At 66.6% G+C, this 225,014-nt stretch carries 220 protein-coding genes and 1 CRISPR repeat array (1 of these 221 running past the window's edge); of the genes, 124 read left to right on the forward strand and 96 right to left on the reverse strand.

The features are described 5' to 3' along the window. Window positions 1-10: 10 nt before the first annotated feature. A CRISPR array of direct repeats spans window positions 11-564; the repeat unit is 30 nt; unit sequence GTTTCAGACGAACCCTTGTGGGGTTGAAGC. 46 nt (window positions 565-610) lie between these two features. Next, complete coding sequence (locus E4P24_RS14805) at window positions 611-1,669, reverse strand: glycosyltransferase family 4 protein (protein WP_115803824.1); 1,059 nt, start codon at window positions 1,667-1,669, stop codon at window positions 611-613. Between the two features lie 192 nt (window positions 1,670-1,861). Beyond that, entirely contained in the window at window positions 1,862-2,941 is a 1,080-nt protein-coding gene (locus E4P24_RS14810; protein WP_115862018.1) for a DUF354 domain-containing protein, read from the reverse strand. Between the two features lie 350 nt (window positions 2,942-3,291). Here E4P24_RS14810 and E4P24_RS14815 point away from each other — a divergent pair, with 350 nt between their 5' ends. The 10 genes from E4P24_RS14815 (at window position 3,292) to E4P24_RS14860 (ending at window position 14,265) form a co-directional block, all read left to right on the forward strand. Continuing rightward, the gene (locus E4P24_RS14815; RefSeq protein WP_188148689.1) at window positions 3,292-3,879 is read left to right on the forward strand and encodes a metal-dependent hydrolase; all 588 of its coding nucleotides are present in this window, start codon (window positions 3,292-3,294) and stop codon (window positions 3,877-3,879) included. A 182-nt stretch (window positions 3,880-4,061) separates the two neighbouring features. Continuing rightward, window positions 4,062-4,637 (forward strand): acyltransferase, encoded by a 576-nt coding sequence (locus tag E4P24_RS14820; protein WP_006601032.1) that lies wholly within the window; start codon window positions 4,062-4,064, stop codon window positions 4,635-4,637. Beyond that, on the forward strand, window positions 4,634-5,737 hold the full coding sequence (locus E4P24_RS14825; RefSeq protein WP_004043138.1) for a DegT/DnrJ/EryC1/StrS aminotransferase family protein: 1,104 nt from the start codon (window positions 4,634-4,636) through the stop codon (window positions 5,735-5,737). The genes E4P24_RS14820 and E4P24_RS14825 overlap by 4 nt, the downstream gene beginning before the upstream one ends. Continuing rightward, window positions 5,734-6,819, forward strand: coding sequence for a Gfo/Idh/MocA family protein (locus tag E4P24_RS14830; protein WP_188148690.1), 1,086 nt, complete (start codon window positions 5,734-5,736; stop codon window positions 6,817-6,819). The genes E4P24_RS14825 and E4P24_RS14830 overlap by 4 nt, the downstream gene beginning before the upstream one ends. Next, on the forward strand, window positions 6,816-8,243 hold the full coding sequence (locus E4P24_RS14835; RefSeq protein ID WP_188148691.1) for a nucleotide sugar dehydrogenase: 1,428 nt from the start codon (window positions 6,816-6,818) through the stop codon (window positions 8,241-8,243). The genes E4P24_RS14830 and E4P24_RS14835 overlap by 4 nt, the downstream gene beginning before the upstream one ends. Then, on the forward strand, window positions 8,240-9,325 hold the full coding sequence (gene wecB / locus E4P24_RS14840; RefSeq protein ID WP_188148692.1) for a non-hydrolyzing UDP-N-acetylglucosamine 2-epimerase: 1,086 nt from the start codon (window positions 8,240-8,242) through the stop codon (window positions 9,323-9,325). Before E4P24_RS14835 ends, wecB begins: the two co-directional genes overlap by 4 nt. Continuing rightward, a complete protein-coding gene (locus tag E4P24_RS14845; protein ID WP_188148693.1) occupies window positions 9,318-10,367 on the forward strand; it encodes a polysaccharide deacetylase family protein in 1,050 nt (349 codons plus the stop codon). The genes wecB and E4P24_RS14845 overlap by 8 nt, the downstream gene beginning before the upstream one ends. Window positions 10,368-10,463: 96 nt before the next feature. Further along, window positions 10,464-11,780, forward strand: a complete 1,317-nt coding sequence (locus tag E4P24_RS14850; protein WP_004043143.1) for a hypothetical protein — start codon at window positions 10,464-10,466, stop codon at window positions 11,778-11,780. Window positions 11,781-12,050: 270 nt separating this feature from the next. Beyond that, window positions 12,051-13,139 carry a GNAT family N-acetyltransferase gene (locus tag E4P24_RS14855; RefSeq protein ID WP_115803816.1) on the forward strand — a complete coding sequence of 363 codons (1,089 nt, stop codon included), beginning with the start codon at window positions 12,051-12,053 and terminating at the stop codon, window positions 13,137-13,139. Between the two features lie 88 nt (window positions 13,140-13,227). After that, window positions 13,228-14,265, forward strand: a complete 1,038-nt coding sequence (locus tag E4P24_RS14860) for a GNAT family N-acetyltransferase (protein WP_188148694.1) — start codon at window positions 13,228-13,230, stop codon at window positions 14,263-14,265. A 54-nt stretch (window positions 14,266-14,319) separates the two neighbouring features. On the opposite strand, the gene E4P24_RS14865 is transcribed toward E4P24_RS14860, so the two are convergent. Next, complete coding sequence (locus E4P24_RS14865) at window positions 14,320-14,616, reverse strand: winged helix-turn-helix domain-containing protein (RefSeq protein WP_004043146.1); 297 nt, start codon at window positions 14,614-14,616, stop codon at window positions 14,320-14,322. Between the two features lie 424 nt (window positions 14,617-15,040). On the opposite strand from E4P24_RS14865, the gene surE reads away from it, so the two are divergent. Further along, window positions 15,041-15,916: a 5'/3'-nucleotidase SurE gene (surE, locus tag E4P24_RS14870; RefSeq protein WP_049914843.1), complete on the forward strand. Its 876-nt coding sequence runs from the start codon at window positions 15,041-15,043 to the stop codon at window positions 15,914-15,916. Window positions 15,917-15,943: 27 nt separating this feature from the next. Here the strand turns inward: surE and E4P24_RS14875 are convergent, their stop codons facing one another. Beyond that, a complete protein-coding gene (locus E4P24_RS14875) occupies window positions 15,944-16,348 on the reverse strand; it encodes a CBS domain-containing protein (protein ID WP_004043148.1) in 405 nt (134 codons plus the stop codon). A gap of 141 nt (window positions 16,349-16,489) precedes the next feature. Here E4P24_RS14875 and msrA point away from each other — a divergent pair, with 141 nt between their 5' ends. From msrA to E4P24_RS14890, 3 genes are all read left to right on the forward strand, one after another. Then, complete coding sequence (gene msrA / locus E4P24_RS14880; RefSeq protein WP_188148695.1) at window positions 16,490-17,023, forward strand: peptide-methionine (S)-S-oxide reductase MsrA; 534 nt, start codon at window positions 16,490-16,492, stop codon at window positions 17,021-17,023. A 721-nt stretch (window positions 17,024-17,744) separates the two neighbouring features. Next, on the forward strand, window positions 17,745-18,569 hold the full coding sequence (locus E4P24_RS14885; protein WP_115803814.1) for a ParA family protein: 825 nt from the start codon (window positions 17,745-17,747) through the stop codon (window positions 18,567-18,569). After that, window positions 18,562-19,140, forward strand: a complete 579-nt coding sequence (locus E4P24_RS14890) for a hypothetical protein (RefSeq protein WP_188148696.1) — start codon at window positions 18,562-18,564, stop codon at window positions 19,138-19,140. Before E4P24_RS14885 ends, E4P24_RS14890 begins: the two co-directional genes overlap by 8 nt. A gap of 605 nt (window positions 19,141-19,745) precedes the next feature. Here the strand turns inward: E4P24_RS14890 and E4P24_RS14895 are convergent. After that, complete coding sequence (locus E4P24_RS14895) at window positions 19,746-20,996, reverse strand: orc1/cdc6 family replication initiation protein (RefSeq protein WP_004040991.1); 1,251 nt, start codon at window positions 20,994-20,996, stop codon at window positions 19,746-19,748. Window positions 20,997-22,028: 1,032 nt separating this feature from the next. Between E4P24_RS14895 and eif1A the strand changes: the two genes are divergently transcribed. Next, on the forward strand, window positions 22,029-22,313 hold the full coding sequence (gene eif1A / locus E4P24_RS14900; protein WP_013035036.1) for a translation initiation factor eIF-1A: 285 nt from the start codon (window positions 22,029-22,031) through the stop codon (window positions 22,311-22,313). 186 nt (window positions 22,314-22,499) lie between these two features. On the opposite strand, the gene E4P24_RS14905 is transcribed toward eif1A, so the two are convergent. The 7 genes from E4P24_RS14905 to E4P24_RS14935 form a co-directional block, all read right to left on the reverse strand. After that, window positions 22,500-22,976, reverse strand: a complete 477-nt coding sequence (locus E4P24_RS14905) for a YbaK/EbsC family protein (RefSeq protein ID WP_004040989.1) — start codon at window positions 22,974-22,976, stop codon at window positions 22,500-22,502. 62 nt (window positions 22,977-23,038) lie between these two features. Continuing rightward, window positions 23,039-24,154 (reverse strand): aminotransferase class V-fold PLP-dependent enzyme, encoded by a 1,116-nt coding sequence (locus E4P24_RS14910; protein WP_004064723.1) that lies wholly within the window; start codon window positions 24,152-24,154, stop codon window positions 23,039-23,041. A 6-nt stretch (window positions 24,155-24,160) separates the two neighbouring features. After that, window positions 24,161-25,510, reverse strand: coding sequence for a M20 family metallopeptidase (locus E4P24_RS14915; RefSeq protein WP_188148697.1), 1,350 nt, complete (start codon window positions 25,508-25,510; stop codon window positions 24,161-24,163). 164 nt (window positions 25,511-25,674) lie between these two features. Beyond that, entirely contained in the window at window positions 25,675-26,115 is a 441-nt protein-coding gene (locus E4P24_RS14920; protein WP_115891612.1) for a type IV pilin, read from the reverse strand. 238 nt (window positions 26,116-26,353) lie between these two features. Further along, entirely contained in the window at window positions 26,354-26,788 is a 435-nt protein-coding gene (locus E4P24_RS14925) for a type IV pilin (protein ID WP_188148698.1), read from the reverse strand. Window positions 26,789-27,026: 238 nt separating this feature from the next. Further along, complete coding sequence (locus tag E4P24_RS14930; RefSeq protein ID WP_115803810.1) at window positions 27,027-27,458, reverse strand: type IV pilin; 432 nt, start codon at window positions 27,456-27,458, stop codon at window positions 27,027-27,029. A gap of 422 nt (window positions 27,459-27,880) precedes the next feature. Beyond that, window positions 27,881-28,249, reverse strand: coding sequence for a hypothetical protein (locus E4P24_RS14935; RefSeq protein ID WP_004040984.1), 369 nt, complete (start codon window positions 28,247-28,249; stop codon window positions 27,881-27,883). A 171-nt stretch (window positions 28,250-28,420) separates the two neighbouring features. Here E4P24_RS14935 and E4P24_RS14940 point away from each other — a divergent pair, with 171 nt between their 5' ends. After that, window positions 28,421-28,837 carry a VOC family protein gene (locus tag E4P24_RS14940; protein WP_004040983.1) on the forward strand — a complete coding sequence of 139 codons (417 nt, stop codon included), beginning with the start codon at window positions 28,421-28,423 and terminating at the stop codon, window positions 28,835-28,837. Between the two features lie 84 nt (window positions 28,838-28,921). On the opposite strand, the gene E4P24_RS14945 is transcribed toward E4P24_RS14940, so the two are convergent. Next, window positions 28,922-30,571: a PAS domain-containing sensor histidine kinase gene (locus tag E4P24_RS14945; RefSeq protein ID WP_188148699.1), complete on the reverse strand. Its 1,650-nt coding sequence runs from the start codon at window positions 30,569-30,571 to the stop codon at window positions 28,922-28,924. A 200-nt stretch (window positions 30,572-30,771) separates the two neighbouring features. Here E4P24_RS14945 and E4P24_RS14950 point away from each other — a divergent pair, with 200 nt between their 5' ends. From E4P24_RS14950 to E4P24_RS14970, 5 genes are all read left to right on the forward strand, one after another. Further along, window positions 30,772-31,836 carry an iron transporter gene (locus E4P24_RS14950; RefSeq protein ID WP_188148700.1) on the forward strand — a complete coding sequence of 355 codons (1,065 nt, stop codon included), beginning with the start codon at window positions 30,772-30,774 and terminating at the stop codon, window positions 31,834-31,836. A 113-nt stretch (window positions 31,837-31,949) separates the two neighbouring features. Further along, window positions 31,950-32,207 (forward strand): hypothetical protein, encoded by a 258-nt coding sequence (locus tag E4P24_RS14955; protein ID WP_004064732.1) that lies wholly within the window; start codon window positions 31,950-31,952, stop codon window positions 32,205-32,207. Further along, window positions 32,204-33,613 carry a hypothetical protein gene (locus E4P24_RS14960; RefSeq protein WP_188148701.1) on the forward strand — a complete coding sequence of 470 codons (1,410 nt, stop codon included), beginning with the start codon at window positions 32,204-32,206 and terminating at the stop codon, window positions 33,611-33,613. Before E4P24_RS14955 ends, E4P24_RS14960 begins: the two co-directional genes overlap by 4 nt. 95 nt (window positions 33,614-33,708) lie before the next feature. Then, entirely contained in the window at window positions 33,709-36,372 is a 2,664-nt protein-coding gene (locus E4P24_RS14965; RefSeq protein WP_188148702.1) for a heavy metal translocating P-type ATPase, read from the forward strand. A 165-nt stretch (window positions 36,373-36,537) separates the two neighbouring features. Continuing rightward, the gene (locus tag E4P24_RS14970) at window positions 36,538-37,002 is read left to right on the forward strand and encodes a high-potential iron-sulfur protein (protein ID WP_188148703.1); all 465 of its coding nucleotides are present in this window, start codon (window positions 36,538-36,540) and stop codon (window positions 37,000-37,002) included. Between the two features lie 19 nt (window positions 37,003-37,021). Here the strand turns inward: E4P24_RS14970 and E4P24_RS14975 are convergent, their stop codons facing one another. Together E4P24_RS14975 and E4P24_RS14980 are read right to left on the reverse strand one after the other, a co-directional pair. After that, window positions 37,022-37,480: a hypothetical protein gene (locus tag E4P24_RS14975; RefSeq protein WP_115803804.1), complete on the reverse strand. Its 459-nt coding sequence runs from the start codon at window positions 37,478-37,480 to the stop codon at window positions 37,022-37,024. Window positions 37,481-37,518: 38 nt separating this feature from the next. Next, window positions 37,519-38,091 (reverse strand): hypothetical protein, encoded by a 573-nt coding sequence (locus tag E4P24_RS14980; RefSeq protein WP_004064755.1) that lies wholly within the window; start codon window positions 38,089-38,091, stop codon window positions 37,519-37,521. A 110-nt stretch (window positions 38,092-38,201) separates the two neighbouring features. Here E4P24_RS14980 and E4P24_RS14985 point away from each other — a divergent pair, with 110 nt between their 5' ends. From E4P24_RS14985 to E4P24_RS15065, 17 genes are all read left to right on the forward strand, one after another. Next, the gene (locus tag E4P24_RS14985) at window positions 38,202-38,819 is read left to right on the forward strand and encodes a hypothetical protein (protein WP_115803803.1); all 618 of its coding nucleotides are present in this window, start codon (window positions 38,202-38,204) and stop codon (window positions 38,817-38,819) included. Between the two features lies 1 nt (window position 38,820). Continuing rightward, window positions 38,821-40,179: a hypothetical protein gene (locus tag E4P24_RS14990; protein ID WP_188148704.1), complete on the forward strand. Its 1,359-nt coding sequence runs from the start codon at window positions 38,821-38,823 to the stop codon at window positions 40,177-40,179. A gap of 132 nt (window positions 40,180-40,311) precedes the next feature. Next, the gene (locus E4P24_RS14995) at window positions 40,312-41,739 is read left to right on the forward strand and encodes an FAD-dependent oxidoreductase (RefSeq protein ID WP_188148705.1); all 1,428 of its coding nucleotides are present in this window, start codon (window positions 40,312-40,314) and stop codon (window positions 41,737-41,739) included. Between the two features lie 216 nt (window positions 41,740-41,955). Then, entirely contained in the window at window positions 41,956-42,879 is a 924-nt protein-coding gene (locus E4P24_RS15000) for a DMT family transporter (RefSeq protein ID WP_004064762.1), read from the forward strand. 82 nt (window positions 42,880-42,961) lie between these two features. Beyond that, complete coding sequence (locus tag E4P24_RS15005; RefSeq protein WP_006601011.1) at window positions 42,962-43,558, forward strand: TetR/AcrR family transcriptional regulator; 597 nt, start codon at window positions 42,962-42,964, stop codon at window positions 43,556-43,558. A gap of 154 nt (window positions 43,559-43,712) precedes the next feature. Continuing rightward, window positions 43,713-43,919: a cold-shock protein gene (locus E4P24_RS15010; protein WP_004040969.1), complete on the forward strand. Its 207-nt coding sequence runs from the start codon at window positions 43,713-43,715 to the stop codon at window positions 43,917-43,919. A 254-nt stretch (window positions 43,920-44,173) separates the two neighbouring features. Further along, window positions 44,174-44,848: a hypothetical protein gene (locus E4P24_RS15015; protein WP_115803800.1), complete on the forward strand. Its 675-nt coding sequence runs from the start codon at window positions 44,174-44,176 to the stop codon at window positions 44,846-44,848. A gap of 172 nt (window positions 44,849-45,020) precedes the next feature. Continuing rightward, on the forward strand, window positions 45,021-46,133 hold the full coding sequence (locus E4P24_RS15020; protein WP_188148706.1) for a metal ABC transporter substrate-binding protein: 1,113 nt from the start codon (window positions 45,021-45,023) through the stop codon (window positions 46,131-46,133). After that, on the forward strand, window positions 46,130-46,906 hold the full coding sequence (locus E4P24_RS15025) for a metal ABC transporter ATP-binding protein (protein ID WP_115803798.1): 777 nt from the start codon (window positions 46,130-46,132) through the stop codon (window positions 46,904-46,906). The genes E4P24_RS15020 and E4P24_RS15025 overlap by 4 nt, the downstream gene beginning before the upstream one ends. Next, complete coding sequence (locus E4P24_RS15030) at window positions 46,903-47,889, forward strand: metal ABC transporter permease (RefSeq protein WP_004064772.1); 987 nt, start codon at window positions 46,903-46,905, stop codon at window positions 47,887-47,889. The genes E4P24_RS15025 and E4P24_RS15030 overlap by 4 nt, the downstream gene beginning before the upstream one ends. A 299-nt stretch (window positions 47,890-48,188) precedes the next feature. Beyond that, a complete protein-coding gene (locus E4P24_RS15035; RefSeq protein ID WP_004064774.1) occupies window positions 48,189-49,232 on the forward strand; it encodes a methyl-accepting chemotaxis protein in 1,044 nt (347 codons plus the stop codon). Beyond that, window positions 49,233-49,670 (forward strand): chemotaxis protein CheW, encoded by a 438-nt coding sequence (locus tag E4P24_RS15040; RefSeq protein WP_115803796.1) that lies wholly within the window; start codon window positions 49,233-49,235, stop codon window positions 49,668-49,670. It abuts the gene before it with no gap. Between the two features lie 48 nt (window positions 49,671-49,718). After that, window positions 49,719-51,032, forward strand: a complete 1,314-nt coding sequence (locus tag E4P24_RS15045; protein ID WP_188148707.1) for an MFS transporter — start codon at window positions 49,719-49,721, stop codon at window positions 51,030-51,032. A 148-nt stretch (window positions 51,033-51,180) separates the two neighbouring features. Beyond that, entirely contained in the window at window positions 51,181-51,822 is a 642-nt protein-coding gene (locus E4P24_RS15050) for an NADPH-dependent F420 reductase (RefSeq protein WP_013035211.1), read from the forward strand. A 176-nt stretch (window positions 51,823-51,998) separates the two neighbouring features. Then, window positions 51,999-52,313, forward strand: coding sequence for a HalOD1 output domain-containing protein (locus tag E4P24_RS15055; RefSeq protein WP_004040960.1), 315 nt, complete (start codon window positions 51,999-52,001; stop codon window positions 52,311-52,313). 181 nt (window positions 52,314-52,494) lie between these two features. After that, window positions 52,495-53,820 (forward strand): phosphoglucosamine mutase, encoded by a 1,326-nt coding sequence (glmM, locus tag E4P24_RS15060; RefSeq protein ID WP_049922091.1) that lies wholly within the window; start codon window positions 52,495-52,497, stop codon window positions 53,818-53,820. Window positions 53,821-53,936: 116 nt separating this feature from the next. Then, window positions 53,937-54,548 carry a nitrous oxide reductase accessory protein NosL gene (locus E4P24_RS15065; protein ID WP_115862050.1) on the forward strand — a complete coding sequence of 204 codons (612 nt, stop codon included), beginning with the start codon at window positions 53,937-53,939 and terminating at the stop codon, window positions 54,546-54,548. A gap of 53 nt (window positions 54,549-54,601) precedes the next feature. Here the strand turns inward: E4P24_RS15065 and E4P24_RS15070 are convergent, their stop codons facing one another. Together E4P24_RS15070 and E4P24_RS15075 are read right to left on the reverse strand one after the other, a co-directional pair. Continuing rightward, a complete protein-coding gene (locus E4P24_RS15070; protein WP_004064785.1) occupies window positions 54,602-55,021 on the reverse strand; it encodes a hypothetical protein in 420 nt (139 codons plus the stop codon). Window positions 55,022-55,643: 622 nt separating this feature from the next. Further along, entirely contained in the window at window positions 55,644-55,922 is a 279-nt protein-coding gene (locus E4P24_RS15075; protein ID WP_004040955.1) for a PadR family transcriptional regulator, read from the reverse strand. Between the two features lie 347 nt (window positions 55,923-56,269). On the opposite strand from E4P24_RS15075, the gene E4P24_RS15080 reads away from it, so the two are divergent. The 5 genes from E4P24_RS15080 to E4P24_RS15100 all read left to right on the forward strand — a co-directional run bounded on the left by E4P24_RS15080 (window position 56,270) and on the right by E4P24_RS15100 (window position 62,154). Further along, window positions 56,270-56,803 (forward strand): hypothetical protein, encoded by a 534-nt coding sequence (locus E4P24_RS15080; RefSeq protein ID WP_049896204.1) that lies wholly within the window; start codon window positions 56,270-56,272, stop codon window positions 56,801-56,803. Between the two features lie 471 nt (window positions 56,804-57,274). Continuing rightward, window positions 57,275-57,925: a hypothetical protein gene (locus tag E4P24_RS15085; RefSeq protein ID WP_115803792.1), complete on the forward strand. Its 651-nt coding sequence runs from the start codon at window positions 57,275-57,277 to the stop codon at window positions 57,923-57,925. Window positions 57,926-58,398: 473 nt separating this feature from the next. Further along, window positions 58,399-59,568, forward strand: coding sequence for a sugar phosphate nucleotidyltransferase (locus E4P24_RS15090; protein WP_115862054.1), 1,170 nt, complete (start codon window positions 58,399-58,401; stop codon window positions 59,566-59,568). Continuing rightward, complete coding sequence (gene glmS, locus E4P24_RS15095) at window positions 59,568-61,385, forward strand: glutamine--fructose-6-phosphate transaminase (isomerizing) (protein ID WP_115803790.1); 1,818 nt, start codon at window positions 59,568-59,570, stop codon at window positions 61,383-61,385. The genes E4P24_RS15090 and glmS overlap by 1 nt, the downstream gene beginning before the upstream one ends. Before the next feature lie 208 nt (window positions 61,386-61,593). Continuing rightward, a complete protein-coding gene (locus E4P24_RS15100) occupies window positions 61,594-62,154 on the forward strand; it encodes a helix-turn-helix domain-containing protein (RefSeq protein WP_004064794.1) in 561 nt (186 codons plus the stop codon). 44 nt (window positions 62,155-62,198) lie between these two features. Here the strand turns inward: E4P24_RS15100 and E4P24_RS15105 are convergent, their stop codons facing one another. Continuing rightward, window positions 62,199-62,432 (reverse strand): hypothetical protein, encoded by a 234-nt coding sequence (locus tag E4P24_RS15105; protein WP_004040949.1) that lies wholly within the window; start codon window positions 62,430-62,432, stop codon window positions 62,199-62,201. 157 nt (window positions 62,433-62,589) lie between these two features. Here E4P24_RS15105 and E4P24_RS15110 point away from each other — a divergent pair, with 157 nt between their 5' ends. The 3 genes from E4P24_RS15110 (at window position 62,590) to E4P24_RS15120 (ending at window position 64,337) form a co-directional block, all read left to right on the forward strand. Beyond that, window positions 62,590-63,351, forward strand: coding sequence for a DICT sensory domain-containing protein (locus tag E4P24_RS15110; RefSeq protein WP_006601002.1), 762 nt, complete (start codon window positions 62,590-62,592; stop codon window positions 63,349-63,351). A gap of 99 nt (window positions 63,352-63,450) precedes the next feature. Continuing rightward, complete coding sequence (locus E4P24_RS15115) at window positions 63,451-63,807, forward strand: hypothetical protein (RefSeq protein WP_004040947.1); 357 nt, start codon at window positions 63,451-63,453, stop codon at window positions 63,805-63,807. Window positions 63,808-63,968: 161 nt separating this feature from the next. After that, window positions 63,969-64,337, forward strand: coding sequence for a helix-turn-helix domain-containing protein (locus E4P24_RS15120; protein ID WP_004040946.1), 369 nt, complete (start codon window positions 63,969-63,971; stop codon window positions 64,335-64,337). 18 nt (window positions 64,338-64,355) lie between these two features. Here the strand turns inward: E4P24_RS15120 and E4P24_RS15125 are convergent, their stop codons facing one another. From E4P24_RS15125 to glmU, 3 genes are all read right to left on the reverse strand, one after another. Beyond that, window positions 64,356-64,799, reverse strand: a complete 444-nt coding sequence (locus E4P24_RS15125; protein ID WP_004040945.1) for an Rrf2 family transcriptional regulator — start codon at window positions 64,797-64,799, stop codon at window positions 64,356-64,358. Between the two features lie 214 nt (window positions 64,800-65,013). Then, the gene (locus tag E4P24_RS15130; protein ID WP_115803788.1) at window positions 65,014-66,399 is read right to left on the reverse strand and encodes a response regulator; all 1,386 of its coding nucleotides are present in this window, start codon (window positions 66,397-66,399) and stop codon (window positions 65,014-65,016) included. A 102-nt stretch (window positions 66,400-66,501) separates the two neighbouring features. Further along, window positions 66,502-67,737, reverse strand: coding sequence for a bifunctional sugar-1-phosphate nucleotidylyltransferase/acetyltransferase (glmU, locus tag E4P24_RS15135; RefSeq protein ID WP_188148708.1), 1,236 nt, complete (start codon window positions 67,735-67,737; stop codon window positions 66,502-66,504). 417 nt (window positions 67,738-68,154) lie between these two features. Here glmU and E4P24_RS15140 point away from each other — a divergent pair, with 417 nt between their 5' ends. Further along, a complete protein-coding gene (locus E4P24_RS15140) occupies window positions 68,155-69,243 on the forward strand; it encodes a guanosine monophosphate reductase (protein ID WP_115803786.1) in 1,089 nt (362 codons plus the stop codon). A gap of 683 nt (window positions 69,244-69,926) precedes the next feature. Here E4P24_RS15140 and E4P24_RS15145 read toward each other — a convergent pair. The 9 genes from E4P24_RS15145 to E4P24_RS15185 all read right to left on the reverse strand — a co-directional run bounded on the left by E4P24_RS15145 (window position 69,927) and on the right by E4P24_RS15185 (window position 79,873). Further along, window positions 69,927-70,697, reverse strand: a complete 771-nt coding sequence (locus tag E4P24_RS15145; protein WP_004064807.1) for an IclR family transcriptional regulator — start codon at window positions 70,695-70,697, stop codon at window positions 69,927-69,929. Between the two features lie 69 nt (window positions 70,698-70,766). Beyond that, window positions 70,767-71,972, reverse strand: coding sequence for an MmgE/PrpD family protein (locus E4P24_RS15150; RefSeq protein WP_188148709.1), 1,206 nt, complete (start codon window positions 71,970-71,972; stop codon window positions 70,767-70,769). Between the two features lie 32 nt (window positions 71,973-72,004). After that, a complete protein-coding gene (locus tag E4P24_RS15155) occupies window positions 72,005-73,333 on the reverse strand; it encodes an MmgE/PrpD family protein (protein ID WP_004064809.1) in 1,329 nt (442 codons plus the stop codon). Between the two features lies 1 nt (window position 73,334). Next, a complete protein-coding gene (locus E4P24_RS15160) occupies window positions 73,335-74,039 on the reverse strand; it encodes an ABC transporter ATP-binding protein (protein ID WP_004040938.1) in 705 nt (234 codons plus the stop codon). Further along, window positions 74,032-74,823 carry an ABC transporter ATP-binding protein gene (locus tag E4P24_RS15165; RefSeq protein ID WP_004064810.1) on the reverse strand — a complete coding sequence of 264 codons (792 nt, stop codon included), beginning with the start codon at window positions 74,821-74,823 and terminating at the stop codon, window positions 74,032-74,034. Before E4P24_RS15165 ends, E4P24_RS15160 begins: the two co-directional genes overlap by 8 nt. Further along, window positions 74,823-75,899: a branched-chain amino acid ABC transporter permease gene (locus E4P24_RS15170; protein ID WP_008606796.1), complete on the reverse strand. Its 1,077-nt coding sequence runs from the start codon at window positions 75,897-75,899 to the stop codon at window positions 74,823-74,825. The genes E4P24_RS15165 and E4P24_RS15170 overlap by 1 nt, the downstream gene beginning before the upstream one ends. Next, window positions 75,896-76,861, reverse strand: coding sequence for a branched-chain amino acid ABC transporter permease (locus tag E4P24_RS15175; protein ID WP_006600998.1), 966 nt, complete (start codon window positions 76,859-76,861; stop codon window positions 75,896-75,898). The genes E4P24_RS15170 and E4P24_RS15175 overlap by 4 nt, the downstream gene beginning before the upstream one ends. Window positions 76,862-76,955: 94 nt before the next feature. Continuing rightward, a complete protein-coding gene (locus E4P24_RS15180) occupies window positions 76,956-78,275 on the reverse strand; it encodes an ABC transporter substrate-binding protein (RefSeq protein ID WP_115803781.1) in 1,320 nt (439 codons plus the stop codon). A gap of 164 nt (window positions 78,276-78,439) precedes the next feature. Then, window positions 78,440-79,873: an FAD-dependent oxidoreductase gene (locus E4P24_RS15185; protein WP_004064814.1), complete on the reverse strand. Its 1,434-nt coding sequence runs from the start codon at window positions 79,871-79,873 to the stop codon at window positions 78,440-78,442. A gap of 232 nt (window positions 79,874-80,105) precedes the next feature. Here E4P24_RS15185 and E4P24_RS15190 point away from each other — a divergent pair, with 232 nt between their 5' ends. The 8 genes from E4P24_RS15190 (at window position 80,106) to E4P24_RS15225 (ending at window position 87,822) form a co-directional block, all read left to right on the forward strand. Continuing rightward, the gene (locus E4P24_RS15190; RefSeq protein ID WP_188148710.1) at window positions 80,106-80,513 is read left to right on the forward strand and encodes a nuclear transport factor 2 family protein; all 408 of its coding nucleotides are present in this window, start codon (window positions 80,106-80,108) and stop codon (window positions 80,511-80,513) included. Further along, window positions 80,510-81,487 carry an LLM class flavin-dependent oxidoreductase gene (locus tag E4P24_RS15195; RefSeq protein WP_188148711.1) on the forward strand — a complete coding sequence of 326 codons (978 nt, stop codon included), beginning with the start codon at window positions 80,510-80,512 and terminating at the stop codon, window positions 81,485-81,487. The genes E4P24_RS15190 and E4P24_RS15195 overlap by 4 nt, the downstream gene beginning before the upstream one ends. A gap of 66 nt (window positions 81,488-81,553) precedes the next feature. Then, the gene (locus tag E4P24_RS15200) at window positions 81,554-82,213 is read left to right on the forward strand and encodes an isochorismatase family protein (RefSeq protein WP_115862068.1); all 660 of its coding nucleotides are present in this window, start codon (window positions 81,554-81,556) and stop codon (window positions 82,211-82,213) included. Beyond that, entirely contained in the window at window positions 82,210-83,610 is a 1,401-nt protein-coding gene (locus tag E4P24_RS15205) for a dihydroorotase family protein (RefSeq protein ID WP_188148712.1), read from the forward strand. Before E4P24_RS15200 ends, E4P24_RS15205 begins: the two co-directional genes overlap by 4 nt. Window positions 83,611-83,815: 205 nt before the next feature. Next, window positions 83,816-85,021, forward strand: a complete 1,206-nt coding sequence (locus E4P24_RS15210) for a CaiB/BaiF CoA-transferase family protein (protein WP_188148713.1) — start codon at window positions 83,816-83,818, stop codon at window positions 85,019-85,021. Then, the gene (locus E4P24_RS15215) at window positions 85,018-85,977 is read left to right on the forward strand and encodes a hydroxymethylglutaryl-CoA lyase (RefSeq protein WP_006600992.1); all 960 of its coding nucleotides are present in this window, start codon (window positions 85,018-85,020) and stop codon (window positions 85,975-85,977) included. Before E4P24_RS15210 ends, E4P24_RS15215 begins: the two co-directional genes overlap by 4 nt. 1 nt (window position 85,978) lies before the next feature. After that, on the forward strand, window positions 85,979-87,292 hold the full coding sequence (locus E4P24_RS15220) for a 3-isopropylmalate dehydratase large subunit (protein ID WP_188148714.1): 1,314 nt from the start codon (window positions 85,979-85,981) through the stop codon (window positions 87,290-87,292). Continuing rightward, complete coding sequence (locus tag E4P24_RS15225) at window positions 87,289-87,822, forward strand: 3-isopropylmalate dehydratase small subunit (RefSeq protein WP_188148715.1); 534 nt, start codon at window positions 87,289-87,291, stop codon at window positions 87,820-87,822. Before E4P24_RS15220 ends, E4P24_RS15225 begins: the two co-directional genes overlap by 4 nt. A 66-nt stretch (window positions 87,823-87,888) precedes the next feature. Here the strand turns inward: E4P24_RS15225 and E4P24_RS15230 are convergent, their stop codons facing one another. Further along, on the reverse strand, window positions 87,889-89,022 hold the full coding sequence (locus E4P24_RS15230) for an MFS transporter (RefSeq protein WP_188148890.1): 1,134 nt from the start codon (window positions 89,020-89,022) through the stop codon (window positions 87,889-87,891). Between the two features lie 369 nt (window positions 89,023-89,391). Here E4P24_RS15230 and E4P24_RS15235 point away from each other — a divergent pair, with 369 nt between their 5' ends. Then, window positions 89,392-89,793 (forward strand): VOC family protein, encoded by a 402-nt coding sequence (locus E4P24_RS15235; protein ID WP_188148891.1) that lies wholly within the window; start codon window positions 89,392-89,394, stop codon window positions 89,791-89,793. A gap of 2 nt (window positions 89,794-89,795) precedes the next feature. Here E4P24_RS15235 and E4P24_RS15240 read toward each other — a convergent pair whose 3' ends face one another. Then, window positions 89,796-90,446, reverse strand: a complete 651-nt coding sequence (locus E4P24_RS15240; protein WP_004040922.1) for a helix-turn-helix domain-containing protein — start codon at window positions 90,444-90,446, stop codon at window positions 89,796-89,798. Window positions 90,447-90,534: 88 nt separating this feature from the next. On the opposite strand from E4P24_RS15240, the gene hutU reads away from it, so the two are divergent. The 4 genes from hutU to hutH are packed head-to-tail and all read left to right on the forward strand — an operon-like array spanning window position 90,535 to window position 96,088. Beyond that, on the forward strand, window positions 90,535-92,331 hold the full coding sequence (hutU, locus tag E4P24_RS15245; protein WP_115862081.1) for a urocanate hydratase: 1,797 nt from the start codon (window positions 90,535-90,537) through the stop codon (window positions 92,329-92,331). Next, window positions 92,328-93,278 (forward strand): formimidoylglutamase, encoded by a 951-nt coding sequence (hutG, locus tag E4P24_RS15250; protein ID WP_188148716.1) that lies wholly within the window; start codon window positions 92,328-92,330, stop codon window positions 93,276-93,278. The genes hutU and hutG overlap by 4 nt, the downstream gene beginning before the upstream one ends. Then, window positions 93,271-94,509, forward strand: coding sequence for an imidazolonepropionase (gene hutI / locus E4P24_RS15255; RefSeq protein ID WP_188148717.1), 1,239 nt, complete (start codon window positions 93,271-93,273; stop codon window positions 94,507-94,509). Before hutG ends, hutI begins: the two co-directional genes overlap by 8 nt. Continuing rightward, window positions 94,502-96,088 carry a histidine ammonia-lyase gene (gene hutH / locus E4P24_RS15260; protein ID WP_115803772.1) on the forward strand — a complete coding sequence of 529 codons (1,587 nt, stop codon included), beginning with the start codon at window positions 94,502-94,504 and terminating at the stop codon, window positions 96,086-96,088. Before hutI ends, hutH begins: the two co-directional genes overlap by 8 nt. A 51-nt stretch (window positions 96,089-96,139) precedes the next feature. On the opposite strand, the gene E4P24_RS15265 is transcribed toward hutH, so the two are convergent. Then, window positions 96,140-97,375 carry an ABC transporter substrate-binding protein gene (locus E4P24_RS15265; protein ID WP_188148718.1) on the reverse strand — a complete coding sequence of 412 codons (1,236 nt, stop codon included), beginning with the start codon at window positions 97,373-97,375 and terminating at the stop codon, window positions 96,140-96,142. A gap of 94 nt (window positions 97,376-97,469) precedes the next feature. Here E4P24_RS15265 and E4P24_RS15270 point away from each other — a divergent pair, with 94 nt between their 5' ends. Further along, window positions 97,470-98,717, forward strand: a complete 1,248-nt coding sequence (locus E4P24_RS15270; protein ID WP_188148719.1) for an ABC transporter substrate-binding protein — start codon at window positions 97,470-97,472, stop codon at window positions 98,715-98,717. A 60-nt stretch (window positions 98,718-98,777) separates the two neighbouring features. On the opposite strand, the gene E4P24_RS15275 is transcribed toward E4P24_RS15270, so the two are convergent. From E4P24_RS15275 to E4P24_RS15295, 5 genes are all read right to left on the reverse strand, one after another. Further along, entirely contained in the window at window positions 98,778-98,921 is a 144-nt protein-coding gene (locus E4P24_RS15275; protein WP_188148720.1) for an HVO_A0556 family zinc finger protein, read from the reverse strand. A gap of 214 nt (window positions 98,922-99,135) precedes the next feature. Then, entirely contained in the window at window positions 99,136-99,981 is an 846-nt protein-coding gene (locus E4P24_RS15280) for a hypothetical protein (RefSeq protein WP_188148721.1), read from the reverse strand. A 105-nt stretch (window positions 99,982-100,086) separates the two neighbouring features. Next, entirely contained in the window at window positions 100,087-100,332 is a 246-nt protein-coding gene (locus tag E4P24_RS15285) for a type II toxin-antitoxin system HicA family toxin (protein WP_115862093.1), read from the reverse strand. Window position 100,333: 1 nt separating this feature from the next. Further along, complete coding sequence (locus E4P24_RS15290; protein WP_115862095.1) at window positions 100,334-100,594, reverse strand: hypothetical protein; 261 nt, start codon at window positions 100,592-100,594, stop codon at window positions 100,334-100,336. Between the two features lie 353 nt (window positions 100,595-100,947). After that, window positions 100,948-101,604: a lactate utilization protein gene (locus tag E4P24_RS15295; RefSeq protein ID WP_008572221.1), complete on the reverse strand. Its 657-nt coding sequence runs from the start codon at window positions 101,602-101,604 to the stop codon at window positions 100,948-100,950. A 423-nt stretch (window positions 101,605-102,027) separates the two neighbouring features. On the opposite strand from E4P24_RS15295, the gene E4P24_RS15300 reads away from it, so the two are divergent. Then, window positions 102,028-103,194, forward strand: a complete 1,167-nt coding sequence (locus E4P24_RS15300) for an MFS transporter (RefSeq protein WP_004040912.1) — start codon at window positions 102,028-102,030, stop codon at window positions 103,192-103,194. 28 nt (window positions 103,195-103,222) lie between these two features. On the opposite strand, the gene E4P24_RS15305 is transcribed toward E4P24_RS15300, so the two are convergent. Next, on the reverse strand, window positions 103,223-104,761 hold the full coding sequence (locus E4P24_RS15305; RefSeq protein ID WP_115803769.1) for a cobyric acid synthase: 1,539 nt from the start codon (window positions 104,759-104,761) through the stop codon (window positions 103,223-103,225). 193 nt (window positions 104,762-104,954) lie between these two features. Here E4P24_RS15305 and E4P24_RS15310 point away from each other — a divergent pair, with 193 nt between their 5' ends. The 4 genes from E4P24_RS15310 to E4P24_RS15325 all read left to right on the forward strand — a co-directional run bounded on the left by E4P24_RS15310 (window position 104,955) and on the right by E4P24_RS15325 (window position 110,740). Beyond that, window positions 104,955-106,571, forward strand: coding sequence for a long-chain-fatty-acid--CoA ligase (locus E4P24_RS15310; RefSeq protein ID WP_144858308.1), 1,617 nt, complete (start codon window positions 104,955-104,957; stop codon window positions 106,569-106,571). 122 nt (window positions 106,572-106,693) lie between these two features. After that, window positions 106,694-109,351 (forward strand): PAS domain-containing sensor histidine kinase, encoded by a 2,658-nt coding sequence (locus tag E4P24_RS15315; protein WP_115803767.1) that lies wholly within the window; start codon window positions 106,694-106,696, stop codon window positions 109,349-109,351. A gap of 168 nt (window positions 109,352-109,519) precedes the next feature. Next, window positions 109,520-110,107, forward strand: coding sequence for a nitrous oxide reductase accessory protein NosL (locus E4P24_RS15320; RefSeq protein WP_115803766.1), 588 nt, complete (start codon window positions 109,520-109,522; stop codon window positions 110,105-110,107). Window positions 110,108-110,251: 144 nt separating this feature from the next. Beyond that, entirely contained in the window at window positions 110,252-110,740 is a 489-nt protein-coding gene (locus tag E4P24_RS15325) for a DoxX family protein (protein ID WP_188148892.1), read from the forward strand. A gap of 118 nt (window positions 110,741-110,858) precedes the next feature. Here E4P24_RS15325 and E4P24_RS15330 read toward each other — a convergent pair whose 3' ends face one another. Beyond that, on the reverse strand, window positions 110,859-111,842 hold the full coding sequence (locus tag E4P24_RS15330) for a DUF1028 domain-containing protein (protein WP_115803765.1): 984 nt from the start codon (window positions 111,840-111,842) through the stop codon (window positions 110,859-110,861). Window positions 111,843-111,968: 126 nt separating this feature from the next. Here E4P24_RS15330 and E4P24_RS15335 point away from each other — a divergent pair, with 126 nt between their 5' ends. Next, complete coding sequence (locus tag E4P24_RS15335; protein WP_115861894.1) at window positions 111,969-112,724, forward strand: SDR family NAD(P)-dependent oxidoreductase; 756 nt, start codon at window positions 111,969-111,971, stop codon at window positions 112,722-112,724. Between the two features lie 40 nt (window positions 112,725-112,764). Here the strand turns inward: E4P24_RS15335 and E4P24_RS15340 are convergent, their stop codons facing one another. Together E4P24_RS15340 and E4P24_RS15345 are read right to left on the reverse strand one after the other, a co-directional pair. Next, window positions 112,765-113,364, reverse strand: a complete 600-nt coding sequence (locus E4P24_RS15340; RefSeq protein ID WP_004064378.1) for a TetR/AcrR family transcriptional regulator — start codon at window positions 113,362-113,364, stop codon at window positions 112,765-112,767. 78 nt (window positions 113,365-113,442) lie between these two features. Further along, entirely contained in the window at window positions 113,443-113,649 is a 207-nt protein-coding gene (locus E4P24_RS15345; protein ID WP_004040893.1) for a hypothetical protein, read from the reverse strand. Between the two features lie 109 nt (window positions 113,650-113,758). Here E4P24_RS15345 and E4P24_RS15350 point away from each other — a divergent pair, with 109 nt between their 5' ends. The 7 genes from E4P24_RS15350 to E4P24_RS15380 all read left to right on the forward strand — a co-directional run bounded on the left by E4P24_RS15350 (window position 113,759) and on the right by E4P24_RS15380 (window position 122,201). After that, window positions 113,759-114,190 carry a zinc ribbon domain-containing protein gene (locus E4P24_RS15350; protein WP_188148722.1) on the forward strand — a complete coding sequence of 144 codons (432 nt, stop codon included), beginning with the start codon at window positions 113,759-113,761 and terminating at the stop codon, window positions 114,188-114,190. A gap of 208 nt (window positions 114,191-114,398) precedes the next feature. Beyond that, window positions 114,399-115,670: an ABC transporter substrate-binding protein gene (locus tag E4P24_RS15355; RefSeq protein ID WP_188148723.1), complete on the forward strand. Its 1,272-nt coding sequence runs from the start codon at window positions 114,399-114,401 to the stop codon at window positions 115,668-115,670. 183 nt (window positions 115,671-115,853) lie between these two features. Continuing rightward, window positions 115,854-116,525: a response regulator gene (locus E4P24_RS15360; protein WP_115803762.1), complete on the forward strand. Its 672-nt coding sequence runs from the start codon at window positions 115,854-115,856 to the stop codon at window positions 116,523-116,525. Window positions 116,526-116,628: 103 nt separating this feature from the next. Next, on the forward strand, window positions 116,629-117,174 hold the full coding sequence (locus E4P24_RS15365) for a ribbon-helix-helix protein, CopG family (protein ID WP_004040889.1): 546 nt from the start codon (window positions 116,629-116,631) through the stop codon (window positions 117,172-117,174). A gap of 190 nt (window positions 117,175-117,364) precedes the next feature. Continuing rightward, entirely contained in the window at window positions 117,365-118,582 is a 1,218-nt protein-coding gene (locus tag E4P24_RS15370) for an Nramp family divalent metal transporter (protein WP_006600971.1), read from the forward strand. Continuing rightward, window positions 118,582-120,597 (forward strand): hydantoinase/oxoprolinase family protein, encoded by a 2,016-nt coding sequence (locus tag E4P24_RS15375; RefSeq protein WP_188148724.1) that lies wholly within the window; start codon window positions 118,582-118,584, stop codon window positions 120,595-120,597. The genes E4P24_RS15370 and E4P24_RS15375 overlap by 1 nt, the downstream gene beginning before the upstream one ends. Continuing rightward, the gene (locus E4P24_RS15380; protein WP_188148725.1) at window positions 120,594-122,201 is read left to right on the forward strand and encodes a hydantoinase B/oxoprolinase family protein; all 1,608 of its coding nucleotides are present in this window, start codon (window positions 120,594-120,596) and stop codon (window positions 122,199-122,201) included. Before E4P24_RS15375 ends, E4P24_RS15380 begins: the two co-directional genes overlap by 4 nt. A gap of 221 nt (window positions 122,202-122,422) precedes the next feature. Here E4P24_RS15380 and E4P24_RS15385 read toward each other — a convergent pair whose 3' ends face one another. Continuing rightward, the gene (locus E4P24_RS15385; protein ID WP_188148893.1) at window positions 122,423-123,673 is read right to left on the reverse strand and encodes a Xaa-Pro peptidase family protein; all 1,251 of its coding nucleotides are present in this window, start codon (window positions 123,671-123,673) and stop codon (window positions 122,423-122,425) included. 124 nt (window positions 123,674-123,797) lie between these two features. Here E4P24_RS15385 and E4P24_RS15390 point away from each other — a divergent pair, with 124 nt between their 5' ends. The 4 genes from E4P24_RS15390 (at window position 123,798) to E4P24_RS15405 (ending at window position 125,839) form a co-directional block, all read left to right on the forward strand. Continuing rightward, complete coding sequence (locus E4P24_RS15390; protein WP_049916566.1) at window positions 123,798-124,520, forward strand: EthD family reductase; 723 nt, start codon at window positions 123,798-123,800, stop codon at window positions 124,518-124,520. Between the two features lie 3 nt (window positions 124,521-124,523). Continuing rightward, on the forward strand, window positions 124,524-125,114 hold the full coding sequence (locus E4P24_RS15395) for an HD domain-containing protein (RefSeq protein ID WP_188148726.1): 591 nt from the start codon (window positions 124,524-124,526) through the stop codon (window positions 125,112-125,114). A 65-nt stretch (window positions 125,115-125,179) separates the two neighbouring features. Then, complete coding sequence (locus E4P24_RS15400) at window positions 125,180-125,551, forward strand: cupin domain-containing protein (RefSeq protein WP_006600966.1); 372 nt, start codon at window positions 125,180-125,182, stop codon at window positions 125,549-125,551. Between the two features lie 78 nt (window positions 125,552-125,629). After that, entirely contained in the window at window positions 125,630-125,839 is a 210-nt protein-coding gene (locus tag E4P24_RS15405) for a hypothetical protein (RefSeq protein WP_115803755.1), read from the forward strand. 52 nt (window positions 125,840-125,891) lie between these two features. Here the strand turns inward: E4P24_RS15405 and E4P24_RS15410 are convergent, their stop codons facing one another. From E4P24_RS15410 to E4P24_RS15420, 3 genes are all read right to left on the reverse strand, one after another. Further along, window positions 125,892-126,836 (reverse strand): NAD(P)-dependent oxidoreductase, encoded by a 945-nt coding sequence (locus E4P24_RS15410; protein ID WP_188148894.1) that lies wholly within the window; start codon window positions 126,834-126,836, stop codon window positions 125,892-125,894. A 107-nt stretch (window positions 126,837-126,943) separates the two neighbouring features. Then, the gene (locus tag E4P24_RS15415) at window positions 126,944-128,638 is read right to left on the reverse strand and encodes a thiamine pyrophosphate-binding protein (protein WP_188148727.1); all 1,695 of its coding nucleotides are present in this window, start codon (window positions 128,636-128,638) and stop codon (window positions 126,944-126,946) included. Window positions 128,639-128,642: 4 nt separating this feature from the next. After that, window positions 128,643-128,945, reverse strand: coding sequence for an EthD family reductase (locus E4P24_RS15420; protein ID WP_223174088.1), 303 nt, complete (start codon window positions 128,943-128,945; stop codon window positions 128,643-128,645). Window positions 128,946-129,106: 161 nt separating this feature from the next. On the opposite strand from E4P24_RS15420, the gene E4P24_RS15425 reads away from it, so the two are divergent. Continuing rightward, a complete protein-coding gene (locus E4P24_RS15425; RefSeq protein ID WP_004064399.1) occupies window positions 129,107-129,874 on the forward strand; it encodes an IclR family transcriptional regulator in 768 nt (255 codons plus the stop codon). Window positions 129,875-130,485: 611 nt separating this feature from the next. Here E4P24_RS15425 and E4P24_RS15430 read toward each other — a convergent pair. From E4P24_RS15430 to E4P24_RS15445, 4 genes are all read right to left on the reverse strand, one after another. Beyond that, window positions 130,486-131,367, reverse strand: coding sequence for an enoyl-CoA hydratase/isomerase family protein (locus E4P24_RS15430; RefSeq protein WP_004040876.1), 882 nt, complete (start codon window positions 131,365-131,367; stop codon window positions 130,486-130,488). Further along, window positions 131,364-132,248 (reverse strand): 3-hydroxyacyl-CoA dehydrogenase family protein, encoded by an 885-nt coding sequence (locus E4P24_RS15435; protein ID WP_115803750.1) that lies wholly within the window; start codon window positions 132,246-132,248, stop codon window positions 131,364-131,366. The genes E4P24_RS15430 and E4P24_RS15435 overlap by 4 nt, the downstream gene beginning before the upstream one ends. Window positions 132,249-132,334: 86 nt before the next feature. Continuing rightward, window positions 132,335-133,903 carry a zinc ribbon domain-containing protein gene (locus E4P24_RS15440; protein ID WP_188148728.1) on the reverse strand — a complete coding sequence of 523 codons (1,569 nt, stop codon included), beginning with the start codon at window positions 133,901-133,903 and terminating at the stop codon, window positions 132,335-132,337. Further along, complete coding sequence (locus E4P24_RS15445; protein ID WP_188148729.1) at window positions 133,900-135,063, reverse strand: thiolase domain-containing protein; 1,164 nt, start codon at window positions 135,061-135,063, stop codon at window positions 133,900-133,902. The genes E4P24_RS15440 and E4P24_RS15445 overlap by 4 nt, the downstream gene beginning before the upstream one ends. A 100-nt stretch (window positions 135,064-135,163) precedes the next feature. Between E4P24_RS15445 and paaK the strand changes: the two genes are divergently transcribed. Beyond that, window positions 135,164-136,453: a phenylacetate--CoA ligase PaaK gene (gene paaK, locus E4P24_RS15450; protein ID WP_188148730.1), complete on the forward strand. Its 1,290-nt coding sequence runs from the start codon at window positions 135,164-135,166 to the stop codon at window positions 136,451-136,453. A gap of 9 nt (window positions 136,454-136,462) precedes the next feature. Here the strand turns inward: paaK and E4P24_RS15455 are convergent, their stop codons facing one another. Beyond that, window positions 136,463-136,873: a PaaI family thioesterase gene (locus E4P24_RS15455; protein ID WP_188148731.1), complete on the reverse strand. Its 411-nt coding sequence runs from the start codon at window positions 136,871-136,873 to the stop codon at window positions 136,463-136,465. A gap of 96 nt (window positions 136,874-136,969) precedes the next feature. On the opposite strand from E4P24_RS15455, the gene E4P24_RS15460 reads away from it, so the two are divergent. Then, window positions 136,970-137,440, forward strand: coding sequence for a MaoC/PaaZ C-terminal domain-containing protein (locus E4P24_RS15460; protein ID WP_004040870.1), 471 nt, complete (start codon window positions 136,970-136,972; stop codon window positions 137,438-137,440). 22 nt (window positions 137,441-137,462) lie between these two features. Here E4P24_RS15460 and E4P24_RS15465 read toward each other — a convergent pair whose 3' ends face one another. Then, window positions 137,463-137,987, reverse strand: coding sequence for a VOC family protein (locus E4P24_RS15465; protein ID WP_115803746.1), 525 nt, complete (start codon window positions 137,985-137,987; stop codon window positions 137,463-137,465). A gap of 55 nt (window positions 137,988-138,042) precedes the next feature. On the opposite strand from E4P24_RS15465, the gene E4P24_RS15470 reads away from it, so the two are divergent. From E4P24_RS15470 to E4P24_RS15500, 7 genes are all read left to right on the forward strand, one after another. Beyond that, entirely contained in the window at window positions 138,043-139,047 is a 1,005-nt protein-coding gene (locus E4P24_RS15470; protein WP_115803745.1) for an LLM class flavin-dependent oxidoreductase, read from the forward strand. Between the two features lie 179 nt (window positions 139,048-139,226). After that, window positions 139,227-140,411, forward strand: a complete 1,185-nt coding sequence (locus E4P24_RS15475; protein ID WP_188148895.1) for an ABC transporter substrate-binding protein — start codon at window positions 139,227-139,229, stop codon at window positions 140,409-140,411. A gap of 1 nt (window position 140,412) precedes the next feature. Continuing rightward, a complete protein-coding gene (locus tag E4P24_RS15480) occupies window positions 140,413-142,413 on the forward strand; it encodes an ABC transporter permease (protein ID WP_115803744.1) in 2,001 nt (666 codons plus the stop codon). After that, on the forward strand, window positions 142,406-143,170 hold the full coding sequence (locus E4P24_RS15485) for an ABC transporter ATP-binding protein (RefSeq protein WP_004040866.1): 765 nt from the start codon (window positions 142,406-142,408) through the stop codon (window positions 143,168-143,170). The genes E4P24_RS15480 and E4P24_RS15485 overlap by 8 nt, the downstream gene beginning before the upstream one ends. Next, complete coding sequence (locus tag E4P24_RS15490; RefSeq protein ID WP_006600957.1) at window positions 143,167-143,895, forward strand: ABC transporter ATP-binding protein; 729 nt, start codon at window positions 143,167-143,169, stop codon at window positions 143,893-143,895. Before E4P24_RS15485 ends, E4P24_RS15490 begins: the two co-directional genes overlap by 4 nt. Window positions 143,896-143,974: 79 nt before the next feature. Next, window positions 143,975-144,358, forward strand: a complete 384-nt coding sequence (locus E4P24_RS15495) for a PaaI family thioesterase (RefSeq protein WP_004040864.1) — start codon at window positions 143,975-143,977, stop codon at window positions 144,356-144,358. A 68-nt stretch (window positions 144,359-144,426) separates the two neighbouring features. Beyond that, window positions 144,427-145,878, forward strand: coding sequence for an aldehyde dehydrogenase (locus E4P24_RS15500; protein WP_188148732.1), 1,452 nt, complete (start codon window positions 144,427-144,429; stop codon window positions 145,876-145,878). A gap of 162 nt (window positions 145,879-146,040) precedes the next feature. Here the strand turns inward: E4P24_RS15500 and paaE are convergent, their stop codons facing one another. Genes paaE through paaA form a run of 5 tightly spaced genes read right to left on the reverse strand, consistent with a single transcriptional unit; the run spans window position 146,041 to window position 148,739 of the window. Then, window positions 146,041-146,208, reverse strand: coding sequence for a 1,2-phenylacetyl-CoA epoxidase subunit PaaE (gene paaE / locus E4P24_RS15505; protein WP_004040862.1), 168 nt, complete (start codon window positions 146,206-146,208; stop codon window positions 146,041-146,043). Between the two features lie 3 nt (window positions 146,209-146,211). Continuing rightward, the gene (gene paaD, locus E4P24_RS15510) at window positions 146,212-146,655 is read right to left on the reverse strand and encodes a 1,2-phenylacetyl-CoA epoxidase subunit PaaD (protein WP_115803742.1); all 444 of its coding nucleotides are present in this window, start codon (window positions 146,653-146,655) and stop codon (window positions 146,212-146,214) included. After that, complete coding sequence (gene paaC, locus E4P24_RS15515) at window positions 146,648-147,466, reverse strand: 1,2-phenylacetyl-CoA epoxidase subunit PaaC (protein ID WP_115803741.1); 819 nt, start codon at window positions 147,464-147,466, stop codon at window positions 146,648-146,650. Before paaC ends, paaD begins: the two co-directional genes overlap by 8 nt. A gap of 2 nt (window positions 147,467-147,468) precedes the next feature. Continuing rightward, window positions 147,469-147,789, reverse strand: a complete 321-nt coding sequence (gene paaB / locus E4P24_RS15520) for a 1,2-phenylacetyl-CoA epoxidase subunit PaaB (protein WP_004040859.1) — start codon at window positions 147,787-147,789, stop codon at window positions 147,469-147,471. Between the two features lie 5 nt (window positions 147,790-147,794). Continuing rightward, window positions 147,795-148,739 carry a 1,2-phenylacetyl-CoA epoxidase subunit PaaA gene (gene paaA / locus E4P24_RS15525; protein ID WP_004040858.1) on the reverse strand — a complete coding sequence of 315 codons (945 nt, stop codon included), beginning with the start codon at window positions 148,737-148,739 and terminating at the stop codon, window positions 147,795-147,797. 91 nt (window positions 148,740-148,830) lie between these two features. Here paaA and E4P24_RS15530 point away from each other — a divergent pair, with 91 nt between their 5' ends. Next, a complete protein-coding gene (locus tag E4P24_RS15530) occupies window positions 148,831-149,469 on the forward strand; it encodes a helix-turn-helix domain-containing protein (RefSeq protein ID WP_115803739.1) in 639 nt (212 codons plus the stop codon). Window positions 149,470-149,549: 80 nt separating this feature from the next. Next, the gene (locus E4P24_RS15535) at window positions 149,550-150,314 is read left to right on the forward strand and encodes an enoyl-CoA hydratase/isomerase family protein (RefSeq protein ID WP_004064433.1); all 765 of its coding nucleotides are present in this window, start codon (window positions 149,550-149,552) and stop codon (window positions 150,312-150,314) included. 1 nt (window position 150,315) lies between these two features. On the opposite strand, the gene E4P24_RS15540 is transcribed toward E4P24_RS15535, so the two are convergent. From E4P24_RS15540 to E4P24_RS15550, 3 genes are all read right to left on the reverse strand, one after another. Further along, the gene (locus E4P24_RS15540) at window positions 150,316-150,801 is read right to left on the reverse strand and encodes a hypothetical protein (protein WP_188148907.1); all 486 of its coding nucleotides are present in this window, start codon (window positions 150,799-150,801) and stop codon (window positions 150,316-150,318) included. Between the two features lie 107 nt (window positions 150,802-150,908). Further along, window positions 150,909-151,781, reverse strand: a complete 873-nt coding sequence (locus E4P24_RS15545) for an amidohydrolase family protein (protein WP_188148733.1) — start codon at window positions 151,779-151,781, stop codon at window positions 150,909-150,911. Window positions 151,782-152,292: 511 nt separating this feature from the next. Further along, a complete protein-coding gene (locus tag E4P24_RS15550; RefSeq protein ID WP_008611552.1) occupies window positions 152,293-152,898 on the reverse strand; it encodes a bifunctional 2-polyprenyl-6-hydroxyphenol methylase/3-demethylubiquinol 3-O-methyltransferase UbiG in 606 nt (201 codons plus the stop codon). An 87-nt stretch (window positions 152,899-152,985) separates the two neighbouring features. On the opposite strand from E4P24_RS15550, the gene E4P24_RS15555 reads away from it, so the two are divergent. Together E4P24_RS15555 and E4P24_RS15560 are read left to right on the forward strand one after the other, a co-directional pair. Then, on the forward strand, window positions 152,986-153,387 hold the full coding sequence (locus E4P24_RS15555; protein WP_115803736.1) for a rhodanese-like domain-containing protein: 402 nt from the start codon (window positions 152,986-152,988) through the stop codon (window positions 153,385-153,387). 109 nt (window positions 153,388-153,496) lie between these two features. After that, window positions 153,497-153,964 (forward strand): peptidylprolyl isomerase, encoded by a 468-nt coding sequence (locus E4P24_RS15560; RefSeq protein WP_004064439.1) that lies wholly within the window; start codon window positions 153,497-153,499, stop codon window positions 153,962-153,964. A gap of 51 nt (window positions 153,965-154,015) precedes the next feature. Here the strand turns inward: E4P24_RS15560 and E4P24_RS15565 are convergent, their stop codons facing one another. From E4P24_RS15565 to E4P24_RS15575, 3 genes are all read right to left on the reverse strand, one after another. After that, a complete protein-coding gene (locus E4P24_RS15565; RefSeq protein WP_188148734.1) occupies window positions 154,016-154,792 on the reverse strand; it encodes a hypothetical protein in 777 nt (258 codons plus the stop codon). An 82-nt stretch (window positions 154,793-154,874) separates the two neighbouring features. Continuing rightward, on the reverse strand, window positions 154,875-156,014 hold the full coding sequence (locus tag E4P24_RS15570) for a hypothetical protein (RefSeq protein WP_115803734.1): 1,140 nt from the start codon (window positions 156,012-156,014) through the stop codon (window positions 154,875-154,877). 124 nt (window positions 156,015-156,138) lie between these two features. Next, a complete protein-coding gene (locus E4P24_RS15575) occupies window positions 156,139-156,822 on the reverse strand; it encodes a hypothetical protein (protein WP_115803733.1) in 684 nt (227 codons plus the stop codon). A gap of 126 nt (window positions 156,823-156,948) precedes the next feature. On the opposite strand from E4P24_RS15575, the gene E4P24_RS15580 reads away from it, so the two are divergent. The 8 genes from E4P24_RS15580 to E4P24_RS15615 all read left to right on the forward strand — a co-directional run bounded on the left by E4P24_RS15580 (window position 156,949) and on the right by E4P24_RS15615 (window position 165,404). Continuing rightward, on the forward strand, window positions 156,949-157,821 hold the full coding sequence (locus tag E4P24_RS15580) for a universal stress protein (RefSeq protein WP_008607220.1): 873 nt from the start codon (window positions 156,949-156,951) through the stop codon (window positions 157,819-157,821). 141 nt (window positions 157,822-157,962) lie between these two features. Next, complete coding sequence (locus E4P24_RS15585; RefSeq protein ID WP_004064449.1) at window positions 157,963-158,601, forward strand: helix-turn-helix domain-containing protein; 639 nt, start codon at window positions 157,963-157,965, stop codon at window positions 158,599-158,601. Window positions 158,602-158,863: 262 nt separating this feature from the next. Beyond that, complete coding sequence (locus tag E4P24_RS15590) at window positions 158,864-160,102, forward strand: extracellular solute-binding protein (protein ID WP_188148896.1); 1,239 nt, start codon at window positions 158,864-158,866, stop codon at window positions 160,100-160,102. After that, window positions 160,099-161,028 carry a carbohydrate ABC transporter permease gene (locus E4P24_RS15595; protein ID WP_004040846.1) on the forward strand — a complete coding sequence of 310 codons (930 nt, stop codon included), beginning with the start codon at window positions 160,099-160,101 and terminating at the stop codon, window positions 161,026-161,028. The genes E4P24_RS15590 and E4P24_RS15595 overlap by 4 nt, the downstream gene beginning before the upstream one ends. Before the next feature lies 1 nt (window position 161,029). Continuing rightward, a complete protein-coding gene (locus E4P24_RS15600) occupies window positions 161,030-161,896 on the forward strand; it encodes a carbohydrate ABC transporter permease (protein ID WP_004040845.1) in 867 nt (288 codons plus the stop codon). Continuing rightward, window positions 161,896-163,047: an ABC transporter ATP-binding protein gene (locus E4P24_RS15605; RefSeq protein WP_188148735.1), complete on the forward strand. Its 1,152-nt coding sequence runs from the start codon at window positions 161,896-161,898 to the stop codon at window positions 163,045-163,047. The genes E4P24_RS15600 and E4P24_RS15605 overlap by 1 nt, the downstream gene beginning before the upstream one ends. Then, window positions 163,044-164,312 (forward strand): CaiB/BaiF CoA-transferase family protein, encoded by a 1,269-nt coding sequence (locus E4P24_RS15610; RefSeq protein WP_188148736.1) that lies wholly within the window; start codon window positions 163,044-163,046, stop codon window positions 164,310-164,312. Before E4P24_RS15605 ends, E4P24_RS15610 begins: the two co-directional genes overlap by 4 nt. Beyond that, the gene (locus tag E4P24_RS15615; protein WP_115891600.1) at window positions 164,313-165,404 is read left to right on the forward strand and encodes a LeuA family protein; all 1,092 of its coding nucleotides are present in this window, start codon (window positions 164,313-164,315) and stop codon (window positions 165,402-165,404) included. It begins immediately after the preceding gene. A 33-nt stretch (window positions 165,405-165,437) separates the two neighbouring features. On the opposite strand, the gene E4P24_RS15620 is transcribed toward E4P24_RS15615, so the two are convergent. The 3 genes from E4P24_RS15620 to E4P24_RS15630 all read right to left on the reverse strand — a co-directional run bounded on the left by E4P24_RS15620 (window position 165,438) and on the right by E4P24_RS15630 (window position 168,792). Continuing rightward, window positions 165,438-166,157, reverse strand: coding sequence for a cob(I)yrinic acid a,c-diamide adenosyltransferase (locus E4P24_RS15620; RefSeq protein ID WP_004064463.1), 720 nt, complete (start codon window positions 166,155-166,157; stop codon window positions 165,438-165,440). A 126-nt stretch (window positions 166,158-166,283) separates the two neighbouring features. Beyond that, the gene (locus E4P24_RS15625) at window positions 166,284-167,612 is read right to left on the reverse strand and encodes a cobyrinic acid a,c-diamide synthase (RefSeq protein WP_188148737.1); all 1,329 of its coding nucleotides are present in this window, start codon (window positions 167,610-167,612) and stop codon (window positions 166,284-166,286) included. Window positions 167,613-167,781: 169 nt separating this feature from the next. Next, window positions 167,782-168,792, reverse strand: a complete 1,011-nt coding sequence (locus E4P24_RS15630; protein WP_188148738.1) for an AIR synthase family protein — start codon at window positions 168,790-168,792, stop codon at window positions 167,782-167,784. A 158-nt stretch (window positions 168,793-168,950) separates the two neighbouring features. Between E4P24_RS15630 and E4P24_RS15635 the strand changes: the two genes are divergently transcribed. Then, window positions 168,951-169,997 carry an alanine--glyoxylate aminotransferase family protein gene (locus E4P24_RS15635; RefSeq protein ID WP_188148739.1) on the forward strand — a complete coding sequence of 349 codons (1,047 nt, stop codon included), beginning with the start codon at window positions 168,951-168,953 and terminating at the stop codon, window positions 169,995-169,997. A gap of 90 nt (window positions 169,998-170,087) precedes the next feature. Then, the gene (locus E4P24_RS15640; RefSeq protein ID WP_188148740.1) at window positions 170,088-170,675 is read left to right on the forward strand and encodes a hypothetical protein; all 588 of its coding nucleotides are present in this window, start codon (window positions 170,088-170,090) and stop codon (window positions 170,673-170,675) included. A gap of 55 nt (window positions 170,676-170,730) precedes the next feature. On the opposite strand, the gene E4P24_RS15645 is transcribed toward E4P24_RS15640, so the two are convergent. The 5 genes from E4P24_RS15645 to E4P24_RS15665 form a co-directional block, all read right to left on the reverse strand. Further along, complete coding sequence (locus E4P24_RS15645; protein ID WP_188148741.1) at window positions 170,731-171,837, reverse strand: PhoU domain-containing protein; 1,107 nt, start codon at window positions 171,835-171,837, stop codon at window positions 170,731-170,733. A gap of 167 nt (window positions 171,838-172,004) precedes the next feature. Next, window positions 172,005-172,958, reverse strand: coding sequence for a phosphate ABC transporter ATP-binding protein PstB (gene pstB, locus E4P24_RS15650; RefSeq protein ID WP_004064475.1), 954 nt, complete (start codon window positions 172,956-172,958; stop codon window positions 172,005-172,007). A 2-nt stretch (window positions 172,959-172,960) separates the two neighbouring features. Beyond that, window positions 172,961-174,583, reverse strand: coding sequence for a phosphate ABC transporter permease PstA (gene pstA, locus E4P24_RS15655; protein WP_188148742.1), 1,623 nt, complete (start codon window positions 174,581-174,583; stop codon window positions 172,961-172,963). Then, a complete protein-coding gene (gene pstC, locus E4P24_RS15660; RefSeq protein WP_115803719.1) occupies window positions 174,583-175,716 on the reverse strand; it encodes a phosphate ABC transporter permease subunit PstC in 1,134 nt (377 codons plus the stop codon). The genes pstA and pstC overlap by 1 nt, the downstream gene beginning before the upstream one ends. A 62-nt stretch (window positions 175,717-175,778) precedes the next feature. Then, window positions 175,779-176,981 (reverse strand): substrate-binding domain-containing protein, encoded by a 1,203-nt coding sequence (locus tag E4P24_RS15665; protein ID WP_004064480.1) that lies wholly within the window; start codon window positions 176,979-176,981, stop codon window positions 175,779-175,781. A gap of 185 nt (window positions 176,982-177,166) precedes the next feature. Between E4P24_RS15665 and E4P24_RS15670 the strand changes: the two genes are divergently transcribed. The 3 genes from E4P24_RS15670 (at window position 177,167) to E4P24_RS15680 (ending at window position 179,279) form a co-directional block, all read left to right on the forward strand. Beyond that, the gene (locus tag E4P24_RS15670) at window positions 177,167-178,162 is read left to right on the forward strand and encodes a halo transducer protein (RefSeq protein ID WP_188148743.1); all 996 of its coding nucleotides are present in this window, start codon (window positions 177,167-177,169) and stop codon (window positions 178,160-178,162) included. Window positions 178,163-178,269: 107 nt separating this feature from the next. After that, window positions 178,270-178,872 (forward strand): superoxide dismutase, encoded by a 603-nt coding sequence (gene sod, locus E4P24_RS15675; protein ID WP_188148744.1) that lies wholly within the window; start codon window positions 178,270-178,272, stop codon window positions 178,870-178,872. 224 nt (window positions 178,873-179,096) lie between these two features. Continuing rightward, window positions 179,097-179,279 carry a hypothetical protein gene (locus E4P24_RS15680; RefSeq protein ID WP_006600938.1) on the forward strand — a complete coding sequence of 61 codons (183 nt, stop codon included), beginning with the start codon at window positions 179,097-179,099 and terminating at the stop codon, window positions 179,277-179,279. 57 nt (window positions 179,280-179,336) lie between these two features. Here E4P24_RS15680 and E4P24_RS15685 read toward each other — a convergent pair whose 3' ends face one another. Next, entirely contained in the window at window positions 179,337-180,224 is an 888-nt protein-coding gene (locus tag E4P24_RS15685; RefSeq protein WP_163488658.1) for a DMT family transporter, read from the reverse strand. Between the two features lie 171 nt (window positions 180,225-180,395). Between E4P24_RS15685 and E4P24_RS15690 the strand changes: the two genes are divergently transcribed. Continuing rightward, complete coding sequence (locus tag E4P24_RS15690; protein WP_004040826.1) at window positions 180,396-180,980, forward strand: NAD(P)/FAD-dependent oxidoreductase; 585 nt, start codon at window positions 180,396-180,398, stop codon at window positions 180,978-180,980. 138 nt (window positions 180,981-181,118) lie between these two features. Here E4P24_RS15690 and E4P24_RS15695 read toward each other — a convergent pair whose 3' ends face one another. From E4P24_RS15695 to E4P24_RS15705, 3 genes are all read right to left on the reverse strand, one after another. Next, window positions 181,119-181,823, reverse strand: a complete 705-nt coding sequence (locus E4P24_RS15695; RefSeq protein ID WP_188148745.1) for an alpha/beta hydrolase — start codon at window positions 181,821-181,823, stop codon at window positions 181,119-181,121. Further along, window positions 181,823-182,785: a ring-cleaving dioxygenase gene (locus E4P24_RS15700; protein ID WP_115803879.1), complete on the reverse strand. Its 963-nt coding sequence runs from the start codon at window positions 182,783-182,785 to the stop codon at window positions 181,823-181,825. The genes E4P24_RS15695 and E4P24_RS15700 overlap by 1 nt, the downstream gene beginning before the upstream one ends. A gap of 78 nt (window positions 182,786-182,863) precedes the next feature. Beyond that, window positions 182,864-183,616 (reverse strand): pirin family protein, encoded by a 753-nt coding sequence (locus tag E4P24_RS15705; RefSeq protein ID WP_188148746.1) that lies wholly within the window; start codon window positions 183,614-183,616, stop codon window positions 182,864-182,866. Window positions 183,617-183,826: 210 nt separating this feature from the next. Between E4P24_RS15705 and E4P24_RS15710 the strand changes: the two genes are divergently transcribed. Continuing rightward, entirely contained in the window at window positions 183,827-184,048 is a 222-nt protein-coding gene (locus E4P24_RS15710; protein WP_004040822.1) for a hypothetical protein, read from the forward strand. Window positions 184,049-184,202: 154 nt separating this feature from the next. Here E4P24_RS15710 and E4P24_RS15715 read toward each other — a convergent pair whose 3' ends face one another. Together E4P24_RS15715 and E4P24_RS15720 are read right to left on the reverse strand one after the other, a co-directional pair. Beyond that, entirely contained in the window at window positions 184,203-186,686 is a 2,484-nt protein-coding gene (locus tag E4P24_RS15715) for an RND family transporter (RefSeq protein ID WP_188148747.1), read from the reverse strand. Then, the gene (locus E4P24_RS15720) at window positions 186,686-188,074 is read right to left on the reverse strand and encodes a COG1361 S-layer family protein (protein ID WP_188148897.1); all 1,389 of its coding nucleotides are present in this window, start codon (window positions 188,072-188,074) and stop codon (window positions 186,686-186,688) included. Before E4P24_RS15720 ends, E4P24_RS15715 begins: the two co-directional genes overlap by 1 nt. 481 nt (window positions 188,075-188,555) lie before the next feature. Between E4P24_RS15720 and E4P24_RS15725 the strand changes: the two genes are divergently transcribed. Beyond that, window positions 188,556-189,188, forward strand: a complete 633-nt coding sequence (locus tag E4P24_RS15725) for a TetR/AcrR family transcriptional regulator (protein ID WP_115803876.1) — start codon at window positions 188,556-188,558, stop codon at window positions 189,186-189,188. A gap of 87 nt (window positions 189,189-189,275) precedes the next feature. On the opposite strand, the gene E4P24_RS15730 is transcribed toward E4P24_RS15725, so the two are convergent. Continuing rightward, a complete protein-coding gene (locus E4P24_RS15730) occupies window positions 189,276-189,998 on the reverse strand; it encodes a hypothetical protein (protein ID WP_188148898.1) in 723 nt (240 codons plus the stop codon). A gap of 410 nt (window positions 189,999-190,408) precedes the next feature. Here E4P24_RS15730 and E4P24_RS15735 point away from each other — a divergent pair, with 410 nt between their 5' ends. Then, complete coding sequence (locus tag E4P24_RS15735; protein WP_188148748.1) at window positions 190,409-191,059, forward strand: ribonuclease HI family protein; 651 nt, start codon at window positions 190,409-190,411, stop codon at window positions 191,057-191,059. Window positions 191,060-191,183: 124 nt separating this feature from the next. Here E4P24_RS15735 and E4P24_RS15740 read toward each other — a convergent pair whose 3' ends face one another. Next, window positions 191,184-192,002: a hypothetical protein gene (locus tag E4P24_RS15740; RefSeq protein WP_188148749.1), complete on the reverse strand. Its 819-nt coding sequence runs from the start codon at window positions 192,000-192,002 to the stop codon at window positions 191,184-191,186. A 417-nt stretch (window positions 192,003-192,419) separates the two neighbouring features. Between E4P24_RS15740 and phnD the strand changes: the two genes are divergently transcribed. The 4 genes from phnD to phnE (E4P24_RS15760) are packed head-to-tail and all read left to right on the forward strand — an operon-like array spanning window position 192,420 to window position 195,878. Next, entirely contained in the window at window positions 192,420-193,442 is a 1,023-nt protein-coding gene (gene phnD, locus E4P24_RS15745; RefSeq protein ID WP_004064519.1) for a phosphate/phosphite/phosphonate ABC transporter substrate-binding protein, read from the forward strand. Continuing rightward, entirely contained in the window at window positions 193,443-194,282 is an 840-nt protein-coding gene (phnC, locus tag E4P24_RS15750; RefSeq protein ID WP_115861948.1) for a phosphonate ABC transporter ATP-binding protein, read from the forward strand. A 1-nt stretch (window position 194,283) separates the two neighbouring features. Continuing rightward, on the forward strand, window positions 194,284-195,084 hold the full coding sequence (gene phnE / locus E4P24_RS15755; RefSeq protein ID WP_004040815.1) for a phosphonate ABC transporter, permease protein PhnE: 801 nt from the start codon (window positions 194,284-194,286) through the stop codon (window positions 195,082-195,084). Further along, window positions 195,084-195,878, forward strand: coding sequence for a phosphonate ABC transporter, permease protein PhnE (gene phnE / locus E4P24_RS15760; protein ID WP_188148750.1), 795 nt, complete (start codon window positions 195,084-195,086; stop codon window positions 195,876-195,878). The genes phnE (E4P24_RS15755) and phnE (E4P24_RS15760) overlap by 1 nt, the downstream gene beginning before the upstream one ends. Window positions 195,879-196,891: 1,013 nt before the next feature. On the opposite strand, the gene E4P24_RS15765 is transcribed toward phnE (E4P24_RS15760), so the two are convergent. Together E4P24_RS15765 and E4P24_RS15770 are read right to left on the reverse strand one after the other, a co-directional pair. Next, the gene (locus E4P24_RS15765) at window positions 196,892-197,584 is read right to left on the reverse strand and encodes a hypothetical protein (RefSeq protein ID WP_004064528.1); all 693 of its coding nucleotides are present in this window, start codon (window positions 197,582-197,584) and stop codon (window positions 196,892-196,894) included. A gap of 109 nt (window positions 197,585-197,693) precedes the next feature. After that, complete coding sequence (locus E4P24_RS15770) at window positions 197,694-198,614, reverse strand: halocin C8-like domain-containing protein (protein WP_006600928.1); 921 nt, start codon at window positions 198,612-198,614, stop codon at window positions 197,694-197,696. Between the two features lie 219 nt (window positions 198,615-198,833). Between E4P24_RS15770 and E4P24_RS15775 the strand changes: the two genes are divergently transcribed. Then, a complete protein-coding gene (locus E4P24_RS15775; protein ID WP_188148751.1) occupies window positions 198,834-199,628 on the forward strand; it encodes a winged helix-turn-helix domain-containing protein in 795 nt (264 codons plus the stop codon). 8 nt (window positions 199,629-199,636) lie between these two features. Here the strand turns inward: E4P24_RS15775 and E4P24_RS15780 are convergent, their stop codons facing one another. From E4P24_RS15780 to E4P24_RS15795, 4 genes are all read right to left on the reverse strand, one after another. Next, a complete protein-coding gene (locus E4P24_RS15780; RefSeq protein WP_004043228.1) occupies window positions 199,637-199,837 on the reverse strand; it encodes a helix-turn-helix transcriptional regulator in 201 nt (66 codons plus the stop codon). Between the two features lie 5 nt (window positions 199,838-199,842). Beyond that, complete coding sequence (locus E4P24_RS15785; RefSeq protein ID WP_223174062.1) at window positions 199,843-200,238, reverse strand: hypothetical protein; 396 nt, start codon at window positions 200,236-200,238, stop codon at window positions 199,843-199,845. Window position 200,239: 1 nt separating this feature from the next. After that, the gene (locus E4P24_RS15790; protein ID WP_049896198.1) at window positions 200,240-200,470 is read right to left on the reverse strand and encodes a hypothetical protein; all 231 of its coding nucleotides are present in this window, start codon (window positions 200,468-200,470) and stop codon (window positions 200,240-200,242) included. Between the two features lie 447 nt (window positions 200,471-200,917). Then, on the reverse strand, window positions 200,918-201,865 hold the full coding sequence (locus tag E4P24_RS15795) for a hypothetical protein (protein ID WP_188148753.1): 948 nt from the start codon (window positions 201,863-201,865) through the stop codon (window positions 200,918-200,920). A gap of 223 nt (window positions 201,866-202,088) precedes the next feature. On the opposite strand from E4P24_RS15795, the gene E4P24_RS15800 reads away from it, so the two are divergent. Both E4P24_RS15800 and E4P24_RS15805 read left to right on the forward strand, forming a co-directional pair. Next, on the forward strand, window positions 202,089-202,445 hold the full coding sequence (locus tag E4P24_RS15800; RefSeq protein ID WP_004064541.1) for a helix-turn-helix domain-containing protein: 357 nt from the start codon (window positions 202,089-202,091) through the stop codon (window positions 202,443-202,445). A gap of 1 nt (window position 202,446) precedes the next feature. After that, window positions 202,447-202,770, forward strand: a complete 324-nt coding sequence (locus E4P24_RS15805; RefSeq protein WP_004064542.1) for a hypothetical protein — start codon at window positions 202,447-202,449, stop codon at window positions 202,768-202,770. A gap of 580 nt (window positions 202,771-203,350) precedes the next feature. Here E4P24_RS15805 and E4P24_RS15810 read toward each other — a convergent pair. Together E4P24_RS15810 and E4P24_RS15815 are read right to left on the reverse strand one after the other, a co-directional pair. Next, the gene (locus tag E4P24_RS15810) at window positions 203,351-204,058 is read right to left on the reverse strand and encodes a hypothetical protein (protein WP_006600926.1); all 708 of its coding nucleotides are present in this window, start codon (window positions 204,056-204,058) and stop codon (window positions 203,351-203,353) included. A 321-nt stretch (window positions 204,059-204,379) separates the two neighbouring features. Further along, window positions 204,380-205,087: a hypothetical protein gene (locus tag E4P24_RS15815; RefSeq protein ID WP_233506110.1), complete on the reverse strand. Its 708-nt coding sequence runs from the start codon at window positions 205,085-205,087 to the stop codon at window positions 204,380-204,382. Window positions 205,088-205,194: 107 nt separating this feature from the next. Between E4P24_RS15815 and E4P24_RS15820 the strand changes: the two genes are divergently transcribed. Genes E4P24_RS15820 through E4P24_RS15830 form a run of 3 tightly spaced genes read left to right on the forward strand, consistent with a single transcriptional unit; the run spans window position 205,195 to window position 207,406 of the window. Beyond that, a complete protein-coding gene (locus E4P24_RS15820) occupies window positions 205,195-206,076 on the forward strand; it encodes an ABC transporter permease (RefSeq protein WP_013035087.1) in 882 nt (293 codons plus the stop codon). Beyond that, on the forward strand, window positions 206,073-206,828 hold the full coding sequence (locus E4P24_RS15825; RefSeq protein WP_188148754.1) for an ABC transporter ATP-binding protein: 756 nt from the start codon (window positions 206,073-206,075) through the stop codon (window positions 206,826-206,828). Before E4P24_RS15820 ends, E4P24_RS15825 begins: the two co-directional genes overlap by 4 nt. Further along, complete coding sequence (locus E4P24_RS15830; RefSeq protein WP_004043238.1) at window positions 206,825-207,406, forward strand: hypothetical protein; 582 nt, start codon at window positions 206,825-206,827, stop codon at window positions 207,404-207,406. The genes E4P24_RS15825 and E4P24_RS15830 overlap by 4 nt, the downstream gene beginning before the upstream one ends. An 855-nt stretch (window positions 207,407-208,261) precedes the next feature. Here E4P24_RS15830 and E4P24_RS15835 read toward each other — a convergent pair. Beyond that, window positions 208,262-208,537 carry a fibronectin type III domain-containing protein gene (locus E4P24_RS15835; protein ID WP_004043239.1) on the reverse strand — a complete coding sequence of 92 codons (276 nt, stop codon included), beginning with the start codon at window positions 208,535-208,537 and terminating at the stop codon, window positions 208,262-208,264. A 672-nt stretch (window positions 208,538-209,209) separates the two neighbouring features. Next, a complete protein-coding gene (locus tag E4P24_RS15840) occupies window positions 209,210-211,201 on the reverse strand; it encodes a beta-galactosidase (RefSeq protein ID WP_188148755.1) in 1,992 nt (663 codons plus the stop codon). A gap of 232 nt (window positions 211,202-211,433) precedes the next feature. Here E4P24_RS15840 and kdgK2 point away from each other — a divergent pair, with 232 nt between their 5' ends. Next, window positions 211,434-212,390, forward strand: coding sequence for a 2-dehydro-3-deoxygalactonokinase KdgK2 (kdgK2, locus tag E4P24_RS15845; protein WP_115803867.1), 957 nt, complete (start codon window positions 211,434-211,436; stop codon window positions 212,388-212,390). Between the two features lie 83 nt (window positions 212,391-212,473). Here kdgK2 and E4P24_RS15850 read toward each other — a convergent pair whose 3' ends face one another. Then, the gene (locus tag E4P24_RS15850; RefSeq protein WP_004064554.1) at window positions 212,474-213,121 is read right to left on the reverse strand and encodes a bifunctional 4-hydroxy-2-oxoglutarate aldolase/2-dehydro-3-deoxy-phosphogluconate aldolase; all 648 of its coding nucleotides are present in this window, start codon (window positions 213,119-213,121) and stop codon (window positions 212,474-212,476) included. Between the two features lie 81 nt (window positions 213,122-213,202). Continuing rightward, entirely contained in the window at window positions 213,203-214,276 is a 1,074-nt protein-coding gene (gene gfo6 / locus E4P24_RS15855) for a D-xylose 1-dehydrogenase Gfo6 (RefSeq protein WP_115891621.1), read from the reverse strand. A gap of 120 nt (window positions 214,277-214,396) precedes the next feature. Between gfo6 and dgoD the strand changes: the two genes are divergently transcribed. The 3 genes from dgoD to E4P24_RS15870 all read left to right on the forward strand — a co-directional run bounded on the left by dgoD (window position 214,397) and on the right by E4P24_RS15870 (window position 218,132). Beyond that, the gene (gene dgoD / locus E4P24_RS15860) at window positions 214,397-215,551 is read left to right on the forward strand and encodes a galactonate dehydratase (RefSeq protein WP_004064557.1); all 1,155 of its coding nucleotides are present in this window, start codon (window positions 214,397-214,399) and stop codon (window positions 215,549-215,551) included. A gap of 66 nt (window positions 215,552-215,617) precedes the next feature. Then, the gene (locus E4P24_RS15865; protein WP_004064559.1) at window positions 215,618-216,388 is read left to right on the forward strand and encodes an IclR family transcriptional regulator; all 771 of its coding nucleotides are present in this window, start codon (window positions 215,618-215,620) and stop codon (window positions 216,386-216,388) included. A gap of 1,147 nt (window positions 216,389-217,535) precedes the next feature. Next, window positions 217,536-218,132: a SprT-like domain-containing protein gene (locus tag E4P24_RS15870; protein ID WP_004043246.1), complete on the forward strand. Its 597-nt coding sequence runs from the start codon at window positions 217,536-217,538 to the stop codon at window positions 218,130-218,132. A gap of 29 nt (window positions 218,133-218,161) precedes the next feature. Here the strand turns inward: E4P24_RS15870 and E4P24_RS15875 are convergent, their stop codons facing one another. Continuing rightward, window positions 218,162-218,356, reverse strand: coding sequence for a hypothetical protein (locus E4P24_RS15875; RefSeq protein ID WP_004043247.1), 195 nt, complete (start codon window positions 218,354-218,356; stop codon window positions 218,162-218,164). A gap of 368 nt (window positions 218,357-218,724) precedes the next feature. Here E4P24_RS15875 and E4P24_RS15880 point away from each other — a divergent pair, with 368 nt between their 5' ends. Beyond that, entirely contained in the window at window positions 218,725-219,414 is a 690-nt protein-coding gene (locus E4P24_RS15880; protein WP_188148756.1) for a DUF1028 domain-containing protein, read from the forward strand. Between the two features lie 40 nt (window positions 219,415-219,454). Here the strand turns inward: E4P24_RS15880 and E4P24_RS15885 are convergent, their stop codons facing one another. The 4 genes in view from E4P24_RS15885 to E4P24_RS15900 are tightly spaced (at most 15 nt apart) and all read right to left on the reverse strand, a layout consistent with a single transcriptional unit that may run on beyond the window. Beyond that, on the reverse strand, window positions 219,455-221,608 hold the full coding sequence (locus E4P24_RS15885; protein ID WP_188148757.1) for an ABC transporter ATP-binding protein: 2,154 nt from the start codon (window positions 221,606-221,608) through the stop codon (window positions 219,455-219,457). Beyond that, the gene (locus tag E4P24_RS15890; protein ID WP_188148758.1) at window positions 221,605-222,504 is read right to left on the reverse strand and encodes an ABC transporter permease; all 900 of its coding nucleotides are present in this window, start codon (window positions 222,502-222,504) and stop codon (window positions 221,605-221,607) included. The genes E4P24_RS15885 and E4P24_RS15890 overlap by 4 nt, the downstream gene beginning before the upstream one ends. Next, complete coding sequence (locus E4P24_RS15895) at window positions 222,504-223,463, reverse strand: ABC transporter permease (protein ID WP_004064568.1); 960 nt, start codon at window positions 223,461-223,463, stop codon at window positions 222,504-222,506. Before E4P24_RS15895 ends, E4P24_RS15890 begins: the two co-directional genes overlap by 1 nt. Window positions 223,464-223,478: 15 nt before the next feature. Beyond that, window positions 223,479-225,014, reverse strand: the 3' portion of a protein-coding gene (locus E4P24_RS15900) for an ABC transporter substrate-binding protein (RefSeq protein ID WP_115803862.1). Its footprint extends 138 nt past the window's final position; 1,536 of the gene's 1,674 nt are visible here — the last part of the coding sequence; its start codon lies off the right edge, out of view; it ends in the stop codon at window positions 223,479-223,481.

Consider the following 225,014-nt stretch of genomic DNA (forward strand, 5'->3'; position numbering starts at 1 on the left):
CGCAACCACTGTTTCAGACGAACCCTTGTGGGGTTGAAGCGAAAGAAAACGGATGCCATGACTGAGACTGGATGTGTTTCAGACGAACCCTTGTGGGGTTGAAGCCAGCTCGGACAGGGGCGCTCGCGCAACCAGACCGACGGTTTCAGACGAACCCTTGTGGGGTTGAAGCGGCGAACTCATCATCCAAGAGTTCATCTCGCGGTGGTTTCAGACGAACCCTTGTGGGGTTGAAGCAACACGGTCGGCGTCTCGACGGGGGCGAAGAACCGCGTTTCAGACGAACCCTTGTGGGGTTGAAGCGCTCTCGGACGGTGTCTACACCGAGATGCTCCGGTGGTTTCAGACGAACCCTTGTGGGGTTGAAGCTGCTCGTGGTACTGAGTGACCGTGTGCCGGACGTCGGTTTCAGACGAACCCTTGTGGGGTTGAAGCTGCATCACCGCGACGTCGCCGCCGCCCTCGTAGGCGTTTCAGACGAACCCTTGTGGGGTTGAAGCGGCACCTACGACCGCCGCTACAACGACGACCCGCGTTTCAGGCGAACCCGTGTGGGATTAAATCGAAAACTCGTCGGGACGAAACCACGCGAAAGAAACAGACTCGGGCGCTACGCCGCCTCGGCGTACATCGCCACCAGCTCGTCCGCGTTCGACTGCCACGAGTAGCGCTCTTCGATGGCCGAGCGGTTCGTCCGACCCATGCGGACGGCTTCCGCGGGGTCGGAGACGAGTCGGGCGAGCGCCCGCGCCAGTTCCTCGGCGTCGCCGGGTGCGACGAGAATCCCGCGGTCGTCGGTGATGACCTCGGGGATGCTGCCGACGGGCGTGGTCACGATGGCGTTGCCGCCGGCCATGCCTTCGAGCATGGCGATTGGAAGCCCCTCGGCGTAAGTCGGGAGGACGAACACGGTTCCGCGGCTGATGAGGTCGCGTTTGTCTTCCTCGGAGAGGAAGCCGAGGTACGAGACGTTGTCGTGGGCGGCGGCGACCGCCTCGGCGCGGTCGGCGTGGGGGCCGCGGCCGCCGATGCTCACCACGAAGTCGAGGCCGGGCGTGGATTCGAGTATCTCGACGGCGTCGAGGAACTCGCGGATGCCCTTGCGGTCGATGAGGTTCGAGACGAAGACGAGGTGGACGGGGTCGGTCGGGTACGTCGGGTCGTACTCCGCGGGTTCGACGGCGTTGGCCATGACGTGGACTTTCTCCTCGCCGGCGAGTCGGGAGACGAGACCGCGCCAGTACTCCGAGAGGACGACCACGTCGTCGACGGCGTCGAAGACGAGCGACTGGAGTCGGCGGACGACCCGCGAGTCGGTGGCGAGGAAGTCGTCGAACGACGAGCCGTGGATGTGAAAGACGACGGGGACGCCCCAGACGTACTTCGAAAACAGGGCGAAGAACGCCGCGCGGTAGAACGAGTAGGTGTGCGACGAGTGGACGTGGACGATGTCCGGGCGTCGCTGGAAGGGAAACAGAGCGACCGCAATGAGCGACGAGAGGAGCATCCGCGCGGCGAGTTCGAGCCCCTCGCCCTTCGGCGCGGTGTAGCGGGTGTAGACGCGCACGTCCATGCGGTCTTCGAGGTAGCGACGCTGTTCGGTGATGTAGCGGTCGATGCCGCCGGTGCCTTTCGGGCCGACGATGAGGAGTGTTTGCTTGGGTGTCATGGGTTGAGTTTGGGGTCGCGGTCGAGGAGTCGCGGACCGAGTCACGGGACGCGACGCGGACGCGAGGTGAGGTGAGACGCGTCGAGACGGGCGCGAGCGCGCCGGTCACTGCGGGAAAATTCGGTGGTTCGGCGGTTAGTTATGGGTCGATTGAACGACCGTGGAGAGGCGAGGAACGCGCGGAGGGAGCCGCTACGCCGGGACACTGTGTCGCGTCAGCGACTCGACCGTCTCGACGGAGCCGTAGTTCAGCGCCACCTGGACGATGACCTCGGTGAGGTTGACTTTGTCCGCGAGGAACGCGTCGCGCTTGTCGGCCCAGCGGGCCTTCGCGCCGTCGTCGTCGAGGAGTTCCTCGGCGCGGGCCAGCACGTCGTCGAACGATTTGAGGTTGGAGATGAGCCCCCGCCGTTCGAGTTCGACGAAGTTGCCCATGTCGTCGTCGCCGACGAAGGAGTTCGACCGGATGGCGGGCGTCCCGAGGAGCGCCGCCTCGGTGACCATGGTCTGGGTGTCGGCGACGAGTAGGCTCGCCTCCGCGAGCACGTCGTGGACGAGCGCGGGGTGGAAGTCGAACGGGCGGGCGTCGAGGTCGCCGTCGCGGCGCTCCTCGCTCTCGTCGAGGACGAAGACGGTCGCGCGCTCGCCCAGCAGCTCGATGAGTTCGCGGCGGCGCTCGGGCGTGAAGCCGCCGTGGCCAACGTCGTGGTGCGAGCCGAACGCGTTGAACCGGACGACGACGAACGTCTCGTCGGGGTCGAGGCCGAGTTCGGCCCGGATATCGACCGAGGGCTCGTACACGTCGGGGTGGAGGTACGCCGTCTCTTTGAACCCGCGGAACTGGTAGTGGTTGTCCGCGAGGTCCTTCCCGAAAGTGTGCGGCGTCAGAATCGCCTTGGCGAACGGCCGGGAGACGACGTGGTCCAGCGAGGTCGGCTCGGAGTCGAGGAGGAGAATCACGGGCGTCCGCGAGACGGCCCCGGCGTGGGCCGCGTAGCCGCCCATTCCGAAGATGAGGTCGGGCTTGAACCGCCGCACGGCGCGGAAGATGTTGACGTAGTGGAACGGGAGCGACTTGAAAAGCGAGTACTTCGTCGTCCCGCAGGAGCCGTAAATCTCGTGCGGGAGGTCGTAGTATTCGAGGAGGTCCTTGGTACAGCCGTAGTCGCGGCCGAGGACGAGCACGTCGTGACCCATCGCCTGAAGCTCTCTGACGGCGTACTTGTAGAGGTGAACGTGCGCGGGCGTGTTGGTGAAGAACAGGTATCGCATACTCTCTGGCAGTTCCACGCGCCCCGCGAGAGTAGTTATACGGCGTCTACCCGCCGCGGGCGGTCGGAGAGACGCCGGGTCGCCGCCGCGACGACCGACCCGGGGCCGTTACGGTCGCCATAACAAAATCCGGACGAGCACTCGGGTTCCCTGACCGGGCGCTCGCGCGCCGTTTCGCCCGTTCGCGTCGACGCAGACAGGCAGTCCGCACCCCCGACGCGGACGGCATCCCCGCCCTCCAAACCGACCGCGACGCGCCCCACAAGCCAAATGTTTCAGACGCCTATTCCGACGCTCACTCCGCGACGACGAACCGCCGACGCCAACGCGACGACCCGGAGCGACCGCTGATGTTTCCGTGGGAACACGCCGCCGTCGGCTACATCCTCGTCTCGCTGTGGGCGCGAGTGACCGGCCGGCGACTCGACGGCTGGGCCGCGCTGGCGGTGCTCGTCGGAACGCAGTTCCCCGACCTCGTCGACAAGCCGCTGGCGTGGTCGTTCGGCGTCCTCCCGAGCGGTATCTCGATGGCGCACTCGATTCTCGTCTCGGTTCCGTTCTCGATTCTCGTCGTCGCCGTCGCGCGGCGCTACGGGGCGGCAACGGTCGGCGTCGCCTTCGCCCTCGGCTACCTCTCGCACATCCCCGCGGACCTGCTGTTCAACGGCTTTTTCTTCGGGAACTACGACGTGATTCGGGCGTTCCTCTGGCCGCTGTCCCACGGGAGCGAGTCGTCGATGGGCGGCTTCTTCGCCCAGACGTGGTTCTACCTGCGCCGCTTCGTCGTGTTCCTCCGCCGGCCCGAGGCGTGGGTGCTGGTCGCGTTCGAACTCGCGTTGCTCGGGAGCGCCGTCTGGCTCTGGCTCGGCGACGGCGCGCCCGGCGTGGCGCTTCTCAAGCGCTCCGTGACCGGAATCCGCCGCGGCGTTACGAAGTGACTGCGACCGGAATCCGGGCGGCAATCACTCCATAACAAAGCCCTCACCGAGACTGAATTTCGCTAAGGCAGGCAGACTCCCCGCCGACATGATATGAGATTCCAGATTTTCCAGTCAATTCGGCCGACCGCCGAGTCGACACAGACAGTCGATGGAGCGCGACCGACGCGAGGTGGACGACGATGAGCGCCGAGGTGGGCGTCGAATCCCACGTCGACGACGGCGTCACCATCGGCTACGGCGACGGCGACGACCCGGTCATCGGTGACCGGGCGCGAATCCGCGCCGGCACCATCGTCTACGACGACGTGACCATCGGCGACGACTTCGTCACCGGCCACAACGTCCTCGTCCGCGAGCACACGACCATCGGCGACGAGGTGCTCCTCGGGACCGAGACGGTCGTCGACGGCACCACGACCATCGGGTCGCGCGTGAGCATCCAGACGAACGTCTACATCCCCACCAACACCCGCATCGGCGACGACGTGTTCGTCGGTCCGGGCGTGGTGATGACGAACGACCCCTATCCGGTCCGCACCGACGCGGAGCTGGTCGGCCCGAGAATCGAGAACCACGCCTCAATCGGCGCGAACGCGACGCTCCTCCCCGGCGTGACAGTCGGGGAGGGCGCGTTCGTCGCCGCCGGCGCGCTCGTCGTGAACGACGTGCCGCCGCGCACCCTCGCCGTGGGCGTCCCCGCCGTCCACCGCGACCTGCCGGAACAACTGCGGGGAGAAAACAGGATACGACGATGAGTGCAGACCACATCTCAATCGCCGCGCCCCAGCTCGGCGCGGCGGAACGGGACCGAATCGCGGCCGTCCTCGAAAGCGGCATGATAGCCGACGGCCCCGAGGTCCGGGGCTTCGAACGGGAGTTCGCCGACTACTGCGAAGCCGACCACGGCGTCGCCACCTCCAACGGGACGACGGCGCTCCACGCCGCGCTCCACGCGCTCGGCGTCGGCCCCGGCGACCGCGTCCTGACGACGCCCTTCACGTTCATCGCCACGGCCAACGCCGTCGCCTTCGCGGGCGCTGAAGTGGGCTTCGTCGACATCGACCCGCGAACGTACAACATCGACCCCGACGCGCTCGAAGCGCGGCTCCGGGCCGGCGAGCGGGTGGACGCGGTCATCGCAGTCCACCTCTACGGCCTCCCGGCAGACATGACGCGGCTCGCGGAGCTCGCAGCGGAGTACGACTTCCTGCTCGTCGAGGACGCCGCGCAGGCTCACGGCGCGGCAGTCGAGGGACGGCGCGTCGGCTCCTTCGGCGACGCCGCGTGCTTCTCGTTCTACCCGACGAAGAACATGACCACGAGCGAGGGCGGCATGATTACGACAAACCGCGCCGACGTCGCCGAGCGCGCCGCCCGGTTCGTGGACCACGGCCGCGTCTCCGGCTACGAACACGCCGAGGTCGGCCACAACTTCCGCATGACGAGCATCGCCGCGGCCATCGGCCGGGTCCAACTCGAACGTCTCCCCGAGTTCACTCGCGCGAGACAGGCCAACGCCGCCGCGCTCACGGAGTACCTCGAAGACTCGCCGGTCACGACGCCTCACACGCCGCCGGGCCGGACTCACGTCTTCCACCAGTACACCGTCGCCTGCGACGGTATCGAGCGCGACGCCCTCAAGTCGTACCTCGACGCGAAGGGCATCGCCACGGGCGTCTACTACCCGAAGCCCGTCCACAAGCAGCCCGCCTACGAACACCTCGCGGTGTCGGCTCCGGTCGCGGAAGAAGCCGCGACACGGGTGCTCTCGTTGCCGGTCCACCCCGGACTCAGCGAGGCCGACGTGGAGCGCGTCGGGACTGCGGTCGCCAACTACGCGGAGGTGGCGAGGTGAGCCGAAAATCCGCCGGACTCCGCGCCGACGGCGGCCGAAAGCGCCCGGTCCGCGCGGGCGTCGTCGGCGTCGGGTCGATGGGAACCAACCACGCGCGGGTCTACGCGGAGCTTCGCGGCGTCGAACTGGTCGGCGTCGCCGACGCAGACGTAGACCGCGCCGCCGAAGTCGCCGCCGACTTCGGCACCGACGCGTACGGCATCGAGGAGTTGCTCGACCGCGTGGACGTGGTAACGGTCGCAGTGCCGACGCCCTATCACGCGTCGGTCGCCCGGCAGTGCATCGACGCCGGCGTCCACGCGCTCGTCGAGAAACCCTTCGTCGACGACCTCGGCGTCGGCGCGGAGTTGGCCGCGCTCGCGGAGGACCGCGGCGTCGTGCTCCAGGTCGGCCACATCGAGCGGTTCAACCCGGCCGTCCGCGCCCTCCCCGACCTCCTCGACGGCGTCGAACCCATCGCCATCACCGCGAACCGGCTCGGCCCGCCGCTGAACCGCGAGATGGGCGACGGCGTCGTCACGGACCTCATGATTCACGACATCGACGTGGTGCTCTCGCTGGTCGATGCCGAGGTCGACCGCGTCGCCGCGACCGCCACGCCCGACGAGCAGTACGCGACGGCGCAGGTGACGTTCGACAACGGCGTCATCGCCTCGCTCACGGCGAGTCGGCTTACCCAGCAGAAGACGCGGACCCTCGACATCACCGCGCGCGACCGGCTCATCCGGGTGGACTACCTGAACCAGTCGGTCCAGATTTTCCGCCAGTCGCGCCCGGACTACCTCCGGGACAACGGGGGCGTCCGCTACCGCCACGAAGTGGTGATGGAACAGCCGATGATTTCCACCGGCGAGCCGCTGAAACGCGAGTTACAGGCGTTCGTCGACGCCGCGACCGACGGCGGCCCCGTCCTCGTCTCGCCGGCCGACGGCCTGCGCGCTATCGACCTCGCCCGGCGCATCGAGGCCGACGCCGAATCGACGGTTCGGAGCGTCGAGACCGCGGAGACTGCGGAAAATGCAGAGACCGCGGAAGCCACGGAAAACGCTGAGACTACGGAACCCTCGGAGGGTCGACGATGAGCCGCGAGCACCCCGGACTGTACGGCTCCGACCGCTCGCCCGACGAACAGACGCGGGCCCTGCGCGCCGGCGAGGTCCCCGTCGCGGTGTACGGCCTCGGCAAGATGGGCCTCCCGCTGGCGGCCGTCTACGCCCGCGCGACGGGCAACGTCACCGGCGTCGATATCAGCGAGGACGTGGTCCGCGGCGTCAACGACGGCGAGTGCCACGTCGCGAAGGAACCGGGACTGCCCGAGTTAGTCGCCGAGCAGGCCGAACGCGGCGCGCTCCGGGCGACCACCGACGGCGTCGCCGCGGCCGAGGGAGCCGCGATTCACGTCATCATCGTCCCGACCCCGCTGACCGACGACCGCGAACCCGACCTCGCGGCGTTCGAGGCCGTCCTCGACAGCATCGCGCGGGGGCTCGCGCCCGGCGACCTCGTCGTCGTCGAGTGTACCGTCCCGCCGGGAACGAGCAAAGACCTCGTAATGTCGTACCTCGCGGACCGAAGCGGCCTCTCGGCCGGCGAGTTCGGCGTGGCGTTCTGCCCCGAGCGAACCTCGTCGGGCCGGGCGCTCCGCGACATCACCGAGTCGCACCCGAAAATCGTCGGCGGCGTCGACGCCGAGAGCACCCGCGTCGCGGCGCTCGTCTACGGCGAGCTTACCTCGAACGAGGTGATTCCCGTGCGCGACGCGACGACCGCAGAGGCCGTGAAGCTGTTCGAGGGCGTCTACCGCGACGTGAACATCGCGCTCGCCAACGAACTCGCGCGGCTCCGCGACGACCTCGGCATCGACGTGACCGAGGCCATCGACGCGGCCAACACCCAGCCGTACTGCGACATCCACGCGCCCGGCCCGGGCGTCGGCGGCCACTGCATCCCGTGGTACCCGTACTTCATCACGAGCCGCGTCGAGGCCGGGACGCCCCTCCTCCTGACCGCCCGCGAGGTCAACGACAGCATGCCGGCGTTCACCGCCGACAAGCTCCGCGACGAACTGGCCGCGGCGGGACGTGACATCGAAGGCGCGACCGTCGCCGTCCTCGGCGTCACCTACCGCCCCGGCGTCGCTGAGACCCGCGCGACCCCCGCCGCGGGCGTCATCGACCGACTGAACGACCTCGGCGCGACCGTCCTCGCGGTCGACCCGATGCTCTCCGACGAGGTCGTCGCGTCCTTCGGCGCGACCCCCGTCTCGCTCTCCGACCTCCCGAGCCGCGCCATCGACGCGGCCGTGGTCGTCACGCCGCACGAGGAGTTCGACGGCATCGACTGGGCCGCCTTCGACGACCTCGTCGTCGTCGACGGCCGCGGCACCCTCGGTGACATCGGCCACCGCGTGTACGAAATCGGCGGCGGACCGCGGGGCGAGTCGTCCGAGACCGAGGCCGGCCCCGAGATTGCGGCCGACTCGTCGCACGGAGGGCCGGGCCGATGAGCCGTTTCAAGGTGCTCTCGGTCGTCGGCGCGCGCCCGCAGTTCATCAAGGCGTTCCCCGTCTCCGACGCGCTCAGACGCGACCACGACGAGGTGCTCGTCCACACCGGCCAGCACTACGACGAGTCGATGTCGGGCGTGTTCTTCGACGAACTCGCCATCCCGGAACCGGACTACAACCTCGGGGTCGGCTCGGGCGGCCACGCCGCCCAGACCGCCGAGATGATGACCCGGCTGGACGCCGTCGTCTCCGACGAAGCCCCCGACGTGGTGCTCGTCTACGGCGACACCAATTCGACGCTCGCGGCGGCGCTCGTGGCCGCGAAGCGCGACCCCGCGCTGGCGCACGTCGAGGCCGGCCTGCGGAGCCACAACTGGGCGATGCCCGAGGAGGTCAACCGCGTGCTCACCGACCACTGCTCGGACCTGCTGTTCGCGCCCTCCGAGTCGGCCGCCGAGACGCTGGCGGCCGAGGGCATCCGAAACGGCGTCTCCGTCACCGGCGACGTGCAGTACGACGCCGTCCTCCGGGTCCGCGAGGCCGCCCGCGAGCGGTCGTCGATACTCGACGACCTCGACCTCCGAGACGGCGAGTACGTCCTCGCGACGGTCCACCGCGCCGCCAACACCGACGACCGCGACCGCCTCGGAGGCATCGTGGAGGGGCTGGCGTCGTCGGAACTCCCGGTCGTCTTCCCGGTCCACCCGCGGACCGAAGGGGCGCTCGAAGCCAGCGGCCTCTGGTCGCGGCTCGCAGACGCCGAGAACGTCGTCCTCGTGGAGCCGGTCGGCTACCTCGATTTCGTCCGCCTGCTCGACGGCGCGGAGCGCGTCGCCACCGACTCCGGCGGCGTCCAGAAAGAGGCGTTCTACCTCGACACCCGGTGTCTCACGCTCCGCGACGAGACCGAGTGGACAGAGACCGTCGACGCCGGCTGGAACGTCCTCGTCGGCGCGGACGCGGCCGCGATTCGGGCGGCGCTGGCCGACGACGACCCACTTCCCGAAAAGCCCTCGCTGTACGGCGACGGGAGCGCCGCCGAGCGAATCGTCGCCGCGCTCTCGGAGTACGGGGATGCGTGAGAAGACGGGAGATGCGGACGCGCGAGATGGCCCCGGCGAGACCGCCTCGGAACCGAGCGGGCCCGGCGAACCCGGCTCCGGTCCCGGCTTCGCGGTCTGTCTGACTCACGACGTGGACCGCCCGTACAAGACGTATCAGGGGCTGTACTACGCGGCGAAGTCGAACCCCGGCTACCACCTCCGGACGCTCCTCCGGCGGGAGAACCCCTACTGGCAGTTCGAGGATATCATGGCGCTCGAACGCGACCTCGGCGTCCGCTCGTCGTTCTACTTCCTCAACGAGCCGAGCCTCCTCGAAACAGGGTCGCTCTCGGACTGGCTCGAACCGAAAAACTGGGTCGAACACCTCGGCCGGTACGATCTCGACTCGGCGTCGATAGCCGACGCCGTCCGCGACCTCGACGGGGGGGGCTGGGAGGTCGGCATCCACGGCTCGTTCCGGTCGTGCGACGACTTCGACCGCCTCCGAACCGAAACGCGCGAACTCGAAGCGATACTCGGCCACGAACTCGTCGGCGGCCGCCAGCACCACCTCAAACTCGGGCCGAACACGTGGCGCTACCACCGCGAACTCGGCCTGAAGTACGACGCCAGCCCCGGGTCGAGTTCGGAACACGGCTTCCAACACGGTTACCGGCCGTTCAGACCCTTCGACGACGACTTCGTCGTCTTCCCGCTGACGCTGATGGAGGTGTCGCTTCCCGACCCCGGGTCGGCGTTCGACGAGGCGTGGGCCGAATGCGAGCGCCTGTTGGACGAGGCCGAGGCGAACGACGCCGTGATGACGGTGCTGTGGCACCCGCGGTACTTCAACGAAGACGAATTCCCCGGCTACCGCCGGCTCTACCGCCGCATCGTCGAACGGGCGCTCGACCGCGGCGCGTGGGTCGGCCCCGTCGCGGACTACTACCGCGAGTTCCTCGCCGAGCGCGATTCCAGCGACTCCGACGATGCCGGCGACGATTCGGACGGGAGGGCGACCGACAACGCGACCACCGACAACGCGACCGCCGGCGGTTCGAACTACACTCTCCCCCGGTAGAATCCGGCGTCGTCGGTCGGTATCGGCCCCATAACAAAGCCACGAGCGGGCTTCCTCTCGGACAGCCAACACCCTTCAGAGAGGCTATTCTGCACCATGAAACAACCAACGCAGTATCACCGCGACGGCGACGACGCGGCCGACACGGAGCGACTCCAGCGGTACGTCGAGGTGCTCGACGACGTGCTCGACTACGCCCGCGACCGCGACTACAAGGGCTGGGACTACGGCGACGGCATGAGCAGCAGGCTCCTGCTTTCGGTCCCCATCGACAACCGCTGGTTCAACCTCGCGGTCCAGGAGTTCATCAAGCGCTCGCCCGTCAACGTCCGCCCGCTGTTCCTCGTGGAGCAGCGCCGGAATTTCAAGGGCATCACGCTGTTCGCCATGGCGAACCGGACCCGCGCCCAGTTGGCCGAGCGGTTCGACGGCGACCGCCCGGCGGAGACGTACCGCGACGACGCGGCATCGCTGACGGAGTGGCTCGTCGAGAACCAGGCCAGGGGGTACAGCGGCTTCGCCGGCAGTCACCGCCACGTCATCCAGCACATCTCCGGTCGCAACGGCCCGCGGTCGGGGATTCCGCACTCACCGAACATCGTCTCGACGGCCTACGGCGTCAAGGCGCTCCTCGCGGGCCGGGAGTTCGACCCCGACTACCCGGACATCGCCAAGACCGCCGTGGACGTGCTGCTCGACGACCTCAACTACCGGCCGAAAGACGACGGCGCGGTCATGGACTACTACCTCTCGCACCCGAAGGACAGCTACACGCTCAACGCGCTGGCCATCGGGGCGCGGCTGTTCGTCGAGCTGTACGACCACTTCGGTGACGAGGAACTGCTCGAACGCGCCGAGAAGGTGTACGACTTCGTCGCGTCGAAGCAGACCGACCGCGGCGGGTGGTACTACCGCGAGCCCGCGAGCGCCTCGCACCTCTCGATGGATAACCACCACAACGGCTTCATCGTCGAGTGCTTCCAGCGCTACGAACAGGTCGTCGGCAGCGGTCGGTACGACGAGACGCTCGCTCGCGGCCTCGACTTCTACGCCCGCGAACTGTTCGACGAGGACGGCGCGCCCAACTTCGACGAGGAGCATCCCTACCCGCGGGACATCCACGCGACGGCGCAGGGCATCCTCGTGTTCGCCTACGCCGGCCAGTACGACCGCGCCGAGCGCGCCATCGACTGGGCGCTCGCGAACATGTACGTCCCGTCCGAGGGCCGGTTCTACTTCCGCAAACACCGCTTTTACACCAAGCGCATGACGCTCATGCGGTGGTGTCAGGCGTGGATGGCCTACGCCATCGCCGAGTACGTCGCCACCAGAATCTCCGGGGAACCGACGCACGGCTACGGCATCGACGCCGACGGTATCGAGCGCCTACGGGCGGCGGCAGAGACCCCCTGACGGCGTGTAGGCCGGCGCGAACGCCGGCTAGTCGCTTCATAACAAATCCCCGTCCTCCCGTCACAGTAGTTCGAGAATGTCTTTTCGAATGATACACGCCGACGCGACCCGACCGAATCGCGGGTCGATTTACGGAGCCGCCGAATCGGCCGGTGAATCGGCTTATTTCGGCCGGTTCGGTCGGACCGGACATCTCGAACGCGTCGCCCGGAATCGATGCTGTCGACGACAACGGACGCAGTGCGAAGACCGCCGGTCGGCCCGCAGTCTATGACCATCGAAATCGTCGAGTTCGACGAGCGCGACCGCGACGAGTGGGACACGTACGTCAGTCGGTCGAGTCAGGCGAGCCTCTTTCACCAGTACGAGGCGCTTCGGCTCCAAGCGAACTACTCGAACTCGAAGCTCCACCTGCTCGTCGGCTACAAGACCGAGGAGCCGGTCGGCCTGTTCCCCGTCTTCGAGATTCGAAAGGGGCTGGTCAAGACGGCGTTCTCGCCGCCGCCGCACATCGGCGTCCCCTACCTCGGGCCCGTGATGCTCGACGCCGGCAACATCAAGAGCCGGAAGTTCGAGCGCCGCCGAAACCAGTTCATCGACGGCTGTACCGAGTGGCTGGGCGAACACATCGGCCCGAGCTACACGCACGTCCGCGTCGGTGACTACTACACCGACATGCGGACGTTCCTGTGGGGCGGCTGCGACGTGTCGCCGAAGTACACCTACAACGTCGACCTGACCCGCGGCGAAGAGGACCTCCTCATGTCGTTCAGCCGGAGCGCCCGCCGGAACATCCGCGACGGTCGAAAGCTCGTCTCGGGTATCGAGGAGGGCGACCGCGACGACATCTGTTCGATTCTCACGCTGGTCAAGAACCGCTACGAGGAACAGGATTTGTCGTTCGACGTGCCGCCGCAGTTCGTCATGGACCTGTACGACTCGCTCCCGAAAGGCCAAGTTCGGCCCTACGTCTTCCGGTACGACGGGGCGTTCGTGAGCGGAATCGTCGTCCTCCAGTACGGGGACACGCTCTACCGCTGGCTCGGCGGCGTCCGCCCCCAGTTCGATTTCGGCATCGACGTCAACGACCTGCTGGACTGGCGCATCATGCGCGACGGCATGGACGACGGGATGCGCCGCTACGACCTCGTCGGCGCGAACAACCGCCGACTCAACCGCTACAAGAGCAAGTACAACCCCGAACTCGTCACGTTCTACCAGATAGAACACGGCGCGCTCCCGGTCAGAACCATCGCGCACCTGTACAAGAGCCGCCTCGGCCCCGGCATCGAGATGCTGTCCCGGGGAAACGGGACGAGCCTCCCGTCGCGGCTCGTCTCGGGGTTCCTCCAGCGATGACGACCCGCTCGACGAGCCGACCGACGCACCGACCGACGCGTCAACCCACGCACCGACCGACGACCACCCACCCACACGACCACGACCTATGTCACAACTCCGTATCGAACCCCTGAGCCTCGACGAGTGGGGAGCCGCGCTCCCCGCGTCGGGCACCGAAGTCTTCCACACCCCCGCGGTGCTCGCCGCCATCGACGAGCACTTCGACGGCGAAATGCACCTGTTCGGCGTCTTCAAGGGCCAAGAGCCGGTCGCGCTGTTCCCGACGTTCGTCCGCCGGAACCCCCTCGGACGGGTCGTCGTCTCGCCGCCGCCGTCGATGGCGATTCCGTACATCGGCCCGGTGATGATGCCGAACAGCCCGAAACAGAGCGCCTACGAGTCGGTGAACCGCGAGTTCGCCGACCTCGTGGTCGAGGAGCTCGGCATCCGCTCGAACCGGACGTTCGTCCGCCTGCTCTGTTCGCCGGCGTACCTCGACCCCCGCCCGTTCGAGTGGACCGGCTTCGCGGTCAAGCCCTCCTTCACCTACCGACTCGACCTCGGCGGGCGCTCGCTCGACGAGATACAGGCCCAGTTCAGCAGCAGCCTCCGCCGCGAGATTCGGCAGGCGCGCGAACTCGACATCACCATCGCGGACGAGGGACTCGACGGCGCTCGCGTCGTCTACGACGACGTGGTCTCGCGGTACGACGAGCAGGACGAACCGTTCGGGATGCCGTGGGAGTTCGTCGAGTCGCTGGTCGAGAACCTCGGCGACCGGTGCCGGGTGTACGTCGCCCGCGACCCCGACGGGGGGTATCTCAGCGGGATGATTGTCCCCTTCTCCGACGAGGTGGGCTACTTCTGGCTCGGCGGTGCGCGGGGAGAGTACGACGGCGTCAGTATCAACAGCCTGCTGCACTGGACCATCATCGAGGACATCGTCGAAGACGAGGCGCTCGCGTCGGTCACGAAGTACGACCTCGTCGGCGCGAACACGGAGCGGCTCTGCAACTACAAATCCAAGTTCGGCGGCGAACTCGTCCCGTACTACGTCGTCGAGTCGACCGGCGTCGGGATGAACCTCGCAAAGCGGACCTACCAGCTCCTGAACAAGGGGTCGGAGCGAATCGCCACGAAGTGAGTCGTCGGGGTCACACGACGCGCCGCAGCGCCCGCGAGACGCGGGCGACCGCGCTCACGCCATCTGCTGTGTTTGGATGACGTGCCAGATGTTCTCGGCGTCGTCGGTGATGCCGTACACCCGCCCTTTTCGGCGCTGTTCCGGGACGAGCAGTTCCACGAGCGAGCGGTCTCTGAGTTCCTGTAACGCCCGCGAGACGTGGGCGACCGCGCTCTCGGAGTCGGTGGCGATTTGCGTCGGCGTCGCCGGCCCCTCCGAGAGTCTATCGAGAACGGAGACGCGGTAGCGAGAGCTGATGACGAAGCCCACGTCGTCCCACGGCACGTCGTCGGTTCCACCGACGGAGCTCACGCAACGCCCACCTCGCTTAGGGCGGCGGGGCGGTCGGCGGTCGTGACAGCCAACGGGGACGGGACCGCCGACCGTGACAGAGACGAAACTACCGAAAACAGACGAGTTAACGGAACGTTAACCGCGATGTCGGCGGGTTCCCGGCGTGCCGGCCGCATCGGTTCGGTGCGCATTCGTTCGTTAGTACGAACTTAATTACATAAAGTCACCGTTTGAATTATATTCGGCTATTCCTGAGTGTCTCGAGTTTATGGATGTCACGCTGACAGGAGTTCGGTCGAGTGCCCGTCGGCGTGGAGGAGGCTCGGCGGTCGACGGCGACGCGGCGATGCAGCGGCACGGCGATGCAGGCGACGCGCGGGAGGACGCGGCCTCGGCTCAGAATCCGGAATAGCTACGGCGACCGGCGGAAATGCACGACTCGATGACCGACACCTCGTCTTCGCTTCGAATCCTCCTCACCAACGACGACGGTATCGACGCGCCCGGCATCGCCGCCATGCGCGAGGAACTCACCGCCGTCGGCGACGTGACCGTCGTCGCGCCCGCCGAGAACCAAAGCGGCGTCGGCCGCGCCCGCAACGAACACGCGGTCCGCCGCGACCACCCGTGGGGGTACGCTCTCGAAGGAACCCCCGCGGACTGCGTCGCCTACGCCCTTCGCGGCCTCGACGCCGACTTCGATATCGTCGTCTCCGGTATCAACGACGGCCCGAACGCGGGCAACTACGTCGTCGGCCGGTCGGGAACCGTCGGCGCGGGCGTCGAGGCCGCGTTCCTCGGGACGCCCGCCGTCGCCGTCTCCAGCTACCACGCCCGGGACTTCTTCTGTCACCCGCCCGAGGAGTACGACTTCTCCCGTCCCGCGCGGGTCGCCCGCGCCCTGACCGAGCGCGTCTTCGGGACCGACGTGTTCGACGAAGTCGACCTCCTGAACGTCAACGCCCCGGCGGACGTGCCGAGCCCCCGAATGCGCGTGACCCGCCCCTTCGCGGACTACGACCAGCAGGTCGACCACGACCCGGACGCCGGCGCGCTTCCGGACGGCGACCGCGAACACGACCTCGACGACGACGAGGTGTACGTCCGGTTACAGGACATTTCGTGGCCGGACTCCGTCGGCTTCGAGAACCCGTTCCCGCTCGACGACGAACACCGCGACCGCTATCCGGTCGGGAGCGACCGCCGCGCGATGGTCGACGGCGAAGTGAGCGTCTCGCCCCTCGCGGTCCACCACGGCCACGCGACGGACCCGCGGCTGGCGAGCATCGTCGAGAGCCTCTCCGAACAGGTGGAGTAGCGCGGAAGTCAGCCGGAAGCGACGACGCTACGACCGCGCCAACTGCCCGGTCTGCGAGAGGTACGCGGCGAGGTCCGACGTGGCAATCATCCCGATGACGCCCTCCTCCTCGTCGACGACGGGCATGTGGTGAAAGCCGTGTTCGGTCATCGACTCCGCGACGGAGAGGATGGAGTCCTGCGCGCCCGCGGTAATCACGTCCGTGGTCATGTACCGCTCGACGGTCGTCTGCGCTTTCGGCTGGCTCTTGGCGACGATGTCGACGAAGTCCGTCGTCGTCAGGATGCCTTCGAGCCGGTTGTCCTCGTCGACGACGATGACCGAACTGATGTTGTTGTCGAGAATCAACTGCGCCGCGTCTTCGACGAGCGTGTCTGGCGTGACCGTGTGGAGGGTCGTGGACATGAGTCTCGCGACGAATACGTCTTCCATGGTAATTGCTGACAGACAGGGCGGATAAATGTTGGCTTCGCGTACAGTTTCGTGGGGAGGTACATCGGGATGACGACCGCGGGCCCCGGCCGCGACTGCCCCCGCCGCGGGGCTTAATTCCCCGGCGACGTAACCGAGGCTATGGGAAGCACACAGACTGCGACGTTCGGCGGCGGCTGTTTCTGGTGCGTCGAAGCCGCGTTCAAGGAACTCGACGGCATCAGCGAGGTCACCTCTGGCTACGCCGGCGGCGAGACGGAAAACCCGAGCTACGAGCAGGTCTGTTCGGGAAGCACCGGCCACGCCGAGGTCGTGCAGGTCGACTACGACCCCGCGGTCGTCGGCTACGACGAACTGCTCGACGTGTTCTTCGCGGTCCACGACCCGACCCAACTCAACCGACAGGGGCCGGACGTTGGGACGCAGTACCGCTCTATCGTCCTGTTCCACGACGACGACCAAAAGCGACAGGCGTCGGCCTACATCGATGCGCTCGACGAGGAGTACGACGACGAGGTGGTCACGGAGTTAGTTCCGCTTGAGACCTTCTACGAGGCGGAGAAACACCACCAGGACTACTTCGAGAAAAACCCCAACGACGCGTACTGCCAGTTCCACGCGAGCCCGAAAGTCGAGAAAGTCCGCGAGAAGTTCGCCGACAAACTCGCCAACTGAGCCGGGTGCGGCGGCCGGTGGACACCACCATGTCCGCAGTATACTCTCGATAGCGCCGCTGAGTAATCGATTTCTGGTGAAGATGGTGACCCGTGCAACGTCGGAGGCGACGTTCGAACAGTCGAAACCGGACGGACTTCGAGCGCGGTGGAAACCGTGAGGAGAGCGCGGACAGTCGGGGCAGTCTGAACAGTCAAAGCGGTCTCGACAGTCAGAGCAGTTCAAACGGCGCGAACAGCGAAGGCAGTCGAAACCGTCCACGCGGTTCGCACCGCTCGCGAAGTCCGCACTTCCCCCGAGTTTTAGAATTCGTATACAGTCTACAAATTGTGGGAATTGTAGAATCTTCAGACAGTTTGTGCCGCGTGAGATTCGTACGCTGTGAGAACAGCAAAGAATGCGAGCGATGTCCGAGAATCGGACACGGTGAGCGAAGTAGAGACTTCTCAGGCCGGGACGGAGGCGAGTCACCGGCCGTCGATGGTCGAACGTTTACAATTTGTAGAAATTGTAAAAATTATAAAGAGTGCAGAATGTAGACGAAGTCCCAACGGTTCAAAAGTCGTGGATAAAATTATGTGGCATGCCGCGGAACGTCCGTTCGAACCTCCAGATGTCCGCACAGTCCGCAGTTCAGACGGAGTTTGCACCGCCCAAACAGCAGACACAGTGTAGACTGTGTACAATTTGTAAACATCGCGTTCCGCGGGAGGGCAGATAGGTGTCGCGAGCCGTGAGCGTCTCCCTCCAGAAGGGCGGGGTCGGAAAGACGACGATAGCCATCAACCTCGCCGACGCACTCGCCGCGCGGGGGAACGACGTGCTGTTGGTGGACCTCGACCAGCAGGGGAACGCGACCGAGGGCGTCGGGCTGAAAGACGACTACGAGTCGTCGGAGCCGAACATCGGCGACGTGCTGACCGACGACGACCCCATCGACGTGCGCGAAGTGATACGCGACCGCGAGGGCTTCGACGTGCTCCCGTCTCACGTCGACCTCGACGACATCGAAGACCGCGTTCGGAACTCGACGTTCGGCATGCTCTGGGTCCGTCGTCGAATCGTCGACCCGCTTCTCGGCGACGACTACGACTACATCGTCATCGACTCGCCGCCGAGTCTCGGCCCGCTGTCCGACGCGGCGCTCATCGGAACCGGGAACGTCGTCGTCCCGCTCCTCATGAGCGAACCGAGCGTGAGCGGCTTCGAACGGATGTTCGAACAACAGATCGGCCCGATTCGCCGCGAGGTCGACCTCGACATCCTCGCTATCGTCCCGAACGACCTCACCGGAAACAACGAGGAAAAACGAATCATCCGCGACCTCGAAGACTCGCCCTTCGAGCAGTTCATCCCGCCGTTCGCCCGCTCGGACCTGTTCGACGACCCCGACTCCAAGGGGCCGGGCATCAGACACCGAATCGCGTTCAGTCGCGCCTGGCGCGACGGGAAGACCCTCCGAGAGTACGACCCGTCGAACGACATGTTAGACCGACTCGACCGGCTCGCGGAAATCGTCGAGCACGGAGGGACCGACGATGCCTAAGGAGAACCGATTCGCCGGCCTCGGCGAGGCGATGGAATCCGAGTCAGAGTCGAGCGAGGAGGAGACGCCGAGCGAAGACGCCACCGACGCACCCGAGAAGTCGGAACCTGAACCGGAGCCCGAATCAGAATCCGAATCGAAGCCTGAATCTGAGTCAGAATCGGAAGCCACGAGCGAGAGACGGGACGACGAGACCCAGAGACACGGCGAGAGTGGTAACGGCGACAGCGAGAGTAGTGAGACCGGCGAACGCGACGACGAAAACGAGGAGACGACCGAGTCGAGCGCGGCGGAAGACGGTGCGGAACGCGCAGACGAAACAGAACAGGCGACGGAGACGGCGGGCGGCCCGGCGTTCGAGTTCGAGGCGACGACCGCAAAGAGCATCTACGTCCGAACCGCGACGCTCGACCGACTTGACGACGCCGAGTTCGAAGTCGAGTCGCTCCTCCGCCGAGAACACGACGTGCGCGACCTGACCGGCCGCGAGTTCCACGACGCGCTCGTCCGCGTCGCCGCCGAGTACCCCGAAGAAATCGTCGATGCCGTCCTCGAACGTCGCAACGAGTGACGCGTGGCAAACGAGTCCGGGGAGACCGTACGGTGATGGCGCGGAGCGGGACAAACGAGCGCTGGAAGAGACAGTAAAACCGTTCCAGACATCGGAAAAACAGCGGACAACGTGGTGTTCGAGACCCGTGGTCCGTCGACTGCCGACTGACCAGCGACAATCGACGACGAATCCGAGATAAGAGATAAGCGACTGGCGAACACCGCCGCGTCCGCTGTTGTCACAGCCCCGAGACCGCAGGTCGATTTTACACGGTGAAAACGCGACATCGAACACCAGTATGTCCGCTGTTGTGACGATGACGAGCCGCACAGAGCGTCGCTACCGGGGAGATAGCTCGTCGTGGGCGGACGGTCACACCACGATGTCCGCTGTTTCAGTAGTCGGCTAACGTTGCCGGATTACTGCGGACAGAGTGGTGTTCCGACTGGTCGGGACTGAACCGAGCGGTCGGCGCACCCGACCGAGCCACGTTTCCGCAGAGCAGGTCAACGACCAGTCGTGCCGACGCCGCCACGGGGAACTGTTCCACCGAAACCGGATGTGCCACCGAAACCGGATGCGAGGCCACACCACGATGTCCGCGGTACTGAGCGTCGACCTACCTACTGCTCGATGAAGTCGTCGAGCGTGCTCGTTTTGTCGCCGTCGAGGAAGGGTTCGACCGTCTCGTGAACGCCGACGAGTTCGATGGTGTCGCGCATGGCCGAAACGATAAGTCCGACGTCCATATCGAGGGCGTATTCGCGGTACGTCCCGCCGCGTCGACCCTCGTTTCGCTCGGTGACGGAGACGATACCGAGCATCGCGAGCTCGCTGAGGTGGTCGCGCATCCGCCGCGGGACGAGCGGGTCGCGGTTGGCGAGTTCGGTAAACCGGGTGTAGCGGGGGCGAACGTCGCGGGAGCGAATCGGCGTCTCGTCTTCCAGTTCGAGCGTCAAAAGCGAGTAGAGCACGAGGTGGCCGTGTTCGGTCAGTCCGTTGATTCCCTCCTTGATGCGGCCGCGTTCGAGGGCGCGTCGGCCACGTTTGACGTGCTCTTCTTCGATGCGGTCGGTGTCGTCGTCGCGGGCCAGGTCGCCGGCTTTCATCAACAGGTCGATAGATTGGCGGGCGTCCCCGGCGTCTTTCGCTCCGTAAGCGGCACAGAGCGGTATCACCTCGTCGGAGAGGACGCCCTCGCGGAACGCCACTTTCGCGCGCTGTTCGAGGATGGCTCGGAGGTTCTTGGCGTTGTACGCCGGGAAGTGAATCTCCTGTTCGCACAGGGAGCTTTTGACCTTCGGCGAGAGGTCGTCGCGGAACGAGAAGTCGTTGGAGATGCCGATGAGTCCGACCTTCGCCGCGTCGAGGTTCCCATTGGCCCGCGCTCGCGGAAGTTGGTAGAGAATGCTGTCGTCGTTGACGTGGTCGATTTCGTCGAGGACGATGATTATCGTCCCGCCGCAGTCGTCGAGTTCCTGCCAGAGCATCTCGTAGACGGAGCCGAGCGGGTAGCCCGTCGTGCTGATCTGGTTCGACTCCGACCGGAACTCGTTGACGAGGCGGGTCGCAATCTGATACGAACTCGTGAGTCCGTCGCAGTTCAGGAAGACGACGGTGAGGTGGATGTCGTCGTAGTGGCTCGCGTCCTCGCGGAGGTGACCGAGTAAGTACCGCGACGCGGCGGTCTTGCCGACGCCGGTCTTCCCGTAGAGGAAGATGTTGTTGGGCTGTTCGCCGTTGATAACCGGTTGCAGCGCAGCCTGGAAGGTACGGAGTTCCTCGTCACGCCCCACGAGTTCCTCGGGTTGGTAGTCCTCGCGAAGGGCGTCCCGGTCCCGATAGATCTCGGTGTCCCGCTCGAATAGGGGCATACTACCACGGTTCGACCACTTCATTGATAAAACCACCGCGTCCGGAGTGTCCGCTGTTCTCGTTCTTTATATACTTAGGCGGGAACACACCCCCTCCACTTTGTCCGCTGTTCTGGGAGACGACGGTAACCGGTGGAACAAGTGGACGGGTTTGTTTGTCTTGATATAGAGAAAGATTTATAATACTATAATTTAAACTAAGTCCGTAATACAGGCAACTATACTAGTTATATAGTAGCTGTTTGAGGACGGCTTGTTTTATTCGATCATCTATACATCTAAACTAACCTTCCCGATTGGAAATCCGTGGAAAAGAGCCGTCTCACGCCGACGGGGGGTACCGCTTCGCACCGAGAACAGCGGACAAAGTGGTGTGAGTGTTCGCCGTCTCACCAGCCGACTCGTCTTCACACCCACATTCGTCGAGAACAGCGGACAACGTGGTGTCTGTGTCAACACTCACCGAACACATCTCGACCGCTCGTCGACGCGGGTCGTCACACAATCGCGTGGTTTGTCTCGTCCGGTCGAGTCGACCGACTTCGTCGCTCGCCTTCGGTTACCGACGGAATCCGTTCTCCGTGGTTCTCTGTGACTCTACGAAGCTCCGTGAGTCGGTAAAAGCGTCTTTTTAGGAGCTGACACGACGAACAACTGCGGACATAGTGGTGTTGTAGGGGAATCGTGGATGGCCTCGTCAAATCGTGAACGACCTCGTCACCGCCTGCTCTCAGCGACGACTCAGTGTCGACTCAGTGACCACCCAACGACGAACCGGCGATGGCCGACCGCGAACATGGCCGACCGCGAACATGGCCGACCGCGAGCGAGGCCTCCAACGGAATCACCAACGAAACCTCGAACAGTGTTTGTGGGTCGTTGTCACGACGTATCTCCCTCTCTTGGCGGCCAATCTGTCGGAAAACAGCGGACAACGTGGTGTTCGAACCCCCAACCATCCAGTTTCAACGCCGTGACATTTGCTATCACGAGTATCCGATAAGTTATCCGTCTCCGTCCCCGAGCAAGAATGTGAGTGAAAATCAAGGGCGTCGAAACCTTCGAATGCCCAACGACAACGAGCTGTTCGCAGTCGTCACAGAGCACAACGGTGGCAACCACGTCCGAATCCGCTGTGAAGACGGAAAGAACCGCATGGGCCGCATCCCCGGCCGCATGAAGTACCGCACGTGGATCAACGAGGGCGACGTCGTGCTGGTCGAACCGTGGGACTGGCAGGACGAGAAAGCCAACATCGAATGGCGCTACACCGGCGAGGACGCGGACCAGCTTCGGCGCGAAGGCCACATTCAGTAATCATTTTCTCCGAAAGGAGAGTTTATCTCGCCTGACGACCAGCCGCGGCTCTACGATAATCTCGGAGTTTCTCTCCAGCGATACTCACTTCGCGTCGACCGACCAGAACAGCGGACATAGTGGTGTTGTTCTCGTCGCGGTCCGCGGCGGACCGTATCGGGTGTCCGCCTCGATTCTGCGTTCGCCTCACTCGAACACGTCGACGAACCGCGGCGCGGAAAGCGCCCGCAGGTCGTCCGGCGTGAGTTGGAACACGGCTTCGGGAGTTCCCGCAGCGGCCCAAATCCGGTCGAACGACTCGAACGTCGGGTCCGCGAGGACGGGACAGTCGGTCGCGTGGCAGGTCGGCGGTACGCCGCCGATGCTCCAACCGGTCGCCGCTTTCACTTCGGAGGGGTTGGCGCTTCGAACCGAGCCCTGTTCGGCATCGAACTCGGAGCCGAGCGAGGCTTCGTCGACGCGGTTCGCACCGCTCGTGAGGACGACGACCGTCTCGTCGCCCACGCGCATCACGATGCTCTTGACGATTTGTGCGACGTCGCAGCCGACGGCCGCAGCCGCGTCGTCGGCCGTCTTGGTTCCCTCGGGGAACTCCTCGATGGTCGCTTCGAAGCCGTGAGAATCGCGTACTTGGTCGGCAAACTTGCGTGCCGTGGGATGCATGCCCAGGGCTTCTGCGTCGGTGGATATGAACGTTTACCGCCGTGGCAGATACTGCGCTGCACTCACCACTCCCCGTCGAGTCCGTCGCGAAGCGCCGCCACGTCCGACTCGTCGTTGAAGTTGTGGAACGACGCGCGGACCGCCGTCGGTTCGGGAAGCGTCCGGACGACAACCCCCGCCGATTTGAGCCGTTCGACCGTCCCCTCCGGGTCAGGGACCTCGAAGGAGACGAGCCCCGACTCCGGGTCGTGCGGACTCAACAGCCGTCCCTCCGGGACGGTTTCGATGAACCGGCCTGCGAGGTCGCGCACGTGTTCCTCGGTTCGGTCGAGGCCGACGCGCTCGGCGATATCGATAGCCTCTCGGAGCGCGACGTGCGGCGCGGGGTTGGTGGTTCCGACCTCGAAGCGTTTCGCTCCGGGCGCGAAGTCGAGCCCGTCGGCGTTCGGCTCCGTGACGCCGCGGTAGCCGACGGCGTGGGGTTCGATGCCCTCCGCGACTTCGCGACGGACGTAGAGGAAACCCGCGCCCCACGGCCCGAGCAGCCACTTGTGGCCCGCGCCGGCGACGATGTCTGCCCCCCAGTCGTCCACGGCGACGGGGTACTGGCCGAACGACTGGACCGCGTCGACCACCGACAGCGCGCCGGCGTCGCGGGCGATGTCGGTGAGTTCGCGCACGGGGAGCCGCGTCCCGTAGTTCCACGTTAGGGCGCTGAAACAGACGAGGTCGGCGTCGCTGACGGCCTCGGCGTACTGGTCCATATCGAGCCGCCCTGCCTCGCTCTCGACGACGCGGACTTCGACCCCCTCGCGTTCGAGTCGCCGCCACGGGAGGATGCCGGCCGGGTGTTCGAGGTCGGTTCGGACGACCACGTCGCCCGGCTCCCAGTCGAGCGCGGTGGCGATGCGGTTGATGCCGTCGGTGGTGCTCTGGGTTAGTGCCACCTCCTCCGTTTCGGCACCGATGAACGCGGCCACGTCCTCGCGGACGGCCTCGTAGGCGTCGAACGCGGTCGGATACGGTCCGTCGTCGCCCGGCGACTCGTACTCGTGGTATTCGAGAAAGTCGGTCGCACGCTCCACGATGGGGCGCGGACTCGGGCCGTGCGCGCCGGTGTTGAGATACGTGACGTCGTCGAGGGCCGGAATCGTCGTTCGGAGTTCGTCGGGTGTCATAGTGCGTTATCGGGTGTCATCGGAGGTGTTCTCTCGTCGGTCGCGCCGCGAAGGAGTCGTGTCTGCTGGTGATACGCCCGTCGAATCAAACGTTCTGGTACCACTATCGAATTGCCGCAACAACTCGTCGGGGAGGCGGGCGTACACCTCGGCGTCTTCGACGAGCGCCTCGACGGTGGTGAACTCGTCGACCGCGTGCGCCGTCTCGGTCCCCAGCCCGAACTCGACGGTCGGGACGCCGGCGTTTCGCATTCGCTTCGCGTCGCCGCCGCCGGTCGCGCTCCGGCGGTACACACGCCCGCCGGTGACGCCTTCAGCGACCGAGACCACGGCGTCCGCCAGCGCGCTGTCGGGGTCTTCGAACGTCCCGACCGACCAGTCCGCGTCCGAAGTCTCGACGCCGTCGTGACCGGCGACGACCTTCCGAACGCGGTCGAGCACCGCCGCCGTCTCGACGCCCGCCGTCACGCGAATATCGAGCTTCGCCCGCGCCGCGTCGGGGACGACGTTCACCCGGTCGCCGCCCGAGAGGACGCCCAGATTGACCGACGGCCGCTCGAACAGCTCTCGCGCCGCATCCGCGCCGAATCGCGGCGCGTAGTACTCGACGGACTCGTCGACGAGCGCCCGCACCGCGGGGTCGAACTCGAATCGGTAGTCATCGAGCGTCGATTCGATGTCGCTCACGGCGCGGTAGAGCCGGTGAATCGCGTTCTCACCGAGCATCGGTCGGGAGCCGTGGGCGGCGGTCCCCGTCGCTTCGAGTTCCAACCAGATGCTTCCCCGGTCCGCGACGGTCACCGAGTGGCGGTCGCTCTCGCAGGTCGTCTCGCCGATGACGCAGGCGTCCGCGGCGAGCCCGCGCCGGTCGAGAAGCGTCGGCAGCCCCGCGCTCCCGGCGACTTCCTCGTCGCTGACGAACGCGAACACGAGGGTCGTCGACGGCACTGTGTCGGTTTCGACGTACGCGTTCGCCACCGCGAGCATCGCGGCGACCGCTCCCTTCATGTCGGTCGCGCCGCGCCCGTAGAGCCGGTTTCCCGCCCGTTCACCGAGCGGGTCGCGCGTCCACTCGCCAGCATCGAACGGGACCGTATCGAGGTGCCCCAGCAGGACGAGCGTCCGGTCTGTCGCGCCCGGGAGCGTCGCCACGAGATTCGGCTTTCTCGGGTCCGAGGTGACGCGTTCGGCCTCGATACCGAGGTCGGCAAGGAACGATTCGACCCACGACGCGAGGTCCCGCGTGTCTCCCGGCGGGTTCTGCGTGTCGTGGCCGACGAGCGTCGCCGCGAGGTCGACGACGTCCTCGCGGTGCTCGCGGAGGGAGGCGACGACGGCGGGTGGGTCGCTGGACATGGACTCTCTGTCCGGATGTACGTACTGACGACGAATAAGTTTGTGCTAAAAATACAATATTGGTGGGGCGAGATACGGGTGCCTCTGTGGGACGGGTCCGAAAGAAATCGTCACTCCGAGTGGTGGAGGGTGGGGTGGGATGGGATGCGGTGCTGATTCCGGTATCAGGCGTTGTAGGTCCACCGCTGGAGCGTCGCGGAGTTGGAGCCGGATTCGGAGGTCCAGACGACGCGGACTGTGTCGCCGTTGGCAAAGCCGTCCTCGTCAGTGTCTTGGACGACGACGGACTCACCCGCGCTGATGGTGTCTGAGCCGAGGGCCGACCACTTGTTTGCCTCGCCATCAACGGTGACGTTGATGTCGCCAGCGATGGTGACTAAATCGCCGTCAATCTGCGCGCCGCTTTCGTGCGTAATGGTCAGTTCCGTTCCGTCGTAGTCGAACGTGAAACTCGCTTGGGGAGCGGTGTCACCGACCTGGTCGCCGAGACCGAGGACGAAGGTGCCGATGACGGCCGCGAGGATGACGGTAATCGCGACCATGAGGATGACGCCGATGACCGGCGAGACTGCGCGAGACTCCGTGAACATTGTCTTGATTTGCATAGTTGTTTCTCCTAGGTGTGCCGGACGAGAGGCGACCGTTGAGAAAAATACGAATCGGTCCTCGAACGCCTGCGTTCTAACCTAACAGATTGTCTGACGTTCTCCGATGATATAAACTAGTATTGAGAAGGCGTTTCACGTCTCATGCGTGATTCGTACCAGAATCGGCTGGTGCTGTCGCTCACGGTGTAACGTTCGAAAAAATCGAGGTTCGGTTGACTGTGTCGCCGCGGACCGTTTAGTGCGTGTACGTTTGCAGGGTCGCGGAGTTGGAACCGGATTCGGAGGTCCAGACGACGCGGACTGTGTCGCCGTTGGCAAAGCCGTCCTCGTCAGTGTCTTGGACGACGACGGACTCACCCGCGCTGATGGTGTCTGAGCCGAGGGCCGACCACTTGTTTGCCTCGCCATCAACGGTGACGTTGATGTCGCCAGCGATGGTGACTAAATCGCCGTCAATCTGCGCGCCGCTTTCGTGCGTAATGGTCAGTTCCGTTCCGTCGTAGTCGAACGTGAAACTCGCTTGGGGAGCGGTGTCACCGACCTGGTCGCCGAGACCGAGGACGAAGGTGCCGATGACGGCCGCGAGGATGACGGTAATCGCGACCATGAGGATGACGCCGATGACCGGCGAGACTGCGCGAGACTCCGTGAACATTGTCTTGATTTGCATAGTTGTTTCTCCTAGGTGTGCCGGACGAGAGGCGACCGTTGAGAAAAATACGAATCGGTCCTCGAACGCCTGCGTTCTAACCTAACAGATTGTCTGACGTTCTCCGATGATATAAACTAGTATTGAGAAGGCGTTTCACGTCTCATGCGTGATTCGTACCAGAATCGGCTGGTGCTGTCGCTCACGGTGTAACGTTCGAAAAAATCGAGGTTCGGTTGACTGTGTCGCCGCGGACCGTTTAGTGCGTGTACGTTTGCAGGGTCGCGGAGTTGGAACCGGATTCGGAGGTCCAGACGAGGCGCACTTGGTCGCCGTCGTCGAGAGTTTCACCGGTGTCGAGGTCCACAACGATGGTGTCACCGGCGTTCATGCTGTCGTCGGAGCCATCATTCTTCGAGATGACTGGCGACGATAGGTCAGACGGGATGACGACGCTCAGCTCGTCGCTGGCGATGGAATCACCACTCTCGTGCGTGATCGTGATTTCCTGTGCACCGTCGTAGTCGAAGCTGAAACTCGCCTGCGGGGCGGTGTCACCGACCTGGTCACCGAGACCGAGGACGAAGGTTCCGATGACGGCCGCGAGGATGACGGTAATCGCGACCATGAGGATGACGCCGATGACCGGCGAGACTGCGCGTGATTCGCTAAGGAATTTCTTGATATCCATTGTTCTACCCAGGGCCGGCCTCTGACCCACCTCGTGCCCACCTGCACGGGACCGCGAGCGGCCACATGTTCCGGCTCCTGTTGGCCTTCCGTATGTTCCGGATATATTTAATTTCGCAGCGACTTACCGGTCTATTCGAGGGGTTAGGGCGCTCCTAACCGTCGAATTCGGGATTTAAGCCGTTCCATCCCACCTGCGTACCATCCGCAGGGGAGGTCGGTGCTGAACCGCCGACCTGACGCGCTACACACGCGAATCCGACTCTCTCGCTCGCGCGACGCACTCGCTCGAACTGTTGCGCTCCCGATTTCTGCGGACATGGTGGTGTGGGTTCGGGAGGGTGTCGGCCGCGGCGCGCGTCCCATACGCGTCGCTCACGCGACTCGAAACGCGGGGGCGGTCGAAAACGTCGGGAAAACGGCCTACTGGGAGGCGTTCCAGAACCGCGGCGTCGACTCGAAATCTATCTTCGCGTCGGAGGGCGCGCGCTCGTAGAGCGCGTCGTGGACGGCCTCGTAGGCCGCGCGCGGGCCTTCCTGTGCGAGTTTCGGGTGGTCGCGGGTGTCGAAGACGACGCGCCACGTCCCGTTCGTGAGGTGCAGTCCGAGGATATACTTCCCGCGGACGTTCACGACCAGTTGGTAGGCGTGCTGGACCGTCTCGCCGTCGCGTTCGATGTTGTAGCCGCGGACGGCGACGGCCTGCTGAATCGCCTCCTTCGTCTCGAGTTCGGCGACGAACGATTTGGGGACGGCCCGTCCGGGGAGCGACTCGACGAACGGTTCGCTCACGGTCGCACCACCTCGCGTCGCGCACCTCTCGGTTCCATCGTATCCTCTGTTGGCGGCCGAGCGGGTATATGCGATACGGTCTTCGCCGGCGCGGGTCCGGACACCGACCGACTCGCGTCGCCCCGCGTTCCGAGCGAAGCGCCTTTGAGGCTCTGCGCGCGCAGACGAACCGTGAACTCCAGCGCACACCACGTCGGTCTCACCGTCCGCGACCTCGATTCGACGCTCGAATTCTACCGCGACGCGCTCGACCTGCCGGTCGTCTCTCGCTTCGAAGTCGGCGGCGAGGAGTTCGCCACCGCCGTCTCCGTCGACGGCGCGTCGGCGCGCTTCGCCCACCTCGACGGCGGCGACGTGCGCGTCGAACTCGTCGAGTACGACCCGGTCGGCACCGACACCGACGAACCGACGCTCAACCGTCCCGGTGCGACCCACCTCGGGCTCTCGGTCGAGGACGTCGACGCCGCGGTCGCTCAACTCCCGGCCGACGCCGAGACGCTCAGCGAACCGCAGACGACCGAAACCGGCACGCGAATCGCGTTCGTCCGCGACCCCGAGGGGAACCTCGTCGAACTCCTCGACGCCTGACCCGGCCGCTTCGTTCGACGGGTTCGCCGCTCGAAACTCGCCGTTGAATTGTTCTCGAACTGCAATACTAGGGCGCTGGTGTGGTCACTCATCGGTCGAAAACCACGCCCGCGGCCGCTCCGACCCGATTGGAAGCTTCAGCGTCACGGCCGTCCCCCCGAGGGAAGACGGTTCCAACTCCATGCTCCCGCCCGCTTTCTTGACGACCCAGTGGACCAGCCACAGGCCCATCCCGGTCCCGTGTTCGAGCGGCGTCTCCTCGCCGCGCTTGATGACTCGCCACTCCTCGTCGGGGATTCCCGGCCCGTCGTCGTCGACGCGCACGACGAGTTTCGAGTCGTCGGCTTCGGTTCGGCGCACGTCGATACGGACCGTTTCGCCGCCGTGTTTGAGCGCGTTCGCGATTAGCTCGTCGAGCGCCGCGCCGACGCGGCTGTCGACTCGCGCGTAGAGCCCCGTCTCGATGTCCGTCCGCACCGCCGCCTCCGGGTACGTCGATTCGGCCCTCGACACGGCGTCTTCGACGAGCGCCGAGACGCGTCGCGGCGTTCCCTCGGATTCGAGGGCGTCCGAGACCGTCTGCGCCTTCTCGGAGAGCGACGCGAGGTCGTCCGCCGCCTCGACGATGGCCTCGGCGGCCTCGGCGAGTTCCTCGTCGGTGTCCGTGGCCTCGTTCTGGCGAATCAGCTCCGCGTAGCCCTCGATGACGTTCATCCGGTTTCGGAGGTTGTGCCGGAACATCCGGTTGAGGACGCCGAGTCGCTGTCTGGTCACCTCCGACTCGGTGACGTCGGACTGGATGGCGACGTAGCCGTCGATGTCGCCGTTGCTCTCGATGGGCGCGATGGTCTGTATCGCGGTGTAGAGCTCGCCGCTCTTCCGTCGGTCGATGATTCGCTCTTGCCACGTCTCGCCGGACTGGAGGGCGCGCCACAGTCGCTCGTAGTACGTCTCCGGCATCTCGCCCGAACTGAGTATCGACGCCGGTTCGCCGATGACCTCCGCGGCGTCGTAGCCCGTCGTCTCCTCGAACGCCGGGTTGACGTACGTAATCTCCCCGTCCGGCGTGGTGAGGTAAATCGCGTGGCCCGCCTGCTCGACGGCCTGCTCGAACTCGCGGAGGCGGCGCTCCCGCCGCTGCTGTTCTGTCACGTCGACGAAGACGCCGACGACTTCGGCCACCTCGCCGTCGGCGTCGCGGACGACCGCCGTCGAAAGCCGAAACTCGCGGAGGTCGCCGTCCGCCGGCTGTCGCTCGACTTGAACGTCCGAGAGGCCGTTTTCTGCGATGGTTCGCCGGATAATCTCCTCGCTATCCTCGCTGTCCGCGCCCGCGTCGTAGGGGAGCGGTCCGCCGAGCACCTCCTCGCGCCCCCAGCCGAACGTCTCCGTGGCGGCGTCGTTCCACCTCGTCACGCGCCCCTCCGGCGTGACCGCGATAATCGGCACCGGCGACGCGGCGACCACGGTCCGAAGCTGGTCCAGCGACGACCGAACCGACGCCTGCTGGCGCTCGATACGACGGTTCTTTCGGGAGACGAGCGCCCAGACGAACGCGGTGGAGACGGCGACGAACGCGAGTCCCTTGACGAGTTCGGCCTCGGGGGCCGGGGGCGCACCCAGCGTGGCCGACAGGAGTAGCTCGCCGCCGAGGATGCCCGCGGTCCCGAAGCCGAGATACGCCAGCGCGATGGCGCGGGCGTCGAGACCGTCGAGCGGCGAGTCGTTCATCATCCGAACGGAGCGCGAGCGAAAATATAAACGTGGTGCGGTAATCCGGGAGTTGATAACGACGGCACCACCCCTCGAAACCCGACGCGGAAGCGCAACCGACATTGCCACCGGGCCGCTAGCACGGGTGACTCCCCGCTTCCCGAGACGCACGACATCGTACCCATGCCCACCACGAGCCGGCGAGACGCCATCGAGACACCATGAAACGACGAGACGCACTCAAGACACTCGGCATCGGCGCACTCGCCGCCACCGCGGGCTGTCTCGGCGGCTTCGAACAGCAGTCGGCGTGGCGCGACCCGCCGCTCGTCGACGACCGCCCGGACGCGGTCTACCTCCCCGCCGTCACCGAAGGGATGAAGATGTACGGGAAGACGACCGCCGGCCCGTACGGCGTCGCGCTCACCTACTCGTACCCCCATCGCTTCTGGACCGCCGCCGGCTCCGACCTCGGGAAGACCGTCGTCGAGGCCGACGACTCGATTCACCTCATGGCGTCGCTGTGGGACGCCGAGACGGGGACCGTCCTCCCGCTGGACGCCGGCGTCTCAATCGAGATTCTCCGCGACGGCGACCTCGTGAGCGAGGAGGTCGCCTACCCGATGCTCTCCCAGCAGATGGGGATGCACTACGGCTCGAACTACGTCCTCGACGGTGAGGGCGACTACGAGGCCCGCGTGCACGTCGGCGGCACCTCGCTTTCCCGAACCGGCTCGTTCGCCGGCCGGTTCGAGTCGGCCGAGACGGCGACGTTCGAGTTCGCGTTCGACACGGACGACCTCTACGACGTGGAACTGCGCCGCCTCGGCGACGAGGCCGGGTCGCGCGGCGCGGTCCCGGCGATGGAGATGATGGGCGTTCCGACCGGCAAAGCCCCCGCCGTCAGCGACCTTCCCGGTCGCCACCTCGGCCGGCAGACGAGTGCCGACGCCCTGTTCGACGCCTTCGTCGTCGACGACGGCTCCCGGTTCGGCGTCGACGGCGCGTACCTCTACGTCTCGGCGCGGACGCCGCACAACGAGTTCGTCCTGCCGATGATGGGCGTTCGGGCCACGCTCGAACGCGACGGAACGACGACCCTCGACGGCGCGCGACTCGCCCGGACGCTCGACCCCGACCTCAGCTACCACTACGGCACGGGCGTCGAGGCCGTCGAATCCGGCGACGCGCTGACGCTCTCTGTGGACGTGCCGCCGCAGGTGGCCCGCCACGACGGCTACGAGACGGCGTTCATGGCGTTCGAGCCGATGCGGTTCGAGGTCTGAGGTGTCGCTTCGTCGCCGCTTCACCCCCCGTCGGGCGACCGGGGCACCCCGACGCGGACGGCGCGATGGAAACGTTCAGAAGCCAACAACCCCGAACTCTCGGTGACTCTCGGATGACCACGGACACAGACGCGACGCGCGACCGCCACACCTGCACAGCGTGCGGCGAGGCGTACCCGACCGAGCGACTACTGGTCCTCCACCGGGGTGCGAGACACCCCGACGACCTCGACGCCGAAGAAGTCGAGGCGTACCGCGAGGCGTACCACGAGGAGGAAGCGGAACTCAAGTCGTTCCGCGTCCGTGCGCTCGGCGTCATCGTGCTGCTGTACTTCGGCTTCCTCATGCTGTTCATCGTCTTCGCATCATGACCCGACTCCGACCCATCTCCCTCAGACGATTCGGTCTCGGTCTCCTGCTGGCGAGTCTTCTGTCGCTCCTCGCGGACCCGGCGGCCGCGAGCAACGCCGCGGTCGGACTCGCGGGCGCGTCGCAGGACAACCTCGCGGTCCCGCGGTGGCTCTATCTCGCCACCGGCGGCGCGACCGTCGGAGCCTCCGCGCTCCTCGCCAGTTTCGTCACCGACCGCCGATTCATCGAGCGCGTCCACCTGTGGCAGACCGGTCCCGATGCGGGCGTCTCGGACGGACTCCTGCGCGCGCTCCGAGTCGCGGGCGGCGTCCTCGGCCTCGCGGTCCTCGCGCTCGCGGTCTCCCTCGGCTACACCGGCCCGCAGGTCCCGACCGTCAACTTCGCCGTCATCGTCGTCTTCGCGGGGCTCCGCGCCGGCTACACGATGCTCTCGTATCTCGTCGCTGATACGTGGCGCGCGCTGAACCCGTGGCGGACCCTCGTCTCGGCGGTTCCGAACGGCTTCGTCTCGTACCCCGAGCGACTCGGCCGCTGGCCCGCGGTGGCGGGGATTCTCGCGCTCGTCTGGGTCGAGACCGCGACCGCCGTCACGACCCGGCCCTCGGTCCTCGCGACCGCGCTCGTCGCCTACTCGGTCGTCACGCTCGCCGGCGCGGTCGTCGTCGGCGCGGACGCGTGGTTCGACAAGGTCGACCCCGTCTCCGTCTTCCTCCAGTTCTACGGCCGGGTCGCGCCGGTTCGCCTCGACGACGACGGCGTCTCGTTCCGCCTGCCGGGGATGCGACTCGTCACCGACGACGACCTGACCGACCTCGGTGACGTGGCCGTCGCGGTCGCCCTCGTCTGGGAACTCACCTTCAGCGGTTTCGTCACGACCGAACAGGGCGCGGCGGCCGTCCGGTGGCTCGCGGGCGTCGGCCTCCCGCCGCTTTTCGTCTACGGACTGCTCTATCTCGGCGGCTTCGGGGTCTTCCTCGGCCTCTACGTCCTCGCCGCGCGGGTGACCGCCCGCCGCATCGACACCTTCGAGACGCCGCTTGACCTCGCGGTCACATTCGCGCCCTCGTTGCTCGCTATCGCCGCGGGCTACCACCTCGCGCACTACGTCGGCTTCTTCGTCTCGCTGTCACCGATGCTCGTCCACGCGCTGTCGTCGCCGCTGTCGTCGCCGGCGAACCCGGTCGTGCTCACGCTCCCCGCGTGGTTCGGCGGCCTGAACGTCGCGTTCGTCCTCCTCGGCCACCTGCTCGCGGTGTGGGTGGCGCACTCGCAGGCCTACCGAACCTTCCCCAGCAGACTGCAAGCCGTCCGGAGCCAGTTCCCCTTCGTCGCGGTGATGATTCTCTACACGATTCTCAGCCTGTGGCTCATCTCGCTGCCGACCGCGAACCCGCCGTTCCTCTGATTATTAACTAACTGGCTTCAATTTGTGAAGTTACAATATTTAACCCCCGTTTTCTAACAGGTGAATTATTAACCGCTCGCTGACTACTGCCGAGTATGAGCGAACACGACGGACGCGACCCCGGCCCCGGTGACGGGGCGGACGCGTCCACGGACCCGCCCGACGGCGACAACTGCGGGTGCGACGACGCCTGCGAGGTCGGGGGCGCGTCGGCGTCGGGAGTGCCCGGCGAGACGGAGCCCGGCGACTCGGCCGGCGAATCCGCCGGTGCGGTCCGCGCGGAATTCAGCGTCCCGGACATGGACTGCGCGTCCTGTGCGAGCAAGGTCGAAACGAGCGTCCGGAAACTCGACGGCGTCGGTGATATCGACCCGCGGGCGACGACCGGCCGACTCGTCGTCGAGTACGACCCCGACCGGACCACGCCCGACGACATCCGAGGCAACGTCGAGGGCGCGGGCTACGCCGTCGAAGACGGCCCCTCGACGCGCGAGGTGTCGTTTTCCGTCCCGGACATGGACTGCGCGTCCTGCGCCGGGAAGGTCGAACACGCGCTCCGCGGCGCGTCGGGCGTACTGTCGTACGAGACGCGACCAACCACCGGGACCGCCGTCGTCACGCTCGCGGCCGACGCGGACCTCGATGCGGTCGTCTCGGCCATCGAAGCCGCCGGGTACGAGGTCACCGGAACCGACGCCGACGAAGCCCCTGACGCCGACGCCAACGCGGCCGCCGACGGCGAGCGCGAGAGCGTCTGGCGCAGTACGCGCGCGGTGAAAACGTGGGTGAGCGGCGGCTTCCTCGCGGCGGGCATCGCCGCCGAGTACCTGTTCGGGTTGGAACTCGTCGTCGCCAGCGTCCTCGGCGTCTCGTTCACGGCCGCCGAACTGCTGTACGTCCTCGGGGCCGCGGTCGGCGGGCAGGCCATCCTCCGCAACGGCTACTACTCCGCGAAGAACCGCAGTCTCGACATCGACTTCCTGATGTCGACGGCGATTCTCAGCGCCGTGGCCGCCAGCCTCATCTCCGGACCGACGAGCCTCTACTTCGAGGCGGCGACGCTCGCGTTCCTCTTTAGCGTCTCCGAACTGCTCGAACGCTACTCGATGGACCGCACGCGCGACTCCCTCCGCGAACTGATGGACCTCTCGCCCGACGAGGCGACGGTCCTCCGCGACGGCGTCGAGACGGTCGTCCCCGTCGAGGAACTCGTCGTCGGCGACGTGGTCGCCGTCAAACCCGGCGAGAAGATTCCCGTCGACGGGACGGTGGTCGAAGGCGACAGCGCGGTCAATCAGGCCCCCATCACCGGCGAGTCCGTCCCGGTCGACAAGGCCGACGGCGACGAGGTGTTCGCGGGCACGGTCAACGAGGCGGGCTACCTCGAAGTCCGCGTCGACTCCGCCGCGGGCGACGACACCCTCTCGCGCATCGTCTCGATGGTCGAAGACGCGCAGGCCAACAAGACCGAACGCGAGCAGTTCGTCGAGCGCTTCTCGTCGTACTACACGCCCCTCATGGTCGTCGTCGCGGTCGCGGTCGCGGCGATTCCGCCCATCGCGTTCGGCCTCGACTGGGTGACGTGGTTCGTCTACGGCATCACGATGCTCGTGCTCGCCTGCCCCTGCGCGTTCGTCATCTCGACGCCCGTCTCTGTCGTCTCGGGCATCACGTCGGCCGCGAAAAACGGCGTGCTCATCAAGGGCGGCACGCACCTCGAAGCGATGGGCTCGGTCGAGGCCGTCGCCGTGGACAAGACGGGCACGCTCACGAAGGGCGAACTTACCGTCACCGACGTGGTCCCGCTCAACGGCAACTCCGAGGCGGACGTGCTGCGGTGCGCCCGCGGCCTCGAAGCCCGGAGCGAACACCCCATCGGCGAGGCCATCGTCTCCCACGCCGAGGGCACGGGCGTCGCCGCCCGCGAGGTCGACGACTTCGAGAGCGTCACCGGCAAGGGCGTCCGCGCCGACCTCGACGGCGTCCCGCACTTCGCCGGCAAACCCGGCTTCTTCGAGGAGCTCGGCTTCGACCTCGAACACGTCCACGTCACCGGCCCCGGCGAGGCGCTCTCCGCGGAGGTCCGACAGCTCTGTGACCGCCACGGCTGTCTCAACCTCGTCGAGGACACGATTCCGCGCCTCCAGTCCGAGGGCAAGACGGTCGTCGTCGTCGGGACCGAAGACGACCTCGAAGGCGTCGTCGCCGTCGCCGACGAGGTCCGGCCCGACGCCCGCGAGACGGTCGCAAAGCTCCGCGAGGCCGGCCTCTCGGTCGTCATGCTCACCGGCGACAACGAGGGGACCGCCCGCGCCATCGCCGAGCAGGTCGGCGTCGACGACTTCCGCGCGGGCCTCCTCCCGGAGGACAAAGTCGCCGCCGTCGAGGGACTGCTCGACGAGTACGGCTCGGTCGCCATGGTCGGTGACGGCATCAACGACGCCCCGGCGCTCGCCACCGCCACGGTCGGCGTCGCCATGGGCGCGGCCGGAACCGACACCGCCCTCGAAACGGCCGATATCGCCCTCATGGCCGACGACCTCTCGAAGCTCCCGTACCTCTACGAACTGTCCCACCGGGCCAACGGCGTCATCCGGCAGAACATCTGGGCGTCGCTCGCAATCAAGGCCGTCCTCGCGGTCGGCGTGCCCTTCGGCTACGTCTCGGTCGCGCTCGCGGTCCTCGCGGGCGACGCCGGGATGACGATGGGCGTGACGGGCAACGCGATGCGACTCGCCCGGATTCGGCCGGACGAGTGAGACGTGAGACGCGGGAGGCTGACCTTCTCCGAATTTTCCAGTCCGTCCTGCCCCTGTCGCGTATCCGTGCTACTTAGTGGCGTGATAGCATCAACGTGTTCGCAATTCTTGCCACGCGAGAAACGGCTGGTTCGGTTTTCTCGCCGCCACGCGTCAGAGACTGGCATGGGAGACGACGAGCGGACGCCACGCCGAGACGCGACCGACCGACCGACGCGGAGCCGAGACGCCCGCGACGCCGGCGATTCCGACCGCACCCGACGACGGTTCATCTGGCTCGCCGGGACCGCCGCGATGGCGGGATTGGCCGGCTGTTCCGGCGGCGGTGGCGGCGGGGCCGAACCGGCCGAGACGACCGCGACGACGACGCAGTCGTCGGGTTCGACCGGGGGCGTCCCCGAGGCGTACGCGACGGCCACCTCGCTCGACGGCACGCAGCGCAACCCCGACAGCCTCTCGTCGCAGGAGGCCGTCTCCTATCAGGACGAACCGAGCGAGGGCCGGCAGTGTTCGACCTGTCGGTACTACATCGAGGACAAAAACGGGGACGGCGTGGGCGCGTGCGCCATCGTCGCGGGCGAAGTCGCTCCCGAGGGCTACTGCGTCTCCTACGTCGAATACGAGGGGTAGCTCGGGGGCGGCTTCGTCGTCAGGACTCCTCGTCCGTCGGCCCGACGGCGCTCTGAATCCGACAGCGGATGGACTCCTCGACGCCGTCGCGCTCGACCGGAATCACCCACTTCTCGCCGCAGCCGAGGACTGTCACCATCTCGCCGTCCTGTCGGTGTTTCACCGAGACGAACACCTCGCCGCGCTCGGGGTCGTAGTCCACGAGTTCGACGAGCACGTCCTCGCCGGCGATGAGGAGGTTCTTCGCGCCGTCCAACTCGGTGACGTAGGACTCGGTGTTCCCGGCGGGGTCGGTGACGAACAGTTCGACGACCGGCACGTCCTCGCCGTCGGGATAGCTCGCGTCGACTTCGATTGCCCCGTCCTCGAGCCGGATGCCGTGTATCTCGACGAGCGACGCCGCGACGCCGAAGCTGTCAGCGACCTGCTGACGGAGGTCCCCCAACGGGATTCGAACCGACTCTCGAATCGTTCCCATGCCAGCCCCTACGAACGGGGGGTGTATGAGCGTGTCCGCTAGTCGTCGCCCCAGAGGGCGTCCGCGAGCCGCGACCCCGACGGGACGGCCTCGCGGAAGGCGACCGAGTCGAACGCGAGCGGCCCGTTGAGCGACAGAAAACCGAGTTCGCCTTCGGGCGCGCGGTCGAGGTTCGTCAGAAAGGCCACTTTGCGGGCGGCCTCGACGCCTTCGACGGTCGCCTCGGGGTCGACCGACTCGTACAGGGCGGCGTGTTCCCGGACGTGTTCGACGCAGCGTTTCGTCGGCGCGAACAGCAACAGCGCGTGGACGCCCGGCCCCTCGCGGCCGAGTTTCGTCCGGATGGCGTGCTCGTCGTCCTTGTAGAAGTAGCGCTCCATGCGGCGGTACTGGCGGAGTATCTCGTTCGCGCCGGTGGCGTGGCGGACGGCGGCGTCGGCCTTGAGTTCGATGAGGTAGTCCACCGGCTCGGGCGTCCGCACCCGGACGTACACGTCGGCGACGCCGCGGTTCCCGTAGTGGTCGTACGGCTCTTCGAGGTGAATCTCCACGTCGTCGAAGGCCGCCCGGAAGTGCTCGACCACCCGCGTCGCCAACTCGTCCTCGCGCATCTGTCGGTCGAGACGTGGCGACCGTCGGGGAAATGTCCCGCGGTTCGGCCGGCGGCGACCCAGTGCATCGGAAAACACATACCGCCGGCGTTCGGTTGGGGAACCGACAGATGTCCCTGCCGACCCGCAGACAGGTCCTCCGCGCCGGCGGCGCATCGCTCGTCGCCGCGCTCGCCGGATGTTCCGGCGAGGGCTCCGGTTCCAGTTCCAGTTCGGACGTGCCGTCCGGTCCCTCCCCGGACACGCTCGTTTCCGACTACGACCAGCTCCATCTTCGAAACGACGCCGAGAGCGGCATCTTCCGGGACGCCGCCCGCGACGACGAACAGACGGAGTCGTCGTATCTCGACGACTTCCTCGTCACCACCGACGAGGAACGCGGGGACGTGACCTTCGCGGCCGAACCCGACGGCGTCGACGAGGCCCGCGCGTTCATCGACGAGACGGATTTCGACGAACAGACGCTTGTCATCACCCAGCACCGCGTGGACGCCTGCCACCGGGTGAAACTGCTGTACGTCACGCACCCGCCGGACAGCGTCGTCGACCTCGACTTCTGTCGCCCGCTCCGGCCCGCGTCGGTCGAGTGCTCCGTGGACGACCGCCACGTCGTCGCCTCGCTGGTCCGACTGCCCTACTCGTCGCAGGGCGAGTCGAGCTGGGGCCACGGCGGCGGAAGCAGTTGCCGCATCCCGTCGTCGCTCCGAACCGAGACGGAGGACGCCTGAGATGTCCCGAACGCGACGCGACGTGCTCGCCTCGCTCGCCGGAGTCGGGGTCGCCGGACTCGCGGGCTGTACCGCCCTCGACGCGGGCGAATCTGACTCCGATGACCCGACGCTCGACCCGGCGGCGCTCCGGGAGGTCATGGAACTCGGGTCGCCGGCGTTCCCGGCCCGCGTCCCGGCCCCCATCGCGGAGTCGTACCTCGAACAGAGCCGCGGCCGCGCCCGCGAGCTCCTCGATTCCTGCCCCGAGACGATGTCTCCCGAGGAAGTCCCGAACGAGGGCGTCCGCAACGTCTACGCCGAAGCGTACGCAGGCGCTACCGCCGCCCTCGCCCCCTCGGACACCGACGAGTCACCCTTCGAGACGCTTCAGGGACTGCGCTACGCTCGCGGGGCCGCGGCGATGGCGAAGGGAACCTACGACGCCGCGGTCGGTGACCTCACCGAGGCCGACGTGCGCGACGAGGCCGAATCGGTCCGCGCGGATATCGAGTCGTTCCGGCTCGGTACGCGCTACCTCGGTGACGACCCCGACCGGGCGCTCGTCGTGTACGAGGCCGTCGAGAACCTCGTCGCGGGGGCGGTCCGGTCTCTCGACAACGCCGACGAGTACGGCCGCTACGCCGACAGCGCCCCGCGAGTCGGTGAACTGCTCGACGCGGTCGAGTCGGCGCGAGCGTCGCTCGACGGCGCGCGCCACGTCCGCGACCGCTATCTGGCGTCGATTGCCGACCCGATAGACTTCACCGACGCGTTCGCGTCGACCGCGTCCTCGCTCGGCGGCGTCACCGAGGACCGCCGGGCCGAGTATCCCGAGGAGAGAGGGCTCGAAGCCGTCGTCGCGGGCGAGGGGTTCGACCTCGAACAACTCGAATCCACGCCGGCCAAGGACCTGCTGGTGGAGACGTTCGTCGAAGTCGAACGCGGGCTTCGAGACGCCCGTGAGGGCCTCCGAAGCGACCGCTTCGCCACCGCGCTCGTGGGAGCCCACACCGCCGAGACGCACCGACGGGCGTTCGAGGACGCCGTCACGGCGGTCAAGCGAGGCCGGTACGAGTCGGTCGAGTCCGCGGCCGCGGTCAGGGACGCGAAACTCGGCGCGCTCGAAGCCCTCGAAGCCGCCCGCTCGGACGGGTCGAACCCGCACCTGACGCGGCGCGCGCTGGTCGATATCGCCCACATGGTCGACCGCGGAGACGGCTACTTCCGCGACGACTACTACGAGGACGGCGACCCTCGGGCCGCGCGAAACGCGCTCGCGCAGTACGCGACCACCGAGTTCGCCGCGCGCGAGACGCCCGACGTGAGCGCGTGGGTGCTCGGGACGCTCGCGGCCGAGCGCGGCGGCGTCGGCCACTGACGGGCCGGGCCTTTCGTTTTCGCCTCGTTTCCGGCCGCCGTCGCCGGCCCCTCGCCAGTCCCTGACGCGTCCGTGCGCCCCTTCCGTCCGGCCGGGGAAATTACGTGTCGGCGGGCGTACTACTCTCCTACGATGTCTGCCGAACCATTCGTCGTCGTCGGGGGCGACGCCGCCGGACTCTCCGCCGCGAGCAAGTTCGCCCGCGCCGACACCGACCGCGAGGTCGTCGTCTTCGAGAAGGGCCGCTGGGTTTCCTACGCCCACTGCGGGACGCCCTACTTCGTCAAAGGCGAGGTCGACACGCTCACCGACATGCTCTCGCTGTCGCCCGAAGCGGCCGCCGACCGCGGCATCGACCTCCGGCGCGAACACGAGGTCGTCGCCGTCGATACCGACGAGCGGGTCGTCACGGTCGAGGGCCCGGACGGGACGTTCGAACAGCCCTACGGCGACCTGCTCGTCGCCACCGGCGCGCGGGCGCTCCGAGATCCGATAGACGGCACCGACCTCGACGGCGCGTTCACGCTCCACGGACTGGACGACGCGGCGGCCATTCGGTCGTTCCTCACCGACCCGGACGAGGCCTCGGTGGCCGACCTCGGGGGCGGCGGGTTCGTCGACGAGGCGCGCGCGGCCCGCTTCGGCGCGATGGACCCGCCCGAGTCGGTCGCCATCGTCGGCGGCGGCTTCGTCGGCGTCGAGATGGCGGAGGCGTTCACCGCCCACGACCTCGACGTACATCTGTTCCAGCGCTCCGGCCACGTCCTCGGCACGTTCGGCGACGCCGTGGGCGAGCGGGTCGAGGAACATCTCGAAACCCACGGCGTCACGCTCCACCTCGGCGCGTCGGTGGAGCGACTCCGCGGCGACGACGCGGGCCGGGTCGAGGCCGTCGTCTGCGAGGACGGCGACCTCGCGGTCGACGCGGCGATGGTCGGCATCGGCCTCCGCCCCAACGTGGACCTCGTCGCGGACGCGGTCGACCTCGGTGAGACGGGCGCTATCGCGGTCGACGACTACGGGCGGACGAGTGCCGAGCGCGTCTACGCCGCGGGCGACTGCGCCGAAATCGACCACGTCGTCACCGGCGAGCCGACGTGGAACACGCTCGGTCTGCCCGCGAACCGCGCCGGGCGCGCCATCGGCCAGACCGTCGCCGGCGACCCCGACCCCATCGGAACCGTCGCGAACACTTCGGTCGTGAAGGCGTTCGACCTCGAATGCGGCCGCGCCGGCGTGACCGACTTCGACGAGGCGCGCGATGCGGGCTTCGACCCCGTCTCGGAGACCATCACCGCCGGCTCGCGGTCGGGCTACTACCCCGGCTCCGCCGAGACGACCGTCACGCTCGTCGCCGACCGCGACACCGGCAGACTGCTCGGCGGGACCATCGTCGGAGCCGACCGCGCCGCCGTCAGAATCGACACCGTGGCGACCGCGCTCGCCGCCGAGTTGACCGTCGCCGAGGTGGAGCGACTCGACCTCGGCTACGCGCCGCCGTTCAGCCCCGTCTGGGACCCGATTCTGACCGCGGCGAAGGTCCTCCGCGGCTCGCTGTAAGCTGCGAGCGGTTCGAAATTCGAACCGAACAAAACGACTATTATCGATTGTGTGGTAACGATACGCTCACGTGCTGAATATTACTGCAACCGAACGCGGGCGTCTCGAATCCGGGTCGGCGGAGACGGAACGGTCGACGCGGCTGAAACGGACGGCGGAACCGACGGAGCGGCCGAGTTCGCCGGAGCCGCGCCGCCGCCCGTCGAGCGGAGCGTGGTGTCGGTGAACGGCCGGGTCGCCGCCGGGCTGTTCGTCCTGCTGGGACTGCTCTGGGGGAGTTCGTTCGTCGCAATCGAAGTCGGCCTCGCGTACTTCCCGCCGCTCCAGTTCGCGGCGCTTCGGTTCTTCCTCGCGGGGCTCATCGTCCTCGGCTACGCCGCCGTCTCGACCGACTACTGGCGGCCGCACAGCCGGACCGACTGGACGCTCGTCGGCGTCTCCGGCGGCCTCCTCATCGGCGCGCACCACGCGTTTCTCTACCTCGGACAGGAGCACGTCCCCGGGGCGGTGGCGGCCATCGTCATCAGCCTCGGGCCGGTCCTGACCGCGCTGTTCGCGACGGGTATCCTCGGTGACCGCATCTCCCCGCTCGGCGTCCTCGGCTTCGGCTTCGGCTTTCTGGGTGTCGGCCTCGTCGCCCGACCGGACCCGAGCGCGCTCCTCTCCAGCGACGTGGTCGGCGTCGCCACCGTCCTCGTCGCCTCGGCGTGCTTCGCCCTCGGTGCCGTCCTGACGCGCCCCTTCTCCTCGGACATCCCCGCGCGGACCCTTCAGGCGTGGGCGATGCTGTTCGGGGCCGCGCTCCTGTCCGTCGCGGGCGTCGCCACCGGCGAGTCGCTCGCGACCATCGAGTGGTCCGGCGTCGCCGTCGGCTCCCTGCTCTACCTTGCCGTCGTCAGCGGCGCGGGCGCGTTCCTCATCTACTTCGAACTGCTCGGTCGCTTCGGTCCGACGCAGATAAACCTCATCGGCTACCTCGAACCCGTCTCCGCGACGCTTCTCAGTTGGGCCTTCCTCGGCCAGCTCATCGACGCCGTGACCGCGCTCGGCTTCGTCTCCATCTTCGCCGGCTTCGCGCTCATCAAGCGCCGGGCGCTCGGGGAGTTGGTCGCGGGTGCACGCGACGGGGCGGCGGAGTGAGTCCGCGGTCGCGTCCCGCGTCCCGCGTTTCACCCCCGGAGCAACGGGCACAAGTAGTCGAGCGAGCGAACACTCACTCACCATGCCCGCCGACTCCGTGCCGCCCGAGCAGAAAGCACAGATTGCGAACGCGGTCCGCGCGGCGCTCGCCGAGCACGGCTACGCTCGGCTGACGACGAAGAAGGTGGCCGCGGAGAGCGACAAGAGCGAGGCGGGACTGTACTACTACTACGACTCGAAAGACGAGATGATAGTCGCGTTCCTCGAAACCTCCGAGGACTACCTCGCGCGGAGCCTCGACGACATCGACGCCGAGGGCCCCGAAGCGCGACTGCGAGCGGTCTGCGACATCCTCCTCGTCGACGAGGGCGACGCGGCCGCCGCCGGCGTCAACATCGCCGTCATGGAACTCCTCTCGCACGCGCCGCACAACGAGACGCTCCGCGAACCCCTGCTCAGGATGGAGCGCCACACCCTCGGCGTCATCGCCGACATCGTCCGCGACGGCGTCGAACAGGGCGTCTTCCGCGAGGTCGACCCCGAAGGAACGGCCGCGTTCGTCCTCTCGGCGACCGACGGTTACACCGGCTTTGCCCTCGCGCTCGGGATGGAGGGCGTCGGGGACGACCTCCGGGCGTCGCTGTCGGCGTACATCGACTCGCTGTTGGTCGTCGCGTGAGCGCGCCCCCGACCGTCTACTTCCGCCGACCACCTTTCGGTCCGGCGCATCTCCGCCGAATCGGCCGTATGGAGTGGACGAACGCCTGTCGAAGGGTCGTGGTACCTTGACTCTCAGAAGTGTTATCCGTCGGACGACCCTCGATTTGTACGTAATGGCACACGGCAAAGTTGATTTCTTCAACGACACTGGCGGCTACGGTTTCATCTCTACTGACGACGGCGACCTCGACGACGACGAAGACGTGTTCTTCCACATGGAAGACGTCGGCGGCGACGACCTCACCGAAGGCACCGAAGTCGAGTTCGACATCGAGTCCTCGCCCAAGGGCCCCCGCGCGGCGAACGTCGTCCGGCAGTAACATCGAGACGCGACTGCCGGTCACAGCTGGCAGACGCCGACCTCGATTTTTCAGACGACTACGCCCCGAGCAGACGCGCTCGACACGACGGTTTCACCCCCGTCGCACTCCCACCCGTTTCCAAGTAAGTACTTACTCAGTAGATTTATATCGCTTCTCGAACGACTCGATTCCATGCCGAACCCGTTCAGCGTCCGCGTCCCGTCACATCGAACCCAGCATCCGCGCCCGGCCACAGCTCTCGGAGTTCCCCGATGACGCTCGTCGAGGACGCGACGCTCGGCGTCCACATCCTCGCGGGGTTCGCGGCGCTGTTCGCCGGCTTCGGCGCGATAGTCACGACGAAAGGCGGTCGTCGCCACCGGCGAGCGGGGCGGATTTACGTCGCGGGGATGACCGTCGTCGCGGTCACGTCGCTCGCGTTGTTCGCCCTCGCGCCGACCCGCGGGCGGACGTTCCTCGCGCTCGTCGCCGTGTTCAGCTACTACTTCGTCTTCTCGGGCGACCGCGTCCTCTCGCGGAAGCGCCCGACCGACGGGCCGGAACCGCTCGACTGGGTCGCGGTCGGCCTGCTCACCGCCGCCGGCGTCGGTCTCCTCGCCATGGGCGCGCTCCGGTTTCTCGCCGGTGACGGTTTCGCCGCCGTGATGCTCGTGTTCGGCGCGGCGGGCACCGGCTTCGGCGTCCGCGACCTCGTCACCTTCCGCCGCGAGCGCGCCGCGTCGCGCGAGTGGTTCTTCGAGCACATCGGCCGCATGGGCGGCGGCTACATCGCCACCGTCACCGCCTTCTCGTCGGTCAACTTCGACTTCCTCCCGACCGTCGCCGCGTGGCTCTGGCCGACCGTCGTCGGCACGCCGCTCATCGTCGCGGCCATCCGGAAGTACAGACGCGGGCCGTCTAGTGGGGCCGCCCCGACCGCGGATTGACGCCGGTCCGCGGGTGGTCGCTCGCCTCGCAGTCTGCGCATTCTCTCTTATCGACGTTCCGCTCACCACCACGAACAGCGGCGCTCACCGGCGACTCCGTCACCAGCACAAACTAATAACATAGCAATATAGAATAGCAGAACTTATTATCTCTAAGCAGTTTTCTAATAACATGCCAACGAAGACCCGACGCAGGTTCCTCGCGACAGTCGCCGGAAGCGCCGCCGTCGGCCTCGCGGGTTGTCTCGGCGGTGATGACTCGTCCGATTCGGCTGGTTCGACCGACTCACCCGCCGCCCCGGAGACGACGGCGACGGCTTCCTTTTTCGTCTTCGGGGACGTGGCGCGCCACGTCGCTGGCGACGCCGCGTCCGTCGAGACGCTCGTCCCCATCGGCCAGCACGGCCACGGCTGGGAGCCCGGCCCGGACGTGCAGGGTCGGGTGCTCGAATCCGACCTGTTCGTCCACGGAATGCCCGGTTTTCAGCCGTGGGCCGACGACATCCGCACCTCGCTCGAAGCCGACGACTCGGGTGTCTCCGAAGTCGACGCTTCCGCCGACGTGGAACTCCACGAAATCGGCGCGGACGGGCACGTCCACGACGACGAGTCACACGACGAGACGGAACACCACGAGGAGGAGACGCACGCCAACGAGACGGACCACACCAACGAGACCGAACACCACGAGGAGACCGAACACCACGACGACGAGCACGCCGAGGAGTCGGAGACGCACGACCACGGCGAACTCGACCCGCACTTCTGGCTGGACCCCACGCGGGTCGCCACCGCGACCGAGACGCTCCGCGACGCCTTCCAGTCGGTCGATGCCGCGAACGCCGACGCCTACGCCGCGAACGCCGAGTCCTACCGCGAGACGCTCTCGGAACTCGACGCCGCATTCGAAGACGGCCTCGCGGACCGCGAGCGCGACGTGCTTCTCGTCGCCGGCCACGACGCCTACGGCTACCTGGCCGACCGCTACGACCTCGACATCGTCGCGCTCACCGGCATCTCGCCCGACGAGGAGCCGTCGCCGCGGGACATCGAGCGGGCGCAGGCGACCATCGAGGAACACGGTATCCGACACGTCCTCGCCGACCCGCTGGAGTCCGACCGCGCCGCGCAGCAACTCGTCTCCGAGACGGACGCCGAAAACGTGCTCCCGCTCACGCCGCTTCCCGGCGTAATGACTGAGTGGGAGGAAAACGACTGGGGGTACGTGGACATCATGCGCGAGGTGAACCTCCCGTCGCTCCGGACGGCGCTCGGCGCGCAATGACGGCCGTCTCGCTCAGCGACGTGACCTTTTCGTACGGCGATGTCCCGGTCGTGGACGGGGTTTCGCTCGACGTGCCCGAAGGCGAGTTCCTCGGGCTCGTCGGCCCGAACGGGTCGGGAAAGAGCACGCTCCTGACGCTGATGCTCGGCCTCCAACGCCCGACCCGAGGCGAGGTGCGGCTGTTCGACCGCCCCGCCCACGAGTTCTCCGACGGCGAGCGCGTCGCCTACGTCGCACAGGACGCGACGGACGCGGCCCGCGACATGCCCGTCACCGTCCGCGAAGTCGTTCGGATGGGGCGCTACCCGCGGAACCTGTTCGGCCGCTTCTCGGCCGCCGACCGCGAGGCGGTCGCCGCGGCGCTCGACCGCGTCGATATCGCGGACCTCGCTGACCGCCGGGTCGGAGCGCTCTCCGGCGGCCAGCGCCAGCGGGTCTTCGTCGCCCGGGCGCTCGCGGCCGAAGCCGACCTGCTCGCGCTCGACGAGCCGACGGTCGCCCTCGACGCCGAGTCCCGCGAGGCGTTCTACGACCTCCTCGGCGACCTGAACGAACAGGGGATGACGGTCGTCCTCGTCGAACACGACATCGGCGTCGTCACGACCCGCGCGTCCCGAATCGCCTGTCTCAACAAGCGGCTGTACTTCCACGGCGACCCCGACGACTTCGCCGACAGCGACGCCCTCGCCGCGGCCTACGGCGCGAACCAGCGCGTGCTCGACCACGACCACGGTCACGGCCACGCCCACGCCGAACCGGAGGACGAGTCGTGACCGGCCCCGTCGCGCTCGCGGCGACCGACCTCCTCGCGGTCGAGTTCTCCGCGGCCGACTCCCTCGCGCCGCTCCTCGTGACCGACGCGCTCACGGGACTCTTCGACTGGTTCCTGACGGCGGTCGTCGGCGGCGCGTTCTCGTGGCTCGCCGGCGTCACCGGCCTCGACTTCCTCGGCTATCCCTACATGCAGCGGGCGTACCTCTCGGTGCTCTGCATCGGCGTCGTCGGCCCGCTCGTCGGGTCGTTCCTCGTCTATCGCGACCTCTCGATGGTCGGGGACACGCTCGCCCACACCGCCTTCGCGGGGGTCGCGCTCGCGCTCTTTCTCGACGCGACGCTCGGCCTCGCGGTCCCGCCGCTCTTGGGCGCGCTCGTCGTCGCGGTCGTCGCGGCGCTCGTCGTGCAGGCGCTCATCGAGTACACCGACGCCCGGAGCGACGCCGCGCTGGCGATGGTTCTGACCGGCGGCTTCGCCCTCGGGAGCGTGCTCATCTCGCTGACCGGCGGCGGCATCTCGGTCGGCATCAACCAGTATCTGTTCGGCTCGCTGGCGACCGTCTCGCGGGCCGACGTGGGCCTCCTCGTCACGATGGGGCTCGTCGTCGTCGGCTCGGTCGCGGTCGCCTACCGGCCGCTCGTCTACGTCACCTTCGACGAGACGGCCGCCCGCGCCTCGCGGCTCCACGTCCGCGCCGTCAACACGCTCCTGTCGATTCTCACCGCGTTCGTCGTCGTCAGCGCGATGCGAATCATGGGCGTCATCCTCGTCGCGGCGCTGCTCGTCATCCCCGTCGTCACCGCCTCCCGGCTCGGGCGGAGCTTCAAGCAGTCGCTCCTGTACGGCGTTCTCGCGGGCGAACTCGCCGGCCTCGCCGGCGTCACCGTCGCGTACCTCTACGGGCTCGCCGCCGGCGGCTCCATCGTCCTCGTCGCGCTCGCGGGCTTCGTCGCCGTCGCCGCCGGCCGCCGACTGGCCTGAACGCACCTCGCTTCGGCCTTCCCACCGAACCCCGGCCGCGCCGACTCCGGAGTGATTCCGGAGAGCCCGGCTGCGACTCCGGAGAGCCCCGCCGCGACGCCGACCTTGACGGCACAACTGATTTCACCACGACCCGACGATTTCCGGTTCTATCAGCGCCGGTAGTCTGGTATCCATATCGCAATATCCTGCTCGTATCTGTCCTCTCAGGCCGCCTCGAGGCAATTAGCGGCAATATGGGGTTATCTCGTTTGATACTGCTCGCGAATACTTATCACTTTACTCTCACACTCGTTCGTATGGAACTCGAGCGAAACGACCGGGAGCCGGCCGCCGGAGACGGGCCCGCCTCCCGACAGCACGACGCGTATTCCGGCCCCGGTGCCGCCGGCGCGGCGACAGACGAGGTCCTCGACGACGTGGACGACGTTGACGACGCGACCGACGAAATCGGCACGGCCGTCGCCGAACTCTCCCGCGCCTCCGAGAGCGTGGCCGTCAGCGCACAGGAGATAAGCGACCTCGCGGGCGACCAGTCGACCAACATGCAGGAGGTCGCCGGCGAGGTGTCGAACCTGAGCGCCAGCGTCGAGCAAATCGCCTCCAGCGCCGACCAGACGAAGGCGATGAGCGACCAGGCGCGCGACCTCGCCGCCGAGGGCCGAAGTTCCGCCGACAACGCCGCGGACGCGATGGAGACCGTCGACGACGTGACCACCGACGTGTACGACGAAATCACCGCCCTCCGCGCGAAAGTCGACCAGATAGACAACGTCGTGGAAGTCATCAACGACATCGCCGACCAGACGAACCTGCTCGCGCTCAACGCCTCCATCGAGGCCGCTCGCGCCGGCGAGGCGGGAGCCGGCTTCGCCGTCGTCGCCGACGAGGTCAAGAGCCTCGCCGAGCAGTCCCGCGACAGCGTCTCCGAAATCGAGGCGGTCGTCGGTGACATCCAAGAGACGACCGAGACGACCGTCGACAACATTGAAGAGGCCAACGAGGAAGTCAACGACGGCATCTCTGAGGTCGACGCGGCCGTCTCCGCGCTCCGGAACATCGACGCCGCGGTCGGCGAGGCGGCCGCCGGCGCGGAGGAGGTCGCCCGCGCGACCGACCAGCAGGCCGCGAGCACCGAGGAGGTGGCGAGCCTCGTCGACGAGACCGCCCGGGGCGCGGAGGAGGTCGCCAACGAAATCGACCAGGTCGCCGCGGCCACAGAAGAGCAGACGGCGAACATCTCGGAGGTCGCGCTCCTCGTCGACCACATCGACGACGAGGTGGACGACCTCGAAGACGAACTCGACGCGGCCGACGACGGGCGCTTCGCCCGGGGTGCGTAGATGTCGCTCACCGACGCGCCCGACGGCGCGCTCGCGGAGCCGACGCAGGTCCTCGAATTCGAACTCGGTGAAGAACGGTACTGCGTCGTCCTCGACGCCGTCACCGAAATCATCGACCGCACATCGGCGCGCTCGCTGCCGGACTCGCCGCCGCACGTCGTCGGCGCGATGGACTACCGGGGCGCGACGACGATGCTCGTCGATACGGCCTCGCTCCTCGGCGTGGGTTCGAACCCCGACGCCTCCCGCGTCGTCGTCTTCGACGCCGCCGACGAGGACGCGACCGCCTTCGGCTGGCTGGTCGACGAGGTCGACCGCGTGACGGAAATCGACCCCGAGGCCGTCGACGACGCGCCGTTCGGTGACGAACTCACCCGCGGCGTCGTCAGGACCGACGACGGCCTCGTCGTCTGGGTCGACCCGCCGGGCGACGACTGAGCCGACCGCACCGTACTTTCTTGAACGCTCCCGCGAACCACTCGGACGATGAATACGCGTCGGGACGCCGCCGTCGATAGCTTCGATTCCTTTCGGCAGTTCATCGGGCTCGAACGCGACGTGCTCGTCCTCTCGGTGGCGATGTTCGCGTTCAGTCTCTCGTTTCAGATGACCGGGCGGTACGTCCCCGAGTACCTCCGAGTGCTCGGAGCCGGCGCGACCGTCGTCGGTCTCTACGGGAGCGTCGGCAACCTCATCGGGGCGCTGTACCCGTATCCGGGGGGCGCGCTCTCCGACCGACTCGGGTCTCGCCTCTCGCTCACGCTGTTCGGCACACTCTCGTCGGCCGGCTTTCTCTTCTGGTTCGTCGCCCCGCAGGTCCCCGAGGTGACGCTCGCGGGCGTCTCGCTCGAACCGTGGCTCTGGATTTTCGTCGGCCTGTTTCTCACGCAGGCGTGGAAGTCGTTCGGCCTCGGCGCGACGTTCGCCATCGTCAAACAGAGCGTCCCGCCGGAGCGGCTGGCGATGGGGTTCGCCAGCACCGAGATTTTCCGCCGCATCGGCTTCCTCCTCGGGCCGCTCATCGCGGCCGCGCTGCTGGCGGCGACGGCGACGTTCGTCGAGGGTTTTCGGTACGTTCTCATCGTCGCCGCGGCGTTCGGCATCGTCGCCACCGTCGCCCAGCACCTCCTCTACGACGCGGGCGAGGACTCGCTGGGCAGGTCGTTCGAGGGGCTCGCACAGCTCCGCGACGACCTCCGGTCGCTCCCCGAGACGCTCCGGCCGCTCCTCGTCGCGGACACGCTCATCCGGTTCGCCAACGGGATGGTGTACGTCTTCTTCGTCATCGTCGTCACGGAGTTCCTCGAAGTCGGCTTCACCGGCTTCGGCGTCTCGCTCCGCCCGGACGCCTTCTTCGGCGTCCTCCTCGGCGTGGAGATGGTGGTCGCGCTCCTGACGAAGCTCCCCGTCTCGAAGCTCGCCGAGCGGACCGGGCTCAAGCCGGTCGTCGCCCTCGGATTTTCGGTGTACGCGATGTTCCCGGTCCTCCTCATCTTCGCGCCGGCGGACCAGTGGGTCGTCGTCGCCCTCTTTGCGTTCTCCGGGCTCCGGTTCGCCGGCCTCCCCGCGCACAAGGCGCTCATCGTCGGCCCGGCGGAGCGAAACGCCGGCGGGCGAGTGACGGGCGCGTACTACCTCGTGCGGAACACCATCGTCATCCCGAGCGCGGCGCTCGGCGGCTGGCTCTACGCGCGCGACCCGACCCTCGCGTTCTCGGTCGCGTCGCTCGTCGGCGCGGTCGGCGTGGTCTACTTCGCCCTCCGCGGCAAGGAGTTCGCGGCGTACGCGGGCGGGGCCTGACGCTCAGCCACCGGGAGCGCCCCGCGATAGAGACGGTCTGAGCCGCCGATACGGCATTTTAACGGCAGTATAACCAGTTCGGCTGGTGACCGGTCGCTCCGCCCCCGACCACACAAAGATTGAACTTCGTTAACATACATCTTTGTTCATGGATATAGGAATCCTCGGTGCTGGTCGACTCGGTGGGACGTTGGCCCAGCTTTTGGTGGAGTCGAACCACGAGGTGGCGATAGCCAACGACAGCGGAGTCGAGTCGCTCGAAGACCTCTCGGAGACGCTCGGCCCGCAACTGCGCCCGGTGGAACCGAAGCAAGCCGTTCGGTTCGGTGACGTGGTCTTTCTCGCGATTCCGTTCCGCGAGCGCGACTCGCTGCCCGACGCGGCCCGGTTCGCGGAGAAAATCGTGGTCGACGCGATGAACCCCTACACGGAGAACTTCCACGTCATCGACCTCGGCGACGACACCTCCTCGGAGCTCGTCGCGTCTCAACTCCCGGACGCGAGGCTGGTCAAGTCGTTCAACACCATCCACTGGGAGACGCTCCGAGACCTCGGCCACCCGGACCTCCCCGAATCCGAGCGCCTCGCGGTCTTCCTCGCCGGTGACGACTCGGACGCCAAAGCGCGCGTCGCCGGCCTCATCCGTGACATCGGATTCGGCCCCGTCGACGTCGGCGGTCTCGTCTCCGGCGGCGAACTGCTGGAGCCCGGCTCGGCGCTCTACAAGCGCGAAATCACGGTCGAAGAGGCGCAAGACACCGTCCAAACGCTTCGTGCCCGACAGGGCTGACCGTCGTCACTGCAAAACTATCATGGTTTTTGATTGTGTATGTTCGGCACCAGATTCCCCGCGTCGAGTACCACTCCTGTATCCGTTCGATTCCGTGACAGTCACGAATTACAACTGTTCACAAATAGCATGGATTTAAGGGTCACCGTCGCACACAGACGCCTGTTAAGGCACCCATGATGGCACAGACGAACGACTGGAAGGACTCGCGCGTGACGTACGACGAGTCGACCGGCTCATACCGGGTCGACCGCGATTCTTCCGAACTCCTCAGCACGAACGTTGTATTGAGTATTGCGGCAATCGAGGGCGTCCGCCCCACGCAGCTTCCGCCGCTCGCACGGACTATCGACCCCGACGCCCTCGAAACGGTGTTCGGCTGTTCCGAAGACGCGATTCTCTCGTTTTCTTACGCGGGCTACCGCGTGACGCTCGACGCGCTCGGTTCTATCGAAGTGGTCCCCATCGGCGACTCCCAGCCCCTCCAGTGAGGCGACTCGCCGCCTAACCGCCGACCACTCACCGCTCACTCGCCCCGACGAGTGGCGACGCGGCCCCGATTCGGTGCGCCGACCCCGCGACTCGTCCGCGTTCGCGGTAGGTGCCGCCTGACCGACCGGTCGTGACAGTAGGCGAAACATACCAAAACGTCCTGTCACCGTCTCCCACGGTATGTTCGGAACGAGTGGAATCAGAGGTCCGGTTGGCCGAACCGTGACCGCCGAACTCGCCCTTCGAATCGGCCGCGCGGTCGGCTGCGACGCCTGCACCGTCGTCGTCGGCCAGGACGCTCGGCTCAGCGGCGATGTCCTCGCTGACGCCGTGAGCGCCGGGGTCCGCGAGTGCGGCGCGAACGTGGTCCGACTCGGCGTCGCCTCGACTCCGACGGTCGCCCGCGCGGTCGGCTGGGCCGGCGCGGACGCCGGCATCGGAATCACCGCGTCCCACAACCCCGCCGCCGACAACGGCCTGAAGCTCTGGACGCCCAGCGGCCGCGCCTTCGACAAGGCCCAGACGCGCGATATCGTCCATCGACTCAACCGCGACGAGGTGTCGCTCGCCGCGTGGGACGAACACGGCGAAGAGCGCGCGTGGCCCGACGCCGCGACCCGCCACGTGAGCCACCTCGTCTCGTCGTTCGACGACCTCGACGACGTGTCCGTCGCGTTCGACCTCGGCAACGGCACGGGCCGCGTCTCGGTCGACGCGCTCTACGAACTCGGCGCGACGGTCAACACCATCGACGCCCAGCAGGACGGTCGGTTCCCCGCCCGAAAGAGCGAGCCGAACGCCGAGACGCTCACGGCGCTCCGCCGAACCGTCCCCGCGCTCGGCGCGGATGTTGGCCTCGCTCACGACGGCGACGCCGACCGACTCGTCGCGGTCGACGAGACCGGCGCGTACGTCCCCGGCGACGCGTTGCTCGCGCTGTTCGCGCGCGACGCCGTTTCCCCGGGCGACGCCGTCGCCGTCCCCGTCGATACGAGCCTCCTCGTGCAGGACGTGGTCGAGGCCGCCGGCGGGCGCGTCACCTACACCCCGGTCGGTGACGTCCACGTCGCCGAGGCGGTCGCCGAACCCGGCTACGTCTTCGGCGGCGAGCCCTCCGGCGCGTGGATTTGGCCCGACGAGACGCTCGCCCCCGACGGCCACTACGCGGCGCTCACACTCGCTGACCTCGTGGCCCGGGGCGCGCCGCTGTCCGAACAGGTCGCCGACCTCGGCGGCGCGGGGTACGCCACCCGTCGCGCGAGCCTCTCGTTCGACGACAAACACCAGGCGATGGACCGCATCGCTCGCGACATCCACGCGACCTACGACGAGGTCGACACCATCGACGGCATCCGCGTCGACACCGACGACGGCTGGTTCCTCGTCCGCGCCAGCGGGACCGAACCGCTGGTCCGCATCACGGCGGAGGCCCGCGACGAGGACGACGCCGACCGCCTGTTCGAGGACGTTCGCTCGCTCGTCGAGGGCGCGCGCATCGTCGCCTGAAGCCCTCGATTTTGTGACCCGTCCGCCTCCTCGCCCGAGGGTAGTTCAGTTCGCGCACGCGAGCGACCGTTCTCACGGTTTATGTACCGTGACGCCCGACCTCCGCGCAAGCGACGATGCATCACGACTCTCCGCCGCGCGACGGTTCGACGGGTTCGCTCACGCGCCGCGCCGCGACGAAAGCCGTCTCTCTCGGCGCGCTCGCGGCCCTCGCGGGCTGTCTCGGCGGCGGTTCGAACGCGGGGCCGACGCCCGAACCGGTCGACCTCTCGGGCGGGAAGGAAGACGACCAAGGCGGGATGGTCATCGGCCTCCACGCCGGCCCGAACGGACAGATTTTCTACCGCGACAATGCGCCCGAGGGCCACGACAACCCGGCGTGGTTCCACACCCTCAGCATGGGGCTGTTCCCGTACTACTTCGAACACCGGGAGCGGGGTTGGGAGGCGACGGCGGTGTACGTCACGGACTACTCGACGGTCGACTACGAACTCTCGACCGAGGGCGGCGACACGTTCATCTCGACGCCCACCGGCGCGGATACGTTCGGTGACGCCACCGAGATGACCTACGCCGTCGAAAGCGAGGTGCTCGGAGGAATGGGTAAAGACCTGATTCCCTTTTCGTCGGAGTCCGACGCCGACGGGTTCGTCGCCGAACACGGCGGGAAGACCGTGGTGTTCGACGACGTGACGCCCGAGTGGCTCCGCGGCTACATGCGGTCGTAGCGCCTCGCGCCGCCGCTGTCGTCGGGTGAAAACAACGAGCAGCTCGGCGGCGCTCAGAAGGAGTTGTCGGGGACGCGGACGCCGTCGACGTAGACCGACACCGCGTCGGTCGACCGGAAGTCGGTGATGTCGCCCGCGAACTGGTAGCGCCGCGAGTCGTCGCTGACGGTCCCCTCGGCGGCGGGCCCGACCGTTCCGGTCGTGCTGAGCGCGCCGTTCGACTGGAGCGGTGAGATGGACCCGCTGACCGTCACTTCGAACGACGAGACGGAGCCGGTGCCGGCGACGACGAGCGTGTGCCCGTCGCCGTCGGCCGACTCGCCTGTCTGTTCCGTCGCCGAGCCGAGCCCAGAGAAGCCCGCGAGCGCGCCGGCGGCCGAGACCGACCCGCACAGCGCGAGGTATTTGCGTCTACCGACGTCGTCGTCAGTCGTCGTCTCTGGGTCCTGCCCGGTGGACCGTTCTCTTACCATGTCTCAGGGGTTGCGGATTACACCCATAAATGTTGCGATAATTACATTAGTAGGAATACATGAATGTCTATCGATGATATTATTGGCGGTGTTACTGTTCGATTTGACGACAAGTCCTGTCGATTCGTTCGAGGGACGAAAACGCTTGACTGCGCTCTTTTATTCTCGAATTAATCCGTTTCTTATGGCTGCATTAATCCCGGATTCGGGACGCCGATTCGACTATCCGAGTTCTGATATTTTTGGCGCTCCCTGAGTGTACTAACTTCTGATACGAACACTCGGCGCGGTGCGCCGCAGTCCGCTGCCCGCGGATATCACGCCGCGCCACGCCTCGTTCTCCGCTCAGACTCCGGCCGGGTCGGCCGGGGCGGCTCGGCGTCGAGCGTCGTCGGATGCGGTCGCGCTCGGTGTGGGTTCGGTGCGGTCGGACGGAGTCAGCGCTCGGTGCGGTCGCTCGGGTCGAACCGGCGGCGAAAGGAGGAGGGGGCCAAACGAGACCGCGGGGACCGATGCGGCCACCAGCGACGAGTCGTTCTCGTCTTCGGTTTCTTCCGGGGCGAGCGTCCCACTCGCGCCCGCGGGCGTTCGAACGGACGGTTCTTCTGTCTACGAGCGTGCGCTATCCGAGGAACCCGACGCGTCGGTTTTCCCAGTCTCGGCGTTGGACGATGGACTCGCGTCCTTTCTCGGACATCTCGTAGAAGTTCGTCCGACGGTCGTGTTGTCCCTTGTTGACGTACCCCTGTTCGACGAGGGCGTCGAGGTTCGGGTAGAGCCGACCGTGATTCACCTCCCCGACGTCCTTGCTGATCATCTCTTTAATCTCCTGCCCGGACGGGCGCTCTGCGCCGGCGATCACGTACAGCAGGTCGCGCTGGAAGCCAGTCAGTTCGAACATGTAGTCTCGAATCTAAGTATCGCCGCCATCGGGTATTGTTAGCCACCTCTATACTGGACAATTGGGTTCCTTACCGCCGTTGTCGCGAGTTTGCTCCCGTTTCGGCGCGAGGTTTTTTCTCTGAATCCGCGAGGTGTGTACTCGTCTCTGAGACCGCAATTACTCCCTCTCGCTGACGGTCTGCGCCCCGATAACAATCGCGTGAAGATGAGCTTAATACGCGGGAGGGACCGACTCGGTGCCTCCCGGAAACGTCACGATAACAAAGGTTGGGTGTGGTGTAGTACGACCCAACCGGGTCGGGTCCCCCTTTCGCACCGCGTGCGGGACCACCCCCGCACACGACGATGACAACACTATCAAAAGACGAGCTATTCCGCATCCTCAGCAACTCCCGGCGGAGGCAGATTCTCTACTTCCTCCATCGGGGGGGCGAGGCGATTTCGCTGAAGGAACTCGCAGCGATGGTCGCTGCTCGAGAGAACGGAACGGCGGTCGAAGACGTGACCGACGAAGAGCGACAGCGCGTGTATATCTCGCTGTACCAGACGCATCTCCCGAAACTCGAGAGCGCCGGTCTGGTCGATTACGACGAGGAGGAGCGCTCTGTCGAACTCGTTCCGAACGTCGCCAAGCGGGGGTTCTTCTGGATGCAGCCCGGCGCGAGCGAGTCGTGGAGTCGGTACTACGCGCTGCTCGGCGCACTCAGCTGGGCGCTCATTCTCGGTCTGTGGGCGGGGCTCCCCGGATTCGCGCTCGTCTCGTGGAGCGCCGTCGCGGTGTTCGTCTCCGCGGCGCTCCTCGTGTTGGTGCTCGCGCAGTATCTCTCGGAACGGAACGGGGGAACTTCGGCCGACGCCTTCGAGGCGCTCGTGGAATAACCGCCGAATAAACCTGTCTTGTCGCGGCTCCCGAGAGGGCCGTCGCCAACCGCACACGTATTCTCAGTCGATGCTACTGCCGAACCGTCGTGCTCGTGTGACTAACTGACAGTACGAATTTATTTCCTCATCTAGAAACGACGCTCGCCAGCCAAAAACGGGATACGCGGTCGTCTTCTGGTCGGATTCTATTACTGTTGGATGTATTGAAAGTCTGAGTTGGTATAGATTGTTACAACCACTTTACTTGCAGATTTTGAGACCCTAACAGTCGGAGAAATCAGAGTGTGGGATTGTCAGACAAGTATATATCCTCGTTTAACCTATTAGTTCACTGACCCTCTGTATCTGGGGCGCGCTTGGTGGGGCGCATCCAAAGGTTGTGGTCTGTGCTAACGTCTCGCGGTCACCCCTCTCGACCGACCACGACACACGGTAGCACCCGACTACACAGTGGGGGAGGAAGGAACAATGGTTACCGATTCACTGCAAGCCGACACCGACGTTGTTGACCAGACGGCGAACGAACGACTCGCGGAGACGACTGGTGGGTCTCACGCGGCCGCAGCACAGCAGCAACAACCCGAAATCGAAGCGCTCTCGAAGGACATCGTCTTCGAGATTCTGAAGAACCAGCGCCGGCGCGACGCGCTCCGGTTCCTCAAGGAGAACGACGGCGAAGCGAAGCTCGGCGACATGGCCGAGTTCATCGCCGCGAAGGAAAACGGCATCGAGATAAAGGCGCTGTCGTCGAGCCAACGCAAGCGCGTGTACATCGGTCTGTACCAGTGCCACCTGCCGAAGATGGACTCGGCGGGCATCGTCGACTTCGAGAAGAACCGCGGTGACATCACGCTTCTCGACACCGCGAAACAGCTCGACCAGTATCTCGACGGCGACATCGTCAGCACCGACGCCGACGACGAGCAGTCGGCGTCGCTCGCCGCGTCGCCCAAGCGGAACCTCGTTATCGCCGCCGGCGTGGCCGCGACCGTCTCCGGCGGACTGCTCGGCGTCCCCGGACTCGAACAGGTCCCGGCCGCCGGCTGGGCCGTGTTGAGCACCGCGACGCTCATGGCCGTCACCGCGATGGAGTCGTACAAGGACCGCCTCGACCTCTGAGTGGGTCAGTCCTCATCGCGTCCGCGACGATACCGATTTCGAACGACTGCACCCGGATTTTACTTCGCTCCGCTTTCGAACAGCCGCGGCGCTCGGCCCGCCTCTTTCCGTTTCCCTCCCCGCTGTCTGCTCTCCTTTTTCCTCCTCCCGCCGAATCAGCTCTCCCCGGCTCCCCCACCGCTGTCAGCTCTCACCCCGCGGGTGTGATTCGCAGTCCATACCACCGACGCGGCGGCTTCGTCGCGCCGCGACACTGTCGGTGGGACACCATCCGATTAGGCGCGTCCGAACCGTCCGCCCTGCCGATTTCGGACTGTGGCCTCCGCTTGCAACAGTCTCACACGCGACCCTAACGCGAGACCGGTTCGGGGAACTCGCTGTATAACAATCCCCGTCGCGGTCCCTGTTGCTTTCATGACTCGCACACCGTCACGGTCACGTTCTGAACGCCCGTCGCTCGCGGGAGGTCACGCATGAACGGCCGTCTCACCGAGGCGGTCGTCCTCGCGGCCGGCGAGGGGCGGCGGCTCCGTCCGCTCACCACCTTCCAGCCGAAGCCGATGCTCCCGGTCGCAAACCGGCCGGTCGTCGAGTACGTCCTCGACGCGCTGTTCGAGTCGGGCATCGAGCGCGTCGTCGTCGTCGTCGGCCACCGCGCCGACCGCATCCAGTCGCACCTCTCTGCGACGTACCCCGACGCGGACATCGAGTTCGTCCACCAGGACACCCGGCTCGGAAGCGGGCATGCGCTCCTCCTCGCCGAGGAGCTCGTCACCGGCCCGTTCGTCGTCTGCAACGGCGACAACGTCGTCGACGCCGACATCGTCTTGAAGGCGCTCGAACGCTTCTCGACGACCGACTCGGTGGCGACCATCGCGGTCGCCGAGTCCGACACGCCCGAGGAGTACGGCGTCGTCGTCGAGGACAACGGTCGCATCGCCGACATCGACGAACACGCCGTCGACAGCGAGGGCTATCTCGTCAACGCGGGCGTCTACGTCTTCGACGACGCCGTCTTCGAGGCGCTCCGGCGCACCCCGCCGCACGACGGCGAGACGCGGCTTCCCGACGTGATTCACTACCTCGACGGGCACGTCACGTCCGTCCTCGTCAACGGCGGCTGGCTCGACCCCTCTCACCCGTGGGGGCTCCTCTCCGTGACCGAGACGCTCCTCGCGCGCAGACACGACGACGCGGTCGCCGCGTCGGCGCGGGTCCACGAGCGCGCGCTCCTCGGCGACCACGTCGTCGTCGGCGACGACTGCGACGTGGGGCCGGGCGCGGTCGTCAGCGGTGGCTCGTGCCTCCAGAACAACGTCTCCGTCGGCGCGAACAGCGTCATCGAGCGCTCCATTCTTTCGACCGACGCGCGGGTCGGCGCGGGCGTCGTCCTCCGCGACTCCGTCGTCGGCCCCGGCGCGACCGTCGGCGACGGCGTCGTCTCGCCCGGCGGCCGCGCCGATGTCATCCTCGAAGGCCGGCTCTACACCGACCGCCGCCTCGGGAGCATCATCGGTGACCGCGCCGAGGTCGGCGCGAACGTGACGCTCACGCCCGGGAGTCGCGTCGGTGCTGAGGCCGTCGTCGGCCCCGGCACGGTCTTACACGGCGACGTTCGCGAGCGCGTGGAGGTGACCCACTGATGTGCGGCATCACCGCCTGCATCGGCGCGGACGACTCCGTGGACTCGCTCGTCGACGGCCTCCAGCGACTGGAGTACCGCGGCTACGACTCGGCCGGTATCGCCGTCAAAAACGGCTCGGGCATCTCGCTGACGAAGCGCGTCGGCGAGGTCTCCGAACTCGTCGCGGCCGTCGAGCAGAACCCCATCGCCGGCGACTACGGCATCGGTCACACCCGCTGGGCGACCCACGGCGGCGTCACCGACGGCAACGCCCACCCGCACACCGACGAGTCGGGCCGCATCGCCGTCGTCCACAACGGCATCATCTCGAACTTCCAATCGCTCCGGAGCGACCTCGAAGCCCGCGGCCACGTCTTCAGCAGCGAGACCGACACCGAGGTCGTCCCGCACCTCATCGAGGAGAACCTCCGCGACGGCGCGACTCCCGAGGAGGCGTTCCGCGCCGCGGTCGGCAGTCTCTCGGGAAGCTACGCCCTCGCGGCCATCATCGGCGACGAGGAGGCCATCTTCGCCACTCGCTCGGGGTCGCCGCTCGTCCTCGGCGTCGGCGACGGCGAGTACTACCTCGCCAGCGACGTGCCCGCGTTCATCCAGCACACGGCGCGCGTCATCTACCTCCACGACGGCGACTTCGTCGTCACTCGCTCGGGCGGCTACGAAATCACGGACTCGGCCGGCCGCGCGGTCGACCGCCCCGTCGAACACGTCGAGTGGGACCCCGAGACGGCGACGAAGGGCGGCTACGAGCACTACATGTACAAGGAGATTCACGAACAACCCGGCGCGCTCCGGCGGACCACCCAGAGCCGGCTGAACACCCACGCCGGCGGCGTCGAACTAGAGGAGTTCCCGCCGGAGTCGTTCGCCGACGTGTCGCAGGTCCACCTCCTCGCGATGGGGACCTCGCACCACGCCGGAATGTACGCGGCGTCGCTGCTCAACTCCCGGGGCATCCCCGCCTACGCGTTCATGGCCGGCGAGTACTCGGTCATCAAGCCGCCGGTGACGACAGACACGCTCGTCGTCGCGGTCAGCCAGTCGGGGGAGACCGCAGACACCCTCGACGCCGTGCGCCGCGCCCGCGCGGCCGGCGCGCGGACCCTCGCGGTCACGAACGTCGTCGGCTCGTCGATAACCCGCGAGTGCGACGACGAACTGCTCATCCGCGCCGGCCCGGAAATCGGCGTCGCGGCTACCAAGACGTTCTCGTCGCAGGTGACGGCGCTGACGCTCCTCACCGAGCGCATCGTCGAAGACGTGACCGGCGCGAAGTCGCCCGAAGCGCGCGACCTGATGGAGGCGCTGTCGCGGCTCCCGGGCGACGTACAGGAGGTCCTCGATACCTCGATGGCCCGCGAAATCGCCATCGAGTACGAGGGCAGCGACGCGTACTTCTTCATCGGCCGCGGGGTCGCCCACCCCGTCGCCCTCGAAGGCGCGCTGAAGTTCAAGGAGATATCCTACGAGCACGCCGAGGGGTTCGCCGCCTCCGAACTCAAACACGGCCCGCTGGCGCTCGTCACGCCGCTGTCGCCGGTGTTCGCTATCTTCACGGGCCACGAGGACGAGGCGACGCTGAGCAACGTCAAGGAGGTCCAAGCTCGCGGCGCGCCCGTCATCGCCATCACGAGCGACCGCTCGGGCGAAGTGACCGAGTTCGCGGACCACGTACTCAGAATCCCGGACACGCATCCCGACATCGCCGGCGTCCTCGCCAACGTCCAGCTCCAGCTCGTCGCGTACCACGCCGCTGACCTGCTCGAACGACCCATCGACAAGCCGCGCAACCTCGCCAAGTGCGTCACCGTCGAGTGAGCCGTGAGCGAGCGGTGAGCAGGTGGTGCGGTCGTGGCGGGTCTCACCGCCGCGTTCCGACGTTTCGCACCCATTAATTCGCCGCAGTCGTTCGGTTTCGGTCCCCGACCGCTGTTTTCAGAGATTCGAGACTGTTCGTGGATAAGCGAAGCTTATCTCGATTGTAGGCACCGATTACATATTACCCGCCCGCGTCAGGTAACATGCGATGACCCGACGCGACCTCGTGGACGACGTTCTGTCGGCTTCTGACGAGCCTCCCGGCCCACTGACCGACGAGAGCGACGCCGCGGCGGCGGCCGACGAGACCGATATCACTCCGGAGTCGTCCGACGACGACCTCCTCGACGCGCTCGGAGACGACGTTTCCCGGAGCGTGCTGTTGGCGTGCAACCGCGCGCCGATGACCGCCGAGGAGCTGGCCGAGAGCTGCGAGGTCTCCGAATCGACAATCTACCGCCGGCTGGAGACGCTTTCGAGCCTCGGCTTGGTCGAACGGACTCAGCGAGTCGACGCGCCGAGCAAGACGTGTTACGAGACGGCCGTCGACGGCCTCTCGATTCACCTCGGTGACGGTCTCCGCGTCGAGGCGGGGTCGAGCAACTACGTCGTCGACGCGATGCGCACGCTTCTGGCCGCCATCGACGTCCAGCAGCTCGCGTACGACCGCGAGCAAAACAGCGTTGACGTTCGGTTTCGACTGGCTCCGACCCTGCTCGACTCGCTGGTCGAACTGTACGTCAGAGACACGAATTCGCGCGAGAAGTAGTCCGCCGGCCGCCGAGTCCGCGTCGCTCGCCGCGACGAGCGACCCTATCGCCGCCACGACCCGTCGACCTCGCCGAGGACGAGCGCGAGCGCGTCCCTCGCGCGGCCGACCGCGATGAGTTGGCGGGCGGCCGCCGCGGTGACCGGACCGATGGACTGCGAGGCTTCGAGTCCGGCGACGATGTCGGGGACCTCGGCGGCGAACCACGGGCCGTCGCCCGTCCCGCGTTCGTCGTCGACTTCCGCGGGGGTCCGAGAACGGGGCGCGTCGGAAATCATACTGAACGTACACGCTTGTGGGGCATAGTTAGGACGCTGTTCTCTCCCGGTAACGACTTCCTTCCGGGCGAGTCGACCGGTTTCGCGTCCCGACTCGCCGGTCTCGCATACCATATTATTGCAAAGAATGATAACCCGTTGTAGCGTTCTCCCGGTAATGTCTCTCAGCGAACTCATCTCCGGCGTCGCCGCCTCGGAACGAACGCTGACGGTGTTCAATCCGACGCCAGGCGTCGTCGGGCGACTCGCCGAGCATTTCGCGGATCGAAACGTCTCGGTGGTGTCTGCGAGTTCCGACGAGGGTCCGTCGAACTACGCGGTGCTGGGTACCGGCGACGAGTTCCACACGGCCGTCTCGGTCGACGACCTCCTCGCGCACCCCGAGGACGTCGAACCGGGGTTCGAACGCGACTCGTACGCGCCGATTCTCGACCACCTCGACGAGACGCTGTTTACCTCCTACGACCGGCAGCAGATGCTCAACGCCACCCGCGAAATCGAGGACCGCGCGTGGCGCGTCGGCGCGGGCGAACTCCACTCGGGCTTCCAGTCGGGCGGGAACCTCCGCCCGCAACTCGAAACCTACCGCCGCCTCGGCGGCCGCGACGACCTCTCGGTCCACGCGTACATCTACCCGAACGGCGAGGTCCCGCAGGCCGACCAGTTCCAACTCCATCTCGCGCGCTCCGACGAAATTCGGCGCTCCTGGTTCGTCGCCTACGACGGCAACGGCGTCGGTGACTACAAATGCGCGCTCGTCGCCGAGGAGACCGAACCGGGGTTCGGCTTCACCGGCTTCTGGACGTACGACCCCTCGACGGTCGACTACATCGTCAACCACCTCGTCTCGTCGTACTCGATTATCGAATCCGATGGCTCTGGCGACGACGCGGACGACGGCTGCCAGCTGACCGCTTGACTGAGTTCTCGTCGGTAGCCGAGTGCTCCACGGAACCTCGAAAATCAATTCGGAGAACTGGATGCGAATACTTAGGAGCGCCCGCTCGGAATCGGGCGTATGGTTGACGGAATTCTCCTCGACGCCTCGCACCTGAAAGGCAAAGTCAAGGGCGGTCGCGCCGGGGCCGAAATCGCCGGGATGAGCTACGTCGGCTACGAACTCGCGGTCACGGAGCGGAGCATCCACGTCTACGGCGACCACTGTAACGCCGACATCCAAGACGAGGAGTACCGCTACCTCGTCATCCCGCTCGATTCGGTCCGGGGAATCGAGTTGAAGGACCTGTCGGACCGGGGCCGCTGCGTACAGATTCACGGGCCGGACGACGGCGTGACGCTCTACTCGGAGAATCAATCGAGCCTCTCGAAGAACCTCAAGCGCGTGTTTCTCCTCCTCTCGCGGCTGCTCGCCTGAGCGACCCGGTCGGCTGGTCGGCAGCCAGCCGGTCGTCGGTCGGTGATGGGTCAGTCGGAAGCCAGCCGGCCGGTCTGTCGGTCCGGAGCCGAATCAGGTAACGTTTCGAAAGCAGGTGTACTAACCGAACTGCTAAAGAGGGTCGAAGTCGATGTGGGGATATGGCCACGGATATGACCCTCGACGACGCCCCCTGCCCCATCATCGACTCGCTGAAACAAATCGGGTCGCAGTGGCGTCTCATCGTCCTCCACGACCTCCAAGACGGTGAAAAGCGGTTCAACGAGCTGAAGCGTTCGACCGGCGCGAGCTCGCGGACGCTCTCTCGCGTCCTCGACGACTTGCAGGAACACGGCTTCGTCGACCGCCGGATGGAAGAGGATGCGCCGGTGGCGACGTACTACTCGCTGACCGACAAGGGCGTCTCGCTGTGCCCGGTGTTCGACGAGATACAGGAGTGGGCCACCGAGTGGCTCGACGCCGAGCGCGAGGAGTCGGCCGAGGGTGAGACGGTGCAGTCGACGGCCTGAACCGCGCTCCACGCCGCGCTACGCTTCGAGCGGGTCGCCGTCCGCCGTCTCGACGATTTCCGCGTGGACGTCCGCGACGGTGACCGAGTCGAGTTCGTCGAGCATCGCCTGAATCGCCGGTTCGAGCAGTTCCCCGAGCACCGGCTGGATGTGTTCGCCGACGGTGCACTCGTCGTTCGGTTCGTTCGTGTGGAAACAGAACGGCTCGGCGTCCTCCACCGCCTCGTAGATGTCGCGAAGCGTGATGGCGTCCGGCTCGTGGGCCAGCGTGAAGCCGCCGGTCGGGCCGCGCTTGGAATCGACGAGGTCCGCCTCCCGAAGCGAACACAGGAGCTGCCGGATGACCACCGGATTCGTGTTGACGCTCCACGCGAGACGGTCGGAAGACAGCCGCTCGTCGCTCCGCACCGCCAAGTTAGTCAGCACGTGCGTCGCGACGACGAATCGGCTGCTGTTCGACATACACGTTCTTTGGAGCTACGGGCATTTTAGATTTCACGGTGCTGCGCCGATTTCGCCGGATTCGTCGCGGAATCGACGTTTTTCAACCCTCATCTCGACTCGGGGACCCGATATTCGACTTCGACGACGAGAACTGACCGAATGGAGGCTTCGAATCGTCGAAGCGGAGACTCGTGGTGGTGCCGTCGGCCGGTCGCTCGGCGCGACGGCCGATTCAGCCCTCGTCTCGTCCCGGTCGCGTCTCGTCTGTGCCGTCCTCGTCGGCGCTCGTCGGGAGCGCGTCGACGTCGGTCGCTCGCATGAGCGCGATGACCACGTTGTCAGCGACCTCAGCGGCGAACCGCCGCTCGTCGCTCCGCCACCGTCGCGGCTCGCCGACGTGTTCGTGACAGACGACGCCGACGACTTCGCCGCCCGACCTGACCGTCGCGTCGAGCAGCGACGCGATGCCCTTCTGTTCGAGGTAGCCGCCCCGAAGCTCTGCGGTCGCGGGGTCGGTCCGAACGTCGTCGACGCCGAGCGACCGATTCGTCTCCAGCGCCGCGAAGTACGACGGGTAGTTCGAGGCTGTCAGCGTCGTCCCGGCGTTGTGCTCGCCCGACGACCGGTCGTACTGGTCGACACAGCGGAGCGTCTCGGCGTCGTCGAACAGCCAGACGCTCGCGCGCTCGACGTCCAACACCGTCGCCATCGTCTCGGTGATTCGCGGCAGCGCGTCCTCGAACGAGCCCGCGATGACCGTCTCGTCGGTCGCGAGGTCGATGAGCGCCCGCTGTTGGCGCTCCCGTCGCTCCCGCTCGCGGTAGGCCTCGGTCACGTCGCGGAACACGGCGACGACGCCCTCGACCGACCCGTCGTCGGTCCTGATGGGCGACATGCTGTCTTCGATGTAGCGCTCGTCGCCGTCGCTCGTCACGAGTTTCGTCCCCGCGGCGAGTTCGACCGCCCCGTCCGCGTCGGCGACGCGTCGCACCGGGTCGATGCGCTCGCCGGTCGCGCCGTCGACGAGGTGGAGCACGTCCGAAAGCTGCTCGCCGACGGCGGCCTCGGCGTCGTAGCCGGTTATCTCCTCGGCGGTCCGGTTCAGTTGGACGACCGTCCCGTCGGCGTCGGTGGCGACGACGCCCTCGGCGATGGAGTCGAGGGTGACGCGGAGATACGCCTCGCGCTCGCGGAGTCGCCGTTCCGCGCGCCGGTGTTCCGTGATGCGGACGAGCGTCTGCCGGAGGACGCCGTACTGCGCCGTCGGGTCGCCGCCCTTCTGGAGGTAGCTGTCCGCCCCGAGGTTCAGCGCCTCGATGGCGACCTCCTCGCGGCTCCGTCCGGTGAAGATGACGAAGGGAATGCCGGAGTCGCGCCCGTCGCGGAGCTCCGACAGCAGTTCGAGCCCAGACATCTCGGGCATCTGATAGTCGGAGACGACCGCGTCGAACGATTCCGATTCGAGGAGTCGCAGCGCCCGCCGCGGCGAGTCGGTCGTCTCGACCTCGATACCGTCGTCCGACGATTCGAGAAACCGCTTCGTCAGCGCCAACAGCCCCTCGTCGTCATCGACGTAGAGCACGCGTATCGCCGACGACTCCCCCTCGATTACGTCCATGCGCTGTGGCTGTTGTTCGACGGTCTGTCTGATAACTGTTTGGCAGATTAACTGTTATACGATTGTCAAGACGTATCCGACGCGTGTTCGTTCACGCCTCGCTCACTCGTCTCTTCCGTCCGTCTCGTCCGCAGCCTCTCGCTCGTCGATGCGGTCGTAGAGGACGGACTCGCCGGGTTTGACCGTGCCGCCGGTCGGGATTCTGACGCCCGCGTTCAGCGAGGCGTTGATGCCGGTTTTCACCTCGTCGCCGAGGACGACGCCGTACTTCCGGCGACCCGAGGAGACGAGTTCGCCCTTGAGCATCTGCCGGACGGCTTCGCCGTCGTGGCGGAGGTTCGCCACCTTCGTCCCCGCGCCGAAGTTCACGTCGCGGCCGAGGAGGCTGTCACCGACGTACGAGAGGTGGCCGACCGTCGCACCCTCCATCAGAACGCTGTTTTTCACCTCGACCGCGTGGCCGACCTTGGCGCGCTCGCCGACGAGCGTGCGCCCGCGGACGTAGGCGTTCGGCCCGACCGTGGCCCCGCTGCGGACGAGGACGGGTCCCTCGATGACCACGCCCGAGCGGACCGTCGCGCCTGCCTCGACGACGACCGGCCCGTCGAGTTCGGCGCGCTCGGACACGTCGCCGTCGATTCGCGGGTCGAGTTCGTCGAGTTTCCACTCGTTGGCTTCGAGGAGTTCCCACGGCCGCCCCACGTCGAGCCAGCGGTCGAAGGCGACGCCGCGCACGTCGTAGGCCTCGCAGGTCGCCGCGAGCACGTCGGTCAGTTCGAGTTCGCCCCGGTCGCTCTCGGCCACGTCGAGCCAGTCGTGGGCCTCGGCGGGGAAGACGTACGCGCCGGCGTTGACGAGGTCCGACGGCGGGTCGGCGGGCTTCTCGACGACGCCGGTGACGAAGCCCTCGTCGTCGGTGTCGAGGACGCCGTAGGAACTCGGGTCGTCGACGCGGAACGACCCGACCGCGGGCGTCCCCTCGTACAGCGTCGACAGCGACGGCACGTCGTACAGCGCGTCGCCGTTGAGCACGACGAACGCCTCGTCGGGGTCGAGATGGGGGGCCGCGGCGCGGACCGCGTCGGCCGTCCCGCGCTGTTCCGACTGGACGGCGAACTCGACGGGGACGCCCCCGCGCTCGTCACCGAAGTAGTCGCGCACGTCAGCGGCCTCGTAGCCGACGACGAGCGTGATGTCCGTCGCGCCGGCCGCGACGGCGGCGTCGGCGGTGTGCGCGACCAGCGGCCGGTCGGCCACGGGGAGCATGGGCTTGGGTCGGCGGTCCGTGAGCGGACGCATCCGGGTGCCGCGGCCGGCGGCGAGAATGACTGTCTGCATACCCTCCTAAGGGACTGCGCGGAAGAAATGTCTTCGGTCGGAGATGTACTGAGGCGGGGACCAATCGCGACGTTGTGGGTTGCCTCTGATCCACCTACCGATACCGACTCGAGGTGGCACGGCCGGTACGGCAACTATCCGTCAATATCAGCCTACCAAAACGCTTGCGAACTCCGCGCCGGATTCGAGTCCGGTAGCTCGCTCTCGCGCGGTGCGGTCGCTCGCGGACGGTTCGAACCACACGGCCCGCGAACGGCGACTGTGTTGGGGTTACGATGGGTCGGAGATTCGCACGAGCGCGGCGCCGTGTGTTAGTGAACGGACGAACGCCAGCGTGTAATAGTTTCGTTCCGCGGCGACGCGAACCGCGTTCGTCGGCGTTATGACCCTCGCACCCCTCGGCTGTGGAGGGTTACGATGGAGATTCGCACAGGACTCTCTTACGGAGACGTATTGCTGGTTCCGCAGCGCTCCCCGGTCGACAGCCGGAGCGACGTGGACCTCTCGACCAACGTGACGCCCGACTTGCGCCTCGACACGCCGCTCGTTAGCGCGGCCATGGACACCGTCACCGAAGCTGAACTCGCGGGGACGCTCTCGGGCCTCGGCGGCCTCGGCGTCGTCCACCGCTTCCTCGACGTGGACGAGCAGGCCGAACAGGTCCGCCGCGTCGCCGAGGCGGGCGGGACCGTCGCGGGCGCGGTCGGCATCAACGAGGACTACCTCGACCGGACCGAGGCGCTCCTCGACGCCGGCGCGGACGCGATTGTGATGGATATCGCCCACGGCCACATGGAGCGGTGTCTCGACGCCGTCGAACGGATTCGCGACGAGTTCGACCCCGAAATCGTCGCGGGCAACGTCGTCACGCCGGCGGCGGTCGAGGACCTCTGGGAGGCCGGCGCGGGCTGCGTGAAAGTCGGGGTCGGACCGGGGTCGCACTGCACGACCCGCGAGGTCGCGGGCGCGGGCTACCCGCAGCTCACGGCCGTCTCGGAGTGCGCCGAGCGGGCGCACGACCTCGGTATCCACGTCATGGCAGACGGGGGGATTCGGACCTCCGGCGACGCCGCGAAGGCGCTCATGGCCGGCGCGGACACCGTCATGATGGGCAGTTTCTTCGCCGGGACCGACGAGGCACCGGGCCGGGTCGTCGAGGTCGACGGCGAGACGTACAAGCGCTCCCGCGGGATGGCCTCCACGGAGGCCGCAGACGACCGCGAGGACAAACAGAGCGACGTGGACGCCGGCGAGGGCGTCGAGGCGCTCACGCCCTACAAGGGACCGGTCGAACCGCTCGTCGAGGAGTTCCTCGGCGGGATTCGCTCCGGCGTGAGCTACTGCGGCGGTCACACGCTCGCGGACGCTCGCGAGAAGGCCTCCTTCGTCCGCGTCGCGGCGAGCGCGAAGGAGCGCGAGGGCGCACACGGCGTCGTCTTCGCCGAGGGTCCCGTCGAGGTCGACGAGGAGGCCGAACGCGAGTTGCAGGCCCCGATGGCCGACTGACTCCGGCGTCGTCGCGGCCGACCCGCGACGCGATACGACGCGATAGAGCGAGGGTGAAACCGCCACGCCGGCGACCGCGCCCTCGCAGAGCGACGGCGCTCGCCTCGACACGTCGGTCGCGCCGCGCTCGTCCGATTGTCAGATTAACCGCTGTTCCCACATTCATTTTTGAAAACTGCCACGTACTTCGAGTCGATATATACTCCCGGACCGACTCGAAGCGCTCGACACTCGAACCGAAAACGGGCCGCCCCCACCGAATCACTCGTCACGACGACAACCGACTTTTCGCTCGAATACACCGCGTATAGCATCAAAAACGCATCGTTCGTCCTGTTTGCGTCGCCGCGAGTGGAACTCGCTCCCGGCCGTCGAAACGCTGACCCCGAATCGAGTTTCCTCTCCCCGCGAGAGTCGGTGACGAAAACATATCATACTCGTGTGTGTTCCAATCTTAGTGATATGTCCGCCGACGTGCTCGCTCGATTCCGGCCGTGGCGCGTGACGCCCGTATCCGTGTCACGGGTCGTGCCGAGTCGATTCGTTCACCATTACAGAGCTAACTTTGTAATTCAAATCGGACTTCGTCGGTTCGGTCCGAGCGACGCTGAGTCCGACGCGTCCGTCGTCGACTATCGCTCGCGATACGGCACAGCCGAACAGTTGTTCCTCACGGTAAGACGCTACGAGTACGTCGCGCGGATGCCGATGACGCGGGCGGCCTGCGTCACCATCTCCGGGACCTCCGTGTGGTACCACTCGCCTTTCATCCGGGTGGTCGGGCCGGAGACGCTAATCGCGCCGAGGATGGTTTCGTCGTCGGAGAGAATCGGCGCGCCGACCGCCCGCATGCCGGTGATGCGCTCTTCGTCGTTGAAGGCGTAGCCGCGCTCGCGAATCGTCGCCAACTCGGCTTCGAGGGCGTCGCGGTCGTCTATCGTCTTCGTCGTCAGGCGCGTCAGTTCGCCGTCGAGTATCTCGTTTCGACGCTCCTCGTCGCAGAACGCGAGGTAGGACTTGCCGACCGACGTGGTGTGGAGGTCGACGGTCGTGCCGATGTGCGAGTCGGTCTGGAGGCCCTGTTCGGACTTCACCTGATAGATGTAGACGCCGCGGCCGTTCTCCTCGACCATCACCTGTCCGCGCTCGCCGACGGCCTCGACGAGGTCGTCCATCTCGCCGATAGAGGCGTGGTACAGCGCGTGTCGCGTCCGGGCGTGGTCACCGAGGTCGAGGAACTTCAGGCCCAGCGCGTACTCGTCGCCCTGCCTGACGACGTACCCGAGTTCCGCGAGCGTCTTGAGGTGGTTGTGAGCCGTGCTCTTCGAGATTCCGAGGCCGTTCGCAATCTCCGACACCCCGCTCGCGTCGTGGTCTCTGATGTGTTCGACGATGCCGAACGAGGTTTTCGTAGCGCCGATTGTTCCCGCCGCGCCGTTTCCGTCCGTGTTCATAGTTATCACTAATCGAGTGCGGTAATAATTGTTACCGTCTCGTTCGGACTGAACGAACGAGTGTTCGGTTTATCGCCGCGTCAGCGCGGCGACGGTCTCGCGGACCGGGTTCGCCCCGACCGACGAGAGCGCGTCGAGCGCCGCATCCGCGGCGTCCTCACCGAGACCGAACGCGAGCAACGCGCGGTTGCGCGCGGTGAGGTCGGACTCCGACAGCGGGTCGCGGAAGTCGCCGCGGGGGTACTCGCGCTCGCCGACGTAGCGGCTCCCGTCGCGGGCGGTCACTTCGACGCGCGCGCCCCAGTCGTCGGGGAAGGCCCGCTCGAACGCCTCGTCGGCGTGGAGGTGGACGCGCTCCGAGAGCGCCTGCACGGCCTCGTCGTCGAGCGCGTCGTCGAGGAAGTCGTCGAGTTCGACGCGCCCGTCCGCGACCCAGCGGGCGAGGACGTACGGCGTCGAGAACTTCGCCGCGGTGAGCGTCTCGGGCCGCGCGTGACTCATCTCGACGCCGTTGCGGTAGGTGTACACGTCGATTCGGTCCACGTCGTCGGGTGCGAGGTCGTCCGCGCCGGCGTCCCGAAGCGCGTCGAGCGGGGCGTGGGTGTAGCGACACGACGGGTACGGCTTCTGGTAGGCCTCGGTGAGCCACCAGCCGTCGCCGAGCGAGTCGAACAGCGCGGCGAACTCGCCGTCCGCGAGGAGCGTCTCGAACGGGTCGTAGACGGCCTCCATCGCCGCGGGCGACCCGCGGAGGCCGGCGGCGGTCAGCGCCGGGCCGAGCGTCGTCCACGTCGAGTGCGGGTCGCGGACGAGCCACGGTATCGCCTCGTTCATCCGCGCCTTCATGGCGAAGATGGCGTACTCGAAGCGCGCGCAGAGCTCGTACGAGCGGACGCAGGCCTCGACGAACGTCTCGCCGTCGACGTCGTTGGCCTCGGCGACGCCGACCGCGCCCGCGACGATGCTCGCGCCCACGTGGCCGCCGCGGTTGTGGCCCTCCTCTATCTCCTGTGTTATCGCCGCCGTCGCGTTCAACAGCGCCGCCTGCGACGGGTCGACCCGGCGGTCGGTCCCGAGGACGGACGCCGGGCCGTCGGCCAGTTTCGCGTCGCGGAAGACGCCCGCGTGTTGGGGCGCGGCCGCTCCCGCGACGGTCGCCGCGAGTACGTCCGCGACGATTCGCTCGCCGTCCGCGCGCACGTCGTCGGGGAGTTCGTCGGTCAGAAAGCCGTACAGCTGTCGTTCCCAGTCTCTGACTGGCTCGTGTGAAATCATGGTTTCAGTGGTCTCAGTGAGTGTCGGGGTGCTCAGGCCCGAGTGAGGGCGCAGAGCACGCGGGGTGCGGCGGGCTCGGTCGCCGCGGTCCAGAGGCCGTCGACGCCGCCGTCACCGATGACGGGCGCGACGAGTCGGTCGAACTTCGCTCGGAGTTCCGATTCGGTGACGGGGTCGTGTTCGCCGCCCCGGGCGGCGCGCACCTCGCGGGCGTACCGCTCGCCATCGGCCGTCTCGACGGTGACGCGCGCGCCGCGCTCGTCTGGTGCGCGGGCCGCGAACTCCTCGGTGGCGACCACGTCCACGCGCCGGGCGAATCCGAGGGCGGTCTTCGTCAGCGCCTCGTCGGTGAACGCCTCCTTGCCCGTCTCGCCGGTCGTCAGCGCCGAAGCGACGGCGAAGGGAACCGAGAACTTCGCTTGCAGGGCGTTCTGGGGTGCCGGCTCCGATAACGCGGCCGCGGCGGGGTACGTCTCGACGGTGACGGCGTCGATGTCGGCCGCGCCGACGCCCGTCTCCTCGACGAGGAGCGCCACGGCGTCGAGGGCGGCGTGGGTGTAGCGGCAGGCCGCGTGGACCTTGAAGTAGCCGCGCTCGATTTCCCAGCGCTCGCCGAGGCCGTCCGCGAGGGCGCTCCGGTCGGGGCCGTCCGCGGCGACGGGTTCGAGGTGTCGGGCCACGCCGTCGTCGAGGCCGGTGAACCCCGATTCGGCTTGGTCGACCGCGAGCAGCCCCGAGAGGTTGCTCATCCCGACGTAGCCGTTTCTGACGGTCGCGCCCTCGGTGGCCGCCTCGAACCGGGTGTGCTGGGCGTAGTTCGCCGCCATGCGCATCGCGTCGAGCGTCGTCTCGGCGTCGAGGCCGCGGAGTCGGGCGACGGCCGCGGCGGTCCCGACGCCCCCCCACACGCCGTGGGGGTGGAGACCGTCCGCGAGCGGGACCACCGTCTCGGCGGCGCGGACCGCCGCCTCGTAGCCGGCCACGAACGCCGTCAGGAACTCGTCGCCGCTGCGGTAGGCCGATTCGCCGTCCGCGAGGAGCGCGGGCAGGACGTGAATCGCCGGGTGACCGGCCGCGAAGCGGTGGCCCTCGTCGAGTTCGAGAACGCTCCCGGCGGTCGCGTTGACGAACGCGGCGCGGTACGCGGTGGTCCGCTCGCCCGCGGTCCCCATGATGGTCGATTCGCCGCCGTTCTCGTCGGCCCAGCGGCGCGCCAACGCGGCGACCGCGGGGTCCGACGCGCCGCCCAGCACCGCGCCGATGGTGTCAGCGACGACGAGGGACGCGCGCTCGACGACCGACGCGGGGAGGTCGGTCCGGTCGAGGTCGGAGACGAACGACGCGAGCGCTTCGTCGGCCATCTCAGACCCCGAGGTACGCCTCGACGACGCCCTCGTCTTCGAGGAGTTGGTCGCCGTCGGCGGTCATGCTGATGCGGCCGTTCTCCATGACGTAGCCGCGGTCGGCCAGCTTGAGCGTCTGCTGGACGTTCTGTTCGACCATGAGCACCGTCATGCCCTGCGCGTGGATGTCCTCGATGACGTCGAACACCTCTTGGACGAGGTGCGGCGCGAGACCGATGGAGGGCTCGTCGAGGATGAGCAGGTCGGGTTCGCCCATGAGCGCGCGAGCGAGGGTCAGCATCTGCTGTTCCCCGCCGGACATGGTGCCGGCGCGCTGGTTTTTGCGCTCCGCGAGCCGGGGGAACAGCTCCAGCATCTCGTCGAGGTTCTCCTCGCGGTGCGCCTTCGCCTCCTCGGTCTGCGCGCCGAGAAGCAGGTTGTCGATGACGGTCATGTTGGTGAACAGGTCGCGGTTCTCCGGGACCTGCACGATGCCGCGCTCGACGATTTCGTGGGAGGCCTTCGAGTGAATCGCCTCGTCGCGGTAGGTTATCTCGCCGTGACTCGGCGAGAGGATGCCGCAGATGGTGCGCATCGTCGTGGTCTTGCCCGCGCCGTTCGAGCCGATGAGCGCGACGATTTCGCCCTCGTCGACGTGCATGTCGACGCCGTGGAGCACCTCGATGTCGTCGTAGCCGGCGCGGACGCCGCGCAGTTCAAGCATCGACGTCGAACCCCCCGATGTAGGCCTCGATGACGCGGTCGTCTTCGACCACCGTCTCCGGCGCGCCGAAGGCGATGCCCTTCCCTTGGTCAAGCACTTTCACGTAGTCCGAGATGTTCATGATGGCTTTCATGTCGTGTTCGATGACGAGCAGGCTCGTCCCGCGCTCGCGCAGTTGGCGGAACAGGTCGAGCATCTGCTGCGACTCCGACGGGGTGAGCCCCGCCATAATCTCGTCGAGAAGCAGGATTTCCGGCCGCGTCGAGACGGCGCGGGCGAGTTCGAGGCGCTTCTGTGCGCCCACGGTGAGTTCGCCCGCCTCCTCTTCGGCCTTGTCCGCGAGCCCGACGAATTCGAGGTTCTCCATGGCGATTTCGCGCGCCTCGCTCCGGCGGCGCGTGTGGATGTGCGCGCCGACCATCGCGTTTTCGACGACGGTCAGCTCCTCCAGCGGGCGCGTGATTTGGAACGTCCGCGCCAGCCCCGCCCGCGCGATTTTGTGCGCCGGGAGGCCGGAGATGACCTCGCCGTCGAGTCTGACGGTCCCGCTCGTCGGCGGGAACGCCCCGCTGATGCAGTTGAACAGCGTGGTCTTGCCCGCGCCGTTCGGCCCGATGAGGCCGATAATCTCGCCGCGGTTGACGGTCATGTCCACGTCGTCGAGCGCTTGCAGGCCGGAGAAGCGCTTGCCGACGCCCTCGACCGACAGAATCCGCTCGCCGTCGCGGTCGATGTCGGCGTCCGGGTCGTCGACGCTCTGCGCGTTCGTCTCGTCTGCCGACATCACTCGCTCACCTCCTCGTCGCCGCGGACGCGGGTCCAGAGGGCGCGCGCCTGATTCGGCCAGCTCACGACGCCGCGCGGCGAGTAGATGACGATAGCCACGAGGAACGCGCCGTAGATGATGCGGTCGAGGCCGTTGATGTCGGAGAACGTCGTCCGCGCCACCTCGCTGACGGGGGTGACGATGAACGAGCCGACGATGGGGCCCAAAAGCGTCCCCGGGCCGCCGACGACGGCGGGGAGGAGCAGTTCGACGTTCTTGAACAGCGCGAACACGGTGTCGGGGCGGATGGTGTTGAAGTACATCGACCAGTAGGCACCGCCGAGGGCGGTGAAGAAGGCGCTGACGGCGACGCCGATGAGCTTGTACCGGAAGCTCGGCACGCCGACGCTGGCGGCGGCCCGCTCGTCCTCGCGGATGGCGAAGAAGTACAGCCCGACCCACGAGTTCTTGATGATCCACGAGACGAGCGTCACGACGAGCAGGAAGCCGACGATGAGGTAGTAGTACGGCAGGTCGTTCTGGAACTGGAAGGCGACGAGGCCGTACTCCGCGCCGTAGTCACGCGGGAACGGCTTGAAGTAGCCGTTGGCCCCGCGGAGCTCCGACATGTTGGTGACGACGAAGCGGAGCAGTTCCGCGAACGCCAGCGTCGCCAGCGCGAAGTAGTGGCCTTGTAGGTTGAAGCGGAACGACAGCGCGCCGATGACGAGGCCGTACCCCGCCGCGAGCACGCCGCCGACGAGCATGCCGACCCACGGGTTCACCGCGAAATCGACGACGAGCGCCTGCGTGGCGTACGCGCCGACGCCGAAGAACGCCGCGTGCCCGAACGAGAACTGCCCGGTGTAGCCGGACATGATGTTCCACGCCTGCGCCGTGTAGGCGTAGATGACCGTGAGGATGAGCACTTTCAGGCTCAACAGCGCCGCGATTTCCATCCCGGCGACGTCGATTTCGATGAGCGTCGGGAGCGCCGCGAGCAGGCCGAACAGCGCGACGCCCTTGATGAGCGGGGCGTACCGCCGGTCGTCGAACGTCCGGTAGCGGTCGCGGACGGACTCGATTGCGCTCACGCCTCAGCACCTCCGAAGAGTCCCTCGGGCTTGACGAGGAGCGTCCCGATGAAAAGCAGGAAGATGAGCACCTGCGCGGTGGTTCCGGGGAGGTAGTAGCCGCCGAACACCTGAATCAGCCCGACGATGAGGCCGCCGACGAACGCGCCGGGGAACGAGCCGAGGCCGCCGAGGATGACGATGACGAAGGCGTTGATGAGGTACGTCTCGCCCGTGAAGGGGTCGAACCGCTGGAACAGCGCGATAGAGCCGCCGGCGACGCCGGCCAGCGCCGCGCCGATACCGAAGGTGAGGTAGTTGATGCGGCGGACGTTGATGCCGACGTAGCGCGCGCCGTCGCGGTTGTCGGCCGTGCCGCGGATTTTCCGGCCGAGGTCGGTCCGGTTCAGGAACGCCCGCACGGCGAGCATCGTTCCGAGCGCGATGACGAGCGCGTAGAACTGTCCGAGCGGGATGAACACGTCGCCGACCTGCACCGACCCGAGCGACAGTTCGACCTGCTGGGGGTCGGGCGTGAACACGATTTCGATGGCCGACTGGATGATAAAGAGGACGCCCAGCGTGGCGATGAGCTGGTTCTGCTGGGGGGCCTCGATGATGGGTTCGACCGTGAGTATGTGGACGACCACCCCGAGGGCGAACAGCACCGCGGCGGCGATGGGTATGCCGAGAAACGGGCTGATGCCGGCCGTCTCGGAGACCAACCACACCGAGTACATCCCGACGACGAGGAAGATGCCGTGGGCGAAGTTGATGACGTCCATCACGCCGAATATCATCGTCAGCCCCAGCGCCGTCAGCGCGTAGACGCCCCCGAGCAGGAGGCCGAACGCGAGCAGCTGCAGGAGGACGGGCTCCAGATTGGTGATGTCGGTCAGGAACTGTGCGAACGGGTCGATGAATCGGCCGAGGCCACCGCCCTGGAGCGGCAGCGGCGCGACCGATGTGACTAGGTGTCCCATGCGGTTTCTACGCTCGGGAATTGTTGGCAACCCCCATAAAAGGTGGCTATCTTTCGAGACGGTTCGTTGACGTGACGGCGGTCGCGGGTAGCGGTTAGACCTGCGGTTCGGCCTCCGCGTACTCCTCGGGGTAGACCACTCTGACCGAGAGGTCCTGGACCTGGTTCACCGGGCCGAGCGCGTTGACGTTCTCGCCTTGGTCGTCGAACTCGATTGCGCCCATCGCGGAGATGTGGTCCTCGTAGCTGAGCCCCATGAGCGCCTCGTTGATGTCGTCGGGGTCGACGCTGCCGGCTTCTTCGACCGCCTGGATGATGACCTCCGCCGCGGTGTAGGCCATCCCGACCGACGCCGAGAACTCTTGGTCGTAGTTGTCGCGGAACTGCGAGCGCACCTCGGCGGTCTTGTCGACCGTCGGGTTCAGCGCGTAGTTGTTGTCCAGCACGCCGTTCGCGAACTCGCCGATGTCGCTGACGGCGTCGTCGTCGGTGAACGTCGCGGACGCCGAGGCGGTCAGGTACGGCGGCCGGTAGTCCTGGTCCTGCAACGCCTGTGCGAGCAGGACGCCGCCGGCGACGTACGTCGTGGCGATGATGGTGTCGGGGTCGGCGCTCCGGAGCCGCGACACCTGCGTGTTGGCGTTCGACGCGCCGAACTCGATGGCCGTCTCCTCGACGATTTCGACGTTCTGCTCGGGGAGGAACTCGCGGAGGCTGTCCCGAATCGCCTGCCCGTAGCTGTTGTTGATGTAGAACAGCCCCGCCGTGTCGATGGTGCCGCCGCCGTCGCGGATGACCGACGGCACGAGGTCCGCGTAGTCGCTCGCCAATCGGCGCGCCGGGGGTTGGGGCCGGTAGACGTAGTTGAAGTCGCGGCCTTGCAGGATGTTGTCCGCCGCCGCGATTGAGATGACGAAGGGGACGCCCTGTCGCTCCGCGACCTGCGTCGCCGCCGTCGTCACCGGCGAGGAGTAACAGCCGGTGAGGACGTCCGCGCCCTCGCTGAGCAGTTCCTCGCTGACCTGTCCGCCGAGCTCCTGTGCGCCCTGGTTGTCGCCCTCGATGACGGTCACTTCCGCGCCGTCGAGCGATTCGATGCCGCCCTCCTCGTTTTTCCGCATCGCGGCGAGTTTGATGGCGTTGCTCATCCCGACGCCCGTCGCGGCGAGACTGCCCGAAAGCGGGTGGTTCGACCCGATGACGACCTCGTCGACGGACTGTTCGGGCGTCCCCGTCGCGGTGCCCGTCTCGCCGCCGGACCCGCCCGAGTCACCGCCGGAGTCGCCGCCCGACCCGCCGCCGTTTCCGGCGTCGTCGCTCGCACAGCCGGCCAGTGTCAGTGCCGCGACGCTCGCGCCCGTTGCTTTGAGGAAGCGTCGCCTGTTGCTCGTCGAAGACTTGAGAGTCTTACCCATGGCAATCGGTATCGAGGTTAGTGCCTACTGTAATAAATCCTCCCGTACTCGTGTTGTCACGTTCTGTGGATATTCCTGCAACGAATCGAGTACGGGTCGGCAAATTGAGTCGAAAACGAGTCGTTTCGATTGTTCTACTCCGGGGCCGTGACCCCGCCGCGGCGTCAGTCGAGCGATTCGCGGGCGTGAATGCCAGCGAGGCGGCCGTAGCCGAGCGCGGTCGTCAGCCCGTTGCCGGAGAGATAGCCGCCCGCGCCGTGACCGCTGATGCCGCAGGCGGTGCCGCCCCCGGCGTAGAGGTTCTCCACCGTGCTCCCGTCGGTTCGGAGGACGCGCCCGTGTTCGTCGACGACGAGGCCGCCCTGCGTGTGGAAGAGCGCGCCGGTGACTTTGGCCCCGTAGAAGGGCGCTTCCAGCGGGCTCGCGCCGTCGACGCGACCGACTTCGTCCGGCTCGCCCGCCGCGGCCGCCTCGTTGTAGGCGGCGACCGTCTCCGCGGCGGCCTCGCCGTCGGCACCGAGTCGCTCCGCGAGGGCCGCGACCGAGTCGGCGGTGTGGTAGGTCCCCCGCTCGATGGCGTCGTCGAAGTCCTCGAACTGCCCGCGGAGCTTCTCGAAGATGCGCTCGTCGAACAACTGAATCGCCTGCTCGCCGGGCTGTTTGAGCACCGAGATGGCGAACTCGCTGTACCCCGCGGACTCGTCGCCGAAGCGCTCGCCGTCTCGGTTCACGAGGATGCCCCCGTTCATCGTGACCGCGTAGGTCGACAGCACGCCCGTCTGGCTCGCCACCGTCGCGTGGCCCTGATAGGCGTCCATGCAGGCGAGTTCGCCGCCGAGCTCCGCGCCGAAGCGGACGCCGTCGCCGGTGTTGCCGTCAGCGCCGAAGTACAGCGCCCGCTCGACATCCGCCTCGCAGTAGTCGGTGACCATCTCGCGGTTGCCGGCGAAGCCGTCGGTGGCGAGGATGACCCGCTCGGCCTCGATGGCCTCGTCGTGGCCGAGGCCGGCGACGACGCCCCGAACCGCGCCGTCCTCCGCGACCAGTCGCTTCACGGGCGCGTTCGTCAGGAGTTCGATGTTCGGCGTCGACTCGACGCGCTCGACCAGTTCGGCGACGAGGTTCTCGCCGTTTCGGCCCTCCGGGGCGTGCATCCGGTACTCGGAGTGTTTGGGATACTTGAAGTCGTCCACGATGTGGAGCGTGATGTCCCAGTCGTCGACGAGCCAGTGGATGAGGTTCGCGCTCTCCTCGCAGAGGTACTGGACGCGCTCCTCGTCGGCCTCGTAGTCGTTTTTCTCCAAGATGTCTCGGGCCATGTCCGCGGGCGTCTCCTCGATGCCGACCTCGCGCTGGAGGCGCGTCCCCGCCGCGGGGACCATCCCCGTCGACAGCGACGTGTTGCCGCCGCACTCGGGCGCTTTCTCCAGCACCGTCACGCGAACGTCGGGGTTCTCGCTGGCCGCGAGCGCGGCGACGAGGCCGGTTCCCCCGCCGCCTGCGACGAGTACGTCCGTGTCGATGTCCCACTCGATGTCGTCGACCGAGACGACTTCGGTGACGCCGTCGCTCGGCGTCCGCCGGGCTAGTTCGTCCATGCAGTCTGCTAGGCAGACTCTATCGTAAAACTACCGCCTCCGACGGCGGTGGTGTCGCCGTTTCTCACCCCGCGTCGCCGCCGCGTCCGCCGGTTTTCTCGGTCGCGCGCGTGAGAACAATACCCTCGTCTCCTGCGGCGTTTGCCGTCGCGCCGACTCGAACAGTCAGGAACGGCAGACGGTCAGCAATCCCGGAGTGAAAAACTATGTGTGTCGAGAACACCCATACCGCATGGACTCGCCACGAGACATCGTCGAGGAGTTCTTCGACCGCATGGAAGACGACCGCAGGAACACCGTCGGCGACCTGTTCGCCGAGGACGCCGTCATCTCCCTCCCGGGAGCGACCTTCGAGGGACCGACCGCGGCCTACGACTTCCTCGCGCACCTCGAACCGCGGTACGAGTGGGCGGCGAAGGAGTTCGACCGCTGGCTAGAGGCGGGTGACACCGTCGTGAGCGTCGGGTCGCTCTACGGCGTCGCCAACGACGGTTCGGAGTTCTCCGACGTTCGCTACGTCGATATCTACGTCGTCCGCCGGGGTCTCATCGAGCGCCTCGACATCTGGAACGACCTCGCGGTCGACGGCGTCGTTCCGGTCGCGGACGCGGACGCGCCCGCGACCCCGGCGGAGGAATGAGCGACCGAACCGCGGTTCTGTTCGCGCTTCGCGACGACCCCTCGCTCGTCGTGCGCGCCGAGGAACTCGGCTACGAGTCGGCGTGGGCCGCCGAGGGACAGGGCAAGACCGCCTTCGGAAAGCTCGAACGCTGGGCCGTCCACACCGAGGAAATCGGCCTCGCGACCGGCATCGTCAACGTGTTCTCGCGGACGCCCGCGGCGCTCGCGGCGGCCGCGGCGACGCTCGACGACCACTCCGACGGGCGCGCGATTCTCGGCCTCGGCGTCGCCCACCCCGGCGTCGTCGAGGCGTTCCACGGCGTCCCCTTCGACCGCCCGCTGTCGCGCCTCCACGAGTACGTCGAACTCGTCCGGCGCTACCTCCGCGGCGACGCCGACTCCTTCGACGGGGAGTTCTTCTCGCCCGAGCGCACGAGCTTCTGGGACGCCTTCGAACCCGTCCGCGAGGAGATACCCGTCTACAACGGCGCGCTCGGCCCGGCGAACGTCCGACTCACCGGGCAGGTCGCCGACGGCTGGCTCCCGAACCTCTATCCCCGACCGCAGTTCGAGGCGGCGCTGGAATGGCTCGACACCGGGGCCGCCCGCGCCGGGCGCGACCCGAGCGACGTGGACGTGGCGATGTACGTCCTCACGGCCGTCCACGACGACCCCGACGAGGCGCGGCGGGCGGCGGCCGAACACGTCGCCTACTACCTGCGGGACGTGCCGGGCTACTACGACCGCGCGGCCGAGCAGGCCGGCTTTGCCGACGAGGTCGAGGCGGTCCGCGCCGCGCCGACGACCGAGGTCGGGGCGCGCGAACTCTCGGCGGAGTTCCTCGACCTCGTGGCGCTGGTCGGCACGCCCGACGACGTGCGGGGGCGACTCGTCGAACTCCGCGAGATGGGCGTCGACCTCCCGGTCGTCCGCGCGCCCGCCGGCGTCGACCGCGAGTGGGTCGCGCGGACGCTGGAGGTGTTCGCCCCGTAACATGACGCCGGCGGACCGTGCCGTACTTTTATGCTGGATGCCACCGCATCTCAGGCGAAGCGAGTCATGACAGACCGTATCTGGGAGGACCTGCTATCCGAACAGGATAAACAGGTCATCACGAAGGCTGGTTACGACAAGGAGGGCGCCTCGTCGTGGGAGTCCCGCGGCATGGGCGAGAACCCGATGGTTCTCGTCATCGACATGCAGCGGCTCATCGTCGGCGAGAACGCCCCCATCCTCGACGCCGTCGAGGAGTATCGCACCGCGATGGGCGACATCGCGTGGGACGCCATCGAGCACATCGACCCGTTCCTCGACTTCGCGCGGGAGCGGGGGCTTCCGGTGACGTACACGCGGGTCGTCCCGTCGAGCTACGACGACCCCGACCACCCCGACCTCGACATCGTCGACCCGGTCGCGCCCGAGGAGGGCGACACCGTCGTCGACAAATCCTACGCGTCGGCGTTCTACGGGACCGACCTGCTCTCGCGGCTCGTCCGCGGCGGCCACGACTCGGTCATCATCGTCGGCAACTCCACCAGCGGGTGCGTCCGGGCCACCGCGGTGGACGCGAAACAGAACGGCTTCAGCGTCGTCCTGCCGCAGGAGTGCATCTTCGACCGCATCGAGGCGTCGCACAAAATCGGCCTCCTCGACCTGTGGATGAAGTACGCCGAGGTGCTGGAGACCGAGTCGGTCGAGGAGTGGGTCGAGACGCTATGACCCACGACCTCGTCATCTCGAACGGCACCGTCGTCACGCCCGAACACGGCAGCTTCGCGGCCGACGTGGCGGCCGACGGCGAGACAATCTCCGCCGTCGCCGCGCCCGGCACGCTCTCGGGCGAGACGGAAATCGACGCGACGGGCAAGCACGTGCTCCCGGGCGCGATCGACCCGCACACCCACCACGGCATCTACCGCGGACTGGAGGCGGACGCCGAGTCCGAGTCTAAGTCCGACCTCGTCGGCGGCGTGACCACCATCGGGAACTACTTCCGCCGGGCGGGGGCCTACGAGGACATCATGCCGGGCTACTTCGACGAGGCGGAGCCGAACTACTACCACGATTACTTCTTCTCGCTCGGCCTGCTCTCGATGGAACACGTCGAGGAGATCCCGATCATCATCGAGGAGTTCGGCATCACGACGTTCAAGTGGTACATGAACTACAAGGACGCCGCCCGCGAGAAGTTCGGCGTCGACTGCGACATGCACGACGACTTCGGCGACGCCTTCGTGCGGAAACTCGCCGAACAGGACGTGCCGACGACGCTCGGCTACCACTCCGAGAACGTCGAAATCACGAACGCGCTCGCCGGCGGCAACGTCTACGTCACCTCCGAGTCCGACGACACCGACGCCAGCGAGGACGAGGGCTACGAGGTGATGGTCGAGGAGTTCCCCGGCTACGCCGAGACCCAGAGCATGGTCGCCGGGGCCGCGCTCGCCAAGGTTCACGGCTACGACGACCGCTTCTACGCGGTCCACATCTCCGCCGGGGAGACGGCCGACGAGCTCGCCGCGCTCCACGACGCGGGCTACGAGGCGTGGGGCGAGACGTGCATCCACTACCTCGCGCTCACCACCGAGGAGTGCGACGAGCGCATGAAGGTGAACCCGCCGGTCCGGTCGAAAGCCGACCAAGAGACGCTCTGGGAGCGCCTCGCCGACGGCACCATCTCGACTATCGGCACCGACCACTGCGCCAACCTCGCGGAGAACAAGTTCGGCGAGGGCATCCGCGACAGCCTGCTCGGGTTCCCCTCGACGCCCGTGATGCTCCCGCTCATCCTCTCGGAGGGCGTCAACGAGGGCCGCATCTCGCTCGAACGCGCCGTCGAGGTGACGAGTACCAACGCGGCGAAGGCGTTCAATCTCTACCCGAAGAAGGGGACGGTCCGGGTCGGCAGCGACGCCGACCTCGCCGTCGTCGACCTCGACGAGACGAAGACGGTCGCGCCGGAACTGTTACACAGCGTCAGCGGCTACTCCCCCTACGAGGGCCGAGCAGTCACCGGCTGGCCGACTCAGACCGTCGTGAAGGGCGAACTCGCCTACGACGACGGCGACATCGTCGGCACGAAAGGGCACGGAACCCACATCGACCGGCCGGTGTGACCCCGTCGGACGGCCGGAGCCCCCACCCGACCGGCTCGACCGACTCGACCGACCCGACCGACCCACCCCACCGACGACGCGGACTGACCGGCCACGCGGAACCGGGCACACCGACGACCGGCCGCCCGCGACCGGGCACGCGGACGCGAACACGCACCACCAGACGACCACCACACGCGACACAGAACGAGAAGACACACACGACATGACGAACGACACGAACGGACCACTCGACGGCCTCGTCGTCCTCGAAGCCGGGTCGATGATATCCGGCCCGACCGTCGGCCGCTTCATGGCCGACTTCGGGGCGACGGTCATCAAAATCGAACACCCGGCGTTCGGTGACCACATCCGCCGCTTCGGTCCACAGAAAGACGGCGTCGGCCTCTGGCACAAGTATCTCTCGCGGAACAAGCAGTCTATCACCCTGAACATCTCCACCGACGAGGGCGCGGCGGTGTTCGAGGACCTCGTGGGCGAGGCCGACCTCCTCATCGAGAACTTCCGACCCGGCACGCTCGAACGCTGGAACGTCGGCTGGGAGCGACTCTCCGAGGTCAACGACGACCTCGTGATGCTCCGGATGTCCGGCTTCGGCCAGACCGGCCCGTATTCCGAGCGCCCCGGCTTCGGGACGCTCGCGGAGGCCATGTCCGGCTTCGCCTACCTCAACGGCTTCCCCGACTCGCCCCCGTTGCTCCCGCCGACCGGCCTCGCAGACAACATCGCGGCGCTGTTCTCGACGTTCGCGGTGATGTTCGCGCTCTACCACCGCGACGTCCACGGCGGCGGCGGCCAGTACATCGACACGAGCCTCATCGAACCCATCTTCGGCCTGCTCGGGCCGCAACCGCTCCGCTACGACCAACTCGGTGAAATCGAGTCGCGGTCGGGCAACCGCTCGACCTCGTCGGCTCCGCGGAACGTCTACCGGACGGGCGACGACCGCTGGGTCGCCATCTCCGCGAGCGCGCAACCGCTCGCAGAACGGACCTTCGACGCCCTCGGCCGCCCCGACCTGAAGGACGACCCGCGGTTCGAGACCAACGAGGACCGACTGGAACACGTCGACGAACTCGACGCCATCATCCAAGACTGGATGGACGACCACAGCCGCGAGGAGGTGCTCGACGCGTTCGAGGCGGCCGACGCGACGCTCGCGCCCGTCTACAACGTCGAGGACATCCTCAACGACGAGCACTACGCGGCGCGCGAGGCGTTCCTGACGGTCGACGACCCGGACCTCGGCGAGGCGGTCGTCCAGAACGCCTTCCCGAAGTTCTCGGAGACGCCGGGGCGAGTGGACCACCTCGGACCGTCGCTCGGTGAACACAACGACGCGGTCTACCGCGACCGACTCGGCTACGACGAGTCGGTGCTTTCGGACCTCGAATCGGAGGACGTGATATGAGCCTCCTCGACTCGCTCCCCGAGCGCGTCCACGTCGTCGAGATGCTCCCGCGTGACGGGTTCCAGCGTCTCGACGAGTTCGTCCCGACCGACGAGAAAGTCGAGATAATCGATACCCTCTCGGACACCGGCGTGGACGAAATCGAGCTCTCCTCTTTCACCCACCCGAAGGCCGTCCCGACGCTTCGGGACGCCGACGAGGTGGCGACGCGAATCACCCGCCGCGACGGCGTGACCTACCGGGCACTCGTCCCCAACCTCCGGGGCATGGAGCGCGCCGTCGAGGCCGAGGTCGATAAGGTGAACGCGCTCGTCACGGTGAGCGAGACCTACACGAGCAAAAACCAGAACCGCACCCGCGAGGAGGTGCTCGCGGAGATGGACGACATCGTCGCCCTCGCCCACGACCACGGCATCGAGGTCGAAGCCGGGATGGGAACGAGCTTCTACTGCCCCTACGAGGGCGCAATCGACCCGGCGGAGACGCTCGCGGTCGTCGACAGCGTCGTCGACTCCGGCGTCGACGAGGTGACGCTGGCGACGACGATGGGCCTCGCCAACCCGGTCGAAATCACGGAGCGGTTCACGGCTGCGTTCGAGGCCCACCCCGGCCTCGACATGGGCCTGCACCTCCACGACACGAACGGGATGAGCCTCGCCAACACGCTGGCCGCGATGGCCGTCGGCGTCGACCGCTTCGACGCCTCGGTCTGCGGACTCGGCGGCGGCGTCGTCCTCCCAGGCGATATGTCCGGCGTCGGCAACACGCCGACCGAGGACCTCGTCCAGATGCTCGACCGCATGGGCGTCGGCCACGGCGTCGACTTCGGCCGCATCGAGGCGGCCGCCCACGACGTGTCCGACCGACTGGGCCTCGGCCTGACGAGTCACGTCCTCGCGGGCGGCACCGTCGAGGGCGTCCTCGACACCGTCGCGGCCGACGGGGAGGGCGACTGAGATGTCCGGCAAGACCCTCGCGGAGAAACTGCTCTCGGAGAAATCGGGCACCGACGCCCGCGCCGGCGACTACGTCGAGGCCGACGTGGACGTGGCGATGGCCCACGACATCACCGGGCCGCTCGCGTTCCAGACGTTCGACGAGGTGACGGGCGACGACGGCGAGCTGTTCGCGCCCGACCGGACCGTCTTCACCATCGACCACCACGCCCCCGCAGACGGGGTGCAGGCCGCGAACAACCACAACGCCGTCCGCGAGTTCGCGGCGAAACACGGCGCACACCAGTTCGACGTGGGCGACGGCATCTGCCACGCCGTCCTCGTCGAGGAGGGCTTCGTCGGCCCCGGCGACCTCGTCATCGGCGCGGACTCCCACTCGACGACCTACGGCGGCATCGGCGCGTTCGGGACCGGCGTCGGCTCGACCGACCTCGGGACCGCGCTCGCGACGGGCGAACTCTGGTTCCGCGTCCCGAAGACGCTCCGCTTCGAGGTCGACGGCGACCTCGGAGACGGCGTCTACGCGAAGGACCTCATCCTTCGGTTCATCGGTGACGTGGGCTTCGACGGCTGTACCTACATGGCCGCCGAGTACGCCGGGAGCACCATCGAGTCGCTCCCGATTCACGAGCGCCTCGTCCTCTCGAACATGGCCATCGAGATGGGCGGCAAGACGGGCCTCGTCGCGCCCGACGAGCGCACCGAGTCGTACCTCGAACGCCAGACCGGGAACGAAATCGACCTCGCGGACGCGTTCGTCTCCGACGAGGACGCCGACTACGAGGCGGTCCACACGTACGACGCGACCGCCCTCGCCCCGCAGGTCTCGAAGCCGTCGAACCCCGAGAACGCGGTGGACGTGACCGAGGTCGCGGGAACCGAACTCGACCAGCTGTTCGTCGGCACCTGCACGAACGGCCGGTACGAGGACATCAAGGTCGTCGCCGACATCCTCGAAGGCGAGACCATCGCCCCGAACGTCCGGCTGGTCGTCGTCCCCGCCTCGAAGGCCGTCTACCAGCACATGCTCCAGACGGGCGTCTTCCAGACGCTCACCGACGCCGGCGCGGTCATCCAGAGCGCCGGCTGCGGCCCCTGTGCGGGCTACCATCAGGGCGTCCTCGGCGACGGCGACGTCTGTCTCGCCACGGCGAACCGGAACTTCCCCGGCCGCGAGGGGTCGATGGAGTCGTCGGTCTACCTGTCGAGTCCGGCGACCGTCGGCGCGAGCGCGCTGTACGGCGAAATCACCGACCCCCGCGAGGTCGAGACGAAACGCTACGACGACACGGTGTTCGCGGAGGTGCTGCCATGACGGGAGCCTCCGACGGCGCGGACGGCGGCCGTCCCGACCCCGCCGAACCCGGTCGCGCGTGGGTGTTCGGCGACAACATCGACACCGACCAGATAACCCCGTCGCGCTTCATCGTCTCGTCGGACCCCGACGAACTCGCCAGCCACGCCTTCGAGGACCTCAGACCCGAGTTCTCCGAGTCGGTCGAGACCGGCGACTTCGTCGTCGCCGGCGAGAACTTCGGAAGCGGGTCGTCGCGGGAGCACTCGCCGCTGTCGCTCGTCGGCGCGGGCGTCTCGGCGGTCGTCGCGCAGTCGTTCGCGCGCATCTTCTTCCGCAACGCCATCAACCTCGGCCTGCCGGTGCTCATCTGCCCCGGCGCGGACGCCATCGAGGACGGCGACGAGATTCACGTCGACCTCGACGCGGGCGTCGTGACGAACCACACGCGAGACGAAACCTACGAGGCGGAGGCGCTCCCCGAGTTCCTCCAGTCGCTCGTCGAACAGGGAGGACTGAAAGCCTACACGAAGGCGAAACTCGACGGCTGAGCGGGCACTCGGCTCACGTTGTACGGCTTCCGCGCACCCGAAGCACTCGACGCACCGAACGACCGCTCACCGCTTGCGCGCGTCCCAGTAGAGCAGCCCGGCGGCGACGACGAGACAGACCGCGAGTCCCGCGAACGCGGCGACGTAGCTCGCGTAGGTGGCGACGATGCCGACGTAGGCCGGCCCCAGCGCGTTCGCGCCGAGGAACAGCGCCCGCGCGGCCCCGAGGTCGGCCCCACGGTCGGCGTCGGGCGCGTTGTCCATGATGATGGCGTCCGCGAGCGGGAACTCCGTCTTGTAGCCGGCCGCGAGCGCGACGACGGAGACGTAGATGAACGGGCGAGCCGCCACGGCCGAGAGGACGGCGAGCGCACCCGCGGCCGCGAGCATCCCGACGACGGCGATTGATTCGCGTCGGAACCGGTCGCTCAGGCCGCCGGCGACGGGCTTGATGGTGATGCCGACGGCGAAGACGATGGCGAACGTCGCGCTCGCCAACTGCTGGTCGAACCCCTTCGCCTCGATGAGGTAGGTCGGAAAGAAGTTGATGAAGCCGCCGACCATGAAGTAAAACAGCCCGAACGCGAGGAGCGTCCGGCGCTGTTCCGCGCTGGCGAAGAGGCGTCTGAGCGTCCCCGAGACGTGGAGTTCGGGCGACCCCACGGCGTAGCCGTCTCGCGACCAGAGCGCGTAGAGGACGGTGAGCCCCGCGAGGACGACGGCGACCGGCAGGAACGGCGTCCGCCACGTCGCGTACGTCAGCGCGAGGATGGCGAGCCCCGAGGAGACGAGGCCGCCGAGGTCGGTGCCGGCGGCGTAGAGGCCGAGCGCGCGGCCGCGGCGTTCGACGAACAGGTCCGACAGGAGCGCCCGCGAGGGGATGGCGAACAGCCCCTTCCCGAGTCCCGTGATAACCGCTGCGGCGACGAAGCCCGCGAGGCCGCCGGCGAGACCGAACGTGAGGAAGCCGAGGACGAGGATGGCCAGTCCGGGGACGATGAGCGTCGCCCGCGTCCACCGGTCGGAGTACTCGCCGCCGGGGTACTGGGTGACGGCGTAGACGCCCTGAAACAGCGCCAGCGCGATGCCGGCGGTCGCCTCCGTTATCTGTAACTCCTCGATAATCGTCGGCAGCAGCGGCGACAAGAGAAACCGACCCGTCTGGAGGACCGCCCACGCCAGCGACACGGTGACTAACATCCGACCCGGGTAGCCCGCAAGCAAGCGCTCGTCGGATGTCGGCTGTTGGTTCACACCTTCGGTACACCGACCTGCTACCAATGGGTTACGATTGCGGAACGCTGGTTCCGGTTGTCGGCGTCGCGGTTCCTCCGAGAGCTCGACCGACAAGTAAACAATATATAGTTTATTCAAAAACTTCTAATCGGATATTCGACATTCAGATGCGGCCACAAATAATCTCAAGCAATACAATTTTTACAAATTCTATAATTTCTAGAAATTTCACAGTTTTAAACACAGCTCGGTTTATTCCACTCCGGTTTAGGCCCTCTGACCCCGATGGCCGCCGCACAAATTTTTACCTCCGGCGGCCGCGACGGTGCGGGCATGGACGCGACGGCAATCGACCACGTGAACCTCCGAATCCCCGCCGACGGCCTCGACGCCGCGGTCGGGTTCTACCGCGACGCGCTCGGCTTCGACATCGAGAACCGCGACCTGTTCGAGTCGGGCGAAAAACCCTTCTTCTCCGTCCGGCTCACTCCGGCGAGCGTCATCCACCTCCGACCGGCCGAGAACTTCGAACCGCCGGCTGAAACCGCCTTCGACCACGTCGCTATCGAGTTCGCCCACGATATCGACGAACTCCGCGACCTCCTCGAAGCGGCGGGCGTCGAAATCGACCGCCAACTCGAACCCCTCGGTGCGACGGGCGTCGCGCCCGCGGTGTACGTCACCGACCCGTTCGGCTACACGCTGGAGCTGAAAGCCGCGCCCGACGGCGACTGAGCTTACAGCACGTACTGCGCGACCGAGTCCATCACTTTCCGCTCCGCCCGGCGCAGGTGTTCCTCGGCGGTGCGCCGGGAGACGCCCATCTCGTCGGCGATGGTCGCCGTCTCGATACCGCGCGGGAGGTCGTAGTAGCCGCCGGCGTGGGCCAGTCGGAGCGCCTCGCGCTGGCGGCCGGTGAGCGCGGGCATCGCGTCGGCGGGGGCCAAAAGCGGGCCGCTCCCGCTGGCGAACGACACCGCGCGTTTGGACTCGACGCTCACGTCGAAGCCGCTGTCCACGAGGTCGCGGAAGCACGCCGTCAGGTCGTCGGCCGAGACGGCGAGCAGACGGCACACTTTGGCCCCGCCGCGGTAGCGAAGCGGCGGCACGAGGAGGAGGCCGTGTTTCCGCACGTAGCCCTCGATGTGGTCTATCTCGTGGTCGCGGAGGCAGTCGGCGGTGACGACGACCAACTCGTCGCCGCGCTCGACCGACGCCGCCACGCCGACGGTGTCGCGGACGCGGTCGAGCACGTCGCTGCCGGCCTCGCCGCTGACGTGGAGCATGTCGCAGTGCTCGTTGCACCACAGTTCGACGCTCGCGGCGTTGCCCGCCGTCGCCGCCGCGTAGGCGCTGTCGTCTCTGATTCGGAGGCTCGCCTCGTACATACGCGGACCGTTGGTCCGGCGATAATATATAAATACCACACCGCACGGTGGGTGAATTGCTACCCGTGTCGCGCCCGAACTCTGTGGTATGCACGACCAGCAATCGTCGGCGCGCCGGGACCGACTCGGTGACCCGAGCGACGAGTGGCGCGCGTATCAGGGCGCGCCCACCGGGACGGACATCGAGTGCAAGGGGTGGCGACAGGAGGCGGCGCTCCGGATGCTCAACAACAACCTCGACCCCGAGGTGGCCGAGCGCCCCGAGGACCTCGTCGTTTACGGCGGGACCGGCCGTGCCGCCCGCTCGTGGGACGCCTACGACGCGATTCTCACCGAACTCCGCGACCTCGACGACGACGAGACGCTCCTCGTCCAGTCGGGCAAGCCGGTCGGGACGTTCCCGACCCACGAGCGCGCCCCGCGCGTCCTCATCGCCAACTCCAACCTCGTCGGCCGCTGGGACGACTGGGAGCACTTCCACGAACTGGAGGCCGAGGGCAAAATCATGTACGGCCAGATGACCGCCGGGTCGTGGGCGTACATCGGCACGCAGGGCATCATTCAGGGAACCTACGAGACGCTGGCCGAACTCGCCCGCCAGCACTACGACGCCGACCTCCGGGGGAAGCTCGTCGTGACCGGCGGTCTCGGCGGTATGAGCGGCGCACAGCCCCTCGCGGTGACGATGAACCGCGGGGTCTGTATCGCCGCCGAGGTGCAGGCCGACCGCATCGAGCGCCGGGTCGAGACGGACTACCTGATGGAGTTCGCTGACTCGCTGGACGAGGCGCTCGAAAACGCCAACGCGGCCATCGACGCGGGCGAACCTTACAGCGTCGGCGTCCAGATGAACGCCGCCGACATGCTGGAAGCACTGCTCGCGCGCGACGAGATTCCGGACGTGGTCACCGACCAGACCAGCGCCCACGACGAACTCGAAGGCTACTATCCGAGCGGCTACACCGTCGAGGAAGCCGACCGGCTCCGCGAGGACGACCCCGAAGCCTACGTCGACGCCAGCCTCGACACGATGGAGCGCCACGTCCAGGCCATCCTCGACTTGCAGGACGCGGGCGCAATCGCCTTCGAGTACGGCAACAACATCCGCGGGCAGGTCCAAGACCACCGCGGGATGACGACCGCCTTCGACTTCCCCGGCTTCGTCCCGGCGTACATCCGTCCGATGTTCTGCCGCGGGCGCGGGCCGTTCCGGTGGGCCGCGCTCTCCGGCGACCCCGCCGACATCCACCGCACCGACGAGGCGATTCGGGAACTGTTCCCCGACCACGAGTCGCTCATGCGCTGGATAGACCTCGCACAGGAGCAGGTGTCGTTTCAGGGGCTCCCCTCGCGCGTCTGCTGGCTCGGCTACGCCACCGACGACGAGGGGCTCACGGAGCGCGCCCGATTCGCCCTGAAAATCAACGACCTCGTCGCGTCGGGCGAGGTGTCCGCGCCGGTCGTCGTCACCCGCGACCACCTCGACGCCGGGTCGGTCGCCAGCCCGTACCGCGAGACCGAGGCGATGCGCGACGGCACCGACGCGGTCGCCGACTGGCCCATCCTGAACGCGCTCCTCAACACCGCCGCGGGCGCGGACATCGTGAGCGTCCACGACGGCGGCGGCGTCGGCATCGGTAACTCGCTCCACGCGAACAACCACGTCGTCCTCGACGGCTCGGACCTCGCGGCGAAGAAGGCCCGCGCCGTCTTCACGACCGACCCCGGCATGGGCGTCATCCGCCACGCCGACGCCGGCTACGAGGACGCGCTGGACGAGGCGACCCGGTCGAACGTCCGCATTCCGATGCGGGACCACGACGCGGCCGAAGACGGCGGCCACGCGACCGAGACCGGCGAATCCGCCGGCCGAGGTGACGAATGACCCGAACCGACCCGCTCGCGTGGGAGGGACCGTCGTCGGACCCGAACGACGAGCAGTTCGGCCACGTCGTCTCCCCGACCGAAATCGAGGACGCGGGCGACTTCCGCGCCGTCCTCGTGGGCGAACCGTACGACGGGGCCGTCATCGGTCGGCGCGGTGCCCGCGAGGGCCCGGCCGCGATTCGGCGCGCCCTCGCCGGCGTCAAGACCCACCACTTCGACGAGGGGCGGGTCGCCGGCGTCGCCGACCTCGGTGACCTCCCAATCGAGGCGTACAACGACGGGGACGACCCCGAGAACCACGTCGCTGACGTACAGACCGTCGTCACTGACGAGGTCGCGGCCGTCTACGAGCGCGGCGCGCTCCCGGTGTTCCTCGGCGGCGACAACTCCCTGACGGTCGGGAACGTCACGCCGCTTCTCGGCGGCGACGACTCGGTCGGCGTCGTGAGCTTCGACGCCCACCTCGACTGCCGCGACCCCGCCGACGGCCCGACGAGCGGGACGCCCTACCGCCAACTGTTCGACGCCGGACTCGACCGCCTCGCCGTGGTCGGCGCGCGCCACTTCGAGACCTCGACGGCCTACGCCGACTTCCTGCGCGAGTCGGGCGGGACCATCCTCACCGCCGACGAGGTCGGCCGCGGCCCCGTCGAGACGGCCGACTTCGCCCTCGATGCGCTGGCCGCCTGCGACCGCGTCTTCGTCAGCCTCGACGTGGACGTGCTGGACCAGACGGCCGCGCCGGGCGCGAGCGCGCCGACCCCCGGCGGCGTCACCACCCGCGAACTGTTCTCGATGCTCCGCCGCGTCGCGGCCGACCCCCGCGTCGTCGGCTTCGAGGTCGTGGAGTGCGCGCCGCCGCTGGACGACGAGGACGGCCGAACCGTCAGCGCGGCCGCCCGCGCGGTCGCCCACTTCCTCGCGGGGGTGGTGTCTCGTGAGTGACGCAGGCTCCACGGCCGGCCTCACGGTCGTCCACGACGCGGCCGAACTGGTCGTCGGCCCAGACGAGGGAACCGGCGTCGTCGTCCTCGAAGACGCCGCGTTCGCCGCGCTCGACGGCGAAGTCGTCGCCGTCGGTCCCACGGCCGAAGTGCTCGCGGACTACCCGGTCGAAGACGCCGAGACGGCCATCGACGCGACCGACAAGACGGTTCTCCCGGGCTTCGTCGACCCGCACACCCACGCGCTCTTTGCGGGCGACCGCTCCGACGAGTTCGTGGCGAAGTTGCAGGGAGCGACCTACGAGGACATTCTCGCCGACGGCGGCGGCATCCTCCGCACCGTCGACGCGGTCCGCGAGGCCTCCGACGACGAGTTGGCGACGACCCTCGCCGACCACCTCGACGCGATGCTCGCCCACGGGACGACGACGGTCGAGGTGAAGACCGGCTACGGCCTCGACACCGAGACCGAACTGCGGATGCTCTCGGCCATCGACGCGGCCGACTCGGACCACCCGGTGGACGTGATTCCGACGTTCATGGGCGCGCACGCCGTTCCGCGCGGCGCGGACGCCGAGGAGTACACCGAGTCGGTCGTCTCCGACCAACTCCCGGCAGTCGCAGCGCAGGGTATCGCCGAGTTCTGCGACGTATTCTGCGAGCGCGGCGTGTTCACCGCCGAGCAGTCCCGTCGGATTCTGGACGCGGGCCGCGACCACGGCCTCACGCCGAAGATTCACGCCGACGAGTTCGCCGCCATCGGCGGCACCGACGTGGCGGCCTCGGTCGGCGCGGCCAGCGCGGACCACCTACTCCACACCGACGACGAGGGCCGAGACACGCTCGTCGACGCCGGCGTCACGCCCGTGCTGCTCCCGGGCACGGCGTTCGGTCTCGGAGCCGACTACGCCGACGCCCGCGCCTTCCTCGACGCGGGCCACGAGGTCGCGCTCGCCACCGATTTCAACCCGAACTGCTTCGCTCGAAGCATGAGTTTCGTCGCCACTCTCGCCAGCGTCGGGATGCGAATGACGCCCCACGAGGCGATTCGGGGCGTCACGAGCGCCGCCGCGGGCGCGCTCGACCGAGACGACGGCACGGGCACGCTCCGAGCCGGAGCCCCGGCCGACGCCGTCGTCCTCGACGTGCCGACCGCGTCACATCTCTCGTATCGGTTCGACACGAACCCCGTTTCGACCGTGCTGAAATCGGGGGTGGTCGCCCGTGAGTGACCGCGCACGACTCCCCGATTCGGTCGTCCTCGACGGCGCGTCGCTGACGCCGGAAGACGTGGCGGCCGTTTCCCGCCACGACGCCCCGGTCGAACTCGCCGCCGAGTCGCGCGAGCGGATGCGCGAGTCGCGCGAGCGCGTCGAATCCGTCCTCGACTCCGGCGAACCGGTGTACGGCGTCAACACCGGCTTCGGCCACCTCGTGGAGACGCACATCGACCGCGAGGACATCGAGCGCCTCCAGACGAATCTCGTCCGGAGCCACGCCGCCGGCGCGGGCCGCGAACTCACCCGCGAGGAGGTCCGGTCGATGATGGTCAGCCGGGCTAACACGCTCGCCAAGGGCTTTTCGGGCATCCGACCCTCGGTGGTCGACCTGCTCGTCTCGATGCTCAACGAGGGCGTCCAGCCGGTCGTCCGTTCCCGCGGGAGCCTCGGCGCGAGCGGCGACCTCGCGCCCCTCGCGCACATGGCGCTCGTCCTCATCGGCGAGGGCGAAGCCCGCGTCGGCGGCGAGCGACTGCCGGGCGACGAAGCCCTGCGAGCGGTCGGTCTGGAGCCGGTGACGCTCGCCTCCAAGGAGGGCCTCGCGCTCATCAACGGGACGCAACTGACGGTCGGCCTCGCCGCGCTGTTCGTCGTCGACGCCGAGCGAACAATCGAGGCCGCCGACGCCGCGGGCGCGCTCGCGACCGAAGTCACGATGGGAACCACGGCGAACTGCGACCCCGCCATCCACGAGGTTCGTCCCCACCCCGGCCAGCAAGAGAGCGCGGCCGCGATTCGCCGCCTCACCGCCGGCTCGACCGTCCTCGAATCGCACAAGGACTGCGAGCGCGTGCAGGACGCCTACTCGATTCGCTGTCTCCCGCAGGTCCACGGCGCGGTCAGAGACGCCGTCTCGCACCTCCGCGAGGCCGTCGAGGTCGAACTCAACAGCGTCACCGACAACCCGCTCGTCTTCCCGGCGGGCGCGGTGGACGAGCGCGCGCCCGGCACCGACGTGGCCGCCGTCGTCTCCGCCGGCAACTTCCACGGCGAACCGCTGGCGCTCCGCCTCGACTACGCCGCCGGCGCGCTGACCGAACTCGCGGCCATCTCCGAGCGCCGGACCGACCGGATGCTCAACCCGGACGTACAGGAGTCGTACCTCCCGCCGTTCCTGACCGAACGCAGCGGGCTCCGCTCCGGCTACATGATTGCGCAGTACACCGCCGCGGCGCTCCTCAACGAGTGTCGGTCGCTCGGTCGCCCCTCCATCGACTCGACGCCCGTCAGCGGCGGGCAGGAAGACCACGTGAGCATGAGCGGGCAGAGCGCCCTCAACGCCCGCACGGTCGCTGAGAACGCCGCGACCATCGTCGGCGTCGAACTCCTCTGTGGGTCGCAAGCCGCCGAGTTCCTCGACGAGGGCCTCGAACTCGGGACCGGTACGGGGGCCGTCCGCGACGCGATTCGGTCCGTGGTTCCGCCGCTCGACGAGGACCGCCGCCTCGACGGCGAACTGGAGACCGCGGCCGACCTCGTCCGGTTCGGCGCGATTCGCGCGGCCATCGATGACGCCGGGCTCTCCGGCTGAGCGAGCGCGCCGAGATTGCGGCGACCGCGGTCACTGCCGGCCGCCTCCGACTCAGTGATTCCCGTTGATGACGTCGGCGACGCGCTGTCGGTCGAACAACCGCTCGTCTTCGGGAATCTCGGGGTACGGCCCGTCGCTGTACTGGGGCCACGCGCCGAAGCGGTCGGGGTAGAGCTGCTTGGCGGTCATCTCCAACTGGAACAGATTGAGTATCGGTCCCTGATAGCGGCCGGCCTGCGCGTAGACGCGCTCGTTCTTCACGGCCGAAATCTCGGCTCCGACGGGGTCGTCGCGGAGGCCCGCGCGGATGTCGGACATGCTCGTGTCCGGGTGCATCCCGCCGAGCGTGAGAATCACGTCGGGGTCGGCTTCGAGGAGCGTTTCGAAGTCGACGGTCGACCCGGACTCGACGTCGTCGCCGAACGCGCTGACCGGCTTCAGCGGGCGGGTGTGGGCGGTCAGGAATCCGGGCGTGCTCAGGTTGTAGGCGTAGATTGATTCGAGGTCGCTCGGGCCGAGAAGCACGGCAGTCGGCCGGTCGGCCTCCGCGGGGATGTCCGCCGCAATCGTCGCAAGAAGCTCCTCGTGGACCCCCGCGAGCGCCTCGTACTTCGCCTCCGCTTGGAGCACCTGTGCGACCTTGGCGAATATCTCCCAGAGGCCGTAGTACTCGTAGGCGTCGGCCCACTCGGTCGGCGGCGCTTGGTGCCGCGCGCTGAAGCTGTTGCCGAACCACGGACTGATGTTCTCCTCGATTTCGTCGAGGTCGGCCTGACTCCAACTGCCGAGCGCGGAGACGCTGGCGGGGTCGGCCAGATGCACGTCGCTGTCGAGTTCGTAGAGCCGCTCTTTCGACGGCTCCCACGACGAGTACAGGCCGGTCCAGTCGAGTTCGACGCCGGGGAGACGCGGCGTGAACTGGTTCCACAGCGCGTCGTAGTAGTCGGGGGCGTGCATCGCGTTGACGGCGTCGCCGTGGCCGAGCGCGAACGCCATCCCCGCGTGGTGGGTCAGCCGCGTGAAGATGCTCTCGGGGACGCCCTCGAACGTCACGTCGCCCATCGGGGCCATCGACACCGTGTACGAACTGCCGTCGGCCGTCGACTCCGCGGTCGCCGCGCTCGTCGCCGTCGCGTCGGCGGTCGCGGTGGTATCCGTCGCGGCCGCGTCCGTCGCCGTCGCGTCCGACTCGGACGAACCGGTACAGCCGGCGAGCAATCCGCCGGCGGCGACCGAACCGCCGTAGGTCAAGAACTTCCTGCGCGTTGGTCCGTCGCTGTCTGTCATCGTGCTTTTAGGGCGACCTAATACATATAGACGTACCGATTTAGGCACGCCGAAATTCCGAAACGGATTTATCCGTTTAGGATTGCCCAAACGCATGGATCAGGACCTCACCGACCGGGCGACGCCCACGCGCCGCGCGTGCCTCAAGGGCGGCGGCGCGCTGCTCGCGGGCGGTCTGTTAGCCGGCTGTGCCGGACAGAACGACGCGGAGTCGTCGACGGATGCGACCGAGACGGCCGCGACGACGGCCGCGACCGACGCGGAGACGGCCGCCGACGGCGACGCCGCCGGCTACACGGTGTCGATGTCGCCGGCCGGCGACGTGACGTTCGAGTCGGTCCCGGAGAATGTGATGGTGTACAACCTCGTCTACGCCGACGCCGCGGTCGCCTTCGGCCACGGCGACGCGGTGAACTCTCTCGGCTTCGACAGCGACGCCGGCGGCCGGACGCTCGACGCCTACTACGAGCGCCTCGACGGCGTCTCGTTCGACCGGAGCGACCTCGCGCAGCTCAACTCGGGGTCGGGGAGCGTCAACATCGACAAGGAACTCGTCTACGAACTCGACTCCGACCTCCACCTCGTCGACCCGGCGCTCGTGGCCAGCTTCGACGGCTGGGACCAGTCGGACGTCGAGGAGATTCGCGAGCAGGTCGCGCCGTGGTTCGGTAACGCTTACAGCCGTACCCACGCCCGGCCGCCAGAGCCGTACGCCGACGACTACCAGTACTACACGCTCTGGGAAATCGTCGAGAACGTCGGGCAGGTGTTCCGGGAGGAAGACCGCTACGCGGCGCTCGAAGCGGTCCACAGCGACCTCCTCGACACGATTCAGTCGAACCTCCCGCCCGAGTCGGAGCGACCGAGCGTCGGGGTCGTCATCTACATGGACGAGGCGTTCTATCCGACGAAAATCGACGCACCCGGCTTCGCGACCTCACACATCCGCCCGCTCGGCGTCACCGACGCGTTCGCGGCCGGCGACGTGACGTTCGAGACCTCCTACGACTTCGAGGCGATGCTCGAAATCGACCCCGACGTGCTGCTCCACAGCTACGGTATCGACTCATACTACGACGTGGCGTCGATTCGCCAGACCCTCGAAGACCACCCCGTCGGGAGCGAACTCAGCGCGGTCCGAAACGACCGCGTCTACCCCTCGGGAACCCCGGTGCAGGGGCCGATTATGAACCTGTTCCAGACCGAGATGACGGCGAAACAGCTCTATCCCGACCAGTTCGGCGCGTGGCCGGAGTACGCAGGCGGCGCGTACCCCGAGATTCCCGAGGACGAACAGCTATTCGACCGGCAACGCGTCGCCGACATCGTCACCGGCGACTGAGTCGTCCGTCTTCGCCACCGCTGACGCCGGCGGCCGACTCGCTCGACCTCGTTCGAGGACTTACCAGAGTTGGACTGCGGGCGTGCCGCAGTCGTCGCAGACGATGGCGTCGTTGTCTTTGTAGCTTCCCGTCACGAGGTCGCCGTCGCAGTAGGTGCAGTCTTCTTCGTCGAACGTGTCGAGCAGGTGTGCGGATTCGGACATACCCCACGATTCGGCTCCAGTCCCAAGAACATTTCTACGGTTCGATATATTCGCGGCCGTAACACTCACGAGAACAGCTCTGTTGAAATCCTTAGTCACGATAGTTTGTTGAGGCCGTGCTGAATACAGCGCGCGAATCGGTCACAGCGGCTTGGAGTGACCACGCCGAAACCCTACATAACACAATTACAAACCTGACGACTCTCGCCCGTTGCTACGCTATTGGTTCGGCATTCTCGTACAGGTCTCGCAAGGCGTCTGGTGTATCCTCGGGGAGTTCGACTGACCCCCATTCGATGTCGTAGACTGCCGCTGGCACGTACTCGCTGTCGATGTGAACGTTCATCCCTCGGTGGCGGACGAGTAAAAGGAACGCACTCGTGTAGTGGTCGAGGAGTTCTGTCGTTCCGTCGCCACCGCCTCGAACATCCTCGTGATAGGCTGTGAGCGAATCGAGTGCCTGCTGAACGAGTTGTTCGTCGTGGTCAAGGAACCCTTCGAGGGCATCGGCGAACGCTTGGGCGAAGTAGGTTCCAAGGTACTGGTCGTCTTTCTCCACCGAGTCACGGAGGCTTGCGAGCGCGGTTCGAGCTTGGGCTGTGTCCTCGCGCAACAAGTGAGCAAGGCCAGTGAGGTGGTAATACCGGGTCGTCATATCGGGAGAGTCGTCGAGGGACGACTCGTCGAGTTCGAGTATCTCGTCGACAGCGGCACCGACAACTCGTGGGTCAGCCGAGAGTAGCGCGTCTCGGAGCGCGTGTTCGGCACTGATTGGGAGGTTTGACCAGTAATCCCTCTCAACCATGTCTTGGTTCTGAAGGACGAGATGACACATCATAGCCTCTGCCAACGCCCCCTCAGCGAACCACTGACGTGCAGCTTGGATGTTTCCAAGCAGCAGTTCAATCGTCCCGAGGTCTCTCCCTTGGAGATGTAACCAGTTGAAACCAGACACCGGAACACGGCCTTCTTCGGACGCTCGCTTCAGGGCTCTGAATCCGGACTCTCTAGCTGAGGAGAATCTCTCAAGGCGCGCTCGGTGTTCGGTTTCGCTGAGCATTATTAGTGGGCATACTTCTCAGTCTGCCCAGATATAGATATTTGACATGAAAGCCCATTCAGTGTCCGATTTCCGCCAGCAACACCACAGCCTACACAGCGAATCCTAACAGTGGTCGTCAATCCACTCACAGAACGAGTGGAAATCGTCTGCACCGCACTGCTCCGCGATACTCCCGAGTGTGCCACGAGGAATCTCGCCGTGAAGTGGAACAGTCGGTCGTCGAACCTCGCCAGTGTCGGGGTTGACGTACTCCAGCGTGAGATGACTCCCCGTCCGTGACTTCGGCTCGTAACCGAATTTCATCAGCACCTTCGCGACTTCTCGGCCTGTAAACGTCGTCCGGCCCACGTTACCTGTCCCACGGCGGACGGCCTTCGCTTCCGATTTCGTCTTCGTCGAGACCGAGTTCGGCGGCCAGCTCGTCTTCATCGACAGGCTCGCCCTTTCCGTGGTAGGCATCGAGTGCGTCAGCGAGCATTCGCAGTGCCTCCGCGCGGTCGTCGCCGAAGGAAGCGACACCCGTCTCGATGTCCTTTGCGGTGACTCGGCCATCATCCTCGTGGATGAACTCGACGCCGCCGTTACGGTTGTCACGAGTCGTGCTGGCCATCTCTACCAGAATTGAGTCGACGTCTACAAATAAGCGTTCGGACGGTCTTTGTGTTGAACTCTGACCGGTCAGCACAACGACTCGGAGAAATGTTGCTGAACTCACCCTCTGTCTGTGTCACACGGATTCTGTCAAAGTCTAATGATTTCAACAGAGCAACGAGAACTATTCAGTTCGAGCCGGCGTTTCGCCGGCGACAGACGCGGCTCACGATGCGGGACCGCAAAACGGTGGATTCCGGGGGAATTGTGGTGGGGTGCCCGGTGTGGTGGTGGTGATGGTGATGGATTGCCCGGGCGCAGGAAGCTCCCCGGAGGAGCGTGGGAACGTGTCGAGGGAACGGCGAGTCGGACTTAGTAGCCCAGTTGCTCGCGGATGAGGACGACGGTGGTGCGGCCCTCCTCGACTTCCTGCCGGAAGATGAGCTGTTTCGCAATCATCGATTCGACGCCGTAGGCCTCCTTCGCGCGCTCGTTTTCGAGCGGGTACGCGACGGATTCGAGGCGGTCGAGCGCGTCGTCGAGCGTCGGGACGATTTTGTTGATACCGCTGACGATGACGACGTTGCTGGCGGCGAAGGGGTACGCACCGATGCGGCTCCCCGAGAGGTCCGCGGCGACGAGTTCGCCGGTTTGGGCGATGGCGTTGATGCCGCCGAGGAAGTAGTCGGCGGTCTGGGAGTCGCGGCGGGCGGCCTGTCGCTCCGCGTCGTCGTCGATGCCCCAAATCTGGTCCGGCAGGCTCTCCCACTCGTGGTCGCCCTCGCTGAGGTAGTCGTCGAACCCGATTTCTTCGAGGGTGGTCGAGTGGCCGTTCATCACGGAGACGCCGGCGGGGATGTGCGACTGCACGGCTTCGAGCGCCTCGTCGGCCGTGTCGACGACGACGACGTCGAACCCGCTCGCTTCGAGGTTCTCGACGGTCGCTTCGACGGTCTCGTCGTCGGGAAGCTGGTCGAGGTCGGCGTCGATGTCAGCGTCGTCTACGTAGTCGGATTTCTGTTGAGACATGTGTGAGTGTGGTGGTGGAGTCGATGGGTGCTCCGACGACAACGTGTAGCGCCTATCGGATGTTAAACGCTCGCTGACGGCGATGTCAGGTGGTTACGCGCGTGTCACCGGCTGGGACTGACGGCGGTGGCGTCCCGGTTTCGAAGGTGTTCGCCCGTGGCCCTTGGCGACCGTCCGAAACGACGATTACCTGCGCCGACTCCCGGACGCGTCGGTGCTGGTGCGGTCGGTGCTGGTGTGGTCGTCGCTTTTTTCGATTCGACCGAGAGCGCATACGTGTCAGAAATCGTCTCTATCGACTGCTGTGGTTCTTCTCCCGGAGAGTGTTGCCGCAGCGTTTGTGACTGGGATACCACGGTACGAGAGACACACACGTATAATATAGTCGATAGATTAATCCGTCGGCTGACGTTCCGACACGACATGGGTCTTCGTGATTTCCACCCGGCCGTTCTCGCAACGGCACTCGCAACGTTCGTCTCCTTTCTCGGCATCGGCGTCGTCGACCCGATTCTTCCGGGCATCGCCCGCGAACTGGGGGCCTCGCACTTCATGGTCGAACTCCTGTTCACGAGCTATCTGCTCGTCATGGGGCTTGCGAACCTGATTGCGGGCGCGCTCGCCACGCGAATCGGGAGCAAGCGGACGCTCCTCTTGGGTCTCGCCACCGTCGCCGTCTTCGCGGGGGCGTGCGCCCTCGTCTCCACCATCGAATCGCTCGCGGTGCTCCGCGGCTTCTGGGGGCTGGGGAACGCGCTTTTCACCACGACCGCGCTCGCCATCATCGTCGGCGTGGCCGCGAACACCAGAGGCGCGATTACGCTCTACGAGGCCGCCCTCGGCTTCGGTATCGCCTGCGGCCCGCTCCTCGGCGGCGTGCTGGGAGCGCAGTCGTGGCGGATGCCCTTCGCGGGCGCGAGCGCCCTGATGGTCGTCGCGTTCGCCCTCGTCGTCCTCACGGTCGACGAACCGGAAGCAGAGCATAGACAGGGACTCCGCGATGTGCTCGGAACGTACCGACACCCGGGCGTGCTCACGAACGCCGCCGTCGGACTGCTCTACACCTTCGGCTTCTTCACGCTCCTCGCGTACACGCCGCTCGTCCTCGGCCTCGGCGCGTTCCAAATCGGCCTCGTGTTCTTCGGCTGGGGCCTGTTTGTCGTCGTCGGCTCCGCCGTCCTCTCCTCGCGGCTGAACGGGCTGTTCGGGACGCCCGAAGTCACCGTCGGCGCGCTCGTCGCCTTCGCGGCGACGCTGTGTCTGATGTGGCTCTCGAACGGCGACACCGCAGCGCTCGCCGCGCTCGTCGTCGTCGGCGGACTCTTCTGCGGCGTCCTGAACGCGAACCTGACCACGCTGGCGATGGGCATCTCCTCGCACGGCCGGTCGGTCGCCTCGGGCGCGTTCAACAGCCTCCGATTCGTCGGCGGCGCGTTCGCGCCCATCACCGCGGGCTACCTCGGACCGCAGTACGGCGCGACGGTTCCGTTCCTGCTCGGCGCGCTCACCGTCATCGCCGGAGCGGTCGTCCTCGTGGGTCGGTTCGGGCAGTTCAGGCTCGCCGACGCCGGGTCGGCGGCCGGTCACTAATCGGCTGGCTCGTCGTCTCGACGCTCCCCTACTCTTCTAGTCCGAGCGAGTCACAGAGCGCCGCCACGTCGAGGTTGTCGGCGACGAGCGCGGCGGCGCGGTCGTAGGGGTCGCCGGCACCCGGTTCGTCGGCGTCCGCGTCGGCTCCCGCCGTCCCCGTCGTCGTCGCCGGTCGGTCGCGCCCGGCCGACTCGTAGATGGCGTCCACGAACGCGTTCCGCGGCGCGTCGTTGGCGAACAGGTCGTGGATGTACGTCCCCGCGACGCTCCCGAGCGCCGCGCCGTCGCCCGAAACGGGGGTCGCGCCGCCGACGATGCGGCTGTCGCCCATGTGTATCTCGTAGCCGTCGACGGTCCCCGTCGCGCCGGCCAACGGCCCCGCCCCGTCGAACTCGACGGAGACGGGTTCGACCCGCTTGTCGCGGGAGAATCGCGTGACTATCGGCAGGAGGCCGAGTCCTGCGACCGTCTCGTCGTCTCCCGAGCCCTCGATGTCGGCGTTTTCGATACGCTCGCCGAGCAGTTGGTAGCCGCCGCAGATGCCGACGACCGGGCCGTCGAAGCCGGCGAGTTCGTCGTCGAAGCCGGCGTCGCGGAGTTCGAGCAGGTCGTCGACCGTGTTCTTGCTTCCGGGGAGGACCACCCCGTCGACCCCGTCGAGCGTCGCGTCGAGCGGGAGGTAGGCGACCCGGACGCCCGGCGTCTCGGACAGCGGGCCGAAGTCCGTCGCGTTCGAGATGCGCGGGAGTCGCGGCACGCCGATGGTGACCGCGTGCTCGGCCGCGACGCCGTCGTCGTCGCCGACGGTGGCGCGCTCGCCTGCCGCGGGGAGCGCGAGGCTGTCCTCCTCCGGGAGGCCGGGGTCGTCGTAGGGCAGCACGCCGAGGACGGGCACGCCGGTTCGCTCCTCGATGGCGTCGACCCCCGGTTCGAGGAGGCTCGGGTCGCCGCGGAACTTCGTGATGACCGCGCCGACGACGCGGTCGCGCACGTCCTCGGGGAGGAGTTCGAGCGTCCCCAGCAGGCTGGCGAAGACGCCGCCGCGCTCGATGTCGGCCGCGAGGAGGACGTCGGCGTCGGCGAAGCGGGCGGTTTCGATGTTCGCCAAATCGCGGTCGTGGAGGTTTATCTCGGCGATGGAGCCGGCCCCCTCGGCGACGACCACGTCCGCCTCGCTCGCCAGCCGACGGTGCGATTCGACCGCCGCCTTGCGGGCGTCCTCCCAGTGGGTCGCGTAGTAGTCGCTCGCGGTGTTGAGGCCGGCCGCCCGGCCGTGGACGACCAGTTGCGACGCCCCGTCGCCGTGGGGCTTGAGCAAGACGGGGTTGTGGTCGGTCGTCGGCGCGACCCGCGCGGCACGGGCCTGCACGTACTGCGAGACGCCGATTTCCCCGAAGCCGTCGCCGTCGGCGGTCGCCACCGCTCGGGCGTTGTTGCTCATGTTCTGGGCCTTGAACGGCGCGACCGACAGGCCGCGGTCGTCGAACAGGCGACAGAGCCCGGCGGCGACGGTGCTCTTGCCAACGTGGCTCGCGGTCCCCGCGACGAGGAGGGTCGGCGTCGTCATCTGCCGGGAGTCAGGGCCGCGCGGTTCAAAGGTGTTCGTTTCGCCGTCGGCTGGGCGCGCCCCCGTCGCGTCCGGGCGGCGCGTTCGACCCCCTCAACGACGTTCCCCGTCATACTGTGGTGGTCACGTCGGCCGCGTGAAATGTTGCCGGAAGTGGTGCGTTTAGTTCACTTGCCCGCCCGGTCTATCATGAATGAAGAAACAGTTACTCGTGACGGACTTTCTCGACCGGGCCCGGACGTACTACGGCGATTACGAGGCCGTCGTCGGCGTCGACGGCGAGCGCTTCACCTACGCGGAGTTCGGTGAGCGGGTGGACAGATTTTCGGCGGCGCTGCAATCCCGCGGCGTCGAGAAAGGCGACAGAGTCGCGGTGCTCGACCCCAACACGCACTACCATCTCGAAGCGGCCTTCGGCGCGATGCAGTGCGGCGCGCTCCACGTCCCGCTGAACTACCGCCTCACGACCGATGATTACGAGTACCTGCTGTCGGATTCCGGCGCGACCGTGGTCTACGCCGACTACCAGTACGCGGGGAAAATCGAGGCCGTCCGCGACGACGTGCCCGCCGAGGTGTTCGTGACGAACGACCCCGCCGCCGTCGACGGCGACTGGCTCGACTTCGAGGCGTTCCTCGACGAGGCCGACGCCGACGACTACGAGCGCCCCGAGATGTCCGAGGACGAACTCATCACCATCAACTACACCTCGGGGACGACCGGCGACCCGAAGGGCGTCTGCCGCACCCACCGCACCGAGTCGCTCCACGCCCAACTGGTGACGATTCACCACCACATCGCGGACGACGACGTGTATCTCTGGACGCTCCCGATGTTCCACGTCAACGGCTGGGGCCACATCTACGCCGTCACCGGCCGCGGCGCGAAACACGTCTGCACCCGCGGGGTCGACGCCGAGCAGGTGTTCGACGCCATCACCGAGGAAGACGTGTCGTTCTTCTGCTGCGCGCCGACCGTGCTATCCATCCTCCGGGAGCACGCCGAGGAACACGACCCGGCGTACGCCGGCGACAACCCGGTTCGCGTGACCGCCGCCGGGAGCGCCGCCCCGAGCGCGACGATTCGCCACACCGAGTCCGAGTTCGGCTGGGAGTTCACCCAACTGTACGGCGCGACCGAGACCGGCCCGCTCATCGCCACCTCGGACGCGAACCGCCTCATCCCCGACGAGGGCGGCCTGCGCTTCTCGCTCAAACAGCGGCAGGGCGTCGCCCCGCTCGGGACCGACCTGCGCGTCGTCGACGACGACGGCGAACAGGTCCCGCGCGACGACGCCACTATCGGTGAGGTGGTCGTCCGCGGCAATCAGGTGATGGAGAAGTACTGGAACAAGCCCGACGAGACCCACGACGCGTTCAACGACCGCCTCGAAGGCTGGTACCACACCGGCGACCTCGCCGTCGTCAACGAAGACGGCATGATAGCGATTCAGGACCGCAAGAAGGACATCATCATCTCCGGCGGCGAGAACATCTCCTCGGTCGAACTGGAGGACGCGCTGTTCGACCACGACGCCGTCGGTGACGTGGCGGTTATCCCCGCGCCGTCCGAGAAATGGGGCGAGACGCCGAAGGCGTTCGTCGTCCCCGCGAACGGCGACGTGGAGAACCCCGGCGTCACCGCCGAGGAACTGACCGCGTACACCCGCGACCGCCTCGCGGGCTACAAGGCCATCCGCGAGTTCGAGTTCGTCGCGGAGATTCCCAAGACGGCGACCGGCAAGATTCAGAAGTACGAACTCCGCAAGCGCGAGTGGGACGACGAAGAGCGGATGGTCGGGCAGGGATAACTGCTGACGGCGACTCTGCGATTCGACGACCCGACGCCCGTCTCGTCCCACCGCCGTCTCCTCCGGCGGTCCGGCCGCTTCGCCCGCAAGATTATTGGCCCTCTGCATATCTCGTCTCTAACATGTTTCCCCCGAGTGCTGGGGGCACCTCCGTCGGCGCGATTCTCTACGTCGCGGCCGACGGCGTTGTCTCCGGTCCGGTCGTCTCGACGCTCCGGGACGCCTTCGAGCGCCCGGTCGAGCGCGCCGAGAGCGCCGCGGCCGCGCGCTCGGCACTCGCTGAGCGCACTGTCTCCTGTCTCGTCGCCGCCGCCGACCTCCCTGACGGTCTCGACCTCGACGCGCTCGTCACCGCCGCCGGCGACGCTCGCGTCGGGCCTCCGGTGGTCGTCTACGCCGCCGCCGGCGACGAGGCGCTCGCCGCCCGCGCCGTCTCGCTCGGTGTCGACGACTACCTGGTCCGCGACGAGACCGACGACTCCCACGCGGCCCTCGTCGAGTCGGTCCGGGGGGTCTTAGACCGGGACGCCGACGACCGCCCCGCCGAGACGCGGAGCTACCGCGTCATCGTCGAGGCGATGGAAGACGGCGCGTTCGTCCTCGACGAGGACTGCCGCGTCGAGTACGTGAACCCCCGAATCGAGGCGATAACGGGGCGCGCGTCCGAGACGCTCCGAGGCGAGCGGTTCGAGTCGCTCGTCGACGCCGGGCTGTTCCCCGCCGACGAGTACGAGCGCTACCGCGACGCCGTCTCGCGAGTCCTCTCGGAGGGCGTCACCGAACGCCTCGACGTTCGATTCGTCGACGCCGACGGCGTCTCGCGGCTGTTCGAACTCTCCCTTTCGCCGGCGGGCGACGGCGAGGCGGTGACCGGCGTCGTCGGCATCCCGCGGGACGTGACCGACCGCGAGGTCGCCACCACCCAGCGCGGCGAACTGCTCGAACGCATGACTGACGCCTTCTTCGCGCTCGACACCGACTGGCGTTTCGTCTACCTCAACGACCGCGCGCGAGACGTCTTCAACGAGGTCAGAGAGCCCGAACTCGGCGAGCGAATCTGGGACCTCGTTCCGTCGCCCGACAGCGCCGAACTGTACGAGAAGTACCACGAGGCGATGCGGACCCAAGAGTCGGTGACGTTCGAGACGTACTCCGAGCCGTACGACGGCTGGTTCGAGGTCCGCGCGTACCCCTCGCCGTCGGGGCTGTCGGTCTACTTCCGCGACGTGACGACGCGGAAGCGCTACTTGCAGGCCCTCGAATCGACCAACCAGCGCCTCGAAACGGTGTTGCAGAACCTCCCGGTCATCCTCTCGGCGTTCGACGCCGAGGGCGTGTTCACCATGTCCGAAGGGGCCGGACTGGAGTCGCTCGGCCGCGAACCCGGCGAGGTCGTCGGTCGCTCCGCGTTCGACCTCTACGACGACACACCCGCGGCCACCGACGCCATCGCCCGCGGCCTGTCGGGCGAGGCGGTCGACACCCGCATCGAGTACCGCGGCGCGGTGTACGACGCGTGGTACCGGCCCGTCTTCGACGACGGCGAGGTGTCGAAGCTCCTCGGCGTCGCCATCGACGTCACAAACCGCGCGCGACTCGAAGACGGCCTCCGGACCCTGCAAGCGGTCACGCAGGACCTCATCCTCACCGAGAGCGTCGAGGAGGTCGCGGCGCTCGCGGTCGATATCGTCCCCGAACTCGTGCCCGACGCCGCGGCCGCCGTCTGGCTCGCCGACGACCGCGGAGCCCTGTCGCCGGCCGCCTCGACCGCGGAGCAGTTCGACTCGGAGACGCCAATCGAGACCGCCCCCGGCGGCTTCGAGTCCGACGCCGTTAGCCGGGTCGACGCGGCCGACGTCGACGACCGGCTTCTCCCCCCCGAGTCGGACGGGAAGTCGGTCCTGCGCGTCCCGCTCGGGAGCCACGGCCTGCTCGTCGTTTCGACCGACGACGACGGCGCGTTCCTCGACGTCGACGAGGACCTGCTCGAACTCCTCGGTTCGACGGTCACCTCCGCGCTCTCGGGGACCGTCCGCGAACAGGAGCTTCGGAACCGCGAGGCCGACCTCGCGGCGGCCAACGAGCGGCTCGACGACTTCGTCTCCATCGTCGCCCACGACCTCCGTAACCCCCTCGCGGTCGCCACCGGCTACCTCGACCTCGGGATGGAGTCGGGCGAGCGGGCGCACCTCGAACGCGCCGCCAACGCGGTCGACCGTATGTCCGAACTGGTCGAGGAGGTCCTCGACCTCGCCCGGCAGCGGACGCCCGTCGTCGACGCCAAACCCGTCGACCTCGCGCGCGTCGTCGACCACGCGTGGCGCTTCGTCGACACCGGTGACGCGACGCTCGTCCGCGAGGAACTGTTCGTCGTCGAGGGCGACGACGGCCGCCTGCTCAGGCTCTTCGAGAACCTGTTTCGGAATGCTGTGGAACACGGCTCGACGAGCCGTCGGGATACCCCCGACGACCCCGCGGATGGCGACACGCCGCCCGACGACCCGCTCGCCGTCCGCGTCGGCGCGCTCGACGACCGCGCCGGCTTCTACGTCGCGGACAACGGCGTCGGTGTCCCCGAGACGCGCCGCGAGCAGGTCTTCGACCACGGCTACACCACGATGCCGCGGGGAACCGGCTACGGTCTCGCAATCGTCCGCGACATCGCCGATGCGCACGGCTGGTCCGTCTCGCTCACCGAGTCGGCCGAGGGCGGCGCGCGGTTCGAGTTCGTGACGCGGTCGACGGACCGAACGACGACCGATTCGGCGGGCTCCGACTGACGCACGCGCGACGCGTCGCCGGGGGCGCGGACCGCGGACCCCGTGGCGACTGTGCCGAGCCACGGCGTCCTCGACTCGGACGGAACGTGACGGGCTGACCACACGTCCGGCGCTTGGTTCGTTTTCCGCACCAATCACCATTTGAGCACCCCCCAACTAGCTTGGCGTATGTGCCACGACTGCGACCGAACCGTCGCTCGTCGAACCGTGTTGTCTGCCGTCGGTGTCGCGGGCGTCGCCGCCACCGCAGGGTGTCTGGGCGGTCTCGGAACCGACGGCGGTGGCGACGCTCCCGAGGCAGTCGCACTGACCGGCGGCGAGCAGTGCGACGCCTGCGGGATGGTCATCGACCAGCACCCCGGCCCCGCCGGGCAACTGTTCTACGCAGACCACAGCCCCGAGGGTCACGACAACCCGGCGCGGTTTTGTAGCGCCTGGGAGACGTTCTCCTACGCGCTCGACCGCGAGGACGACGGGTGGAATCGCGCCGGCGGCTACCTCACGGATTACAGCACTGTCGAGTACGACCTGTTCGACGACGGCGGCCAGACGTTCATCTCCGCGCACCTCGACGCCGACGCGTTCGCGCCGATGGACGACCTCGTCTACGTCGTCGGAACCGATGTCAACGGGTCGATGGGTCCCGACTTCGTCCCCTTTTCCGACGACGGCGACGCCGAGGCGTTCGCCGACGCGCAGGACGGAGCCGTCTACGAGCGCGCCGACATCTCGCGCGACCTCATCGCCCGGCGCTGAGTGTTAGGCGCTCTCTTTCGGTCGTTCTCGATTCCTTAGACTCGGAAATCACGACCCCTTTATATGCTCTCGGCGGCCGTTCGTTCACCTGTTAGGTGAAAGACAATGGCCGCTAACGCACAAATCGAGATGCTGGGGAACAGAATCGACTTCGACTACTCGCAGGGCGTCACGGGCTACGTGCTCGTGCTGACTCGCCTCATCACCGGCTACTGGTTCCTCCACGCCGGTGTGACGAAAATCGTCGGCGAGCCGTTCAGCGCCGCGGGCTACCTCGCGAACGCCCCCGCAGCCTCGCCGCTCCAAGGCTTCTTCGCGTGGGCCGCCGCGACCCCGTGGCTCCTCGACTTCACGAACTTCATGATTCCGTGGGGTGAGGCTCTCATCGGTCTCGGGCTCATCGTGGGTGCACTCGTCCGGCTCGCCGCCTTCTTCGGCGGCGTCCTGATGGTGTTCTTCTACCTGGGGAACGCCGACTGGAGCCACGGCGTGGTCAACGGCGACCTGTTCGGGCTGATGATGTTCGTCATCGTCGGCACGCTCGCGGCGGGCCGCATCCTCGGCCTCGACGCCATCATCGAGAAGATGGAGTTCGTCCGCCAGCGCCCCGCGCTCAAGTACCTCCTCGGCTGAGCGGGACTTCCTTCCCCCGCGCGGCCCTGTCGGTGCGCCGCGGTGACCCGCCAACGCCACCCCATCCGGCGCGCTTCGACGAATGAAACACACTCCGACCGACGAGACTGATTTTGAACTACTTCCTGTCGAGCCTGCTGAGGCCCTGCCAAATCGCCTCGATGAGCTTCGTCTCCCCGTCGAGTTCGTCCGTCGCGTCGTCTTCTCTCGCCGTCCCGCCCTCGCTTGCTGTCTCCCCGCCAGCAACGTCGTCCCAGCCGCGGGCGATGGCGTCTTCGAGGACCGCAAGCGAGTGGTTCTCGAAGTTGTTCATGCCCCGGAACGATTCGAGCGCCTCCACGGCCTCGTCGTCGAACTCGCCGCTCGGGGTTCCGTCGTAGAAGCCGAGCACCGACAGCGTTTCGAGGACCGCTTCGGCCGTCTCGCCCGACAGCGACATGGTTTCGGCGGGCGCTTCGCGCTCCAAGAGCGTGATGTCGTACAGCTTGAACACGCGTTCGAGTTCGGCTATCGGGTGGTCGTGGTCGTCGACTCGCACGTCGACCCAGCGGTCGTTGCCGCCGTCGTAGCCGCCCTCGGGCTTGGCGATATACATCGCCGCGGACTGCTCGCCGCGCTTGTCGCCGCCGGCGTCGTTGCCGGCGTGGAGCGCCGCGAGCAGACGTTCCGGGAGCCCGCCGTCGGTCGTCTCGAACGCCTCGGCCATCGCGTCCAGCGTCGCCTCGTTTTCGAGGATGTTCCCCTGAACGGTGTAGTGGTCGCCTTGGACGTCGCCGGCCACGTCGAAACACTCGTCGCCGGTGAACGCCGCAATGCTCCCGTCGGCTCCGACGACGCCGACCTGCCTGCTCGGAGCCTCGTCGTCGGCGTCGGTCAGTTCGGAAACGACTTCCTCGGCCGAGTGCCCCTCGCGCAGGAGGTCCAATCCGTCGGGGCCGTAGGCGACGTTCGCGAAGCTCTGGGTGGCGATTGCGCCGGCGTCCGCGCTGACGAACGGGACGACGGAGCCGACGCTCACGAACTTCGACTGGACGGCCACGCCGACGGCGTCCTGTTCGGGGTCGCGGGCGACGATTGAGAAGGTCGACGGTCGCGGTGTCATGGTCGGAACCGACGGACGCCGGGCGAATAAGGGTTCACCTCTCGGCGGAACGGACGGCGACGAGCGATTCTCGAACGCCGTTCTCCCACCCCATAGTTTATATATTGACAAAATATTCAACAACGTATGGCAGACCGATTAGACGGCAAGACTGCGGTCGTGACCGGCGCGAGCAGCGGTATCGGGCGGGCGAGCGCTACGCGACTCGCCGCCGAGGGTGCGAACGTGGTGCTCGGTGACATCGACGCCGAGCGCGGGCGAGAGGTCGTCTCCGAAATCGAGGCCGACGGCGGCGACGCGACGTTCGTCGCGGTCGACGTCACCGACGCCGACGACGTGCGGTCGATGGTGGAGACGGCCCGCGAGACGTACGGCGGCCTCGATATCGCGCACAACAACGCGGGCATCGAGGGCGACAACGACCCGCTTCCGGAGCAGTCGCGGGAGAGCTGGGACCGAGTGCTCGGAATCAATCTTACCGGCGTCTGGCTCGCCATGAAACACGAGCTTCCGGCGCTGATGGAGGGCGACGGCGGCGCGATTATCAACACCTCGTCAATCGCCGGACTCGCCGCCGACGGGAGCGAACCCTACGTCGCGAGCAAACACGGCGTGGTCGGATTGACGAAGTCTGCGGCCGTGCGGTACGCCGAGGAGGGCGTCCGCGTCAACGCGGTGTGTCCGGGCGTCGTCCGAACCCCGATGGTCGAGCGGTCGCTCGAAGCGAACCCCGGCGCGGTCGAGGCCATCACCGCGGAACAGCCGCTCGGACGGATGGCGGAACCGGAGGAGATTGCGAGCGCCGTCGCGTGGTTGGCCTCCGAAGACGCGTCGTTCGTCAACGGCCACGCGCTCCCCGTCGACGGCGGTAAACTGGCCTGAACCGGCGCGACCGCGACCCGGGCGGCCGACCCGGCGGCGACTACGCCGAGATGCGGTCGATGTGCGACTGGATGGCCGCTCGGAGCGGCTCGATTGACTCGTCGGGTTTGAACACCGTCAGCCGGCGGGCGCGCGTCCCAGTTAGAATCGAGAGAAACAGTTCGGCCTCGGCCTCTGGGTCGTCGACGTCGAACTCGCCCGCCTCGACGCCGCGGACGAGGATGTCCCGCAGCAGCTCCGTGAGCTCGGCGTCGACGTGGCGGTACTCCTCGCGACAGCCCTCGTCGTGCGGGGCGTTCACCCGGAGTTCGAACATGGACAGTTGGAGCCGGTAGGCCTCCTCGGAGAGCGTCTCGGGGAGGAGCGTGTCGACGAGCGTTTCGAGTTCCTCTTTGGGCGTGCGGTCCCCCCGAGGGAGGCTGTTCAGAAACTGCGCGAGGACGTAGTCGAGGAAGTCGACCAACAGCTCGTCTTTCCCGTCGTAATGGTAGTACAGGAGCGTCTTGCTGTTCTCGAACTCGTCGGCGATGTGTTGTATCGTCAGGTTGCCGTAGCCGTGTTTTTGTAGCGCCCTGTACGTCGCCTCCATGATGCGTCGCTTCGCCGGCTCCAACTCCTCGGCGCGACCGTCCTGCGTCATATCCCGGCGGTTCGCGTTCGACGGAAGTGTCGCTTTCGGGTCGTCGCGGGCGGCGGGATGACTCGCCGCCGACCGCGGTCAGAGCCGAACCAGGAAGGCCACCCAGAACAGCACCGAGAGCGACCCCGCTCCGGCTAGCAGATAGCTGTAAATGTTTTTCGTGTGTCCGTGTACTTTGTAGCCGGTGTAGACCGAGACGAACCCCGCGATAGGGAGGACGAAAAGCGAGAGCACCGCGCTCAGTCCGCCAATCGCGAGATATCTCCGCGTCGTTGTGTCGTTCATCGTGTGCCCACGACGCTGTTGAATATTAATTCAATATTTAAACTACCGGTAGCGGTACCGCGGTTCGGTGACCCGAACCGCTATACGTGGTTGAACAGAAATTCAATATATGAAACAACGCGCAGTCAAACGCCCGCTTCTCGCCGCGCTCCTCTCGTCGTTCGTCGCGGGGCTCGGACAGTTGTATCTCCGCCGTTGGAAGCGCGCGTTCGCGTGGGCTGCCGTCTTCCTCGGCGTCGGCTCTCTGAGCGGTCCCGACGCGGTTGCGATGTACTTGCAGGGCGCGGGCGACTTCTGGAGCGCCGCGCCGCTGTTCGTCGTTACCCTCCTCGCCACTCTCGACGCGTACGTGGTCGCGCGCGTCCAGAACCGCGCGTCGAAGCGGACCGAGAGCCGCGACGGCCGGGTCTGTCCGAACTGTCGCCGCGCCGCCGACCCGTCGCTTGCGTTCTGTCAGTGGTGTGCGACCGAACTCGGTTCGGTCCCCGGTTCCGGGGCCGAGGCCGACGTTGACGCCGCCGATGGGAGGACTCGAACGTGACTGACACGACCGACGCGTCCGACGAGGAAGGCCGCGAGGAACCGCTCGATACTGTCCGTCGAGACGCAGGGGAGGGAATCCGTAACGGGGAACACGCTCAATACGTCTCAACTCATTGTTAACATATCTACGACTCCTCGCTCGCGAGCGAAGTATTTAGGCGTGCCTAAAACGAAGCAGTTTTGTTTCTTTAGGCTGGCCTAAAAATATGGCAGACAACGATGACTGTCGGTCCGGGCCGACTCGCCGGGACTACGTGAAGTTCGGCGGGACGGTCCTCGGCGGGGGACTCCTCGCGGGTTGTGCGGGCGGGGGTTCCGACGCGACGACCACCACTTCTGACGCCGTCTCGACGACTGAGACGGATACCGAAGAAGCGACTGAGACGCCGGACACTGAGACGAGCGACGGGTCGTACTCGGTGTCGATGGCCCCGGTCGGTGAGGTCGAGTTCGACGCCGTGCCGGAACGCGCTCTGACCTACTACCCGGTCTCGGCCGACGCGGCGGTCGCCTTCGGCCACGGCGACGCCATCACCGGCATCGGTTACGACAAGGAGCTGTTCGGCAACACGGTCGACTACTACTACGACGCGCTCGACGGAGTGGAGTTCGAGTGGGAGGAACTCGGCCGCGTTACGCCGGCGTCGAACCCGAACGCCCTCGACAGAGAGCTGTTTTACGAACTGGACAGCGACGTGCACTTCCTCGACCCGTGTCTGCTCCGGAGTCCCTCGTTCGACTGGACCGAAGACGAGGTGGCGTCAATCGCGGCCGACGTGGGTCCGTGGTTCGGCAACTATTACAGCCGGACGAACGCCGACCCGCCCGAACCTTGCCGCGACCGCTACGAGCACTATACGCTCTGGGAGTACCTCGGCCACATCGCGGCGGTGTTCCGAGAGGAAGAGCGCTACCGGGCGTTCAGGTCCCTCCGGGACGACCTCGTCGCCCGGATACGGGCCGACCTCCCACCGGCGTCCGAGCGCCCGTCGCTCGCGGTCGTCGCCGACACCGGCGGGACGTTCTGGCCGTACGACTTTACGGGGGACGGCTACCTCTGGGCGCACCTCCGCCCGTTCGGGATGCAGAACGCGTTTGCGGCGACAGACGCCCAGACCGGGTCGGACGGTTCGTACGATTACGAGGCGATGGTCGAGACCGCGCCCGACGTGGTCCTCCGGTACTGGGGGACCGCGCTCGGAGACACCTTCCGCTCGAACCGCGACGAGGTGCTTTCGAACCCCCTCGCGGACGAGGTGCCCGCGTTCCGCGACGGCCGGTACTACCCGTCCGGCAACGGGATGCAGGGCCCGATTATGAACCTGTTCCAGTTGGAGATGACCGCCAAACAGCTCTTCCCCGAGCGGTTCGGCGCGTGGCCCGGCTACGGCGACGGCGAGTCGTACCCCGAGATTCCCGAGGCTGAACGGCTGTTCGACCGCGAGCGCGTCACCGACATCGTCGCCGGCGAGTTCTGACGGGCGGCCGAGCGAGACCCGGTCGGACTCGGTCGCGTCCAACTCGTTCGCGTCCAACTCGGTCGCCTCCGTCGCGCCGTGGTTCTCGTTATTAGATTCGAAACTGACCCGTGTTTCCCCGGTCCCTATTTATAGAGGTCGAACCTATGTGCCGCCGCGAGAGTTGCTATTCGGTTCCTACTGATGACGACCTCGGAATCCCCTCGCGTCGTCTACGCCGACGACGACGCGGCGCTCTTGGACCTCGGCGAGACGTATCTTCGAAAGCTCTCTTCGTTCGAGGTGACGACGTGCTCGGTCCCGAGGGTCGCGTTCGATATCGTTCGTGATTCCGATATCGACTGCGTGGTCAGCGACTACGACATGCCGGCGATGACCGGGGTCGAACTCCTCGAAACGGTTCGCGAGGACCACGGTTCGCTTCCCCTCATCCTCTTTACCGGCAAGGGGAGCGAGGAAGTCGCGAGCGACGCCATCTCCGCGGGCGTCACCGACTACCTCCAGAAACAGCCCTCCTCCGAGCAGTACGAACTGCTCGTCAACCGCATCGAAAACAGCGTCTCCGAACACCGGGCGACCCGCCGGGCGGAGCGCTACGAAACCGTTCTCGAAGCGCTCGGCTACCCGGTGTACGTCGTCGACGAGCGCGGCCGCTTCGAGTACGTCAACGACGCGTTCGTCGACCACGGCGGCTCCGAGGTAACGGTGACCGTCGGTCGGACCCACGACGGTTTTTACGTCGAGGACGACGGCGACGGCCTCCCCGACGACCGCTCGCCAGAGGAGTGCTTCGAAGCCGGCGTGAGCGAGCACCGCGACGGCGGACTGACCCGTCGCCGTCGTCTCAATTTCTAAAATTTTCACACATCTTGAGTAGCCGGCTGCCGTTCGTCACGCGTTCGCGACTCGCGGCGGTCATCTACACACCCTTAAGAACCCCACCGAGAGTTAGACACGCATGGTCACGAATCGCGTCACGGTGTCGCTCGACGAGGACGCTCAGTCGGCGCTCGACGGGCTCGCCGGTCGGACCGACAAGGCCCAAAGCGAACTCGTCCGCGAGGCGCTCGTCTTCTACGCGGCCAACTTCGAGGCGGCGACGACCGACGCCGGGCCGAACCTCGAAGCCTACCACCAGATGCTGTCGAGCGGCGAGCACGTCCTTCTCGACGTGGACTTCCTGCACACGTTTCTCGACTACGTGGAGGGCGACGACGGCGAGCCGGCCCCCGAGTTTCTCGACGCCATCGACCGGGTCGCGGCGTTCCACGCCCACGAGTATCGCGACCGATTCGAGTCGCTGGCTGAACTCCTCGACTGGCTGTCGTTCTGCGGCTTTCTCACGGTCCGCGCCTCCGAGGGCGACACCTTCCACGTCGTCTTTCCCACCGAGTCCGTCAAGTGGTTTATGTCGCGGTTCATCGCGCTCAGCACCGAGCAGTCCCCGTTCGATATCGAGGTCGAAGAGGGCGTCTCGAAGGTGCTTCTCACCGAGGTCCGGTGAGGGCCGCGTCCGGCGCGGACCCGACCGGACTCGGACGCTGGTTTCCGGACTCGGTTGTCGGTCCACGCCCGCCGCTAGCTTCATACTCGTTCATACTCCTTCATACGCGCTCTTCGCGCCGTACTCGGCGTTCTCAACCGGGATTTATCAACCAGAGTTTGATACGTCAATCCACCTCACAGGTAGAACCATGAACTTCATCGAACGTCTGAAATCTATCGGTCCGGGCGCGATGGTCGCCGCCGCGTTCATCGGCCCCGGAACGGTCACGACCGCGAGCGTGACGGGCGCGCGATTCGGCTACGCGCTCGTCTGGACGATTGCCTTCTCGATAGTCGCCACTATCGTGCTGCAAGAGATGAGCGCCCGACTCGGCCTCGTCTCCCGCGAGGGTCTCGGGGAGGCCCTCCGGGGGCAGTTCGACAGCCCCGCGCTGTCGGGACTGAGTATCGCCCTCGTCGTGAGCGCTATCGGCGTCGGCACGGCCGCCTACGAGACCGGAAACATCCTCGGCGGCGCGGCCGGACTGGAGGGGCTGACCGGCATCAGCGCCAACCTCTGGGGGCCCGCGATGGGTCTCGTCGCCGGCGTCCTCCTGTGGTCCGGCAAGTACAAACTCATCGAGAAAGCGCTGGTCGGCCTCGTCTCCATCATGGCCGTCTCCTTCCTCATCGACGCCATCCTCATCGGCCCTGACCTCGGCGCGCTCGCCCGCGGGTTCGTCCCGAGCGTCCCGGAGGGGTCGGCGTTCCTCATCACCGGCCTCATCGGGACGACCGTCGTCGGCTACAACCTCTTTCTCCACGCCGGGAGCGTCCAAGAGCGGTGGGCCGGCCCCGAGGAGTTGAACGAGTCGCGGGCCGACACGGTTCTGTCTATCGTCCTCGGCGGCTTCATCACCATCTCGATTCTCGTCACCGCCGCGGCGGCGTTCCCCGTCGGGACGAACATCCAGAACGTGAGCACGATGGCCGAACAGCTCGAACCGCTCGTCGGCACGCAGGCGAAGGTGTTCTTCGGCATCGGGCTGTTCGCCGCGGGCTTCACCAGCGCGACGACCGCCCCGCTGGCCGGCGCGTACGCGACGGCGGGGGCGCTCGGCTGGGACACCGACCTCCAGTCCACGAAGTTCCGCGCCGTCTGGGGCTCGATTCTACTCGTCGGCATCGTCTTCTCCGCGGTCGGATACAGCCCCGTGCAGGCCATCGTCTTCGCGCAGGTCGCCAACGGCGTCCTGCTTCCTATCGTCGCCGTCTTCCTCATCTACGTGATGAACGACCGCGACATCCTCGGGTCGTACGCCAACTCCACGCTCCAGAACGTCGTCGGCGGGCTGGTGACGCTCGTCGTCGTCTGGCTCGGCCTCCGAACGCTCTATACGGTCGCGACCGATATGGGGGTGTTCTGATGGACGCAGAAACCCGCATCGGCGTCGACGTCGGCGGCACCTTCACCGACGTGGCGCTTCTGACTCCCGAGGGCCGCCTCGTCACCGCGAAGGTCCCGAGCACGGACGACCAGAGCGTCGGCGTCGTCCGCGGCATCGAGAAGGCCTGCGACGACGCCGGCATCGACCCGGCCGAGGTCGACGCGTTCACCCACGCGATGACCGTCTCGGTCAACGCCCTCCTCGAAGACGACGGCGCGACGACCGCGCTCGTCACCACCGAGGGCTTCCGCGACGTGCTCGAAATCGGCCGACAGGCCCGCCCCGACCTCTACGACGTGACCGCGGACAAGCCCGACCCGCTCGTCCCGCGCCGCCGCCGGTTCGAGGTGACGGAGCGGGCGACCGTCGAGGGCATCCAGACCGAAGTCGACGAGTCGGAGGTCCGGGCGCTCGCAGACGACATCCGCGACGCCGGCGCGGAGAGCGTCGCCGTCTCGCTGCTGCACGCCTACCGGCACCCCGAAAACGAGCGCGTCGTCGCCGACGTGCTCCGCGAGGAACTCGACGCGCCGGTCTCCGCGTCCCACGAGGTGCTCGCCGAGTTCCGCGAGTTCGAGCGCACCTCGACCACCGCGGTCGACGCCTACGTGACGCCGGCCATCGACAGCTACCTCGGCCGCCTCGAATCGCGGGCCGCGGACCTCGGCGTCCCTGTCCCCCAGATAATGCAGGCCAACGGCGGCATCGCCCCGGCTTCGACCGTGCGCGAGCACGCCGTGACGACCACGATGTCCGGGCCGGCCGCGGGCGTCGTCGGTGCGGCGGAGACCGCGACCGACTCCGGCGGCGACCTCGCCGGCCTCGTCACCTTCGACATGGGCGGCACCTCCAGCGACGTGAGCCTCGTCCGCGACGGCGAGGTCGAGCGGACCACCGACGCCGAAATCAACGGCCGGCCCATCAAGACGCCGATGGTGGACGTGAACACCGTCGGCGCGGGGGGCGGGTCCATCGCGTGGGTCGATTCGGGCAACGCGCTCCGGGTCGGGCCGCGCTCGTCGGGCGCGAACCCCGGTCCGGCCTGCTACGGCCGCGGCGGGACCGAGCCGACCGTGACGGACGCGAACGTCGTCCTCGGCTACATCGGCGGCAGTTCCGCCCTCGGCGGCGAACTCTCGCTCGACGTGGACGCCGCCCGCGACGCGCTCTCCGGCCTCGCCGCCGACGCCGGACTGGACGACGCGCTCGCGGCCGCTCGCGGCGTCTACCGCGTCGCCAACGCCAACATGACGCGAGCGATTCGCGCCGTGACCGTCGAGCGCGGCCACGACCCGCGGCAGTTCGGCCTCGTCGCCTTCGGCGGTGCCGGGCCGATGCACGCCGCCGCGCTCGCCGAGAGCCTCGACATCGAGACCGTGGTGGTTCCGCGGGCCTGCGGCGTCCTCTCGGCGTACGGCCTGCTCGCGGCCGACCAGAAACACGACTCGGTGCGGACGCTCCGCCGACCGCTTTCCGGCCTCGACGCAGAAGCGGTCGAATCCGCCTACGCCGACCTCGAAGCCGACACGCTCGACGACGTGACCGACCCCGCCGACGCGGCGGTCCGGCGCGCCGCCGACCTCCGGTACGTCGGCCAGAGCTTCGAACTGACCGTGCCCGTCGGCGAGACGTTCGACGCCGAGGCGGTCGAAGCGCGGTTCCACGAGGCTCACGAGAGCGCCTACGGCTACCGCCTCGACGACCCGGTCGAACTCGTCAACGTCCGGGCGACCGCCGTGGTCGAACGCGACGCCCTCGACGTGACCTACCGCGGCGGCGGCGACGCCCGAAAGGACACCCGCGAGGCGTTCTTCGACGGCGCGTTCCGCGAGACGCCCGTCTACGACCGCGACGGTCTCGGCGCGGGGACGACCGTCGAGGGGCCGGCCATCCTCGAACAGCACGAGAGCACCGTCGTCGTGCCGCCGGCGTGGGGCGGGACGGTCGGGGCCGACGGGACGCTCGTCCTCACCAGCGGGGGTGACGGCGAATGAGCGACTCCGAGGTCGACCCCGTGACGCTCGAAATCATGCGCAACCAGTTCGAGAGCGTCGCCGAGGAGATGGGACAGGTGCTCATCACCTCGTCGTACTCGCCGAACATCAAGGAGCGCCGCGACTGCTCGACGGCGCTGTTCGACGCCGACGGCCGCCTCGTCGCGCAGGCCGAACACATCCCGGTCCACCTCGGCGCGATGCCCGAGGCCGTTGACACGGTCCTCGACTACGACCCGGAACCGGGCGACGTGTTCGTCCTCAACGACCCCTTCGAGGGCGGGACGCACCTGCCCGACGTGACGATGGTCTCGCCGCTCTCGGTCGACGGCGAGGTGCTCGGCTACGCCGTCTCGCGGGCGCACCACGCCGACGTGGGCGGGATGACGCCCGGCAGCATGCCCGCCGGCGCGCGCGAAATCTATCAGGAGGGGCTCAGACTCCCGCCGGTCAGACTCGTCGCCGGCGGCGAGACCAACGACGACGTGCTGTCGCTCCTCCTCGCCAACGTTCGCAACCCCGGCGAGCGCCGCGCCGACATCCGCGCGCAACTCGCGGCGAACGAGCGCGCCGAGGAGCGACTGGCCGACCTCGTCGGGGAACACGGTCGGTCCCGCGTTCTCGCGGCGTTCGACGCCGTGATGGACTACTCCCGGAACCGCGTCACCGCGGAACTGCGCGACCTGCCCGACGGCGAGTACCGCGCCCGCGACGTGCTCGAAGGCGACGGCGTGACCGACGACGACATCCCAATCGAGGTGACCGCGACGGTCAGCGGCGACACCGTCGCGTTCGACTTCGACGGCACGGCCGACCAGGTCGCCGGCAACGTCAACGCGCCGCTCGCGGTCGCCAAGAGCGCGGTGTACTTCGTCGTTCGCTGCGTCACCGACCCCGAGATACCGCCGAACCAGGGCTGTTACGACCCCATCTCGGTCGAGGTCCCCGAGGGGTCGCTCCTCAACCCCGACGCCCCCGCGGCGGTCGTCGGCGGCAACGTCGAGACCAGCCAGCGCGTGACCGACGTGGTGTTCGCGGCGCTCGCCGACGCGGCCCCCGAGCGCGTCCCCGCGCAGGGACAGGGGACGATGAACAACCTGACCATCGGCAGTCGCGCCGGCGGGTCGGACGGCTTCACCTACTACGAGACCATCGGCGGCGGCTTCGGCGGCCGCGCCGGCGGCGACGGCATGGACGGCGTGCAGGTCGGGATGACCAACACGCTCAACACGCCGGTCGAGGCGCTGGAAGCCGAGTACCCGCTTTTCGTCGAGGCGTACGGCCTCCGCGAGGGAAGCGGCGGCCGCGGCGAGTTCCGCGGCGGCCTCGGCATCGTCCGGTCGGTCACGGTCGAGGCCGACGCGACCGTCTCGCTTCTCACCGAGCGCCGGCGGGTCGCGCCCCGCGGCATCGCCGGCGGCGAGGACGGGGCGACGGGACAGAACCTCGTCGACGGCGAGGAAGTCCCGTCGAAGACGACCCGCGACGTGCCCGCGGGGACGACCGTCACTGTTCGGACCCCGGGCGGCGGCGGCTACGGCGACCCCGCTGACCGCGACGCCGACGCACGCCGCCGGGACCGCGAGGACGGCAAGACGGAGTAGCGTCGGCCGGTCTGCTGGGCGCTGGCTCGGGGACACGGGGAATCCTCGCCCGCCGTACCCAGCCGTTATAGATATTCCACACTACTGACTATTCGTTCGATATTCCGAACCGTAATCTCTCCTGACGAGCTGATGTCTGTTGAAACTGTGCTCAGACGAATGTAGAAAACAAATTTCACAAGTTTCAAAATTTGTGAACTGTTCCTCTGTCGTGTCAGAAATCAGTACTCGATAGTCGTTATCTCCTCGACGGGCCACTGGCTGAGCAGTTCGACGCCGTCGTCGCGGACGACGACCATCTCCTCGACGCGGACGCCCTGTCTCCCCGCCGGTTCCTGGGTCTCGACGGCCATCGTCATCCCCGCCTCGATTTCGATGGGATGGTCCGGCGAGAGGCCGCGCCAGATGAGCGGCACTTCGTACAGTTGGAGGCCGAGGCCGTGGGCCCAGTGGTTGGTCGTCAGCTGCCAGTGGTCGCCCGCGCCGTACCAGTCGGCGTGTTCGCCCGCCATGTCCGGGAACGCCGCCGCGATTTCGTCGGTGGTCTTCCCCGGCTCGATTTCGTCGAGGACGGCGTAGAGGTTGTCGCGGGCCGTCTCGTAGGCGTCGCGCTGTTCGTCGGTCGGCTCGCCCATCGAGAAGGTCCGGTAGTAACACGACCGGTAGCCGAGGTAGCCGACGTTGTAGAAGTCGGCGTAAACGAGATCGCCGGGGCGAATCAGCCGGTCCGTCGTGTTCGCTTGGTGCTTCGGCCACGTGTTCGGCCCCGACGTGAGGTAGCCGCCCTGCGCCATCGCGCCGTGCCGCCAGAGTTCGCGGACGGCGTCGCCCCACACCTCCGACTCCCGCGCGCCCGGTTTCGCGTTCTCGACGATGGCCTGAAAGCCCGCCTCGCAGATGGCCGCGACCTGTCGCAGACACTCGATTTCGTCCTCGGTCTTGGTCTTTCGGGCGTCCTCCATCACCGCCGCGCACTCGGCCGGCCGGGCGTCGATGCCCTTCGATTCGAAGGCGTCGAGCAGCCCCGCGTGGCCGGTGTCGATGCCCATCGCCTCGTTCGCGAGGCCGTACTCGTCGAGGGCGTCGACGACGGTCTGGGCCATCTTGTCGAGGAGAAACGACCGGGCCGAGTCGCGGCCGGACGCCCGCGGGACGTTCCCCAGTCCGGGACAGGCGTAGCGAACGTCGGTCAGCCACGGGCAGTTGTACCGCTGGTTGCTCGCGTGGTCGGCGGTGTCCCAGTGGACGACCGTGCCGTCTTCCAGAAGCAGCGAGTAGTGGTCCGCGCCCGACCCGCCGGTCATCGCCAACCCGGTCACGTACCGGATGTTCGGGTCGTCGATGAGGAGCATACTCCCGAGACCCGCATCGCGCATCCGCGAGAGGGCGCGGCCCTTCCGCTCCTCGCGCATCCGCTTTACGTCGATGCGCTGTTCCCAGTCGACGGCCATCGTCCCGCGGGTCCCGCTCATGAACCCCCGCTCGTGGAAAGGCATACGCCCACCACTCGTGACTATCACATTAATTTGTTGTAGATGGGCGTTGCGAACACACCTCATGATTTATTGTCTCATACGTGAATCGGCAGGTGTACGCATGTACAAGCACGTAGCCCTGCTTGTCCGCAAGGCGGGGATGAGTCACGACGAGTTCGTCACGTACTGGCAGGACAACCACACGCCCATCGCCCGCGACATCGAGGGCGTCGTCCGCTACCAGACGGTCCTCCCCGTCGACGCCGAGGCCTCCGAGTTCGACGGTCTCGCGGAACTCTACTTCGACGACCTCGACGCCCTCCACGACGCGCTCGGCGGCGAGGGCTCGCGCGACTACGACCCGGCGAAGGGGACGGCGAGAGAAGCGAGAGCCGACGTGGACAACTTCCTCGACGTCGAGCGACGCCCTCGAATCATCGGCGAGGAGGTCGTCGAGAAAGACGAGACCGGCGGCGACACGACGGGCCTCTACAAGCACTCGGCGTTTCTCGTCCGCAAAGACGGCATGAGCCACGACGAGTTCCTCGACCACTGGGCGAACACCCACGTCCCCCTCGCCCGCGAGATTCCCGGCGTGGTCCGGTACGCCCGCGTCGTCCCGACCGACCCCGAACGCGCCGAGTTCGACGGCGTCGCAGAACTCTACTTCGAGAGCCTCGACGCGCTCCGGGCGGGCCTCGGCCACGAGTCCTCGCGCGACTACGACCCCGACCACCCGAAGGCGAACGCGCCCCGCGAAGATGTCGACAACTTCCTCTCCATCGGTGACCGTCCGCGGTTCGTCGGCCGCGAGACGGTTCAGAAAGACGCGAGCGGGGGCTGAGCGATGTCGGACGACTACCGCGCGCAGGTCGAGGCCGCCTTCCCCGAACTCGACGACATCGAGGACGACGGCCTCCGCGACAGGGTCAGAGAAGCTTGGTGTCTCGGTCTCGCCCGCGGCGGTTGGCGCGACATCGAAGACATCCCCTACGCGTGGAACATCCACGAGGTGACGAACGTCGAGCACGTCCGCGGCGTGACCCGCATCGCCGTCCGCGCCGCCGAGGAACAGCGGGACTTCCACGGCGCGGACCCTGATTTCGACGTGGTCCGCGCGGCCTGCCTCCTCCACGACGTGGGCAAGTGCTACGAGTACGTCGACTTCGTGGACGACGACAGACTCGACGACCCCGACCCGGAGTACGCCGGCGGGGAGATTCCGCACTCGCTTTCGGGCTACGCCCTCGCCCACGAGGTCGGCTGCCCGCTCGCGGTCCAGCGCGCCATTCCCCACTTTATCGGTGAGATTCCGACCCGGACGCTCGAAGCCGAACTCGTCAAGAGCGCGAACTCGGCGTCCTCGAACGCCATCACGCAGGCCGCGATGGGAATCAGCTTACAGGAGTGGGTCGAAGAGTACTCCCAGACGCAGTAGCGCGACAGCAGTTCCCACGGCAATCGTCACCACAGCTATAATCCCGCCCTTCGTAGCTCGCGCCGATGTACGAACACGTCAACCTCGCTGACCTCGAACCGCACGACGTGGAGAGCGCCGACGCCCGAGTCAAGGCCGTCGGCTACGAGCTTCGCCCGCGGAAGATGCGCCCGTCGGTCTGGTCGTTCGACGCGGGCGGGTCGGGACCGATGCACTACCAGCGCGAACAGGAAGAGCTGTATCACGTCCTCTCCGGCGCGTTCGAACTCGCCTTCGCCGGCGACGACGGCGAGGAGACCGACGCCCTCGACCTCGAACCGGGCGACTTCGTGGTCGTCTCGCCCGACGAGGTTCGGCAACTGCGCTGCGTCGAGGCGGGCGAGGTGTTCGTCGTCGGCGCGCCGAACGCGAAGGACGACGGCGTCGTCGTGGAGTGAGCGGGCGGCTCGCCCTCCGCACTCGTCGGAAACGCGACGCGTGCCGTGTTATAAGGGAGTTCGCGACAGTTCGGTGATATGGTCATCCCCGGTTACGACCCGGACGACCTCGACGACAGACTCGAGGAACTGCTCACAGAACGCGACCTCGCGGAGTATCTCACGCCCGACGAGCGCGAGCGCTACGACTCGGGCGAGAGCCTCGTCGACCTGCTGTCGCCCGACGATATCCGCGACCTGCTGGACGGTCCCGTGACCGAGGGTGCCGACGACGCTCGGCGGCCGTGACCGGCTCCGCGGCGGCGTTTCGGCGGTCGGATTTGGCCCGTCGGGTCTCGGCTCAGACCGGCTCCAACCCGTGTCCCTTCCGAAGCACGTTGACGTAGTCGCGGAACCCGGCTTCGAGGTCGTACTCCGGGTCGTAGCCGAGGTCGGCTTGCGCCTGCGTCATGTCGAGTTCTTGGGTCCACGGGAGTTCGCCCTCGTCGGAGACCGTGAGGTCGGCGTCGGGCAGGAGTCGCCGGACCGTCTCCGCGGCCTCGCGAATCGTCGCCAACTCCCCGCGGACGTTGTAGATGCGTTGGGTGAGGTCGTCTTCGGGCGCGAACGTCGCCTTGCGGAACGCCTGCGCGATGTCGCGGACGTGTTGCCAGTCGATAACTTGGTCGCCGTAGTCGACGCTGAAGGGCTCGCCGAGCGCCGGTTTTTCGACGATGTTCGCGAGGAACGCGGACCCGCCGGTCTCGCGGTACGGGCCGTAGGCGACCGTCGGTCGGAGCGCGACGTGCGAGACGCCGAAGTCCTCGTAGTAGACTCGGGCCTGATGTTCGTTGTACTCCTTTGTCGCCCCGTAGAGCGTATCGGGGTAGACGAGGTCGGACTCGGTCACGAAGTCGCCGCCGTAGTTCGCGGGCGGGGCGTACACCGCCGCCGACGACGCCCACGCGACGCGCTCGACCTGCTCGGGGAGGGCGCGCGCGGCCTCGAAGACGTTGTTCGTCCCTTGGACGTTCACGTCGAGCGCGGCCCGCGGGTTCTCCCGCGCCGTCGTCGTCAGGAGCGCCGCGAGGTGGACGATGTGCGTCGCGCCGGTCTCTCGCACCGCCCGGAACACGTCGGTCGGGTCGGTCACGTCGCCGCGGCGTATCGTCACGTCGTCGGCGACGCCGAGTCTGTCGAGGATGCGCGGGTCGGTCGAGCGGTCGTAGGCGACCACGTCGTGGCCGGCCGCGACGAGGTCCGACGCGACGTACGAGCCGATGAAACCGGTCCCGCCCGTAACCATCACGGTCGATAATGACATGCTATCGTAGTTCTCCCTGCGCGCGAGAAAAGTGTTTCCCGAACGCGGACCACCGAGCGCGGCCGAGACGGCCGACTCGTCACCGCGCGCTATTCGTGGAGCCCCCCGACCGACGCGTAGAACGACGACTGGAGCGTCGCGGCCATGTCCTGACCGCGGTCGATGCGGGCGTCGATGACCGTCGGGAGGCTGTGCGCCTTCGCGTCGGCCAGTGCGTCACCGAGGTCGTCCGGCGTCTCGACGCGGACGCCCGTCGCGCCGAACGCCTCCGCGACCCGCGCGAAGTCCGTGTCGTGGAACTCGACGCCCGCGATGTCGTCGGGCGCGTGCTGCATCTGTCTGACCATCCCGAGGCTGGTGTCGTTGAGGACGACGAACGTCGGCGCGACGCCGTGTTCGACCGCCGTCTCGAAGCTCGTCATCGTCATGGCGAAGCCGCCGTCGCCCGCGACGCCGACGACGTGTTTGTCGGTCGCCAGCGCGGCCGACACCGCGGCGGGCGTCGCCCACCCCATGCCGCCGACGCCGCCCGAACCGTAGTACGTCTGCACGGCGGGCACCTGGAGGTAGTTGAGCAGCCAAAAGCGGTTGTTCCCCGAGTCGGCGGTGACGACGGTGTCCTCGTCGACGACGCGCTCGATTTCCTTGACGGCCCGCTGGGGGAGGATTGGCGCGGCGTCCGACCCGCACTCGGGCGCGTGGAACGACTCGCGGGCCTCCCGCGCTCGGTCTTCTGCCCAGTCGTTGTCGGTGCCGCCGGCGGCCGCGAGTTCGCGCAGCGATTCGGACGCGTCACCGATGAGCCCCACGTCGGCGGGGTAGACCCATCCGGCGTTCCGCGGGTCGATGTCGGCGTGGATAATCGTCTGCTCGCCGGGGCGGATGAAGTCGGGGGCCTGCCAGTTGGTGTCCATCGGGTTCATGCGACAGCCGACGACGAGGAGCGCGTCGGCCTCGCTGACGAGTCGGTTCGCGCCCTCGTGACCGAACGAGCCGATGACGCCGCCGGCGAGGCGGTGCGTCTCGGAGAACGTCGATTTCCCGAGGTAGGAGGTGACGACCGCGGCTTCGTAGGTCTCGGCGACCGCCGCGAGTTCGTCGTACGCGCCCGACGCGTGGACGCCGTTGCCCGAGACGATGACGGGTCGCTCGGCCGCGTCGAGCGCCTCGGCGGCGGCGGCGATGTCGCGCGCCGTCGGCGCGGCGGTCCACGTTCTGGTCTGCGTTTCGTCGTCCCAGACCGCCGGTACGGACTCGTCCGGGAACGGTTCGGTGACGGCGTCGCCGTCGAGGATGACCGCCGTCGGGCCGGGGCGACCCGCGACGGCGTGTTTGAACGCGAGTTGGAGGCTCCGAACCGTCTCGGTCGGGGTCCGCGGGAACCAGTGTTCCTTCGTCACGGCGTCGAGAATCTTCGGGAGTTCGAGGCCGCCGTAGTCGCCGCGGGACTGCTGGTAGGGCGCGAGCGTCGAGTAGTTCCCGCGCTCGGAGGCCTCGGTGATGGTGACCATCGGCGACGAGGCGAGGCGCGCTTCCATCTGTCCGATGAGGCCGAGGCTCCCTATCCACGGCCCCTGCCCGGCGAGGACGCCCGGTTCGCCCGTCAGCCGACCGTGCATCTCGGCCATGACGCTCGCCTCGCGCTCGTCGCGGGGGCGCACGAGGTCGATGTCCGACTCGGGCAGCAGGTCGAACAGTTCGATGACGCGGCCGCCGGGGTAGCCGAAGATTCGCTCGACGCCGAGCCGTTCGAGGCTCTCGACGAGTCGTTCGCTCGTGTTCATGGATTCAGGACCTGTCGAGGTGAACCGTCTCCTCGACGTAGAGCGTCGGTCCCCGTTCCATGTCGGTGAACGCCGCCGCGTCGGCGTTCACGCGCTGACCGACCTCGGAGTCGAACGCCGCCTTCAGAGCGGCCATGTCCTCGAAGTAGAGTTCGACGATACCGTCGTACTCGGACCGTTCGGGGTCGGTCGGGACGCTCGTCGCGTACTTCACGAGCCCCGGAAGCTCCCTCGCGAGGTCCGCGTGGCTCCCCCGCCACCGCTCGACGAACTCCTCGTGCGTGTAGTCGTCGTCCCGGACGAGCATATTCACCAATTTAATCATGCACGTCTGCTATCCAATCGGACGTTACTTTGCTCTATCGCTGACTCGCGGTTCGAGCGGCCGTCAGAGTCGTTCGAGGGAGTGGAACTGCCGTTCGAACTGTTCGAACAAGATTTATCACGAACGAACACCGAAGATAGGTGATGACAGACGACGAACAGCGCCGACCGGTGACGACGGCCGCCACGTCGCTCGGTATCCTCGAACAGCTCAAATCGGGGGGACCGATGGGGCCGACGGGGCTCGCCTCGGAGCTCGGATTGGCCAAGAGCACGGTCCACCGGCATCTGAAGACGCTCGAACGCGAGGGGTTCGTCGTCCCCGACGACGACGGCTACCGGGTCGGCCTTCGGCTCCTCGACTTCGGCATCTACGCGCGCGACCAGCACCAACTGTACGAGGTGGCCAAGCCGAAACTGGACGAACTCGCCGAGCAGACCGGCGAGAAAGTGTGGTGCGTCACAGAAGAGCAGGGCCGCGGGTTTCACCTCTACGGCGCGGCCGGCGCGCACTCGGTGCGGACGCCAGCGCGGGAGGGGACGCGCTCGTACCTCCACCAACTCGCCGCCGGCAAGGCCATCCTGTCGGCGTTCCCGGACGAGCGCGTCCGCGACATCGTCGACCGACACGGCCTCCCGGCGAAGACGCCGCAGACGATAACCGACCCCGACGCGCTCTTCGAGGAGCTGGCGACGATTCGCGAGCGCGGGTTCGCGCTCAATCGCGAGGAAATCGTCCCGAAACTCCACGCCGTCGGCGTCGCCGTCACCGACAACGAGGGCCGTCCCGTCGGAGCGATAAGCATCTCGGGGCCCTCGAACCGGCTTCGGGGCGACCGACTGACCGGCGACCTTGCGGACCTCCTCCTCGGCGCGGCCAACGAGGTCGAAATCAACCTCAACTTCTCCTGACCCGGTGTCTCGTCCCGCCGGCGAACCGAAGCTGCGGAACGGTTCGAACTGTTCGAACTCATTCAGCGAGTACTCTCCCGTTCGAAGCCGGAGAATCACGCTTTCGAGGAGCTGAGACGACGATTCGGTTGCGACGATTACTGTTCGAACCACTCGAACATAATGTGGTTATATTCCTATTATACTATTGTAGATTAACGCGGCGGGGCGCGAGAAATTACAGAATTACACCTGTCACGGATTGTGGCGTGGGAGACGAACCGTCCGTCTGCTGCCCTGTGGACCGGACACGTCGTCGCTGGGCTTCGTTCGCCCCGAAACCGTCGTTTATCCGTAATTCGAGATTCGGTGTTCGGTTCGGGCGCGAGCCGGCCTCGATAGCGACTGCCGACGCGGCGGCGTCGCTCGATTACGGCCTCGCGTTCGAAAGGGCGGAACGGCCGCTCCTCTGCTGCTGCGCCCCCGATTTCGGACTCGCTCGCGGGCGGGCCGCTCCCGGTGTCGTGTTCACGGCGTGAAACTAGCGCTCGTGTCTGCGCTGCGAGTTCTCGCCGGACGGTCGCGGCGGTTTCGAAGCCGTTCGAGTAGTTCGAACGGCGTGGTTGAGGAGTCTATCGCTCGCGCTCGTGCCATTCGGGTTCGCGGTCCTCGAAGAACGCGTCGATACCCTCGTCCTTGTCTGGCGACCCGAACAGTTGGGCGAACAGCTCCGCCTCGTACTCGATGCCCTGTTCGAGGTCTGTCCGCGAGGCGGCCTTGACCGCTTTCTTGGCGAACTCCAGGGCCACGGGGCTCTTCGTCGCCATCAGCTCTGCGAGTTCGTACACCCGCTCGTCGAAGGTCTCGTCGCCGTGGACCTCCTCCACGAGGCCGATGTCCGCGGCCTCCTCGGCGGAGATGAGCTCGCCCGTCAGGACGAGTCGCATGGCGTGTCCCTCGCCGACGAGACGCGCGAGTCGCTGGGTGCCGCCCCCGCCGGGCATGATGCCGAGATTGATTTCGGGTTGGCCGAGTTTCGACCGCTCGTGGGCGATGCGAACGTCGCAGGCCTGCATCAGTTCGCAGCCGCCGCCGAGGGCGTGGCCGTTCACGCGGGCGATGACCGGCTGTCGGAGGTCGTCGACGCGTTCGTACACTCGCGGTCGCTTGCTCGCCTCGCGCTGTTCGAGCATATCGCGCTCGCGGAGCTCCGTTACGTCCGCGCCGGCGACGAACGCCTTCGCCTCGTCGGAGCCGGTGAGGACGACGACGCGGGCGCTGCTCGCTTCGATGGCGTCGAGGACGCGCTTGAGTTCAGCCCGGAGCGTCGCGTTGAGCGCGTTCCGCGCGTCGGGGCGGTTCAGCGTCACGGTGACGACGCCTTCGACGCGGTCGTCGACGACGGCGTCGACCGTCTCGCACTCGGCGGCGACCGACTCGACGGTCGATTCCCCTCCGTCGGTGCGGAGGTCGTCTGTCTGCGAGTCATCGGCGCTCGGCTCGTCACCGCTCATCGGTCCATCACGTCCTCGGACGCGCCGACGATTTCGCCGTCCTCCCAGACGTAGAAGCCCTCACCGGTCTTCTTGCCGAGCTTGCCGGCGCGGACCTTTCGCTTGAGAATCTGCGGCGGGCGGAAGCGCTCGCCCAGTTCCTCGCGTAGGTATTCGAGGATGTCGAGGCGAACGTCGAGGCCGACCGCGTCTCCGAGTTCGAGCGGCCCCATCGGGTGGTTGTACCCGAGCTCCATCGCGGTGTCGACGTCCGCGGGCGACGCGACGCCCTCCTGCACCATGCGCATGGCTTCGACGCCGAGGGCGACGCCGAGCCGCGAGGAGGCGAAGCCGGGCGAGTCACCGACCTCGACGGCGGTCTTGTCGATGCCTTCGACGAACTCGGTGGCGAACGCCAGCGTCGATTCGCTCGTCTGTTCCGCGACGACGACCTCGACGAGCCCCATGATGTGGACCGGGTTGAAGAAGTGGAGTCCGAGGCCGCGCTCCGGACGTTCGAGGGCGCTCAGTATCTCGGTCACGGAGAGCGACGACGTGTTCGACGCGATGACGGCGTCGTCGTCGACGAGGGATTCGACCTCCGCGACCGTCTCGCGCTTGAGTTCCATGTCTTCGGGAACCGCCTCGACGACGAGGTCGGCGTCGGTGACGGCCGCCTCCAGAGAGGTCGTCCCCGAGAGCCGGTCGAGCGTCGCCGCCATCTCGTCGGGCGTCACCTTGTCGCGGTCGACGCCGCCCCGGAGGTTCGACTCGATGGCGTCCAGTCCGTCGTCGACGTACGCCGCTTCGATGTCACGCATCGTCACCTCGTGACCGGCCATCGCGGCCACCTGCGCGATGCCGTGACCCATGGTTCCCGCGCCGAGTACACTCACTTGCATCACCGAAAGGGGTTCGGGAACCATCATAATCGTTTGCCCTCGTTTCGGTGTCGATGACCCGGTTCTGCTCCCGCGCCCCCGACCGATTACTCCCGCCGCGCCTCGGCCGGGACGACCTTGAAGCCGTACCTGACGACGCCCTCCTGCTCGTAGATGCGGCGCGGGACGGCCTCGACGCGGTCGCCGATTGCGGGCGTTCCGGCGGGCGAGTGGACGACCTGTGCGGGCGCGCTCACGGTTCGCTCGTCGGTCTCGCCGCCCTCGCCGCCCGGCCCGTCGAAGGCGACGACGGCGACCGGGAACGACCCGGCCCGCTGCTGTTGCTCGACGAACTCCGGCGGCGCGCCCCCCTGTCCGATGGCGGTCGCGGCCTCGACGGTTCCCGTTCCGGGCAGCGTCACGTCGTCGTAGCCCGCGAGCGACCCGCAGTCGGGACACGCCCCTTCCGGCGGGAACGAGAGCGCCCCGCACTCGGCGCACTCGCCGGCGACGAGGCGGTGTCGCTGCGGAATCGTCCGCTTCCACGTCGGCACGCTGACGTACGCACCGCCGCCAGCCGGCTCCCCGCCGGTGATGGTCCCGCGCCGCCGGAGCGCCTCCGCGTACGAGAGCTCCACGTCGCCGTCGAGGACCGCCTCGACCGGGACGACGGAACTGGCGGCGGCGTTGGTGTCTGTCGCCTCTGTGCTGAGCGCGAGCGCGGTCGCCCCCGCGCCGCCGCCGTAGCCGACGAGGAGTACCGAGGTCGCGGGGGACCGGCCGCCCGACTCGTCGGCTCCCGCGTCGCCCGCGGAGTCGAGCGCCGACGCGAGTCCGAGAACCGGTCCGGCGGCCCCGGCGTCACCGGTTCGCGAGACGACGGTCCCGGCCGCGATTCGCGCCGGTTCGACGTCGAGCGCGTTGGCCGCGCGGTACGGGAGTTTCCCGTCCGGCGTGGTGAGGGCCACGGCGTCGGGGTCCAGTTCGGCCGTGTCGATGCCGAGGGCCTCGACCGCCCCGACGACCGCCCGCGTGTAGGCGTCGCGTTCGTACTGCGTGACGCCGATGGACTCCGTCTCGGCGCTCCCGAACCCTCGGAACCGCGTACCGGGTGCGGGGTCACCGAACTCGCCCACGGCGTCGACGACGAGCGGTCCGTCTTCGGCGAGGACGAGCGCGGTCGCCCCCGTCCCGGCACCGGCCGCCTCGTCGCTTTCGGGCGCTCCTCGCGGGCTGTCGGTGACGACGACGAGCCTCGGACTGCTCGCGCCGTCACCCACGTTCTGTGTCGCCTCGACCGTCGCCGCCAGCGCCACCGCGCCGGCGCGGGTACTCCCGCCGAACTGCCGGGTCGGAACCGACGGGTCGACGCCGAGGAGCGAGGCCAGCCGGACCGCGATTTCCTCCTCGTCGTTCGGCGGCGTCGTGGTCGCAAGGGCGAGGTGGTCGATGTCGCCGGCGTCAACCCCGGCCGCGCGGAGTGCGCGCCGGCCCGCCTCGGTCGCCATCGTCAGTGTGTCTTCGTCGGCGTCGGCGACGGCGACCCGGTCGACGCCCGGTGCGCCGCCGTTGTCCCACGCCTCGCGGTAGGCCGACGCGGGGAGGTACAGCCGAGGAACGTACGCGCCGACCCCGGCGATTCCGAGGGTCGTCCGAGTCGGGTCGTCGGCGCTCATAGCGCGCCCCCTTCGAGGACGTGGACGACGGCGGCACCGCCCGACCCGCCGACGTTGTGGGTGAGGCCGACGCTCGCGCCCGCGACTTGCCGGTCACCGGCCCGCCCGGTGAGTTGTTTGAACGCCTCGACGACCTGCCCCGCGCCCGTCGCGCCGATGGGGTGGCCCTTCGATTTCAGGCCGCCGGAGGGGTTGACGGGCAGGTCGCCGCCGAGTTCGGTCGCCCCCGAGTCGACCAGTTCGGGCGCGTGTCCGCGCTCGCAGAAGCCGAGGTCCTCGTACGCCAGCAGTTCGGCGATGGCGAAGCAGTCGTGGACCTCCGCGAAGTCCACGTCGTCGGGGTCGAGACCGGCCATCTCGTAGGCGGCCGCGGCGGCCCGCTCGGACGATTCGACGGCGGTGTAGCTGTCGCGCTGGAAGAGGCCGACGCGCTCGGAGGCGGCACCCACGCCCGCGACGCGGACCGCGTCGTCGCACGCGTTGGCAACGCCCTCGCTGGCGACGAGAACCGCGGCCGCGCCGTCGGAGGTCGGACAGCAGTGATAGAGATTCAGCGGGTCGGCCACGACGGGCGCGCTCCGCGCGTCGTCGAGCGAGCACTCGAAGCCGAGGTGCGCCTTCGGGTTCTTCGCGCCGTTCGCGTGGTTCTTCACCGCGACCTTCGAGAAGTGGTCCGGCGAGGCGTCGTAGGCGTCGAGGTACGCCGAGGCCATCTGGGCGTAGACGCCCGCGAACGTCGTCCCGGTGAGCCGCTCCCACTCCGTCTCGCCGCTGACGCCGAGCCAGTACTTCGCCACGTCGCCGCTCGTGTCGGTCATGACCTCGTAGCCCCCCGCGAGGGCCACGTCCGCCATCCCGCTTTTGACCGCCTGCACCGCCTGTCTGACCGCGTAGCCGCTCGCGGCGCAGGCGTTTTCGATTCGGGAACAAGGGACGCCGTGGAGGCCGACGTGCTCCGTCACGGCCGGTCCCGATAAGCCGAGTTGCCGACCGCCGACGCCCAGCGACCCGACGACGGCCTCGTCGATATCGGCCGCATCGACGCCGCCGGCGCTCCCCAGCGCCTCCTCGAACGCGGTCGCGAACAGCGACCGATAGCTCTCGTCCGGAAACGCGCCGTACTTCGATTGGCCCGCTCCGACGATGTATGCGTCTCGCATGATAGTCGATTACGTATCCCTCGCGAAATAGGTTCGCCCCGCAGTGCGGTCGGGCGACCGCATCATTTTTATCATATTCTATCATCGGGTTCAAACGTATATGGTATTCGATAGCACGGAGACCGCCTCGCGGGAGGAACTCCGCGAGGTGCAGGACGGTCGCCTGCGGGAGACGGTTCGGAACGCGTACGAGAACGTCGAGTTCTACCGCGAGACGTTCGACGCGGCCGGACTCTCGCCCGCTGACATCGAGAGCGTCGAAGACCTGTCGAAACTACCGTTCACGACGAAGGAGGACTTCCGCGACCACTACCCCACGGGGATGTTCGCGGCCGACATGGACGACGTGATTCGCGTCCACGCGTCGTCGGGCACGACCGGCAAGCCCAAAATCGTCGGCTACACCCGCGAGGACCTCGACGTGTGGAGCAAGGCCGTCGCGCGGTGTCTCGTCGCGGCCGGCGTCGGTTCGGACGACGTGGTCCAGAACGCCTACGGCTACGGTCTGTTCACCGGCGGTCTCGGCCTCCACCAGGGCGTCGAGGAACTCGGCGCGACGGTCATCCCCATCGGCGGCGGCAACACCCAAAGACAGGTGGAACTGCTCTCCGACCTCGGAAGCGACGTCATCGCGTGTACCCCGTCGTACGCGCTCTATCTCGCCGAGGTCGCAGACGACATGGGAATCGACATCCGCGACCTGCCGCTTCGGACGGTCATCTTCGGCGCGGAGCCCTGCACCGAACCGATGCGAAACGAAATCGAAGAGCGACTCGGCGTGACCGGCATCGACATCTACGGCCTCTCGGAAATCGTCGGCCCCGGCGTCTCCGTCGAGTGCGAAGCGCAGGACGGCCTGCACATCTGGGAGGACTACTTCTACCCCGAGGTGGTCGACCCGAACACGGGCGACCCCGTCGAGGAGGGCGAGGAGGGCGAACTCGTGTTGACGACCCTCGCGAAGGACGCGCTGCCTGTCCTCCGGTATCGGACGGGCGACCTGACCACGCTGGACTACGACACCTGCGAGTGCGGCCGAACCTGCGTCCGCATGGACAACATCACGGGCCGGTCGGACGACCTGATAATCGTCCGCGGCGTGAACTTCTACCCGAGCGAGGTCGAGTCGGTCGTCCTCGAGTTCGACGAAATCGCGCCGCACTACCGCATCGACCTCCGCCGCGAGGGGAGCCTCGACCGGGTCGAAATCACGGTCGAACTGGTCGAGGAGTTCGACGGGTCGCTGTCGGACCTCGAAGGGCGGATTCAAAAGCGGCTCTCGAACGTGCTCTCGTTTACGCCCGACAAACTGCACCTCGTCGAGTACGGCGACATCGCGCGCACCGAGGTCGGAAAGGTCCAGCGCGTCTACGACCACCGCGGCCAGTAACGCGCGTCGTCAGCGACCGCCGGGCTTGTAGACGCGCCCCCGAAAGGTCGCGATTCGCTCGCCGTCCCCGCCGGAGACGACGACCTCGTACTCCGCGGTCCGTCCCCCGAGGTGCGTCTCCCGGGCGACCGCGCGGAGCGTCTCGCCCACCTCGGCGGCCGCGAGGTACGAGATGTTCGTCTCCAGCGCGAACGCGGCGTCGCCGTGGCTGTTCGAGGCGGCCGCGAAGGCCGCGTCCGCGAGGCTGTACACCGCGCCCCCGTGGGGCGTCCCGTGGAAGTTCAGGTGGTCTTCGGCCACGGTCAGCGTCGTCTCCGCGTACCCGTCATCGACCTCGGCGAGGTCGATGCCGACGCGCCCGCAGTAGGGGTCGTTCGAGGCGCGCTCCCGTATCTCCGCGTAGTCGTCTTGCTCCGACATGCGACCACACGTCGTCCTGCGCTCCCCAAGTAGCCACCGACTGTCAGGAAAGATAGGTATGTAAACTACTTTATCTGATGGCGGTGACGGTGAGGTATGGCATACAGCTACGAACCGCACTACTTCGAGGACTTCGAGGAGGGCAAGGAGTTCCAGAGCGTCGGTCGCACCGTCACCGAGGCGGACTTCATGATGCACTCCGCGCTGTCGGGCGACTGGACCGAACTCCACACGAACAGCGAGTACGCGGAAGACACCCAGTTCGGCCAGCGAATCGCCCACGGGCCGATGACGTTCGTCCAGTCGACCGGCTTCGTGTACCGGTCGGGCATCGTCGAGCGCACCGCCATCGCCTTCCTCGGGATGAACTACATGGACCTGCCGAACCCGGTGTTCATCGGTGACACGCTCTCGCAGACGATGGTCGTCTCGGAGCGGAAGGACCTCGGGAGCCGCGACGACGCCGGCTTGGTCGTCCTCGAAATCGAGATGACGAAGCAGGACGGCACGGTCGTCCTCGAAGGCGACATGAAGTTCCTCATCAAGACGAAGTCGGCCGCGGAGTAAGGCGGCTCCCCGACCCGGAGACTCACGAATCTAACCGCTCGCCGCGGACGAACAACGCGTCGTCGGCCCCCTTCTCGCCGTAGTCGTCGTGGTACTCCATCAACTGAAAGAGCGCGCCGGTCGGGTTTCGCGGCGAGACGAACGCCTCGGTCCAGCCGTCTTCCACCGCGTACCCCACGACACGCTCGCCCGCGGCGTCGAGGGCGGCGACCATCGCGTCGACGTCCGACACCTCCAGCGTGACGTGGTGGAGGCCGGGGCCGTGCTCGTCGAGGAAGGTCGTCAGAAACGACTCCCCGTCGACGGGCGCGACGAGTTCGATTCTGGAGGCGTCGCCGAGGACGTAGGTCGCCCACTCGAACGAGCCGTCCGCGACCGTCTCGCGGTGGACGCGCTCGCAGCCGAGCGCGCACAGCGTCGGCTCGGCGGCCTCGACGTCCTCGACGGCGATTCCCACGTGGTCGACGCGCGCGGCCGGCGGCGCTGGCTCCGTCGCGGTCGCGGTCGCAGTCGTCGAATCCGAGGGTGCCGAGTCGTCGGGACTCATCTCCGACGAACTCGGTGTTCCTAACTATTAATAGCTAAGGTACGAACTCAGAGTCATGAAACTCGGGACGGGACTGTTCACCTGCCAGCGGCGGCCGGACGACGACCGGGCGATGGCCGACCTGTACGACGAGATGCTGACGCTCGGGCGGGAGATAGACGACGCGGGCCTCGACAGCGCGTGGGTGTCCGAACACCACTTCATGCCGGACGGCTACCTCTCGGGGACGATGCCCGCGCTCGGGGCGCTCGGGGCGGCGACCGAGTCGGTCGAACTCGGGACGTGTATCGCGCTCGCGCCGCTGTACGACCCGATTCGGCTCGCGGAGGACGCGGCGACGGTCGACCTCATCTCGGGCGGGCGAACGACGCTCGGCCTCGCAATCGGCTCGAACCCCCGCGAGTTCGACGCCTTCGGCGTTCCGCGAGACGAGCGCGTCGACCGCCTCGCCGACGCCGTCTCCCTCCTCCGCGACGCGTGGTCAGACGGCCCGATAGCGCACGAGTCGCCGTTTCACGAGGGTGCGACCGGTGTCGACGTGACGCCCAAACCGGCACACGACGTGCCCCTCATGCTCGGCGGCGCGGCCAAGCCCGCGGTTCGCCGGGCGGCCCGGACGGCGGACGCGTGGTGCGCGCCGTCGTCGCTCTCCCTCGACGGCGTGCGCAAGCGCGTCGAGGACATCCGGAGCGTCCGGGAGGCCGAGGGACTCGACGGTGAGTTCACGATATACGTCCTCCAACACGGTTTCGTCGGCGACTCGAAGGCCGAGGCGTGGGACGCGATGAGAGACGGCTACCTCTACCTCCAGCGCCGGTACGCCGAGATATTCTCCGGCGACGAGGTTCCCGAACTGTCCGACGAGCGCCGGGCGGAGCTCAAAGCACAGGCCATCTTCGGCACGCCCGACGACGTGGTCGCGGAGCTCGACCGCTACCGCGGCGCGCTCGGCGACGACATCCACTTCATCTTCCGCACCTACCACCCCGGCATCGGCACCGACCGGATGGTCGAGTCCGTCCGCCGACTCGGCGACGAGGTCCGACCGCGACTCGCCTGAGGGACCGAACCGGGGGCTCAGGGCCGAACGCGACGTTCTCGTCGTCGGCATAACGCAAACATTTAAACGTGAAGTTTTTCATGTTACATGTGAACATACACACCATGAGAGACGATTGTTCAGCGGACAGCGGCGCACGGCCGCGTCCGTCGCGGCGACGGTTCGTACAGGCGGCTGGGTTGGCGGGCGTGACCGGGCTGACGGGCGTCGCCGGCTGTCTCGGCGGCGGCGGGGGCGGCGGGTCGAACGCCATCACCTACGGGGTGATTAGCCCGATGACCGGCCCGTACGGCGGTCTCGCGGTCGGCCAGCGGAACGGGGCCGAGTTGGCGATACGGCACGTCAACGAGAACGCGGACATCGACGTGGAGATAACGGGCGTCTACGAGGACACCGAGGCGGACCCCTCGACCGGCCGGCGGAAGGCGCAGTCCGTCGTCGAACAGGACGGGGCGTCGTATCTCATGGGCGCGATATCGTCCAGCGTCGCGCTCGCGCTCAACGAGTTCGCGGCCGAAGAGGAGATTATCTACAACCCCGGCGGGGCCGCGGTTCCCATCACGGGGTCGAACTGCAACGAGTGGGTGTTCCGCGCCGAGACGAACACGGCGCAGATGGCCGAAGCCGTCTCCGACTACACCGCCGAGAACCTCGGCACCAAGGTGTGGTTCCACATCGCAGACTACGCCTACGGCGAGTCGGTGATGCAGCGCGTCGAGCGCCGCATGCGCGACGGCCACGACATCGAAGTCGTCGGCCGGAGCCGCTCGCAGCTCGGCTCGACCAACTACAACTCCTACGTCAGCCAAATCGCCAACTCCGACGCCGAGGTGGCCGTTCTCGGCATGACCGGCGGCGACCTCATCAACTTCGTCAAGCAGGCGGCGAGTCAGGGGCTCAAAGAGAGCGTGAACCTCATGTCGCCGACGATGACGTTCTCGGTCGTCCGCGGCGCGCTCGGCGAGGCCGCCTACGGCACCTACGGCGGGGTCCGCTACCTGCCGACGCTCGAAACGGGCGACAACCAGTCGTTCGTCGAGGCCTACCGGAGCGAGTACGACTCCCTGCCGGACAACTTCGCGCGGGCCGCGTACATGTCCGTTCGGATGACCGCGCGGGGCATCGCGGAGGCCGGGTCGACCGCCCCCGCGGAGCTCAAGGAGGTGCTCCCGGGCCTCGAAATGGACACGATTCTCGGGGCGAACCAGTTCCGCGACTGCGACCACCAGGCGACGAACCCGGTGTGGCCGGGCGAACTCGTCGCGCCGGACGGCGGGAGCGGTCCCGCGACCGTCGAACTCGGCGGGATGATAGCCGGGGCGGACGCGCTCCCCGACTGCGGCGAACTCGGCTGCTCGCTCTAGCATGTCGGTCGCTAGTGCCGTCGCCGAGCAGGTCCTCAACGGGCTCGTCGTCGGGATGGTGTACGTCCTGCTCGCTGCCGGGCTCTCCATCATCTTCGGCGTCATGGACGTCATCAACTTCGCCCACGGCGAGCTGTTCGCCCTCGGCGCGTACTTCGCGTTCGCCATCGCCGGCCCCCTCGGCGGCGCGGGCTTCTGGGTCGCGCTCGTCGTCGCGCCCCTCCTCGTCGGCGTCGTCGGGATGGGTATCGAGCGGCTCACCGTCAAGCGGCTGTACGGCCGCGACCCGCTGTACCACATCCTCCTGACGTTCGGACTCGTCCTCATCGTCAACGACCTCATCACGTCGGTGTGGGGCAAGTCCGCCCAGCCGTTTCCGATCCCCTCGATTCTCGACCAGCCGGTCGCGCTGTTCGGGTTCAACTACTCGCTGTACAACTACGGCATCATCGTCTTCGGGTCGGCGCTGGCGCTCGGCACGTGGCTCCTGTTGAACCGCACCCGCTTCGGGATGATAATCCGCGCCGGCTCCGAGGACCGCGAGATGGTCCGCACCCTCGGCATCGACATCGACCGCTACTACACCCTGACGTTCGGGTTCGGCGCGGCGCTCGCCGGCGTCGCCGGCATCGTCCTCGGCGCGTACCAGAACGTCAGCCCGACGATGGGAAGTTCGGTCATCATCCCGGCGTTCGTCATCGTCGTTCTCGGCGGCCTCGGGTCGTTCCGCGGGGCCGTGGTCGGCGGTCTGTTCGTCGGTCTCGTCCAGACGTTCGCCCGGACGTACGCGCCGTTCCTGGAGGGACTCATCGTCTTCCTGCTCATGATTGCCGTGCTCGTCGTCAAGCCGACGGGGCTGTTCGGCACGAGCGTCGGCGCGGGCGACCACCACGACGGCGCGCTCCTCCACGGCTCCGGCGGCGGCGTGCTGTCCGCGGCGACCCGCGCGAAACTCGGCTACGCCGGCGTCGGCGCGCTCCTCGTCGTCCCGCTTCTCGCGGAGGTGACCGGCGTCACCTACTCCGTGACGCTCCTCGAAGACATCCTCATCTGGGCGCTGTTCGCGCTCAGCCTCGACCTCGTGCTCGGCTACGCGGGCCTCGTCTCGCTCGGTCACACGCTGTTTTACGGGGTCGGCGCGTACGCCTCGGTTCTCACGCTCATGCACCTCTCGCCGTCGGTGTTCGTCGCGCTCGCCGTCGCCGTCGCCGTCTGCGCGGCCATCGCGTGGGGCGTCGGCTACCTCTCGATACGCGTGTCCGGGGTGTTCTTCGCCATGATAACTCTCGGGTTCGCGGAGCTGTTCTACAACGCCGTGTTCAAGTTCGACTTCACCGGCGGCTCCGACGGCCTGTTCGGCGTCGACGCGTTCTACGGTCTCGCCGGCCTCGGCGTCGACCCCGGCGAGTTCGCGGTCCCCCTGGGTCCGTTCGTCCTCGACGGCGGCGTCGTCCAGTACTACTTCCTCCTCGCCGTCGTGGTCGGGTCGTACCTGCTGGCCCGCCGCCTCATCCGCGCGCCGTTCGGCTCGGTGTTGCAGTCCATCCGCGAGAGCGAAGAGCGCGCCTCGTTCATCGGCTACGACGTAACCGCCTACAAGCGCCGCGCCTTCGTCGTCTCCGGCGGCCTCGCGGGGCTCGCCGGCGGGCTGTTCGCCGCCAACAACGGCTACGTCGCGCCGTCGTTCCTCCACTGGATAAACTCGGGCGAGGTCATCGTGATGACCGTCCTCGGCGGCATGGGAACGCTCTACGGGCCGATGCTCGGCGCGGGCGTCTTCGTCGCCGCGGAGGACGTGCTCTCGTCGTACATCGACCAGTGGCAGCTCGTCATCGGCGTGCTGTTCGTCCTGTTCGTCATCTTCGTGCCGCGGGGGCTCGTGTCGCTCCCGCGGACGGTGGCGGACCACCCGCTTTTCGAATCGGCCGTCGGCGGCCGGTTCCGCGACCGCGTCGGCGAACAGGCCGGCGTCACCGACCCGGAGGTAGACCGCCGTGAGTGACCCGATACTGCGGACCGAGAACCTGACGAAGGAGTTCGGAAAGCTCGTCGCCGTCGACGACGTGACCCTCGACGTGGAACGCGGCGAGTTCCGGAGCCTCATCGGCCCGAACGGGGCCGGCAAGACGACCACGTTCAACCTCCTGACCGGCGCGCTCCGGCCGACCCGCGGCACCGTGACGTTCAACGGCGAGAACGTGACCGCGCTCCCGCCGCACGAGCGCGTGCGCCGCGGCCTCGGCCGGTCGTTCCAAATCACGAACGTCTTCTCGGGGCTCACGGTCCGCGAGAACGTCCGCCTCGCCGCGCAGGCGGCCCGCGAAGGCGGCTTCACGCCGGTCGAAGCGTACCTCCGGCGAAGCGACGCCTTCGACGACGTGAACGAGCACACCGACCGCGTGCTCGACCGCTCCGGTCTCTTGGGCCGCGGCGACGAACCCGCGGACGTGCTCGCCTACGGCGACAAGCGCCGGCTCGAAATCGCCATCGTGCTCGCCACCGACCCCGACATGGTGCTTCTGGACGAGCCGACCGCCGGCATGAGCGCCGAGGAGACGCGGGCCACGATGGACCTCATCGACGAGGTGCTGTCGGACCGGACGCTCCTGCTCATCGAACACGACATCGACCTCGTGATGCGGGTGTCCGACCGCATCACGGTCCTCCACCGCGGCGAGGTACTGGCCGAGGGGACGCCCGCGGCCGTCTCGGAGGACCCGGAGGTCCGCGAGGCCTACTTCGGGGGTGTCGAGACGTGAGCGACGACCCGCTCTTGTCCGTCCGCGGACTCGTCTCGGGCTACGGGTCGACCCGCGTCCTGCAAGGCATCGACCTCGACGTGCCTCGCGGGTCGGTCGTCACGCTCATCGGGCGCAACGGCGTCGGCAAGACGACGACGCTCCGGAGCATCCTCGGGAACGTCCCGCCGTCCGAGGGGACTATCACCTTCGACGGGGCGGACATCACGACGCTGTCGCCGGAGAAGACCGCCCGCGAGGGCATCGCACTCGTCCCCGAGGAGCGCCGCGTCTTCCCCGGCCTGACCGTCTCCGAGAACGTCGAAATCGGCCGCATCGGCGGTCGTCGAGACGCCGAAAAACCGACCGTCGACGCCATCGTCGACGAGTTCGAGAACCTCGCGCGCCACCGGAACAGCCGGGGTGCGAACCTCTCGGGCGGCGAACAGCAGATGCTCGCCATCGCCCGAGCGCTCGTCTCCGCGCCGGACCTCCTGTTGCTCGACGAACCGACCGAAGGGCTCGCGCCCGCCGTCGTCAAGCAGGTCCAGCGAAAAATCGAGGAACTGAACGACGACGGCGCGACCATCCTCCTGGTCGAACAGAACGTACAGGTCGCCCTCGACGCCGCGGACTACGTCTACATCCTCGACAAGGGCCGGGTCGTCCACGAGGGCCCCGCCGACGAGGTCGCGGCCGCCGACGAGGTGCTCGACCGGTACCTCGGCGTCTCGATGGCCGACTGACGGCCCTCGGCGTCTCGTCGGCCGCCCGGCCGGGGCCGACCGACGAAACGAACTTAACGGACCTGTGCGAACTAGTGGCATGGACATCGAGGAGTTCTTCGAGAGCATGCCGTTCGCGCGGCTGTTGGGCGTCGAAGTCACCGAGGTCGCAGACGGGCACGCGGAGGGTCGCGTCGAGATGCGCGAGGAACTGTCGTGGAACGCCGACCGGGTGATGGCCCACGGCGGCGTGACGTTCACCCTCGCGGACACGGTCGGCGGCGCGGCGCTCGTCAGCGAGGTCGACCAGCCCGTCCCGACTATCGATATGCGAATCGACTATCTCAACGCGGGGACCGGTGACCTCCGCGCCGAGGCCGACGTGGTTCGACTCGGCGGCGACGTGGGAACCGTGGACGTGGACGTGTACGCGACGGACGGGAATCACGTGGCGACCGCGAGGGGAGTCTACAAAACCGGTTGAGTTCTCCGCCCGCCGCAGAGTTAGTAATCAACAATAGTTAATATTATGCGCGAAAAGGGTATTTCGTAATGGAATACAGTGGCCCGACCGGTCTCTACATCGACGGGGACTGGGTAGCCGAGGCATCGGACGAGACCATCGAGACGCGCGACCCGGCGACCGAAGCGCCGTACGCCGAGGTCGCCCGCGCGGGCGAGGCGGACGTCGACGCCGCGGTGCGGGCGGCGAACTCGGCGGGCGCTCGCGGCGGCGAGTGGGAGACCACGAGCGCGGCCGAGCGCGGCGAGAAACTGCGCGCGATGGCCGACTTCATCGAGGCGCGGAAAGACGAGATAGCGCTCGTCGAGTCCCACGATAACGGCAAGACGCCGTTCGAGGCCGGTATGGAGGTCCAGATGGTCGTCGACACCTTCCGCTACTACGCCGGGTGGACCGACAAGGTGACCGGCGAGTACAACCCCGTCCCCGGCCGGCGCGTCAACTACACGACCCGCGAACCGCTCGGCGTCACCGGACACATCGTCCCGTGGAACTACCCGTTCCAACTCGCGGGGCGCAGTCTCGCGCCGGCGCTCGCCTGCGGCAACACGGCGGTGGTAAAGCCCTCCAGTCAGACGCCGCTTTCGGCGCTCTACTACGGCCTCGCGGCCGAGGAAGCCGGTCTCCCCGACGGCGTGGTGAACGTGGTTCCCGGAAGCGGGTCCGAGGCGGGGTCGGCGCTCGCGTCGCACCCCGACGTGGCGCACGTCACCTTCACCGGCAGCACCGACGTCGGCACGGGCGTCATGGCCGACGCCGCGGCCAACGTGACCGGGGTCACGCTCGAACTCGGCGGGAAGGGCCCCAACGTCGTCTTCCCCGACGCCGACCTCGACGCCGCCGCCAAGGGCGTCCACTACGGCATCTTCATGAACGCCGGCCAGATGTGCTGGGCCGGGTCGCGCCTGCTCGTCCACGAGGAGGTGGCCGACGACCTCGTCGAGCGCATCGTCGCGCGCGCCGAGTCGACCCCGCTCGGCTCCGGCATCGACGACGACGGCCGGATGGGGCCGGTCGTCAGCGAGTCCCACCGCGAGGACGTGTTGGAGTACATTTCCCTCGGCGTCGAGGAGGGCGCGACCGTCGCCTGCGGCGGGGGCGTCCCCGAGGACAAGGACACCGGCTACTTCGTGGAGCCGACGGTTCTCACCGACGTGACGAACGACATGACCGTGGCCCGCGAGGAGATATTCGGCCCGGTCCTCGTCGTCACCGAGTTCTCGGACCGAACGGAGGCGATCGAACTCGCCAACGACTCGCCGTACGGGCTTCTCGCCGGGGTCTGGACCGAGGGGCTCTCTCGCGCCCACGGCGTCGCCGACGCGCTCGACTACGGGATGGTCAGCGTCAACGAGTACCCGGTCACGTTTCCGCAGACGCCCTTCGGCGGCACGAAACAGAGCGGTCACGGCCGCGAGCAGGGAGCCGAGGCCGTCCGCGAGTTCACACAGGCGAAGAACGTGAACCTCAACCTCGGCTGATTCGCCCGCGAATTCGGCTCGCAATTCGCTGAACGGCTCGGCCCTCTCCCCGCACTCCGCTGCACGCTCCTGCCCTCGACCCGCCGTCCCCGGAGTGACCGCCTCGGCGCTCCGCGGACGCCGTTCGAAAAAAACCGCTCTTCTCCGGTCGCTCCGCCGACGTTATTCGAACCGCTGGAACGGCTCTTGACAGTCGTTACAGAAGTGCATCGACCGGCACAGTCCCGGCCCTTTCGGGTGCTCGCGGACGGTGTTCGTGCCACCGCAGTACGGGCACTCCGCGCCCGATGTCTCGCCCGTCGTCTCGGTGCTTGGGTCGAAGCGGCGCATCGCTCACACCCCCAGCCCGAACTCGCGGAGGGCTTCGCGGCCCGCCTCGGTCACCATGTCGACGGTCCACTCCGGCGTGAACCGGAGCCGTACGGACGCCTCGTCGACGCCGGCCGCCAGAATCGCGCACTGCACGTCGTTTTCGAGGTAGTCGCGCGCCGGACAGCCGGTGTACGTCAGCGTCATCTCGACGATACCGAGCGTCTTCGTCTCGCCGTCTTCGCCCTCTCGCTCGACGACCCGAACGTCGTAGATGAGGCCGAGGTCGACGATGCTCACCGGCATCTCGGGGTCCTCGATTTCGTAGAGGGCGTCCCAGATGTCGGCTTCGACGCCCGTGGCTCCGACGCCCGTCTTCGGGAAGCCCTCGGGGACCTCGCCGTCGACGTACTCCGTGTAGCCGCAGGCGGTCGCGTCGGCCCCGTCGTCGGCGCTCACGTCAGACACGCTCCCTGCCGATTCGCGCTGGTTCGGGCGCTTCGAGCTCCTCGTACGTCCGTCGGAACTCCGCGGCCAGTTCGTCCCAGTGGTCGGTGTGGGTGCCGTCGCGGCCGCGGGCGCTCGGGCGCTCGACCTCGTCGGGTTCGGGCACGTCGAGCCCGAGCGATTCGAGGTACGGAATGACCGTCTCCAGCCACTCGATGCGGAGGTCGGCGGTGGACATCGTCCGGAAGCCGTTGTCGACGATTGCGTCCTCGTATTCGGGCTCGACGAAAAGCGAGAGTGCGTGGGGGAACAGCCGGTCGAGCGCGTCCTGCACGCGGTCGCGGCTGTCGCCCTCGGCGAGGCGGTCGAGCCAGCTCTGGGCGTTTTCGAGGTGGTAGCGCTCCTCGCTCAGCACCTTGCCGACGCGGTCGGAGAGCGGCGCGTAGCTGGTGTCGACGAGCGCGTCGAGGCGCAGGCGCTCGGCGGCGTCGTAGAGGTAGCTCCGAAGGACCACGTCGGCCCAGTCGCCCTCCGCGAACGGGAGTTCGACCAGCGTGGCGTGTCTGAACTCGTCGGCGGGGCGCTCCCAGATGAGTTCCGCCTCGGTGTGGCCGAGTTCTTCGAGCAGGTCGTACCACAGGCGGGCGTGGCCGAATTCGTCCTGTGCGACGTTCGCCAACGCGAGGTCGGACTCCAGCGTCGGCGCGTAAATCTGCCACTCGATGAGGCGCTCGCCGTGGACGTACTCGTCGTCCGCGAGGCGGAACAGCAGCTCTTCGAGCGCGGCGCGCTGTTCGGCGTCGAGGTCTTCGGGATTGAGGGCGTCGGGCATGGTTAGCTGTCCGCCTCGAGCGATTTCTCCACGTCGGCCTGCTCGGCCTCGCTTTCGGCGACTTCCGGCGCGGCCGGTTCGATGTCCGTGTACGAGGTGGCCCAGCGGTAGGTCTTGTCGGTCGTCCCGCCGAAGCTCGTCTCGTCGGCGTCGATTTCACCGATTTCGTCGTGCGGAACGACCCACAGGCTGTGGGTCTTCATCCGTCGGCCGTGCTGGACGGCCGCGAACTGGAGCGCCAACTCGCGGTCCGGCGCGTGGACGTTGCCGCAGTGTTTGTGGTACGCTCCCGGTTTGTCCTGTCTGAACACTTCCCAAATCATGGTTCTCAGTCCGCCGCCTGCGGGGTTTCGGCCCCCGACGCGCCCTCCCAACTGTGCATCGATTCGCGCACCCACTCGACCGCCGCCTGCGCCTTTGCGCGGGAGTTAATCTGCTCGTGGCTCCCGTCCGAGGCGTTCTTGGCGATGGTCCAGAACTCGTCCCAGTTCAGGTCGTCCTCGTTGACGTGGTAGGTGTCGAGTTCCTCGTCGTACTCGATGCGCGGGTACTCGGGGACGACGAGGCCGTACTTCTCCGCTTTCGGGACGTAGGTGTCGAGGAAGGTGTCGCGAAGTTCGTCGTTGGACTTCGTCTTCAGGCCGACCTCCTGCGCGAAGTCGTTGTGGACGGACTTGTCGTTGGTCGGGCCGAAGAACTGGATGATGCGCGGCCACCACGTCTCGAAGGCGGCCTGCGTCTTCTCTTGGGTCGCCTTCGACCCGTTCATCAACTCGGAGAGGATGGATTCGCCGTGTTTGACGTGGAAGCCCTCCTCGAAGCACACTTTGTCCATCGCGTGGGCGTACGGCGTCCACGACGTGTTCTTGAGCGTCGCCTGCCGGTGCATGGCCGCGCCGTCGACGAAGAACGCTATCATCGGCACCTCGTGCCACGACTCCATCGGGTAGTGGAAGCAGTTGAGGAACTTGCCGTCGCCGCGGGCGAGTTCGTCCAGCATCTCGTCGCGCGTCTTGATGCCGAGGGACTCGGCGGCGCGGTAGAGCAGTTGCGCGTGGCCGATTTCGTCCTGCACCTTCGCCGAGAACGCCAGCTTTCGGTCGATGCTCGGCGCTTGCCGGATGAACGGCTTTTCGAGGTACCCGCCCATCACCTCGCTGTTCGCGTGGAACTGAATCATCCGCGTCGCGGCCTTGCGGTACTCCTCCGGCATGTCGTCTTTCGGAGCGAACTGCCGCGGGCCCGCCCGTTCTTTGACGGTTTCGAGGTCCATTGGTCTATCAGGAACTATCATCTATAACTACTTACGAATTGACCCGTCCATGGCCTGCCTTTTTATATCACTGTCGCGTACCCACACGCAGATGATAGCGGAGTGCTTGGTGGCCGAGTTTCGCATCGACGGCGACGACTGCCCGCTGGCACGGGCGACCGACGCGGTCCCCGTCGCGGTCGACGCGAACGCGCCGCAACTCCGCGCCGACGGCAACGTCCTGCTTCATTTTTCGGCTCCCGCGGACGACCGGCTCCCCGAGGCCCTCGACGACGACGACGCCATCCGCTACCTCCACGTCACCCGCGGCGACGACACGTACACCTTCCGTTGTCTCTCGAAACACCCCTGCGTCGTCCACGAGCTCGTCGACGCCGGCTTCCTCGTCGAGTCGATGCGGTACGACGACGGCGGCGCGACGATGCGCGGGGCGGTCGTCGGCTACGACGTACTCCGCGGCGTGATGGAGACGGCCGGCGGCACCGTCGGTATCCAACTCCAGCGCATCTACCCGCTTCGGGCGGACGAGGAATCGCCCATCGGTCGAGCGTGGGACCTCACGCCCGCGCAGGAAGCCGCCCTCCGGGCGGCCGTCGAGATGGGGTACTTCGACCTCCCCCGGAGTATCACGGCTCGGGACGTGGCGGACGAACTCGGAATCAGCAAGTCGGCGTTCCTCGAACGGCTCCGCCGGGCGCAACAGTCGGTGTTCGGGGCGCTGCTCGCGTGAACCGGAACCGCGGCGACTCGCTCGACTCGCCCGCCGGTTCGCCGGCGAGGTTATTTACCCCGCGTCCCCGTAGCGCGGGTATGCGAGTCGACGACGCCGACGGCGTCCGGACCGTGACGTTCGATAGACCCGAGGCGAAAAACGCGTTCACCGCCGACGTGGCCCGAGAGCTCTCGGCGGCGCTCGAAGCGCTCTCTCCCGAGGCGTTCGACGCCGCGGTGATAACGGGCGACGGCGACGCCTTCAGCGCCGGCGGCGACATCCGGGCGATGGCCGAGCGCGACGAGACCGCCCGGGAGGCCTACGAGCGCGTCCGCGGCACCCTCGGCCGCGTCGCCGAGGCGATTCTCACCGCCCCGGTGCCGGTCGTCGCCCGCGTCAACGGCGACGCCGTGGGCGCGGGGACCTCCGTCGTCGCCGCCTGCGACTTCGCCTACGCCGCCCGCGACGCCCGCTTCGGCGCGTCGTTCGTCAACGTCGGACTCGTCCCCGACGCGGGCGCGACGGTGACGCTCCCTCGGTTGGTCGGCCTCCGCGCCGCGAAGGAACTCGCCTTCACCGGGAAACTCGTCTCGGCCGAGCGCGCCGCGGAACTCGACCTCGTGAACGAGGCGGTCGAGCCCGCCGACCTCGATGCCGTCGTGGGCGAGACGGTGGAGACGCTCGCCGCCCAGCCGACGGAGACGCTCGCGCTGGCGAAAGAAGCGATACACGCGAACCTCGGCCGGTCGTGGACGGACGGCCTCGAACGCGAGGCCCACGCCCAGACGCTCGCCTACGACACCGACGCCCACGAAGAGGGCGTTTCCGCGTTCTTAGAGAAACGGCGGCCGGAGTTTGAGTAGTTTAGAGGCGCTTCACGACGTAGTACAGTGATGCGACAACGGGTATGAAAAATGACGCTATTGGCCACACGACTCTGTTTGGCCGGTTGGACACCTGTTCAGCATGTTGTAACTGGGCATCAGCGAAGATTACGACCGGCGTGACCATCCACGCGAAGAGAAACACGAGTACTGCTTGGTCTCCACTTACTGCGCCGCTATTTGGACCGCCAAACGCATACATGATGCCCCAAAACTGGACACATAGACTCGCGACCACCCATTTCAATCTGCCTCCTGCGGACTCCTTTTCCGATTCAACGGGTACCGCGATTGTTCCATCGTCGTTGAGTTTGTCCGGGTCGTAATTACGCAACGTCTCTGATACGTGTGAATCGGAGCACCCCACTGCGGTTGCTATACGTGTGTTAGACCAGTTCGGGTTGTCTCTCTTTTTATAGAGAATTGCCTGTTGCTTCGCGGTAAGCTGTCGGTTCTCGTACTTCATCGCCCGTCCCAACGATACTGTATCTGAATATTGACTGTCCCAATCCCCATACGAAAACGCGTTCGGAACACATATTGAATGTTACTGAACTAGCGCATCCGACATATCTATAACTCGAGGAACCGTTCCGCGTTCTCCCAGAGGAGTTTTCGCTTCACCTCCTCGGAGGCGTCGAAGTGCTCCTCGAAGGACTCGAACCACCGCCCCGGTCGAATCATCGGGTAGTCGGTGCCGAACATCACCTTGTCCTGCAAGACGGTCTTGGCGTAGTGAAGCACCTGCTCGTCGATGTACTTCGGGAGCCACCCCGAGAGGTCCATGTAGACGTTGCCCTTCTGCTGGCAGATGGCGAGTTGCTCTTTTTCCCACGGGTACGCCGGGTGGGCGATGAGAATCTGGAGGTCCGGGTGCTCGGCGGCCACGTCGTCGATGAGCATCGGGTCGCCGTACTTGATTTTCAGGCCGCGGCCGCCGGGCGAGCACGCCCCGAGCGTGGAGTTCCCGCCGTGGAAGACGACCGGCACGCCGAGGTCCTCGATGGCGTCGAACAGCGCCCTGTGTTCGTCGTCGCTCGGGTCGAACCCCTGTGCGATTTGCTGGAACTTGAACCCCGAGAGACCGAGGTCCTCGACGCATCGGACCGCCTCCTCGACGCAGTCGTCTTTCAGCGGGTCCACGCTCCCGAAGCCGACGAAGAACTCCGGGTGCGCGTCTCTGACCTCGGCCACGTAGTCGTTCGGAACCGGCGGGTTTCCGGTGTTCGTCTCGGCGTCCCACCCGAGGAGCACCGCCCGCCCGACGTTGTGCTCGCGGTACTCGGCTATCATCTCCTCGTAGCTCCACGTCTCCATCTCCGCGCCGAACCTGTTCGCCGCGTCTTGCATCATCTCCCCGCCGGCGTCTTCGAGGAACTCCGCGGTCGGCTGATGGGCGTGCGTGTCGATGATGCGCGGCTCGTCGAGCCAATCCAACACGGTCATTCGTGTATGACCGTCTCCGAGCGATAAAAATTGAACGGACGGAGCCGACCGAATGATGGCGCGGCGGCGTTGGCGTACCGCCACGGGGGGCGATTCGACGCGCAACCCAATCAGTCACCGGCCAATCCGGTTAGGGTCGCTGCTCAGTCCCGCCCCGACTCGAAGAAGCTTTCCTCGTAGGAACCCGGCTGTGATACTGGTTCACTGCGGTGCCGATACGGCTGGCGAGGGGAGAGTAATTTAATATACGATTTCTATCATATTGCGGACAAAGAGTTGGAGTCGAAGCCCGGATTCGTTTTGACAACTCATGTCAATAAAATTTCAAACTCCCAAACGTTGTAACTCTACTCTGGGTTGTCTTCTAAGACACATTAGATACGTCTCTCACCCGGATTTATGTGGGAAATCTCTGTCTAAATGATTTAGAAACAACATACAGTTTTCCTCGTCATCTCGGTACAACTGCGGATTCTCCCCAAATCACGCTGCACACCTTTTCTCAGAATTATTACTTATAAACTCTGCTCCGCGGGTACGACTGCGCCCCACCCCGCGTGTTCCGCGCGATAATCGTCGCCGTCGCGGACTGCCGGTCGTCGCGCGGTTCGGTCGATTCGTCGTAGTACAGCACCGTGAGGTCGAGGCAGGCGCGGAGCAGTTCGTTCGAGTCGAAGCGGTATCTGTCGGTGCTCGGCCCCACCGTCGCGGGCGGGTCGGCCCGCAGGTGGTGCTGGTAGAACAGGACGCCGCCGGGCTTCAGCGCCGCCTTGATGTCGGCGAGGCGGTCCAGCGTCCGGAAGTAGCTGATGGTGACGAGGTCGTACGTCGACTCGGGGAACTCGTAGGTCGTCGCGTCGGCCCGAATCGTCTCCACGCGGTCGGTGAATCCGCGGGCCCGGGCGCGCTCGTCGATGATGCTCAACCCCTCGCTCGACTGGTCGAGCGCGTCGACTCGGTAGCCGTTTGCGGCGAGAAACAGCGCGTTACGGCCGCTGCCGGCCGCCACGTCGAGCGCGCGGCCGTCTGGCAGTTCGTCGAGGTACGCCCGCAGCACCGGCGACGGCTCCGGGTCGGTCGGATACGTTCCGGTCCGGTAGCGTTCGTCCCACTCCATACGGGCGCTACGCGGACCGCCGTGTTCAAGCTACGGCGTCGGTCTCGGCGGGTGGGACGCGGAAGCGCCAGCGACGTGGAGAGACCTGTGCCCACGATTCGTCCCGACGAGCTTGACGCCCGCCTCGACGACGGGGACGACCTGTTCATCCTCGATATCCGACCGGCGTCGAACTACCGGCGCGGCGCAATCGACGGGAGTCACGTGAGCGACGCGAACGGACCCGCCGGGAGCCGAAACGTCCCCGTCTACGACGACCTCCGGTCGGGCGACGACGCCTCGCTTCGAGGTCGGCTAGACGAGATTCCGCGGGACTGCGACGTGGTCGTCGTCTGCAAGATGGGCATCGTCGCCAAGCGGGCGACGAGTCTCCTCCGCGAGGAGGGGTACGACGCGGTGACGCTCGCGGGCGGGATGAGCGGGTGGAACGGCTACCAGCGCGGGTCGCTGGGCTACAAACTCCGGTCGCTCGTCTGGCGACTGTTCTGAGGCGCTCCGGTGGCGCGCCGAGAGTACGAGCGCGCCTCGTTCTGACAACCAGATTACATACTCGTCGGCAGTGCGGTCACTTATCCGTCTCCGGCAGCGAGTACGGGGTATGACGATTGAAACCGGCGACTCCGTTTCGCTCGAATACGTCGGAACGCTCCCTGACGGCACGGTTTTCGACACGTCGCGTCAGGACGTGGCCGAGGCAGAGGGTCTCGCGGAGGCCCAGCCCGACCGCGACTACGAGCCGCTCGCGGTCGAGGTCGGCGCGGGAACCGTCATCGAGGGACTCGACGAGGCGCTCGTCGGCATGTCCGTCGGCGACGAGGAGAGCATCGAAATCCCGCCGGAGAAGGCCTACGGCGAGTACGACGAGGACCTCGTCCGCGAGCACGAGACCGAACAGCTCCGCGAAGTGCTCGGTGACGAGCCCGAGGAGGGCCTGTACGTCCAGACCCAGCAGGGCGGCCTCGGCGAAATCGTCCACGCCGACGACGACGTGGTCCGCATCGACTTCAACCACGAACTCGCGGGCGAGACGCTCGTCTTCGACGTCGAAATCCTCGACGCGAACTGAACTGACCTGAACCGCGCCGCAGTCTCGCGGTTCGACCCCGCTTTTCTCTCGCTACTCGCGCCACCACGCGATAGCGTACACCGCGCCCCCGACGAGAATCAGGACCGCGCCGACGCCCGCGACGCCGAGGCCGACGACGAACGCGGCCCCGAAGCCGAAGTCGTCGACGTGCGTGTAGGCGGTGATGCTGTAACGCGTGCCCTCTTTTTCGATGAGCGCCGGGAGGCGGTCCACGAAGGCGTCGTTCATCCGCGGCCGGTAGCCGAGGTCCCCGTCCGAGGAGTTCCGGAGGATGCTGTCGACCGTCCCCCTGGCCGCCGGCGAGAGGTTCGCGTAGCTGTACGCGCTCCGCTCGACGGTGGTGTTCGCAACACGCTGGAGCGTGGCGTTTCGCGCCGTGACGACCGAGCCGTTCTCTCGCACGCGAAGCCGGTAGTACTGCTCGCGCTCGCCGTAGGCGTCGTGGACGTACGTGTTGTTCCGCGCGATGGCGCGGAGGTCGACTTGCGCGCCGGCCGCCGTCGTCCGGGCGGTCCCGTTCCGCATCGCCGCCTCCAGCGTCCCGCGGGTCTCGTTCGGCGCGCGGTACTCGCCGGCCGAGTACCGCTGGCTCACCTGATGTACCGAAATCGAGACCGAACGGCCGTGCCGGTTGACGATGGTCTCGATGTCCGACTGGTTCGCAAGCGAGACCGTCTCGGCCCGGTACGAGTTCGAGACTTTCGGCGGCGGCGATGTCGCGTCCGCGAGCGCGGGTAGGTACACCGGCGCGGGGAGGCAGACGAGACCGACGACCGCGAGAAGGAGAGCGAGTTTCCGGAGACGCATTACCGGGAGTTCCGCCGAGTCGGGTAAGTGCTTTTTGTCGCCGTCGGGCGTCCGGTCTCGCCGCCGCGGCCCCGGGCGACGCTCAGTCGTCCAGCGGCGGATTCGCGTCGAGGCAGTCAGCGACCCGCTCGCGCTCCTCGCGGGCGTCGGCTAACTCCTCTTCGACGACGCCCCGCTGGAGTCGCTCACGCTGGTCTTCGGTGAGTTCCGCGCGGGCGACCGCGGCGTCGCGGAGGCGGTCGTACGACTCCTCGTACGTCAGTTCGTGGACCTCCCGGGCGCGGGCGACCGTCTCGTCGGCGGCGAACCGACTCACGACGGCGACGAGTTCTTTCGTCCGCCAGCGGAGTTCAGCGGCGGGGTCCGGCGGCCACGAGACGGTCAGCGGGTCGGCGTCGAGCGTCTCCAGAAACCGTTTGTTCGTCCCGACGGCCGCGGCGAATCGCTTCGGGTCGTCCACGTAGTGGTCGAGTTTCGACCGCGAGTAGCCGGCGTACTCGACGAGCGTGGGTATCGTCTCGTCCCCGATGGCGGCTGTTTCGAGGTACTCGCGCAGTCGCTCGGGGGGACTGGGCGTCCCGACCAGCGGGTACGACTCGGCGGCCGCCAGCCACGCGAGCACCTCGCGGGCCGATGACTTGGCGCGGAACCGGTCGAACGCCTCGGTCACGGCGTCGTCGTACCGCTCGATGGGGTCGCGGAGTTCGTCCACCGGCGCGTCGATGTCGGCCTCACCGAGTTCCCGCACGCGTTCGAGGCGGTCGATTCGCGCGTCGAGTTCGTCCGCGCGCTCCCGCAGTCGCCGGCGGGCGCTCCGATAGTCGTCTCTCGCCTCGTCCAGTTCGTCGAGGAGCGCCGCCTCCTCGCGGGCTGGGTCCAGTTCGCGTCTGGCCTGCTCGAAGTCGGACGCCGACAGCGACGAGGTGATGCCGGTCGTGAGCGACTCGTTGGCGTCGATGAAGGCGTCGCTGTGGCGCACGTCGGCGGGGACCTCCTCCAGCCGGTCCGACAGCGCCTCGCGGAACTCGACGTAGCCTTCGAGGTCGTCGGTCGCCCGCTCCTCGTAGCGGTCGAGAATCCCCGTCACGTCGCGGACGGCGGACGCGAGCGTCCGAAGCTCCTCGCGGCCGATGTCGTCGACCGCCTCGCGTCGTCCGCGGAGGGTGTCGGCCGCCGTTCGGAGCGCCGCCACGTCGTCGGCGGCGAGCGCGGCGTCAGTCACGCTGCGCCACCTCGGGCGGGCATCCCGGTCGCGGAATCAGTGTCATGCCCGACGAGTCGGTGCGCGAGGTTGAAAAGTTGATGACCGAGGACGGCGGTGCGACGGCCGCGGAGCCGACAGACCGTCAACGACGCTTCCGGTCGGTCGCCACGTCGAACGCGGCGGCGACCGCGACTGCGAGCACGCAGAGCGCGACCGACGGCGACAGGGAGAACAGGCCGGCCACGCCGGGGAACGTCGCGACCGCGAGGAGCGAGACGGCGTAGTAGACGCCGGCGGCCGCGGCCGACGTGCGGGCCGGCGCGGCGCGCAGTCGGGGGAGCGCGAGCATCGCACAGAGCGCGACGCCGCCGGCGACGACGACAGAGCCGAGGAAGCCCGCTCCGGCGAGGTCGGCGCGCGCGCCGAGGAACGTCCCGAGGCCGAGCGTCGCGTTCAGATAGGCCGCCCGGCGGACGAGAAAACCGTAGCCCGCGTCGGGGCCGAGACCGATTTCGTTGTCTTCGATTCGGTGCCACGGCGCGCCGACCGAGACGGCGTCCAACCGGAGCGCGCCGATGGCGAGACAGGCGACCGCCAGCGAGACGACGGCCGCGGTCGTGACCGCCACCGGGGTCGAGACGGTCATGAAGGCGACCCAGAGCATCGGCAGCGCCAGAAGCAGGTGCTGTCCGAGCCCGAAGTAGACCGTCGCGTCGAGCCACGCGTCGACCCCGGTCTCGTCGTCGTCGCGCTGCTGGCGTCGGTGCCGCCGGTTGCGTCGCGGCCGCGTTTCGCCGCCCCGAGGTGACTCATCCGTCGGTGCCATCACCGTTCGGTTGTCACTGCCGTCTGATAACTGTGTGGCGCGCCGATGATCGTGACGCCGGCGGCGGGCGGTCCGCGAACGCCGCCCGGCGAAAGGACTTACCCGCGACCGGGTGTATGACAAGCCATGTACGAGCGCATCCTCCTGCCCGTCGACGAGAGCACGTCGTCGAGCGCGGTTCTCCACCACGCCAGCGAACTCGCCCACTGGGACGACGCGGAGATACGGCTACTCTTCGTCGCCGACACGACCCGCGACAGCGTCACCGTCGTCGAGAACGACGTGGTCGACGCGCTCGAACGCGAGGGCGAGAGCGTTGTCGAGGAGGCGGCGGAGACGCTCCAGAATCTCGGCGTCGATTACTCGACCGACGTGGTACAAGGCAACCCCGCACCGACCATCGTCGAGTACGCCGAGGAGTACGACTACGACCTCGTCGTGATGCCGACCCACGGTCGGGAGGGTATCTCGCGACAGCTTCGCGGGAGCGTCACGGAGAAGGTCGTCCGCCTGTCGGACCGGCCGGTGCTCACCGCCCGCATGAAGCCCGACGAGGAGCTGACGTTCCCCTACGACCGCATCCTCATCCCGACCGACGGGAGTCGCTCGACGAAGCGGGCGACGAGCCACGGGCTCGCGCTCGCCGCCGAACTCGACGCGACGGTCCACGTCCTCTCGGTCGTCGACGACTCCGCGCTCGGGTTCGACGTGCGGTCGATGCTCTCCGGCGAGGAGAGCGAGCGCGGCGCGAACGAGGCGATTTCGCAGGTCGTCGAGGAGGCGAACGAACACGGCGTCACGAAGCTCGCGGAAACCATCGAACACGGCTCGCCGAGCGAGGCGATTCGGGAGTACGTCGCGGGCAACGACATCCACGCCGTCGTCATGGGGACGACCGGGCGGAGCGGCGTCGACAGAATTCTCCTCGGGAGCGTCGCCGAGCAGACGGTTCGGAGCGCCCCGGTTCCCGTCATCACGGTGTCGCCCGACGAGGAGTGACCCGCGCGGGTCGCGGACGCCGGGTCGTCCGCCTCGGGATACAGCTATTATCCGCGGGCGACGTATCGGCGTGGTAGCCGTGGTCGAACAGGACCGTCTCGGACGCCCGTCCAGCTCCGACAGCCGGAGGTCTCGATAGCGATGCTTCGCGCGACCATCCTCCTCGAACTGAACGAGGATTACGTGCTGTCGCACGTGAGCGACCTCGTCGACGGGCCGGTCGTCGTGACGAACTGCGAGGTGCTCGGCGAGACGGACATCCGCTTCGTCGTCGACGCCGGGGAGCACCGCGACGAGATGGCCGACCGGCTCGCCGCCAGCGAGGTCGTCAGCGACCTCGAACTCGTCGGCGACGACCAACTGCTCATCACCAAGCGGTCGTCCGGCGCGCTCCCCGTCATCCGAGAGAACCACGGGATGCTCCAGCGGATGAGCCAGTTCTACGGTCGCTCGCGCGTCTTCGACGTGGTCGTGTTCCGGCGGGCGGACCTCAAGGCTATCATCTCGGGCCTCCGGTCGCTCGGGACCGTCGAACTCCGGCGGCTGAAACCCTTCGTCGGCCCCTCGACGCGGCTCTCGAAGCGGCAGGCCGAGGTCGTCGGCTACGCGCTCGAACGCGGCTACTACGACTGGCCGCGGGGCGTCACGGTCGAGGAAATCGCGGCGGCGTTCGAGGTGAGCAGACCGACCGTGTTGGAACACCTCCGACGGGCCGAAAAGAAACTCCTCAGCGACGCGCTCGCCGACGCGACGACGCCCGCGAACCCCGACAGCACCTGACCGCGACCGGACCGGCTCGGCCCCCGGCGCACGCTGCGCTCCGAATTTTAAGCGCCTAGTACACCTGAAACACGTCACCAGATATCCGGAAACCGATATAAAGAGCCAACAGGGGTAGGCACTACTCCCGTGGCCTCTACCGGTGTACGTATTGTTTGCAATTACCATGATAGATGGGAATTACTCTCGTGGTGGAGACGGGCGGAAAACGCGCGGGTCGTCGCGCCGGACGTTCCTCGCGGCGGTCGGGAGCGCGGCGGCGGTGACGACGACTGGCTGTCTCGGCGGCGGCGGTGGCGGCGGCTCCAACGAGCCGATTCGATACCTCTCGGACCGTGGCGACTCGAAGGACGTGATGGACGAAATCATCGCCGAGTTCGAGGAGGAGACCGACCACACGGTCGAGATGATTTACACGGCGAAGGGAACCTCCTCGGACGCCGAGATGCAGAAGATGGTCGCCGCGGGCAACCCGCCGGACCTGCTTTTCGACACCTCGACGGACGCGTATCGACTTCAGCGCGACGGCGTCCTCGCGCCGGTCACGGGGGCCGTCCAAGATAACGACCTGCCCGACCCGGTCACCGTCGGCGGCGAGTCGTACTTCGCGGCCGCGATGGTCGAACCGCTCATGGGCTGGTACCGAAACGACGTGTACTCGGAGCTGCCCGCGTCGTGGAGCGAGTGGGTCGAGGCCGCCGGCGAGGTATCGGCCAACGAGTCGATGGAGGGTTACGTCGTCCAGTCGGGGCAGACGAACAACGCCGACACCCAGATGACGCAGTACCTCTGGCAGAACGACGTTGAGATTTACGGCGGCCCCTCCGACGGCATCGAGGTCAGACTCGACGACGACGACAACCGACAGGCGGCCGTCGAGACGTTCGAGTGGGTCCAGTCGATGGCCGAGCACTCGCCGAACGGCTCGGGGTGGGCGTGGGGCGACGCCATCGGCGCGCTCCAACAGGAGAACGCCGCGGCCATCGCCAGCGTCGGCGGCCTCCCCATCCTCACGATTCAGGCCAACCGCCCCGACCTCGTCGAGAACCTCAGTCCGATGCCGTTCCCCGTGCCGAGCGGGGCGGCGCAGGACAAGTGGTGGGCGTACATGGAGGGCCACCTCGTCCGCAACGACGGCCAGAACACCGAGGGCGCACAGGCATTCGTGGACTTCTTCACGAGTTCGTCGCGCTTCTTCGACTTCGTGCTCTCCGCGCCGCTGTTCCAGTTCCCGCCGACGCGGGAGCAACTCGACGCGCCCGAGGTGACCGAAAACGAGGTCATCCAACAGCACCCCGACGTGATGAATCTCGTCCGCGACAACTGGGACGCCTTCACGAGCGTCCTCGCAACGGGCGACGACGGCGCGCCGAACATCGTCGCGGCCGACGCGTACAGCGAACAGCTCTTCGGACAGGCTGCGGACCAGTTTCTCGTCGGCGGGCTCACACCCGACGAGACGGTCGACTGGCTGGCCGAGCAACTCCGCGGGTTGCAATGAGTACGGCCCTCAAATCGCGGTTGGAAGCCGCCGGGTCGGCCCTCCGAGAGCGCGACGTGGACGGCACGACGCTCCTGTTGGCGGCGTGTTTCGTCCCGATGCTCGCGTTCTTCGTCGTGGTATGGGTCATCCCCATCGTCTACGCGCTCGGGATGAGCCTGTTCGCGTCGCCGGTGCGGAGCCCCGAGTTCGTCGGCCTCGGCAACTACGCCGAACTCCTCGGTAACGGCGCGTTCTGGGGCTTCCTCTGGAACAGCGTCGTCTACGCGGTGGCGACGACGGGGCTGAGCCTCGTCATCGGGCTGGGGCTCGCGCTCGTCATCAATCAGCGCATCCGCGGCGGCGACGCCCTGCGGACGCTGATGATTTTCCCGTACCTCCTGCCGACGCTCGTTGTCATCTTCATGTGGAAGTTCATCCTCGACCCCAACATCGGGATTCTGAACCAGTTCCTCGTCGACGCCGGGCTCATCGACAAACCCATCGCGTTCTTCTCGACCCTGGAGTTCGCCATGCCGGCGGTCGTCGTCACGAGCGTCTGGAAGTTCGCCAGCTTCGCCTTCTTCATCCTGCTCGCGCGCTTGCAGGCCATCGACCCCGACCTCTACGAGCGGGCGCGGGTCGAGGGCGCGACAACGTGGCAGGCGTTCCGCGACATCACCTTCCCGCACCTCCGCGGCGCGATTCTCATCATCCTCCTCGTCAGGGGCATCTGGATGTTCAACAAGTTCGACATCATCTACCTCTCGACCCGCGGCGGCCCGCTCCAGCAGACGACGACGCTCCCGATTCGCGTCTACCAACTCGCGTTCAGCGAGGTGAACTTCGGCATGGCGACGGCGCTCGCCGGCGTCATGTTCTTCCTCCTCGCCGGCGTCGCGGTGGTCTACTTCCGGGCGTTCGCCCCCGAAAAGGAGGTGGCGTGAGATGGCGACGTCCTCCGGTCGCGGCCTCGTCTCCCACGACACCCAGAAACGCCTCCAGCGAATCGCCGTCTACCTGACGGCGCTTCTCATCTCGGTGTTCACCATCATCCCGGTGTACGTGATGGTGGTCATCGCCATCCAGTCGCCGGCGACGACGTTCGCCGGCGGGCGGGTGAACCTGCTGCCCACCGAGCCGTCGCTCCGGAACTTCCTCGTGCTTCTCGGGTCGACCGACACGGTTCGGTACTTCGTCAACAGCCTCGTCGTCACCCTCGGGTCGACCGTCCTCTCGACGACCATCGCGGTCGCTGCGGGCTACGGCCTGACGCGCTTCGACTTCACCGGGAAGTCGCTGGCGGCGCGGGCGGTGCTGTTCTCGTACATGTTCAGCCCCATCGTCCTCGCCATCCCGCTGTACGTCGTCTTCTCGACGCTCGGCCTGCTCAACAGCCACTTCGCGCTCACCCTCGCGCTGACGGCCATCTCCGCGCCGTTCTGCATCTGGCTGATGTGGCAGTACTTCCAGACCGTCCCCATCGCGCTCGAAGAGTCCGCGTGGGTCCGCGGCGCGAGTCGCTGGCGCACCGTCAGAGACGTGGTCCTGCCGGTCGCCCGGCCCGGCTACATCTCCGCGGCCATCTTCGCGTTCGCCGTCGCGTGGAACGACTTCACCATGGCGCGCGTCGTGATGAGCCGCGACGAGATGTACACCATCACCGTCGGCGCGTCGCTGTTCTTGGACCGCGTCAGCATCGGCTGGGGCGAGACGATGGCCGTCTCGCTTCTCATCTCGATTCCGCCGTTCCTCATCGCACTGTTCCTGCAACGATACCTCCTCCAGGGCTTCAGCGTTGGAGGCCTCGAATAATGGCAACCAGCATCCACCTCGACACCGTCAGAAAGGAGTTTCGCACCCTCGGAAACACGCACGTCGCCGTCGACGACCTCAGCCTCGACATCCCCGAAGGCTCGTTTACGACCTTCGTCGGCCCCTCGGGCTGCGGGAAGACGACGACCCTGCGCATGTTGGCCGGGTTGGAGACGCCCACCTCGGGCACCGTCTCGTTCGGCGACGAGGACGTGACCGACCTCCCGCCGCAGGAGCGCAACGTCTCGATGGTGTTCCAGTCCATCGCGCTCTACCCGCACATGTCCGTCCGCGAGAACATCGGCTACGGCCTGAAGATTCACGGCGTTCCGAAGGCCGAACGCGACGAGCGCATCGACGAGGCCGCCGAAGTCCTCCAAATCGAGGCGCAGTTGGAGAAGATGCCCGCCGAACTCTCCGGCGGCCAACAACAGCGCGTCGCCCTCGGCGGCGCGTTCGTGCAGGACCCCGACGTGCTGCTTCTGGACGAGCCGATGTCCGACCTCGACGCGAAGCTCAAATCCGACCTCCGCGTCGAGATTCAGCGACTCCACCAGGAACTCGACACGACCGTCGTCTACGTCACTCACGACCAGACCGAGGCGATGACGATGAGCGACCAGGTGGTCCTCCTGCGCGACGGCGAACTCGCGCAGGTCGACCCGCCGAAACAGCTGTTCGACTACCCGAACTCGGAGTACGTCGCGCAGTTCATCGGCATGCCCTCGACCAACGTCGTCGACTGCGCGGTCGAGTCGGGAGACGGCGGAACCGTGCTCGTCGGCCCCGGGTTCGAGCTTTCGCTTCCGGTCGGCGTCGACGCCCCGACCGCCGGCCGCGTCAGGCTCGGCATCAGGCCGCAGTATCTCGACGTGGGCTCCGCCGGGGCGTGTCGGCTCTCGGTCGACGTGGAGGTCGTCGAGACGCTCGGGACCGAGTCCGTGGTCCACGGCCGCCTCGAAGACGGCACCCCTTTCGACGTGGTGAGCGACGCCGTCGACGACGCGGTGGCGGGCGACCGACTCGACGTATCGTTCGACCTCGAAGACGCGTTCGTCTTCGGTGCGGACGGCGAGACCATACTCTTCGGCTCCGAACGCGCCAGTGAGCGCTCGTCGTCGCCCGCCGGGGCGGGAGGCGTCACTCCATGAGCGGCGATAGCGCCGAGCGCGCCGAGAGCACCGAGAGCACCGAGACTGCCGCGGACGCGCCCGGCTCTGCGACCGCCTCGGCGTCGTCCGGCCTCCCGCTCGACGGCGTGCGCGTCCTCGAACTCGGCCACATCATCGCCGGGCCGTTCTGCTCGATGCTCCTCGCCGACCTCGGCGCGGACGTCATCAAGGTCGAACACCCGGAGGGCGGCGACCTCATCCGCGGGTCGTCGCCGGTCGGAAACAGCTCGTTCAACTACGTCAACCGGGACAAGCGGAGCCTCACGCTCGACCTCAAGTCCGACGCGGCGCTCGACGCGTTCTTCGACCTGCTCGACGAGACCGACGTGGTCGTCGAGAACTACGCGCCGGGGACCGCCGAGCGACTCGGCATCGGCTACGAGCAGTTGCGAGAGACGCATCCGGGCCTCGTCTACTGCTCCATCAAGGGGTTCAACCCCGGCCCCTACGAGTCGTACCCCGCGCTCGACCCCATCGCCGAGGCGCTGTCCGGGCTGATGAGCGTCACCGGTCACGAGGGGATGCCCCCGGTCCGGTCGGGCACGAGCATCGCAGACATGGCCGCGTCGTTCTACGGCGCGATAGCGGTCCTCGGGGCGCTCTACCGCCGCGACCGGACCGGCGAGGGGTCGAAGGTGACCGCGCCGCTGTTCGAGTCCACCGTCTCGATGATGGGCTACTGGCTCGCGTACACCGAGGCCTACGACGACGTGCCGGGGCCGATGGGCGCGTCACACCCCAACTGGGCACCCTACGACGTGTTCGAGACGGCCGACGACGAGTGGGTGTTCATCGGCCCCTCCGGCGAGCGCCAGTGGACCGCGCTCTGCGAGGCGCTCGGCCTCGACCTCCACGAGGACGACCGGTTCGCCACGCTCCCGGACCGCCGGGAGAACCTCGACGAACTCATGGACCTGCTCCGCGCCGAGTGCGAGACGCTCCCCGCCGCCGACCTCGTCGCCGGGCTGCGCGAGGTCGGCGTCCCCGTCGCCAAGGTGAACTCGATGGACGAGGTCGCGACCGACCCCCACCTGCGGGCGACCGACTTCTTCACCGAGGTCGAGACCGCCGAGGGAGCGTCGCGGTCGGTCAGCGTCCCGCGGTTCCCCGTCGTCGCCAGCGGCTTCGACCGCCCCGACTCGACCGACCCGCCGAAGCTCGGCGAGCACACCGAGGCCATCCTCTCGTCGCTCGGCTACGACGACGCCGACATCGACGCGCTTCGGCGCGCGGGAGGGGTCTGAGTGGCCGCCGCGGAGCCGGTCCTCCTCGACGTGACCTGCCGCGAGGGCGAGCAGCGCCCCGGGGCGTCCTACACGACGGGACAGAAAGCCGCGGCCGTGCGCGCCCTCGACGACCTCGGCGTCGACTACGTACAGGTCGGCTTCCCCATCGCGGGCGCACAGACCGGCGAGGTCTGCGACGCGGTCGACGTGGAGACGAAACTGACGGGCATCGCCCGGGCCGTCCCGAAGGACGTCGAGGCCGCGGTCGACGCCGGCGTCGACGTCATCGACGTGTTCGCGCCGACCAGCGAGCGACAGCGGACCGAACTGCTCGGGAAGGACGCGGACGAGTTGCGCTCGCTCGTCGGTGAGACGGTCGATTCCGCGACCGAGACCGGGCTGGAAGTCCACTTCACCGCGATGGACGGCTTCCGGACCGACCCCGCGTTCCTCGATAACCTGTTCGACTCGATAGACGCGACGTACCTCACTATCGCGGACACCGTGGGCTCGAAGACGCCGTTCGAGGTGTCGTCGTTCCTCCACGACCTCGACACCGACCCGACCCGCCTCGGCGTCCACTTCCACGACGACCTCGGGGTCGCCACGGCCAACGCGCTCACCGCGGTCGCCCACGACGTGCAGAAGGTGGACGTGTCGGTCGCCGGCATCGGCGAGCGCGCCGGAAACGTCCCCGTCGAGGAGTTCGTCGTCGCGGCCGAGACGAGCCGCGCCGTGAACCGCCCCGCGCTCGACCCCTCGACGCTCATCCCCCGGGCGAGCGACGTGTTGACGGCGCTCGACGAGTCGGTGCCGGCGGAGAAATCGGTGCTCGGCGCGGACGTGTTCTCCCACGAGTCCGGCCTCCACACGGCGGCGATGCTCGACGACCCGGCGACGTTCGAGCCGTTCGACCCGGCCGTCTTCGGCGGGTCGCGGACGCTCTACTTCGGCCCGCAGAGCGGGACCGGCGCGGCCCGGCGGCTCTTGGAGCGCGCCGGCGACGACGACCCCGACGAATCGCGGGTCGCGGCGCTCGTCGAGACGCTGCGGTCGCTGGACGAACCGGTGCCGACCGACGAGGCGCTGGACATCGCCCGGGGGCTCTGAGCCGTCGGCCCGAGGCCGGGCTGGCCGACGCTCTCAGTACTCGGTTCCTTTTCTCGCGCGCTGGCCGGCGTCGATGGGGTGTTTCTCCTTTCGGACGTTGGTCACGAGGTCCGCGGCGTCGGAGAGGTAGGTCGGCTCCTCGTGGCTCCCGGTCAACACGAGTTCGAGGCTCTCGGGCTTGCGCTCCACGAGGTCGAGCACGTCGGCCTCGTCGAGCAGTCCCATCGCCACGGCGTAGAGGAGTTCGTCGATGATGAGGAAGTGGACGCCGTCCTCGGGCGGGCCGTCGAGGGCGAGCGGCTTCGAGAGGTCGGCGTCGGCCGCGGCGTCGACGAGTTCGCGCGCCCGGTCGAGGCCGGCGGCGACCTGCGCCTCGTGGTCTTCGTCGTCGCTGCCGTCGGCCATCCCGGCCCAGCCGTAGTGGCCGAGGTTCTCGAAGGAGAACCCGGGCATCGCCGCGATGGCGTTGTACTCCCCGCGGACGGCCTCGACGGAGTCCGCGCCGCCCTTCAGGAACTGGAGCATGTGGACGCGGTAGCCGTGGCCGGCGGCGCGAAAGCCCATGCCCATCGCGGCCGTGGTCTTGCCCTTGCCGTCGCCCCACCACACCTGCACGAGGCCGAAGTCGTCGGGCGCGGCGGGTTCGATGGCGGCCGCTTCCGGGCGGACGCCGCGGCCGGGGGTGTTCGCCCGAACCGAGTCGGGGCTGGTCTCGTCGTCTGTCTCGGTGGTTCCGTCGGGTGCGTCGGTCATCGTTGTGGGTTCGAAGCCGGGGTCGGTCGTCGGTCAATCGTCAGTCGGTGCTTGTCGCGGCTTCGTATATAGGGGTTCGCCGCTCTCGCGCTCTTGTGCCCTTGCGCTCTCACGCTCTCGCCGCGGTCAGTCCGTCAGTCGCGAGACGAAGCGGTCGAACGCCCCGCTTTCGGGGTGGACGTGCGCGTAGGTGCCGAGGGTTCGGTACTCGGTGAGTCCCTCGCGGCCGTCGATGCCGGAACCGCGCTCCACGTCGAAGGCGAACCGGGCGTCCGTCGCCGGGTCCGCCGACGAGTAGTGGAACTCGTGGCCGCGGAGCGTCTCGCCCGCGTCGGCGGTCAGCGTCCCGTCGGTCGCGCGGAGTTCCACGTGGTCGAGCGCCTGATAGCGCTCCTGCATCGTCACGTCGGCGGGGAGGATGCCGGCCATCTCGTGGGTGTCGCCGTCGGTCGTCGTCAGCGATTCGGTGAGCGCCATCAGACCGCCGCACTCGCCGAACACCGGCAGGCCGTCGGCGGCGCGGTCGGCAAGCGCCGAAAGCGTCGGTGACGACGCGAGGTCCGCGGCGAACCGCTCGGGGTAGCCGCCGGGGAGGTAGACGCCGTCGCAGTCCGGGAGGTCGTCGCCGGCGACCGGCGAGAAGTACGAGACGGTGCCGAGCGATTCCAATCGCTCCAGCGTCGAGGGGTAGACGAAACAGAACGCCTCGTCGCGGGCGACGGCGACCGTCGGGCGGTCCGAATCCGTAGCTTGGACTGGCTCGGCTCGCGTGCCCGATTCGACCTCTTCGGCGTCCCAGTCGGGTTCCCGCGCCACTTCAGCGAGCGCGTCGGCGCGAATCCCGTCGGCCGCGGCGTCGAGCGCCTCGTCGGACAGCGGGGCCTCGTCACCGAGGTGGAGGCCGAGGTGGCGCTCGGGAATTTCGAGGTCGTCGCTCGGCGGGATTCGACCGAGGTACGGCAGTTCCTCGGGGAGCGCGTCGCGGATGCCCTCGGCGTGGCGGCCGCCGTGAGCGCGGGAGGCGATGACGCCGGCCACGTCGGCGTCGATGCCCATCCGGTCCGCGTAGGCCCGGAAGCCGTAGGCCGTCGCCGCGACGCTCTGCATCCCGGCTCTCGCGTCCGCGACGAGGACCACGGGGAGGTCGAGGAGGGCGGCGACCCGAGCCGTCGACGTGTCGCCGTCGTAGAGGCCCATCATGCCCTCGACGACGCAGATGTCGCCCTCGCCGCGGGCGTAGGTCCGGCGCATGCCGTCGTCCCCTTCGAGCCACGGGTCGAGCGTCCGCGACGGTTTCCCGACGATTGCCGCGTGGTGCGATGGGTCGATGAAGTCGGGGCCGGCCTTGGCCGGTTGGACCGCGTAGCCCTCGCGTTCGAGCGCGCGGCACACCGCGAGCGTCGTGACGGTCTTTCCGACGCCGGAGGCCGTGCCGGCGACGACGACGCCTCTCATTCGACCACCGCGGTCCGGGTCGATTTCGGCGCTCCCGGCGGGTCGCTCGCGAGTCGAGACGGACGTTCAGCAGTCATATCTCCAAGTGAGATTTCAGTAGTCAAAGTCGTGTTGGGTCGGGCCGGGTCGGGTCGCCGCCGACGGCGCGGGTCGCCGGCTCGCGTTCGCCTCAGTTCCAGAGGTCGTACATGTCGTCTTCGACGCCGTCGGCGTAGTGCGTCCCGTCGTAGACGACGCCCGGGGCCGGCGCGGTCGAGTCCGCGTCCGCGTTCGAACCCGCGCCGTCGCCCGCCGATTCGACGGTTCCGACCACCGTCGCCTCGATACCCTCGCGTTCGAGCGCGGCGAGCGCGTCGTCGGCCTCGCCTTCGGGGACCGCCGCGAGGAGCGCGCCGGAGCCGAGAATCCGCATCGGATCGACGCCCATCGCCTCGCAGAGCGCCCGCGTCTCGGGGCGGACGGGCACGTCGTCGCCGTCGACCTCGATTCGGACGCCCGAGGCGCAGGCGAGTTCGACCAGTCCGTTGAGGACGCCGCCCTCGGTCGGGTCGTGCATCGCGGTCGCGGCGGGCGCGAGCACCGCCGACTCGGGGAGGACGCTGATGTCGTCGAAGAAGCCCGCGGCGCGGTCGATGGCCGCGGGTTCGACGCTCGCCGCGTCGAGGTCGGCGCGGAAGTCGGTGGCGAGGACGGCCGTCCCTTCGACGCCGGCTCCCTTGGTGAGAACCACCGAATCGCCGGGTTCCGCGCCGCTCGTCGGGACGTATCGGTCGGTCGGCCCCATGCAGGTGAGCGAGAGGAGCGGCCGGGAGAGCCCGGCGACCGTCTCGGTGTGGCCGCCGACGATGCTGATGCCGAGTCGTTCGGCCTCCGCGTCGAGTTGGGCGGTGATGTCGTCGAGGAGGTCCACGTCCGGTTCGGGGAGGAGGACGGTGCTCACGAGCCACTCGGGGACGCCCCCGCAGGCGGCCACGTCGTTGCTGGCGATGGCGACGCCGAGGGTGCCGATGCGCTCGGCGGCGAGCGAGATGGGGTCGGTGCTGACGACCATCGTCCCCTCGCCGGTGGCGACGGCGGCGGCGTCCTCGCCGTAGCCGGCCCCGACGAGCAGGTCGTCGTTGGGTGCCCCCGTCCGCGAGAAGACGTAGCGGTCGAGGTCCGCAGGTGAGAGTTTGCCCATACACGTGGCTGACGGCGAGGGCGCTTTTGTGCCTTCCCGTCCGCCGCCGGCGCGGGCGGTCACGTTCGCCGGCTGCCGGTCGGTTATCGCTGCCGACGCGGTCGGACGCTCGCCACGGATGCCGTACTGCTAAGACGCTCTGTCCGTAACGGGGATTCATGCTGATGACACCCGGTCCCACGGCCGTCCCGCCGCGGGTCCGCGACCGGATGAGCGAGCCGATGCCGAACCCCGACATCGAGCAGTCCTTCTTCGACACCTACGACGAGGTCTGCGAGAAACTCGGGCGCGTCTACGACACCGACGACGACGTGGTCGTCATGGGCGGCGAGGGCATCCTCGGCCTCGAAGCCGCCATCGCCTCCACGGTCGCCCCCGGCGACGACGTGCTCTGCGTCTCGAACGGCCTCTACGGCGACGGCTTCGCCGACTTCGTCGAGAGCTACGGCGGCGAGCCGACCCTCGTCGGTGCCGACTACACCGACCCGCTCGACCTCGCTGGCGTCGAAGCCGCGCTCGACGACGGCGAGTTCGCTGTCGCCACGATGGTCCACTGCGAGACGCCGACGGGCACGCTCAACGACATCGCGCCGGTGCTCGAACTGCTCTCCGACCACGGCGTGCTGACCATCGTCGACGCCGTCTCCTCGCTCGGCGGCGCGCCCGTCCCGAGCGAGCACATCGACATCAACCTCGGCGCGTCCCAGAAGGCGTTTAGCTCGCCGCCGGGGCTGACGACGGCCGCCGTCAGCGACCGCGCGTGGGAGGCCGTCGAGGAGCGCGACCCCGACTCGCTCTACACGAACCTCCTCCCGTGGCGCGACACCAGCGAGGGCTTCCCGTACACCCACCTCGGCGCGAACGTCGCCGCCCTCGACGAGTCGCTGTCGATGCTCCTCGAAGAAGGGCTCGACGCCGTCTACGAACGCCACGAGGAGGCCGCCGCGCACTGCCGCGAGCGCGGAGCCGACTTCGGCCTCGATATCTATCCCGACGCCGAGCGCAGTTCTCCGACGGTGACGGCGTTCCACCTCCCCGGCGAGGCGAAACGCGTCCAAGCCGAACTCGAATCGGAACACGACATCGTCCTCGCGACCGGGCTCGCCGGCCTCGCAGACGATATCCTCCGGGTCGGTCACATGGGCTACAACGCCGACGTGGAGAAGGTCGACCGCGTGATGGACGCGCTCTCGTCCGTCGTCTGAAACCGGCGACCCGTCCGCGACCGGCGACCTGTCTGCGCCCGACCGCCGTCCGGCTGTCAACGTTTTTCCCCGATGCCGACGACAGTCCCGATGAGAACGACCGTGACCGAAACGAGCGATTCGACGGGACGGCGGCGACCGGACGACGGAATCAGATACGCAATCGTCGTCGTGTTTCTGACCGGGCTCCGCCGCCGCAACCCCGCGGCGATGGTGAACGCCGCGTTCGCGCTCGCGGGCACGTACCTCCCCGAGGCCTTCGAGCGACTGGTCGGCGTCGAGTTCCGCCCGTGGCAGCGCGTCTACGTCGAGTCGGCCATGCTGACCCACTCGGCCGGGATGCTCGGTCCTTACGACGACGTGTGGTGGTGGGACCATCTCACTCACACCCACTCCGCGACGATTCTCGGCGGGGTCGTCCACGTGCTGTCGCGTCGCCGCGGCCGCGACCCCGCGACCCGCGTGCTCGCGGTTGTCGTCTGCGCCGGCGTGCTCTGGGAACTCGCGGAGTACGCCATCCACCGCGGAGCCGACGCGCTCGGCATCGACCCCGTGCTCGTCTCCTACGGCCGAACCGATACCGCGCTCGACCTCCTGTTTAACCTCGTCGGCGCGGCGCTCGTCGTCCTGTTCGGTGACCGCGTCCTGACGAATCTCGTCTCGCCGCGGGAGGACTAGGCGCGCTCTTTCCCGCGGCCGCCCCGAATCGTCCCGTGGATTGGACACTGAACCGTCAAGCGCGCTGGGAGTGTTCCGCGGACTCGCTTTCGCTCCTGTTCTCGCGGGTCGGTCGCTCGTCCATGTTGTGCGTACGGACCGCGGTCCGGAGACCGACCTCAGCGACGTTGCCGACGTGTTCGGCCGTCCGTTCGAGCGCGTGGAGCGCGTGGGCGAATCGGTGGTCAACGTCGACGTCCGGGTCCGCCTCCTCGAACAGCCGTCGCTCGACCTTCCCGACGCCCTCGCGGACCCGGTCCCGCGCCGAAAGCGCCTCCCGCGCCGCGTCGGGGTCCTCGCCGTCGAGCGCGACCTGCACCGCGTCGTCGAGCGCCTCGGGGACGACCTCGGCGAGTTCGGACACCTCGTCGGCGACCGCGGGGGGCAGCGGGTCGGGGACCGCCGACGCGACGGCGGCGATTCGCTCGGCCTGGTCGGCCACGCGCTCTAACTCGCGGGCCGCGGTGTGGAGGCGGAACAGCTCCGGGCGCGTCTCGCCGAGGGCGTCCACCTCGTCGAGGCGGTCGAGCCCGCGGGTGAAGTGCCGGTCGACCATCGCAAAGAGGCGGTCGGCGCGGTCGTCGCGCTCCGCGAACCCGTCGAGCGGGGCGGCACCGGTGAGCGCGGCGGTCGCGTCGCGGTGCATCGAGACGGCGACGAACTGGAGCTGTCGGACCGACTGGCGGATGGAGACCTCGTTCGCGTCGAGGACGTTCCGAACCGTGACGGACGCGTCCGACTCCTCCGTGATGGTCACGCCGACGAGGTTGCGGGCGACCCGTCTGACGGCCTGTCGCTGTGCGGCGTCGAACGTCCCGTCGGCCTCGACGACGACCTGTTTCGACCCGGCGGCGTAGGCCGCCCGGAGCGTCTGTTCGAGACCGTCACCGGCGGAATCGTCTCCGCCGTCCCCGCCGTCCCCGTCACCGCCGTCGACGGTCACCGTGAACTGCATCGACGCGTCGTCCTCGCACTCGGGTGCCTGTATGACGAGCATCCCGTCGAGGTGCGTGTGGAGGTCGACAACGGTACCGGCGGTGATGCCCTCGCCGTCCGCCCACTCTCTGGGGAGCGAGACGGTGAACGTCCCGTTGCTGACCTGCTGTATCTTGCGTGTCTCCATTGTGTTGGCGTGTCTGAAATCGTGTTGTCTGCGTGCCAGTTCCGCGGTGACGCCGCCCCCGCCTCGGCGGGTGATTCGACTGACGAAAAGCGAGCGTCGCCGGACGCGGGGACGCTCGGCGGGGACCGGCGCTCAGTCCGACTCGGACCCCGGGACGGGACCGGACGTTATCCGAACTTGCCGCTGATGTAGTCCTCGACGCGCTGGCTCTGGGGGTCCTCGAACACCTGGTCGGTGTCGCCGTACTCGACGAGTTCGCCGCCGGTGAGGAACACCGCCGTCTGGTCCGAGATGCGCGCCGCCTGCTGCATGTTATGGGTGACGATGACGACCGTGTACTCCTCCGCGAGGTCGTGGACGAGGTCCTCGATTTTCGAGGTCGCGATGGGGTCGAGCGCCGACGCGGGCTCGTCCATGAGGAGCACCTCGGGGTCAGTCGCCAGCGCGCGGGCGATGCAGAGCCGCTGTTGCTGGCCGCCGGAGAGCCCGAGCGCGTTGTCGTCGAGGCGGTCCTGCACCTCGTCCCACAGCGCCGCCTGCCGCAGGGAGCGTTCGACGAGTTCGTCGACCGCGTCGTCGTCGCTCCGGCCGAGCAAGTTGGCGAGCAGGCCGGTGTCGAGGTCGCCGTGTTTCCGCGGCCCGTATGAGATGTTGTCCGCGATGCTCTTCGGGAACGGGTTCGGTGACTGGAACACCATGCCGACGCGCTTGCGCAGTTCCACGAGGTTGACGCCCTCCTGGTAGATCTCCTCGCCTTCGAGCCGGACCGAGCCGTCGATGCGCGCGGCCTTGATGCGGTCGTTCATCCGGTTGAGACACCGCAGAAACGTCGATTTTCCGCAGCCCGAAGGGCCGATGAGCGCCGTGACGCTGTTCTCGGGAATCTCCATGGAGACGCCCTTCAGCGCGTGGTCGTCGCCGTAGTAGACGTCGAGGTCGGAGACCGAGAGCTTCGCGTCGCCCTCGAACTCGTGTTCGACCCACTCCTCGCGGGTCCGCTCGCGCGTCTCACCGCTCGTGACTTCGAGCGGCTGGTCGGTGCCGGGGCTCGCGCTCGCGCCGCCGGCGAGTTCGCTGTCCGTCGTCTGTCCGTCGTCCGCCGTCTGTCTGGTTTCACTCATGGTTACTCGTGCTGAAGTTTACTCCGGAAGTAGTACCGCGTCGCGATGCCGACCGCGTAGAAGCCCAAGACGACCACGAGCAGGATGAGCGCCGTCGCCCACCGGAACTCGTCGATAGCGCCGATGTTCGACGACTGCCCGACGCCCGCGGTGATAAGCGAGTAGAGCTGATACGGCAGCGCCGACGTCGCCTGCATCAGTTCGGGGTTGGTCACGAACGGCGGGGCAAGCGAGAACTGGAAGCCGCCGACCACGTCGACCGTCTGACTCCCCGGCGGGGCGACGCTCCCCGACATCGTCAGGAGAATCGGCGCGGTCTCGCCGGCGATGCGGCCGACGCCGAGGATGATGCCCGTGATGATGCCCGGGAGCGCCGCCGGGAGGACGATGCTCCGAACCGTCTGCCACTTCGTGACGCCGAGCGCCGCGCTCGCGTCGCGGTACTCGTCGGGGACCGCCAGCATCGACTCCCGACTCGTGATGACGACGAGCGGGAGGAGCATGAAGCCGAGTGTGAGCATCCCCGCGAGCAGCGACTTCTGGTTGCCGAGTCGGGGGACGAGGAACGCCAGTCCGAACAGCCCGAAGACGATGCTGGGCGTGCTCCACAGGCCGTTGGTTGCGATTTCGACGACCTGCGTGAAGCGCCCGCGGTCCGCGTACTCGGTGATGAAGACGGCCGCGCCGACGCCCAGCGGGACGGCGAACAGCACCGCCCCGACGACGAGCCAAATCGTGCCCGCGATGGCCGGGAGGACGCCGTTCACGTCGTTGAGGAGCGCGACGCCGTTCATGACGAACGGCCACGAGAGGGGCAGCGAGAACGTCACGCCGACGAGCGTCACTTCGGGACCCGCACCCGCGCCGAACGCGAGACCGTTGAACAGCCCCGGCAGGCCCTTCAGCACCGTGAACGCGACGAGGAGGAACAGCACCGCGATGATGGTGAGGGCGTTCAGGTAGACGAGGACGTACGCGCCGATGTGGCGGCCGCGCGCGCCGAACCCGCCGTAGGCCTTCGCGGCGGCCCAGCCGACGAGCAGGGAACAGAACGCCGTCAGGACCGGAATCGTGAACTCGGCGTTGAACGACGCCTGCTGTTCCCACCCGAGGTCCCACACCCACGACGGCCCGATGACGCCGGTGAGGAAGACGAGACCGGCGAACGCGGCGAGCGCGCCGGCGGGGAGCGTCGAGCCGATGTCCTCGCGGGGGAGCGCGCTCACCGCGAACCCGACCCCGCCGGTGACGAGCGACGCGACGACCCACCCGGCCGTCCCGAGCCCGAGCGTCTGCGAGGCGACGAGTCCACCGACGACGAACCAGACGAGCGCGAACGCTCCCGAAGCGACCAGTCCGGCGGTCGGTCTGGGGTTGGTCGCGACGTAGCCGAGTCGAGAGCCGACGCCGAAGCCGACGACGGCGAGGCCGAGGAGGACCAACAGCCCGCCGAGGAGCGCGACCATCGGCACGCCCGCGACGGGGTCGGTGATGGTCACGAGTTCGAACATCGCCGCGAGCGAGAGGGCGAACAGCACCGCCGCCAGCCCCACCGCGCCGGCGGCGACCGCCTCGGTCTCGGAGGTGTCTTCGCTGACGAGCGTGGATTCGGTCGCGCCCGCCATTATTCGGCACCCCCGAGCTTCCGGCGCATGCGCGCCTCGATGTACTGCGACCCGATGCTGAGGAACAGCACCGTGACGAACAGGATGACGCCCGCGACGAACAGCGCGGAGAGCTGGAGGCCGTCGGCGTCGCCGTAGTTCGCCGCGATGAGCGACGTGAGCGTGTCGTTACCGTAAAAGACGTTGTACAGCGGATTCGTGAGCCCCGGACTGCCGCGGAGCATCACGGTCGCGGCCATCGTCTCGCCGATGGCGCGACCCACGCCGAGGAGGACCGCGGCCGAGACGCCCGAGAAGGCCGCCGGCAGCGTGATAGAGGTCATCGTCTGCCAGTCGGTCGTGCCGAGGGCGAGCGACCCGCTTTTCATCGACTCGGGGACGCTGTTGAGCGCGTCCTCCGCGACCGAGACGACCGTCGGCAGCGCCATCAGCCCGACGACGATACCGACGAAGAGGTAGGTTCCCTGTCCGACGATGTCGAACTGGTCGGCCGCCCACGGGCTGAGGATGGTAAAGCCGATGAAGCCGTAGACGATGGAGGGGATACCCGCCAGAATCTCGACGCCCGGTTTGACGACCTCGCGGACGGTCCGCGGCGCGATTTCGCTGAGGAAGAGCGCCGCGGCCACGCCCAGCGGCGCGGCGACGGCCGTCGCGATGATGGTGACGAGCACCGTCCCGTGAATCATCGGGACGAGCGAGTACTGAATCGGCGGCGTCACCGGACTCCAGCGCGTCTCGATGAAGAGCCGCAGGCCCGGAATCGGAATACCGAAGACGTTCACGGTCGCGTACTGCACGGTCGGCCACGCCTCCGCGAAGATGAAGACGAGGATGAGCCCGAGGACGAGGATGGTCGAGACCGTCGTCGTCAGCGTGAGCACGCGCGCTGTCAATTCTTGGTGTCTGAGCCAGCCGTACCCCGTCGCGACGAGGAACACCGCGAACGGGACGGCCGTCAGCGACGAGACGGCCAGAAAGCCCGCGAACGCCGCGAGGAGCGACACCGCCGCGACCGTGACCGTGACGAGCGCGTCCGGCGGCGTCTCGTCGACGAAGTCGCGACCGCGCCGGAGCCCTCGCCGAGCCGCCGCTCGGAGGCCGGCACCGTCGGAGTTTGGAAGTACGTTCATGATTGGAGCGTCGATGAATGGAAAGAACGAGGTTCAGGAACCGCTACCGCGTCCGAGCCGCGTTACGCTTGGCTCGGAAGCTTGTCCTTCTCGGCCTGAAGGTCCTTGTCAGGCAGTGGGATGTAGTTGTTGTCCTCGACGAACAGCTTCTGACCGAACGTGGTCAGGAACATGTTCATGAACGCGGCTTCGCGCATGTCCGTCCCGCTCGGGGTGTCCTCCGTGACGGTCGTGTACTGGTGGAGGTCGCGGTTCAGCGGGTAGTCGCTGTCGAAGATGGTGTGCTCCGCGCTCTTGTCCGGCGCGTAGAGCGTGCCCTCGAATTCGATGCCGATGGGCTGGACCTCCGGGCCGGTGAACGCGAGGGCCATGTACGCGATGGCGCCGTCGTTCTGCTGGACGACGGTCGCGACCTGCTGGTTCTGGCCCTTACGGGTGTCGACGCCCTCCATCGAGGCGTCGGCGCTGCCGAGCATGTTGAGGCGGAAGGAGGTGTCCGTCCCGGAGCCTTCCGCGCGGCCGACCACGTAGATTTCCTGGTCGTGGCCGCCGACTTCGCTCCAGTTGGTGATTTCGTCCTGGTAGATTTGGCGGACTTCTTCGCCGGTGAGTTCCGTCACGCCCGCGTCGTAGACGTCCTTCGAGACGACGACGGGCTGACCGTCGCGGCCGAGGACGTGGTCCACGTAGTTCTCCTCGGCCTCGGACTCGCTGATGCCGAGTTCTGCCGTGATCGGCCCCGACGAGTTACCGATGTCGACGAGACCGTCGCGGACGGACTTACAGCCCGTCCCGGAGTGGCTCAGGCCGATAGACGTTGCGAACGCCGGGTTCGCCTGCGTCTCGGTCGGCTCGAAGCCGTAGAGGGACGCGAAGTAGTCGGCCAGACGCATGTCCGGTGCGCCGAGTTCGTCCCAGCCGGGGACGGTAGATTCGTCGTTCGAACCCCAGTACTCGCCGTCGCTCGGCGGCGCGTTGGAGTTCCAGTAGGAACTCCCCTTGTTCGCGATGGGGTACACCGTCGACGAACCCTCGGCGGTGAGCATCTGCGGTGCGCTCGATTCGCTCGATTCGCTCGTCTCCTCGGGGGTCGAGGTCGTGGTCTCGGGAGCGTCCGTCTCCGCTTCTTCGGTCGCCGGCGCGTCGGTCTCGGAACTCGACTGCCCCGAACAACCGGCGAGCCCCGCAACGCCCGCCGCACTCGACGCGACGAGGAACTGCCGACGTGATACGCTGCCTGCCAACTTCTTGGAATCTTGCGCCATCACGTGGACTGACCCGGTTTTAAATAAAATGCGTTTATAATACCGGTTTAGTTCTATCAGAGTTCACCGTAACACTAAGAGGCGAAATAGTTCGATATTAGCGCACACATCAGTACGGAGAACTATATACCCGAACGTAATCGAGACGACAGAAAATATAACGGGCGCCGAGATACGTACGGACGATGGCTCAGCAGGACGGAACCACAGGCTTCGAACGTATCATCGGTCTGTCTAAATCTGACGCGGCCGACCGCGTCGTGGACGCGGACGACTCCCGGGACCCCGACACCGTTCGGGCGGTCCTCAGTCACGTGACCGAAGACGGCGCGGTGACGGCCGACGGCGTCGATTCGGCGGTCACGGACACGTCGATGATTCTGTCGACCGCGGAGACGCGCGTCGAACTCGCGTCTATCGACCTCGACGACGCCCGCGAGGCCGCCGGCGACGACGCGGCCGTCGGTGCCGTCCGGTCCCGTCTCGGCGTGTTCGAAGCGAAGGTTACGAACGCGACCGAACGGGTCGAATCGCTCGGCGAGGAGTTACAGGGACTCACCGACTGGCGCGACGACCCTCGGTCCGTCTACGACATCGTGCTCGGACTCCGCGAGGTCGCGTCCGAAGCGCAGGCGCTCACCGCGCACGCGGACGACATACAACTCGACGTCGAGGAGTTCGAGCGATGGCTCTCGAACCACGACGTTCGCGTGCGCGGACTCGACGGCGATTTGGCGGCCCTCGAACAGTCGCTCGACGGACTCGCCGGCCGGGTTGAGGCCGTCGCCAACGCGGAGAGTTCCGAAGACAGCGCCGACGCCGCCGAGGGCGCTGACGACGACCGCGCGACCGAGTGGTGCAACGCCGCGCTCCGCGCCCGCGTCTCCGCCCTGTTGGTCGAGGACGTACGGGCCGAACTCGACGACTTGCGGGAGTTGGCTCCCGAGTCGGACGCGGCGACTGACGGTCTCGACGAGGCCGCCGCCGACCTCGACGAACACGGCGCCCGCGTACAGCGCCTCCGCGAGCGCCTCGGCGGACTCGCCCGACCGTCGTGGACCGACGAGTACGGGGCGCGAATCGAGTCGTTCGAAGAGACGCTGGCCGCGTTCGAACCGCCGGTGTCGTGGGGGGAAGTACAGGCCGAACTCGACGACGCCAGAGTTGGTTCCGAGGCGTGAGCGAGCGCCCGAGAGTGTTTGCACCCATACATATCAAACCCACTACGTAAATCGCGTTCAGCGAAAGTACATGTGTGTTCGGTCCCTCGGTCTAACTGCGAACACCAATGTCAGACTACGAACTTGACCCCCTCCCGTACGAGTACGACGCGCTTGAGCCCCACATCTCCGAGCAGGTGCTGACGTGGCATCACGACACCCACCACCAGGGCTACGTCAACGGCTGGAACGCGGCCGAAGAAACCCTCGCCGAGAACCGCGAAGCAGGCGAGTTCGGCTCGTCCGCCGGCGCGCTCCGCAACGTCACCCACAACGGCTCGGGACACATTCTGCACGACCTGTTCTGGCAGAACATGTCGCCGGAAGGCGGCGACGAACCCGAAGGTGCGCTCGCAGACCGCATCGCGGAGGACTTCGGCTCCTACGAGGCGTGGAAGGGTGAATTCGAAGCGGCGGCCGGCGCGGCCGGCGGCTGGGCGCTTCTCGTCTACGACTCGTTCTCGAACCAGCTTCGGAACGTCGTCGTCGACAAGCACGACCAGGGCGCGCTGTGGGGCTCCCACCCGATTCTCGCGCTGGACGTCTGGGAGCACTCGTACTACCACGACTACGGCCCGGCCCGCGGCGACTTCGTCTCCGCGTTCTTCGAGGTCGTCGACTGGGACGAGCCGTCGGCCCGCTACGAGCAGGCCGTCGAACTCTTCGAGTAACGCAGCGTAGCGCAGCCGAACCACGCGCTTCCCGCGCGACCACAGGTTACCGTGAGAGGGTACCCGACCGAGGGCATCCGGCGAGACGAGTTCGCCCCGCCAAATCGGCACCCTCCCGCCGAACGCACGGCACATTTTTCGGTGAGTGACGCGACAGAGGCCGTCGATTGTCTCCGTTTGTTTCAATCAAAATTCATAACTACGCGGGAGAGGATGTGCGGGTAATGAGCAACCCACCGTGGACCGCCGAATTCGCCGCCCTGAAGTCCGACTGCGCCGTCGAACTCGCCGCGCTGCTGGAGAAGTACCCGCAACCGGTCGTCTACGAGGTGATGAGCGAGATGCTTCGCCGCGAGATGCGCGACCAGTTCGCCGTCTCGTTCGCCGAGTCGCAACTGGAAGAGTAGCCGGCGAACGCCGTCACATCGGCCGGCTCCGGGCTCGGCCGACGCGACGACGCCCCGTCAGTCCGTGTTCACGAGAAGGACTCCGACAGCGAGAACAGCGCCCCCGCCGAGGAGTTCGAGGCCGACCGGTTCGCGCAGGAAGACGGCCCCGAGCAGGATACCGACGACCGGCTGAGCGAAGAAGAAGACGCCGACGGCGCTCGCGTCCGCGTACTCCATTCCTTTGTACCAGCAGTACCACGCGGCTGCGGTGCTCAAGAGGCCGAGGTAGAGCACCGCGCCCACGACCGGAAGCGAGGGCGAAATCGAGTCGAACGCCGCCGGGTCGAGATAGAACTCCACCGGGACCAACGCGCCGAACAGCGGCACCGACAGCACCGTCGCGTACGTCGCGGTTTCGAGCGCCGAGTACCGCCGGATGAGCGGCTTTGCGAACACGGAAAACGCGGCGAAACAGAGCGACGAAAACAGGAGTAACGCGACGCCCGAGACGCTCCCGCCGGCGAGCGCGGCCGCGTCGTACTGCCCCGAGAGGACGACGAGCGTCCCGACCGTTGCGAGCGCCGTCCCGAGCGATTTCCGGCGCGTGAGATGCTCGTCGAGCGCTGTTACCCCCAGTACGAGCATGAACACCGGAGTCAACACGGTCAGCAACGAGCCCTGACTCGCGTTCGTCAAATCGGTTCCCACGAACTGGGTCGAAAGCGCCGCGGTCAGCCAGACGGCGAGCGCCGCGAACCGTCGCCACTCGCTTCGGTCGAACGACCGTGCGGGAGTGGTCGCCCGCACGGCGATGTAGAGGACGCCCGCACCGAGTGCGATTCTGAGGAACGCGAGCGTCAGCGGCGGTATCGACCGGAACCCCCACTTGCTGACGACGTACATCCCGCCCCAGATGCTCGCCGCGAGAAGCGGGGCGGCGGCGAGGAGTCGGTCGCGGTCCATAGCCGAGGCACACGAACCGGGACATTAAGAGTGAGGGGAATCCGGAACCGACTGCGTCGGGGGTGTCTCAGGGCGCGCCGAGCGTCGTGCCACACGGTCGCTGGTAATCGAGAGGAATACAAAATATCCGCTTTACCGGGTTTCTTTATCGAGTACGCTAGTGCATGGAACATGGCAGACGTAATCGTCATCGGCGGCGGTCCCGCTGGTCTGACAACCGCCCTCTTCGCCGCGAAGAACGGACTCTCCACGACGGTCTTCGACACCGACCAGACGTGGATGCACAAGGCGCACCTGTTCAACTATCCCGGAATCGGCTCCATCGACGGCTCGAACTACATGGAGACGCTCCGCACGCAGGTCGACCACTTCGACGCGGAGCGCCACCAAGGCGAGGAAGTCACCGACGTGAGCGAGAGCGACGACGGGTTCGTCGTCGCGACCGACGACGACGAGTACGAGGCCGACTACGTCGTGCTCGCCACGGGTGCGAACCGTGACCTCGCGGAGTCCCTCGGCTGCGCGTTCGACGACGACCTCGTCGACGTGGACGTGACGATGGAGACGAGCGTCGAGGACGCCTACGCCACGGGCGCGATGGTCCGCGCCGAGGAGTGGCAGGCCGTCATCTCCGCCGGCGACGGCGCGGCCGCCGCCCTCAACATCCTCTCGAAGGAGAAGGGCGAACACTACCACGACTTCGACGTGCCCGCCGACGCCGAGTCCGTCTTCGGCTCCCTCATCGACGAGGTCTAATCGGTGGCCCCGGTCGGCCCGGTCGGTCCGGCCGACCACGTTTTCTCGCTCCCCCCGCCCCGTTTTTCTTCGACGGCACGACCACCGCGTAGCCGCGCGGCTATCGCCCCGTAACTCTGAAAACGACCGCATCGCGCGTCAGTCGAGTCGCTCGATGAACGAGTCGATGACCCGGATTTCGTCGTCGTTGATGGCGTGGCCCAGTCCCTCGTACAGCCGACTCGCCGCGTCGGCGCCGAGTTCCGCGAAGATTCGGGCCGACGCCTCGACGCGGTCGGCCTCGACGCGGGGGTCGTCGCGGCCGCTTCCGAAGAAAACCGGCGTGCCCTCGAAGTCGGCGTCGCTGCCGTGACCGTCGTGGTCGCCATTGCCGTCGTCGCCGGCGGGCCGGCTCCCGAGGTCGGGACCGAGGAGACTCCCCGAGAGCACGACGAGGCCGCCGTACCGGCGGGGGTTCCGAAGCGCGAACTCGGCGGCGAGGCACGCGCCCTGCGAGAACCCGAAAAAGACGACGCGCTCGGGGGGAACCCCGGCGTCGGTGGCGATATCGAGCGCGGCCGACACCCGGCCGAGCGCGGAGGTGAGCCACGGCTCGTTTCGCTCGATGGGACTGGCGGCCGGGGCGGGATACCACGAACTCCCGGCGGCCTGCGGCGCGAGGTACATCACGCCCCGGTGGAGGAACTCGTCGACGAGCGTGAGGACGTGCCGCGCTTTCGACCCGCGGCCGTGGAGCATGATAACGGCCGCGTCGGCGACCTGCGGCGGCGCGCCGGCCGTCGCAATCTCCTGTCCCTCGTGGGGGTCGGTTGCGGACCGGGGCGTGGTCGGACGGGGAGCCATCAGTTCGACCCGCCGTCGCTACTGGGTCCAACGCCAGCCGGCAGGTCCAGCGGGCGCAGTTGGTTCTGTATCATCTCTCGGTCCTCCTCCAGCCACGGCGGGAGGTACAGCGACTCCCCGAGCGTCTCTGGGTCGACATCGAACGTCAGACCGGGACCGTCGGTCGCGAGTTCGAACAGGATACCGCCCGGTTCGCGGACGTACAGCGACTGGAACACGTGTCTGTCTTTCACCCGCGACACGTCGTAGCCGCGCTCGCGGAACAGGTCGTGCCACTCGTACAACTGGGCCTCGTCCTCGACGCGGACCGCGACGTGGTGGATGCTCCCCGCGCCCTCGCGGCCGAACTCCCCGTCCCGGTCGAGGAGGTCCACGACGGTCGCCCGGTCGCCCGGCGCTCGGTAGCGGACGCGGTCGCCCTCCTGCGCGACGAGGTCGAACCCGAGCGTGTCGAGCACGCTTGCGGTCACGAAAGGGTTCGTCGAGTGGAGCGTGACGCCGTGGATGCCGCGAATCGCGCGCTCGGCGGGGACCGGACCGTCATCCCAGGGTTCGACCGACGACTCGCCGGTGACGAGTTCGAGGTCGGTGCCGTCGGGGTCCGAAATCCGAAGAACGGTCTCGTCGAACCGCTCGAACGGGCCGTCGACTTCGACGCCGCGGTCGGTGAGGCGGTCGGCCCAGTAGTCGACGGCGTCGGGGGGTATCACGAGCGACGCGGTCCGAATCTGCGGCGTGCCGGGGCGACCCGGCTCCTCGGCGGGGTACGGGAAGAACGTCAGGGCCGTCCCGGGCGAGCCGGTCTCGTCGCCGTAAAACAGGTGACGCGTGAACTTCTCGTTGAAGTTCACCGTCTGCTTGACGAGGCGCAGACCGAGCGTCGTCGCGTAGAAGTCGACGTTCGCCTGCGCGTCGCGGACGATTCCCGTGACGTGGTGGATTCCGGCGGTGTCTGTGAGCATCGAGTTGGGCGGGGTGTTGGAGAGTGCGTTGGGTGGCGGCGCTTCGCGGCGGGGACGGGTCGGCGCGTCGGGCCGCGGTCAGCGACCGATGGTTCCCTGTCGGGTGACGGGCGCGTCGGGGTCGACCAGGAAGGCGACGACGGTGGCGTCCTCGTCGGCGGTGAGCGTCAGGCCGGCGTCGTCGACGAGCAGGCCGCTTTCGGTCTTCCCGAAGCGCGTGCCGGCGGCCTCGACCGCGCCGTCGAACACGTAGAAGTACGCGTCGCGGCCCTCGATTTCGGGGAGGTCGGCGCTCGACCCGGCGTCGAGTCGGAGGTCGAACAGGTCCACTTGGTTGCGGACGAAAAGCGGCGCGTCGGAGCCCTCGGGGCCGAACAGGTGTCGCCACTCGCCCTCGACGGGGGCGTCGATGGGTTCGTGTTGGATGTTCGGCTCCAGCCCGAGGCTGTGGGGTCGGACGAACATCTGGAGCATCCGGAGCGGCGGGTCGTCCGCGCGGGTGAACTCCTCGTGCCAGAACGTCTCGCCCGCGTTCATCACCATCAGGTGGTCGGCGTCGGTGACGAGGTCGTTGCCGTCTTGGTCGCCGTGGCGCATCACGCCGGCGGGCACCCACGAGATGATTTCCTCGTCGCGGTGGGGATGCATCGCGATGTGGGTGTCGGGGTCCATGAACGACTCGACGATGGTCGCGAGCGGGCCGTAGCCGTGGTCCGCGTGGTCCGGGAGGGCGCGACCGGGGAAGTTGAAGTAGGTCCGGAACTTCCCCTGATTCTGGGAGACGTCGGTTCGCTCCGCCTTGTAGAACTTCGTCTCGGAGCCGACTTTCATTACGTGCGCACCTACGCGTCGAATCTATATACCTTCTCGGCGACGTGACCGAAAGCAGGTGACATCGGTGTCACTGGACTCGGAAATCGAGAACGTTGACGACTGGCCGGCCGCGAGTCGGCGGGACTCGCGAGACGGCGAGGGTCCGGCTCCGCGTCGACCGCGCAGGTGACAACAGTTTTGTTCGTGACAACCGATAGGGTAGTCGACATGGAGGCAAGTCGGCTGACGCCACGGCGAAGTTGGCTGTTCGTCGCGCTGAGTGGCATCGTCGCGGCGGGGGTAGCCTACGTGTTCGGCCCGTCCGACTCGGGTGTCCTCGCATCGGTCGCGGTCGGGTGCGTGGTCAGTCTGATGTTCGCGGTCGGCTACGCGGTCTCGAACGAGCGGGTGAAACAGACGCTCATCGATTTGCTCTCGCTTCTTCCCTGAGTCCGTCCCCGCCGAGCGCCCCCGCGTGACTCACGGCGTCACAACCCTTGTCGCAGTACGAAGGTGGCGTGTCCGAACACGGCGAGCAGGAAGGGCACCGAACCCACACCCACTCGGCCGATTCCGTCGCCGTCCGGAATCAGCGAACCACTCCCTATCGTGTCGCCGGGCGGAGTCGCGCCAACGGGTCGAGGTCCCATTGCCGTATGCGTTCCCAGAGCAACACTGCGGGCGGGAGTGCGATTACCGCCGCCAAGAACGAATACGTGACGCTCAGGCCGATGAGGACGCCGAAGTTTCCGAGAATCGGCGTGATTGCGAGCGCGAGCGCACCGGTACCCAACGCGGTCGTCAGCATACTGCCGAACAACGCGCCTCCCGTTCCGGTCAGCGTAATCATCATCGCTTCGTGCGCGCCCGTCGTCGCGTCGAACTCGTCGATGAAGCGGTGGGTCGTGTGCACCGAATAGGCGATGCCGACCCCGACCGAGATGGAGAGAATCGTCGCGGTCAGCGCGTTCAGCGTGATATCCAGATACCGCATCGTCCCGAGCAAGAACGCGATTGCAATCAGTATCGGGAAGACGTTGACCACGCCGAGCAGCGGTTTCCGCTCCAGGACACCGTATATCGCCACGAGGAACACGGCGGTCAGGACGACCGCGAGGACGAGTCCCTGAATCGCAGACTGGAAGATACGGTCCATCACCGCTGCGCGGACGACGACATCTCCCGTAGACGTTGCTTTAAACTGGAACTCATCTGCCATTTCTTCCCCACCAGTTGTCACTTCCGTCTGTGACGCATCGGAGTCAGTCTGATATTCGACCAGTGCGGACCGGTAATCTTCAGTGAGATACTGTTCGGCCCGCCCACTCGCTGAGGAAGCGAACAGTTCGTCGTAAATTCGTTCGAGGTTCCGGTCGGGAATCCCGTTATCGTTCTGGTCGTTCCGGGCGACTAAGGCAGCGAACTCTTCGTCTCGCTCCGCGTGGGATTGAATGACCGTCACGATGCTCTGTGCCTCTGCCTGCCCACCGGGTCCAACTGCAAACGACTCCGGGGGATTGTCGTTCGGAGCTGCGAGGGCTTCGAGCGCGTGGTCTTCCTTGAAGTTCCCTCGGGCGTATATTTTCACCGTGCTCCCCTGACTGCTCCCAAATTTATCATCGAGCAAGTTGATGGTTGACGTAATCGTGTACTCGCCCGGGCTGAACGGCTCAGGTAGCCCTGTGACGTAGGCCGGAAGCTCCTCGGGCGGCAGGAAGTCCTCGTTTTCGAACGAGGTGCCGACGCCAGCCCCGTACGCGCCTATCAAACTACTCGATAGCAGCAACACCAAGACGATCACTGCCGGGGCGTGTTGGCTCACCCGCGCAGGGAACGCTAACACTCGTCCGAGGGCCGACTCTTCTGACGCGATCGGAGCGGTGTTGAACTCCGGGACTCCGAGCCGCGTGCGCACATTGTCGCACACCAACTTGGTCGCGGGTAAAAACAGCCCGAAGATGAGGAACGTGAAGATAATCCCGACCGCCGAGGCGATACCCAGATTCCGAATCGGCGTCAGGTCGGAGATGACGTTTGCGCCGAATCCGAACACCGCCGTCACGGTGACGATGACGAACGCGATGAGGAGCTGGGCGTTCGCTTCTCGCATCGCTTCGACCGCTTCGAACCCGCGTTCGGTCTCTTCTCGGTAGCGGTTGATAATGTGGATGCCGAAGTCGACACCGACCGCAAGCAGTAACACCGGGACCGAAATCATCTGCTGGCTAAACGGAATCCCCGAATAGCCGAGGAATCCGAACGTCCAGATAATCGTCATCACGAGTGCGACAAGTCCCAACAGCACGTCGATGGGGTCGCGATACGCGACCACCAAGAAGAAGAGTAACAACAGGATTACGACGGGCATCACGATCAGAAGCGAGTCCTGTACGGACTGCGAAATCTCCGTTTCGGTCGTCCCCGACCCGAACGCACGAACGTCGCCCGGCGTGTCGTCAGCAATCGCTTGGAGGTCCGTCTGGACAGCGGTCAGGTCGTCGTCACCGAAGCTCCCCGGGAAGTCATGCGAAATCGTCGTAATCGAGGCAGACGCGGAGACGCTGGTCGGATTGAAATCGTTCGAGACCACTCCGGACAGTCGGGACGAGTCGTCGAGTTCGCGAACGGCCTGTCTGATTTCTGACGGAGTCGCCCGTTCGAGCGTTCGCCGGTAGTCTGCCGGTGTCGTCGCCGACGGATTGAGATGCTGCGCAATGATCGGAGCCGGGCCACGAGCCGATTCCATCCGGTACTCATCGTGTTCGGCAACGCGTTCGAGCAGGCGAGCGTCGCGGACGAGCGCCTCCCGAGTCAAAACGTTGCTCTTCGTCCGAATGAGTTGCGTCGTCGTCTGAGCATCCGTCTGGAACGGCTGCTCGAAGTTCTGTTCGACCTCATCGAGGGTTTTCTGTTCGGGTAAGTCATCCGTGAACGCGTCGAGTCCGCCAGCGCTCATCTGCACAGACCCCAACCCGCCGATGAACACACCCGTGAGCAGCAAAAAGGCGACGACGACTACGCGTGGGCGGTCCACGATTGTCGTGTTGAGGCGTTCGGTCGCCGTTTCAATCCTCTCAGCCAGTGACATTACTTCCGCCTCCAGTAGACGACTGCGACACCGCCTGCGACAACCACCCCCAACCCTAAGATGAGCGTCATCGGCGACACGCCGCTGTTCTGGGGCTGAACGGCATCCAGCGGTTTCCTGAACGTGTCCGTGAGGTGCGTGCTGCCGTCACTATCCGTGTAGCGGAAGTCGAACGAGATGGGGTACGTGCTTCCCGCCGTCGCCGCCGACGACGCCGTCACTTCGAACGCCAGCGTCGCGGACTCACCGGGCTCTAAGGACTCGATGTAGCTCGTGTCCGAACCAGCGGCGCTGAGGGGGTCGTCAGCGAATAGACGCGCTTCGATATCGGTGACCGTCTCGTTGAGGTTGTTCGTCACTTCGACGGTGACGACCCTCGATTTACCGACGGTAATCGTCCGGTCGGAAACCGCGAGTCCGAACTCGTCTCGGTCCGGGCCGATAGTCGTCAGGAGGTCGAGTTTGTCGTAGGTCCGCTGGTCTCCGTCGCCGTCACGATACCGAACCTCGACATTGAGTAATTTGTCGCCGACCTCCGCCTCACTCGTAACCTCCATCGGGAGGCGGAAGGACTTGGATTCGCCCGGTGCGAGCGACCCGACGGCGGTGGAGTCCTCACCCGGAATGACTGTTTCCGAACCGTCAACCGGTCGAATGGTCACGCTTCGAACCGTGTGAGGGCCGGTGTTCTCGACTGTGCCGACGACTTCTCCATCTTCGCCCACTCGGAGCGACGAGGAGACGTCCGAGAAGGCGAACGACTGCTCGGGGAGCGACTCGACAGTGGTCGTAATCGGATTAGACGTACGGCTGATACCGTCACTGTCGTCGTAATTGACCACGAGGTCCAGCGCATATGCGCGCGCGGCGGAGCCGGATTGGAGCGCTGCACGGTACGTAATCGTCCGGTTTTCGCCCGGCTCCCAGTCGCCAACGGACGCCGTCGAGGACGTGTCGCCGGACTCGAACGTCAAGGAGCTACTCTTCGACTCTGCGTTCACACTCGCGGCTTTCGCAACTTCCGAGCCGGTGTTCCTGAGCGTGAACGAGATATCGTTGTCATCACCGACTTGGGTCGTCGCGTTTGTTTCGATGATTTCGAACCGAGCGTCGTCGTTGATTCGAATCGTTATCGTGCCGGTCTCCGTTCGCGTGGAATCGGTTCCCTCAGTGGTTCCGCTGGAGCTATACCGAAGCTGGCGAGTGTGCGAATACTCGTAGGTGACCGGGAGTTGATAGGTTCCCGGTTCAGCGTCTTCCGGGATAGTGACCGAGACTGTCTTTTCGGTGCTTCCAGTCGGGAAGTTCCCGAGAGAGACCTGCCCGGTTTGGACGTCGATTGGAGCGTTTTCGTCGTCGATTTCGAACGTTAATCCCCTCGCAGTCATCACTTCCTCTTCGTACTGCGATGGACCGTGTTCGATAATCAGACCGCGGTTGACGACCGAGATTGCGAGCTCGTCAGTCGTGCCCGCAGAGAGCGTTCCGGACGAAGTTGCAAACGTGATATCTGGGTTCCCAACGACACTTCCAGACTGCGATGTCTGAGCGGTCGCAACGGCGGGAATCGCGCCGGCAACCAGTCCCATGACGAGGACGGTCGTAAGCGCGACGGTCAACAACCGTGAGCTCCGAAGTATATTCTGTGTCATCCTTACTGAGTACTTAGTCAAATCCCGAGCGGACGGATTAATGTGTCGGTCTCGGCCAGTAGCACCCTCAATGCGGACGGGGAAGACGACTCCGAAACACAGGTACGACCGGCCTATGGATAGATAACTCCCGACAGAGTTGGCAGGTGATTCAATCACAGAGCCGAGTCGTCCAGAGAGAGTAACCGCTAATTGGGTGCAGGGGGAATCGGACAGTATGGACAAACGGGGCCCTCTTTTTGCCGATGAGCCTGAAGATACCAAGACCGAGATTTTGAAAGCGACGTTTGATGCGCTTGCCGAACACGGCTATGCCAACCTGACGATCGACCGGATCAGCCAGCACTTTTCCAAGTCAGAAGGGCTGGTCTTCTACCATTACGATGGAAAAGACGACGTTCTCTTGGACCTTCTCGACTACCTTCTTAACCGAGTCGTACAGGTTGGGATGCCCGTCGCTGACGACGGAGACCCAGAAACCCGACTTCGAACCCTCCTCGACCAGGTCATCCCCGGACCCGACGAGCAAGCGATTCGGGATTACGAAACGGTACTGACGGAACTGCGGATGCAGGCGGCACAAGACGAAGCGTTCCGAGCGTGTTTCAATCAGTCCCAAGACGTTTTCCGCGAAACGATACGGGAGATACTACGAGACGGCATCGAATCAGGGGATTTCAGAGACGTGGACCCAGAACTAGTCACGGACTTTCTGGTGACGCTGGTTAGCGGACTCACCTTCGAACGGGTGACGACAGGGGCCTCCCGTTCCATTCGGTCGGAGCTGGATAGCTATATCGAGTACAGGCTCTTGGCCGACGCCGAAGACGCTGACGGTGGAGACGCCTGAGAACCGTCGTCGCTTAGCTCCCCACATTCGGTTCGTTCCCGGTCGAGACCGGACTCCTCGGTCAAGACAGAACTCTCGACTGATAGCTCATCTCTCGGTTAGCGTACTGCGTTTCTCGGCGACGGCCGACCCGATTGCGGACCGCAACGCCTTCCAATCGACGCGGCCCCGGTCGAGTCGGCCGTACTCCTCTCGAACAACGGTCTCGAACACGCGTGCGTGAACTTCGTCGGTCGTGGGCGACTTCCGAGCCGCTTCGGCGGCTTCGATGGCTCGGCGGACCCGCGTGTCGGTTACGAGGTCGGCGGCGATTGCGTTCGGCTCTCCTCGTATCGGCTCGTAGTCGTCCACCTCGTCGAGGACGGGCCCCTGGACGAGTGCGCGTCCACCGCGCCTATTCTCGACGATAACCCCCGCGGCGGGTCCGTCGTACCACGCTGACTCGGGGATATCGAGCCGGTCGGGGTGAAAGTCACGGACGTTCAGTTCCTTCTGGAAGGTGTTTACCGGCGTCAGACCCAGCCGTTCGAACACTCGCTCGGACTCGTCGATGGGGACGAGTCGTTCGTCGGTCTCGTTCCGGATGGCCCGACCGAGAAGCGGCGGCATTCGCTCCCAGTCGTAGTCAATACCGACGTGACACGGTGCGACGCCGAAGAAGACGTACGACCTCGGCTCATCGACTGCGTCGCGAAACGCGTCGCGGTTGAATCGCTCTCGAACGTGTCGAACGGCGCACTCGTGCGGCGGCGGCGCGTCGTCGAAGACGCAATCCCGGTCCCCGAACAGCAGGCGGCCCGACGACTTCATCTGAAATCGTAGTCGGGGGCCGGCGACGTGCTCGCGGAGCCATAGGTGACCACTCGACAGCAACCCCTCGGGGGCGTCTGCGAGGAGAGGCGTCGACGGATACGGTTTCATGACTGATTCGTTCCACGACGAGACGGATAGTTTTGGGTGTGGCTCCGAGCGCCTCACCCGCCGCGCGCCGACATCCGAACCCCGTCTGTCGCATCGTCGTCGGCCGCACAGGCTTCGATACCCGCGAACGTCCGCCGGTGGCGGTCACAGACGACATCGAGCGAGTGGGCGAACCACCTGAAGGGATATACCGCTCGACGACCGAGAACGGATATGCAACTGTTCGACGGGCCGACGAACGCAACCGAGACCGGAGGTGTGAGGGCGCGGACCGGCGACCAGACGGAGGCCCCGGAACCGTGACCGAGGAGCCGCTTCCCGCCGAGCATCTCTCGCCGCTCGCCGCGCTCGTCGACGAGGTGCTCGCGGGCGTCGGTTACGAGATGGCCGCAGCCACCGATGCCATCGACGACGTAGTATCCGGCTACGGCGGCCTGTTCGCCCCCGAGACGACACGGGGAGAGCTGCGACGCGCGCTCGGTGAACTGTCGGCAGCAGAACTCGCCAAACCGCCCGTCGCTGAGCCGACCGACGATTCGTTCGTCCTGTACGTTGACGGCAGTTCACGCGGTAACCCCGGCCCCGCGGGCGCGGGCGCGGTCATCATGGACTCGGAGGAGGCGCAACTCGCCCGACTCGGTCGCCCCGTCGGCTCTCGGGCCGGGAACAACACCGCCGAGTACGTCGCCCTCCAACTCGGCCTGTCCGAACTGCTGTCCCGCTACGAGCCACACAGCGTGGACGTTCGAATCGACTCGATGACCGTCATCCGCGATGTCTGGGGCGGTAACGACCCCACCGAGGCCGGCGTCGAGACGTACAGCGAGTCCATCGCTGCGGCGCTCTCGGAGGTTCCGAACCACCGGTACACGCACCTGGCCGATAGCGACCCGAACCCCGCCGACGCGCTGGCGACGGTCGGTGCCGATATCGCGGCGTTGGGGCCTTGACGGGGGCGACGACACCGCGAACTCCGCGGAGAGCAGACCGATTGTGCCGATTCGGTCGGGTGCTGTCCGCGTCCTCCGATATCCCTTTTCGCCCCTCTCGACGGTTCGTTTCGAGCCGACCTGTTCACCACCCGGGCGCGAACGGCGACGGCGACGGGTCGAACTCGGCGAGGCGGTCGCCGCAGTCCGTACACGAGACCGCGATAACAGCGGTCGTGTGACAGCACGACTCGACCGTCTCGTCGGAGACTCGGGTCGGCCCGCGGCAGGTCGGGCACTGTTCGACCAGTCCGCGTATTCGAGCGGCGAGATCGACCCGCTCCGCGCGACCGAGCGCGTCCCAGGCGGGTCCGGCGAGCGTCCGTTCGGTTGCGAGGTCGGCGACGAGTGCCGTCCGCGAGGGCCACTGCCCGACCCACGACCCGTCGGCCCTCATGACGACGCCGTCGGCGTCCGACTCAGCCACTGTGATCCGCGGGCGGTCGCCCGCAGTCACGGTCGCGGCCGCCCTGTCGAGTGCTTCGGGGTCGCCCGCGAGGGTTTCCGCGGCCTCGTGCCACGCGGCCCGGAACGAGGGAGTGAGCGCGGGGTCGTCTCCGGGGTCTGCCGAGAGGACGCCGAACCCGACGAGTTTCTCGACGGGGTCAGCGTCCGGCGGCACCGCCGTCGAGACGGGGGTCGATAACGTCCCGAACGCGGCGAGGACCGACGCTGGGAGGTAGCGGCGGGTCAGTGCGGGCGTTCCGGGCACGAGATAGCCGCGGAGCCAGATGGTCGTGACGCCGGCGACACCGACGGGTACCGCGGCAACGGGGCTGTGAACCCAGAGTGGACCGACCGCGAGTCCGAGCAGTACGAGGTTGACCGCGGTACACGGGAGACATCGGTTCGACTCGGTGTACGCGGGCTCACGAAGGCGATCGACGAGCGTGCGCACGGGCATACACTCCGCCTGGGAAAGCGTGCATAAACCAGTATCGGGACGCTGATATATAGGGAACGAAACGCTACATAATCTATGAGACCGAACATAACTGTTGTTGCTGCTCCTTACACTACTGAGCCACACGGACTCGAATGAGTGGTACACGTCCGACCGTACCGACCGGACTATCACAAAATATATTTACCCAAACATATCAAAATTACATAACTTATATCAGTAGTCAATCCTGCTGTCCACTCGATGACAGACGATAACGGCAGGCGACGGCGGACGTTTCTGAAGACATCGGCGGCCGCGCTCGCCGCTGGCTTTGCGGGTTGTTCCGCGTCCGGCGGCGGAAATAGCGACTCCGGTGGTTCCGGTGGCTCCGGCGGTTCCAGCGGTTCGGAGTCCAGCGGTTCCGGCGGCGACCCGATGCTCGCGGACGCGAGCAGTTTCGACCCGGCGAACCCGGCCTGGGAGGAAAACAACTACTTGTCGACGGCGCTGGTCGACGAGGACTACCAGCGCGGGTCGACGGTCGACCTCGAGAACATGCGTAACCGCGAGGTCGAGGAGATTCCTCACGGCCAACCCGTCCAGGAGACGCCCGACAACGAAGACGAGTGGCTCGACCCCGACACCCTCGTGTTCACCGAGAGCCCGAGCGAGGACGTTCAAGGCCGGTTCGAAGACGACTTCCAGGCCGTCTTCGACCGCATCGAAGAGGAGACCGGCAAACCCGTCGAGTTCAGCAAGGTCAACAGCTACGCGGCGTCCGTCGAAGCGATGCGCTCCGAACGGGCTCACATCGCGAACTTCTCGACCGGGACGACGGCCTTCGCCGTCAACCTGGCGGGGGCGGTCCCGTTCGCGGCCGGACTCACGCCCGACGAACTGTTCGGATACCGGCTGTTCGCGACCACGCGCGCCGACGCCGACGACATTCAGAGCGTCGAGGACTTCGCCCGCGACGACGTGAGGGTCGGCCACTCCGAGCCCGCGTCGAACTCCGGACACCAGGCACCGTCGGCGCTGTTCGACCAATACTTCGACGTGACCGCCGAGGAGGACTACGAGGTCAACTTCTCGGGCGGGCACGGCAACACGACCCGCGGCATCGCCGCCGGCGACTACGACGCCGGCCCCATCTGTTCGACCTGTATGGTGGACACCGTCGAGGCCCAGAGCGACCTCAGCTTCGACGACTTCAAAGTCGTGTGGGCGTCCGCGCCGTTCCCGAACGGCCCGGTCGCGTACCGATACAACCTCAAACCCGAGATACAGGAGGGAATTCGGCGGGCGTACCTCGAATCGGACTTCGCGGGGACGGCTTTCGAAAGCCGAACCGGCTACGACCAGTTCGTCCCCATCGACTACCGGACGGTGTTCAAAGACATCATGATTATCCAGGGATACAACGGTGTCGAGTACACCGAGAGCGCGCTCGGGTCGTAGATGCTCCGGGTAACCGACCTCCGGAAGACCTACCCGACGGGCGACGAGGCGCTGAAAGGCGTCACGCTGTCCGTCGAGGGAAGCGAGACCGTCGCCATGATCGGCCCCAGCGGGGCCGGCAAGAGCACGTTCATCCGGTGTATCAACCGGCTGACCGAGCCCAGCGACGGCGAGGTCCACCTCGACGACACGGAACTGACCGAACTGGGCGACGATGCGCTTCGGTCGGCCCGCCGGGACATCGGGATGATATTCCAGGAGTACAACCTCGTCGAGCGGCTGACCGTGATGGAGAACGTCCTCACGGGCCGGCTGGGATACGTGTCGGCCTGGAAGGCGTTCCGTCGGTCGTTCCCGGCGGAAGACATCGAACGAGCCTACGAGATTCTCGAACGAGTCGGCCTCGACGGCATGGAGAACAAACGCGTCGACGAACTGTCCGGCGGCCAGCGCCAGCGCGTCGGCATCGCGCGGGCCGTGATTCAACAGCCCAAGATTCTGCTGGTCGACGAGCCGACGTCGAGTCTCGACCCGGAGACGTCCGAGACGGTGATGCGGCTGTTGACGGATATCGCCGCCGAGCGCGAAGTGCCGGTGCTCATCAACATCCACGAGGTCGACCTCGCGATGGAGCACGCTGACCGCATCGTCGGCCTCCACAACGGCGAACTCGTCTTCGAGGGACCCCCGGAAGCGCTCGACGACCGCGGGTTAGATCAGGTGTACCGCGGTGCGGAGGTCCCCGACAACGCCGGTGGGAACGCGGACGCACCCGCCGAAACGGGCGAAAAAGAGGCTGTCCTCGCTAATGTTGACCGGTCGCTGCGGGGGGAGACCTAACGTGGCGGCCGGCGAACGAACCTGGGAACGCCCGACCGTCTTTCGGCGTCGAGAGCTGAAGTGGGCGGTCTACGCCGGCGTTCTCGGCTTCTTCGTGTGGTCGGGGTTCGGAGTCGGTGCCGACCCAGGACGGATCGCACGGGGACTCGGAAGCGCCGTCTCCCTCGTCGGTGATTTCTTCCCCCCGTCGGCAAGCCCACGACAGGCCGACCGAATCGTCGGGAAGATGCTCGAAAGCGTCGCGATGGCAATGGTCTCGACGCTCACCGGCATCGTCCTCAGTGTCCCGATTGCGTTCATGGCCGCGGAGAACCTCTCGCCAAAGCCGTTGTACGCGATTAATCGGGGATTCATCTCGATTTCCAGGGCGTTCAACGCCATCATCATCGCCATCATCGCGGTCAAGGCCATCGGGTTCGGGCCGCTGGCGGGCATCCTCACGATTACGTTCAAGACGGTCGGCTTCTTCTCGAAACTACTCGCCGAGGACCTCGAAGACATCGACATGGGGTCCGTCGACGCGGTGCGGGCCGCCGGGGCGTCGCCGGTTCAGACGCTACTGTACGGAGTCGTCCCGCAGATTATCCCGCGGTTCGCCGGGCTGTCGGTGTATCGGTGGGACATCAACATCCGCACGTCGACTATCATCGGCATCGTCGGCGCAGGTGGAATCGGGTCGGTCCTCCTGACCGCGTTCAACCGTTACGACTACCAGTACGTCACGGCTATTCTGCTGGCCATCATCGCGGTCGTGCTGGTGGCTGAAGGCGTGAGCGCGGTCGTCCGACGGAGGTACAACTGATGGCGACCGACGAGCGCCGATGGGAACGGTTCGACCGGCGGCGGCGAATCAGCCGCTTCGTCCTCACGTTGGTTGCCGCCGTCGCCGTGGTCGGGTCGTGGCAGTTCATGGACATCGGCATCGTCAGACCGGAGACGATTCCTCGGGAGGTCGGCGACCTCCTCACCCGGATGTACCCGCCGGACGTGGCGTACACCACTCGCATCGTCGAACCGCTGGTCGAGACGATTCAAATCGCCGCGCTTGGGACCATCGGCGCGCTGGTACTCTCAGTCTCGGTGGCGTTGCTCGCCGCCGAGAACACGACTCCGAACGCCGTGACCTTCTGGCTCGGAAAACTCATCGTGACCGTGAGCCGGTCGGTCAACACCATCATCTGGGCGCTGTTCTTCGTCGTCATGTTCGGGTCGGGGCCGCTGGCGGGCGCGGTCGCCATCGCGTTCCGCTCGGTCGGGTTCCTCGGGAAACTGCTGGGCGAGGAAATCGAGGAAATCGACTTCGGCCAAGTGGAAGCGGTCCGTGCGGCCGGCGCGTCTTCGGTGCAGGTGTTGCTCTACGGCATCCTTCCGCAGGTGAAGCCCGCGTTGGTCGGGCTCTCGATTTATCGGTGGGATATCAACATCCGCGACTCGACCGTACTCGGGTTCGTCGGCGCGGGCGGAATCGGCGTCCAACTGTTCCGAGCGGTCAACGCGTTCGCGTGGCAATCGGTCGCGACAGTGCTGCTCGTCATCCTCGGCGTGGTCGTCGCGACCGAGAGCCTCTCGGCGTACACGAGGGCGCTCGTCCGGTGACGGGCGAGACTCCCCCGCCCTCTTCGCTGTGGACGGCGTAATGGAGAGCCACGCCGCCGACGCCGCCAGACGAGGCAGTACTGAAACGGAGTCTCCACACCCCACCCCGTTCGCGTTCGTCTATCGTTGCCTGCCGGATACACCGTCCGGGACCCGTTTACTCGTTTTGTGCCCCTCAGTCGTGGGTTTGTACGGAGCCTGACCTGTTGTTACCCTTCTGACGTGGCGAACTCCGTACTCCGCTCTACCCACGACAAGAGCCAGTCCGACGACGGTAACCCGTCCAGTCAGATACCACCCGAAGGGTGTTGGACCAACGTGGGCCGGAGTAATAGGCGAGGTAACATACACAGGCCAGGTTTCATACGCCGAGACAGTGGTGCGACGCACCCCGACATTTGATATAGCGGTATATAATTTATCACTCAAACTCGCAGACCTGCCGGTATTTTACTAATCCTCGTTGTCTATGTGCGACAACGAGGTAATCGAAAGTGGTAGTTCGAAGTCATATTTATGCTAACTCCGAAAACCTTGGTTCTTAGAACGAGCCACTAACGGGCGACGCTTGTTTCCGTGCGACGAGGTGCTCGACCGGTCGGGGGGTTCGAGCTGTGACTTACCCTTGTAGGCTGTCGGTTTTCGCTACCTGACAGTCTGTGAGCGACTTTTCTGGAATCGGATAGTCGATTTCAGCGACTGGCACGTCAAGTCGGTACTGTTCCCGATGAGGCCCAGTTGGCTGTCGATGTAGCCGTTGTTGTCGACGCGGACAATCCGGCGGGGGAACGTGTGCGTGGTCAATCTCGTCGAGAACGATAATCACGGTCCCGAGAGCTTGTTGAGTGCATCCCAGAGAAGACGATAGACCTTGGATTGGGGACGACCGGTTTCGGCGGATGTGGTGTTTGGGTCACACGTTCGGTCCACGGGAGGAAATAAACGGTCGAGTTTGGGGAACGGCTGTCGCGTCGCGTCCTGGCCGACGAGGTGACTCGCGCTGTCCGCGAGAGTTAGCGACGTAGTTCCACCAGTGGCTCGTCACACTGCGGGCAAGTGAGTCGCTCGACGGTCACGGACGCACAACACGTCTCGTGAGTCACCTGCTCGTATTCGGTCGGTTCGTCACACCGGAGACAGCGGTCAACCGTTGCGCGGACGCTTCGGAGGAGGGCGGCGATTTCGTCCGGCGGACGTTCGTTCCACCCAGTATATCGCTCCGAGAGGACCGCTTTCGCCCGAAGGTCCGCGTCAAGCGCAAGCGAGGACGGCCACGCTGCGATAGGGTCGCCGTCGTCCGAAAGCGTGTAGCGACCCTGCTGGCTGGTGAACGAGCCGTCGGTCGGAGGGAGTTCGAGGATGTCGCGTGCGAGCGAAGCCGATGGCGACTGCGGCGGGTCAACCGCGGCCAGCGACGCTTTGAACTCCGGGTCGAGAGCGAAGTCTCCATCCGAGGACTCGCGTAAAAGCCCCTGCGAGAGAAGCCATGCGTCGGTGCTCTCCTCGCGTGACACCGTCAGCGGCTGCTTGCCGAACCACGCGAGGAGCCGTGACGGCAGGTAGCGCTTCGTCAGTTCCGGCGTGCCCGGAACGAGGTAGCCTCGAAAGTACACCGTCGCGAGCGCCCCGGTCAACGCCACAACGGCCGCGACACCGGACAGCGGAATCAAGACGACCGCGACGAGTGCCGAGAGAGCAACGTTCACCGCCGTACAGGCCCAACACCGATTCGGGCCAGTGTACTCGTCTCGACGCAGTCGGCCACCGAGGTCGTTCGTAACGCGGGATAGAGGCACGTATGTCACTGCCCCCTACTTAGCACCAGTTCGTCCGGTCAGCACAGACCTCTTCAGCGACGGCTTCGCCGCATCCGGAGAGGGCGTCGGCCACGTCGCAGATGATACCGACGAAGCCGACACAGGTCAGGCCGGCGATGGGGACCGCAATCCCGGTGAGCCCGCAGATGAACGCGCCGGTCGCCGCGCAGCCGACGCTACAAGTGAGGCCGACGGCGAACCCACAGGCGTAACAGCCGTCGACATCGACGTCGTCGTCGAGGAGGTCCCACGCGAGGTTCGTCAGATCACTCCCCGTGGTGAACCCGTCGTAAATCTCGTCGATGACGGCGTTCGTGTCGACGTTGTTGACGGCCCGCCGAGTCGCATCGGCATCGAGGTCGAGTTCGGTAGACGCCAAGCCATCGGAGCTGTTTGCGGCGGACACCGTCTGTTCACCGGCCCCGGCGTCGAATCGCTCGATACGGGTGGTGAATCCGTCTTTCGTCTTGTGCGTGTAATCGAGAACGCTCAGAATGAGCGAATCCGACGTGGCGTCTTCGGCGAGCACGACGGCGGCTTCGGCGTCGTCGTTCGGGTGCTTGACCGGGTACTCGACGACGTACCGGTGAATCTTCTCGCCGTCCGGCGCGTCGTCGGCGGCGACCTCGACTTCGCCGACGGTGACCGACTCGCCGCGAGACACCGTCCCGTCACGGGAGTTCGCCTTCGCTTCGAGACGGTCGAACTCGTCGCTCTTCGCCAACCGAGTCGCCACTTTCGCCTCAGCTTCGCCGTCGAGAATGCTGATGTTCTCGGCAGCGACGGCGTTCCCGGCGGCGACAGGGGACAACGCGAGCCCCGTCCCGACCGCGCCGGCGCGACGAACGAAACTGCGTCGGTTGAGTCCGCTCGTCTCCTGTTCGTTACTGTCGTGTTCGTTGTCGTTAGCTCGGGTCATCGTGTTACCCAATCGACACCATGGCGGGGACACACATTGCGTCATGGACCGTTAGAGAGCCGCACCGACTGCGGTCGCCGCGCAGGAGGTGACGTAACGACACAGCAACTGCACGAATCCGTCACGCTCTGCGGAGACGGTGCAGTTCGGAAGTGGTGACTGCAATCCGGATTTCAGTCAACAGAAATGTCAAGTAATGAAGGTCAAAAGTTGTCGGTGATGCCGTCTCCAACCACCGAAGAGATAATCGACCTCGTCACCCGCCGGTGGGACGTCTTAGAGTCGCTTTCGGATCGCGCATTATCCAAGCCGGAATTAGAGGCGACGCTCGGGGTCTCTCGTTCGACGGTGGACCGGGCAATCGGTGAACTCGAAGCGGCGTCGATGGTCGTCCGCGACCCGTCGAGCGGCTACCGGCTGACGGAGCTCGGTCGGCCGGTGTATCGGCTGTGCAAACGGACTCGACGGTGTCTCGATGCCGTGACCGAAGCGCACTCCCACGGGTCGGCAGTTCCATCGGGCGCGAACGGCGAGCTACCGATGTACGACGGGGCGAGGCTCGTGTCCTCGGAGCCGCACGTTCCGGACAAGCCACTGCAACATCTCCTCGACACGATGCGCGAGGCGGAGTCGCTACGCGGCTACACCCCGGTCGTGTTACAACAGTACGTCGAGGTGTGCCACGAGCACGCCACGCGCCGAGAGGCCGATGTCGAACTCGTCGTGCCCCCGCAAGTCCATCAGTGCCTGCGGACGACGTATCCCGACGAGTACCGACGCGCGCGTCGGGCCTCGTGCGTCCGCCTCCACGAAACGTCGGCCTCGCTGCCGTTCGGACTGCTCCTGTTCGGTGAGGGGGCGGACCGGACGTGCGCGCTCGTGTCGTACTCGAAGGCCGGTGCGACGGGCGTGCTGTTCAACGATACGGCCTCGGCGATTGGTTGGGCGACGCAGACGTACCGCGATCTCAAGGCCGATTCGACCCCGGTCGACCAGCCGAAAGCGACGCAGTAACCGTGCGCTCATCCGTCGAACTCCGGTGTAAACAGCTCTTCGACGGAACAATCGAAATAGCGCGCGAGCTTGAACGCGAGTTCGAGCGACGGGTCGTACCGCGAGTGTTCGATGGCGTAGATGGTCTGTCGGCTGACGCCGACCGCAGTCGCCAGTTCCTCTTGAGTGATGTGTTCTTCGGCCCGCTTCACTCGGATGTCGTTCTCCATCGGTGTCAGACGCGCTGTCGGAACTCGGTCGCGCCGAGGACGCAGAACATCGTCCCGAGACCTGCGACCGCGAGGAAGGTGACTGCGCTCGGGACCGGCCGGGTACTGAGGGCGTACGACGCGAACACGCCGACTAACGACGCGAGCATGACTCCGCCGGTCGTACTGAGCGCGCGGTCGATGTTGCGCACGTCGCGTTCGTCGACCACGCTGTCGGAGGACGACCCGCTTCGAACCGCGTATCCGACGTTCGCGAAGACGGCGATGACCGCAGGAACGACCACCAACTCACCGACTGAGGGAGAGGGTTCCGCACCGAGAAAGGGAGAGACAGCCGCCGACAGGAGCGCCGGAACGACGAACAGCAGGAAACTGTACGTCGGTGGGAGCCACCGCGACATCTCATCGCCCCCCACTTCCGAACTCGCTCGACAGGATTCCGGGGAGGTCGGTCAGCCAACTAACGACCGCACAGACGATCATCACGCCGACAGCGGCCATATAGCCCCACACCGTAACGGTGTCGAGCACGAAGTCGATTGCGACGAATCCCGAGAGGATGACAGCGCCGCTGACCGCCGCCGCGACGACGACGAGCAGCGCACCGTAAGCGCGCATCGGACTGTTTACCATACGAAAAACGTGTATTTCCAGCAACATAAATGTAAAGGCCACTTTCCATAATGTCAAGCGGACACGTCACCCACTCGATAACGATGGCGGCCACAGCGACGACTCTCGCGGAGTTCAAAATCCCGACAAACTATCCGATACGAATCTGGTGACTCGCTATACTGCGGTCGGGTTGGCTCTGGTTCGGCACGCTTGGTGTAGAACGACATATCCCAATCGTTCTGGTTGGAACGACTCCCGAGAACGAGTCGGACAACAGGCGACCACCGCGCTCGCTGAAACGGTCGGTCTGGCCCGCAATCTGCGAACTGCTCTTCCCCGCCGGAGCGCCGGTCGCCATGGCTTTTGGCAGTCGTTCGTCACTCGAACTTGGAGCCGCCTCGAATCAAACGACATATCGCACACTCGACGGCTCGAACAACCGCTCGTCGAGACGTTCGCGATCAGTTATTCGACAGCGTTCCTCGTCGCTCCCTCGTCGGAAGGCTGTGAATCCGCTGTCCCACCAGTCCAGTAGTCGGCTAGCGGACCGTCAACACCGGTGAGTTGAATCCACGCCTGCGAAGTAATCCCGAGAACGACGATCGAGATGATCGACGACTCCACCGAGAGTGCCGTCTGAGTGAGTAAGAAGGTCGGTGAACCGAACGTCGCATCCGGCATGACCTGTCCGAGAAGCAGACTGAACGCCATATTGATTCCGTAGGGAACGATGAGGGCTGCACCCAGTCGGAGGCGGTTCCCAGCGACGGTGCGCCAACTTTGGACGAACGCTGTCGTGACCGTCGCATCGCGAACGGCGATTTCTTGCTCGACAAACGCAAACGTCAACAGGACGAACCCGACTGGCAGCAGACCCACCAGTATCGCTGGAACAACGAGGAGAGGTGTGTACCACGCACCGACGAGCGTCGTCCGCAGTGATTCGGGAAGCACGGCGAAGACCCCGACCGTCCCGAGAGTGACGACGATCACGACGAGGAAGATCAGAACGAACATGGCCAGTACCCTGAGTAACGTGGCGATGAACAGTCGCAGCGTCGCCCAGCCAAGAGTTCGGAACACCAACTGTTCCGGGAGGTGATCGCGCCCGTCGTCGACGAGCGAACGAACCGCAACGATCTGTATCGGTACCGTCAGTACGCCGCCAGTGAGCCCGCCGAGGAGCGCGGCGCTCGCTGAGACCAGCGACGGGAGGGCCGCCCCGGGTGTCGGCGTCCCTGGTGGTGACGCCGCTCCGGCCATCCCGAGCGGGACGTACGTGGTCGCCAACACCCAGACAAACGCGCTTTGGAGAACAGCTGCAACGAAAAAGGTCGCCATGAGGAGGACGCCATTTCGCGTGAGAACGCGTCCGAGTCCCTCGGACACAGTCTGTCGAACGTGGAGGACCATACACCGCGCTTCTCCGTGCCGTGAGTTCAAACCCACGGGTGCTTTTCTGGGTCGGAAAATATCGCGTGCGGGGGAAGGAGGCCCATTCCGGGGGGCCTGACGAACGACAGGAGGACCGAGACGGAGACCGGCACGTGGGACGATGGCAGCGAGACGCTAAAGTGGGGCCGTCGACTTTCTGGCCTGGAAAAAGAGTAGAGGGTATTAATTGCTCCGCCCTGAAGTGTTCGACGTGAGTGAGGAGCCCTCCGCCGAGGAAATCTTCGCGCTCCTCGATGACGAGTACGCGCGTGCGATCCTCGCTCAGACGAGCATCGAACCGATGTCCGCCAAAACCTTGAGCGATCGATGTGATGCCTCCCTACCCACGATATACCGGCGCACGGAGCGGCTCATCGACTGTGACTTACTCGCAGAACAGACCGAAATCGGTGAAAGCGGCCACCATTACAGCGTCTTCGAGGCGCGACTCGACAGTCTTACCGTCGAAGTGGACGAGGGAGACATCTCAGTGAGTCTCGACACGGGCCGGGCCGAAGACCCGGCCGACCGCTTCACCGACCTCTGGGAGGGAATCTGAGATGGTTCAACCCAGCATGGACCTGTACGTGAACTACCTCGTGTTGCTGGCGGTGACGCTACTGGCGTTGGTTCTCAGCCTTGCCATCGTTTTTCAAGCCTACCGCGGATACCGACGCAATCGAAGCCAGCCGATGCTGTGGCTCGCGGTTGGACTGGTCCTCCTCACGGCCGTGCCGTTCGTGATATCGTTGACGGTCGCATCGGCCGGAACCGCGCTCGGGTTCGGCCCGGTTGTGTACACGTACTACGTCCCCATACTGAACAGACTCATCGAAGTCGTCGGACTGGTCTGTATCCTCTATTCGCTTTATAGCCGACCCTGAACCACTGCTATCGCTTCGAGTTCCGCTCGATAGTGCCGTCATCCCGGAACTGTGGCGTCGTTGTATCCATCGACAGGTGATAGCGCCCGGAGGTCGTCCGACAGACCGGAAACGTCTCTCTTGAGGGAGTTGTCTCAGTTCTCCGATGAGGAGACATCAGTCAGTAACGGGGGTTCGTCGTTCACGTCGACCGCTCGTTCGAAGCGACAATCCGCTGGAATCAGAAGGACGGGAGAGGACTCACCTTGCCGTCGGGTCGTCGCTTGAACGCTCGTACTGCTCCGCAGTCGCGTCACGCCGCCCTCGATAAGAGAGCCAGACGACCACGGTCAACGGAACGAACACAATCGCAACGGTAGCCGCCGGTAGAAAGGAAACGAAGGGAGCGAACACCGTCCATGAACTGATGGCGTCGCAGGACACGGACGAAGTGCGTTCGTCGCAATAGACAGTGGGCAGTTCGCGCGTTCGAGAGAAGAACCCCGTCGAAACCGATTCCGCTGGGAAGATTAGTAATCTGACCCACCGGACGGGGCAGAGTGTTTGCGGGCAAACGAACGACTGCGTACTGCGCCGTAGTTCACCCGGTCAGTTCGTCGTAGACGGCGACGGAGAACGTGAGCAGGAACGCCGACACGACACTACCGATGACCGCCGCGAGGAGACCCACGACGACGAGAAGGGGCGTCGAGAGCGTCGGCAGACCGGCCGCCGAGGCGGCGTCGGCGCTAGCCACGAGCGAGACGCCGGCGTAGACACCACCGGAAAGCGCGCCGATGACCAGTGCGAGAAGCATGTACCCGACCGTCGCCAGAAGGTTCCCTCGGACCACGCGATAGCTCCGCTTGAACGAGTCGATTGCGGACGCACCGTCGATGACGATGGCCTGGCCGTAGAACTGGACGAAGAACGCCACGACGAGATACAGGAGTCCCGCAATGGCCGCCAAACCGATAAACGCCGTCCCGATAGAGCCGTGCGTCAGGAACGCCCCGAAGCCGGCCGCGACACCGACCGCACCGATGACGCCGTTGACGACGAGCAAGAGGACGTAGGCGATCAGCAACGAGAGATAGTTGGCCTTCCCGTCGGCGACGAAACGGGACAGCGAGCTACGGGTGGTCAGGGCCTCGTCGGCCATCCCGAACATGCCGCCCTGGATGAAGGGCGTCACGAGGAGGAAAACCGCGGAGATACCCAGCGAGTAGAACGTCGAGACGAGCGGATACGACGACTGCAACAGCAGCTGGGGGACTAGCAGCGCGAACACGATCAGTTGTGGGACCAACAGACCCGGAGCACGCTTGAGCGCACCCGGTGTCCGTCGGAGGGCTTGGAGGACTCCCATGGATGAGAAAACGAGGCCCGATGGTATAACCGCCGACGCTGGTTTTCTGACTCGGAAAATAAGTCACAGTGCCGTTGTTTCGAGAGCCGGAGAACGCCACCGACGAAGAAGGTGAACGGTCTCGACGTGAATTCCGTCAATGAGACGGCTCATTGGAGAGGTCACTCTCGGGGACGTTCCCGACCCCGCATCGGCGTCCGTGAGCATTCGCTATCGCCTACTGAGTAAGAGATACACTGGCCGTGAATCGTTCAGCTCGTTTCACGCCCCCGGGACCCCAGACTGTCCATCGTTGGGGCGGAAGAGGCGGCCGATTCGTCGGGCTAGAGTGCCGAGGGCGAATCCAAGGATTCCGATGGGGATACCCCAGAGTAGTGCGAGGAACAGCGCAGTTCCGAGCGTCTCGACGGCACCGACTGTCTCGAAGTGCATCGCCGTCGTGCCGAAAAGCCGATGAAGGTTACTCGGTGAGAAGTGCGCAATCGGCAGTCCGTATCTGGAGAGACCAATCCCGAAGATGGGGCCCATCACGAGAGCTATCGTCGGCACCAACCCCGAGTTTTTCGTCGAGAAGATTGTCGCGAGCGCCACGAGCGTACTCAACCCGAGGAGGGCGACAGCGGTGGGTCCAGTGGTGCTCCAGAGACCTGCAACCCACTGACTGAGACTGTGGGTGTCACCGATGACGGCGTGCTCGACGTGGCGATACCCATACGTACTCCAAATCAGGAGACCGACAACACTCGCGGTTATCGGTGCCGATAGAACTGCGATAAGCGAAGTCGTTCGGTGTCGTCCGACGGTTCCCGCCCAAATCCGTTCAACCGATGGATAGGTGGTTACGACTGCGCTGAACACGGCGTACAACACCGAAAGCGCGGCGACGAGATGTTTGAACGCAGCGACCATGTGGCTGCGTGCTGTTCGTTCAGATGGGTTTCTCGGAGGGTCGTCGTTGCGGGGGGACACGGCGGCAAAACGTGTTCAAAGAAGTAAAAATCTTATTCCGCTTCGGAGCCGGGGTCCGATACGTCGAACGAACAGGATTTTTGTGACGGCTTCGCGTCTCTCCAGTCATGCGGTGGTCCCCGCTTGCACGCAGCGAATACCGGACAGTGCTCACCTCCAAGGGGGCGTGGATACTCGCGCTCCTTGTCGTCCTCTGGGGGTTCCGACCGACATACGCCGGGTGGGACGCGGTCGGGCGAAACATCACTATCGGGTACGTCCAGATCGGCGTCGATCTGTTCCTCCCTATCGGTGCCCTCCTCCTGTCGTATCAGTCGCTCATCGATGAACGAACCACGGGCAGTATCAAGTTCCTCCTCGGGTTGCCGCTGACGCGGACGCAGATTCTCCTCGGGAAGACGGGTGGCCGGTTCGTGGGCGTCGGGACGGCGGCCGTCGCGGCGACGCTCGTTCTCGCCGCTATCGGCCTCATCGAACACGGCACGTTCGCGCTGCTTCCCTTCCTCGGGACGCTCGTCGCGACGCTGTTATTCGCCGGAGTGATGGTCGCAATCGGCGTCTTCGTCTCGACGGTCGCCCGGCGGACCGTGACCGCTGCGACGGGAGTGTTCGCGTACTTCCTCGCGACGGTGTTCTGGAGTCGGATCGTCACGTCGCTCTATACTGCCGTCACCGGCGTCCCGGTCGACCCATACGACGCGCCGGCGAGCGGACCGCTATTTCTCGCGCTCAGACTGACCCCCGACGGCGCGTACAACGTCCTGACGAACTGGTTTCTCGGCGTCGGCAACTCGACGGAGCTATTCCACATCGTCTACACCAAACTCGAACCGGGGGTTTCGGTGAACGCCTTCGTCGTCGAAGCGGCGTTCGACGGCGGTGTCCCGTGGTACCTCCATCCCGCATTGAGTCTGGTCGTCCTACTCGTCTGGGCGGTAGTGCCAGTGGCCCTCGCCCGACGTGCGTTCACCCGGGGTGACGCGCTATGAACTCGACAGAGCCCGCAATCGAACTCAAAACGGTGACCAAGAAGTACGGCGACGTTCGCGCCGTCGACAGCCTCGACCTCGTGGTCGAGCGCGGCGAAACGTACGGATTTCTCGGCCCGAACGGCGCTGGGAAATCGACGACGATCGGTCTGTTGCTCGATTATCTCCGACCGACTTCGGGAACGGTTCGCGTCCTCGGCCACGACCCACGACGCGATGTCGTGGCGGTTCACGACCGCGTAGGGGTGCTTCCGGACCGATTCGGCCTCTACGAGGACCGTTCCGCACGTCAGCACGTCGCCCTCGTCGCAGAGACGAAGCGGGCCGGCGACGACCCGGAGAACCGCCTCGAACGCGTCGGACTCGGTGATGCCGTCGACGACGAGGTGGGTGACTTCTCCAGTGGAATGGAACAACGGTTGGCGCTCGCGATGGCGCTCGTCGGCGACCCGGACCTGCTCATCTTGGACGAGCCGTTCAGCGGGGTCGACCCCCACGGCGTCCGACGCGTCCGGGAAATCGTCCGCGAGGAGAACGAGCGTGGTGCGACCGTCTTCTTCTCCAGTCACGTTCTCGGGCAGGTCGAACTCGTCTGTGACCGGATCGGCGTCCTCCACGGGGGACAGTTGGTCGCCGAGGGAACGCTCGACGACCTCCGAGCACGGACTGCATCACCCAACGACGCGACGATGGAAGACGTGTTCGTCGAACTCACCGACGCCCGTGCCGACGACGGAGGTGACCGGCGATGAAGCGTCGGACGTTCGTGACTGCGAGCACACTGTCGGTCGCCGGTCTCTCCGGGTGTCTGGGTGACACCGAGTATCGAATCGCCGACACGGCTGTGGAGACGCCTCTGGAAGGGCTCTCGCTGTCAGTGGACCTCGCGGTCGCTGACGCGACGATCGAACATCCTGCGGCGCTCACGCTCTCGCTGGAGAACACGGCCGACGACCCGATTCGAATCCGGAGCTACGGCGTCTGGCCGTTCGGTGTGCTCGCACTCGCACCCTCGCTGACGCCCGGCGAAGACACGTGGAAGACGACGCTGTTCTCCCCGTCGTACGAGGCTAGCACCCGCGTCGAAGTCGGTCGCGGCGGGTCGTCACTATCGCTTGACGGGACGCCGATAACCCGGCCGCTCGATGCCGGTGAGAGCGTCAGCAGGCGATACGAACTCCACGGCGACGACCTCTCGGGTTCGGGGACGCAATACGTCGTCGATCGGTTCGAGCGCAAAGCGTCACGATACGCGACGGGTGACGACTGGAACGCACTCGATTACCGGCTCCGTCTCAGTATCGACGAGAAGAGACGGTTTCCGTTCTAGCTGAGAGGGAGTCATAGCGCAGTTCGGCTTCGTCGGGTTCCTCGAAAGGGAAGTCACGTGAATATTCGAGGTATTTGTACAGATAGTACAATACTCTAGCTTCCGAGACCACATCACAATCAACCTATATTTTATAAATAAAACAACACTAGACGGCTCAGAGTGGTTCAGCAGTGAGCAGACAGATGATTCGTTCAAACTAGTACATCGCGAGTAGCTTGTATTGATATCGTCTGACCGTTATCAAGTTTAGTTAATCAGATTGCACTACATGTATGTTGGATATAGAACATATAGTAGCCGAAATATCTCAAAATGTGTTGTTATAGTACGTGCGCCCTCCTTCTGGATACCATCCCAACGTCGTGTGACCTCATTGGGCCTCGCAGAGTATATTGTAGAATTATAGCAATCACCGGAAGGGAAGAACTAGAATGACGGGAGGTTTCGAAGAGAATCGTTCTCGATGAGCGCAAACTCATTCACCGTTCGGCGGGTCGGCCTCCTGTCGAACCGCGAGGAGTGATAGACTGACAGACGAACCAGATATTACAAAGCTCCCTTTGTAACACACTGTGCCACGGAAGCACGACAGAGTAGCCCAGATTCGCTTTGCATACTATCCGAATGCGGAGGTAGCTCACGCACTGCGGATGAGATTGTGACCCCGGCTGCGTAGCATCTTACAGCGACGCTGGGCTTCCGTCCGGCCAGTCCGCTATCTCGCCCCGTGATGGGCCGAATCAGTCTATCCGCGGGTCCAACGACCCGATCGCGGTCACACGACCGAGCCGTTTGAAACCCGCTGGCGGTATCGACACCGAAGTGTTAGCCCACAGTGAACAATCTACATGACTAGTCCATCGTCGCGTTCGACGAACCACCGGTCGTGACCCGAACGATGGTCGAGTCGGTCTTGCCGACGCTATTGACGGCCGTGAGTCTGTACTCGTAGTCACTGCCCGAACTCACGCCGGCGTCGGTGTACTGGGTGTAAAACGAATTTTCCGCGATTTCGTCCGCGACGACCTCGAAATCACCGTCGGGTGGCCGCCGATGGAGCGTGTAACTCTCCGCGCCTCGCGCCTCGGTCCACGACAGTTCGACACTCGACGACGACTCGTCAGACACCGACAGTGAGGGTGCAGACGGGTCGTTCGGTCCCACAATCGAGTACTCCTGGAGTGCGAACGCCGTGCCGTTCTCGCGGGGCCGTTCGAGTGGTATCGACAGGACCCTCTCGTGTTCCCACCGATATCTATCGTGTTTTCGACCGTCCACTCCACAGAACGGGCCCTCGTGGAGACAGTAGAGCGTCCAGTCGGTCCACCCCGAGGATGCTGTCGCCAACCCCGGCGTAGAGTTGCCCGTCGACGACGGTGTACACGTGGAGCGCGTCGTTGTCGTCGAACAGCAAATCACCGTGGTTTAGCAAGAAGAGATTGTCGCCCGAACCGACGCGTCGATTCGCCCCGAGACCGGCGACCGCGTCGGAATTAGCTTCCGAGACGAGGCGGCCTACCTCTTCGACGTGCAGTCCGGGACGGCCCTCAAGACGAAGACGGACACCCTCAACGCCCCACAGACGCAGTTGTGACGCGCTTCCGCGTGTGTACACGCGAGGAATCAACACCCCAGTACACCGAAGTCGGCGGCGACAACCAGAAGTGGACGTTCAACGCGCCGTGACGGCGAACCAGCGTCCGGTCGGTGCCTCATCGGGGCACGGTCCGGCCGTTATTCTCTTCGGCGTTCGAGAACACGCCGGGCGAGAGCCGCGTTGGCGAGTGGTCCCGTGCCGACTCACTCGGACGCGAGTCCGACACCTCGGATGGATCCGTCGAGTACCGCGGTATCGAACGCGTCGACGGTGGACTCACCGAGCAGGAACCCGGTGGAATCGGGGACGGTCAACGTCACCGGGTCGCTCGTGAAGTTAAGCGCCCACGTATAGCCGTCGCGCTCCATCACGCGCACGCCGTCCGGGAATCGCTCAGTGTACTCGACGCCGGCGGCGTCCAGTAACTCTGTCACGAGTGCGTCGGCAAGGTCGTCCCCCGGCCAGCAGCCACAGTACGTCACGCTCCCGTCTCCGGCGGCGTTCCGCACGATTGCGGTGTTTCCGGCTGCTTCACCCGTCCGGTACTCGCCTCGTGGAACTCCGACTTCGGGGGCCAGCCACGAAGCCCACGTTCGGAACTCGTACGTCGCACCGTCGTAGGAGAGTCGCGTCTCGACGTGGTCGGGAAGCGTTTCGTGACGCGCCACCTGCGCGCCGGTGAGAGCGGTGAGTGGTCCCGGCGCGAGCGACTCGTGAAGCCGGTTGTACGGGTCTTTCTCCCCCGTTCGAGCACCGAGGAGGAGACAGCCACCCGAATCGACGTAGTCGGTCAGCGCGGTCGACAGTTCGTCGGCGACGAGATACAAAGTCGGTGCGACGACCGCGTCGTACCGTTCGAGAGTCGCTTCCGGCGAGACGATGTCGACCTGCACGCCGCGGGCGCGAAGCGCATCGTAGTACGTCCGTAAGTGGTTCCAGTAGTCCCAGTCGGGCGAGAGAGGTTGCGAACGCGTCGCCCACAGGCTCTCGTAGTCGTGGACGAGCGCGACTGACGCATCGACCGAATCCAAGTCGAACAGTTCGTCGGCGGCGGTCGATGCTTCGCGGTACCCGCGGTCCGGAGAGCCGTCCTGCCGCCGAAGCCCGGCGTGGTACTGTTCTTGCCCTTGACGACAGCGACGCCAGCGGAAGTAGACGACGGCGTCCGCGCCGTGGGCGACGGCGTGGTGAGCCCACAGGCGCATCGCCCCGTCGGCCGGTTGCGGCGACTGCGGCGGCCAGTTGATGTCTCCCGGCTGTTGCTCCATCACCCAGAACGGCTTTCCTTTCGCGCCGCGCTGGAGGTCGTGGTTCATGCTCACTTGGTCGGGGTTCCCCGCTCGTAATTCGTCGACTGTCGGCGTGTCCGGCTGTCGGTCCTGCACGAACCCCGTCGGATAGGAGTCCCACGAGAGGAAATCGAGGTCGGCGGCGAGGCGAAAGGCGTCGAGTGAAAAACCACCCATGAAGTTGTGCGTGACGAACCACTCGTCGTTTGCTTCGCGGATGAGGGCTGCGTGCAGGCGGTTGTACTCGGCCACGCTGTCGTTACTAAACCGTTCGTAGGCGAGTACCCGCGAAGGGTGGTTGGCGGCCGGTGTCGGTTTTGGGGGGTCGATGCTCTCGAAATCGTCGTACTGCTGGCTCCAAAACGTCGTTCCCCACGCGTCGTTGAGGTCGGCAACGCTCTCATAGCGATCGGCGAGCCATTCGCTAAATGCCTCGCCACAGTCCTCGCAGTAGCAGGTAACCGTCTCGTGACAGCCGAATTCGTTGTCAGTCTGCCACCCGGCGACGTGGGGGTTGTCGGCGTATCGGTCGGTCAGCACGCTAACGATGCGTTCGGTCTCGGAACGGTAGGTGGGTGAGTTGAAACAGGTGAACCGACGGCTCCCCCACTCACGCGGCGTACGGTCTTGCTCTCGCTGTCGAACGTCGGGATGTTCGTCGACGAGCCATTTCGGCGGCGTCGCTGTCGGCGTGCACAGAACCGCTTTCATACCGGACTTCCCGATGAGTTCGACGGTCTCGTCTAACCACGCGAAATCGAACGTCCCTCGCTCCGGTTCGATTCGTCGCCACGCGAACTCCCCCATTCGAACGTATTCGATTCCAGCCTCGGCCATCTGACTGATATCGGTCTCCCAGCGCTCTCGCGACCAGTGCTCCGGGAAATAGCAGACACCAACTGTCATACACAATGATCAACGTAGTGAGATATAGTTCTTTCCGGTGTCTGAGCACCGATTGATATCCACTACTCGGGTCCTCCCGTACGGGGGTGCCGTCACAAATTTCGGCCCCACCGCCCGCAGTTATGTACCACCGTGAGAGACAGTCGTGCGAACACATGAACGGCTTAACTGTCGGCGTGAACGCCTCCGCTATCGAACGCGAGACCCGGTCGCAAGCCGCCGAGGGGCGTCGATGACGGCTGAACTCGTCACGTTCGGCGAGACGATGATTCGGCTGAGCCCGCCGGCGGGCGAGCGAATCGAGACCGCCCGGTCCCTCGAATTCCGGACCGCCGGTGCGGAAAGCAACGTCGCGGTCGCCGCCTCCCGTCTCGGCTGCTCCGCCGCGTGGCTCTCGAAGCTTCCAGACTCGCCGCTCGGTCGACGCGTTACCACGGAACTCCGAACACACGGCGTCGAGCCGTACGTCCGCTGGGACGACGACGCTCGCCAAGGCGCGTACTACATCGAACAGGGGCGCGCGCCGCGTCCGACGAACGTGATATACGACCGCGCCGATGCGGCAGTCACGACCGCGCGACCGGACGAACTCGCTGTCGACATCGTGGAAGACGCGGCGGCGTTCTACACCAGCGGCATCACGCCGGCGCTCTCCGAGACGCTTCGGGAGACGACCGGCGAGCTTCTGCAAACGGCGACCGAAGCGGGGACGACGACCGCGTTCGACCTCAACTACCGGTCGAAGCTCTGGTCGCCGTCCGACGCACGCGACGCGTGCGAATCGCTCTTTCCAAAGGTCGACGTCCTCGTCGCCGCAGAACGAGACATCCGCGCTGTTCTGGAACTCGACGGCGACGCGCCGACACTCGCATCGGAGTTGGCCGGCGATTTCGATTTCGAGACGGTCGTGGTCACTCGCGGGGAAGACGGTGCACTCGCCCGACACGGCGGAACGGTGTACGAGCAACCGGTCTTCGAGACGGACACGGTCGATGCCATCGGGACCGGCGACGCCTTTGTCGGCGCGTTCCTGTCGCGGCTCATCGCGGACGAACCAGTCGAAACAGCGCTCGCCTACGGCGCGGCGACCGCCGCGCTCAAACGGACAGTTCACGGCGACCTCGCGGTCGTGACGCCTGACGAAGTCGAACGCGTCCTCCGCGGAGGCGACGCCGGAATCGACCGATAACGACCACTTTCGCTGAACGTTTCGGTTCGCCGCGCGGACCGCGCTGAGACGGGAGCCCCGAACTTCCGAGCGGTGGGTGTGCGTCAGTCGCGGCGTGCGCGTTCAACCGCTTCGACGAAGGAACGCGCGTTGGTCTCGATGGTCGCGAAATCGCCGCGCGAGACGGCGTCGTTGTCTACGATTGCGCTGCCGACACCGACGGCAGTCGCTCCGGCGTCGAAGAACTCGTCGACGGTATCGAGGGCCACGCCACCCGTCGGAACCGTCGGGATGTGTCCGAGCGGACCGCCTAGCGCGGAGACGAACTCGGGGCCGAGCGTTCCGGCCGGGAACACCTTCACCATCTCGGCACCGGCCTCGTAGGCGTTGACCGCCTCCGTCGGTGACGCGATGCCGACCATCGAAGGGGCACCGTACCTGTTACCGGTCCGGATGACCCCCTCGTCGAACGTCGGCGTGACCAAGTACTCCGCACCCGCGAGCAGCGCCGCGCGAGCTGTCTCGCCGTCGAGGACGGTTCCCGCGCCGATGGTGACCTCGTCCGCCGTGAACGACGCGGACACGTCGCGGAGCATGCCGAGGACGCCGTCCGTGTTCGCGGTTATCTCGACGGTCGAGACGCCGCCGCGCGTGAGCGCTTCGACGGTTTCGATCGCCGTGTCGGCGTCGGTTCCACGGATGATGGCGATGAGGCCGGTCTCCCGAATGCGGCGTGCTGGGTGGTGGCTCATACTAGCTCCTCTCGGACGAACGGTTTAAACGCGGTGGTCGCCCCGTCCCTCGATACCATCTCGACCCGTCGAGCCGACGGCTCAGTCGAGCGTGACCACACGGCCGGACTCGCCTGCGTCGTAGACGGCCTCGATGAGTCGCATATCGAGGACGCCGTGTTCGCCGTCGGGACCGATCGGTGCGTCGGTCAAGATGCGGTCTGCGGCGTAGTCGAACAACTCGGTCATCTGATTGACCTGCGGCGTGTCGAGCGTGACCGAAACGTCGTCGCGCGTCACTCGGATTTCGGTTTCCATGTGGAAGGCAGGCTCGACGAGAATCTCGCCGTTGGTCCCGACGATTCGGAGGCTCGTCGTCGCTTGGGCGTTTTGACTGGCGGTCGCGGCCAAGTACGTTCCGTCGTCGAACTCCACCATGAACGAGCTGTGCTCGTCGGGTACCTGGTCGAACGCGTCGTGAGAAGATTGCATGAACGCCTGCGCGGCAACCGGATCGGAATCGAGCAGGAACCGGCAGGTGTTGAGCGGATAGATGCCGATGTCCGTGACGGTCGCCCCCGGCCCCGCCAGTTCGGGGTCGAGCCGCCATTGATTCGGGTCGGAAATCAGTTCGAGCATCGCTTGCGAGTTCGTCCCGATCGCGTGGACCGGGTCGCCGATGACGCCGTCGCGAATCAACTTTCGCGCGCGTCGAATCGCGGGTTCGGTGTGCATGCGGTAGCCGACGATAAGCGGAACGCCCGCCTCGTCACACGCATCGACCATCTGCTGCCCGCGTTCACTACTGGCTTCGATCGGTTTCTCGCAGAGGACGGCCTTTCCCAACTCGGCGGCCGTTCGCGCATACGGGAGATGAAGCGCATTGGGCGAGCAGATGTACACCGCGTCGTAGGCGTCGGCGGCTTCGCCGGCGTGGAACTCGTCGTACGAGAGACCGTGTGTCGCCGTTTCGACGCCGGCCGCAACCCGTTTCGCTTTCTCCGAGGTACTGCTGACGGTGACGGTCGTCTCGCACAACTCGGACGCGCCGATAGCTGGAATCGCTTGGTCGACGGTCCACCACCCGAGCCCGATGACTGCGATGCGGACCGTCCCGTCGGAAACACGCTGCCAGTTACGGCGCTCGAAATCATCGAGGAACGCTTCTAACGACATACGAGTTGCACATCATGGACGAGTAGTTATAATATCGAGGGTTCGAAGGCGGGCACCGGCGTCACAGTCCGAGAGAAAGATTTTTTCGAGGGACACCCCAACGAATACGTATCGAACCCCATGAGTAAGATTACAGAGTATGAACTGTTCGAGGTGCCACCGCGATGGCTGTTTCTCAAGTTGGAGACGACCGACGGCGTCGTCGGCTGGGGCGAACCAGTCGTGGAGGGGCGCGCCCACAGCGTCAGGGCCGCCGTCGAGGAGCTGATGGACAACTACGTCCTTGGAACGGACCCCGCGGCAATAGAAGACCACTGGCAAGCGATGTACCGGGGCGGGTTCTATCGCGGCGGTCCGGTGTTGATGAGCGCGATTGCGGGTATCGACCAGGCGCTGTGGGATATCAAAGGGAAGCGCTTCGGAGCACCGGTCCACGAACTGCTCGGGGGGGCGACGCGAGACCGAATGCGCGTCTATCAGTGGATTGGCGGGGACCGCCCCTCAGAGGTCGCAGAACAGGCCGAACTGAAAGTCGAGGCGGGGCTGACCGCCGTGAAGATGAACGCCACGGCGGAACTCGAACGGATTGACACGCCCGCGTCGGTCCAAGCAGCGGTCAATCGACTCGAAGAGGTCAGGGAAGCCGTTGGCCCCGAAATCGACATCGGCGTCGACTTCCACGGGCGCGTCTCGAAGCCCATGGCGAAGCGGCTGGCGAAGGCGCTCGAACCGTACGAGCCGATGTTCATCGAAGAGCCCGTTCTCCCCGAACACAACGACGTGCTCCCGGAAATCGCACACCACACGACGATTCCGATTGCGACGGGCGAGCGAATGTACTCGCGCTGGGATTTCAAGCAGGTGTTCGAGAACGGCGCGGTCGATCTGGTTCAGCCAGACCTCAGCCACGCGGGTGGTATTACCGAAGTCAAAAAAATCGCAGCGATGGCCGAGGCGTACGACGTCGCACTCGCACCACACTGTCCGCTCGGGCCGATTGCGCTCGCCTCGTGCCTCCAAGTGGACACCTGTTCTCCCAACGCGCTCATCCAAGAACAGAGCCTCAACATCCACTACAACCAACGGAACGACGTGCTGGACTATCTCGAAGACAAGAGTGCGTTCGAGTACGAAGACGGCTACGTTGCGGTTCCTGACGAACCCGGGCTTGGAATACAGATGGACGAACAGTACATCCGAAAGCAGGCCGAGCGCCCGGTCAACTGGCACAACCCCGTGTGGCGTCACGAAGACGGCAGCGTCGCCGAGTGGTGACCGGCCGCCGCTGTCGTTCACTAACTGTTAACAACTTATTTGTACGTCGGTCGAGTGTCGGAGGGTATGCCCAGCGCAGACGACTACGGAATCAAGGCGACGATGACGAGCCATCGAATCCTCGAGACGGTACGGAGTCGCGACCGGCCGACGTTGACGGAGATTGCGCGGGCGCTCGACCTCTCGAAACCGGCGGTCCACAAGCACCTCGCGACGCTCGAAGCTATCGGCTACGTCATGCGACGTGATGGGGGGTACGAAATCGGACTCGAACTCGTGAGTTTCGGCGTCTACGCGAGGCGACGCCAGCGGATATACGAGGTCGCCCGGTCACGGGTGGTCGAACTGGCCAACACCATGCGAGAGCAGGTCTGTCTGGTCGTTCCGGGACAGGGTAGTGAGTGGAACTGCCTCTACATGTTCACGGCCGTGCCAGCGGATGTAGACACTCCGGACCAGGAGGGGGAGATACGACCATTGCACGCGACGGCGGCCGGGAAGGTACTCCTCGCCAATATGGACAAAGACGAGGTTGCGGAGTTTCTCGACCACGACTCGCTCTCCTCGGAGACTGCGAATACGATTACCGAACGCAACGAGTTGCAGTCCAAGCTCCAAGCGATTCGCGACCAAGGAGTCGCATACGACAGACAGGAGCAATCGGACGACTATCGCGGCGTCGCCGCACCGGTCCTCGACGACGACGGTCGCCCGTTGGGCGCAATCGAAGTCCTCGGCCCTCCTCCGCGAATGAGCGGAAAGCGTCTCGAAGAGGACACCGTCGGATTGGTCGTCAGCGGAGCGAAGGACGTGGAGAATAAACTCTCTATCGACTGATAAATTTTCTATTAGTTAACAACTCGGGTGCGAGAGATAGAGATACGGGTACGGAGACCCGAATAGATGCCTATGAAGTTCATGAGGGGCAACATAGTGGATAGATAGACCGGTCGTGGGTCGGAGAGTGTTTTCTAATGGTGAACAACGATGAACTATCTGTATATGTGGCTCTGTGGGGTGGTCGGTGGAAAAAGGCGAATGAGATTACACACATAGACATGTAATTAGACGTCGAGGATTCGAGGTCGAACTCGTGAACCGGGCAAGTGAGTTTGACAGGTCGTTCGAAGGAGTAGTATTTCGATTAATATACACATGTATCGGCACCACGCGCGCGGCGACTGGCTTACGGCTGTGGAACTGAGTGACACGCATGTGGTGAGCGTGGGATGCGTTTAGATGAACTTTCGCTCAACGTAGTCAAACATACCGACCAAGCAAAATCGAAGGGTAGCAGTCAACTAATTCCGTAATTCCCCCGAGAAATACATCGGTTGGGAGGTCGTGTTTCTCCGGGAGTCAGCAGAGAACCGGAGCAGTCTACGGTTCCATACAGTCCAAACGCTGCATCGTCAAGCAGCGGTTCACGCCAGATACTATTGATAATCTTAGACAATAATACACCGTGAAGACGTGTCAGCCTGTCCGGTACTGGCGGTCGACATCGACAGTGAAACCTCAATCACGAATATCGTTCAGGTATTCGGTCATGAAGGCTAATGCTCGACTAGCCGAAAAATACTCACAGTCAGATAGATAGTAATAACTGACAGTCTACAAGGGAAAGTCACAACTCGAACCCACCGACCGGTCGAGCAAGTCTTCGATACCAAGAAAGCAAGCGTCGCTCGTTAGTGGTTCGTTCTCAGAACCACGGGTTTCGGAGGTAGAATCGAAATATCAGCTTAGAAAATATCTAAGATATCTTACTTCCGAAGGTAGGTATGCGTCGAAATGTGTAAGTCGACGTATTAACCCCGAAACCCACATTTCGCGAACACAACCTCGACAAGGAGAAGGCTGGCAACCGCCCCCGCGAGACTCAGCGAAGGCCGTGGTCACTGCGAGGCCAAGCCAGCGTCAACAGAACGCTCAGCGGAGGCGAAACAGCCATGACCGTCGGTTTCGAACGGCGAACCTGAGCGTGACCCACGGAACGAAGCGGGCGGCCGAAGCGTACGACGCAGTCGAGAGTCACGAGGAGTTGATTCGGTGGTCTCGGGCGTACTGCACGCGCGCGGTCGCAGCGCACGGTTTCGACGTGATGCTCGGCCCCGTCTGCTGGGAAGTGTCCACGCGGGCGAAACGTCGCGCGGCCGCGGTGAAGACCCCGACCATCGAGAACGCCAGCGTCGGGAGGGCTATCGACTGGAGTGCACGGGCGAACGGGTTCGGGGAGTCGACGCCGCCCGAATGCACGATGTCGCTGTCGTGGCGGGCGTTCGAGTCGTTCGACCGCGAGGAGTGGTCCGCGACGCTCCGGCACGAACTCGTCCACGTCGAGCAGTTTCAGGCGTTCGGCGCGACCGACCACGGACCGGCGTTCAAACGCCGCGCCGAGGCGGTCGACGCCCCGGTTCGCGTCCGCCGGTTCGCGGAGCCGAAGTACACCCTCTCTTGCGAGGCCTGCGGCGCTGACGTTGCCTACCGCTACCGCGAGTGTAAACTGGTCCGCGAGTCGTCGGCCTATCGCTCCGCGTGTTGCGAAGCGCCGCTACACTGTCGAAAACGGCGGGAGTAGCAGGCGGGAGTCGCCCGCCCCGCGAGCGACTATCGGCTCGGCGGGTGCGCCCGCGCCTCCCGAATCGCCACGAAGGCGACCGCGAGGACGAACACGAGCGCCAAGAAGAACTCGACGCCGGGAACGGTCCCGGCGATAGCCCAAACGTACACGTCCTCCGCGCCGAGGATGACGAACAGCGCGACGAGAATCACCACGCCGGTTCGACCGATGCCGAGTCTCATACGTCGATTTTGCCACCGCGACAACATAAGCGTTGGAGGCGACTGTCGTCTCGTGAGAGACAGTGGTATTGCTGATTTCACGAATACTACGTGGCGATTGATGACAAGAGAGTTGTATTGTGGCAGGAAAACGAATATACAGGGACGATATAAATATTTGAGGAGGATATAAGAACATTCGAGTTAAAATAGTTCGAATCTAAGAAATGATTTTGTTAAGAATTGATGTTTATTCGAAATACTGCGTAGTCTGTGAGAAGCGAGAAGAGACTCGAAGCCGACGAAATCGGGAGGACACCACCGTTACCACGCGCTGCGAGAGGAGACTATTTACCGCGCGAGCGTGACCGGAAACCAGTATCGAACCCATGCGACACGTCCCAGGAACCTTCTCGATAGCGGCGCGCGACCCCGAGGCGAACGTCTACGGCGCGGCGGTGACGACCGGAACCGTCGCCGTCGGCGCGACCTGCCCCTACGTGAGCGCCGGCGGCGCGGCGGTCACGCAGTCGTACACGAAGCCCGAACACGGCCGCGACGCGGTCGCCCGCGCGGAAGCCGGCGAGCGCATCGACGACGCCTTCGAATCGCTCCTCGACGACGACGACCACGCCGCCTACCGACAAGTCCACGGCGTCGGCGCGGGCGGCGAGTTCGCCTTCACCGGCGGCGAGTGCGTCTCGTGGGCCGGCCACCGCGTCGGCGACGACTACACCGTTGCGGGCAATATGCTCGCCGGGGAGGGTGTCGTCAAGGCGACCGCCGAAGCCTACGAGGCCGCCGACGGCGACATGGCCGAGCGACTCGTCTCGGCGCTCGAAGCCGGCGAATCGGCGGGCGGCGACGACCGCGGCGAGTTGAGCGCCGCGCTGCTCGTCCACGCGCCGACGCCGGAGTTCTACCACAACCTCCGGGTCGACCTCTCCGACGAACCGGTGTCCGACCTGCGCGACCTGCTCGCGGAGGCGCGGCGCGCGAAAGCCCAGATTCGACGGGAGACGGACGCGCAGTTCGGTGACTACCCGGACGAGATTCTGGAGTTCGGCGTCAAGTACTGAGTCGACCGCGGCGCTAAAAAAAGTGACCGCGCGGGCGGCGTCAGTCCGAGTCGGCCGGGCTGGTCTCCGCGCGCTTCGACGGCGTGATAAACGAGTCGCGTTGGCTCATCTCCTCGTCGGAGAGGTGACAGGAGATGTAGTGGTCGCCGCCGTCGACGGCTTCGAGTTCCGGGAGGTCCTGCTCGCAGACGTCGCCGATTTTCTTCGGACAGCGCGTCTGGAACGGGCAGCCCGACGGCGGGTTGATGGGACTCGGGACGCTCCCCTCCAGCAGGATGCGGTCCGTCTCGCGGTCCGGGTTCGCGTGGGGGACCGCGGACAGGAGGCTCTCCGTGTAGGGGTGGAACGGCGGCGAGAACACCTGCTCGATGCGCCCGAACTCCGCGATTTTCCCGAGGTACATCACGGCCACGCGGTCGCAGATGTGCCGGATGACGCCGATGTTGTGCGAGATGAACAGGAACGAGATGTTCTCGTCTTCCTGAATCTCGTTCAGGAGGTTGAGAATCTGCGCCTGCACGCTCACGTCGAGCGCCGACACGGGCTCGTCGCAGACGATGAGCTTCGGTTCGACCGCGAGCGCGTGCGCGATGGCGACGCGCTGTTGTTGGCCGCCGGAGAACTCGTGGGGGTACTTGCTCGCGGCGGCCCGCGAGAGGCCGACGCGTTCGAGCAGGTCGCCCACGCGCTCGCGCTTTTCCTCGCCGGTGGCGATGCCGTGTTTCTCCATCGCGCGCCCGACGATTTGGCCGACGGTCTTCCGCGGGTTGAGCGAGCTCTGGGGGTCCTGGAATATCATCTGCATCTCGCGGCGCAGACTCCGAATCTCCGAGGAGCCGAGTTCGTGGAGCGGCTGGCCCTCGAAGTACACCTCGCCGTCGGTCGGTTCGAGGAGCCGGAGCGCGGTGCGAGCGACCGTGGACTTCCCGCAGCCGGACTCGCCGACGAGCCCGACGGTCTCGCCGGGGTAGACGTCGAAACTCACGTCGTCGACGGCCTTGACGTGCCGCCGTTCGACGGTCGGCAGGCCGCCGCCCTCCCACGAGAGGTGGACGTTGCCGAGGATTCCTTCGCCGGCGTCGAAGTACTTCTTCAGGTTCCGCACCTCGAACAGCGGCTCGCCGGTGCGGTCGATGTCGCGGCGACCGGCCCCGGCTTCGGGGACCGTGCTCTCCGAGAGGTCGAGGTCGTCGGCGTGGAGACACGCCGCGCGCGACGAGCCGTCGCCGACGGGGTCGAGCGACGGGTCGCCGCCGGTCCGACACGCCTCGGTGGCGTGCGGACACCGCGGCGCGAAGTTACAGCCGCTCGGGAGGTCCCCGAGGTCGGGCATCGCGCCGTCGAGCGTCGGCAGTTCGTCGTAGTCGGTGTCGACCTCCGGGATGGAGTCGATGAGCGAGCGGGTGTAGGGGTGTCGCGGGCGGTCGAACAGGTCGCCGAGTTCGGCCGTCTCCACGAGGTTCCCGGCGTACATGACGCCGACGTGGTCGCACGTCTGGGCGACGACGCCGAGGTTGTGGGTAATCATCAGCACGGCCGTCCCCTCGCGCTCCTGCATCTCGTTGAGCAGGTCGAGAATCTTCGCCTGCGTCGTCACGTCGAGCGCGGTGGTCGGCTCGTCGGCGATGATGAGGTCCGGCTCGCAGGAGAAGCCGATGGCGACGAGGACGCGCTGGCGCATCCCCCCGGAGAACTCGTGGGGGTAGTCGTCGATGCGCTCTTCGGCGTCGGGAATGCCGACATCGTCCATCGACTCGATGGCGAGCTGGCGTGCCTCCGACTTGGAGACGTCCTGATGGCGGCGAATCGTCTCCGTAATCTGCTCGCCGACGGTCATCACCGGGTTGAGCGACGACATCGGGTCCTGCGGAATCATCGCGATGCGGTTGCCGCGGATGTCGCGCATCTCGGCTTCCGTCTTCTGGAGGAGGTCTTCGCCGTCGAAGACGACCTGTCCGCCGGTGATTTCGCCGGGCGAGTCGATGAGTCGCATGAGCGACCGCGCCGTCACGGACTTGCCCGCGCCCGATTCACCGACGAGACCCATGGTCTCGCCGCGGTCGAGCGAGAACGACACCTCGTTGGAGGCGACGATGGGTCCGCCCTCGGTGTGGAACTCGGTTCTGAGTCCGCGCACGTCGAGCAGCGGGCCGTCGTCGGCCTCGGCGTCGGTCGCGGTACTGGGTGCGCTCATTCTATCGCCTCCACTTTGGGGTCGAGCACGTCACGCAGTCCGTCGCCGAGCATGTTGAACCCGACGACGGCGATGCCGATAGCCAGCGCGGGGAACAACAACATCCACGGCGCGGTCTCCATGAAGCCGCGACCGGTGTTGATCATCAGCCCCCACGACGGCCGCGGGGGTTGCGCGCCGAGGCCGAGGAACGACAGGCTCGCCTCCGCGAGGATGGCGAACGAGACGTTCAGCGACCCCTGCACCAGCATGGGAGCCATGCAGTTCGGGAACACCTCGCTGAAGACGATGCGCGAGTCGCTCTCGCCGCGGGCGATTGCGGCCTCGACGTACGCCTCGTTGCGTTCGGCCAGCGCCGCGCTCCGCGAGACGCGGGCGATGTACGGCGTGTAGACGAACGCGAGCGCGATGATGACGTTACTCAACTCCGGGCCGAGAACGACCAAGAGCGTGAGCGCGAGCAACACCGGCGGGAACGCCATCGCGGCGTCCATGACGCGCATCAGTATCTCGTCGGTTAGCCCGCCGGCGTAGCCGGCGACGACGCCGACGACCGCGCCGACCGCGAGCGCGCCGGAGATAGCGCCGAAGCCGACGTACAGCGAGATGCGACTTCCCATGACGACGCGGCTGAAGATATCGCGGCCGAGGTCGTCGGTGCCGAACGGGTGTTCGACCGACGGGGCCTGCGAGCGGTCTTCGATGTTCGTCGCGTCGATGGGGTACGGCGCGATAATCGGCGCGAAGATGGCGACGAGCACGAGCAGCACCACGATGGAGAAGCCGAGCATCGCCTTCGTGTTGCTCCGGAACTTCCGGACGAACCGGGCGATGCGGTCGCGCTGTGACTGCGTGACCGTGAAGCGACCGCGGTCGGTCTCCTGTTCGGTCGCCATCAGTCGTCACCTCCGTAGCGGATACGGGGGTCGAAGTACGCGTACAGCAGGTCTGCGGCGAAGTTCGAGAACATGTAGATGAGTGCGACCACGAGGATGCACCCCTGAATCAGGGGGATGTCGCGGCTCTGAATCGCGGTCAGCGTCAGCCGACCGATGCCGGGCCAGAAGAACACCTCTTCTAACACGACGACCCCGCCGAACGCGTAGCTGAACTGGAACGCGATGACCGTGATGACGGGGATGATTGCGTTCTTGAGCGCGTGGCGGAGGACGATGACTCGTTGGCTCATCCCCTTCGCACGCGCGAGATTGATGTACTCCTCGCTCAGCACCTCCAGCATCGACGACCGGGTCATCCGCATGATGTAGGCGGTGAGCGCGAAGCCCATCGCCCCCGCGGGGAGGACGAGTCGCGTGAGCGACCCGACGAGGTCCTCGCTCGGGGAGACGTACCCCCCGGTCGGAAAGAGGTTCAGCCAGACGGCGAACACCAGGATGAACACCAGCCCCCACAGGAAGATGGGCATCGAGATGCCGACGAAGGCGAACATCGAGGCGCTCACGTCGGGCGCTTCGTTCTGGTTGACGGCGGCGTAGACGCCGAGCGGCACCGACAGCACGACGGCGACGAGCGTCGCGGCGACCGCGAGCATCATCGACCGTGGAAGCCGCTCGGCGATGAGCTGTGCCACGGGCTCACCGAACCGGAGCGATTCGCCCATATTCCCCTGGAGGAGCCCGACGACCCAGTCGATGTACTGCACGTACAGCGGGCGGTTGAGTCCCAGTTGGGTTTGGAGCGCTTCGAGCGATTGTTCGGTCGCGTTGGGGCCCAAGATGAGCAGGGCCACGTCACCGGGCAGGATGTTGGTGACGGCGAAGGCGATGAGCGTGACGAAAAACAGCGTCACCGCCATGAACCCGACGCGCCGAACGACGTAGTTGTACATCGACATTGTGTGGAATCTCTGTTAGCGGTCGAGCCAGTTGTCTCCGAACTGGAGCGTCGACCCGTCGGGCGCGCCGATATCGCCTTTGTACTGCGAGGCGGCCCCGTAGAGACTCGGCTGCCACCACAGGAAGAGGTGGCCGGCGCGCTCCTCGTGGAGAATCTCCGTCGCCTGGTGGTAGAGGTCGGCGCGCTCCTGTTCGTCGTAGATGGTGCGCGCCTCCTCGACGAGCGCGTTGTAGTCCTCGTTCACCCAGTTGGTGAAGAAGAACGCCCCGTTGGGGTGCAGGAACTTGTAGAACGACACGTCGGGGTACCAGAGCGCGAGGTAGGAGCTCGTCGTCGCCTGGAAGTCGCGGTTGGAGTAGACGTCCGAGAGCCACGTGCTCCACGTAATCTGCTGGATTTCGAGGTTGATGCCGATCTCGGCGGCGTCGGCGGCGATGACCTCCGCGGCCTGCACCTGCGTCGGGTAGGACTGCGGAATCTTGAACGTCGCCGTGAAGCCGTCGGACATACCGGCGGCGTCGAGGTGCTCTTGGGCCTTGTCGAGGTCACGCGGGCGCGGCTCGATGTCCGGGTTGACCCACGGACTGCCGGGCGTCGCCGGGGACGCGGTGGTCTGGCCGGTGCCGTAGAGCGCCGCTTCAGCGACCTTCTCCTTGTCGATGGTGTAATCGAGCGCGAGGCGGGCGTCCTTGTTGTCGAACGGGGCCACGTCGCAGTTCAGGCCGAGGTAGACGAGCGATTTCGGGAACTGCTTCTCGAATCGAACGTCGGGTGCCTGCTCGACGCGGGAGACGTCCTTCGGCGCGATGCCGTTGACGAAGTCGTACTCGCCGGCGAGGAACGATTGGAGGCGGACGCTCGGGTCCGGCACCTCGCTTTTGACGATGGTGTCGATGAACGGGCCGTCCTCGTCGGACGCGCCCCAGTAGTCCTCGTTGCGCGACATCGTGAACGAGGTCTCGATTTCGCGGCTCTCGAACACGTACGGACCGGTCCCGATGGGTTCTTCGACCATGTCCTTCTCGGCGTTCTCGGCGGGCATGACCGACAGCTCCGCCGTCGCCATCTTGGCGAGGAACGGCGCGAAGGGTTCGGTGAGTTGGACTTCGAAGGTGTAGTCGTCGGGGGCGCGAAGCTCCTCGACGTAGTCGAAAAAGCCGGTGGCGAGGTAGTCGCCGTTCTGGACGCGCTCGTAGCTCGCCAGCACGTCCTCGGAGGTCATCTCCTTGCCGTTGTGGAAGGTGACGCCCTGCCGGAGGTTGAACGTCAGGAGCGTGTTGTCGTCGGACTGCTCCATCGACTCCGCGAGGTGCGGTTCGATGGAGTAGTCGTCCTGCAGCGCGACGACTTCCTCGTAGATGTTCTCAAGAACGCGCTTCGAGGCCGCGGAGGTGTCGATGTGCGGGTCGAGACCCTGCACCGGCACCGCGCCGCCCCACTGGAGCGTGCCGCCCTGCTTCCCGCCGCTCGCGGCGGTCGTCTCGGTGCTTTCGGTGTCGTCGCTTCCGCCCGAAGTGCCCGAATCTGCGGTCGTGCTGTCGTCTGAACC

The organism is Haloferax sp. AS1, assembly GCF_014530665.1.
Lineage (GTDB): Archaea > Halobacteriota > Halobacteria > Halobacteriales > Haloferacaceae > Haloferax > Haloferax volcanii.

Excerpts from the sequence above, each read along its gene's own strand:
- E4P24_RS14805 (WP_115803824.1), bottom strand. The coding sequence starts at position 1,669 with ATGACACCCAAGCAAACACTCCTCATCGTCGGCCCGAAAGGCACCGGC.
- E4P24_RS14810 (WP_115862018.1), bottom strand. The coding sequence starts at position 2,941 with ATGCGATACCTGTTCTTCACCAACACGCCCGCGCACGTTCACCTCTAC.
- E4P24_RS14815 (WP_188148689.1), top strand. The coding sequence starts at position 3,292 with ATGTTTCCGTGGGAACACGCCGCCGTCGGCTACATCCTCGTCTCGCTG.
- E4P24_RS14820 (WP_006601032.1), top strand. The coding sequence starts at position 4,062 with ATGAGCGCCGAGGTGGGCGTCGAATCCCACGTCGACGACGGCGTCACC.
- E4P24_RS14825 (WP_004043138.1), top strand. The coding sequence starts at position 4,634 with ATGAGTGCAGACCACATCTCAATCGCCGCGCCCCAGCTCGGCGCGGCG.
- E4P24_RS14835 (WP_188148691.1), top strand. The coding sequence starts at position 6,816 with ATGAGCCGCGAGCACCCCGGACTGTACGGCTCCGACCGCTCGCCCGAC.
- wecB (WP_188148692.1), top strand. The coding sequence starts at position 8,240 with ATGAGCCGTTTCAAGGTGCTCTCGGTCGTCGGCGCGCGCCCGCAGTTC.
- E4P24_RS14845 (WP_188148693.1), top strand. The coding sequence starts at position 9,318 with ATGCGTGAGAAGACGGGAGATGCGGACGCGCGAGATGGCCCCGGCGAG.
- E4P24_RS14850 (WP_004043143.1), top strand. The coding sequence starts at position 10,464 with ATGAAACAACCAACGCAGTATCACCGCGACGGCGACGACGCGGCCGAC.
- E4P24_RS14855 (WP_115803816.1), top strand. The coding sequence starts at position 12,051 with ATGACCATCGAAATCGTCGAGTTCGACGAGCGCGACCGCGACGAGTGG.
- E4P24_RS14860 (WP_188148694.1), top strand. The coding sequence starts at position 13,228 with ATGTCACAACTCCGTATCGAACCCCTGAGCCTCGACGAGTGGGGAGCC.
- surE (WP_049914843.1), top strand. The coding sequence starts at position 15,041 with ATGACCGACACCTCGTCTTCGCTTCGAATCCTCCTCACCAACGACGAC.
- E4P24_RS14875 (WP_004043148.1), bottom strand. The coding sequence starts at position 16,348 with ATGGAAGACGTATTCGTCGCGAGACTCATGTCCACGACCCTCCACACG.
- msrA (WP_188148695.1), top strand. The coding sequence starts at position 16,490 with ATGGGAAGCACACAGACTGCGACGTTCGGCGGCGGCTGTTTCTGGTGC.
- E4P24_RS14890 (WP_188148696.1), top strand. The coding sequence starts at position 18,562 with ATGCCTAAGGAGAACCGATTCGCCGGCCTCGGCGAGGCGATGGAATCC.
- E4P24_RS14895 (WP_004040991.1), bottom strand. The coding sequence starts at position 20,996 with ATGCCCCTATTCGAGCGGGACACCGAGATCTATCGGGACCGGGACGCC.
- E4P24_RS14905 (WP_004040989.1), bottom strand. The coding sequence starts at position 22,976 with ATGCATCCCACGGCACGCAAGTTTGCCGACCAAGTACGCGATTCTCAC.
- E4P24_RS14910 (WP_004064723.1), bottom strand. The coding sequence starts at position 24,154 with ATGACACCCGACGAACTCCGAACGACGATTCCGGCCCTCGACGACGTC.
- E4P24_RS14915 (WP_188148697.1), bottom strand. The coding sequence starts at position 25,510 with ATGTCCAGCGACCCACCCGCCGTCGTCGCCTCCCTCCGCGAGCACCGC.
- E4P24_RS14920 (WP_115891612.1), bottom strand. The coding sequence starts at position 26,115 with ATGCAAATCAAGACAATGTTCACGGAGTCTCGCGCAGTCTCGCCGGTC.
- E4P24_RS14925 (WP_188148698.1), bottom strand. The coding sequence starts at position 26,788 with ATGCAAATCAAGACAATGTTCACGGAGTCTCGCGCAGTCTCGCCGGTC.
- E4P24_RS14930 (WP_115803810.1), bottom strand. The coding sequence starts at position 27,458 with ATGGATATCAAGAAATTCCTTAGCGAATCACGCGCAGTCTCGCCGGTC.
- E4P24_RS14945 (WP_188148699.1), bottom strand. The coding sequence starts at position 30,571 with ATGATGAACGACTCGCCGCTCGACGGTCTCGACGCCCGCGCCATCGCG.
- E4P24_RS14950 (WP_188148700.1), top strand. The coding sequence starts at position 30,772 with ATGAAACGACGAGACGCACTCAAGACACTCGGCATCGGCGCACTCGCC.
- E4P24_RS14955 (WP_004064732.1), top strand. The coding sequence starts at position 31,950 with ATGACCACGGACACAGACGCGACGCGCGACCGCCACACCTGCACAGCG.
- E4P24_RS14960 (WP_188148701.1), top strand. The coding sequence starts at position 32,204 with ATGACCCGACTCCGACCCATCTCCCTCAGACGATTCGGTCTCGGTCTC.
- E4P24_RS14965 (WP_188148702.1), top strand. The coding sequence starts at position 33,709 with ATGAGCGAACACGACGGACGCGACCCCGGCCCCGGTGACGGGGCGGAC.
- E4P24_RS14970 (WP_188148703.1), top strand. The coding sequence starts at position 36,538 with ATGGGAGACGACGAGCGGACGCCACGCCGAGACGCGACCGACCGACCG.
- E4P24_RS14975 (WP_115803804.1), bottom strand. The coding sequence starts at position 37,480 with ATGGGAACGATTCGAGAGTCGGTTCGAATCCCGTTGGGGGACCTCCGT.
- E4P24_RS14980 (WP_004064755.1), bottom strand. The coding sequence starts at position 38,091 with ATGCGCGAGGACGAGTTGGCGACGCGGGTGGTCGAGCACTTCCGGGCG.
- E4P24_RS14985 (WP_115803803.1), top strand. The coding sequence starts at position 38,202 with ATGTCCCTGCCGACCCGCAGACAGGTCCTCCGCGCCGGCGGCGCATCG.
- E4P24_RS14990 (WP_188148704.1), top strand. The coding sequence starts at position 38,821 with ATGTCCCGAACGCGACGCGACGTGCTCGCCTCGCTCGCCGGAGTCGGG.
- E4P24_RS14995 (WP_188148705.1), top strand. The coding sequence starts at position 40,312 with ATGTCTGCCGAACCATTCGTCGTCGTCGGGGGCGACGCCGCCGGACTC.
- E4P24_RS15005 (WP_006601011.1), top strand. The coding sequence starts at position 42,962 with ATGCCCGCCGACTCCGTGCCGCCCGAGCAGAAAGCACAGATTGCGAAC.
- E4P24_RS15010 (WP_004040969.1), top strand. The coding sequence starts at position 43,713 with ATGGCACACGGCAAAGTTGATTTCTTCAACGACACTGGCGGCTACGGT.
- E4P24_RS15015 (WP_115803800.1), top strand. The coding sequence starts at position 44,174 with ATGACGCTCGTCGAGGACGCGACGCTCGGCGTCCACATCCTCGCGGGG.
- E4P24_RS15020 (WP_188148706.1), top strand. The coding sequence starts at position 45,021 with ATGCCAACGAAGACCCGACGCAGGTTCCTCGCGACAGTCGCCGGAAGC.
- E4P24_RS15025 (WP_115803798.1), top strand. The coding sequence starts at position 46,130 with ATGACGGCCGTCTCGCTCAGCGACGTGACCTTTTCGTACGGCGATGTC.
- E4P24_RS15035 (WP_004064774.1), top strand. The coding sequence starts at position 48,189 with ATGGAACTCGAGCGAAACGACCGGGAGCCGGCCGCCGGAGACGGGCCC.
- E4P24_RS15040 (WP_115803796.1), top strand. The coding sequence starts at position 49,233 with ATGTCGCTCACCGACGCGCCCGACGGCGCGCTCGCGGAGCCGACGCAG.
- E4P24_RS15045 (WP_188148707.1), top strand. The coding sequence starts at position 49,719 with ATGAATACGCGTCGGGACGCCGCCGTCGATAGCTTCGATTCCTTTCGG.
- E4P24_RS15050 (WP_013035211.1), top strand. The coding sequence starts at position 51,181 with ATGGATATAGGAATCCTCGGTGCTGGTCGACTCGGTGGGACGTTGGCC.
- E4P24_RS15055 (WP_004040960.1), top strand. The coding sequence starts at position 51,999 with ATGATGGCACAGACGAACGACTGGAAGGACTCGCGCGTGACGTACGAC.
- glmM (WP_049922091.1), top strand. The coding sequence starts at position 52,495 with ATGTTCGGAACGAGTGGAATCAGAGGTCCGGTTGGCCGAACCGTGACC.
- E4P24_RS15065 (WP_115862050.1), top strand. The coding sequence starts at position 53,937 with ATGCATCACGACTCTCCGCCGCGCGACGGTTCGACGGGTTCGCTCACG.
- E4P24_RS15070 (WP_004064785.1), bottom strand. The coding sequence starts at position 55,021 with ATGGTAAGAGAACGGTCCACCGGGCAGGACCCAGAGACGACGACTGAC.
- E4P24_RS15075 (WP_004040955.1), bottom strand. The coding sequence starts at position 55,922 with ATGTTCGAACTGACTGGCTTCCAGCGCGACCTGCTGTACGTGATCGCC.
- E4P24_RS15080 (WP_049896204.1), top strand. The coding sequence starts at position 56,270 with ATGACAACACTATCAAAAGACGAGCTATTCCGCATCCTCAGCAACTCC.
- E4P24_RS15085 (WP_115803792.1), top strand. The coding sequence starts at position 57,275 with ATGGTTACCGATTCACTGCAAGCCGACACCGACGTTGTTGACCAGACG.
- E4P24_RS15090 (WP_115862054.1), top strand. The coding sequence starts at position 58,399 with ATGAACGGCCGTCTCACCGAGGCGGTCGTCCTCGCGGCCGGCGAGGGG.
- glmS (WP_115803790.1), top strand. The coding sequence starts at position 59,568 with ATGTGCGGCATCACCGCCTGCATCGGCGCGGACGACTCCGTGGACTCG.
- E4P24_RS15100 (WP_004064794.1), top strand. The coding sequence starts at position 61,594 with ATGACCCGACGCGACCTCGTGGACGACGTTCTGTCGGCTTCTGACGAG.
- E4P24_RS15105 (WP_004040949.1), bottom strand. The coding sequence starts at position 62,432 with ATGATTTCCGACGCGCCCCGTTCTCGGACCCCCGCGGAAGTCGACGAC.
- E4P24_RS15110 (WP_006601002.1), top strand. The coding sequence starts at position 62,590 with ATGTCTCTCAGCGAACTCATCTCCGGCGTCGCCGCCTCGGAACGAACG.
- E4P24_RS15115 (WP_004040947.1), top strand. The coding sequence starts at position 63,451 with ATGGTTGACGGAATTCTCCTCGACGCCTCGCACCTGAAAGGCAAAGTC.
- E4P24_RS15120 (WP_004040946.1), top strand. The coding sequence starts at position 63,969 with ATGGCCACGGATATGACCCTCGACGACGCCCCCTGCCCCATCATCGAC.
- E4P24_RS15125 (WP_004040945.1), bottom strand. The coding sequence starts at position 64,799 with ATGTCGAACAGCAGCCGATTCGTCGTCGCGACGCACGTGCTGACTAAC.
- E4P24_RS15130 (WP_115803788.1), bottom strand. The coding sequence starts at position 66,399 with ATGGACGTAATCGAGGGGGAGTCGTCGGCGATACGCGTGCTCTACGTC.
- glmU (WP_188148708.1), bottom strand. The coding sequence starts at position 67,737 with ATGCAGACAGTCATTCTCGCCGCCGGCCGCGGCACCCGGATGCGTCCG.
- E4P24_RS15140 (WP_115803786.1), top strand. The coding sequence starts at position 68,155 with ATGGAGATTCGCACAGGACTCTCTTACGGAGACGTATTGCTGGTTCCG.
- E4P24_RS15145 (WP_004064807.1), bottom strand. The coding sequence starts at position 70,697 with ATGAACACGGACGGAAACGGCGCGGCGGGAACAATCGGCGCTACGAAA.
- E4P24_RS15150 (WP_188148709.1), bottom strand. The coding sequence starts at position 71,972 with ATGATTTCACACGAGCCAGTCAGAGACTGGGAACGACAGCTGTACGGC.
- E4P24_RS15155 (WP_004064809.1), bottom strand. The coding sequence starts at position 73,333 with ATGGCCGACGAAGCGCTCGCGTCGTTCGTCTCCGACCTCGACCGGACC.
- E4P24_RS15160 (WP_004040938.1), bottom strand. The coding sequence starts at position 74,039 with ATGCTTGAACTGCGCGGCGTCCGCGCCGGCTACGACGACATCGAGGTG.
- E4P24_RS15165 (WP_004064810.1), bottom strand. The coding sequence starts at position 74,823 with ATGTCGGCAGACGAGACGAACGCGCAGAGCGTCGACGACCCGGACGCC.
- E4P24_RS15175 (WP_006600998.1), bottom strand. The coding sequence starts at position 76,861 with ATGGGACACCTAGTCACATCGGTCGCGCCGCTGCCGCTCCAGGGCGGT.
- E4P24_RS15180 (WP_115803781.1), bottom strand. The coding sequence starts at position 78,275 with ATGGGTAAGACTCTCAAGTCTTCGACGAGCAACAGGCGACGCTTCCTC.
- E4P24_RS15185 (WP_004064814.1), bottom strand. The coding sequence starts at position 79,873 with ATGGACGAACTAGCCCGGCGGACGCCGAGCGACGGCGTCACCGAAGTC.
- E4P24_RS15190 (WP_188148710.1), top strand. The coding sequence starts at position 80,106 with ATGGACTCGCCACGAGACATCGTCGAGGAGTTCTTCGACCGCATGGAA.
- E4P24_RS15195 (WP_188148711.1), top strand. The coding sequence starts at position 80,510 with ATGAGCGACCGAACCGCGGTTCTGTTCGCGCTTCGCGACGACCCCTCG.
- E4P24_RS15200 (WP_115862068.1), top strand. The coding sequence starts at position 81,554 with ATGACAGACCGTATCTGGGAGGACCTGCTATCCGAACAGGATAAACAG.
- E4P24_RS15205 (WP_188148712.1), top strand. The coding sequence starts at position 82,210 with ATGACCCACGACCTCGTCATCTCGAACGGCACCGTCGTCACGCCCGAA.
- E4P24_RS15210 (WP_188148713.1), top strand. The coding sequence starts at position 83,816 with ATGACGAACGACACGAACGGACCACTCGACGGCCTCGTCGTCCTCGAA.
- E4P24_RS15215 (WP_006600992.1), top strand. The coding sequence starts at position 85,018 with ATGAGCCTCCTCGACTCGCTCCCCGAGCGCGTCCACGTCGTCGAGATG.
- E4P24_RS15220 (WP_188148714.1), top strand. The coding sequence starts at position 85,979 with ATGTCCGGCAAGACCCTCGCGGAGAAACTGCTCTCGGAGAAATCGGGC.
- E4P24_RS15225 (WP_188148715.1), top strand. The coding sequence starts at position 87,289 with ATGACGGGAGCCTCCGACGGCGCGGACGGCGGCCGTCCCGACCCCGCC.
- E4P24_RS15230 (WP_188148890.1), bottom strand. The coding sequence starts at position 89,022 with ATGTTAGTCACCGTGTCGCTGGCGTGGGCGGTCCTCCAGACGGGTCGG.
- E4P24_RS15235 (WP_188148891.1), top strand. The coding sequence starts at position 89,392 with ATGGACGCGACGGCAATCGACCACGTGAACCTCCGAATCCCCGCCGAC.
- E4P24_RS15240 (WP_004040922.1), bottom strand. The coding sequence starts at position 90,446 with ATGTACGAGGCGAGCCTCCGAATCAGAGACGACAGCGCCTACGCGGCG.
- hutU (WP_115862081.1), top strand. The coding sequence starts at position 90,535 with ATGCACGACCAGCAATCGTCGGCGCGCCGGGACCGACTCGGTGACCCG.
- hutG (WP_188148716.1), top strand. The coding sequence starts at position 92,328 with ATGACCCGAACCGACCCGCTCGCGTGGGAGGGACCGTCGTCGGACCCG.
- E4P24_RS15265 (WP_188148718.1), bottom strand. The coding sequence starts at position 97,375 with ATGACAGACAGCGACGGACCAACGCGCAGGAAGTTCTTGACCTACGGC.
- E4P24_RS15270 (WP_188148719.1), top strand. The coding sequence starts at position 97,470 with ATGGATCAGGACCTCACCGACCGGGCGACGCCCACGCGCCGCGCGTGC.
- E4P24_RS15275 (WP_188148720.1), bottom strand. The coding sequence starts at position 98,921 with ATGTCCGAATCCGCACACCTGCTCGACACGTTCGACGAAGAAGACTGC.
- E4P24_RS15280 (WP_188148721.1), bottom strand. The coding sequence starts at position 99,981 with ATGCTCAGCGAAACCGAACACCGAGCGCGCCTTGAGAGATTCTCCTCA.
- E4P24_RS15290 (WP_115862095.1), bottom strand. The coding sequence starts at position 100,594 with ATGGCCAGCACGACTCGTGACAACCGTAACGGCGGCGTCGAGTTCATC.
- E4P24_RS15295 (WP_008572221.1), bottom strand. The coding sequence starts at position 101,604 with ATGTCTCAACAGAAATCCGACTACGTAGACGACGCTGACATCGACGCC.
- E4P24_RS15300 (WP_004040912.1), top strand. The coding sequence starts at position 102,028 with ATGGGTCTTCGTGATTTCCACCCGGCCGTTCTCGCAACGGCACTCGCA.
- E4P24_RS15305 (WP_115803769.1), bottom strand. The coding sequence starts at position 104,761 with ATGACGACGCCGACCCTCCTCGTCGCGGGGACCGCGAGCCACGTTGGC.
- E4P24_RS15310 (WP_144858308.1), top strand. The coding sequence starts at position 104,955 with ATGAAGAAACAGTTACTCGTGACGGACTTTCTCGACCGGGCCCGGACG.
- E4P24_RS15315 (WP_115803767.1), top strand. The coding sequence starts at position 106,694 with ATGTTTCCCCCGAGTGCTGGGGGCACCTCCGTCGGCGCGATTCTCTAC.
- E4P24_RS15320 (WP_115803766.1), top strand. The coding sequence starts at position 109,520 with ATGTGCCACGACTGCGACCGAACCGTCGCTCGTCGAACCGTGTTGTCT.
- E4P24_RS15330 (WP_115803765.1), bottom strand. The coding sequence starts at position 111,842 with ATGACACCGCGACCGTCGACCTTCTCAATCGTCGCCCGCGACCCCGAA.
- E4P24_RS15335 (WP_115861894.1), top strand. The coding sequence starts at position 111,969 with ATGGCAGACCGATTAGACGGCAAGACTGCGGTCGTGACCGGCGCGAGC.
- E4P24_RS15340 (WP_004064378.1), bottom strand. The coding sequence starts at position 113,364 with ATGACGCAGGACGGTCGCGCCGAGGAGTTGGAGCCGGCGAAGCGACGC.
- E4P24_RS15345 (WP_004040893.1), bottom strand. The coding sequence starts at position 113,649 with ATGAACGACACAACGACGCGGAGATATCTCGCGATTGGCGGACTGAGC.
- E4P24_RS15350 (WP_188148722.1), top strand. The coding sequence starts at position 113,759 with ATGAAACAACGCGCAGTCAAACGCCCGCTTCTCGCCGCGCTCCTCTCG.
- E4P24_RS15355 (WP_188148723.1), top strand. The coding sequence starts at position 114,399 with ATGGCAGACAACGATGACTGTCGGTCCGGGCCGACTCGCCGGGACTAC.
- E4P24_RS15360 (WP_115803762.1), top strand. The coding sequence starts at position 115,854 with ATGACGACCTCGGAATCCCCTCGCGTCGTCTACGCCGACGACGACGCG.
- E4P24_RS15365 (WP_004040889.1), top strand. The coding sequence starts at position 116,629 with ATGGTCACGAATCGCGTCACGGTGTCGCTCGACGAGGACGCTCAGTCG.
- E4P24_RS15370 (WP_006600971.1), top strand. The coding sequence starts at position 117,365 with ATGAACTTCATCGAACGTCTGAAATCTATCGGTCCGGGCGCGATGGTC.
- E4P24_RS15375 (WP_188148724.1), top strand. The coding sequence starts at position 118,582 with ATGGACGCAGAAACCCGCATCGGCGTCGACGTCGGCGGCACCTTCACC.
- E4P24_RS15380 (WP_188148725.1), top strand. The coding sequence starts at position 120,594 with ATGAGCGACTCCGAGGTCGACCCCGTGACGCTCGAAATCATGCGCAAC.
- E4P24_RS15385 (WP_188148893.1), bottom strand. The coding sequence starts at position 123,673 with ATGAGCGGGACCCGCGGGACGATGGCCGTCGACTGGGAACAGCGCATC.
- E4P24_RS15390 (WP_049916566.1), top strand. The coding sequence starts at position 123,798 with ATGTACAAGCACGTAGCCCTGCTTGTCCGCAAGGCGGGGATGAGTCAC.
- E4P24_RS15395 (WP_188148726.1), top strand. The coding sequence starts at position 124,524 with ATGTCGGACGACTACCGCGCGCAGGTCGAGGCCGCCTTCCCCGAACTC.
- E4P24_RS15400 (WP_006600966.1), top strand. The coding sequence starts at position 125,180 with ATGTACGAACACGTCAACCTCGCTGACCTCGAACCGCACGACGTGGAG.
- E4P24_RS15405 (WP_115803755.1), top strand. The coding sequence starts at position 125,630 with ATGGTCATCCCCGGTTACGACCCGGACGACCTCGACGACAGACTCGAG.
- E4P24_RS15410 (WP_188148894.1), bottom strand. The coding sequence starts at position 126,836 with ATGGTTACGGGCGGGACCGGTTTCATCGGCTCGTACGTCGCGTCGGAC.
- E4P24_RS15415 (WP_188148727.1), bottom strand. The coding sequence starts at position 128,638 with ATGAACACGAGCGAACGACTCGTCGAGAGCCTCGAACGGCTCGGCGTC.
- E4P24_RS15420 (WP_223174088.1), bottom strand. The coding sequence starts at position 128,945 with ATGCTCGTCCGGGACGACGACTACACGCACGAGGAGTTCGTCGAGCGG.
- E4P24_RS15425 (WP_004064399.1), top strand. The coding sequence starts at position 129,107 with ATGACAGACGACGAACAGCGCCGACCGGTGACGACGGCCGCCACGTCG.
- E4P24_RS15430 (WP_004040876.1), bottom strand. The coding sequence starts at position 131,367 with ATGAGCGGTGACGAGCCGAGCGCCGATGACTCGCAGACAGACGACCTC.
- E4P24_RS15435 (WP_115803750.1), bottom strand. The coding sequence starts at position 132,248 with ATGCAAGTGAGTGTACTCGGCGCGGGAACCATGGGTCACGGCATCGCG.
- E4P24_RS15440 (WP_188148728.1), bottom strand. The coding sequence starts at position 133,903 with ATGAGCGCCGACGACCCGACTCGGACGACCCTCGGAATCGCCGGGGTC.
- E4P24_RS15445 (WP_188148729.1), bottom strand. The coding sequence starts at position 135,063 with ATGCGAGACGCATACATCGTCGGAGCGGGCCAATCGAAGTACGGCGCG.
- paaK (WP_188148730.1), top strand. The coding sequence starts at position 135,164 with ATGGTATTCGATAGCACGGAGACCGCCTCGCGGGAGGAACTCCGCGAG.
- E4P24_RS15455 (WP_188148731.1), bottom strand. The coding sequence starts at position 136,873 with ATGTCGGAGCAAGACGACTACGCGGAGATACGGGAGCGCGCCTCGAAC.
- E4P24_RS15460 (WP_004040870.1), top strand. The coding sequence starts at position 136,970 with ATGGCATACAGCTACGAACCGCACTACTTCGAGGACTTCGAGGAGGGC.
- E4P24_RS15465 (WP_115803746.1), bottom strand. The coding sequence starts at position 137,987 with ATGAGTCCCGACGACTCGGCACCCTCGGATTCGACGACTGCGACCGCG.
- E4P24_RS15470 (WP_115803745.1), top strand. The coding sequence starts at position 138,043 with ATGAAACTCGGGACGGGACTGTTCACCTGCCAGCGGCGGCCGGACGAC.
- E4P24_RS15480 (WP_115803744.1), top strand. The coding sequence starts at position 140,413 with ATGTCGGTCGCTAGTGCCGTCGCCGAGCAGGTCCTCAACGGGCTCGTC.
- E4P24_RS15495 (WP_004040864.1), top strand. The coding sequence starts at position 143,975 with ATGGACATCGAGGAGTTCTTCGAGAGCATGCCGTTCGCGCGGCTGTTG.
- E4P24_RS15500 (WP_188148732.1), top strand. The coding sequence starts at position 144,427 with ATGGAATACAGTGGCCCGACCGGTCTCTACATCGACGGGGACTGGGTA.
- paaE (WP_004040862.1), bottom strand. The coding sequence starts at position 146,208 with ATGCGCCGCTTCGACCCAAGCACCGAGACGACGGGCGAGACATCGGGC.
- paaC (WP_115803741.1), bottom strand. The coding sequence starts at position 147,466 with ATGCCCGACGCCCTCAATCCCGAAGACCTCGACGCCGAACAGCGCGCC.
- paaB (WP_004040859.1), bottom strand. The coding sequence starts at position 147,789 with ATGATTTGGGAAGTGTTCAGACAGGACAAACCGGGAGCGTACCACAAA.
- paaA (WP_004040858.1), bottom strand. The coding sequence starts at position 148,739 with ATGGACCTCGAAACCGTCAAAGAACGGGCGGGCCCGCGGCAGTTCGCT.
- E4P24_RS15530 (WP_115803739.1), top strand. The coding sequence starts at position 148,831 with ATGATAGCGGAGTGCTTGGTGGCCGAGTTTCGCATCGACGGCGACGAC.
- E4P24_RS15535 (WP_004064433.1), top strand. The coding sequence starts at position 149,550 with ATGCGAGTCGACGACGCCGACGGCGTCCGGACCGTGACGTTCGATAGA.
- E4P24_RS15540 (WP_188148907.1), bottom strand. The coding sequence starts at position 150,801 with ATGAAGTACGAGAACCGACAGCTTACCGCGAAGCAACAGGCAATTCTC.
- E4P24_RS15545 (WP_188148733.1), bottom strand. The coding sequence starts at position 151,781 with ATGACCGTGTTGGATTGGCTCGACGAGCCGCGCATCATCGACACGCAC.
- E4P24_RS15550 (WP_008611552.1), bottom strand. The coding sequence starts at position 152,898 with ATGGAGTGGGACGAACGCTACCGGACCGGAACGTATCCGACCGACCCG.
- E4P24_RS15560 (WP_004064439.1), top strand. The coding sequence starts at position 153,497 with ATGACGATTGAAACCGGCGACTCCGTTTCGCTCGAATACGTCGGAACG.
- E4P24_RS15565 (WP_188148734.1), bottom strand. The coding sequence starts at position 154,792 with ATGCGTCTCCGGAAACTCGCTCTCCTTCTCGCGGTCGTCGGTCTCGTC.
- E4P24_RS15575 (WP_115803733.1), bottom strand. The coding sequence starts at position 156,822 with ATGGCACCGACGGATGAGTCACCTCGGGGCGGCGAAACGCGGCCGCGA.
- E4P24_RS15580 (WP_008607220.1), top strand. The coding sequence starts at position 156,949 with ATGTACGAGCGCATCCTCCTGCCCGTCGACGAGAGCACGTCGTCGAGC.
- E4P24_RS15585 (WP_004064449.1), top strand. The coding sequence starts at position 157,963 with ATGCTTCGCGCGACCATCCTCCTCGAACTGAACGAGGATTACGTGCTG.
- E4P24_RS15595 (WP_004040846.1), top strand. The coding sequence starts at position 160,099 with ATGAGTACGGCCCTCAAATCGCGGTTGGAAGCCGCCGGGTCGGCCCTC.
- E4P24_RS15600 (WP_004040845.1), top strand. The coding sequence starts at position 161,030 with ATGGCGACGTCCTCCGGTCGCGGCCTCGTCTCCCACGACACCCAGAAA.
- E4P24_RS15605 (WP_188148735.1), top strand. The coding sequence starts at position 161,896 with ATGGCAACCAGCATCCACCTCGACACCGTCAGAAAGGAGTTTCGCACC.
- E4P24_RS15610 (WP_188148736.1), top strand. The coding sequence starts at position 163,044 with ATGAGCGGCGATAGCGCCGAGCGCGCCGAGAGCACCGAGAGCACCGAG.
- E4P24_RS15620 (WP_004064463.1), bottom strand. The coding sequence starts at position 166,157 with ATGACCGACGCACCCGACGGAACCACCGAGACAGACGACGAGACCAGC.
- E4P24_RS15625 (WP_188148737.1), bottom strand. The coding sequence starts at position 167,612 with ATGAGAGGCGTCGTCGTCGCCGGCACGGCCTCCGGCGTCGGAAAGACC.
- E4P24_RS15630 (WP_188148738.1), bottom strand. The coding sequence starts at position 168,792 with ATGGGCAAACTCTCACCTGCGGACCTCGACCGCTACGTCTTCTCGCGG.
- E4P24_RS15635 (WP_188148739.1), top strand. The coding sequence starts at position 168,951 with ATGCTGATGACACCCGGTCCCACGGCCGTCCCGCCGCGGGTCCGCGAC.
- E4P24_RS15640 (WP_188148740.1), top strand. The coding sequence starts at position 170,088 with ATGAGAACGACCGTGACCGAAACGAGCGATTCGACGGGACGGCGGCGA.
- E4P24_RS15645 (WP_188148741.1), bottom strand. The coding sequence starts at position 171,837 with ATGGAGACACGCAAGATACAGCAGGTCAGCAACGGGACGTTCACCGTC.
- pstB (WP_004064475.1), bottom strand. The coding sequence starts at position 172,958 with ATGAGTGAAACCAGACAGACGGCGGACGACGGACAGACGACGGACAGC.
- pstA (WP_188148742.1), bottom strand. The coding sequence starts at position 174,583 with ATGGCGGGCGCGACCGAATCCACGCTCGTCAGCGAAGACACCTCCGAG.
- pstC (WP_115803719.1), bottom strand. The coding sequence starts at position 175,716 with ATGAACGTACTTCCAAACTCCGACGGTGCCGGCCTCCGAGCGGCGGCT.
- E4P24_RS15665 (WP_004064480.1), bottom strand. The coding sequence starts at position 176,981 with ATGGCGCAAGATTCCAAGAAGTTGGCAGGCAGCGTATCACGTCGGCAG.
- E4P24_RS15670 (WP_188148743.1), top strand. The coding sequence starts at position 177,167 with ATGGCTCAGCAGGACGGAACCACAGGCTTCGAACGTATCATCGGTCTG.
- sod (WP_188148744.1), top strand. The coding sequence starts at position 178,270 with ATGTCAGACTACGAACTTGACCCCCTCCCGTACGAGTACGACGCGCTT.
- E4P24_RS15680 (WP_006600938.1), top strand. The coding sequence starts at position 179,097 with ATGAGCAACCCACCGTGGACCGCCGAATTCGCCGCCCTGAAGTCCGAC.
- E4P24_RS15685 (WP_163488658.1), bottom strand. The coding sequence starts at position 180,224 with ATGGACCGCGACCGACTCCTCGCCGCCGCCCCGCTTCTCGCGGCGAGC.
- E4P24_RS15690 (WP_004040826.1), top strand. The coding sequence starts at position 180,396 with ATGGCAGACGTAATCGTCATCGGCGGCGGTCCCGCTGGTCTGACAACC.
- E4P24_RS15695 (WP_188148745.1), bottom strand. The coding sequence starts at position 181,823 with ATGGCTCCCCGTCCGACCACGCCCCGGTCCGCAACCGACCCCCACGAG.
- E4P24_RS15700 (WP_115803879.1), bottom strand. The coding sequence starts at position 182,785 with ATGCTCACAGACACCGCCGGAATCCACCACGTCACGGGAATCGTCCGC.
- E4P24_RS15705 (WP_188148746.1), bottom strand. The coding sequence starts at position 183,616 with ATGAAAGTCGGCTCCGAGACGAAGTTCTACAAGGCGGAGCGAACCGAC.
- E4P24_RS15710 (WP_004040822.1), top strand. The coding sequence starts at position 183,827 with ATGGAGGCAAGTCGGCTGACGCCACGGCGAAGTTGGCTGTTCGTCGCG.
- E4P24_RS15715 (WP_188148747.1), bottom strand. The coding sequence starts at position 186,686 with ATGTCACTGGCTGAGAGGATTGAAACGGCGACCGAACGCCTCAACACG.
- E4P24_RS15720 (WP_188148897.1), bottom strand. The coding sequence starts at position 188,074 with ATGACTGCGAGGGGATTAACGTTCGAAATCGACGACGAAAACGCTCCA.
- E4P24_RS15725 (WP_115803876.1), top strand. The coding sequence starts at position 188,556 with ATGGACAAACGGGGCCCTCTTTTTGCCGATGAGCCTGAAGATACCAAG.
- E4P24_RS15730 (WP_188148898.1), bottom strand. The coding sequence starts at position 189,998 with ATGAAGTCGTCGGGCCGCCTGCTGTTCGGGGACCGGGATTGCGTCTTC.
- E4P24_RS15740 (WP_188148749.1), bottom strand. The coding sequence starts at position 192,002 with ATGCCCGTGCGCACGCTCGTCGATCGCCTTCGTGAGCCCGCGTACACC.
- phnD (WP_004064519.1), top strand. The coding sequence starts at position 192,420 with ATGCTCGCGGACGCGAGCAGTTTCGACCCGGCGAACCCGGCCTGGGAG.
- phnC (WP_115861948.1), top strand. The coding sequence starts at position 193,443 with ATGCTCCGGGTAACCGACCTCCGGAAGACCTACCCGACGGGCGACGAG.
- phnE (WP_188148750.1), top strand. The coding sequence starts at position 195,084 with ATGGCGACCGACGAGCGCCGATGGGAACGGTTCGACCGGCGGCGGCGA.
- E4P24_RS15770 (WP_006600928.1), bottom strand. The coding sequence starts at position 198,614 with ATGACCCGAGCTAACGACAACGAACACGACAGTAACGAACAGGAGACG.
- E4P24_RS15775 (WP_188148751.1), top strand. The coding sequence starts at position 198,834 with ATGCCGTCTCCAACCACCGAAGAGATAATCGACCTCGTCACCCGCCGG.
- E4P24_RS15780 (WP_004043228.1), bottom strand. The coding sequence starts at position 199,837 with ATGGAGAACGACATCCGAGTGAAGCGGGCCGAAGAACACATCACTCAA.
- E4P24_RS15785 (WP_223174062.1), bottom strand. The coding sequence starts at position 200,238 with ATGTCGCGGTGGCTCCCACCGACGTACAGTTTCCTGCTGTTCGTCGTT.
- E4P24_RS15790 (WP_049896198.1), bottom strand. The coding sequence starts at position 200,470 with ATGGTAAACAGTCCGATGCGCGCTTACGGTGCGCTGCTCGTCGTCGTC.
- E4P24_RS15795 (WP_188148753.1), bottom strand. The coding sequence starts at position 201,865 with ATGGTCCTCCACGTTCGACAGACTGTGTCCGAGGGACTCGGACGCGTT.
- E4P24_RS15805 (WP_004064542.1), top strand. The coding sequence starts at position 202,447 with ATGGTTCAACCCAGCATGGACCTGTACGTGAACTACCTCGTGTTGCTG.
- E4P24_RS15820 (WP_013035087.1), top strand. The coding sequence starts at position 205,195 with ATGCGGTGGTCCCCGCTTGCACGCAGCGAATACCGGACAGTGCTCACC.
- E4P24_RS15825 (WP_188148754.1), top strand. The coding sequence starts at position 206,073 with ATGAACTCGACAGAGCCCGCAATCGAACTCAAAACGGTGACCAAGAAG.
- E4P24_RS15830 (WP_004043238.1), top strand. The coding sequence starts at position 206,825 with ATGAAGCGTCGGACGTTCGTGACTGCGAGCACACTGTCGGTCGCCGGT.
- E4P24_RS15840 (WP_188148755.1), bottom strand. The coding sequence starts at position 211,201 with ATGACAGTTGGTGTCTGCTATTTCCCGGAGCACTGGTCGCGAGAGCGC.
- kdgK2 (WP_115803867.1), top strand. The coding sequence starts at position 211,434 with ATGACGGCTGAACTCGTCACGTTCGGCGAGACGATGATTCGGCTGAGC.
- E4P24_RS15850 (WP_004064554.1), bottom strand. The coding sequence starts at position 213,121 with ATGAGCCACCACCCAGCACGCCGCATTCGGGAGACCGGCCTCATCGCC.
- gfo6 (WP_115891621.1), bottom strand. The coding sequence starts at position 214,276 with ATGTCGTTAGAAGCGTTCCTCGATGATTTCGAGCGCCGTAACTGGCAG.
- dgoD (WP_004064557.1), top strand. The coding sequence starts at position 214,397 with ATGAGTAAGATTACAGAGTATGAACTGTTCGAGGTGCCACCGCGATGG.
- E4P24_RS15865 (WP_004064559.1), top strand. The coding sequence starts at position 215,618 with ATGCCCAGCGCAGACGACTACGGAATCAAGGCGACGATGACGAGCCAT.
- E4P24_RS15875 (WP_004043247.1), bottom strand. The coding sequence starts at position 218,356 with ATGAGACTCGGCATCGGTCGAACCGGCGTGGTGATTCTCGTCGCGCTG.
- E4P24_RS15880 (WP_188148756.1), top strand. The coding sequence starts at position 218,725 with ATGCGACACGTCCCAGGAACCTTCTCGATAGCGGCGCGCGACCCCGAG.
- E4P24_RS15885 (WP_188148757.1), bottom strand. The coding sequence starts at position 221,608 with ATGAGCGCACCCAGTACCGCGACCGACGCCGAGGCCGACGACGGCCCG.
- E4P24_RS15890 (WP_188148758.1), bottom strand. The coding sequence starts at position 222,504 with ATGGCGACCGAACAGGAGACCGACCGCGGTCGCTTCACGGTCACGCAG.
- E4P24_RS15895 (WP_004064568.1), bottom strand. The coding sequence starts at position 223,463 with ATGTCGATGTACAACTACGTCGTTCGGCGCGTCGGGTTCATGGCGGTG.